The sequence below is a fragment of the Algoriphagus aestuariicola genome, assembly GCF_017254835.1.
In the GTDB taxonomy this organism is placed as follows: domain Bacteria; phylum Bacteroidota; class Bacteroidia; order Cytophagales; family Cyclobacteriaceae; genus Algoriphagus; species Algoriphagus aestuariicola.
In genome coordinates, this window is record NZ_JAFKCW010000003.1 from 115,344 (window position 1) to 346,029 (window position 230,686).

The following is a 230,686-nucleotide window of genomic DNA, read 5'->3' on the forward strand; positions in this document are numbered from 1 at the left end:
TCCTCTAAAAGGTGAGTTACCACCATCAGGCCAAGAGAATTTCTCAGCACCATTGTCGGTAGAGTACATCACAATGGTATTATCTGCTATCCCCAGCTCATCAAGCAAGTCAAGAAGTCGTCCAACAGCCAGATCATGCTCTACCATCGCATCGGGATAAAGTCCAATTCCAGTCACCCCATCACTTTCAGGTTTCAAGTGAGTCCATACGTGACATCTCGTAGAACTCATCCAAACGAAGAAGGGTTTTCCATCCGCATGGGCTTTCTTGATAAATTCAACAGCAGCATTTTCAAACTCGTCGTCGACAGTTTCCATCCGTTTGGCGGTCAGGGGTCCTGTATCCTGAATGTTGCCGTCGGCAGTACTACGGATCACCCCACGAGGACCAAATTTCTTACGAAACTCAGGGTCTTTCGGGTAGTAGTATCCTTCCGGCTCTTCCTCTGCATTCAAGTGATAGAGATTACCGAAGAATTCATCGAATCCATGATTGGTAGGTAAATGTTCATCCTGGTCTCCCAAGTGGTTTTTACCAAACTGACCTGTCGCATAGCCTTGAGGCTTCAGCAAGTCTGCAATGGTAGGCTGGGTTTCTTTAATCCCATGCTTGGAACCTGGCATACCAATGGTCAATAGGCCTGTTCTGAACGGATGCTGGCCTAGGATAAAGGCTGCACGTCCCGCTGTACAGGACTGCTGTCCATACCAGTCGGTAAATACCGCCCCTTCCTTGGCTATACGGTCAATGTTGGGAGTTTTATATCCCATAAGACCATTATTATTGAAACTAACATTGGACCAACCAATGTCATCTCCCCAGATGACCAGGATGTTTGGCTTGTCCTGCGCCTGTGCCACAAGCGAAGTGAGCAGGAGCAGTAGAATTGCGGCTTTAAAAAGGGAAAATCTGTGCTTCATAGTATTTGAATTAAAAGTGTCCTAGAAAAAACAGCTTCAAGAGTGTGCAATGACCTGAGCTGGCAGGTAAAAGTTAGAATTAATTCTCCAAATATTCCAATAGACTTAGCCGAAACTTATTTCTTGATTAAATTTTAACAAATCTCTTATAAGCAGTAACAAAGAAATTAGCGAGTTTTCTTTCATCGTGATCAGAACGCATCAAAAAAAGCAGGCTCATTTTACAAATGGCCTGCCTCTTTCAAAATCACTCTATTTTAAAACTAAGATCAGTTAGTACCTCCAGTTGGTTGTTCCATCATTTTCATTGCTTTTTCGATTGAAGCTTTCATACTCAATGACTCTCCACCTTGGCTAGGAGGATAGTCTACTAAAGACTTTAGGTGCGCTTGCAGGAATGGAACCGCGGCTGTAGGTGCCCAAAGTTTTTGCGCTACAAATTTTCTGCCTGCATATCCCCACTCCTCAGAATCTGGAGTCATTTTTTCCATTGGGTCCATCAGCAAATTCACGATATATGGCACGCTCGGATACGATTTTTCATCAAACCAATTGCCTCCGTGCTTCACGCCAATATGCATTTTCCATGCATCAACCCGTATAGCCATCAAGTCGGACTCATCATAGTAGAACAATTCTCTTCTGGCTGATTTATCGGTTTTACCAGTCCACAGATCTAGATTATTATAGCCATCTAGGTGGGTTTTGAAAGTAGTGTTACCCAATTTTTTTCCAGCCAGCAATTCTTGTTTCAAATTTGGCAGACCTGCTGCGGCGGCAAGGGTTACAAACAAGTCTTCATGGCTTTGAATGCCGTTGGAATAGGTTCCAGGAGGGATTTTGCCTGGCCACTTTACTAGCATTGGTACTCTTAGACCACCTTCCCAGGTTGTTCCCTTTTCCCCACGAAATGGCGCATAGCCCCCATCAGGCCAGTACATCAGCTCGTTACCATTGTCGGTGGAATAGATGATGATGGTGTTATCCTCTTCTCCCAAATCTTTAATCTTTTGGAGGATTTTTCCGATCAATTCATCGTGTTCAATCATTTTTGCGCGAACCACATCTTCTTCTGCACGTCCTTCGTCCACTGCTGCCTGGATGTATTTGTTGGTGCTGTGAGACCAGATGTGAGTAGCTGTGGTATTGTACCAAACAAAGAACGGCTTGTCTTCTTTGCCCACACGATCCAAATATTTCAAAGTCTCTTCGGTTACCTCAAAATCGATGGTTTCCATGCGCTTACGGGTAAGAGGCCCTGTATCTTCGATACGTTGCTTGCCTACTTTACCGAATTTAGGATCTACGGTAGGATCATCCACGTCAGTCGCCCATGCATGCAATACTCCGCGGGGGCCAAATTTCTCTTTGTAAGCCGGATTTTTCTGGCCAGGATAATCCAGTTCTTCGGGCTCCTCTTCAGCGTTCAAGTGATAGAGATTACCAAACCACTCGTCAAATCCGTGCATGGTAGGGAGGAATTCATTCCGGTCTCCCAAGTGGTTTTTACCAAACTGGGCGGTAGCATAGCCTTGAGTCTTTAGAACCTGCGCCAAAGTAGGATCAACTGCCTGAATCCCCTGCGTCGAACCAGGAATGCCGATGGTCGTCATGCCAGTTCTAACCGGTAACTGTCCCATGATAAACGCTGCTCTGCCAGCCGTGCAGCTTGGCTGTCCGTAATGGTCAGTGAATAGCATACCATCTCTGGCGATGCCATCAATGTTTGGGGTTCTACCCATCATCCCATGGGTATAAGCACCCACGTTCCAATAGCCGATATCATCGCCCCATATGACGACAATGTTTGGTTTGTCCTGAGCTTTCACCAAAGAAGGCGAAAAAAGCAATAGAACGATGGCAAATTTGAAAAGGGAAAGTTTGTTCTTCATTGTGTTGATCTTAAAAGTGAACTCATTTACATTACTCTTTTAGTCCCATTAGACTAAACAATGGCATAGAAAAGATAGAATAAAATATCCAAATACTACAAAACAAGCGCCTTAACCTGCTTCAGACTCACAAATCTACCCGTTGAACCCCAATCAAAATAGCTGGCAGGTTAAGTCTTTGTTATGTTTCAAAGTAACCAAACAAAAGCCCCGGCTTCATTTTGACTCCGGGGCTTTCGACAGGACTATTTGGATTTTCTAGGCTGATTGTTGTGAGGCGGCATAGTCCTCTACAGCCTTCCATACCCGAAAGACATTTTTATAGCAGATCTTTTCGATATCCTCTTTGGTATACCCGCGTTTCAGCAACTCCGCGATCAGGTTTGGATACATGGAGACATCCTTTAAGCCGGTCGGCAAGGAGTCGCCTACTCCATCAAAGTCAGAGCCCAAACCGACATAGTCAATTCCCACCAGCGCCACGACGTGGTCTATGTGATCGGCTACTCGCTGTACCGTTGGAAAAGGATTGTTGGCCGCGGTGTACTCGGCGGCGTAGGCGCGGAAAGCCGAATCGCTTCTCGACAGCCCGTTTTCAGCCATATAGTTGACCAGATGCTCGCGGACTTTGGAAGAACCAGCGGCATAGGCCGAGTCAATGAAACTGCCTCCAAAATTGATCATCATCACCCCACCGTTTTTGGCCATGGCTTGGATGAGTTCGTCGCTCATATTCCGCTCAAAACCCGGTGTGAATTTCCTTACCGAAGAGTGGGAGGCGATCACCGGCACTTTGGTAATGGCTAGCGCATCCCGGAACGTATTGTCTGACACGTGGCTTAGATCAACCATAATCCCGACCTTGTTCATCTCCTCCACGACTTTCTCCCCAAAATCACTCAGTCCACCATGGGTGCCCGAGGTATCGTAGCTTGCGTCACCGATCAAGTTGTCTGTACCGTGGGTGAGCGTGATATAGCGGATACCCCGCTTGTGGAAATAGGCCACATTGGCCAAGTCGTCTTCGATCCCGGCCCCGTTCTCCATCCCCATCGGAAGGGAAATGAGTCCTTTGGCAAAATTCGCCTCGATATCCGCCGGGCTATAGGCCATCGCAAACTTATCGGGAAAAGTCTCCGCCAGGCGCTCGGTCATACTGATCAGGGAATCTGCCAGCGCCTTGGAAGCTCCCGGATTTTTTTGGTTACCAGCAGGAATATAGATCGACATGAATGGTGCATCCAGGCCGCCCTCTTTGGAACGGGGAAAGTCAAAATTCCCGTCGGGAGTACGGACAGATACATCCAAAACTTCCCTTTGCAGCGTAAAGCCTCCGACTTTCATCCGGTACGGGAGATCGACGTGGCCGTCTACCATAATGATGGACTGGGCGATTTCGGTGGCGGCTTTGAGACGTTGCTCCTCGCTCATATTGGTGTAGTCGATGGCCTCCTCTTTGGGAGAGCAGGCAAAAGCGGCCGCCGCAACGGCCGTGAAGTAGAAGAGTTTTTTCATATTTAGTAAGTTGGTGATGGTTCTTCGTTCCAAATTCAAAGACTTTCAATAAAAACAAACCCAAAATGCTATTCCGGTCAGGAAATCACAGATGAGTCCGCATTTAAGATAGGCGCAATAAGCCAAGGAAAGATATAAATTCATTGAAATGGTCCATTTTTCCACCTGTGGCAAGAAAATCCCCTGAGGCTCTAGGGCTCTGGCGAGAAAAATCTCACAGAGAAGCGACAGACTAGCCTTTTGATGCAATTTCCCAAAGATTCGTTCATTGCCCAGCCTATCGTCAAACGAACCAGATTAAAACAACAAATTATCCCACCCCAATCAGGATTTTATTTTGAAAAGTAATTTTGCGAGATTTGACTAAAAGCGAATAAACAATAACCAAACCACAATCATGATGAAAGCAATCTTGAAATTCTCGCTGCTGGGAATCACAGCAGCCACTGCACTCTACAGCTGCGGACCCCAAAAAACCGAGGAAGCAGTCGTAGAAGTAGTCGAAACAAAAACCCCAACCTTGACCCTGCTGTGGGAAACTCCCGACTCGCTGATGACCAACGAATCGGTTCTATACGATGAGTCGACGGGCACCATCTATGTCGCCAACATCGAAGGCCAAGATCCATCCGAAAAAGACGGGAAAGGCTCGATTGCCACCATTTCTAAGGATGGAAAAATCATCAATCCGGCATGGATATCAGGATTGAATGCCCCAAAAGGAATGGCAATTTCCGACGGAAAACTTTACGTAACCGATATCGACGAGCTTGTAGAAATCGACATTGCCACATCCAAAGTTTCCAACAAATGGAAAGTAGAGGGCGCTGAATTTCTTAATGACGCCGCCGCGCACAACGGGACAGTCTACTTCACCGATATGAGAGCTGGCAAAGTCCATTCTTTCTCCAACGGCGAGATTGCAACGGTTTCGGAAGGCCATGAGTCAATCAATGGCTTGGCAGTTGCTGGCGATGGTACCATCTACGGACTGGATGCCTCAGGCTTGAAAAAATGGAACGAAGACGGCACGACCACCGTCATCAACTCCACAGTGACCGGCGGAGACGGTCTGGTCATCCTTGGCGACGGCAACTACATCGCTTCTAAATGGCAAGGGGAAATCTATTTCGCCAACGACTCCACCCAGACTTTGATGCTCGATACCAAAGCTGCAGAATCCAACACCGCGGATATCGGATACAATGCGGCCGAAAAGATCGTCTACGTGCCCACATTCTTCAAAAACAAAGTCGCCGCCTACAAGCTGGACTACTGATCTTGGGAATATTCTTCCACGAAAGCCTCCTTTGGGAGGCTTTTCCCGTATCTAGAGATAATGCAGCCTTCATTTCGCACATCCGCTCATAGAAACTCAAAAGTGAAATAGAGTATTTCTATCACATATCAGCGGATTTGTCCGTACCTTGCTGCACATAATTCATCACACTCCGGGTCTACCCTCCCCGGATAAAACAGGTTCCTAATGAAATCAGGTGAAATCAACTACGAATTAGAAAAAAACATGGAGGTTATCTCACAGCTGGACGAATTTGTCGGACACGCGGTAGACCATGTCCTCGTCGATCCAGATGAATGTTGGCAACCCTCCGATTTCCTTCCAGACTTTCACAATCCCGAAGTTTTCGAAGAAGTGAAACTGCTGCAAAAAAGAGCCGAGGGCATACCTGACACCGTGTTGGCTTCTTTGGTGGGAAATATGATCACGGAGGAAGCCCTGCCGTCTTATCAAACCTACTTTAACCTCCTGGAAGGAATCAACGAGGAAAGATCGCTGGTCTCCCCGACAGGCTGGGTCCGCTGGTCCAAAGCTTGGACAGCAGAGGAAAACCGCCATGGCGACCTACTCAACAAATACCTTTACCTCACTGGCCGAGTGGACATGAAGGCCGTGGAGCAGACGATCCATCGTCTGATCACCAACGGCTTCGATCCCAAATCCGAATCGGATCCCTATCAGGCGATGATCTATACGTCTTTTCAGGAAAGAGCCACCAAAATATCCCACGTAAACACCGGGAAACTTGCCGACAAAGCAGGAGATACCGTCCTCTCAAGAATCTGCAAGACTATTGCAGGAGACGAGGCGAGACATGAAAAAGCCTATAAGTCCTTTATGTCGAGGATTTTCGAGATTGACCCAAATGGTGCGATCTTGGCTTTTGAAAAAATGATGAGGAAGCAAATCGTGATGCCTGCCGTGCTGATGGGCGAAGGAGGCAAAAATCCAACGCTCTACAAGGACTTTTCCGAAATCACCCAAAAAGTCGGAATCTACACTGGCTGGGACTATGCCCGGATTATCGACCACTTGGTAGGTCTTTGGAAGATCGAGGCGCTCACCGGGCTCGATGCCGCCGCTGCAAAAGCCCAAGAGTACCTTTCCAATCTGGCCGACCGCTACATGAAAGTGGCAGATCGGATGAAAGCCCCAGATGAGATCAAACTCGCCTGGCTGAAATAAGCCTAGCAATCGATAACAAGTCCTTCTGAAAAGAGGGACTTTTTTCATTCTATGTTGCGATACAACTATACTCTTCAATCATGAAAAAACAGCTCATTTTTACGGCTATTTTCGTCATTTCTTTTTCCGTCGATTCCTTTGCACGGCAGATCAAGGTGGATTCTGATCGCCTGCATCGGACTTTGATGACGCTTTCTACCTATGGAAAAAATGCTGCGGGAGGCTCAGACCGTGTGGCATTTAGCAAATACGACATCGAGGCTAGAGAATATGTTAAAAACTTGATGAAGACTGCTGGATTGGAAGTTTCCATCGATTTCGCCGGTAATATCATTGGCCGGAAACCTGGCAAAAATGCGGCTTTTAAGCCAATTGCATTCGGCTCGCATATCGATGAAGTGCCCAATGGGGGCGACTATGATGGGCCAGTAGGCTCGATGGCCGCCATTGAGGTAGTTCGCACGCTCGCCGAAAAAGATCTTCAAACAGACCATCCCTTGGAAGTGATCATCTTTGCCAACGAAGAGGGCGGGGTAATTGGAAGCCGGGCGATCGCTGGCAACTTGAGCCAAGAAGCCCTGCAGGTAGTCAGCAATAGCGGCCTTACCCAATATGAGGGTATTGCTACACTAGGTGGAAATCCGGATCGAATCAGCGAAGTCAAGCGAAATCAGGGAGATCTTGCTGCCTACTTGGAGCTTCATATCGAGCAGGGCGGAATCTTGGATTCAGAAAACCTGGACATCGGTGTCGTGGAAGGAATAGTTGCGATTGAATGGTGGGAATTCACCTTTCAGGGAAAGGCCAATCACGCAGGAACTACGCCTATGGACCAAAGAAAGGATCCTATGCTTCCGGCAGCGAGGTTTGTTTTGGCAGTGAATGAAATCGTAAACAGCTATGAAGGGAGACAGGTAGGCACTGTGGGCAAAATCCAAGCTCTCCCAGGCGCGGGAAATGTAATCCCCGGAGAAGTGAAGGTAACTGTAGAGCTACGGGATCTTTCCTCGGAAAAAATCTGGAAAATCTATTCCGAATTGGAAGTGAGGGGGCAACAACTCGCCTCGGAAAGCCAAACAAGTCTCGACATCCGACACATTGAAGTGGCAAGCAAACCTGCAATGGCGGATCCCATGATCCGCGGGATTATCAAATCGGAGGCGGAAAAGCTTGGCCTTTCTACCAAAGGTCTCCCAAGCGGTGCGGGACATGATGCGCAGGAGATGGCAAGGATATGTCCCATGGGAATGATCTTTATCCCAAGCAAGGAGGGCATCAGTCATGCGCCCACAGAATTTTCTTCCAAAGAGGACATCGCAAATGGAGCCAACGTCCTTCTGCAGACCATTTTGGAATTGGATAAAAAACTAAAGTAACTTTTCGACACGGGCCATCCGTATCTTTTTTAAAAACTACCCAAGCAAATTCTTCATGAAAACTATCAAGCAAATCCATAAAGCCGACTATAGACCCATTGCCGATCTTGCGACTTACAGTCCCCTGCCCAGCCGCAACCTCAAGCAGATCGACCCATTCATCTTCCTCAATCACCACGGCTTGCAAACCTACCCTGCCAAAAACCGAGGTCTTCCCTTTGGCCCGCATCCACATCGGGGAATGGAGACAGTGACCTTCATTCTCGAGGGCGACATCATGCACAAGGACTCTTCGGGACACGAATCCGTAATCGGACCTGGCGGGGTCCAATACATGACGGCAGGTCGGGGATTGATCCATGCGGAAGTCTCGAGCGATGAATTCAAGCGAAACGGCGGAGATTTGGAAATCCTGCAGCTTTGGCTCAATCTGCCTGCGGCGAAAAAAATGGCAGATCCTCGCTACGTCGGCTTGCAAAAAAATGAAATTCCTTCTTTCAAACTCGACGGGGGAAAGATTGAAGTCCAACAGCTCTTTGGTGAATGGGATGGTACAAAAGGGGCTTTTGAGGGCAATTTCCCTGTTTCCCTGAGTACGCTGTATTTGGAGAGCGGAAGTTCATTTGAAAAAACGATCCCCGAAGGAGAAAATGTTTTTTTCTATCTGGTCAGAGGGGTGCTGAAAGTGAATGGAACAGATGTCCTTTTCCGCCATTTGGTCGAATTTGGCAAGGAGGATGAAAAAATCACAGTCGAAGCACTGGAAGATTCTGTCCTCATCCTCGGCCACGCCAAGCCCTTCGACGAACCTCTAGTCGCAGAAGGCCCTTTTGTCATGAACACCCAACAACAGATCGCCGAGGCATACGAAGACTACCGAGCTGGAAAGTTCGGCAGCTGGGATTACTGATCAGCTATCGATGATATCCTGAGAGATGAGTTTGTAGATCTCGGCGATCGATGGATTGTAGTTCAGGAACTGGTGATGATCCTCCAAAGTCTCGTAGTCCTCTCGGATCGCTGGCCCAGTTTGGGCGTTCTTTGCGCCGATTTGAAGGCTTTTTGAGATCGTCTCGATGATCAGTGGTTTCAGCATCTCAAAGTCCAAGCCTTGGCGTCTCATAATTTCTTCCGAAATACGGATCATATGGTTGGTGAAGTTGCTGGCAAAGACAGCGGCTACATGGACGCCTTTACGATCTTTGGAACGTACAGTATAAGTAAGCGGAGAGAGGCTCTTAGCCAACTTTTTCAGCTTTTGCAAAGTCTCCTCGTCGCCTGCCTCCAGCAGGAAAGGGACTTCTTCAAAGTCAATTTTTCGCCCCTTGGTAAAAGACTGCAACGGATAAAGAATTCCCGTATAGCTCGCCGAGCTATAGCCCAAAACGTCCAGCGGCATTGTCCCTGAGGTGTGAACAAGGATGCTTCCCTCAGGCAAAATCACCTCATCGGCCAATTCTGGAATCGCAGAATCCTTCACTGCGAGGATAAAAATCTGGGCTCGACTCTCGGAGAAATCCAAGTCGTCCGTAGCCTCGGTGGAGTATAATCGCTCGGTGATTTGGTTTGCCTTGTCGAAATCCCGTGCATAGACCTCCGTAATCTCGTGTCCGGCATCCTCCAGCGCAGGAGCCAAATGCCAAGCAACGTTGCCGGCCCCCAAAATGGCTATTTTGAACTTCATGGCGGAATTAAGCCAATTTTGCACAAAAGAAAAAACGTACCCGACTTGACGTAACTACTGTATTTTGAGTAAATTCTACCCAATTGTTTAGCTGACCGTTCTTTATAGATTCAAGCTGGCAAGCAAGCTAAGACCGAAAGAGTCATCATCAACTAGACCATCCCATGAAGCTATCCCTATCATCAACAAAGACAAAAATGCTTCTGCTATCTTTTATACTTCTTTCTGGTTGCTTCAATATCACCAAGCCAACCCGATTTATCGGAAAAGTAATTGACAGCAGTACCAATGCGCCCATTCTTGAGGGTTCTCTAATTTTTGTTGGGACAAAATTAAACGTTGTTAATTACATCCTTACAACACGAGACACCATTCATTTAGATGCTGAAGGTAACTTTGACTGGACTTTGACTCCTGATGATGAAGGAATCCCATTCATCGAAGTTTTCGTTTTAGCCCGACAAGCGCACAATAGTGAGCCTATCTATTTAACTACAGAGTTTTTAGACTGTTCCCCGTATGTTTGTCATGACTTTGCTCCAGGGAAAACTTATCGGTTTGACCTCGAGGTCACTTGGCCACCAGAAGAATAGAAACTTCTCCAACTTGAAGGAAACACCATCAGTTCTTGATAGGCATCTATGAAAAAAGCCATTCAGAGAGGTCTGAATGGCTTTTATATATCACAAATTCTGAAAATCAAACGTGCAATGCGCGATTGTCGGTAGCTGCCAAACACGCTTCCTTGAACGCCTCCGTATAGGTCGGGTGCGCATGGGACATTCTTGAGACATCCTCTGCAGAAGCGCGGAATTCCATCGCAACCACCGCCTCGGCGATCATGTCGGCGGTTCTTGGCCCGATCATATGTACGCCTAAGATTTCGTCTGTCTCAACATCTGCCAAGACCTTCACCAAACCGTCGGTATCCATGGAGGCTCTCGCACGGCCAGAAGCCAAGAATGGGAATTTACCGGTCTTGTACTTTCTTCCTTGCTCTTTCAACTGCTCTTCAGTGTACCCTACGGCAGCTACCTCCGGCCAAGTATAAACCACGCCTGGGATCAAGTTGTAGTTGATGTGCGGCTTTTGACCCACTAGGGTTTCGGCTACGAATACGCCTTCTTCTTCCGCCTTGTGAGCGAGCATCGCGCCCTTCACCACATCTCCAATTGCGTAGATGTTTGGCACGTTGGTTTGAAGGTGATCGTTAACTTCGATCTGGCCTCTTTCTGTCAATTTCACTCCAGCAGCCTCCGCATTCAGCCCTTCGGTATAAGGTCTTCTACCGATAGAAACCAAAACGTAGTCACCATTGATCTCCACCGTTTCACCCTTGCCATTGTCAGCTTTCACGGTCACTTCCTTGCCGGTATTCTCCACGGAAGTCACTTTGTGCTTGAGGTAAAACTCAAAGCCAATCTTCTTCAGTGACTTCTGAAGCTCTTTGCCCATGGTGCGGTCCATGGTAGGAATCAAGGAATCCATGAACTCGACTACGGAAACCTTGGCTCCCAGACGAGCATAGACAGAGCCCAATTCCAATCCGATCACACCACCGCCTATAACAACCAGATGCTTTGGAATCTCCTTCAGGTTCAAAGCTTCAGTAGAAGTAATGACGCGATCCTTGTCCAGCTTGATAAATGGAAGTGTAGAAGGCTTAGAGCCCGTTGCGATGATGATATTTTTGCCTTGGATCTCAGAAGATGAGCCGTCTTCCTTGGTCACCTTTACGGTCGTAGCATTCACGAACGAACCCAAACCTTGGTGAACGTCGATCTTGTTTTTCTTCATCAAAAACTGGATGCCATCCACGTTTTGCTTCACTACATCATCCTTGCGGGAGATCATCTGAGTAATGTCCGCGCTGAGATTGGACAGGTTGATTCCGTGGGTTTTGAAGGTATGGGCGGCATTGTGGTAATGCTCCGAGGAATCCAAAAGTGCCTTGGACGGGATACAGCCCACATTGAGGCAAGTCCCGCCAAGGGTAGAATATTTTTCAACAATGGCTGTTTTCATCCCGAGTTGCGCGCAGCGAATCGCCGCTACATATCCTCCGGGACCGGAGCCGATTACTATGACGTCGTACATTTTTTTTCGTTTGTACCAAGTACCAAGTACGAAGTACCAAGCACCCGGAAATTAAACATTAAGACTCATTTTGAGCTTGGCAATCATATTTTGGATGTGCTCAAGCCGCTTTTCAAATTTCTGATAATCTTCCGTCGTGATGAAGTCCAGCCTGTTTGAAATAATCAGCTGGATATCCAATTCAAAGGAAGATCCTTGGGCTATTCCCAAGAAGTTGTTGAACTCTTTGGCAGTATTTCGCCCAGCTCCCTCAGCAATATTTGACGGTATGGAGATCACACTTCTGTTGATCTGACTGATCAAACCGTATCGCTCCTCTTCTGGCAGCTTCTCGGTGATCTTATAGACTTCAACCGCTAGGTCTATGGCCTTTTGCCAAACAAGCAATTCTTTGAATCGATTCATGGGAAAGGAATTTAGGTTAAAAACAAGACGATGAATTTAACCTAAATACACAAGTTTCCCTATGAGCGCGGGCTTTGTACTTGGTACCTGGTACTTAGTACGGCTTAAACACCAAACAACAATCTCGTCGGATCCTCAAGCAATTGCTTTACGCGAACGAGGAAGCTTACAGACTCCCGTCCATCGATGATTCGGTGATCGTAGGAAAGTGCGACATACATCATCGGGAGTATTTTCACCTCGCCATTCACTGCCATGGGGCGCTCCACGATGTTGTGCATGCCAAGAATGGCGGACTGGGGCGCGTTGATGATCGGTGTGGACATCATGGAACCAAATACGCCACCGTTGGTGATGGTGAAGGTACCGCCAGTCATCTCCTCGATGGAGAGCTTGTTGTCTCTCGCTTTGCCTGCGAGTCGGACGATTTCCTTCTCGATTTGGTCAAAAGACATGGCCTCGGCATTTCTGACCACAGGTACAACCAAGCCTTTTGGCGCAGATACCGCAATGGAAATATCACAGAAATCATTGTATACAATCTCATTGCCGTCGATTTGCGCATTTACTGCGGGCCATTCTTTCAAGGCTACGCAAACCGCTTTGGTAAAGAAGGACATAAAGCCCAATCCTACACCATGCTTTTCTTTGAATTGATCTTTGAATTTGGATCGCAGATCCATGATCGGCTTCATGTTCACCTCATTGAACGTGGTGAGCATAGCGGTTTCGTTCTTCACAGCTACCAAGCGACGGGAAACCGTTTTTCTCAAAGAAGACATTTTTTCTCTTCTCACATTTCTGGAGCCAGGAACGACAGGAGCTGCCTCTACGGCTTTGGCTGCAGGTGCAGCAGCTGGCTGAGCATCCGGAGCAGGTTTTTGAGCGCCGACGGCATCCTCCTTGGTAATTCTTCCATCTTTGCCGGTTCCTGACACCGCGCTTGGAGCAATTCCTTTTTCTGCCAAAATCTTGGATGCGGCAGGAGAAGCATGACCCGTAGCGTAGGTGGAGGCAGAAGATGCCGGTGCAGATGCCGCAGCCGGGCTGGAGAGTGCGGCTGGAGCTGAAGTCTGGGATGGAGCTCCGTCGGTGACTTCTATCTTGCAGATCAGCCCGCCGATCTCCAACACGTCTCCCTCTTTGGCTACATGTCTCAAAATCCCCGTTGCTTCTGCAGGAAGTTCAAATGTCGCCTTGTCGGAATCAACCTCTGCGATAATTTCATCTAGGGAGACAAAATCCCCGTCCTTCTTGATCCAGTTGGCCAAAGTCACCTCAGTGATGGACTCTCCAACGGTAGGCACGATCATTTCCTTCACTTCTCCGGTAGAAGAAGACTTTGCGGCAGGAGCTGCAGCAAGTTCAGCAGGTGTAGAAGCGACAGCGCTTTCTCCATCTTCAATCACACAGATCAAACCGCCGATCTCTACCGTATCGCCTTCTTGGGCTTTGATCCTCAAAATACCTGCAGCCTCGGCTGGAAACTCAAAAGTAGCTTTGTCGGATTCCAACTCGCACAGGATTTCATCCAACTGCACGGTGTCTCCGTCTTTTTTAAACCATTGCCCAACGGTGACTTCAGAGATGGATTCTCCCACAGTGGGCACTTTCATTTCTTTGCTCATGGTTCTATGTTTTTCCCTTCGGGTTATTTTGGAAGGTGGTTAAGAAATATTTTCATTCAAAAACAAGCCCGGCCGAACCCGGGCTTTGATCAAGGTTAAATTTTTAGCGCTTGGGATACAATGTTTTTCTGCTCTTCTACGTGTACTTTGTTGTATCCGGTAGCCGGAGATGCACTTGGCTTCCTTGCGATGAGCTCCATCGGAAGCTCTTTATACAGCAGTCGAAGCAGGTAGTTCCAGTAACCCATGTTTTCGGGCTCTTCCTGAACCCAAACTACCTCGGCGCCTTTGTACGACTTCAACACCTCAAGGATTTGATTTTTCGGAAGCGGATGGAGCTGTTCGATTCTGACAATCGCCACGTTTCTGATTTTCTCCTTTTCTCTCGCTTCTTCCAGATCATAATATACCTTTCCAGTACATAAGACCACTCGTTTGACATCCTTAGCGTCGACGGTGGTATCTGGCAGAACCTCCCTGAATCTACCTGAGGTAAACTCGGACATAGGAGAGACCACTTTCGGGTGTCTCAAAAGCGACTTGGGAGACATCACCACGCATGGCTTTCTGAATTCCCAAGCCAGCTGTCGTCTTAGCAAGTGGAAGAAGTTGGACGGCTCTGTAATATTGGCTACGACCATATTGTATTCCGCGGAAAGCTGCAGGAATCGCTCCGGACGGGCATTGGAGTGCTCTGGGCCTTGCCCTTCATACCCGTGAGGCAGAAGCATCACCAGACCACTCATACGCTGCCATTTGGATTCCCCGGAAGAGATAAACTGGTCAATCATTGTTTGTGCGCCGTTGGCAAAGTCACCAAACTGACCTTCCCAAAGCGTCAAAGCGTGTGGGTTGGCAATGGAGTAGCCATATTCATAGCCTAATACGGCGTATTCAGAAAGCAAGGAATTGTAGATATGGAATTGCCCCTTTCTGTCTTTCATTTCCTTCAAAGAATTGAAAGGCTGATTGGTGTTGGCATCATGGATCACTGCATGTCGATGGGAGAAAGTTCCCCGCTGTACGTCCTGTCCTGTGAGCCTCACGGTTTTGCCTTCCAAAAGAAGAGATCCGTACGCAAGCAGCTCAGCTGAAGCCCAGTTGAGCTCTTTGGTCTCAAAGAACATGTCCTTTCGCTGCTTCATCTGCGCCTCGATCTGCTTGATCGGCTTGAAGCCTTTTGGAACGAAGGTGAGCGCGTTCGCTACCTTTTCGATGGTTTCTGGGGAGATGCCTGTTTCAGGAGATTTCTCAAAATCTTCCGCAACGGACCGTCTCAAGTGCGCCCATTCTCTCTCAAACTTGGTAGCCTGATAGGGAAGTGGCTTCTCCTTGACCATATTTAGACGATCTTGGAGCAGCTGACGAAACTCCTCGTCCATCTGTGCGGCAATCTTCGCGTCAAAGTCACCTCGCTCTGTCAGTTTTTTGACATAAATCTCACGCGGATTTGGGTGCTTCGAGATGAGATTGTACAGCTCAGGCTGTGTAAACTTGGGTTCATCGGACTCATTGTGACCATGGCGCCTGTAGCAGACCATGTCCACAAATATGTCTTTGCTGAACTTCTGCCGAAACTCAGCTGCCAACTTCGAGGCAAAAACAACCGCTTCAGCGTTGTCACCATTGACGTGGATTACTGGGGCATCGATGATCTTCGCGACGTCAGTACAATAGATGGAAGATCTTGCGTCATCAAAATCAGTGGTAAATCCCACTTGATTGTTGATCACAAAGTGGATGGTGCCGCCGGTATTGTAGCCTTTCAAGCCAGCCATTTGGGTGACTTCGTAGACGATACCCTGTCCGGCGACCGCCGCATCCCCGTGAATCAAGATCGGAAGGGCTTTTGTCGCATCATGCTTATGGGCATGGTCAATTTTTGCCCTTACAAATCCCTCAACCACCGGATTTACTGCCTCTAGGTGGGATGGATTGGGAGCTAGCTTAAGATGAACCTTTTTGTTTTCCGGAGTGACGATGTCAGATGAATAGCCCATGTGATACTTCACATCACCATCACCCATAGTGAGATCTGGCTTGGCAGTTCCTTCAAATTCAGAAAAAATCTGCTCATAGGTCTTACCCATGACATTTGCCAAGACATTCAGACGGCCACGGTGTGCCATACCGATCATCACTTCCTCCACTCCGTGTTGCGCAGCGGTGTTGATGACAGCATCAAGGAAAGGAATGGTGCTTTCCCCTCCTTCCAAGGAAAATCTCTTTTGACCCAAGTATTTGGTATGGAGGAAATTCTCAAAAACCACCGCCTGGTTCAGTTTAAAAAGGATGCGCTTCTTTTCGTCATGAGAGGGATTGAAGGCCAAAGCTTCCTTTTCTACTTTGGTCTTGAACCAATCCAAGATCTCCGCATCTCGGATATATAAATATTCGAAGCCCATTGGGCCTTCATATATCGTCTTGAGCGCCGCAAGAATCTCAGACAGGGTCGCACTGCCTATTCCGATTTCATTCCCTGCTTGAAAGACTGTCGCCATATCCTCCTGACCTAGCCCGAAATACTCTGGGTCAACCATCGGCTTGCGGTCTCTTCGTTCCCTAACTGGGTTCGTCTTGGATTTCAAATGGGCTCGTGAGCGATACGCGTGGATCAAAGCTCTAACTTTGATCTCCTTTGGCAACTGCTCCATGTCCATAATCGTACCCGGAGTAGCCAAAGCACCATTTTTGGGAACCGGTTTTGAGCTAGTCTCCGCCTTCCCGTTTCCATTTTCCTCCTGACCGTAGTTAGTGAGAGCGAAATCAAATCCGTCAAAAAATTCTTTCCAGCTTGGGTCTATTGAGGCAGGTTCATTTTTGTAAGTCGCATAGAGCTCATCGATGTACGATACGTGCGCATTTGCGATAAAAGAGAATTTATCCATAGTCAATTTTTCTGAACAAGGCAAAGCTAAGGCCTACAGCCCGCAATAAAAAACTGCTTATTTGCCTTACCAAATATTAATTTCAGATGACTGGGAAATAAAAAAAGCAGCGCCGTATGACGCTGCTTTTGGATTAATTAGGATAACTATTCGTTTTCTATTCCACGTCGACAAAGTACTGGAACGGAGAATCGTAGAACGGAGCACCTGCCACGTTGGTGGTCACGTTACCTGAATGGAACTTCCTGCCTTTTTTGTCGGTCAAAATCAAGCGGAACTCGAACACATCACCCTTCTGGATATCAGCTGCAGTCAAACCGACGGCCGAAATGGCTTCTGGCGCCGTCACCACAAATGATGTTCTGAGAAACCTCGATTTTCCACTTGGGTCTGGACCAAAAGCTGATGCCGGGATGGTCGTCACCGATGCGTCGCCGTTCTCGGGAGTATAATCGAGACCAACCCCCGTGATCAAGCGTCGGTGCCTTACCATGATTTCGACAGTTTCTACAGTCGCCCCATCCTCAATGTCCACAGCCTCCAAAGTCAAAGCAAAGGTAGAATTTGCCAGATTGGCACTTTGGAAGTCAACACTGGTACGGGCTATCGTTCTTAGGTAGGCACCGGTATCAAATGTGGTATACGGTACATTTGGCTCGACTGAATCTCTACAAGAACTCAGAAAGGTCAGCGCTAAAGCAAGCAAACCAAAACTATATCTTAACTTTTTCATTGTCTCTTCTTTTTCAGTTAGTAAATCCAAGGCGATCCAGGATTCTTGTCCCAAAACACCTGCACAGCTACGTCAGGCTTCTGAACCGCATTCACATTGGTTACCATGTAGTTGTTCGGGTACAGGAAAGATCTTACAAACGGCCCTGGATCAGCCTCCAAGCCAGGTTGCATGTTGGAAGGCTTGCCTGTTCTTCTGTACAGGTTATAAGCTTCCTTGCCGTTTCCGTATAGTCCCAACCAATACTCCCTGCCAATTACGTTCATTTTAGCGTCAGCGGAGGCAGCCGCATCATACTCTGAAGCAACATAAGCCAAATATTTGTCTCTTTGCGTAGCATGATCGGCGTCGGTGATCTTACCGGTAATAGTGGCGCTTTCTGGCGTGCTGAGGGAGAAGGATCTGACAAAATTGATATTCTTTTCGATACCGGAAGTCAGATAGGTCTTCGCATCACCTGTGGTTCTTAGGGTGAGAGCAGCTTCAGCCAGCATAAAGTCAACATAAGACGCCAACATAATCGGATGAATACCAGCACCTCTTGCACCTAACGCAGGGTTGTTTACCGGCGTACCGCTGTCATTATCAAATCGGCCACCTGATGGATAAACCCCATAAGCTGTCCTCTTCAAGCCATCTGGTGGAATGCCGTCCGGATCCAAGTGGTCTCTTCCCCAATACCCCTTGTTGCCAGCAGGATTACAATAAGGAAATTGACCAACTAAATAATGAGGCGGGGCTATTTGGGAAACACATTCCTGCTCATCCACATTGGTGGTGTTAGTCAATACTTGACGATACATGTAATACTTGACACGTGGATCATCAAAACCTTTGGCCACAGTCAAATGGTGCATGAAGTAGGTAGACTGGTAATCACCACCCCCAGAGGTATACTGTCCCGCGAACTTCGGATGTCTCGAGTCCGGATCCGCTGCTGTAGTACCAAATCTAAAGATGAAGTCATCCCCATTTCCGATCATATTGTTTTCCGAGATCAGCGCATTGATGCCCGCTGTTGCACCAGCCGCATCCACCAGCTTGGTATTCAAGAAATAACGCAGTTTCAGCGTATTGACCAGTTTTATCCACCGGGTATAATTTCTACCGTAGTAAAAATCATTGGGAGTTCCCGAACTTGCAACAGTAAAGTGTGTCGAAGCTTCCGTCAACAAGTCAAAGGCCGCATCATAGATAGTTTCGCCCGAGTCAGTCTTTGGATTAAAGTTAGACGGATCAATTGCCTCAGAATATGGTACGTCTCCATAGGTATCTACCAGGTCGAACAATACCATAGCCTTGATAGTTTTGGCTATTCCAAGATGTCGTTGAAAATTGGCTTCCTCGGCCAAAGGCTCCAAAAACTCGATGTCAGACAAGATATTAGCATATCCGTCAGTCCAAGTTCCATTGGTAGAGACCGCTGTGTATGCATTGATATAGAGCGCAGAGCCTTGGTTGATCTGACGGGTGAGTCGAGCACCCCGATCTGCCACACCATACCACATATCCTTGTAGTCCAGCTGGATTCTGTTCAAAAGGAAATCTGGAGATGCGGTTTCGGCAGTTACCGCATTCGGGTTATCCAGCAGTTCATCCAATTTTTCATCGCAAGAGGAAGCGAAGACCAAGGTGGTCGCGACCGTCAAGCCATATATAAATCTTTTCATTTTCATTTCTATTTAGGGTTAGAAAGTAAGGGTCAACGTTCCACCCACTCGCTTAGAGCTAGGACCAGTCACGAAGTCAAATCCAAGACCGTTACCTACACCAGTTCCCAAGACATCCACGTCAAAGTTCATGTTTGGAGGGAAGTTCAGCGCCTCAAACCACAGGTTAGTGCCACTCACCGCAATCGAAGCCCGCTTGAAAGGCGTCTTAGACATCAGGTTATTTGGTAACTGATAAGCTAATGAAACTTCTCTCAAGCGAATCATAGAACCGTCGAAGATGTTTGGCTCGTTGGTAGCTCCCTGATAGCCTGAAAAGAAGTAGTCAGAAGCGGAAATCTGATAGTCATTCGGAATGTATTTTGGAGTTCCGTCTGCATTGTTGCCATCCTGTCTTACGCCAGGCATAATGAACGTCAGCTCTCTATCAGCTACCGGATCCTTGGTCACACCCCGTGCAAGGGTAGCCGTTACGGTATTGGAGTAGATCATCCCTTTGTGACGATATTCCAACATCACATTCAAAGTCAGACCTTTGTAGGCGAATGTATTGATCCAAGAGCCGTTCCATGCAGGATTTGGATCGCCCAAAACTACAAATTCAGCTGTCGGCTTATGAACACCATTGGAAAGAATAATTGGCTGTCCAGCAAATTCTTGGCCTTCAGGCACACGGTCAAAACCGATACCCTTGATCACGTTAAAAGGCTGGCCGGGGATAGCAAAGTTTGCGACACTGTTGGAATATCCAGCAACGATCACCTCTTCTAGTCCTCCACCCAACTCAATCACTTCTGTTCTGTATTTAGACCAGTTTATTGTGGAATTCCATTCAAATCCGGAAGACGTTGAAATCGGCGTCACAGTCGCTTGGAGTTCTGCTCCCCTCGTTCTGATTTTACCGATGTTGATCGCTGTCTCAGTAAAGCCCGTTGCCGGATCGATAGGAGAATTGGTAATCAGGTCCTTGGTGTTTTTCTCGTAGAGAGAAAGGTCAAATCTAAGTTTGTTGTTGAACATCACAGCTTCGACACCAAATTCCAGTTCCCCATGCAACTCCGGTTTCAGATTTGGATTGCCCAAGGTATTAGACACCGCATGCGTGGTAGAAACGGTTCCGTTTACGTCAAACGCTCTTGCAGATTGGCTCAATACGTTTCGAGTACTGTAAGGAGATGGGTAGCCGGCAGAAGTACCATAGCCCAATCTCAATTTCAGATCATTCAAAGTAGAAGACCCCCAATCAAATGCCGTAGTGGGTATAAACGAAACAGAGGCACCTGGGTAGAGGATGCTGCGGTTTTCCTTTTCTACTGTAGAAGTCCAGTCGTTACGTGCAGACAAGTTTAAGAACAAGTAGTCAGAGTAATCCAAGGTCACGTTGGCATAGACCCCATATCTCCGCTCTTCTTCTGTGTAGTTCAACTGACCTCCAGAGTAAGCATCCGTATTGGCAGAAGTCCTGAAGTTGGAGTGTCTAAACAAGCCGAAGGCGAGCTGTCCTTGGGAAGCGATCCCATTTTGGTCGTAGGAGTCATAGCGAGAATTGGCGCCGAGCAAAGCGCTCATGCCGAGTTTATCAGAAAACTCCTTCTTCCAATTCAAGATCAGGTCCTGATTCCAGATGGTATTGTTGATGTTGATCGATCTGTAGTATCCATTTCTGGTGGTGAGATCCGAAGTGGCGCCTCCCTTGTTATATCTGACCTCCTGCAACTCCGCATAGGTATCCAAACCTAGACGATAAGTCACAGAGAAATTGTCATTGATATCATAGTTGAGGGAAGTGGAATTGAAGAATCGTTTTACGTCCGATGTATTGCTGTAATATTTCACCAACCAAAGCGGGTTGGTAATATCATTGCCTCCGCGGAAATAAACAGAGCTTTTGTCAGAAGGAAGCTCATAAGGAAGATTCTCCAAGTCTACTGAGCGTGGTGTAAACAACACGTGACCAAACACGGAAGGAATAGCGCTACCAGAACCAGATGAGGCGTTCACAGGTGGACTTGCTAGATCTGTAATCGCAAATGTGAAGGAAGAATTGACCGAGAGCTTATCCGTCACTGCAGAGTTCAAACCCAAACCAAAGTTAAACTTCTCCAGCTCGTTGCCTGGAACGTAACCTTCTTCGTCCGTATAGCCAAAGCTTGCATTGAACCCTGTTCTATCCGAACCTCCGGAGATCTGAACTGATGTATTGGAGACCAGTCCAGTTCTGAAGAAAACTTCAGAGGGATCTTTGTATGCCTTGTACTCATACTGTACTGGAGTTCCTCCAACGACACCGTCTACCCAAAATTGGGGAAACTCGTTTCGGATTGCCGCAACTGAAGAGGTCGCATAGGGGTGGTTAATGGTCAAGCCCTGATCCATCCTCGGACCAAAGTTCGAGAAGAAGAATCCTGGCGCCTGCTGGAAACCATTACCGTAAATCTCTCCATAAGTAGGCAAAGAGGCTGCCTTGTTGCTAAAGAGTGACTGGTTGATGGTCACCTCAGCAGCTTTTCTTTTTGACGCACCTGATTTGGTAGTGATTAGAATTACGCCATTTCTACCCTGGTCACCGTAAAGCACCGTAGCAGAAAGCCCTTTTAGTACTGACATGCTCTCGATGTTGTTTGGATCGATATCCAAAAATCGGGATGACGTCGCTGCCCCACCGGTAGTGAAGCCGTTTTGTGAATTGGTGCTGGTATTGAATGGCACCCCGTCCACGACAAACAAAGGCTGGTTAGACCCGGTAGCCGAGGAATAACCTCGGATTACCATGTTGGTACCCGATCCTGACATCCCGTTGGTAGATGTGATGTTGACCCCGGGCACCTTGCCCTGAAGAACCCTCGCTACGTCAGCTTCTGGACGGTTCTCCAACTGTGAATTGTCCACTGAAGTTACGGCGTAACCCAGTGCCTTCTTTTCCCTTTCTATACCGATCGCGGTCACTACCACTTCGGATAATTGCGACGCGTCGGTCGTCAGGGTGACATTGACTACGGTGCGGTTGCCGATCGCCTCTTCAAAGGTCTTGAGACCCACAAAAGAGAAAACCAGGACATCAGATCCCGCGGGCACGTTGATGGAGTAATTACCATCCAAATCGGTGGTAGTACCCACTGTCGTACCCTTCACGAGAACTGTTGCCCCTGGCAAGCCCATACCGTCTTCCTCGGAAATTACCGTACCGGTAATTACCCGTTGCTGCGCCGAGACCTCATAGCTGAGGGACAAGGTGAAAAGCGCAACAACAAAGAGTAAAGCTTTTCTCATAAGGTATTTAGTTTAGTTGATATCAGTAAATAAAATTTATTCTCCCATAATTTCAAAAGCGGTAAAAAATTTGTTTGAACGGAGAGATAAGCGAATTATTTGGCTGCTATCGAAAATATTAACACTTTTTAACGGAAAAGCATCGAATTGCCAACTGTATCAAAATATTATTCTGTAAAAATTGAATTTATCTAGATTTCAAAAATAATTTTTGACTGAAAAAAATATTATTTATACCCTCAAAGCACGATTTATTGACCATTTTAAGAATATTATTCACCCTTTGGGCCATTTTTTTATATTTTATTTCAATTCTTTCGATTTTTAGATAATAGAAATCTGTGATTTTTCTATTTTCAATATTTCAGGTTCCTAATTTTCAATATTTTTAATGTTTTCTTGCTAAAAAGAAAAAAACCGGTTTGATTTTTAACCGGTTTCTTATTTTTAAAAGGAATATTTTAAAGTGAAGGCTGCTTCGTCCCACCAAAGCTTTGTGAAGTCAACGAAATTATATGCGGGTTTCCAATCCAAACTCAAATAAATGTTTGTATTGTAAAAATTATACTCTAAACCAGCCACGAAGTCGATCCCATAGGCCTCATAGTCTTGGGTGCTCTTATACACCCACGGGGGCTCGCCCTTTTCCTTCGTCCACTTTCCATAGTGCCCTCCTCCTCCGAGATACCACTCCATTCCTCGGAATTCCCGGATGTCCATGTGATACTCATACAGCAAGGCAGCATTCCATCCTTTCCATCTATTGAAAACCATCAGCTCGACGGCGGAATTGTCGGTGACGAATCTTTTGACCGAGCCTCCTATGGAAGTGCCGGCCCTGATCCCGACCATCGTGTTATAATACCCCTGTTGGGCCTTGGCGATAGGGGAAAACGAAATCAATACCATCAAAAGGATGGCGGAGGGAGACAAAAACGTTGTTTTCAAGCGGGTGACAGGTTGGATCCTGTCAAAAAGTAAAAACTTTTTCGGGAGTAAAACAAAAATCCAGTCGCACATCGTGTGGATCCGGTTGTATTCTTTCCTCGGGTCCATAGAAACTGAGGCCGATCTTGAGCACCTCTGGTTTCAACTTCCCCAGAAAAGAATCATAAAAACCTTTCCCGAATCCAACCCTATTTCCCGAAAGATCATAGGCTAGCAGAGGCACAAACACCACCTCGATTTTGCTGGGGGACACTAGAATGGATTCCTGCGGGACAGGAATCCCCCACTCATCGAGGAAAAAAGCCGCATCGTGGGGAAGTTTCAGCGTTTCCAGCTCAGTAGCACCACGGTTTACTTGAGAGGTGTAGAGCGTCTTGCCCAGCTGTTCCAATGACTCCTTGATGTAAAACGTGTTGACCTCATTGAAGCGGTCGATAGGAAAAAAAAGGTGAAAATGCTGCAGCTGGTTTCTCCCATCGAGCCAGCTGAGAAAATGTTGATTGATCGCTTGGGATTTCGCCTCCACGACAGCAGGTTGGAGGCTTTTGCGCAGCTGTCTATAAGCTGAGCGGAGGTCTTGTTTGGTTTTCATTCGTATTGGAGCACTAGCATGTTAAAGTCAAGCGGATCAAAACAGGAAAGCAAGTCGTCAATCAATTCAGGCCTTGCAAGGTAAAATTGCATCACGTTCACCACCCGCTCCTGCGGGCTACCCCCCGGCGCTGCAAATTCCAAAACCGCCTTGGCCCGACCCAGCTCCACTTTCAAGCGTCTTTCCTCAGCCTTTCGCAATTTTGAAGCCAACTGATCCAATATCTTCAAGCCCCTGACCTTCCCTGCTTCAAAGGCCGACTGCAGGCTTTTCTCCAGTTCGGATGCCTCTGCGCCCTTCTTGTCCAAGAGTTCTGAAAAAAGCTGCCTCTCCTGATTCAGAGAAAAATCCATCGTCGATTCCCGCTCTACAAAACTTTTTTTCCAAGTCTCAAAGTCGATGAACACATCTTCGGCTTTCCATCCCAGTTTTTCCATCTTTTTCAGAATCGGCGGGTTCAAGATCAGCGCGAAATTTCTAGGCAGGAGAATCGGGAAAGGAACCCCAAAATATTCGAAAACTCCCTTCAGCTGCAGCCAATACACCATCTCCGCCGGACCGCCCAAGTAGGCTAGGTTGGGAAGGATCATCTCTTGATAGAGTGGCCTAAGGACAACATTGGGACTGAATCGCTCCGGCTGCGACTCCAGCAGGGCCTTGAGCTCTTCTGCAGAAAAATACAGTTCGGAATTCAGCACCTGAAAGCCATCCCCGTTTCGCTCAATCCGCTCACGAATGCCTTTGTCCAAATAGAATAGATTGATTTCCCTGGGAAAAATCTGGCTTTTGTAGCCTAGGTTTTCCAAGTCCTCGGTTGTCTTTTGAGCCTGCTGAAATGGTGCATGCTCAAAAAGATCCGAGGCGATCACCGGTTTGAAAATCGCTTTGAGCAATGGGTCACTTCCATTCAAGACCACGAGCCCCTCTTTGCCGAAGATCCCGTCCACATATTTCCTCACCGCCTCACCCAGCGTCTTGCTGCTTCGATAGGCAGCTTTGAAAACCTCCGGCGCAAAATTCACCTCATTTAAAAAAGCTTGGAACGAAGCGTCCAGCTCAAAATCGCCTACAGCACCATGTTGGTCGGCATTCCATTGATATTTTTTCCCATCGAGCTTGAAATAGTTGATCTCTTCAAAATCGTGATCCTCCGTGGCCATCCAATACACCGGCACGAAATGAAACTCGGGATAGGCTTCCTTCAGCTTCTTTGCCAGATTGATGGTGGAAACGAGCTTGAAGATAAAATAGAGAGGACCAGTAAACAGATTCAGCTGATGACCCGTGGTGACTGTGAAGGTTTTTTCGCCCAGCAGCGAGGCGATGTTGTCGGAAACCGGATCTCGCAGATCCATGGCCGAGTATTGGTTGAGCAAGGCTTGGTGGAGGACTGCCCTCCTTTCGAGCGGAAATTGCTTCGCTTTTATTGCTTCGCCAAAGCTGTCCAACTTGGGTAAATGTGAATAAAATGGCTTAAGTGATTCTGTCCCTTCTATGTAATCCAAAAAAAATTTCGAAAACTGTCCCGTCTTATTCAGAGCTACGCAGTGTTTTTTCATCGGAATGGGTGAAGTATGTTTGGGAACTCTAACTTAGCGATCCGAACCAAAGTTCGGCTTTTTTTGTAAAAAACGGGACAACTTACATCAATGGCGGATAAAGATTCAAAAAAGAGAAAACTGAGCCTTGGTTCTGTGGTTTTTGAACGACAAGCCGAGCTCCAACAAGTCTACAAATCCATATTACCCTGAATGTTTCCTTACCATAGATTTTTCCTAAACAACGGTCTTGAAGTAATCGTCCATGAGGACCACAGCAGCAAGATCGCCGTATTTAACCTCCTATATAAAGTAGGATCCCGGTTTGAAACACCGGGAAAAACGGGATTGGCGCATTTTTTCGAGCATCTGATGTTTGGCAGCTCGGCAAATGTGCCTGTTTTTGACCGGGAACTGGAGCGGGTCGGCGGATCATGCAATGCCTTCACCAGTCCAGACATCACGAATTACTACATGACTTTGCCTGCGGCAAACATCGAAACGGCCTTTTGGCTGGAGTCAGACCGCATGCTGCAACTGACCTTAAGTGAGAAAACCATCGAAACCCAGCGCAAGGTGGTAATGGAAGAATACAAGCAGCGCTACCTCAACCAACCATACGGCGATGTTTGGCACCACATGAGAAACCTCGCCTACACTACCCATCCCTACCGATGGCCTACGATTGGACAAAATCTGGAAGACATCGAAGGATATACTCGTGAAGACGTTTGGGATTTTTACAAAGCCCATTATCATCCCGGAAATGCGATTTTGGTTGTCGCAGGTGATGTTAGCATTTCACAGGTTCAGATGTTGGCTGAAAAATGGTTTGGACCCATCCCTCCAAATCTGACTCCAAATGGAGTAATCCAGTTCGAACCGATCCAAACTGAAAAGCGCTCACTGACCCATGCGGCAAGAGTTCCGACCGATGCCTTGTACAAAGCATACAAGATGCCTGCGAAAGGCCAACCGGGATACCTGGAGGCAGACCTCATAAGTGATATTCTAGGCTCCGGCAAATCATCTCTTCTTGAACAAAGGCTGGTCAAGAACAGTAGAAAATTCGCCTCGATCGGAGGCTATATCACCGGATCTGTTGACCCTGGGCTTTTGGTTTTCTCAGGAAAAATGGAACAGGATGTCTCCGCCCAAGAGGCTGAAAAAGCTTTGGATGACGTGCTTCATGGGTTTCTTTCCAATGAAATTGAGGCGAAGAGCCTCCAAAAAATCAAAAACCAGGGGGATGCCATGAAGACTTACGAGTCCATCCAGCTCCTCAACCGAGCAATGAACCTTGCCTATTTTGCCCATTTGGGTAATCCCCATTTATATTGGGAAGAATTTGAGGCAAAATCAAATATTGAGGCTCCTCAGATCCAAGCCTGGGCACATCAACTGCTCCGCGAAGAACAAGCTTCAGTCCTTTACTATCAATCCATCGACAAATGACTCCATTCCGAATTGGCTTCGGCTACGACGTTCATCAACTACAAGTCGGCTATGACTTTTGGCTGGGTGGCATCAAGCTAGAGCACGAAAAAGGCGCTGTGGGCCACTCTGATGCTGACGTGCTCATCCATGTGATTTGCGATGCCCTGCTAGGTGCGGCCAACATGCGGAATATCGGCTATCACTTTTCCGACAAAGATCCCAAATACAAGGGCATTGACAGCAAGGTACTCTTGGGAGAAGTGATGAAAATGATCCGAGAGGCGGGCTATGAAGTGGGAAACATCGATACCACGGTCTGTCTTCAGGTTCCTAAAGTGAACCCCTTTATTCCTGAGATGAAGACCTGTTTATCCCAGGTGATGAACGTGGCTGAAGGCGATATTTCCATCAAAGCAACCACCTCCGAGTGGCTGGGCTTTGTGGGTAGAGAAGAAGGCATATCGGCCTATTGTACCGCATTGATTTATAAAGTATGAGTGAAAGAATAAAAATCATCACCACAGAAGACGGTTCACACTCGCTCTACAACGAGGACTTGCAGGAGACCTACCATAGCTTTCACGGAGCCTACAGGGAGTCTATCCACGTTTTCATGCTCTATGGACTAGACTCTTGGTTAGTCCGAAATCCGCGAAAATACCCTATTCGCATCTTCGAAGTTGGCTTCGGCACGGGCCTCAATGCCTGGCTTAGCCTAGTATGGGCTGAGCAAAATCAAATCCCAGTGCTTTATCATACCATTGAGCCCTTTCCGGTCCAAAGCGAAATCTACAAACAGCTCAACTACATCGAGCACGATAATGGCATTTGGCACTTTCACAAGTATTTTGAAGCCCTTCACCAAGCCCCTTGGGGCGAGGGCGGCCCCGTGTCGGAATATTTCAATTTCAAAAAAGACCAAGTCACTCTTGAAGAGGCACAACTTTATCCTGCGGATGTTGTCTTCTTTGACGCCTTCGCTCCAAGCAAGCAGCCGGAACTTTGGACCAAGGAAGCTTTACAAAAGGTGACCGAAATGATCCGCCCTGGCGGCCTGTTTACCACCTATTCCGCAAAAGGCCAGCTTAGGCGAGACTTGAAGAATCTTGGACTCGAGGTAGAAAGTCTTCCCGGACCTCCCGGCAAGAAGGAAATGACGCGAGGCTGGAAGCCCGTGGGCAGAAGCAATGATAAGTAACATGCACACTTGTCGTAAAGTAGGTCACTACGAGTGAAGTCATTAAGCCCGCTTAGAAGAATAACTTTGCCAGTCCGAGAAGAATAGAGTAGCATTCATCGAAGCCGACATTCTGGCTTGTATTTTGTTTTTAGCAATGATAACAAACTGAAAAAACCATGTTTAGCCTAATTGTCGCGCTTCTATTTACTTTTCAAGAACCCTCTTTGGACGGAGCGAAGCTCGAACGGATGGTACAAGAACGGGATCAACTCCACGCGGAATGGAAAGCCTCTGAAAGCAAAAAGTCGGGGATTTTCGGTAACAGGACCAAAAAAGACATGATCGAAACCAATGAGTGGTTGGAGCGGATCCTTGCCAAAGACAATCAGATCATGGATGAGCTCCGCATGATCGGCTCGATCGAGACTACTACGATCTCACAGGAAAAAGAAGACTACAAATCCATCACCCTGACTTTGGAGCAGGATGTGCAGGCGCTCAAGAGGGCCCTTGCAGAGCGGGACAAGGAAATAGAAAACAAACTTACCGAGCGCAGGGCAATAGAATGGTCCCTGGTTGTATTTTTTCTTTCGACTCTTGGATTGGGCTATTGGGTTTACAAGCTGAAAAAAGCTTAAAAAGACGAAGGCCTCCAGCGCGAGTCAGGAGGCCAATCGGTCTATGGTCTGTGGTTAATTGATTACACGTAGTTGTTCAGCATCACAGGCATCACGAGCATTAGGATGTCTTCGTTAGTATCCTGCTCAGCGGGTAGGATCAAGCCCGCACGGTTTGGAGCGCTGAATCGCAAACTCACCTCTTTGCAGCTCAAGTTGTTGAGCATCTCCACCAGGAACTTGGCATTGAAGCCGATTTCAATATCCTCACCCTCATGCTCGCAGGAGAGTCTTTCGTTGGCTTCATTGGAAAAGTCCAAGTCTTCCGCCGAGATCATCAATTCACTTCCGGTCAGTTTAAGTCTTACCTGATGTGTGGTTTTGTTGGCATAAATAGCGATTCGTCTCAGGGATCCAAGCAGTTCCAAACGATCGATGTTCATGCGGTTGGGATTGTCCACTGGAATGACGTTCTCATAGTCAGGATATCTCTCGTCGATGAGACGGCAGATCATCTTGATACTGTTGAATTTGAAGTAAGCGTTGGATTGGTTGAATTCCACAGTGACCGGAACGTTTTCGCTTGGCAGGGTAGACTTGAGCAAGTTCAGGGCCTTTCTGGGAATGATCAGGCTGGCTCCGTTAGGGGATGCCACATCCACTCTTCTATAGCGGATCAGGCGGTGGCCGTCTGTCGCCACGAAGGTAGCATTGGTCGCGCTCAGATTGATGTACACGCCGGTCATAGCAGGTCGGAGTTCATCGGAACTCGCCGCGAAAATGGTATTGGAAATAGCCGAGGAAAGCACCTCAGTGGACATGTCCACCGTGGTTGCATTATTGACGGTCGGTATTTTCGGGAAGTCGGTGGCATTTTCTCCTGCAAGTCTGTAGCGACCGTTGTCCGAGCTGATCTCCACGGCATAGGTATCGTGATCAATGCTGAAGGTCACCGGCTGTTCTGGGAGATTCTTAAGAGTCTCGATCAGGATACGTGCAGGCACTGCGATATTCCCATCCTCTTTTGCCTCCACGTGCAATTGTGTCATCATCGAGGTCTGCAAGTCGGAAGCCGTAATGGTCAACACAGAATCTTTGATCTCAAACAGGAAGTTCTCAAGTATGGGAACCACCGGATTTGTTGTCACGACACCGTTGATGGCCGAAAGCTGCTTCAACAAAGCAGAGGAGGAAACAATAAATTTCATAAGAGTATATTTTTTTGCAAAGGCCGTATGTAATCTCGCAAAGTTCAAAGTCTCTTCATCAAGTAAAGATCATCGAATGCTCCATTCATACCTTAGGGCTTAGTATTTAGTTTTTATCCAGTGGGGTAAATTTATAAATAAAATGCTAATTCGACTGGTCTGGTAAATCTTTCCCCAAAATTTTCCAAGCTATTTTTTTGAGTGTTATCCTATTGATTTTTTCCCATATCGGGCCTTTCTAAAATAAAGAATCAATCCACCCAGCAATGACAAAACCACCACTGGCAATACCACATTGACACTCTGCCAGAAGGCTTTTTGCTGCGCAACCTTCACCCTGTCGAGCGGTCGGATCTGCAGGCTGCGGGTGCGAGCTGCAATGATTCCCTCGGGATCAGCCAGGTATTGTACCAGATTTTGAAGCAATTGCCTGTTGGCGTAGGTGGTCTGGGCAAAGGGATCCTCTCCCAGCGGAAGCGGCTGACCACCCTGCAGAGGCATCTGGCTCTGGAATACGGAACCATCTCCGAAGACAACAACTTTCCCTCTCCCACTTTCCAAAAAGTCGGACTTGGAAAATCCCTCCGGCACAAAACGGTTTTTGTACAAGGAGGTAAACTCGCCTTCGAGCAGATAAGCCAAAGGCAGATTCTTGCTCGAGAAGGCCTCTACATCCGGCTCCTGCTCCATATCCGCAAAGGCAACGCGCGTAGGTGCGGGGAGGACTCTTTCATTTTCCGATCCGAAGATCAAGGGAATCTTGCTGACCCCATCCGCCTTTACTGTATCCAGACTGCTTACAAATCTGAAATTCACCTGGTCCAAGCCCTTAGTGATCGGATGGGCCTGCACCCTGCCCGCGTTAAAGTAAAATGGCCAAGGCATCGGCACTAGCTGCTGCTGGTTGCCGAAATTACCCCCCATCACAGGAATATAGCTGAAGTTGAGATCCTGAATCAAATCCTTGTTGATCCTGACGCCAAATCTAAAAAGCAAACGGTCCAGTTCATTTTCCAGCGGAAAAGAAAAAGTACCTTCACCTGCTGCCTCGCGAAGATCAACATCGACCCCATCGGCTGCCACTACCAAATTACCTCCACCCAATACGTATTGGTCCAGAAGGTAGAGTTCCCGCTCGGTGTAGCTTTGCTTTGGTCCCAAAATAAAGATAGCGGCAAATGAGCTCAAGTCTTTGGGGGATTTGGCCTGGTCTAGTGGCACCTTGAACACCTCATAGTTTCCATCCAGCGCTTCTACCATCCCAAAGCCATCGTCTTCTGAGAGTTCTCCGTGTCCAATGATCATCGCCACCGCACTTTTCTCGGGGCGGGTCAGCTTTCGGATCGCGTTGGCCAGTTCATATTCCAGGTTCTCTATCGACGCATTCAGGATCTGTTCCGAGGACATGCCCCGCTCTCCTTTTAGCAACAAAGCCCCTGTCTCATATTCCTCGTCACTGACCAAAATCCCAGGGAAAATCAGCTGGGATTGTTGTCCAGAATTCTGGCTGACAAAAACGTTGGTGGGATTGATCCCGTAGTCGGCCAGGGTGTAGATGAAATCCTCTTGGAGCGAGTCGACTACCGTCAATGGATCAAAATACGCTACGGATATCGTGTACGAAGAATGGGCGTTGAAAGTACGAACGGTTTCTTCGATGGACTTTTGCAGACGGCGCATCCCCCCTGGGAGATCTCCCCCCGTCAGAAGGATATCAACATGGATGGGTCGGTCAAGTTCTTCCAACAGCGCCTTGGTGGCAGGACTGAGCGAGAAGCGGCTTTCCTCCGTCAAATCGACCCGAAAGCGAAGGAATTGCGCTAGCAAAGCCACGAGCAAAACCCCTCCCAAAAGGATCAAAAAAGCCTTGGCGCTATGGCTTCCGGATTTCCTCATTTGTTTTTCAAGATCAACACAGACGCTCCCAAAAAAACCCAGACCATCCCAAGCAGGAAAAAGACATCCCTGCTGTCCACCACACCTCGGCTGAGGCTATTGTAGTGGTAGCTGAGACTCATTTCCTCTACCCAATAGGCAGCTTCACCTGTCAGCATCCCCGACAAGGCAGTTAGTCCAAAGTACAGCACAAAGCAGAGGAAAACGCCAAGAACGAAGGCCACTACCTGTTGTGAAGTCAAGGCGCTGGAAAAAAGCCCAACTGCCGCGAAAGTAGCTCCGATCATCAACAAGCCAATCCAGCCACCAAAAAAACCAGCCAAGTCGAGGTTGCCCACCGGATCTCCCAGCTGCATGACGCTATACGCATATAAAAGAGTCGGCAGTATGGCAATAAAAACCAAAGCCAGCAATGCAAGGTACTTGGCAAGAATGATCTGAACAAGGGAAAGCGGGGATGTCCGAAGCAGTTCCCAGGTGCCGGATTTCCGCTCTTCAGCAATAGATCTCATGGACAAGGCCGGAACCAAAAAGGTAAACACGTAGGGTGTATAGGAAAACAGGGATTCCAAGTCGGCAAAACCATAGTCCAGGACAGAACTTTCAGGAAACACCCAGACGATCAACCCCAATGCAACCAGAAACAACACCAAAACCAGATAGCCCGTCAGGCTGCCGAAAAAAGCGTTGATTTCTTTCAAAAAAAGGCTTCTCATTGGATATTGGTGATTTCCCGAAACAGCGTCTCCAGATTTTTTTGGTTTTGGTTGAGACTGATCAGATTCAGATTTCGAGACGCCACGATTTGCATCAGCTTTTTCCGCGTCTCCATAGGCTCGGAGGATTCGATCAAAAGCATCTTTTTGCCCCTCGGCCCAAAGCTGACACTGCCTAGCTCCTCAAACCAGCCCAGCTCCATCTCCTCTGCCGTCTCCAAGATTAGTTCTGTCTGTCCAGAACTCCCCTTCAGTTCAGAAAGTGGACAGGCGGCCAGGATTTTTCCTTTGTTGATGATCACCACATCGTGGCATATCGCCTCGACTTCCTGCATGATGTGAGTCGAAAAAATGAGCGTCTTGTCTGCCGCGATTTCACGGATGAGATTACGGATATCCACAAGTTGGTTGGGGTCAAGACCCGTGGTCGGCTCATCCAAGATTACCACCTGCGGATTGTGGATGAGTGCCCTAGCCAAGCCAACCCGCTGACGAAAGCCTTTGGAAAGCTGTCCTATCTTCTTGTGCTGCTCTGGGAAAAGGCCGGTTTTTTCGACCAACTCTTTGACTCTTTTCTGGACTTGGGTGGACTTCATTCCATAGAGTCCCCCAGAAAACTCAAGAAACTCCCGTACATAGAGATCCAGGTAAAGGGGATTGTGCTCGGGAAGATACCCGATCTTCGAACTCACCGCTTTCGGATTTGCCAAGGCATCTTCGCCATGGATGCGCACCGAGCCGGAATCAGCCTGGAGGTATCCTGTGATGATCTTCATCGTGGTGGATTTGCCCGCGCCATTGGGCCCCAAAAATCCCAGAATCCTCCCAGACACGGCCGAAAAACTCACCTCATCGAGCGCTTTTTGGGTACCATAGAGTTTGCTTACCTGGGTAACTTGGAGAGACATAGAAGGAAGGACCAAAGAGAAAATCACCCGCATGGCAGGGGCGAAATCCCCTTTGGTCAGGTCTTGGGCAAAAATAGGGAATGAGGCTGGAACCGCAAGTTTTCAGTGGGCAGTTTTCCGGCAGGCAATGTTCAGTCGCAGTCTTCCAGTAGGCAGTCTCAGTAGTCAGTTGGCGGAGAGCACGCAGGGACTGGCCGCTGACTACTGACTCACTGCCTACTACTTTTTTCCCCTCGGTCTGAGCGGCCTGCACTCCACGTCCGCCACAAAATAGTTCGGGTGCGTCTCCAGCGTTTGGACGATTGTCTGCGCCACATCCTGGGGACGCATCATGTTTTCATTGGCCTGGGTACCCTCGATGCTATCGAAGAAATGAGTCTGGGTAGATCCAGGATAGATCGTAGAGACTTTGATCCCGAAGTCCCGCAGCTCCATATACATCGAGTGCGAGATGCCCCTTACGGCATGCTTCGTACCAACATAGCCCGCAAAATTCGCAACGCCATTTAGCCCCGCTATGGAAGCGATGTTGATAATGTGGCCCTCATCGGCAGTCTTCATCGCGGGCACCAGCCGCTTGCTGACGTAGAAAATCCCGTGGACATTAGTATCAAACATGGACTTCCAATCTTCCGAAGACATCGTTTCAAACGAGCCGGCGATGCCGAAACCGGCATTGTTGACCAAGATGCGGATGTCAAAACCTAGCCTAGCGACGGTATCCAAATAGGACCTTTCGACTTGGTCTTCCTGGGAAACATCACAACGGAAAAAGTGAAAGTTTTGGTGGGAAAACTCAGGCTCGCTTCTTCCCCAGCCTGCAACGATCACTCCTTTTTCCAACAAAAGCTTGACTAATTCCAAGCCGATTCCTTTACTGACCCCTGTGACGACGGCAATCTTATTTTTGAGTTCCATAGTTTTTGGTTTTGTCTAGATAGAAAGGGATATCCGGCACAAAAGTTCTTCTTTGGCGGATTTTCCATGCAGAGAAACGTTTTATTGACTTCAATTCTTATTTTCAAGCAACAAAATAGCCCACTACCAAACCATCAACTTCTTTCAAAAATGAAAAAATTAATCCTTCCGCTGGTATTGCTGAGTGGCGTCGCAGTAGGCCAGACCAAGCTCCGTCCGGAAATTGACCAAAAAGCCGCCGCCTTAGAGGCCAAAGTCATTGAATGGCGCCGAGACATCCACCAAAATCCGGAGCTGGGTAATGCAGAGACTAGGACTGCCAAAAAGGTTGCAGACCATCTTCGCTACCTCGGGATAGAAGTGCAGGAGAATGTCGCCGTAACCGGCGTCGTAGGCATCCTGCGCGGCGGGAAGCCTGGTCCCACAGTCGCGCTTCGTGCCGACATGGATGCGCTGCCAGTCACCGAGCGGGTGGATCTCCCTTTCAAGTCAACCGTCACCACTACCTACAATGGACAGGAGACTGGCGTGATGCACGCCTGTGGACATGACACCCACGTGGCAATCTTGATGGGCGTAGCCGAAGTACTTGCCTCGATGAAAGACGATCTGCAAGGAACGGTCAAATTCCTCTTTCAACCAGCCGAAGAGGGTATCTATCAGGAAGGGGTGACCTCTTGGGGAGCCAAGCAGATGGTGGAAGAAGGTGTGATGAAGGATGTGGACGCCGTTTTTGGACTTCACATCGGCTCGCAGATGGAGGTCGGCAAGATTGGCTACCGCTCCGGGCCCGCGCTAGCTGGCGTGGACAATCTGGAAATCACTGTGCACGGCACACAAGCCCACGGGGCATCCCCATGGTCGGGAGTTGACCCGATCGTAACCTCAGCCCAGATCGTCAACGGACTCCAAACGATAATTTCCCGTAACGTCAACATTACCGCAGCACCTGCCATCGTCACCGTCGGAGCAATCCATGGCGGAATCCGCCACAACATCATTCCTGAAAAAGTCGAAATGATCGGCACGATCCGCACCTTTGGCGACGAGCAACAGGCACTAGTCCACAAGCGCATCACGGAAATCGCCACCAACATCGCAGAAAGCGCCGGGGCCAAGGCCGATGTCAATATCGAAAAACTCTATCCCGCCACTGTCAACGACCCCACATTGACCGAACTCATGGGGCCTACCATTCTGGCTGCTGCAGGCGACGGCAATGTCATCACCAATCCGTTGATCACCGGAGCGGAGGATTTCAGCTTTTTCCAGCGGGAAAAACCCGGTTTGTTTATCTCTCTGGGAGGCATGAAGAAAGGGGGAGATCCTACCAAAACCCCTTCCCACCATACGCCGGACTTTTACATTGACGAAGGCGGATTTGTGCTTGGCATGCGCGTGATGAGCTACTTTGTGGTGGATTATATGGGGATGAAGAAGTAAGCTGGAAGCAAAACAAGTAATATGGCTTTCGTATTTGGAGCAATCATTTTTCTTATTATAGTTCTCAGCTATGTTCAAAATAAGCGGTATTAAAAAAAGTTGCGGAGACTTAAGGAAAGTCGGCCAAAACTTCCACGAAAAGAATACATACAGCTGTTAGTTGCGAAAGGCTTTGAAAAGCAACACGTTGAAGTTGTTCACGACGAAATCCGGAATTTTATTCAAGAGGATGATCTCTCAATTTATCCAGATGACGATCTTCACAAAATATATAGAATCGAAGACTTTGACGACATAGCGCTAATTGATGGGATTTGTGAAAAGTTGAACTTGAGGACGCCAACACAGAAAGACCTTGAAGAACTCAATAGAAATACAATCGCGTTTGATGCGAACTATATCTTGAATCTGCTTAAAATTCTGACAGCATAATTTTATTCCGGCCTGCAAAAGCCTCTCTCATTCTTCTGAGAGGGGCTTTTCTTGTAAAAGCCAACTTACAAAGTGCTCTTAGCTCCACATTTAGACCTTTCGACCCTACCACTTCCTTTCATTCATCAAACCACCAATCGGGAAAAGCCATGATACTATTTGGAAAAGCATTGCAACTTAGGCAGGTTGGGTCATACTGATCTCGTGACTTGCCCGGCTCGTAAACACAAATTTTCTCCAAAAAGTAAGGCACATCCGCCAACGTGGTAAAGATGCGGGTCATCTTCGCCTTGGAAACCTCAAAATACCCCAGAACTACCTCATTTTGGTCGTTCACATTGTATAGATTTCCTTTGATGGGGGCAGGCGGCGTATCAAAAACAGACCCCGTGTTGTTTACAACTTCTCCCACGCGTCTCCAGTATTCATAAGCATCCCTTGAAATGCTCAGCTGGCGAACATTAAAGTAGTGTCGGCTGAGGAATGATTGGTCCACGAGTCTTTTGGCCACGATCTGGCTGGTTTTGCCACTGGGAGCATTAAGCAAATCCCCATTGACCAGTGTGATTCTTTCGGGCTCGGGAAAATCGAAGACTACGCAGAGCGGCGGGGGTCTATTAAACGGATTGGGAAAAAAGGTAAGATCCCAGAAGTAGGCCTCGTCCACTGCCCAGCGCAGGTAATAGTCCCCTACTTGCTCGGGCAGCGTCACGTCGGTTTTGATCACCGCTTGGGCAGCGTCGGGATTGTCCCCCAATCTCGTGCGCTCAAATGAGACACTCAGCTCATCGGAGCCGATCACCTCAGGGATCGCTTGCGGCTCGGATCTATACACCGCCCCACTCATGACAATCTCCAGCACATAGCGCGCGTCCGGAGACTCGTGAACAAAACCGTAAAGCTCGTACTGCCCCTCTTTGGGCTGTTGATAATCCCAAGTTTTGCCAGAAGTCTCGTCAATGAGCTTCACCCAAGCCCCGGAAAAAGGCCTTGGTTTGTCATCCATTACGTAAATACTATCCCCCACACTCAGCGGTTCCCGAGCGTTGGAAGTGGTAGTTGATAAGTATACCGTCTGCGTCTCATTCAGATCCGTCAGAAGTCCCGACACGATGAGCCGTTCCCGTTCCGGCTTGTCCAGCTTGAAATTAATCTGGTCTACGCAGGAATTTAACCCCAGCAAAAGACAAATTAACCCGACAATTTTTATCCTATTCATCGCTGCCTCCAAATTGAATACTGTATGTAATTGATGGGAAAATTGAACCTAATATCGCCAGCCGATAAGGTCTAAGTTGCTGGGAATCTCCGTCTTTTTTCCAGAAGACCGAGTAGGCATTCTTTCGTCCGAAAAGGTTGTAGATGCCGAAATTCAGGCTGTCTCCTTTTTTCGAGAACACCTTTTCCACCGTGTAGGAAACATCCACCCGAAAATAATCGGGAATTCGGTACTTGTTGCGAACAGAATAGTCCGGCACGACCAAGCCTCCATTTAGGATGTAGGAAGCATTTACCGCACTTACTGGCCGACCGGTGGAATAATTGACGGAGAAGTTGAACAAGCCCCTTGGATACATCTTGCGGCTGAGGATAAAGTTTACCTCGTGCGGCTTATCATAATTGGATGGAAACTTCTCGTTGTCGTTGATCTGCTCCTCCTCATATTCGCTCTGGGAGGTAAAAAACGAGCGGGAATAGGTATAAGCAAGCCATCCGGTCACCAATCCAAGGTTTTTCTTGATCAAAAACTCCACCCCATAGGCCTGTCCATCCCCGAAAACCAACTCGGTCTCCATATGCGGATTCAGAAAAATCTGGGCAAAATCCCGGTATTCCACTTGGTTTTGACTCATGCGATAAAAGGCATCAATGGAATATTCCCACTTATTGTCTTTGGAATTTTTGAAAATCCCAAGCGAAAAATTATCAGAGCGCTGGGGTGGAATATAGCTTGTGCTTAGCTGCCACAGATCAATGGGCGTCGGACCAAAGGTATTGGATACGGACTGGATGTATTGGAAAAGTCGGGCGTAGCTCAATTTTACGGAGAGTGTGGGATTGAGATTTTGACGAAGAGAAAATCTCGGCTCCAGCCCTGAGTAGGATTTGATCTTTCCTGAGGGAAAGACGGTCTCGCCCCTGATCTCAGCCTCGCTGATTGGAGCGTTCTCATTGTATAGGTACACCGTATCCGGACCCAGTTGAGAATAGGTCGAGTAGCGAAGTCCGGCGACCAAACCTGTATTCTTGCCCAACTCATATTCGAAGGAAAGAAATCCCGATAACTCCACTCCTTTCTCCTTGCCCGCTTGCTGATTCTGCACCGCTGATTCTTCATTGAATGGGCTCATTCGCTCGGGCTTTCCTTTGTAATAAACCCCCTCCAATCCAACAGTCAACGCCAAGTCTTCGTTGGCCCAGGTCGCTGAAAACTTCCCCTGCTGATAGCGCATCCCATTTTCCACCCTTGCGGCATCCACACCTTCCGGGTCAAAAAACGCATTGTCGAAATTGCCATCGGCCAAAAGTCCAGCCACGGAAATATTCTCGGAAACAATTCCCTTATAGCGCAGTGAGCTGATCCGATTGGCCCAGTCGTAGCCAAACTGGTCTGAAAACTGAAAGTCGTCACCGGTGACCAAGGTATTAGCTTCCAGAGAATGGCCATTCCCCAAATCCCAATTCAACCCCACGTACCCGTCATAGAAATTTAGACGGCTGTTTTGGATGTCCAAATCGCGGGCTTGGTTTAGCAGCCAGTTGACATTGGACAGCCTACCTCCAAAAATCACCGAAACCTTGTCCTTCATCAGCGGCCCTTCGATCAGGATCTTGCCGTTGGACGTGCCCAGCCCCACCTGCCCTTGCCAGTTTTCCTTGTTGCCGGGACGCATTTGGATGTTCAACGCCGAACCCGCACGACCGCCAAAGGTGGAAGGCAGGTTGCCCTTGTAGAGCGTGAAGGTCTCCGTGACATCGGCATTGAAGCCGGAGAGAAAGCCCAGTGCATGGTTGGAACTCAACACCAAGGCCTCGTTCATCAGTAGAAGGTTCTGGTCCGCCTTGGCTCCCCGAACGTTGATGCCTGAGGTACCCTCGCCCACCGAACTTACGCCGGGCAAGAGCTGGAGGCCTTTGAAGATATCCGCCTCTCCGAGAAAGGCCGGAATAGCTTTCAGCTCCTGTGCGGTCAGCTTGGTGATCCCGGTGATCGGGTTTCGCACGTTGCGATCCGGCTCCTCCGAGAGGACAACCACCCCTTCGAGTTCATAGGATTTCTCCACCATTTCCAAGTTGACCACGGCATTGTCATAGAGCAGAATCTTGGTGAAAACGGGAACATTGGATAGGTGCCTGAATACTACCCGGTGTTCCCCCGGCTCGATCTGGAGGTAGTAGGTTCCAAACCTGTCGGTACTTACCCCAGTGAAAAGACCGTCCACATGAATTCCAACGCCCTGAAGCGCTTGCCCCCCTTCTTTCATGGTGATCTTGCCTGTAAGGACGTAGGTCTTGGCATGCACTCCTTCCTTTTTTCCAAAAGAAAAGGAAAGGGAATCCGTCTGGGCCCAGCCTTCAAACGAAATAATCAAACCTAAAAGTAACAGGGCCAGTGATTTCATACCCCTACAAACTACAAAATAAGCCGAAACTTCCTAAACCACCTGCGTAAAAGACAAGCTTTGCCAGAGATAGAAAAAAAAATCGGGTCAAGACCCGACAATCCTACAAGCATTCATCTCTCATATTCGGCCTACTAGCTCCCGAATAATCAAAGCCATCACCGGCTCCGCCTTGGCCGCTGCCGCAAGTACATCGGCAATGGACACTTTGTGAATCTTTCCCTCCACACCCAGATCGGTGATCGCCGAGATCCCAAAAACCTCCATCCCGGCATGCCTTGCTACCAACACCTCCGGTACGGTACTCATACCTACCGCGTCGCCTCCTATTATCCGGAAGTAGCGATATTCCGCTGGCGTCTCCAGGTTTGGGCCCTCAACTCCTACATACACACCTCGATGGAGCTTGATACCATGCAAATCGGCGATCTCAAAAGCTTGTTCCATCAAAGCCAGCGAGTAGGTGTCGCTCATGTCCGGAAATCGGGGCCCGAGTTCATCATAATTTCTACCCCGAAGCGGGTTCTCCGAAAACATGCTGATGTGGTCACTAATAATCATGACATCGCCCACCTCCTGAAGCGGATTCAAGCCCCCTGATGCGTTGGACACCAAAAGTATCGACACTCCGAGCTCCTTCATGACGCGAACCGGAAAGGTGACCTCCTTCATGGAATATCCCTCATAATAGTGGAAGCGGCCCTTCATTGCGACGACCTTCTTGCCCGACAACATGCCAAAAATCAGCTTGCCTGAATGGCTCTCGACCGTGGAAAGCGGAAAATGGGGAATATCTTTGTAATCTATCTCCAGTTCTACCTCGATCTGGTTGCCCAAACTCCCCAATCCAGTCCCCAATATGATCCCGACCGGAACGGCAGAAGGATGTAACTTTTGGATAAATGAAACAGCTTCCTGTATTTGTTTGAGGTAGTCCATAGTTTTTTGCTGATTTTCGGGTAAAGATATAAGATTGGTTTAGGCTGAGAACTTTTCCCCCGGCCTGCTTGTATAGGATACAGAAAATTTACCCCATGATCAAGATCATCGTAGGAACTAACCGACCTAACTCAATATCGAAGCTCATCGCAAGTCGCTATCAAGAAATTCTTCGTGAAAAAGGCGCTGAATCGGAGATACTGGAATTGGAACGTCTTCCTGCTGACTTTATAAAAACGGCACTTTACGAAAACAACGGTCGCAATGAAGAATACAACGCCTTCCACAGCCGCGTAAAAGAGGGGAAAAAGTTTGTTTTCATCGTCCCTGAATACAATGGGTCCTTTCCAGGGATCCTAAAATCCTTCATTGACGGGATGACTTATCCGAACACTTTTCGGAACAAAAAATGTGCTTTGGTGGGAATTTCGTCTGGAATAGGCGGGGGTGGCATCGCTTTGAGCCACCTCACCGACATCTTCCATTATCTGGGCATGCATGTCCTTGCTCTCAAGCCGAAGCTTGCCAAAATCGAGCAAAATATGTCAGATAACCTGCTCACCAACAGGCTGTATTTGGACTTGCTGCACACCCAGGCAGACATGCTGCTTGAGTTTTAGGACTTAGTCCACATTGTCGTGCAGAAATCTGTTGTTGCCAAGAATCTCGTTCTCGTCGTTCAGATTGTACTTGCTTATCGCTGGCTCTGAGCTGTGCTGAGGCTCGTTTAGCACCACGTTCTTCCGCTGGTAGGCAGGCACATTCATTTTTTCCTTTAGCTCATCTGGGCTTGGGTTGAACACTCGGCTGCCTTTCAGTTTTTCGAATCGCTCGTGCGCTCTCTGAATCGCCTTCTGCTTCATCTGCTCATAGTAGTCGTTGGCAAATACTTGTGGCACTGGCTCAGACTCCTTCGGAAGCATCACCTGAGGCTTTTTGGTGGACTCTTCCTCTAGATCAAAGACGATCTTTTCAGGCTTTGCTTCCACTTTTGGTTCTACTTTAGGCTCAGGCTTTTCTTCTGGTTGCAGTACGGGGGAGAAGTTGAATTCGAATTCCTCTTCTTTTTCCTCGACCACCGGCTTGGCAGGCGCAGGAGCGGGCGCTTTTGGCAGGCTGAAGGTAAAGGTAGCGCCACCGGAAATCGGCTCTTCTTTTACTTGCTGGCTTTTGCCTGAGTCCAAGTTGATCACGGTCTTCACCACCTCTGGAGCAGCTACAGGCGTGCTGGCTACCGGATTATTAAATGCCGATACGATGCTGCCGTTTTCCTTAGCTCTGGTCTTGTCGGACAGCTTGTCCATCTCAAAGCCAGTCGCTATCACAGTAACGCGGATCGCCTTGCCCAGCTCCGGATCGATACCTTGACCGAAGATGACCTCGGCATTATCACCTGCCTTCTCCTGGATATATTCGGTGATCTCGCTGAGTTCGTCCATAGACAATTCCTCGTCTTCGCCGGACATGATGGAAAGAAGGATTTTTTGAGCTCCTTTGATGTCCACATTGTTGAGCAACGGAGAGGAAATCGCTGCGCCAGCTGCGCGGATGGCACGGCCTTCGCCTTCTTCGGTAGACGATCCCATTACGGCAGCTCCGGCATCTTTCATGACGGTCTTCACATCCTCAAAGTCCACGTTGACATCCTGATGGATGGTGATGATCTCGGCGATGGATTTTGCGGCGGTAGTCAAAATATCGTCTGCCTTGCTAAAAGCAGTACGGATTGCAAGGTTGCCATAGATCTCGCGCAGTTTGTCGTTGAGGATCACAAGGACGGTGTCGCAGTTTTCTCTCAGAGACTCGATACCGGACTGTGCCACGGCCATTTTCTTTTTGCCCTCAAACATAAACGGAGCCGTGACGATGCCTACGGTTAAAATGTTTAGCTCCTTGGCAATCTTGGCCACGATAGGAGCAGCACCGGTACCGGTACCACCGCCCATGCCGGCAGTGATGAAAACCATCTTGGTGTTGTCCGCCAACAGCTCACGGATTTCCTCTTGGGACTCGATGGCTGCGTTTCGGCCTTGCTCAGGATTGGCTCCGGCTCCGAGGCCTTCGGTCAAGTTGGCTCCAAGTTGTAGTCGCAAAGGCACAGGACTGGATTTCAGGGCCTGGGCATCCGTGTTGACCACGACAAACTCCACATCTTTGATTCCCTGAGAATACATGTGGTTTACGGCATTGCTACCGCCCCCTCCCACACCAATTACTTTGATGATTGACTTTTGGTTTTTTGGAAGGTCAAATCTGTAATCTTTCATGTTATCTGACATATTTTATGGTTTGGTGAAAATTTTCAATTGTGATGTTTTTGACTAAAAAAGGGGTAAAAAAGGAAGTAGTCCGCAAGGCTGATTACCTCCCCAATCATAAGCCCTAGTGATTAGTATTCTTCTCCGATGTCGTCTGAAATGATCGTTTTCAATCGTTCGGTAATGCTCTTGAAGAAGTTGGAAGCAATGGCCTCCCGCTTGATCATATTCTTTGGGAGCGCGCCGGAATTGGCCACGCGCCGTCTGTATTTTTCCTCCCGGTCATCCAAAGCCTTGAAGCCTGCCAGTACAAGTCCCACTGAAGTGGCATACATGGGACTCTTCACCTCTTCTATCACCGACTTGCCCAAATGCTCGTTGGGATAGCCGATGCGGGTGTCCAGTCCTGTCATATATTCGAAAAGCTGGGAAATGCACTGAAGCTGGGAGCCCCCGCCGGTGAGGACAATTCCTCCCGCCAGCTTCTTGTAGTAGCCACTCTGCATGATCTCGTTTTGGACGATTTCGATGATCTCTTCCATTCTGGCCTGGATGATCGATGCAAGATTTCGAATGGAGATCTCTTTGGGAGGACGATTTCTCAGTCCCGGGATAGATACGATTTCGTTGGGATTGGCCTCCTCGGCGATCGCCTTGCCAAAACGGGTCTTGAGCAGCTCGGCCTGACTTTGCATCAGCATGCAACCTTCCTTGATATCGGAGGTGATGATATTTCCTCCTAAAGGAATCACAGCAGTATGCCGGATGATGTTTTCATAGAAGATGGCGATATCGGTCGTTCCTCCGCCGATGTCCACCAGGCAGACTCCAGCCTCCTTTTCCTCATCGCTGAGTACGGAGAGAGAGCTCGCCAAAGGCTCCAAAATCAGCTGCTTGGATTCCAGATTCGCCTTTCGCACACATTTGTTGATGTTGTGGATCGCGGTGGTCTGGGCAGTGATGATGTGAAAATCCGCTTCCAGTCGCGTTCCAGCCATGCCGACGGGGTCTTTGATCCCTCCCTCATAATCGACGGTGTAGTCTTGGGGCATGACGTGGATGATGCTGTTGCCAGGTGGCACGACGATGTTGTGCATGTCGGAGGAAAGCCGACGCACATCCTCCACGGTGATCTCATCCTCAGTCTGAGACCGCATGATGCTGCCGTGCATGATCTTGCTCTGGATATGCTGGCCAGCTATGCCGACGATCACATCGCCGATATTGACATCAGCCATTTCGGAGCAATCGTCCACGGCTTTTTGGATGGCATATACAGTCTTCTCGATATTGGTGACGATCCCTCTATCCACGCCGTCCGACACGGCTTTGCCCATGCCAAGCACCTCGAGCTTTCCAAACTCATTTTTGCGGCCGATGATTGCGCAGATTTTGGTGGTCCCGATGTCCAGTCCCACGATAAGATTGTCATTTTCCATACCCAAGCTTTTATTCACAAACAATTTGATTCTTAAATTTCACGCTGATCCGCTCGTAAGCATTCCAGCCTTTTCTAGGTAAAATCTCTTTATAGAGCACTTCGATCCGTTTGAATTTGCTCTCGATATCGAGCGCATCCCCAAACTCGATCACCTGCTTGCCCACTTGCTGGTGCAGGCGGATGTCGTCTTTCTTATTGATCTCCAACTCGGTCACCTGTGCACTCCAAAATTCATTCTCTGTCACAAAACGGATCAGAGGCATCAACTCCGGCATGCCCTCCACACTCCCCTGGTCCATGAGCTTTTCGGCGTAGTCGCCTTCCAAGATCAGCACGCGGCTGGTATAGGTTGGCGAAGTGGGAATGATCAATCCCTCGCTCGTGATGTAGCCGTCCGCACCTAGGGGACGTGCGATCCTGGCAATCGGCTCGTGCTGCTGGAGCCTTACTTTCAGTATTCCCTTATGCCCTATCGATGCCTGCACGGACTTGATAAAAGGGTGTCCGGCGAGGCGTTTTTCTACCTCCGCCAGAGGAATTTCGGTCACTGGAAACCCTGCTTTCAGCTCTGGAAAAGCCGAGTGGATGATCTGCTCGATTTCCTTGTCTTCGACAAAATACACCCCGCTCACCGCCTCCAAGTCGACCTCAAGTCCCCCGAAGGACTTCAGTTGAGCCTGTTTTTCCACAAAGCCGATGAACCCAACCAATACCAGGCACAGTGTCAAAAATCCAAGCGGCTTCTTCAGTCTGCTGATTTTCATGCTTCCTCCGGTTTTGTTCGCAAATTCATCCATTCAGCTATGCCCGGTACCAACCGATCTATATCTCCGGCACCCATCGTCACGAGGACTTCGGGTCGGGATTCCTTCAGGTAGTCCATTACCTGCGCCTTGCTTATCAAAGTTTTTTTCTTGGCTTTTATTCCGTCCACGAGCATCTCAGACGTCACCCCCGAAATCGGCAGCTCACGTGCAGGATAGATATCCAGCAAGACCACTTCGTCCGCCAGGGAAAGGCTTTCAGAAAATCCCGGTGCAAAATCCCGCGTCCGCGTAAAGAGATGAGGCTGGAAGATCACCGTCAGGCGCTGGGCAGGATACATTGCCCTGACAGAGCTTAGGCAGGCCTTGATTTCCTCGGGATGGTGGGCATAGTCGTCGATGTAGATATGACCTGGAACAGCCGAATGAATCTCGAAACGGCGTTTCACCCCACGGAATGATTTGACGCCGGCACGAATCTGATCTTCGGTAGCTCCATGATCCACGGCTATGGCGATGGCTGCCAAGGCATTTTCCACGTTGTGGAATCCCGGAATACGCAGCTCCAATCCTTTGATTTGCATCTTCGGACCAATGTAGTCGAAGAGGAAAACACCGGGCTTGGCAATGATATTTTCGGCATGGATGCCGGAGGATCTCAGTCCATACTCCCTGATTCCGGCAGCGATACCAAGATTTTCACCTAAGCGATACCATGCATGGGTCTGGATATAGAGCTTTCCTTTCTTGTCCAAAAGCTTGATAAAATCCCTAAATCCCGCCAAGATGGTCTCTTCATCGCCATAGATATCCAGATGATCTGGATCGGCGCTGGTGACGACAGCTTCGTTGGGAAAAAGTCTCAGAAAGGAGCGGTCAAACTCGTCGGCTTCCACCACGACTAAAGTCGGCTCTTTTGATTTACCAGGGAGGATCAGGTTGCTGTTGTAGTTTTGTGTGATTCCCCCCAAGAAGGCCGCCACAGGCTTTCCTGCTGATTTCAGAAGATGAGCCACCAGCGAAGAGGTACTTGTCTTGCCGTGCGTTCCGGCCACCGCAATAGTGTGAAACTCTTTGGTAATCATCCCCAACACCTCCGAGCGCTTCTTCAGCGTATAGTGTGCCTGGAAGAAATTCAAAAGAACACTGTCTTTTGGAATGGCAGGAGTCCATACCACCAAAACTTCTTCCGGATTGGTGGTAAAGTCAAACGGAATCTCTACCGTAGAATCCAGAAAGCTGATCACCATGCCTTCTTTCTCCAACTCCTCTGTCAAAGGCGAAGGGGTCTTGTCGTACCCTGCGACAGGGAACCCTTCATGACGAAACCATCGGGCCAAGGCACTCATGCCTATGCCGCCGATTCCGAGGAAGTATACCTTGTATATGCCCTTAAACATCATTTGACGAGTTTTTCGATTTCTACCACGATGGCATTCGCCGCATCCGGTTTAGCCAGTTTCTTTATATTCTCCCCAAGTGTTTTCACATACTCGGGGGTTTGCAACAGGCCATCGACCTTTGTTTTCAATCGGCCAATGGCTTCCGAATCCCGCAGTAGCAATGCTGCTCCATGCTCTACATAAGCCATGGCATTCTTGGTCTGATGGTCTTCGGCCACGTTAGGAGAAGGAATGAAGATCACCGGCTTGCCCACCAGACTGAGTTCCGAAACCGAGAGCGCTCCTGCTCTGGACACGATCACATCCGCCGCTGCATAGGCCAAATCCATCTCTCGGATAAATTCTCTCAGGTGAATGTGTTTCAATCCAGACTCCTCCAGCTTAGCCAGCATCTCCTTGAAATAGAACTTGCCGCACTGCCACAACAACTGAAAGCCTTCCAATTCGAGGTTTTTCATGTCTTGCAGGACCGCCTGGTTGAGCGTTCGGGCTCCCAAAGAGCCTCCCAAAACCAAGATGGTCTTGCGCTCAGCAGCTAATCCAAAAAGCGCAATTGCTTTTCCTTTTTTTCCTGACAAGTCCAGGATGTCCTTCCTTACCGGATTTCCGGTGACCCGGATCTTATCAGCAGGAAAGAATTTCTCCATATCCGGATACGCCACACAGATTGCATTGGCCCGCTTTGCCAAAAGCTTGTTGGTCAAGCCGGCATAGGAGTTTTGCTCTTGCACCAGCGTAGGCACTCCCTTTTTTTGTGCCGCGTACAGCACCGGTCCGCTTGCGTACCCGCCGACTCCGACGACGGCATCAGGGCGGAAATCCTTCACAATTCTGGAAGCAATCCTCAAGCTTTTCAAAAGCTTGATAGGGAAGCTCAGGTTGTCGAGCGTCAAGCTACGCTGAAGTCCCGCTACGGGAAGGCCCTTGATTGGGTAGCCTGCTTCAGGCACTTTCTGCATTTCCATTTTTCCCAAAGCACCCACAAACAGAATCTCACTGGCAGGATGCTTTTCCTTCCAGGCGTTGGCAATGGCAATGGCGGGATAGATATGTCCGCCGGTGCCTCCACCGCTGATGAGAATTCGATATGTTTTTGGCGTGTTGATGTTATTTTGGGTTTATGCTGTTCTCAATCTGTTGTTTGTTCGGTTCATCTCCGGAGCGGGGGCGGTAACCTCATCGGAATGGTCCCCACGGCTTACACTCAGGATAATCCCCAAAGCCGTCCCGGTGAATACCAGCGACGTCCCTCCCATACTCAGGAGCGGAAGCGGAAGACCAGTGATCGGCCCTAGCCCTACGGCCACGGCCATATTGACCAAGGCTTGGATAACCAAGGCGAAACTCAAACCTGCGGAAAGCAATCCTCCGAAGGCCTTGTTGGAACTGGCGACGATACGCATGCCTCTGTAAAGTAAGGCGAGGTATAGAAAGAGCACCGTGGCTCCGCCCACCATGCCATATTCTTCAATGATAATGGCATAGATAAAATCCGAATAGGGGTGCGGAAGGGAATTGCGCTGCTCGCTATTGCCCGGACCTTTACCAGTAACCCCGCCGGTTGCAATGGCGATATACGACTGCTCCGCCTGAAAGGGGATCTTGCTGTCATCATCCTTCGATTCCCAAAACGCTTCGATTCGTGACCAGAACGTCTCTCCCCGTTGTCCGGTAAAAACCGCGATCGTCAGTCCCAACATTCCGACCATGATGACCAGTCCGAGGTATTTCACCGGCACTCGACCGATAAACATGATCAAAAGACAGGTAACCAAAAGCAAGATCGCCGTCGACATATTGGCCATTCCGATCAGTGCGCAGATCACCCCGATGGAAAGTATAATCGGCAGAAAAGTCCCTGTGAAGTCTTTGATGTTATTTTGTCGCTTGGCCAGCATAGCAGCCAAGGCCGCTATCAAAGAAAGCTTGGCCAAATCCGAAGGCTGAAAAGCCTGATTGATAACCGGAATCGTCAGCCAACGGTTGGCGTCGTTGATATTCGACCCAAAGAAATAGGTGAATGCCAGCAACGGAATGGACAGATACATGAACAGACGCGCGTAAAGCGCATATTTCCTGTATGGCATCTTGTGGGCAAGCCACATCACAAAAAGGGAGATGAACACCAGGAAGGAATGCCTAAACAGATAAAGCTCGGTATTCCCGCCTGCTGTTTTATAAGCGAGAGTCCCGGTCGCTGAATACACCACCAGGATGCTGAACAAAGACAGCAAAATCACGATCGCCCAGATGATGGGATCGCCCTTAAACTGCTCGTCTATCCATGCCTTCAGTGCTGTCATGCGTTTTCTTTTTCTATCAATCCCAAAACCGCGGACCGGAATTGCTCCCCACGGTCCTCATAATTCTTAAACAAGTCGAAGCTGGCACATGCCGGAGAAAGCAAAACAACTTCTCCCGACCCAGCCAGCTCCTGTCCCCAAGCCACCGCCTGGCGTATATCCTGGGTCTCTTTGATCTCCGAAACAATTCCGGAAAAAGCACCCTTGAGCTTCTCGTTGTCCTTGCCAAGGCAAATCAGGGCCTTCACCCTTCCATGTGATACCAAAGGCTTCAAGACCGAGTAATCGTTTCCCTTGTCTACTCCTCCAGCGATCCAGACCAAAGGTTCGGAATAGCTCGATAGCGCATAGAAAGTCGATTCCACATTGGTTCCTTTGCTATCGTTGACGAATCTTACTCCGTCTACCTCTCGAATCAGCTCCATGCGGTGCGGGGCATTTTTGAAGGAGCCAAAGCCTGCCAGCAACTGCTCTCGGCTCACTCCTACCAACAAGGCAGCAGTACCGGCGCAGAGCGCGTTCAGAATGTTGTGCTTGCCCGCAATGGAAAGTGCCGATACGAGGATCGATTCTGTTCTACCTTCGACGGTATATTCTAAGTTTTCCCCATCGCTGAATGCCCCTTTCGGTTGTTTTTCCACCAATGAAATCCCATGCAATTCGGCAAGAAAGGGCTTTAGCTCCATTCCCTTCTGGGTGAAATAGTCCTCCAGATATACAATCGCCTTTTCCTGGGAAGTCATGTTCTCGAACAAGCTCATCTTGGAAAGGATGTATTTGTCTATCTCATACTCGTAGCGATCCAGATGATCTGGAGTAATGTTGGTCAGGATTGCAATCGTCGGCTTGAAAGTCTGAAAGCCATCTATTTGGAAACTCGACACTTCAATCACCCACCAATCATGGTCTCTTTCGACCAATTGAGCAGCCCAGCTTTGGCCTACATTGCCGGCCAATCCTACATCGTATCCAGCCTCCCGAAGCAGATGATAGGTCAGAAGCGTCGTCGTGGTTTTTCCGTTGGTACCCGTGATCGCGATGACTTTCCCTTTGCTGAAGCGGAAAGCAAACTCAAGCTCATCAACCACCGGAATGCCTTTTTCCCTCGCGGCTTTTACCAGGGGAGCTTTCTCTGGAATGCCCGGACTTTTGATAATCAAATCGCTAGACAGGATTTTTGCTTTGCTGTGCACGCCTTCTTCAAAGTCTATTCCGGCCTCCCGAAGCGACTGCTTCCTTTGCTCCGAAATAGTGCTCAGATCAGAAACCCAAACCCCATAGCCTTCCCGTTTTGCGAGCACCGCTGCTCCCAATCCGCTTTCTCCGGCTCCAAGGATGGCTATCTGTTTCATTTTTCTATCTCAATTTCAAAGTCGCTAGACTGATGACTGCCAGAAGGATTCCCACAATCCAAAACCGCGTCACGATCTTGGCCTCATGGATCCCCTTTTTTTGGTAGTGGTGGTGAAGCGGCGACATGAGGAAAATCCTCCTGCCCTCGCCGTATTTTTTTCGTGTGTATTTGAAGTAGCTCACTTGGAGCATCACGCTTACATTTTCGATGAGGAAAATCCCGCACATGATGGGGATCAGCAGCTCTTTGCGAAGCGTAAGAGCCAGCACCGCAATTACTCCACCGAGCATCAACGAGCCAGTGTCTCCCATGAATACCTGCGCAGGGTAGGCATTGTACCAGAGGAAGCCGATGCAGGCTCCGATAAATGCCGAAGCGAAAATCACCAGCTCTCCCGAATTGGGGATATACATAATGTTGAGGTACTGGGAAAAGATGGCGTTACCGCTTAAATAGGCGAAGATTGCGATCGCCAAGCCGATGATCGCGGATGTTCCTGCCGCCAGTCCGTCGATACCGTCGGTAATATTGGCTCCGTTGGACACTGCCGTGATGATGAAGATGGCGACGAGGATGTAGAGTACTGGCACGGCGGATTCGCCCAGGAATCCCAAGATCTTCCCATAGTCCAGCTCATTGTTTTTCACAAAAGGAATGGTGGTCTTCAGCGCTTTGACGTCTTGGAAGGAAGGCGTCTCAACTATGCCCTCCTCGATGGAGACCGGCGTGGAAAACTCCCGGATCACCACATCGTCGTTGTAATAGAGCGTAGACCCTACAATGATCCCGATTCCGATTTGCCCGACGATCTTAAACCGCCCTTTAAGTCCTTCCTTGTTTTTGCGGAACACTTTGATGTAGTCGTCCAAAAACCCAATCAGGCCCAGCCACACCGTCGAAATCAACAGGAGGATGATGTAGATATTGTCCAGGTCTGCAAATAGCAGCGTGGGAACCAGGATGGCGGCGATGATCATGAGCCCGCCCATGGTAGGGGTGCCTTTCTTTTGGCTTTGCCCTTCCAAGCCCAAGTCGCGCACGGTTTCGCCAATCTGTCTGCGACGGATCCAGGCGATGATATTTTGCCCAAAGGTGATCGTAATAATCAGGGAGAAAACTGCCGCCATCCCCGCACGGAACGAGATGTAGCGAAACACGCCCGTTCCGGGGATGTCCAGCACTCGATCTAGGTAGTCAAAAATGGGATAAAGCATATCAGTTTTCGGTCATTTGTTCTAAAATCTCTGTCACTACCTCGGCATCGTCGAAGTGGTGTTTTACTCCTTTGATATCCTGGTAGTCTTCATGTCCCTTTCCTGCGATCAGGATAATGTCTCCCTTTTTAGAAAGCATCACCGCGGTCTTGATGGCTTCTCGCCGATCTTCTATGGTCAGGGTTTTTCTCAAATCAGTCGGTCCTATCCCCGCCTGCATGTCCCGCAGGATATCCATGGGTTCTTCGAAGCGCGGATTGTCCGAGGTAAAAATGGCTTTGGTGCTCTCGCTGACAGCAATCTTTGCCATGACGGGACGCTTAGTTTTGTCCCGGTTTCCCCCGCAGCCTACCACGGTGATTAATTGCTCGTTTCCGTTGCGCACGCCGTTGATGGTTTTAAGCACATTGTCCAGCGCATCAGGCGTGTGGGCATAGTCCACAATCGCTATGATTCCTCCGATGGCGATCCGGTCAAAGCGTCCTTTTGCTCCCCTGATACCGGAAAGCATCCGGAGTACTTCGTCTTCGTCCTCTCCCAAAAGCACGGCTACGCCGAGTACTCCTAGGAGATTGTAAGCGTTAAAGGCTCCAATCATCCTAAACCAGATCAACTTGTTGTTGATCTCCAGTTCCAAACCCTCGAGTGTATTGGAGATGATTTTGCCTTTGAAATCAGCCGCCGACTTCAATGCGAAGGTTTGGTGGACAGCTTTACAGTTTTGCAACATCACCATGCCACGCTTGTCATCGCCATTCACCAGAGCGAAAGCATCCTTGGAAAGCTCGTCGAAGAGTTTCTTCTTGGCTTTGATGTACTCGTCAAATGTCCCGTGATAGTCAAGGTGATCGTGGGTGATGTTGGTAAACACGGCTCCCGCTAGCTTCAGTCCTGCAATCCGCTCCTGCACGATGGCATGGGAGCTCGCTTCCATAAAACAATGCGTGCAGCCTTGGTCTACCATCTTGCGAAGCAATGCCTGCACACTCACCGCATCAGGAGTGGTATGGGTGGCTGGGATAACAACTTCGTTGATCTTGTTTTCGACCGTGGAAAGCAATCCTGTGCTGTAGCCCATGGCGACGAAGAGCTGGTGTAGCAGCGTCACGGTGGTCGTTTTGCCGTTGGTACCGGTCACGGCGACTACCTTGATTTTTTCTGAAGGATTATCAAAAAAGTTGGAAGCGATGATTCCCAAGGCTTTGGCAGAATCCACCACCTGTACATAGGTGATTTCTTCTTGGATGGCTTCGGGAAGCTTTTCACATACGATCACCGTCGCTCCTTTTTCCAGAGCCGCGGCGATGAACTCGTGCCCATCCACTTGGGTACCCGCTACTGCGACAAAGGCGGATCCAGCCTCGACTTTTCGGCTGTCAAAGACTATTCCGTTAACCTCGCGCTCCATGTCTCCCATGGTCGAAGTGAGCGAAACTTTGTACAATATGTCCTTGAGCACTTTCATCTATCCCAATACCAAGTTTATCGTTGCATTTTTGCCAAGCTGGCTGCCGGGGGCTAGCGACTGCTCGAGCACTTTCCCTTTGCCTTTGTAGATTACTTTCAGACCCTTGTTTTCCAAGATAAAAAGGGCGTCCCGCAGGGGCATTCCAAAGACATCCGGCACCACGGCCTTGTCCGTATCGTTGACCTTCAACTCAAACCTCTCCGCAATCTTGGCAGGCATCACCCAGTCCTCAGCCGTGGGGCTGTCGACCGAAAGACCCAGCGTCTCGAAAATCCCCTGAAGTTCTTCCCCCTTGCCCGCACCGATGTGGGGCATTTTGGTGTTTTGGTTTTCAGCAAGGAAAATCTTGGACTGATCCACGGGATTCAGTTCCATGTCCAAGGCATAAATTCTATCCGCGATCTCCTTGAATACTGGAGCCGAAACGTCTCCGCCATAAGCCGCAAAGCCATTGGGGCTGTCTATCACGACGATCATGCTGTATTTGGGCCGATCTGCCGGGAAGTAACCGGCAAAACTCGTATAGTAGGTTTCGGTATATCGTCCGTTGACTATCTTCTGGGCAGTTCCGGTCTTACCGGCGATTTGGTAATTGTCGTTCAGGATATTTTTGGCTGTACCGCGAGTCACCACTCCTTCAAGCAGTTCCTTCAACTGTCCTATCGTCTTTTCAGAGGCAATCTTCTCACGCAAAACCTCGGGCTCGAAGGTCTCCACTTCAATGTTTCCCCTTCCCACCGCCTTCACGAATATCGGCTTCATCATCACACCGTCATTTGCCACGGCATTGTAGAAGGCAAGTGTATGGATGGGATTGAGTTTGGATTCATAGCCTATGGAAATCCACGGGAGGGAGGTTCCATACCAAGTCTTTGTCCCCGGTTTTTTGAAAAAGGGCTTGCCCTCGCCTGCCAATTGGAGTTGGAAAGGCTCCGCCAAACCAACCTTGTCCATGTAGGCCATAAATTTGGATGGACTGGAGCCAAAGTGCATATCCACCAGTTTGGAGATGGCGACATTGGACGACTTCTCAAATGCCTCCCGGATCGTTATGGTACCAAAACCGCCGTTTTTGGCGTCATACATGGTTTGGTTGTAGAATCGATGAGCACCATTTCCGGTTTCGATTTTTTCGTTCAGGCTGATCTTGTTTTCCTCCAACAGTGCCAGCATAGACAGCAGTTTGAAAGTCGAGCCTGGCTCGGTGCTTCCGATGTCACCCACGGCATAGTTGTAGCTCTCGGAATAGCCAACTCCACTCTTGTTGCGCTGTAGGTTTGCCATGGCCTTGATGTGGCCGGTCTTTACTTCCATCACGATCACCGATCCAAACGCTGCCTCCCGATTGGTCAACTGTCTTCTCAGCGCCGTCTCTGCAACGTCTTGGATATTCACATCCAAAGTCGTGAATACGTCGTAGCCATTATCCGGCTTGATGTCTTCCGCGTCGAAGACTGGCTTCCAGCTTCCGCCTGCCAGTCTTTGAAAAAGTGCCTTCCCGTCTTTTCCTTTCAGGTAGTTGTTGAAGCTGTATTCGATCCCTGCCCCGTAGTCGTCTTCATTTAAAAACCCTACCGTTCGGCTGGCTAGGGAATTGAAGGGTCGGTATCTTTTTTCAACTTTTTCGAAGATTACTCCCCCGCCCAATCGCCCTTCACGGAAAATCGGCCAAGAGGTCATTTTCTGCATGTCCTGGTAGCCAATCTGCTTTCGGTTCAGGATGAGGTAGCGTTTCTTGTCCCCCCGTGCGTCCTGAATCATACGCTTGTAGGCGGTTGCAGACTTGTCTTTGTAAAAGGCAGAAAGTTTCTTGGATAGCGAATCTATGCCAGCCTTAAACTTGGCATCCTTGGCCATAGTCGGATCTATCGCGACCCGATAAAAAGGCAAACTCGTCGCCAAAAGACTTCCGTCAGCCGCATAGATATTTCCCCGGGTGGCAGGCACTTCACGAAACTGGAAGTTTACCTGCTCCGCTTTTGCGCGCCACTTATCCCCTTCCTTGAGCTGCACTACGGCGATCTTATACGGAATCGCACAGGCAACCAAGGCAATCAGGATGAAGACCACCCTTACACGGAGCACTATGGAGCGTTTGATATTCACTTTTCTACCTCGATTTTGATCGGCGGTTGGTTCAATTCTTGGATATCCAGCTTGGCCACACGCTTGGCCACTTCGGACTGCATGCTACTCTGCATGTATTCTGCCTCCAGGGTGGTGACATCCGCACGGAGATCCTCCACTTCCTGTTGGGCCTTTTCTATTTTCCGGGTCATATTTTCAGCCCGATGGTTGCTGTAGATATAGATCAGCGCCAATAGTGCCAGAAAACCAATAGGCGGTACCAGCTGTACTGGTACTCCTTCACCCAAAATCCCCTTTACGTCAAGCTTTTCCTCGATCCAGGTGAAAACGGTTTTTCCGGCACCGCTCTTGGGAGCACTGCCGGCCTTCAGTTTTTTCTTGAACGTGTTCTGACTCATTTCCCTGTTCTTTCTGCTATTCTCAACTTTGCACTTCTTGCTCGCGGATTGGAAGCGACTTCAGCCTCGTCGGCGACGATCGCCCCTCTCGACACGGGCTCCAATGGACGGATCAGATTGCCATAGAAGTCCTTTTCCACCTCGCCCTGAAACTTCCCCTTCGCGATCAGATTTTTTACCAGCCGATCTTCCAGACTATGGTAACTCATCACCACCAACCTGCCTCCCGGCTTCAGAAGCTCCACCGCGCTCAGCAGCATCTCTTCTAGTGCCCCCATCTCATCATTCACTTCGATCCTCAAAGCCTGAAAGACCTGGGCGTAGTACTTAAAGTCTTTGCCCTTGGGTGCAAACTGCTTTAGGAAAGCCGTGAAGCCCTCGGTGGTCTCAAAAGGCTTGAATGCACGCTCCGCCACGATGGCCTTGGCCAAGGTCTTCGCATTTTTGACTTCCCCATAGATCCCGAGAATCTTGTGGAGTTTTGATTCCTCATAAGTGTTCAGCACGTCCTTGGCTGAAAGCTCTGAGGATTGGTTCATCCTCATATCCAGATTGCCACTGAAGCGGGTAGAAAAGCCCCTTCCGGGCTCATCGATCTGGTGCGAAGAAATGCCCAGATCGGCCAAAATACCATCGACTTGCTTGACACCATACAGCCGGAGATAGCGCTTGATATCCCGGAAATTTGCCTGGACAATCGTAAAGCGATCGTCTTTGGGCACATTGGCCAACGCGTCCTCGTCTTGGTCAAACCCATAAAGATGCCCCTTGTCCAAATGCTTCAAGATCTCCCTCGAATGCCCTCCGCCCCCAAAAGTCACATCGACATAGACCCCGTTGGGATCAATAGCCAAAGCTTCAGTGCATTGAGCGAGCATCACTGGGATATGGTACACAGACTCTGTCATGGCTTTACGAGAGAAGTTTTTCCATCTGGGCGGATATCACCTCAGGATCCAAAATGACATTCTCCAGATACTTACTAGGGTTCCAAAGTTCTATTCGAACTCCCATGCCCACCACTACTACATCCTTATCCAAACTGGCATAGGTTTGGTAGAGCTTAGGAATCAACAATCTTCCCGTGCTGTCCAATTCCACCTCGACGATTGAGCTAAAAAAAGACCGCTGAAGCAATCGCTGCTCGGCATTGTTGATGTTCAAGGACTTAATCTGACTCTCGAGCTTCTTATACTCTACCATAGGATACAAGGCCAAGCACCTGTTTTCAGCCATCCGCAGCATCAAAGTCGTGCCGTTGGCTTCAGGAATTGCCCCCTTGATCTTGGAGGGCAAAACCAGTCGTCCCTTGGGATCCAGCTTTGCGTCGTACTGACTGTTGAACATAATTTGGACTCGATTGGATAGAGTTTACCGTAAAGACAAAAGTAGAAAATCGATTTCACTTTCTCCCACTTTCTCCCACTTTTTCCCACTTTGAATTAAAAGTAGCCAAAAGATCCGTCCATCCCAATAGAATTTGGAAAAATTCAAAGAAATTTTTGTTGACTCTCAGACGTTTATCTCTCGCCTTCCAATTCACAAAAAAGCCTCCCAGAAGCCTATTTGGGCAGGTTTGATCCAAGGTTTTTTTAGTTCAAATGCGTACGTTCCGCCGCCAGGCAGCCGGCCATCTGAATGAACTCTGCCCAAAATCGTTACGACGTGAAAAACAAGGGAGGCGACTATGGAAAAAGCAACGAAAACGTAAGTCGCATATCCTACTTCGTGACTTTTGAGAGCGGACGGTCCTAGGGAGAAGATAGAATTCTGGCACTTTTATATCTTTGAAAAAACTGTTTCGAACAAGCGATGTGCAAGCACCTTCCTATTTTTCTTCTTTTCGTTTTTAATATTTCCCTGTCTTCTTTAGCCCAAAACCAGCGAGACACCGTAATGCGGCAATCCTCGATTCACCATACCTCCAAAGGCTTTGAGTTCATGACTTCGGATGGTGATTTCTTATTACAGTTTGCAGGTCGTCTCCAGTTTAGGTTTGCCTCTCCAGACGACCAAAACCCAGTGACATTCGATGACTTCACCGATCAAAACACGCGACTTTTCAAAATCAACCGCGCTCGCCTCAAGATTGGAGGACATGCCTATAAACCCTGGCTGAAATACTATTTCGAGTACGAATTGGCGCAAAGCAACCTACTGGACTTTAGGATCATGATCGAAAAGTGGCGGTGGCTTAACTTCAAATTTGGACAGTGGAAAGTCGAGTTTACTAGAGAGCGGTTCATTAGCTCTGGCGAGCAGCAAATGGTCGACCGCTCATTGATTAACAGAGCCTTTACCCTAGATAGGCAGCAGGGACTGACTCTATACGGCAACCTCGCTGGAGAAGGCATTGCAAATTTCAACTATTGGGTAGCCATACTCACTGGAAGTGGCCGAGGCGCCACTAGCAATGACGACTCAAAACTAATGTACTTTGGTAGAGTACAGTGGAATTTTCTCGGGAGGGAAGTTCCCTTCGAAGGAGGAGATTTGGAGCTTTCCCAAAGGCCGGCGGCTAGTTTGGCAATAGCAGCAGTGACCAACACCAGCCCCTATACTCGCTTCTCACAATCAGGCGGGGGATCTCTCGAAGGCTATGAGGGCGGACTCCCGGGGCAGTATACCGTCAACCAATTTCAAATCGAAACAGCTTTTAATTTCAAAGGATTCTCATGGGCCTCAGAGTTTCACAGAAAATACATTGTCAACAACCCAACAAATGTCACGACTGACCTTGGTGGATACTACTTCCAAGCTGGATACTTCATGCATGAACTATTGGATTTCTGGCCGGAAAAACTTGAAGTAGCATCCCGTTATGCCCAATATCGGCCAGATCTGAGCATCATCGAAAACCAACAAAATGAGTTTGCGGTGGCATTCAACTACTTTTTTGTCGGACACAAAAACAAACTTACGGTAGAGCTGACCCGGTTTGAATTCAGGGACAAAAGCTTAACTCAAGATGATGAAACACGCATTCGCGTGCAATATGACGTTTCGTTTTAATGCCGATTGGTATAAAAAAACCTGCCTAAAGGGCAGGTCTTTTTGGAGCATCAACACACAATTATTAATTCTTGTCTTTTTTCAAGTCTTCTTTGAGCAGCTTCTGAAACTCCTCCATTTTAGCCTCGTGTTCTTTTTGCCAAACTTCCATCTTCCGCTGAAACTCTTCCATCTTGGGCTTTTGGGCTTCCTCCCATTCTTTCATCTTTAGCTCAAACTCCTTCATTTTCGGTCCTTGAGCCTCTTGCCAAGCTTTCATTTTTTCTTCGAACTCTTTCATTTTTGGCTCATTGGCGGCTTGCCACTCTTCCATCTTCAGTTCAAATTCCTTCATCTTGGGGCCGTTGGCTTCTTGCCATACCTTCATTTTCTCCTCAAATTCTTTCATTTTGGGACCATTGGCCGCTTCCCACTCCTCCATCTTGAGTTCAAATTCCTTCACTTTTGGAGCGAATTCCTTTTCAAATTTCGTCTCCCATTCTTTCGCTCTCAGCTCCATATCCTTGGCCCATTTCTGCTTTTCCTCCTTCGTCATTTTAGTAGTGTCTTCCCAGGCAGGGAAAGGGGCCATGTCATACTCAAATGCAAAATCGACATCCATCTCTGGCATAGGGAAAACTATGTCGTTCATTTCGAAAGCTGGTATCACTGGCATCACCGCCATGACCGGCATATCCACAGTGAAATCGAAAGCAGGCAGAGGGGCAAGCTCCATGTCCACAGGAAAAATCGGTGCCGGCGGAACGTCGAAATGCGGCATGTTTTCGGAGTCAAAAGTCCGAAGTTTATCCAAAGCAGCTTTGGTTTTGTCGCTCATTACGATTGTATCGCCATTTGATATCAACAAGTCGCCGCTGATTCGGTATGCCTGGCCAGTTTCGTCCGTGACGACGTGGTTGCCGTAGACAAAATCGGGGGCTTTCGCTTTTGGCTCTGCCGGTTTTTTGACGACCGTATCCTGTGGTGCCACAGGGTCGGGAAAGGTTTGCTGGATGGCGGCCACCGGTGCTTTAGGGGTGATCGGACCGACCTGCTTGGGAGCGTCCTGCTGGGCACTTGCCATCAGGCCAACGCTGAGAAATAGGGTAAGTAGCATAGGGATAGAAATAATAGGGGTTTGCGGATAGTTTTGGGAAGGATAGCCTAGGATCCTTTTGATTCGTTGCAGGGTAGGGTTCCGGTGTTTCCCGGCAGCCATAGCGAGTTCAGGAGGATTTTGCTTTGCGAAATTGAGTACTTCAGCGAGGCTGTTTGCGAGTGACTTGGGTTCGACTCCGGTTTTCAACACCAGGTCGTCAGCGGCATTTTCCCGTAGCTCTTTCACGGCATTGTTTATCCACCAATAGCACGGGTGAAAGAAGAAAAGCACCTCTAGACCAGAAAGCAGCAAGTTGGCGATGTAGTCATTGCGTTTCACATGCGCCAACTCATGCGCAATGATGGCCTCCAATTGCTCGGGGGAAAGCTGGAAAAGCAAGCCGGCAGGAAACAGGATGACAGGCTTCAGTGTACCAAAGGTCAACGGCGACACCCCGAAGGAGCTCATCCGCAACTGTACCTCTGCACTTATACCCATCTTTCCAGCCAGACGATATACTATCTTTTGGATCTGAAAATCATCGACAAGACTGGAAGATTTGCGGAGTCCGCGGATCTCGGAAAGGCTGTTAACCAATCGAAACATAAAGAGCATCGCGCCCAAAACCCACAAGTTGACGAGCAATGGAATATTCTGCTCTATCCAATAGATGGCGCGGTCTACTCCGGTTTCGATCCCAGCCTCGGCTTTGAGCAAAGCAGAACTCTCCCAGAAAACGGAGGTATCGGCAACTGAGCTAAGCGCCGTCAACTCATCGTCTGGCTGATATTCATAGATGAAGGTCGCCGACGAGACTATCAACGAAAGTACCAAAGCCCCCACTGCCAAGCCATACTTGACGGCAGGCCTACTCCGATGCATGATTTTGAGCACGAGCCAAAGTAGACCCGCAATGACCACTAGTTGCCACAGGGAATGCACCAAGGTCCAGCCCAAAGCCTGGAGTAGATTATCCGGAATCCAGTCAATCAAAATTTTCATTTGGATTTGTTTTCAAGTTGATCTAAAAATGCGCGTATTTCGTCGATTTCATCCTTGGAAGGATTCTCTTGACCCAAGGCCTGCATCACCAAGCTTTTGGAGGAGCCTCCGAAAGCGGTGCTCACCAGATTTTTCAAAAGCGAGTTTTGAGTGTCTTTTTGATTTGTCGCGGGCCGGTAGATATGCGAGCGGTTTTCTTCATCCCGATAGACCATTCCCTTGGCGTGCATGATTTGCATGATTTTAAGGGTGGTCGTATAACCGGTCTCCTTGGACTCGGACAATTTCTCGTGAATCTGGCGGACACTTGCTTCTTTCATTTCCCATAAAAGAGTCAAAATCTCCAATTCTGCTTCTGTTGGCTTGCTCATGTCAGTACTTACGATAGCTTTCGTACCAAAGTTATACGAAGCGAATCGTAATTTCAAAATAAGTACGACAATTATCGTATTAAAAAATGTTAAGCGCTGGTTTTCTGCACTTTAATAATCCTATCATCAAAAACTCTCCTCTGATCATTTCTCTCTCCATCAATAAAGGCCATCTTGATTAACTTTAAGCCTATGTGTCTTGTCGCCTTGTCGTGGAGATCCCATCCGGAGTACCCACTTCTTATTTCAGCCAATCGGGATGAATTTTTTGATCGTCCCACCTCGCCCCTGCACCGCTGGGAAAACGGCATCTATGCTGGCAAAGATCTCCGTGGCGGCGGCACTTGGATGGGTTTTCATCCAGACGGAAAATGGGCCCTCTTGACAAATTATCGGGACTTTCTCCATCCAAGGATTCCGGAGATCAGCCGGGGGAGGTTGGTTCTTGACTTTTTGCAAGAGTCGCTTTCACCCGAAAACTACCTAGACCGTGTAGTGTCGGATAGAGAACGCTATGATGGATTCAACCTGATACTCTCGGACGGGAAAAAACTGCATTACTACAGCAACTATGGCCCGGATCCGATGGAGCTTCAGCCGGGGATTTACGCCGTTTCCAATGGCTTGATCGATGCTCCATGGCCTAAATCGAAACTTGCCGCTAAACAAATGGCGAACCTTCGAAAAGCAGATCCGGACGCGGACGCCCTCCTCTCAATCCTGAAGTCCAATGAAACATTCCCCTTGGAAAAGCTCCCTAAAACAGGCGTAAGCACAGCCATGGAGCAGCAGCTTTCAGCGCAATTTATCCGAATGGAGCCTGGTTATGGAACTGTTTCGGCCACATCTGTTTTAAGAGACCAAAGCGGATTTACCCAGCTAAAGGAGCGGAGTTTTGACTGGAATCAAGAAAAATACCGTGACATTTCTTTCAGCTTTCAAACCTAACCTATGCAAAAAATACACGACCTCATCATCATCGGCGGGGGACCGATTGGCTTGGCCTGCGGAATAGAAGCAGGAAAGGCCGGCTTGGACTACCTTATCTTGGAAAAGGGTGCCCTTACGAATTCCATCTTTAACTACCCCGTCAACATGACCTTCTTCTCCACTTCTGACCGACTGGAGATGGCCGACATTCCCTTTATGTCCATTGGCGTGAAGCCTACCCGTACCGAGGCCCTGGAGTACTACCGCCGTGTGTACCTCCATTACAAATTGAAGGTGAACCTGTACGAAGAGGTAAAAACTCTCCAAAAGACAGAGGACATTTTTGAAATCAAAACATCAAAATCAGACTACAAAAGCAGAAATATCGTGCTCGCAACGGGATTCTATGACCTTCCCAATCTGATGGATGTCCCTGGAGAAAACCTTCCCAAAGTGCTGCACTACTACAAAGAACCCTGGCCATTCATCGGCCAAAAAATACTGGTAGTAGGCGGGGCAAATTCCGCTGTGGACGCTGCGCTGGAATGCTGGAGAAAAGGCGCTGAGGTAAGCATGGTACTCCTGGGTGACGAAGTGGATGAAAATGTAAAATACTGGGTTCGCCCTGATATCATCAATAGAATCAAAGAAGGCTCGATCCAAGCTTTCACGCGATCAAAGGTCAAGGAAATACGAGAGAAAGAAGTGGTCATCGCCACTTCCGCGGGAGATGTCAGTATTGAAAACGATTGGGTGCTGGCCATGACGGGATACAAACCCAATTTCGCCCTATTGAATCAGCTGGGGGTGGAAATGAGCTTGGACGAGAAGCGGCAGCCCTGCTACGACCAAGCTAATCAGGAATCGAACGTCCCTGGAGTCTACCTTGCGGGAGTAGTCTGCGGGGGATTGAACACCCGGGAATTCTTCATCGAAAACAGCATTGCGCATGCCGAGTCAATCGTCAAAGATATTCTCAAAAAGTCCAATCGGGATTGACAAAAGCAATTGGCTCCGCTAAACTGCATAAAAAAACCGGCCTCGGCCGGTTTTAATTTTTTATGATTTCAAGCTATAGTTAGGAGCTTCCCTAGTCACGCTCACGTCGTGAGGGTGCGACTCTTTCACCCCGGCTGTAGTGATTTTCACGAATTTACCGTTCGTTTGAAGATCTTCAATGGTCTTGGTACCACAGTAGCCCATGCCGGCCTGAAGCCCGCCGACCAGTTGATAAAGCACTTCGGAGACCAAACCTTTGTAGGGCACTCGTCCCACGATTCCCTCTGGCACCAATTTTTTGATGTTGTCCTCGGCATCTTGGAAGTACCGGTCTTTGGAGCCAGATTCCATTGCTTCCAGTGAGCCCATGCCTCGGTAAGATTTGAATTTTCTTCCTTCGAAAATGATCATTTCCCCGGGAGCTTCTTCCGTTCCTGCCAAAAGAGATCCAATCATGATGGAGCTTCCGCCAGCGGCAATGGCTTTTACCAAATCCCCTGAATAACGAATCCCACCATCGGCGATCACCGGCACACCGCGATCTTTCAGTGCCTCAGCACACTCAAAAACAGCAGAGAGTTGTGGCACTCCGACACCAGCAATAACGCGGGTAGTACAAATCGAGCCCGGGCCTACTCCCACTTTCACAGCATCGGCACCAGCATCTGCCAGCGCGGTCGCCGCTTCCGGAGTAGCAATATTTCCTACGATCACTTCCAGATCAGGAAATGCCGCTTTGATTCTTTTGCAAGTTTCGATCACCCCCTTGGAGTGCCCGTGCGCCGTATCGATGGATACCACGTCGACACCGGCGTTTTTCAAAGCTTCCACTCGCTCCACGATATCAGCTGTCACTCCTACCGCCGCTCCAACTCTCAGACGGCCATATTCATCCTTGCATGCATGGGGTTTGTCTCTTCTTTTCAGAATATCCTTGTAGGTGATGAGACCCGTAAGCTTGTTTTCGTCATCGACGATGGGAAGCTTTTCTATCTTATACTCTTGTAGGATCTCTTCGGCCTGCTCCAAGGAAATCCCGGACTTGGCCGTAATCAGATTATCCTTGGTCATGATTTCACGAATCAGACGGTTTTGGTCCTTGATAAATCTTAAGTCACGGTTGGTGATGATTCCTTTCAAGACTTTGTCTCCGTCGACCACTGGAATCCCCCCGATGTGATATTCCCTCATGATAGTCTCAGCATCGCGAACTTTGGAATCAATGTGAAGGGTAATCGGATCAAGAATCATCCCGGCCTGAGAGCGCTTCACTTTTCTGACTTGAGCAGCCTGCTTCTCTATCGACATATTCTTGTGGATAAAACCGAGACCACCTTCCAAGGCGATGGCAATGGCCAACTCTGCCTCAGTGACGGTATCCATCGCTGCTGACACGAGTGGAATGTTCAATCTGATTTTTTTGGTAAGTTGGGTGGAAGTGTTGGTCTCGCGTGGGAGCACTTCGGAATAACCCGGGACGAGAAGCACATCATCGTAGGTGAGGGCTTCGTAGAGGAACTTCGAGGAGTTTCGATTCATGGCAAATATTGGTTATAGGTAACCCTATTTGCCCGTCAAAGGTACAAACAAAAATCTATGCCATGCCAGCAAAAAACAAAAATAAATGTGGAAACGACGTTCCTCTGCTCTTAGTTTTAAAATATGTTTTGGAACCAATACCCAAAAACAACAAATCAGTCCAACGCCTTTTGGAAAAGACTAATCAGCTTGAAAGCTTTGGACTGGCCTTAAAAGACGGCGGATTGTTAGACGCACATCACTCTGATTTCTTTTTCAGGCGGGCAATGTAAAATCCATCAAAGCCGCTTTCCTGGGCAAGGACTTTTTTGTCCTCGATCAGCTCAAAGCTCTTGCCGGCCTCGCTGCCGAGAAATTTCTGAATCTGGAGTTCGTTTTCAGAGGGCAGAATACTACAGGTCGCATACACCATTTGCCCACCCGGCTTCAGCATGGAGGGGTAACTCTGAAGTATTTCCTGCTGAGTCTGTCTTACCTTTTCGATGGATTCGAGACTTAGTTTCCATTTGGTGTCTGGATTTCTGCGCAGCACACCCAGCCCAGAGCAAGGCACGTCAAGCAACAGCCGATCAGCGGACTCTTTCAGGCGCTTGATGGTTTTGGTGCCTTCGATGACTTTGGGTTCGAAAATGGAAACGCCGTTTCGTCTCGCCCGGAGCTTTGCCTGCTGGAGCTTCCACTCCTCCACATCCATGGAGATGACTTTTCCCTTGTTTTCCATCAAAGCTGCCAAATGAAGTGACTTCCCTCCGGCACCTGCACAGGCATCGATCACTCGCATGCCCGGCTCTACCGCCAATGCCGATGCCACCAGCTGTGAGCTTGCATCTTGAACTTCAAATAGCCCAGCCTTAAATGCGGGATTGCGAAAAACGTTTTGTCGCTCTTCCAAGATCAACGCATCGGGATAGCCTTTGGCCAGATAAGTATCGATCCCATCCTCAGCAAGCTGGTTTTTAAGCCTTTCCCGGGTGGTCTTTAGCGTATTTACCCTTAAAACTACTTCGGCTTCTTCATTGAGCGCGTGGATCTCAGATGCCCATTTTCCTCCCAATTCTGCCTCTCCCAGCTTCTGAAGCCAGTCAGGTATGGATTCCAACAAGGCGGGATCGGTGATGGACTCGTATTTCCCCTTCAGTTTCTCGGGATTTATCCGTGCAAACTCCTCCCAGTCCGGCAGCGCATTCCCTTGCATCAGCCAATAGGTCCCAAACAAATCCCAATAGTCCTTGGACGGGCTCAAATGGTTGATCAACCTCCACCAGCGCACCATTTCGTAGGTGGTCTCGGCGATAAAAGACCGATCCCTCGCACCCCATTTGGGATTGGATTTCAATGTACGCTCGATCACTTTGTCTGCGTATTGACCGTCTTCAAAAATAGCTTCAAGTGCGGTATGTACGCCGCGGATGGTATTGTTATGTAGCTTCATGGGAAGAAATTCTCCCCGCAAAGGTAAGGGGATTTGTCGAGGAATAGCTTTTCGCAGGAAAAGGCCGCCGCCACGGGGCCAAATCCCTTCCCCTGCTTACCTTTGCGCATGCCAATCTCAGTACAGGACTTTTCAAAAAAACTGACTCTCCAACTACTCGAGCTCTATCCGGAGCAGGAAGCCAGTAACCTCGTGGAATGGCTATTGGAATATCACATTGGCATCAGAAGAGCCGATAGTTTCAGATCTTTTGACGAAGAAGATCTCCCCGCGAAATTATATCAAGATCTGGAAAGATTGAAAACCGGCGAACCGATCCAATACATCCTGGGAAAAGCGCCGTTTTATGGACGGGAGTTTGCCGTGACGCGTGACACCCTCATCCCCCGCAATGAGACAGAAGAGCTCGTTCATCTTATCATCAAAGAAAACAGGGCTCCGGGACTCAGAATTCTCGACATTGGAACCGGAACCGGCTGCATACCTATCAGTCTATTCTTGGAGATGGATCATCCTACGGTTCATGGACTGGATTTTTCGAAGCCTGCCCTGCAAGTTGCAAAAGACAATGCCAGGGACCTGGGGGCAAGAGTCAGTTTTGAGCTTTGCGACATTCTATCCCAGATGCCCGCGTTTGCCAACGTAGACATTTTAGTATCCAACCCACCTTACGTATTGGAGTCGGACAAAAGCAAAATGCATCAAAATGTCCTCGCGCACGAGCCGTGGAGTGCATTGTTTGTACCCGATGAAGACCCCTTGCTTTTTTATCGGGTTATAGCTGAGAAAGGGAAGCAACTACTGGTTCCCCATGGGAAAATCTATTTTGAAATCCACGAATCCCAAGGAAGGGCGGTCAAGGAGCTTTTGGAGAATTTGGGCTACACAAACGCGAGGGTCGTCCAAGACCTGAATGGAAAAAACCGCATGTGTATGGCCATGCTCTCCTGATTCTGGTGTAAAATTTCTGGGAAGAGATCAGATCCCTTGGTAGTTTTATCTCAAACCAATTGCTATCCTCATGAAAACTGACGTCCGATCAGACCTTGCTTTGCTCATCCTACGCCTGGGAGCAGGCGCTATGATGCTCACCCATGGCATTCCCAAAATCATGCGATTCTTCAGCGGAAACGAAATCAAATTTGCCGATCCCTTTGGACTGGGGCCGGAAATCTCCCTGGCAATGGCGGCATTTGCCGAAGGAATATGCTCGATCTTGGTAATACTCGGATTCAAGACCCGACTTGCCTCGATTCCAATAATACTGACTATGCTGACCGCGGCATTTTACGCACATTGGGATGATCCCTTTGGAAGAAAAGAATTGCCCCTCCTATTCTGCGTAGTCTTCATCAGCTTGCTGCTGACTGGCGGTGGAGCCTACTCGCTTGACAATCTCAAGAAGCGCTAACCAAAAAGAGGCTGTCTCATAACTGATGTTTGTCACATTGAGCGAAGTCGAAATGCGGCTATATTTTCTGTAAATGGCCTTACTCCCGTAGCCCCAGTGCTCAGGCTGACACAATCAGGCCTTTTGAGACAGCCTCTTCCTTTAGGCATTTTCGAGGGCCTTTATGTCAAACTTTTTCATTTTTAGAAAAGCTTCAACGACTCGCTGTCCCTTTTCCGGATCAGAGATCAAGTCTGGGAGTACCGTGGGAACAATCTGCCAGCTGACCCCAAACTTGTCCTTGACCCAGCCACACATACTTTCCTCCCCGTCTTCAGTCAGCTTTTTCCAAAAGAAATCTATCTCCTCCTGGCTGTCGCAGGGAATAACCAGGGACATGCCCTCGGTAAAACCAAACTGGTGACTAAAGGAGCTATCCATCGCCGCAAACAACTGCCCATTCAGCAAAAACTGCGCATGGTTGATCTTCCCTTCCTGGTCTCCAGCGTCGTTTCCATACCGGGATATAAACCGAGTGGATGAGTCTGGAAAAGTAGACGTGTAAAACGCCAATGCCTCCTCCGCTCTACCAAACTGCTCCCCGGTAAACATCAGCGCAGGGACGTACCGCTGCCTGATCCCCTCGGGCACATTGCTTTCCAGCTGCCAGCTCACGCCGAATTTATCCTGCACCCAGCCATACTTTTTGGACCAGGGATAGCTGTCCAAGGGCATCATCACCATTCCTCCATCGCTCAGCTTTTGCCAGATGCGCTCCAGTTCTTTTTCATCTGGAAAAATGGAGTAAATGGAAATACTCGGATTGGGCTGGAATTTCGGTCCTCCGTTTAGGCACATGAACTTTTCGCCCCCGGATGACCACAGGGACACCATGGGATTCTCATCTTCGATTTTGGCATCTGGAAACACCGAGCAATAAAACTGGGCTGCCTCTTTGGCTTGGTCGGCCATCCAAATGCAGGGATAGAGGGATTTCATATTGGCGGGGTTTAGTGTTCGCAGATTTCCTTAAGCCGCTTTAGCGCTTTGGGCCACATCTTCTCAAACATTTCCTTGTATTCTCCGGCAGACTCCATATCCACCTTGAGCAGCGTCCTGTCTCCCTGATCAACGAAACTGTAATTTTCAGTGGCTCCTGCAAAAGCCTCCACTTCGGGGCCAGAAGTGATTTCCTGTCCATCCGCATACAAGCCGTAATGCTCGATGGAGATATACTTGTCATTGACACGATCGGCGATTTTAGCGACCATGCCGCCTTCCTTTCCATCATCACCTGGACCGAGGAAAAGAATCTTGGAACCCTTGGTCCAGTCACCTTTATAGTAGGATCCCGGATTGAAGGCCGTAGTCCAGTCTCGGTAAGATTCGTCTGCCAGCATAAGCTCAAACACCTTGGAAACCGGTGCATCGATCTCTATTTCAAAATGCATGGAATCATGCTGGAAGCCTTCCACATATTTTTTGAAGTTGTCTAGGATGGATTGCCAGCCATCGCGCTGCATTTCTTCGGAGTTTGTCTGCTCAGCGTCAAACGTCACATTGACTCGTGTACTTCCGCCTTGGTCGATGAACTCCACCTCTGCTTCTCGCCCATCTCCCATCACGTAGCTTAGCAGTTCGTTGGGCTGCACTTTTTGAAAGACCCCCTCGAAATCAAAACCCATGGAACCATCCTTAGCTTCCATGCGATAGGAAAAGCTTCCGCCGGGCTCCAATTCGTTTTTTGCTGACGGGGAATGCCAGTCTGGCGAAGCGCAATTCCATTTTACGATATGCTTGGGAGAATTGTACGCTGTCCATACCTGATTGACAGGTGCGGCGATTTCTGCGGAAACTGTGATTTTTGTTGCTGGCTTGGTAGTCATAGTGATTGTGCGTTTTGGGTTTTTCATACTATACAAACTTAACTAAGTTCGGGTGAAAGAATTGGGTGAAACCTGACAAGGAAAGGGGCTTTTGCGACAAGTTTTTATAAATTGGACGAATGAGAAAGATAAGAATATTGGCCATGGAGGGCAGTGTGGTTCAAGCAATTGCGGGAGCGCAGTATTGCTTCAATACTGTCAATCATTTTTTGACCCTAAGCGGACAGGAGCCAGCCTTTGACGTCAAGCTGCTTGGGCTTCACCGCGAGGTTCGCCCAGGATTCCCGGGTTTTGTCCTGAATCCAGAGTGCACGCTTGAGGATGCCGGAGACGCGGACTTGATCATCATCCCTCCGCTATTTGGTGATTTTGATTTGGCGATCGCAACCAATGGTCCCTTTGCCCCATGGCTGAGGCAGCAATACGAAGCCGGTGCCGAGATTGCTTCCCTCTGCGTCGGCGCATTTTTCCTCGCCTCCACAGGCATGTTGGACGGTAAACGTTGCTCAACCCACTGGGGCTTTATAGACCAGTTTCGCAGCCAGTTTCCCTTGGTCCAAGTGCTCGATGGGAGCATTGTGACAGAGGAAGCGGGCATCTACTCCAGCGGAGGCGCCAATTCTTATTGGAACCTATTGCTTCACCTTGTCGAAAAATACGTGGATCGTGAAATGGCTATTTTGCTCTCCAAGTATTTCGCCATTGATATCGACCGAGACACACAGTCGGCATTTGCGATTTTCCGGGGACAAAAGGAACATCCAGACCCTGAAATCAGAAAGGCCCAAGAGATCATCGAGCACCGATTTTCGGAACGTATCTCGGTCGAAGACCTGGCGGATGAGGTGGCTGTTGGGCGGCGAAGCTTTGAAAGGCGCTTCAAGCGAGTCACCAACAATTCTGTGTTGGAATATGTGCAGCGCGTCAAAATCGAAGCTGCCAAGCGCAGCTTTGAGACCAGCCTCAAAAATATCAATGAGGTCATGTGGGATGTAGGCTACTCGGACTCAAAGGCCTTCCGCACCGTCTTCAAAAAAATCACCGGCCTCACACCAAACGAATACCGTAACAAGTACAACAAGCTGGTGAGGCTGAACTGAGCCAAATGCCGAGGACGGAAGACAGATCTAGCAATTTCTAAAAACCATCGCCAATCTTGCTAAGGTTTTTTCCCCAGGATTTTTAGAACGGTCTGCTCGTTTTCCGAGAGTTCGTCTGGATCGTCAACACTCTTCAACTTGAGCTTTTGATAGTGGGCAAGCTCGCCATCAAGCAGCACCTGCATCACTCTGGGATGGATATAATACTGACGACAGACGGCAACGGTATTGCCCAGCACTTCCGCGACCTTTTTGACTATGGTCGGCTCCAGCTTTCTCTTGGGAAATTCCCTGATGACTTCAAGGCTTTCCTCATAATGATCTATGGCCAGGACGGTTCCACCCCAGGTTCTGAAGTCCTTGGCCGTAAACGGCATGCCTGCGATCTCCAGGAGATACTGGTTTACATCTTTGGATCCGACGCAGTGGTAGGCTCCGTCTTTCCCCTGGTATTTGAAAACTTCGTAGCCCGGGAGTTCGGACATTTGCTTGATAAGCCTGATAAGCCTTTTACTCTCGACTTTTATCTTTCTGTCCTTACCGCTCTTTGCTTTGTAGCGGAGGTGCAGTTTGCCATTCTCTTGGACGAGATGCTTTCTCCTTAGCGTAGTCAAGCCGTAGGTTTTGTTTTCGCGCTGATAGCATTTGTTACCGATACGGACGTAATATTCATCGAGCATCATCACAACTAGGGCTAGGATTTTCTCTCTTGGCCAGCCCCGCTTGCGTAGGTCCGATTCAAGTGCTTTTCGAATTTGGGGAAGTATTTTCCCAAACTCAGCCATTTTTCCATATTTGGATTCTTGGCGGTAGCGGACATAGTCGGGATGGTAGAGGTATTGCTTGCGTCCCCTCTCGTCAAATCCGGTAGCCTGCAAGTGTCCTTTGGGACTTTTGCAGACCCATACATTTTTCCACATCGGAGGAATCACGAGCTTCTGGATACGTTCCAAAACCCGCTTTTTGCCGATTTTTTCACCTTTCTTATCCAAGTAGACAAAGGCCCTTCCTGACTTTTTGCGAAAGAACCCGGGATAACCCTCCCCGACATAGACTAGAGTTTCAGGACATTCAGACATCGAACAGTATGTTGTATCTCTCTGTGGAATTCAAAAAGTGTACACAGATGACTGCAACGATGGCTGCTGGTGGTTTGTCCACACTCAGGCCGCTTGGTTTTTGAGCGTCTTACGATAGAAAGGCTGTTTCTTCGCCAGGTAATCTGCCATTTCGATCCGGTAAAAATCATAGCCGATCACGATGAACAAAAAGAGGCAAACGATGTAGAACACGTTGTAGTTGATGGTCAGGTAGATGAGTCCAGCGCTCACGCCTCCGACGACATAGGAGACCATGATGGATAGCAGCAACCTCATCTTGTCCCGGAGCTCAGGCCGATCCCGATATTCTTTTTGGGTAAACATCGATGTGAGTATCCCCAAGTCGGTCGTCAGACCAGTAAGGTGGGTGGTCTTGACTGCAGCATTGGAAATGGTGGCTGTCAGTCCGTTTTGAAGTCCCATGGCAAAAAGCATAAGGCTGACCATGAGCTCGGTCTCCAGCAAAGTCTCCCTATAGTAAAATTGAGTATAAGTCCCAACCGTCAACAAGCATATAATCTCCAGGACGATGGGCAGGGAATGGGCGAGATAAGCGTTGGTTTTGTTAAAGTTGATGACGATCAGGTTGGCGGTGAAGTTGCCCAGAAAAAACAAGGATATCCATCCAAATACCACCAATACCTGATACCAATTTCCCTTGGAGATCTCCTCCGCCAGGATGGCAAAGTGGCCAGTGATATTGGAAGTGAAAGCGAAGAAAATGATCACCGAGATCACGTTCACCATGCCCGCCGAAAAGGCCGTCAGGACACCCAGCTGAATATTTTCGCGATTCGTTCTGTCTCTGTATCTCTTTATCATCGCCGTCAAGCGTTTATTCGTTCAAAAGTGATTTTTACTATTCCCCTGACCTGCATGTCGGTATTAAAATGCAGAACCATCCTAGTGGGAGTGAGCTCCTGAATTTTATAGTGTTCGGTCTGGCTGTCCGCCCCACTAATCTGCAGGATATTCCCGCGGCCCTTGAGTTTCCAGCGGGTTTCCCTGGCCAAGCTGTCTCCCAGCATCTGTAAAGTTTCGTCCGTTCCAAACTTCCAGACTTCAGCCTCGTGTACGATCAGGCTTTTGGCGATCTGGCTTTTGATATGGTCAGTAAGTCGTCCGATATGGTCGGCAAGTAGGTAGTCCGGCCCACGGTGTATCAGACTGTCGACTTTCTCATATTCCCATGATACCTCTTTCCATTCCCCGACTATGCGGGACTCTGGCCCCTGCTGAAGGGAAAGCATGAAGAAATACATGCTAGAGACAGCCAAAAAGACCGTGGGATAGAGGAATCTGGCTTTCATACCTCTCTACATTTTCAGCGGGCGATTTGCCCTTGTGTAAAAAAAAGCGCAGCCAAGGCATCCTCCCTCTCTTCGCTAGCGGAAGAGGAGAGCCCTTCCAGATCGATCCTAGTCAACGGAAGCTTGCTTTTGGAGAAAAAGGGAATTAGGTCAAAACTGGAGCGGGAAGTCAGCTTCAGTTTGTAATTGGCCGGTATGTAGGCTTCGTCGACATGGTTTGCATCCAGGTAGTTTTCGAAAGCGGACTGGTTGAATCCACTGAAAAGGTCGATCGTCATCCTTTCGATTTTCTCGTCGAATTTCCCCAGTAGCAATTTGCAGCTTGCCTGAAACTCCGCATTTTCAAGTTCTTCCAGCTCTTTTGCTTTGGAATAAAAGAGCAGCTCAGTGATCGACGTGGGGGCCATGATGCCGTGTACCAAAATAATCCGCAGCTTTTCCTGCGATTGGTAGTTTTTCTGAAGTGCGATCTTGACGAGATTCAGCGATCTTACGGTGAAATCCGTCGGAATTAGTATAGTCTTTGCCATGCCTCCTTTGAAATTGATTTAACAGAAGTAAAAGTAGGCTCTGGCTATTAGAGCGGTCTAAGGATGGGATTAAGATTGGATTAGAATAAGGGTCCCAGATTAAAACGGCATTAAAGTTGGAAATTCCCCCGCGGCAGCCTTATCTCCACCGTTGTTCCCTCGTTCAGCACAGAGCTTATTCTCAACTCACCGTCGTGTATGCGAATGATGTTCCGCGCAAGTGGCAATCCGATTCCGTAGCCTTCGTGATTCTTGGTATTGGAAGCACGAAAATAAGGGTCAAAAATATATTCCATCTCATCGGGTGGGATGCCTATACCGCTGTCTTTCACGATGACGATGATCATGCCCTCCACCACGCCCAATGCGATATTGACGGGTTTTCCATCTGAGTATTTGCAGGCATTGAGCACGATATTGGAGAGGGCCAAATGCAGGAGCGGTTCGTTGCCCATGACCTTCAGTAGCAGCGGACTCTCCGGCAGCAGGCTAAAATCCAGACATATCTTGGTTTTGGTTTGGATTTTTTCCACGGTTTCCTTCACGTCCAAGATCAATTGGTCCATCCTCACCTTTCCAAACTTTTGTCGCTTCCCATCAAATCCCGTCTCGGCCAGCAGCAGCAAAGCCTGCGTTTTCCTTTGGAGCTTCTCCGCATCCTCCAAAATGGCCTTAATAGATTCGATGTACTCTTGGGGCTGCCGGAGCTTGGACAGGGTGACATCCGCTTCCCCGATGATAGCCGTGAGCGGGGTATTCAACTCGTGGGAAGCATTGCTGATGAAGTTTTTTTGAGTTTCAAAGGAGGTCTCCAGCCTGTTGAGCATATCGTTGAAGGTCTGGCTGAGCTCCCGGATCGCATCATTGCTGCTGGGGACTTCCAGGCGCATATGGAGATTCTCCAATCCGATTTTCTTGGTTTTTTTGATGATATTCTGGATCGGCTCGATGATTTTTCGGGAAAACATGACCGAAAACACCACGATCAAGAGAAATGCAATCGCCAGCGAAGTAAAAATGAGGTTTCTCAGATAAGCTAGGTGATGGGTAGCAAAGTAGTTTTCAGCGGAGAAAATCACCAAGTGCTCCCGACCATCAGGCGTTTGGTAGAGAGTGCCATAGACAAAAGTATTCTGCGAGTTGTAGGTAGCTATCCCTTCTGCCAAGACAGTCTTCAAAAAACTATCCGAATACAGCTCTAGCCTAGGATCGTCCAGCACGCCAGATTTGTCGACATTCTCGAGAATCAGGTGGGATTCGTTGGGCAGCACCTCCAAGTACTCTTGCCTCAGCTGTTGTACCACATTGTTTTCATTCGGATTTTCGAGCTCGATTTTCGCGGTGGCTATCGCACGTATTTCAAGTCTTTTGTAAAAATCAACAAAGGAAAAATGGGAGATGGAGTAGTAAATAAATCCACTGAACAGGAGAGTGTAGCCCAAAAAGGCGGTCAGCAGGATATAGACGATCTTGTTTTGGAGTTTCATTGCTCTTCCCTCAGTACGTAGCCCATTCCTATCACCGTGTGGATGAGCTTCTGCTCACCGTATTTATCCAACTTTTTCCGAATGTAATTGACGTACACATCTACCACGTTGGTTCCCATGTCAAAGTTGACCCCCCATACTTCATCCAATATCTCCACCCTAGACAACACTTTTCGGGGCGACTTCATAAACATCAGCAACAGCCTAAACTCCGTGGAAGTGAGCGACAGCTCGTTGCCGTTTCTAAAAACGGTCTTTTCTGAATTGTCCAAGGTGAGGTCGGAAAAAGCGTAAAACTCGCTGTCCGGCCGCCGAGAGTCATCGTTCTTTTCACTCCTCCGCAGTAGGGTCTTGATGCGGGCTAGCAATTCGATAAACTTGAAAGGTTTCACCAAATAGTCGTCAGCGCCGGATTCCAATCCAATGACGACATTCTCGCTGCTGCCCATGGCGGTCAAAAAAAGAATAGGAACGTCCTTGTCCCGCTGGCGGATCTGCCGACAGACCTCCAGTCCATTGAGGTTCGGCAGCATAATGTCAAGAATCAACAAATCAAAGACGCTACGGGTGGCGAGCTGTAGGCCTGTTGAGCCGTCCATCACCACTGTCACTTCAAATCCGTTCTCGCTCAGTCCTTTGTTGATAAAGCTGCACACCCGCGGATCATCTTCTACCAAAAGTATTTTTTTCAATCTGGACTTGTTTGGTTATTGCCGTCATTTCTCCATTTGGGAAACTTGATAACCGACAATAGGTTTTTAACAATACGCTTTAATTCCCATTTCGACTATGGAAGCCCCTTTTTGTTGGCCATCCCATAAGAATAACTGACGAATATCTGAGTTCGCGCCAGCCGAGGTAGTGGAAAATTGTCAAAAAAAGGGGAAAAACAAAAAACCAACCGTTTCCGACCGATTCCGCCGCATGGATACTGATTCTATAGGCGTCTAGAGTAGTCGCATAAAAAAAGGACACCATTTCTAGTGTCCTTTGTAGTAGCGGGAACAGGACTCTCAAAAACAACTGTATTTCAGCACCTTATACTAAAAAAAAAGGATAAAAAGGAGGACAGGTTCATTTTGCATCGAATTAATTTGAATCGTATTATTTTAAAAGTCTTTAAAATGTAGATTCAGACGTCTTAAAGCCACCTTTTGCATTTTTTATTTTTGAATGATCTTTTTTCTTTTTTGATGTGAAAAGCAGAAAATGCCCCGATTTTCCGGAACATTAACCACTTTTTGGACTTTTCTCATTCTTGAGGATTTTCAGTCTTTTTATGTTGAATCCATTTGAGTGTATTTCGCAGTTTTGAAATTGAAACAAACTGAAGGTTTTTCGACGTTTTGGATCAAATTCATTTGAATGCCTAGAATCTCTTTTCAGCATCGTACCATTCTTACGGTGCGGGAGGTACGAGCTGTACGAAGAGTACGAATTCTGGATTGCTCTTTCTTTTTGCTGTTTGAACCTCTTTTATGGAGAAGAAAAGCACCACCCGATTGTTTTGCTCTTGACCTATCAAATTGCGCACACGCTGTGTGCACAATCAAAAGTTAGTAATTATACACAGCTACAATTCTTAAAAACTACTCGACAAAAGCAGAGCAGTAGAGAATCGCCATTCTCTTCATAGAGTGACGCGATTTAATTATCGCGTCAATTATAGTGACATAATTCTTTTTATTGCGTCATTTTTATGCTATTATTGTCGCAATACAAATGGGATTGAAGATGGAAAATCGAGACGAGCTCCAATTGATTAAAGAAATAATTGCATCAACCTCTGATGGAATAGGAATAGAACAACTCCTTCGATTGCTCCCATTTCAAATTGAAAAGAGAGCGCTTCAAAGACGACTAAAAAGCCTCAGAGAAAAGAATCTGATTCTAAAAAAAGGTGAAGCTCGATCCACAAAGTATTATGCAAATGTCCCTGAACAAACCCAGGATTCTCGAAAGATTATATCAGAAGAGGAGCTAAAATCGACCATTCCCCTTTCACATGAAGGCAAAGACGTTTGGGCCTTGGTCTCACGTCCTGTAGCACAACGAAAACCTGTCGGATACGAACGAAGTTTCTTGGAAAATTACCGTCCCAACATCGACAGCTTTCTCAGCAAAGAAGAAAAACAAAAACTGGCTGAATGGGGAAATACCAGGAATGGAGAACAACCGGCAGGGACCTATGCCAGAGAAATATTAAATCGCCTGCTGATCGACCTTTCTTGGAATTCAAGCAGACTGGAAGGCAACACCTATTCTTTATTGGATACAGAGCTGTTAATCCATAACGGGAAAACCCCCTCGAACAAATCCCCCATGGAAACCCAGATGATTCTCAATCACAAGGAGGCTATCGAGTTTTTGGTAGAATCCTCTGATGAGGTGGGCTTCAATCGCTACACTTTTCTTAATCTCCATGCACTGCTTTCAAACAACCTGTTGCCAAATCCAGCTGCATCCGGCAGGCTTAGAACATTTGGCGTGGGCATCACCAATTCGGTATATACTCCGTTGGGAATTCCACAACTCATCGAAGAATCTTTTGACCTAATACTGGCGAAGGCAAGCCAAATCCAAAATCCATTTGAGCAGGCTTTTTTTGTATTGGTTCAGCTTCCCTATCTCCAACCATTTGATGATGTCAATAAGCGCGTATCCAGATTGGCTGCCAATATTCCGTTAAATAGACATAACCTTGCCCCTCTTTCATTTATAGATGTACCGGAAGAAAGCTATATCAAAGGAATACTTGGCATTTATGAATTAAACCGCATCGAATTATTCAAGGATGTTTTTTTGTGGGCCTATGAGCGGTCAGCATTAAGGTATGCAGCCATTCGCCAATCTCTTGGGGAGCCAGATCCTTTCCGAATGAAATACCGAGAAGAAATACGTGGGATCGTCAGCCTAATCGTCAGCAATGCAATGGATAAAGAAGCTGCATCCCAAGCAATAAAATCTGAAGTCAAAAAATTGGCTGAACCAGATAGATCCAGATTCTCTGAAGTAGTAGAAACTGAACTTCTTGGACTTCATGAAGGAAATTTTGCCCGCTATCGAATCAGACCTTCCGAGTTTACTGCCTGGAAAAAGCGGTGGGATTCCTAGTTAGAAATCAAAATAATGCAAACCATATTAATACTCCCGCAAACTGCTTAATTCTTGGTTTCACAAAGCTCTAAAACCTTGAAAAAAGAAAAAGGGGACGAATTGGGGGACAGGTTCATTTTGTGAATCAAGAAGTTTGATGAATGGTACCTCTCTCTTTCACTCAGACATATCGATCCTTCTCAAAAAAACGACTCCTACTGGCAAATGGGCTATTCCGGCGGAAAAAACCGGATAGCGGAAATCTCCAAGGCATGCTCCTCAACCGATCCGCTAACCACTTCGGTATGACGGCCACTAGCCTCCAGCTACCGCAAGAAAGCCAAGTCCCTGAAAAACTGGAAGCCTTCAATCGGACGTTGGCCAGATGCCCAGATACAGAAAGCAATTCCCCTGCACAGCTTGACGAAACCAAAGGCCCCCTATCACAACCTACGATGCCCAAAGACCTGGACCGTCCGGAACGGTGATGCAACCAATACCGCGCAAGAATTCAGCTCCCAATCCGGGTTCTGAGCGAATTGCAGGACACTTGCAACTGCTTTCGAACCCAAACAATCAAACTGATCATGGGCCTTGTTCCAATCTCTTTGGACATTGACTGAAGGGCCGGTAATTCAGGTGAAAAATCTAAGCAGGTTCTGAGCTAGTCTTAAAATCTGTTGTACCCATTTCATAGAGACATTAAACTAAAACAAAGCTTTATTCTTTCGTGATCCTTTTGTGATAGTGTCAGCCGAGCTTCGGCCTATCCAAAACAACAAAAACCTAACTATCATGAAAAAAGTACTTCTCTTCTACGTAGCCTTTTTAGTCCTGGCATCCTGCTCAGATGATGCAGACCCGGTGATCATCGATCCCACCAAACCCAACGGTGCCTTTTCTGCACAACGAACTGGGACCTTCGTAGATCAAAACGGTGCGGGATCCACTGGTATGGCCAGCTTAGGCGTGGACACACAAGGCAAAGAGTTTTTGGCGTTTAGTTCCAACTTCAACACCGCCTTGGCTACAGGTACTGTTACTGTATTTCTATCTACGTCAGCTACCTTTATGGCAGACCCAGCCAATGGAAACCCAAACTTATTGCCATTAGGCCCGGTCAGGTCTGCAGGTGAAAACTACTTCGTTATTCCCAACGGTTCATCTACCGCCAAATATACCCACGTAATACTCTGGTGCGGATCTGTGGGAATACCTTTTGGCAATGCCAGTCTCCAATAACATGCTCAAAACCGTCCTAACAGTCTTATACACGTTTTTACTTGGACTTGGGTGTTGTTTTACCACGTTACCCCTACTAGCCCAAAGTGGTTGGACGAAAGTCAAAACCGAAGGATTTTACCAACTTGGGTACAACCATTTTTCTTCAGATGCCTATTTTACTTTGGATGGGGAAGAATTGAAGACCAATGACTTCACCCAAAACTCTTTGGTTTTCTACGGAGAGTATGGAGTGACCGATAAATTTACCGTGATTGCCAATTGGCCTTTACAGGTTTGGAATGGATTTTCCTCGACCGAAACCGTTAGTGGTTTGGGCGACTTGAGGCTTGAACTGAAGCATGCGCTACTGAAAAAACACCTCCCTTTATCCATAGCAATCGCGCCTGAAATTCCCATTGGAAAGGCCAATAACTTTGCCCAAAGCAAATTGAACGACTTCGAATCCATCAATCTACCCTCCGGGGATGGTGAGTTCAATATTTGGACCACGCTGGCCACTTCATTTTCACTTCCCAATGCTCCCCTGTATGTAAATCTCTTTGGCACCTACAACTTTCGAACACAGTACGATGGGATTTCCTTTTCGGATCAAATCGGCCTTGGAATCGAACTTGGATATAAAATTGCAGACTTGGTTTGGGTAAATTCCCGGATTAATGCCCTGACCTCGGTAGATGACATCGAAGTCATCACCGATTTTGTGAGAGGGGACGGAACAGAATACACTAGCTACAGTTTTGGAGCTGCGGTACCCGTCTACCGAAATATCCACCTTTCGCTCAATTATCGAAATTATGCAGACTTCATTTTTGAGCGGAGAAACATCTATTCCGCCGGAACCTTTTCCTTCGGGGTCTATTATGTACGGAAAATTGAGAAACCATGAACTATCCGCTCACATTGGGTCAAACTAAATCCTTTCCCAGTTTAACAATTTTGCAAAAGGGCGAGTCGGTTTTTCTTCAAAATCAAGAATTCAAGGGATATTTTTTGATCCGAACTGGCATGGTCAAAATCTGTCGAATTCATGAGTCCGGAGCGAAGGCTTTGCTGTCCTTTAAAATACAGGGGGAGTTTTTGGGAGAGATAACAGAAACTCCAACTGGGAAAAGACAATCCTACACTGCTGTGGCCACAGAGGATAGAACCATAGTGGAACTCATTCCTTACAGTATAGGAACTCCTTGCAAACTTCAGGAAATCCTGAAAAATCTTCAGGAGGAAATCCACCAAACAAGGATACGATTAGAACGATATCTCTATCAGGATGCCGAAGAAAGAATCAAAACCACGCTAAAAGACTTGGCGACACGACTCGGGAAGAAATATGGCTCAGAAACTCTTTTGAAGCTTCCCATGACTCACGAAGATCTGGCGACCCTGACTTATACAAGCAGACAGACGGTCACAACAGTACTCTCCGCCTTGAAAGCCCAAAATAAGATCACCTACAGTAGAGGAAGGATCTTGATTCGAAATATTGACAAACTATAAATTCAAATTCTATGAAAAGCCTCTTTAAACATTCCCTGATCTTGTTTTTGTCAGTATCCCTAGTTAGTTGCGGTGATAAAGATGGAGACCCAATGGCTCCGGATGACAATGTAATGGTAGTGGGACAGATAGATGTACTAAAATCCGGAACACTCTCTGCCCAAAGTTCAACCAATACCCAAGGGATGGTTTCCCTAGTGAAAGACGCTAGTGGAAAATATTTTGTCCAGCTTTCAGATACCTTTACCACTAAATTCAGTACAGGCACCGTAACTGTATATTTGGCTACATCTCAAACGCTAAATCCCAATTCTGCCAGTACCTACCAACTAGTTTCCATTGTTGGAAAACCAGGAGAACAGTTTTTCGCCTTACCTGGACTTCCTGATGCAAAATTAACCCATGCGATCATCTGGTGCGGAGCTGCGGCGATTCCATTTGGATTTGCCAAATTAGATTGAGCCTTCTCATTCTCTGATTTAAACGGGGAATTTTCCCTGTTTTCCCTTGATATAGTTAAGAAGGAAGAAAAAATTGAAATTCAGTAAAACTTTCCGAATCGGAGGAAATTTCAATTTTGGAGCCGTGGATTTCAAGGATTTTTTTCACGATGGCCAATCCCAACCCGGATCCTTCAATTCCCTTGAACTCTTTATCTACTTTGTAGTATCGATCAAAAATCGAGTCCAAGTCTTCTTTGGGAATCCCGGTCCCAGAATTTTTCACCCTAACCAGAACCCCGCCTGGCGCTTCACAAGCCTCCAATTCAATCTCACCACTAGACGGCGTGTACTTCACCGCATTGTCCAAAAGGTTTTGGATTACACGGTCCATCAAATACAAATCCGCGGTCACAGGAGGAAGATTGGGGCAAATATTGGACCTGATCTGGATTTCTTTGGCCTCGGCCAACAATTCATATTTCATACTGGAATCGTAAATCAACTCTTGGATCTTCATTCGCTCCATCTTGAGAGGCATTTGGCCGGATTCCAGTTTGGAAAGATCAAAAAGGTCTCCTACTAACTTGGCCAACTTGTCTACCGAATCCAGAATGATTTTATAGTATTTGGCTTTTTCATCCAAACTCAGTCTATCCTGACGCATTTGTAGGGTTTCCACATACCCGTTGATAATCGCCAGGGGATTTCGAAGATCATGGGATACATTAGCGATGAGCTCCTTTCTTAAAGTGTCGACATTTTTGAGTTCCTCGATGTTACGAACTAGGGTATCTGCCATACTGTTAAAAGTCCTTCCCAGTTCTGCAAAATCAGAATCTGAGGACGACTCCGGAACCCGTGCGAGCATATTTCCATCCTTAAACTCCTCAACCGTAGTCAATACTTTCCTTAAGTGTCTGGTAAGCCAAGCGATTAGTACCAATCCGATGAGCAATCCCAAAATCAAGGTAATCAATACAGAATTCATGGTCAATCTAAACCAGTATGATCCCAGCAGGCTGGCGCTAATGGAGTCAAACTTCTCACTTTCTAAAGTGATATAGACATAGCCCTGCAATTTCCCCTGTTCATAAATTGGCGCGGCTGAAAACACAGAGGTATTGCCGGGATTTCTTGGATCGTCACCCAAAATGAACTTACTTCCTTTGGATGCTATAAATTCTTTGACTGGTTCGATATCGATAGCTTTGAGCTTGACCAACTGATCCAGTACCACATAAGACAGAATTTCACCTTGCGGATTGAGAAGGTATACTTCAATGCTTGGATTAACGGCCATCATGGAATGCATTATAATCCCGAGTGCTTCCTCGTCTATTTTCCCATCTTTGAAAGGATTCACTTCCTTGATAAGGTATTCCGCAACTTCAGAATTAAGTTTCTGGGTGGTTTCCTGATAATATTCCCGTGCATTACTTGCGGTGATATAGACATAGGAGGCCCCAATCAGAAGAAGTACAAGAATAAAAGAAAACGATATTCTCCAATAAAGACTTCTCATAGATGATAAAGCTTAGAATTCGTCATTAAATCGATAACCTACTCCCCAAGTGGTCAAAATATAGATCGGGTTGTTAGGATCCTGTTCAATTTTGGCTCGAAGCCGGTTGATATGAGCATTGACTGTATGTTCATAACCCGAAAAATCATAACCCCAGATCAACTCTAAAAGCTCTCCCCTAGAATAGCTCCTTCCGGGATTTTTCGCCAGCAAATGCAGCAAGTCAAATTCTTTTGGGGTCAACTCCACCCGTTGGGTCTGAAGCATCACTTTTCTTTTTACGTGATCGATGTCCAATTCACCTAGCCTTATGCTCGATTTTTCCTTTTGGGTGCTTTGTAGAATATGTTCCTGTCTTCGAAGGATTGCTTTTACCCGTGCTAGAAATTCGCGGATTTTAAAGGGCTTGGTAAGGTAATCATCTGCACCCGACTCCAACCCTACCACTTTGTCAATTTCCTCAGATTTGGCTGTCAGCATCAGGATTGGGGTGAAAATGTCCAAAGCACGTAGCTTTTGACAAATGGTAAACCCGTCCATCTCAGGCAGCATCACATCCAGAATGAACAAGTCATACTCACCTGAGCATGCTTTTTCGAACCCATTTCTCCCATGATCCATCACCTCGACCAAATAACCTGCATCCTGCAAATGAAGTGAAAGGAGTTGATTGATATTGGGATCATCTTCAATCACCAAAATTTTCTTCATATCAAATTTCTCTGGACTTAATGTAGTTGGAATAGTTCACGAAAGTATCACAAGTAAGCTCCCTTTGACTTTTTATGCTGGATCGTTGCCCAATCCTATTATTCCCAAGCTCGGCAGTTAGATGATAAATTATATAAATGGGACAAAAAATCACGATAACCCAAATCCAACAAGAATTAATTATGGAACAAGCGCCGATTCACTAAGTTCCCGCCCTTAGACTAGCCGGTTGTTGGTAAGTCTGGCAAATCCATACGATGGAAACCTGTTTCTGACATTTCCGCAGACTTGTGGTGGTAGGGTTACAAAAGGGGTCTCCCGCTGCCTGACAATTTATTTGAATTGAATCATTTTGAACCTCTTAAAATGCGGCTCTTGAGGCCGTATGAGCAACTTTTCTGTTTCAGGTCTTTTAACACTCTTTTTTCTGATGTAAAAGTCAGGAAACAGACTTATTTTCTGTAAGGTCAAAATTTGAAATGAATTTTTGAATTTCCTGTTAATTTGAAGGTTTTTCTACTTTGTGAAAATATTCATTCGAACATTGCTAAACCCTCAAATTTATGGTCGATTTTCAGAATATTTAGAAATAGGCAATTCTCATACAAGCCACAATTATTACCAAGGTATTAAACTTCGGTAATTTCTTTTTTTTGTTATTATCAATCGAGTAATTCAGCATTGTTTCGGAATTTTACACCGGTACTTTCCACATCAATTAGTCACTTCACCTCAACAATGATTCTTCTGTAACTAGTTAATTTTGGTGAGCCATTATCAGTCACTTCGCAGATGATGTGGATGGTCTTGCCGGAGGAATCATTTGGAAGATCAATTTTAATACGATTGGAATCATCGTTTGGGATTTTGACTTCGCATTTGTAAGTGCCTGCTTCAGGAATAATCCACCATTTAAAACTCAATTCATCACCTTCTGGATCGGTAGATTTCGATGCATCTACCATCACGCTTTGACGTTTTTTTGCTTTGACCCGAAGCAAACCTATACCTTCCATTTTGTTGATAACTACCATTGGATTTCGATTACCTTTACCCTCGTTTGCCCAATCCATGCGGGCTGCAAAATTATTGAAGGTGGCAGGGTAGAAGTATGCGGAATATTCTCTGGACTTATCTGAAACAGGAGGCTGGAAGTTTGTGAAAGCCTGAGTTACCTTGTCTTCACTAACTCCTTTTTCGAAGTAGCCTCCCCAGCCAACCTGAATAGGAACCATCGGATCATTCAATCCATTAGGCATGAGGTGCAGAAAAGCTGGTGTATCGCCTTCCACGCCATATTTATATTTTGGATAGACTTTTCCCAAATTTCCATGTGTTTGGATGTCCTCAGAATATCTTCCCCAATTAGCCTTTCCTGTTCCATTTTGATATTTCCAGGCAGATTCATCCCAGATAAAGAGAAGATCGTCGGCGAACTCTCTTCTCATCCACTGGTGGGAACTGATTTCATATGGAGTCTTCTGATCACGATCTTGGTCAGTAATGGTATAAACTGGGATTTTGTGAAGGAATTTTTTCAATTCTCCCTCAGACCTTTCTTGTTGAACTTTCCAGATCGCCTGAGCCACTGTATTTCCTCCTCCCCAAACAGTGATCCAAAGTGGTCGTTTATCTGCCTCATCAGCAAGATTGATAATCAATTCACTTCCTGGAGAATTGTTGTTTGCTCCAATAAATTCCTGACCTCTGTTTTTACTCCCAAAAACCGTTATGCTGCGCAAATAGTCAGGACTTGGCCAGTAACCAATCTTTTGATTGGATTCATCGCTTGCAAAACCAGTTTGATTAGATCTCTTCATCAGATTCGGCAAATCCTTTTCGTACGCATCGATTGCGTCATGAATCAAGTCCATAAAATCATCACGAGCTTTATCCAAACTCCAACCCGTGGTAAAAATCAATCCCTCAATTTCAAACAAATCAGCATGTACCAGCAATCGGACAAGTGATTCACTATCGTCAGTTTCCCATGTCGAAACATCCGTGAGCACGACTATTCTGGGTTTTGGAGTTGACTCTATTTTCTGCTGCGCAAAAAGGGTTGAGGAGATACTAAAGCTTATTAGCAGTGAAAGAAAAGTAGTATTCATAGGGTGTTAATTTCGGAAATGCTTACAAATCCGCTTTGCAAGTTAAGATTGGGCTTCTTCATTAGATGAACTGTAATACGGTTATTTGATTGAATTCAAATATTTTTCCAGCATGGTATACCCTTCTTCAAATAGATTTCTGTCAGCAGGATCTAAGGGATTAAGTCCATTTTCATTTTCCCATTGATCAGGCATACCGTCATGATCGGTGTCTTTTGGAGCAGGTAAACTCTTTAGAACTGGCCAGCCTCCTACATCGTTTTGAGTATCTATTATTCCTGATTTTTTTGAAGGATCGATCAAGGAGTGATCCTTTCTATAAGTTGCTCCTTCATATGTTGTATATCCTCCTTTTGTCTCGTTAACTATCCTGATATCCACTTCATCTCGTTTGGGCAAAGTCGCTCCGGCATTTGCAAGTACTAAGTCAAATGCTTCTTCGGCGGTTTGTTGTCGGATAGGCATAGCATTCCATGCTTTTTCAAGCTTAACGAATTTGATACTTTCTTCTCCTCCTTGAGGTTGGACACCACCATCCCAATTATTTGCCGTCACTTTTTCATTGCCCACCATCACATTTTCAGCAATATACCATTTGCCAAAATCACTGGTCGTATCCCGCATATTAGGGTTGGCAATTCTATATCGAACTTCTCCCGTCTCGGTAGCAGGCCCTGGTTTGTAGTAATTTGCAACCATATTAATCGTCGAAAATGCAAACTTTGGATTATTGACTTGTTGGTTTTCACCACCATACGTGCTATTGTATCCCCAGTTATAAACCACATTATTTCGATAGTCAGTATATCCAGAACCTGATGCCATTCTTGGGTTTCTACTACCATGATGCGCGAGTAGATTGTGATGATAAGTGCTAAAATTTGATCCCCAAATCCCCCCAAATCCATGAGCTCCTTTTATGTGATTGGAATCGTGCATGCTTTCTGAAATAATACTCCATTGAACCGTAATACTATCATTATGATAGATGGACATGGTTTCGTCAACGCTCCAGCTTGCAGAAATATGATCTAAAATAAGGTGCTTATTATACCTGCTGGAGACAGCATCCGTATCATCGCCGGATTCATTCCCAAGTCTTACTCTCAAATACCGAATAATCACATGGTCTGCATCGATCATTAATGGATTCTTTTTGAGGCAAATCCCATCGCCCGGAGCAGTTTGACCAGCTATGGTGATAAATGGATTTTTGATGCGGAGTGCGCTTTCTAGCTCGATCGTCCCGGAAACTTTAAATACAACAGTTCTAGGACCGGTAGCATCTACTGCAGCTCTCAAACTTCCTTCACCACTATCATTCAAATTGGTGACTTCATAAACTGCCCCGCCACGGCCACCTTTGGAAAACTTACCATAGCCTTCAGCAGTAGGGAAGGCGAGTTGCTGAGAAATTGCCGAAGTGAATCCAAGTAGGATCAAGACGACGATTAAACTGATTCTTTTCATAGTTTGGGTGTATTGTTCTATCTTTTATTTTAGCGAGTATGAACTCACTTTTCCAGCTATTTCCATCGTTCTGCCCAGTCGAGCAAGAACTCCTTTCTATATTTCGAGACAGTTTTGGCTCCTTGCTGATCTTGGATGAAAAGGCCTAAATCTTTTCGGTCGGAATACCAATTCGGCCCTAACAAACAATCGTATGATGAAGCTTTTCCAGGCCAAGGAAACGTGCTGGTGTATCCACCTTCCAAACCATTCAATTCTGAGATCGAACTACTCGTTCTATAAGGTCCTGTTTCTGGTTTTTTTGAGGAATACTTTACTCCATAAATGCCTTTTCCTATGTAATATCCAGGCCAGGTTTGATTTTGAATCTCTATTTCGAAGACAACAGAGTCTTCCGAAACTTCTAACTCGGGTCCATCAAATTGCCACTCAATTGTACCATAGGCTGCAACTGTATCGGAAACGGTACTTCCTCCTTTGAATACATTTCTGGTGCTTCGATTGACCTTTTCAAAACTACCTCCCCAACTTTCTCCGGTGGGATCATTTGGATCGCCGTTCATTAAATAAACGAGCGAAGGAGTGTCGCCCATTTTGATATCTCCATCGTAATAGTTGAAAAAATCCTTTCCCATCGATCCACGGGCTTGTATATAGTTATTATAAAAAACATCTCCTTTTAGGTCTTCTGGAGAATCCTCTTCCATAAACCAGCCTCTGTAAGTTGCGTTTGCTTCGATCATCCAGAGGTCAGGATGATTTGCTGCGATATAGGAATAGGCATTGATACTCCACTTTTTGTTTGGCCCACCAATCCAATAAACGCGTATATTTTCTTTGATCTCCGGAGCATCATGAAGTGCTTGCGCAAGGTCCTCAATTCCACCCCAGACTAATACCCAAAGCCGTTGATCACTTTCGGCTTTTGCACATTTAATAATCCACTCAGAACCTTCCGTAGGGGTAGAATAACCTTTGAAGGGAGCTGCATCTTTTCCACCTTGTTTGGTTATTTTTCTTAAAGATTCTGGAGAAGGAAGTTCTGGCGCATGGGGTAGCAATTGTGCATAATCTTGGTTATACAAGGCTATCATATCCAAAAAGTCGGTTGTGCTACCTTCTCCATAAGGAGAGGAAACCAAACCTTCGATCTCGAATTGATCAGCATACATCAATAGGTGGATCATGGACTGAAAATCATCAGGATCAGTTCCTCCAATATCTGAACTGATCAACACTCTGGGTTTGATTGCCTTGTTTTCAGATTCATTGCAAGCCATTAAAACCGTAAAAATGGCTATTAGCATTACAATCGAAAGAATGCTCCTTTTCAATTTCATAGTGTTAGTTGCTTTTGAAGCTCAGCAATAATCGCTTCAAATATATTCTCGTATTTAGCTAAAAACTACTTATATTTCTGTGTAAACCTATCGTATTCCCAGATGACAAGTAGTTTTGATGAAAGTAGAAATGAATTTAAGCCTTATGGTTTGACTTGTGAAAAGTGGGTTCCAAGTTTTATGAAAAAGCCAGATCGGCATAATGAAATAGAAATCAACTATTTTCCTGAAGAGGGAATTACTTATCTTTTTCAAGGTAGAAAAGTAATTCCGCCTCCTCGGAGGATTACAGTATTTTGGGGTTTAGTTCCACATCAAATTATTGATTTTGAGAAAGCGAACCCTTATTACGTTTGTACGGTGCCTCTCTCTTTGTTTTTAGAGTGGAAGCTTTCTACTTCATTTGTAGATAGCTTGTTAAAAGGCGAAGTGCTTTTTGAGGACAAAGAAGAGAATTCAAAATACGATGAATTTCTTTTTAAAAATTGGCTGAATGATATTAATGGTGATGGCTCTTCTGAAGTTGCCTTATTAGAAATCCATGCACGATTGTGCAGAATGTCAGTTGGTAATTTAAACCAAGATAGAATGGAAAATTTAGCCATTCAACCCAATGACATTAGCCATGTGGAGCAGATAGCTGTCTTTATTGCGCAGAACTATTCCGAACCAATTAAAGTCTCTGATATTGGTAAAGCTGTCGGATTGCATCCAGATCATGCAAATTCAATTTTCAAAAAGACATTTGGGAGTACGTTGAGCGAATACATCACTGAAGAGCGAATTTCTCACGCCCAGCGAAAGTTGGTGGCAACGGATAAAAGTATCACGGACATCGTATTTGACTGCGGATTTAACTCTATCAGTCGCTTCAATGCAGCTTTCCAAAAAATCAATAAGTGTACTCCGAGAGAGTATAGGAAGAGTTATTTATTAAACAGGTAAAAATCAATCTTCAAATTAAAATTTGAAACAAGGGGACAAATTTGAGTAATTCGGGACTGGTTGGAACCGATTTGAATTGACAACCTGCAACATGACCTCTATAAAACACAAAAAGTTGACCGTAAAACGATCAACTAATTGTTTAGTAGCGGGAACAGCGCTACAAACTAGTCTTGATTTTCTGTTACTTACGGAAAAACTGGGACAAAAACTGGGACAGGTTCATTTTGCTTTTACAATTTCAAATTTATTTGAATCGTATCATTTTGAACCCGTTCAAAATGTAGCCCTAATCGCCGTATTACCCCATTTTGTGTTTTTGGTTTTTGAATGATCTTTTTTCTTTTTGATGTGAAAAGCAGAAAACGAACCTATTTTCTGTATGGTCTAAATTAGAAAACGAACCTTTGGAATTTCCGCTTATTTGAATGTTTTCGCATTTTTCAGAATTGGATCCATCTGAACGGTTTTTAACCTCATTTCCACTTCGTAAAATTCGTACGGTACGAGGGGTACGAGCCGTACGAACCGTACGAGTGAAGACACCCTACTTTTTCTTTTTGCTGTTTTGATTAGTTTTCCATGACACTTTCACCAAGCTGACTTTTCGTATCCGATCCTTGGTTGTAGAGATTTTAGCCGAAAATATTTTTTCGTTCCTAGCTAGACGCTCACCTTTTCCTGTTTTCCATCCAGCTCATAGGGTTGAATAAGCACTTCGACAGGAAGCTTTAAGAAAGCTGATAGATTTCTGATCATTTCGATCGTCAACGCCCTTTTCCTATTTAAAACGAGGCTTACTGTGGTTTTACTTCCAATTGCCGGGATAAGATCTTTGTCCTTGAGATCTTTTCTGCCCATTGTTTCTTTTATGGCCTCGATGGGATCGGGCAAGGCAATAGCGTAATGCTCCTTTTCGTATTTTTCAATTAAAGTCACCAGCAATTCTGCCTCCATCCCTTCAGCACTGTCGGGATCTGTTTCGAAGATTTTAGAAAGCCTGGCAAGGGATTCTTCATACTCCTTTTCTGTCGTAATTGTCTTTTCCCACTTCATGTTTTCACTTTTATTTACGATTTAAAATTGTTCAACCGTACTTGCGTCCACCTTGTCATATTCTAAGTGCGTCCCGATGAATTTAATAAACACCCACTGCCGCAAATAGCTGATTTGAACGATTAACCGATATTTATTCCGTGCAATGTTAAACACCACCCGATTGTTTTTAACAGGATCTGCGTCAGGAAAATCCTGAACCACATCCGAGGGCTTTTGCCATACAGCGTGTTTTGTGACAGCCATCCAGGTCTCAATGCTTGATTTTGAATCTGGATGCTTCTGGTAAAACTCCGTCAGATTTTTGATGGCAATAATGTTTTTCAAAGCAAGCTGTTTAATAAACGGTCGAAGACATTAAAAAGTTTTCATTCTGAAAACTTCTAGCGTTAATTTCCCAATCTCTAAACCTCTAATGTCGATAAATCTCACCCAGTGGACATCCTTTACAGGAAACATTGAAAGGCAATTCTCAGGTTTGGAAATTTCAATTCATTTGAATCGTTGCGAATTTCAATCCTCGAACAATTCGTACAGTACGAGGTGTGCGAGTCGTACGAACCGTACGATTGAAGCATCCAGACTTTTTCTTTTTGGTGTCTGAAAATCTTTATGACGCCTCTATTCGCCGAATTTTCCAGATTAATTCTTGTTTTTAGAAATTCAAGCAGAGAATGTTTTCTCGACTCCCCGATTAAAAATCCTTTTTCTTGAAGATTCGTCCCGACAGCCCTATCGGCACAACCAACCAAATTGAGAGGACCATTAGAATGACCAGCATGCCGATGCCACTGCTAAAAAACTGCTTGAAAAACGCTCCTGTATAGCCCATCAGTGCTGAGATATCCAACTGCATCAGCATCAAAATCCTGCCCAAATCCACCGGATTGAGCATGACCAGACCCAGAGTTGCTTTTTCCAAAGGATAATCGGCAAAACTGTAAATGATGTACAGTACAAATCCATCATACACCAAGGAAAAGTAGATCCACAGTGCCAGACTGATTCCGATCGCCTTGGCTTTGTCGCGGGTCATCACGCTGGCCAAAAAGGCAAAACCTGTAAATACCGCACTGAGAATCATTCCAACCGCCAAAAGTGTAATCAGACTGCTATCCGCTCCCCAGAGCAGCATTGGCAAACCAAAACCGATCAAGATAGATAGACTCAGCATCAGGATCACCGCCAGCAGCTGACTGAGGAACACCTGGGAGCGCTTAACCGGCTGGGCTAGCATCAGTTCAACAAACTCCAGATTATTGTAAAAATGGGTGGTCGCAAAAACCGCTGAAATCAGGGGGACCACCATGATCATGATGTTCATCAGACTAAGTGATACTTTGCTCAGGTCATCCGAAACCTGATAAATTGAAATAGCCACCAAAGCCAAAAATACCGTATAAATGATGGCGAATCGGGATTTGAGTATATCGTAAAGGGCGTATTTGAGTAGCTTAAGCATGAGTCAGAACTTTAGTGGTTGACTTTTTTTTTAGGGTCCACTGCATCAGTTTGGCAATGGCAGGAGAAAACTTCTCCTCTGAGGTCATTTCTTTCAGGCTTTCGATGGAGTCATTGAAAAATACCTCCCCTTCGAAGATATAAATTGCCTGATTGGTCAGCTCTTCCAGATCACTCAGGATATGGGATGTGATCAGGATGAGCTTGCCTGCTTCCCGTTCCTTCCGGATCTTGGATTTTAGGGTCTCAGCTGCGATCGGATCAAGTCCAGCGGTAGGTTCGTCCAAGACCAAGACTTCGGGGTTGAAAAGAAAAGCCAAAGCCGCACTGACTTTTTGAGTAGTACCGCCCGACAAGGTCCCCATTGTCTTTTCTTTGATTTTTTCCAGTTCAAACGCCTCGACTAGATCCAGGTCATACTCCCTGATCTCAGGTCGCATGTCTTTCATCATGGAGAAGAGCTGTCCAATTTTCATATTCTGGGGATATCTCCCGATTTGGGGCATGTAGCCGACATCTTTTCGGTAGTCCTCTTTACCCTTGATTGAACGACCTTTGACGAGGATTTCACCGCTGTCCGGCAGTACCATTCCCAAGATAGATTTGATCAGCGTAGTCTTCCCGCTGCCGTTGGGACCCATGATGGCATAGCTGTTTCCCTTGTCAAAACTGAGCGTGAAGTCCTTGAGCACTTCCTGCCTGCCAAACTTTTTGGATATCGAGTTAACCGAAATCATAAGGTTTCATTTTAGGGGATTGATCGATCATCTGGTCGGGAGTCATGGTCGGAAGGATCTTTTCCATCCGATCCAGAAGCGTCACCATAAAACTCCTCCAAAGCATCACCGCAGCTGGGATTTTCTCTACGATCACACTGTACAAGTTGATCGGACGATAGGGTACATCCCCAATCAGATCCTTGTTTAGGTCATAGCCTTCATATTTGTCCCAGTAGTTTTCAGTGATCGTGTTGAGCACCACCGAACCGTTGGAGCTCATGTCGAAGGTATTTTGGGTGAAGTTATTGGCTTTGAATGTGTTCTGATCACAGCTCGCCATGAGCTTGAGGGCCCAACCGTTTTGTTGAAAAGTATTGCCGGTAAATTCGATTCTACTGCTGCCCTCCATGTAGATGCCGATGGTGTTTTTGAGGAAAATATTGCCGACGATTTCGCTGTCACTGATGTCTTTGAGCAAAATCCCATAGGCGCTCGAACCCCAGTTTTCCTCAAATCGGTTTTCCTTCATCAAGACATTTTTAGTGTACATCACGGCCACACCGGCACCGTTATTTTTGAAGGTATTTCGGATGTAGCTGTTGTCATGAGAAAACATGAAATGCAGCCCATAGCGCATGTTCTTTTGCACCAGATTTTCCACCGCCTCGGTGTTGGTGACGAATTCCAGATAGATACCGTCCCGGTGACCCGAAACCTTGTTGTTGGTGATAAATGAATCTTTGCACTTCCAAAGATGAATCCCATTGCCCACTTCAAATTCACGCAGCGCGTTGGAGTGGATTTGATTCCCAGAGATGGTCATTCCCGAGGAATTGGAGAAATGGAGTCCAAAGAAGGCATTTTCAAGGATGTTGTCTTTGACCACACAGTTCTTGGAATCGAAAAATTTAATGGCGGCCGAATCGTCCATATTGGACTTGCCGGTGTTGATGATTTTGAAACCTTGGATGGTCACTCTTTCCGCCGCGATGATCAGGATATTTCCTTTCATCTGCCCATCCAAAACCGGATGATTTTCTCCGATCAACACCAGTGGCTTGCGAATAACAATCCCTGACTGCTGATACACGCCGGAGGCAATCCTCAGCGTATCTCCGGCCGATGCGCCATCTACGGCTTTCTGGATCGACTGTCCCGGTGAAATCCGGATGACAGCAGAAAATCCCTCCATATACGAGAAGAGTCCAATCAGTAAAAACCAGAAAATTCTAAGGTTAGCGCTCATTTGTATCAGTATTTATCCGCTCAGTCACTTAAACTGAGTAGTCAATTCTCCCCAGGCGAGATACACTCCTCCTGTTTTGCTTTTGTGTTCTTTCAGCATATCATAATCCGGAAAAGCCACAATCTGACTTGCCATGGGCGTTTTGAACTCCTCAGACTTGAGATAAAAAGCAAGACTCGCATCCAGAAGCACACCCGGATTTACAAAGTCCGTCACCAGAATATGCTTATACAGTTGTGTTTTCCCATCCTCCGAATCCATGAATTGAAGCATGCAGTTCACATCGTCAAAGACGAAGACTTTCCCTTTTTCAGTGACGAGTTCGCCTCCGAATTTGGGATCCATTAGGGTCATCTTGCAGTGATGACATCCATCCTGACCATAAGCGATTGGCCTGGGATCTGCAGAGCAGGAAGCCAAAAAGATCAATAGAGCGATTATCGATAGGTAGCGTTTCATCTTAGTTTGAGGTATAAGGATTCTGGACAAGGGCAGGTTTTTCAAGCCGGTCCCGGACGATAGCCAAGATGAGCAGTCCCACTCCTCCAATCAAGATCCAGCTTCCGGTATCCGGTCCAGAGTAAGCGAGGAAGTTCAGGAGCTCTTTGTATCCGATCAGGGGTGGCTGATAACTCATGCCTTCCACTTTGATGGCTGCTTTTGGATCCAGGTTGTGGCCATATTCGTAGCCCCATCGGTACATATCGACCAAGACCAATACTCCAAAAAGCGAAATCAAACCGAAAAAGGAATACAGACTCCACCTTTTCCCAATCAGAAAAGCGATCATCCCAAAACCTATCAATGCACCGATGATATAGATCAGGTAGGTAAACTCCGGAAACATCTCGTCTCCGATATGCCTCATTCCGATGTAGTGGTTGACCCCGTTGATCTGATCCACGTTCCCGCTCAGATGATCGATCCAGATTTTCATGTTGAGTCCCTCGGGATATTGGGGAGCCCAGAGGCTGATTTGCCAAAGTGGAGTAAAGTACGCCGGGATAATCAGCAGCGCAGCAAGTAGAATCAGAACCCGGTTTGAAAGGCTAAGCGACTTCATGTGACTTGGGTTAAATACCGCCGACCCTTTTCGGAGCCGACGGTAGGATTTAAGGGGTTACTCAACGTCCCCTGTTGAAAATTTTAAAGGGGTATTGGTGCCTTTGGGAGATACTCTGAGGTATCCCTGCATCTCCTGGTGGAGTGCAGAACAGAAGTCTGTACAATAGAAAGGAAACACTCCCGCTCTGTCCGGCACCCACTTCAGCGTGGAAGTTTCGCCTGGCATGATGAGCAATTCAGCGGTATTGGCTCCCTTGATGGCAAATCCGTGGGGAACATCCCAGTCCTGCTCCAGGTTGGTCACGTGGAAATATACCTCGTCACCGACGTTGACCCCTTCGATGTTGTCCGGTCTGAAGTTGGAGCGGATCGAGGTCATGTAGACGTGAATCTCATTTCCTTTGCGCTCAACCCTTGCATCTGTGATACCTTTCAGGGCAAAGGGGCTCATGTTTTTCTCAATAGGATAGAATTTCACCTGACGGTCCTTGATCAGGCTGGCAGGAAATGCCTCCGCGTAGTGAGGTTCACCAATCGTCGGGAAGTCCAACAAAAGCTGCATCTTATCACCGGAGATGTCATAGAGCTGGGCGGAATGCGCCAGTTCCGGTCCGGTAGGCAGGTAACGGTCTTTGGTGATCTTGTTGTAAGCCACCATGTACTTGCCGTGAGGCTTCCCTGTAGGACCGCCTGGAATACTCAAGTGACCAACAGAATAGTAAGTCGGCACCCGATCCACTACCTCTAGGGTTTCAATATTCCACTTCACAATCTCCGAAGACACGAACATGGACGTATAGGCAAATCCTTTTCCATCAAACTCGGTGTGTAAAGGCCCCAAACCTGGCTTCACCACTTCGCCATGCAGTACGGATTCATATTTCAAGACTGGCATGCCGTTAAGCTCTCCTTCGAAATCCTTGTTTTCTATAGCAGCCAGCATCTTGGTGAAAGAGAACACCGGGATGATCGCAGCCAACTTACCGCTACCGACAATGTATTCTCCGGTCGGATCAGTGTCTGTACCGTGTGGAGATTTCGGGCATGGGATAAAGTAAACAATGTCCTTCAACACCGTAGGGTCCAGCGTCAGCACCTCTTCGATCTTGGTCGAGGTGGCCGAGTGTGTTTCCTCATCCCACTTATTGTGCACGTAGCTTGCCTTTTTCTTGGTTCCCTTTCCTGCTTTCACATATTCTTCAGCCTTTTTCCAGTTGATGGCCATGATGAAGTCCTTGTCTTTTTGTGAAGCATTTACTTCCAAAAGCGTATGGGCCATCTCGGTATTGTACGTGGAGAAAAAGAACCAGCCGTGGGACATATTTTTTCCGGCACGGGCCAGGTCAAAGTTGAAAGGCGGCGCCTCGATCTGGAAGGAAAGATTCATCTCACCACTTTCCGGATTTACTCCGATGAAGGAAATGTGTCCCTTGAAGTTCTCTTTGTAGGAGTCAATGGATACATCCTGATTATCTCCTACGGGCACCGAAAAACGGGTTCCTGCTACCACATACTCCGTGTTTTGGGTAATGAAAGGAGATGAGTGGTTACCGGCCGAATTAGGGATCTCGATGATCTCCACGGTCTTGAAGGTGTTGAGATCAATCCGGGCGATTCTGGGGGTATTGTTTGCATTCGCAAAAGCCCATCTCGCGTCGTGTTCCGCATTGGTGGTAGAGATGGCGATGTGGTGCAGGTCGTCCCAGGGAACAAATCCATGCGATGTATTGAGCATGGGCTTGGATTCTTCGGAATATCCCCAACCATTCTCCGGATTCACGGAGAAGACGGGAAGAATCTTCAACACGCGACCAGATGGAAGGCCGACAACGGATATCTGCCCGTTGAAACCGCCCGAGACGATGTTATAAAACTCATCGTGGTTACCGGGTGCTACATACACTTTGGATGCCGCATCACCAGTGATCGCAGTTTGTGCGCCTTTGGGCTTGCATCCGGGGGCCAATGCAAAGGCTGTCATGCCCACTGCTAAAAGCCAGACTTTCTTTTCCATAATGGTCTATTGATTAAAATTTGAATTATTTGGCAGCAGCGTCCCGCTCTCCTGCTTTTTCCTCGTCATTTCTTCTCATGAATTCCAGAATTCCCCTAGCATCCGCCTGAGAAAGATTTTGATTGGGCATTCGGGTAAGACATTCTTCCAGGAGCTTTTGGGCCGTGGGATCTTGCTCCAGCATGACATCCACGTTGGTGATCATGTTCAGAATCCATTCAGGCCGTCTTCGATTAGTCACCCCCTGAAATCCGGGCCCAACCAGACGTTTGTCATTCAGCTGGTGACAAGCCGTACATTTCATGTCCACGATTGCTTTTCCGGCATCAGCCAGAGAAGCATCGATTCCGCTTCCAAGGTCGACGGACTTCACTTCGCCGATTCCTTTGGGATCGGCGGCAGCAGCTTCGGTAGCCGGAGCGGAGGTAGTTTCAGTTGAGGTGGCAGACTGTTCTGAACCTCCTCCACAGGCAGTCAGGAGAATCCCCAGGATTCCGGCTGACCATAGCAGGGATTTTTTCATAGTTTGGGTTTTGATTTGTTGAAATTTGATTATGGGGTTGGGTATGTTTTGAAAAGGGATTTTTTGAGTTAAAATTTGGGTCAACAGCAATCCCAAACCAATGGGAAACAGGCAGGAACCCAGAAACAGATACAAATGATAGTCCTCCAGGAATCCGAGTTGTAGCCAGATGAGTGTCCCCTGACCAAAGAGGAGAAGCTCCGAAATGACGAATCCTGCCAGCAGCAGTGCCCATCCTGTTCGGGAAAGGATTGTGTCTTCTACCCAATTCTTTTGCACCGCCAAACCGGAAATTCCCATGGTCAATACTCCCAAAAGGACCAGATGCAAGAAGCCAATCACGTACATCCGGATGGTGTAGGAAATGACTGCGATGGATGGGAAAACAAGAATCGCCTGAAGTGCTGCTTTCAAGAACAGCGAGGCTATGGCGGAACTCAACAGGATCCTGACGACAGATAGCAAATCCACCTTTCCGAATCCTCGTAACAAGGCGAGTATCAAATAGGAGTAAGCTACCAACTGGGTGATTACGGCCAATCCGTTGACCTGAAAAGCAAAGGGACTGGGCTCGGCCCAAGTCACAGCCAACGCATAGGTCAGAATCACAGATCCAGCCAGCAGAATCTCCTGATACCTCGGCCATTCAAACTGGTAACCGGATCGTTCGAGATGAAGGAAGATCAGGCCCAGAGATCCCAATACAAACCAGCCGTTCAACTGAAAATGGAGAAACCATTGGATACTCATGAAGGACAGTTCATGCATCTTCCCCAATTGGGAATTGATCGGACCCAAGGCCCACAGTCCCAGAGAAGAAACCACCAGGAATCCCAGTGCCAGTCTAAGGAGACGGATGCCGGTGGTGCTTTTTTCTGAATTCAACAGGATAAAAAGCCTGTAGACAAAGCCATAGGAGATCAGCACATGCAGGCTCGAAAAGGCAATACTGAAAATCCCATATCCCTGAACAGGGAAAGATGCCAACATTCCCAAAGGAGAAACTACCGCGCCGATCAACAGCCAACGAAACTTCCGGATTTCACTTTCGGCTTTGGCAAGGCTGAAGACCATCCCGCCACTGAGGATCAGAAATCCCCAACCCAACATGGCAATGTGGGAATGGGTGTGCAGGATGTTCCGATATTCCAGAAAAGGGATCTCCCAGATGTGGAAAGACCGCATCAAAAGGCCAAAAACCGAAGCGACAAAAAAGAATCCGAATGCCCAACTCACCCAAATCCACCTGAATTTCAGCGGATCGGAAGGAAGGAACGGATTCAATTTAGTGCCTTGGGCTTTCATGGATCAGGAGTTCAATTGGGCAAAAACCTGTTGCGCCACCGGAAACAAAATGTTGTTTTCCAAGTGTATGTGCGTATGAAGGTCATCTTCAAACTCCTGCAGCATCGCAAAGGCTACCCGGTAGGTCTGGCAGGCATCCGAAGGCGGAGTGTAGGTATTACTCAAAGCCGAAATCTTTCGAAACCGCTCTCCTTCGGTATCATGCTCTTCTTCCATCATCGCGATAGGATTGTCGATATGGCCAAAATGTGGGGCAGATAGTGGGAAATCGTTGTTCAAGGCATCCTCCATGGCTTTGATATAGGGGAAAAGTATAAACTCCTCTTTTTTCATATGGACAGTCAATGCATCAGCTGTTTCGAAAAATAGGGTCCTGATTTCTTCCAATTCCGGATGCCGATCCCCGTGAACCCGGTTGATCTTGTCCAGATAGAACTTGAGCGCCGGGATCGTGTCTCCCACATACTTATGATGAACCGCGACGATATGATCCACCAGTTCCTTCATCCCCATCCCCTGGTAATTTGTAGCGTCTGCTGTCTGAAAAATGGGCAGCAACTCCTGAATTACCTTCTCAGTATCCAAGCCGCGCGTTTCGCAGGCCTCTGATAGTTTCACTCCCCCTTTGCAGCAAAAGTCAATTCCGAATTCGGTGAAGACCTTGGCAGTGCGGAAATTGTCCGCGACGATTTTTCCTACTTTTTTTTCAGCTAGTTGATTCATAGTCAATGTAATTAAAAAGGAGTTTTTTATCCTCTATTTGTTTAAATTTTTTTTAGTACTTCAAATACGAAACTCCCTGCCGGATACCATTGGCCATATCCGCAAGTGTAGTCGTCATCATCATCCCCGTAAGATGATCCCGGATAGCTTTAAACTTATAATGAACTGCACAGGGTCGCTTTTCAGAACATTCATGTAATCCCAATGCACAACCTGTAAACACCGAATCTCCGTCAATAACGTGAATCACCTGATAGAGTGGGACTTGCTTCCCGGGTTCGGAGATCTGAAAGCCGCCGTTGGGTCCCTTGATTGAAACCAAGAGATTTTCCCTGACCAAGGTTTGGAGAATTTTAGCGGTAAATGCCTCTGGAGAATTGATGGCAACTGCGATCTCCTTCAAACCGACGCGCTCCTCTCCTTCCGGCAGAGTGGCCAGAAAAATCATGGAGTTGATCGCGTACTTACAGGCTTTGGAAAACATCTTTTGGCTGATTGCTGAATCAAATGTATAGAAAGAAAAATAAAAGACAAATTTATCCTTTTATATTTTTTTACTCTTGAAGTTCCTTGTCGACTCTCACATCAGACAAATTCAGTTGAAAGGCCGTTGAACTGTCGAATCTCCGGTTTTTCAGCCCCTACGAAAAACAGATAGGGCCACTGGCGAAAATGAGATAACCGTGATTTTTTATTATCGATAAATTTGTCGGAAATGAGTTTTGTCATACTTTTGGCCCAATCAATCTCTTACCATGTTTTCCAAGGCCTGCGAATACGGAATCAAAGCCATGATCTATGTGGCCACACAATCCATCAAAGGAGAGCGGGCAAAAATCGGCGACATCGTGGAAAAAGTAGGCTCTCCTGAAGCTTTCACAGCAAAAATCCTGGGAGACTTAGCCAAAAACGGCCTGATCGAATCACTTAAAGGTCCTTATGGAGGATTCTATATCCGACCCGATCAAATGGAGTCCACCAGAATCATTCAAATCGTCTCAGCAATCGACGGGGATTCCATCTTCAAAGGATGCGGTCTTGGACTGAGCGAATGCAATGCCCAAAAGCCCTGTCCCATGCATGCCAAATTTGTAAAAATCAGATCCGAATTAAAAAATGCATTAGAATCGACCACTTTGCTGGAATTGGCGAATGGGATTAAATCAGGCCAAACTATCCTGATCCGTTAGTCCCATTTTTTTTGAATCTATTTTCGACAATTTTATCGGAAATGAAATTTCAAAAGCCAATCCTTGAATTGATTTCAGCATTTCGACTATTACCTGTCTCAATATGAAACGCACTACACTCCTTTTACTGCTTCTGGGATTTGGGTTAAACCAATCTCAGGCTCAAACGGTCCCCAATCCTGCTATCGACCAATGGTGGTCCAGTCCGGGAATCGTCGGAACCGCCCTACTCATTGCCTTAGTTTCTTTAGTAGCTATTGTCATCATTGGATCCCGGCTTTCCGCGCTTTTCCAAGGCCTTCAAAACAGGGCTGAATCCAGAAAAAAGGAAACGCTAAAATCCGAGTTGGTGAATTGGGAGGAAGAAGACTTAGACTGGATTTTGGAAAAGCGGAAAGCCGCAAAAAAATACCGACTGACAGGTACCGAACTTACAGGAAAAGGCAACTCGGATGACAGTCGGGGATTGATTGCCAAGGTCACCCGTGATCCTGAAAATCCGCTGGTAGATGAAAAGAAAAGGGAAACCCTCCGCATGGAAACACCCAAACCCCTCAGAAAATTAATGATCTGGTACTTGGGAGCAGCAGTGTTTTGGCTGGTTTTTGGAACCCTGGTCGGACAATACGTCGGAATGAAATTTATCTGGCCTGAAATGGATCAAATCTCCTGGTTATCCTTTGGCAGACTCCGGCCGGTCCACACCAATACGGTTTTCTGGGGTTGGGCCTCCATGGCCATGGTCGGTTTGGGATATTTTGTCATTTCCCGCACCTCCAACACTGGCATTTTCAGCTACAGTCTGGCAAAAATCGCCTGGTACCTCATGAATTCTGCAGTCGTATTGGGCAATTTTCTGCTCATGAGCGGAGTAAATAACGGTGGTGGGGAATATCGGGAATACATCTGGCCTGTGGCTTTACTCTTTGCCTCCGGGTTAATCTTGACATTTTTCAATTATTACAAAACCGTTGCCGCCAGAAAAATCTCCGAAATCTATATCTCCAATTGGTACCTCTTAGGCGGACTGATTTGGACCATTACGCTGGTAGTGATCGGGTACTTGCCGAGTTTCCAAGATGGCCTTGGAGAAACTGTGATTCAGGGATACTACATGCACCAGGGAGTCGGAATGTGGTTTATGACCTTCACGTTGGGTTTGATCTACTATTACCTGCCTACTTCTCTGAACAAACCGATTTACTCCTATTCTCTGGGCGTCTTGGCATTTTGGACACAGATGCTCTTTTACACACTGATTGGCACCCATCACTTTGTTTTCAGTCCCTTGCCTTGGTGGTTACAAACCGTTGCGATAGTCTTCAGCGCGGGGATGTTTATCCCTGTTGTCTCAGGCACCACCAATTTCCTGATGACTATGAAGGGAAGTTGGAGTGCCATTTCCAAAAGTTACGTGCTGCCCTTTTTCCTGGTTGGTGTGGTTTTCTACTTTGTCGGATCTGCACAAGGAAGCCTGCAAGCTTTCCGCCTGACCAATTTCATCTGGCATTTTACGGACTTCAATGTTGCCCACTCGCACATGACCATGTACGGCATCATCACGTTCATCCTCTGGGCCTGCATGTATGCGATCTTGCCCAAAGTCACAGGTAAAGAGCCGCCTGCATTGGGTGTCGGGATTCACTTCTGGTTGGCTTTCGTGGGACTTTTTGCCTACATGATTTCGCTGATGACGGGAGGAACACAACGTGGGCTCAGTTGGATCGAGGGGGAATCCTTCATCAATTCCGTGATTTTGATGCAGCCGTTTTGGGTTTGGAGAGCGATTGGAGGCTCCATGATGTTTGTCTCCCACCTGATTTTCGCCTACAATTTTTATGAAATGGCAAAAAAAGAGAAGCCGCTTCCTCACAAAATCCCAGCTCCTCTTTCATCCGTCCACGCCTAATTGACCTGACCATGTTTGATTTCCATAAAAACCACAAACTGCTCGTTGCGACATCTTTCCTGGGATTTGCCATGCTGAGTACAGTCATTGCTGTCATTCCAGCGCTTCAAATGCAGGAAGTGAAGCCGCTTCCAGGAATGGAAGAATTGAATTCGGAGGAATTGAAAGGCCTGCAAGTCTATGTCTCAGAAAATTGCATGGCCTGCCACACCCAACAAGTCCGGAATATTGAAATGGACCAAGTTTGGGGTGAGCGGCCATCCCTGGCTTCAGATTATTATTACAGCAAACAACGGATGGATCTTTGGAGGCAATCCCCCTCACTCTTGGGAAGTGAGCGGACCGGACCGGATCTGACTGAGGTCGGGAAAAGACAACCCGGGAAAGAATGGCACCTCCTGCACCTCTACAATCCACGGATTGCAGTAAAAGAATCCGTTATGCCGAGTTACCCCTGGCTTTTCGAAGAAAAATCCAAGGCAATGGTAACCCAAAAGGATGTGGTGGTTCCAGTTTCGGCTGAACTGCTCAAAAATCCCGATCATCAGTTGGTAGCCAAACCGGAGGCTCTGGCACTGGTAGCCTACCTTCAGTCCTTGATTCAGGCAGAACTGGGACAAGATCTCGGACCTGATTTCATTCCATCCACGCGAAAGAAGCAAGAGCCGGCCTCGGGAGCAGAATCCCTCGGCCTCGATGGACTTCAGCTGTACTCAGAAACCTGTTCAGCCTGCCATCAGCCTTCCGGAGATGGCATTCCGGGGGCATTCCCCTCCTTGGCCGGAAGCGAAATCGTCAACGATCCCGATCCCTCTATCCTGATTCAGATTATCCTATCCGGATATGACGCCCGACCGGAATTTGGAGCCATGCCGGAATTTGGAAGCCTGCTCAGTGACGAAGAAATAGCCGCAATTGCAACCCATGAGCGTAGCAGCTGGGGCAATCAGGCTCCTGTGGTCACTCCCGACCAAGTCGCAGAAATCCGAAAATTTGTCCTCAACCAATAAATCTACCTCCCATGCAAAATTCAGAAATCTATCTCGAATCCCTCATCACTTCCACCCCTCAGGAAGGAACGGATTTGGCGATCAAGTTGGCCAGAAAGTCCATCGCGGCTATCCAGACCGATCTCGAAACAAGAAAAAATCTGAGAGGAAATTATGCTCAGGACACTACGCAACTGATCGCCTCGGCACAAGTCATAGCAGTGGAGTTTCAGACCATCGCCATGGCGAATAACTACTGGAAACCATGAAAGCTTCCCTGATTTGTTTTTTGGTATTCTTCGGGTCAGTCCTATCGGCCATGGCTTGCGATGTCTGCCAAAGAAACCAGCCCAAACTCCTCCGGGACATCAGCCATGGGACAGGCCCACAGGCTCAAAGCGACTATTACATCATTGCCGGAGCGGTGATTTTGGTCCTGCTCACCCTGTTTTATAGCCTCAAATACCTCCTCCGCCCCGGGGAGCAAAATCCCGGACACATCAAAAATCTTATACTCAACCATCATCCCCAGCTATGAATGACAATCGTAAAATCCGGGTGTTTCTGGATGAGGATCCTGTGCCTTTTGCTGAATTCAGCCCTCCGGTCAAGTTTGTCCTCGACACCACCAAGATCCCGGATGGCAAGCACCAACTCCGGATCGTAGCCCAATCTACTACAGGCAAAGAAGGTATGAAAACTGTCCCCTTTGAAGTGAGAAACGGCCCTTCCATTGCCGTGGTAGGCCTTCAGGACGGCGATGTGGTAACTGACCAAGTCCCTGTGACCATCAATTCCTATGGGAGCGAGCGCAATGACTTCTTTCTGATCCGAGGCTCGGAAACTCCCAAAGGAATTCCGGCCTGGGTTTGGGCGACCCTGATCTCCTTTGTTGGTTTTGCCCTGTTTTACTTTATCATGTACTGGAATCCAGACCATTACAAATCCTTCTTCTAATGAACAAATCAGACATCATCGACCTGAGTGACATTCAGGTATTGGTAGATACCTTTTATGAAAAAGTCCGGCAGGACGACTTATTGAGAGACATCTTTGAAAACGTCATCCAAGATCGGTGGCCTGAGCATTTGGAGAAAATGTACCGGTTTTGGCAAACGGTACTCCTCGACGAACACACCTACCAGGGAAGCCCATTTGTTCCACACGCTCATTTGCCGGTGGAAAAAGCCCATTTCGGACGCTGGATTCAACTTTTCTACGAAACTGTAGATGAGATATTCTCAGGAGAAAAAGCAGAGCGGGCCAAGTGGCAAGGAGAACGAATGGCTGAAATGTTCCATTTCAAGATCAATTATTACCGGACTTCCACTGTAGATCCCATCTTGTAGTCAAACTTAACCCCACTCCACCATGGAAAAAAAAGCACCCCTGAAACGCGACCCTGCACTCCGGCACCTCAGCCATGACCACCATCATGGGCTCTTGCTGTGCTGGAAAATCAGACAGGGATTCAAACTGGGCATCGAACCGGCACGTATGAAAAATTACTGCAATTGGTTTTGGACCTCCTATCTCAATCCTCATTTTGAAGAGGAGGAAAAGGTCATTTTCCCCATACTCCCGGAAGACAATCTCCTGATCAAGCAGGCCTTGACTGAGCACAAGCGGCTGCGTAAGCTCTTTTCTTCATGGGAAAACCCGGAGAAAACCCTTGGTCAAATCGAGGAAGAACTGGAAAAACACATCCGGTTTGAGGAGCGGATTCTTTTCCCGGAAATTCAGGAAAAAGCCACCGCTGAGCAACTAGAGGCAATTGCCGCACATGGTAATCGAGAAAAATTTGTGGAGAATGGGGAGGATCCGTTTTGGGTTATTGCTGCCATTTAGGTTTGGCGACTTTCAAAGCCTGAAATTCTAAGAAACCCTTTAAAATTCCCACACGATTCCCTTTTTCAAAATTACCCTTGCTTCAATCAGGCATTTTCAGCCTCAATCTTCTTCAATTGTGAATGAATAAACGGAACTCTCGGCGCCAAAAAATATCCTGTCAAACTGGCGATCAAGATGGGCACAAAATGCCCAAAGCCTGTCAATACACTTAGCAAAATCGTGGTACTGACTGGTGTGCGGGTAACGCAGGCATTTACAGCAGCCATACAGCTCACCCAAGTCAGGGTGGGATTAAGTCCGGGAAAAAGCTGGCAAAGTGCCAATCCCAAACACGTACCCACAAAAAACAAGGGAATGATAAAACCGCCTCTCCAACCTGAAGTTACTGTGACAGAAATAGCCAAAATCTTCATTCCCAAGATCAGCAACAAGGTTTCCCAGGACAAATTAAGTCCGATCACTTCATTGATTTCGTGGTGGCCGAAATACCGAGTAATCGGGAATCCATATCCAATAAGACCCAAGATCAAGCCTCCCAAGGTTGTTTTGACATAAATCGGCATCGATACCCACTCAAAGGCTTTTTTACACCCCTTCGTACAAAAGACAAATACCCAAGCCACCGCTGATCCCAGGATCGCGACACCAAAAGCATATCCAAAATCGAAAATCCCCTCGTAGCTGTATTGGGGAAAATTCCAGGTTGGACCCAGGCCCAAATGGATAATCAAGGCAAAAACGATGTAGCTAAAACAACTCGCTACCAAGGCCGGAATCACAGCCCGGTAATATTCCAGCATGTGCTTGTGGTGTAGAATCTCCACGGCAAACAAACTTCCCCCCAAGGGAGCTCCAAACAACGCTGTAAACCCGGAAGCCATACCGGCGATGCTGTAGGTTCGGAGCTTCTCTCCTTTCAATCTAAAAATCTTCCCCAACCACGTTCCTGTCGAACCCGTCACCTGCACCAAAGGTGCTTCGGGCCCCAAACTCCCACCTGCAGCTACGCAGATCAGGGAGGAAAGGATCATGGAAGGATTGTTTTTGGGATTAAGCTTTCCCTTGTTGAATCGAATATTGTTGACAATCAAATGGATCTCTCCAGGATCTCCGATCCAATGAATGATCAGGCCCGCCAGCAGGCCGGCAACCGTCATCAGCGGAATCACGCTCCAGCCTTCAAATCCCTCCAAAACATGCATGAAGGATTCCAGCGTGATCCAGTAAACTCCGGCGATACTTCCCCCAATGAGGCCCAATAATGCCCAAAGCCAAAAATCCCTGCTGAACAAAAAAGGACTAAACCGAATTGGCTGATCCAGTAAATTGGCGTAGCCAATGAGTTTGCGTTTTCGCTTGATTTCCAAAACTTCTGCAGTTGATCAAGCTGGCAAAATAAAACCAACTTATGACCAATGTGAAGGAAAAATAGAAAAAATGAAGAAGAGGAGGCCTCTTTGCCTCAAACATCTATGCAAATGCTATGCTTCGATAAAGTATCAAAGAAGTTCCAGCATCCCCATCAACTTCCCTCTAACCTCTCCTGCCAACTCCTCAATTGCAGGATTTCTAACCACCGACATCGCCGCCACAGGATCCATGATCGACACTTCATAGTCATCTCCTCCGAGACTTCGGATCGTCACATTGCAGGGCAAGAGCGTACCAACATGCGGTTCGGCTGTCAGCACTTTATCAGCGAAAGCGGGATTGCATGCACCAAGTATCAGGAAAGGAGGATAATCCTTGTACAGCTTTTTCTTCATGGTGGCCTGAATGTCGATTTCGGTCAGAACCCCGAAGCCTACTTCCTTGAGACCAGCTTCAACTTTGGTTCGAAGAGAGGCAATACCTTCGGATTTTAGAACTTTTGATTGATAGTAAGACATGAGCTTAACCGTTTAAGTGATAGGTTTCAGATTCTTCGAAAGACGGAGTAGTTTTGCGCGCTTCCTGATGCTTTTCCCGGGGCTTGAAATCAAGAATATTAGAGACCACAAGCTTTACCTGCTCTTTCCAATCTCCGAGGCGCAGTTTAGTGGTCTCTTTGGTCTGATAGATTGTTTGCCAATGTTTTTCCAGGGTGGATTCCATCTCTTTTTTAAGCACATGCGAAGTTGCCCCTTGGATCGCAATTTTTCAGTGACTTATATTACATGAACGCATATTAATAGGAAAATCAGGTTCTCCAGACTGACTGTTCCAAAACAAAATCAGGTTTGCGAGTCTGTGTCAAATCGCCAAGAGTCTCTTTGTCCCCACGGAAGAGCTGCAGGTAAAACGTGCCGGAAAACCCTTTTTCCCTGAGCCATTTCTCCATTTCATCCAGTTCCTGATAGTTCAAAAGATCCGGGTGAACCGTGGTCCGGACCTCAAACCGAACCGAAGATCCGAGTAGGATTTTCAGTGATTTCTCGAATGGTTTGAAAAGATGGGATCGGGTGATTTTCCAGTAATTCCCCGGCATTCCCTTGAAGTCCAAAGCGGCAAAATCCACAAGATTTTCCTGAATCAGAGTTTCCAAGACATCAGGACGGCTCCCGTTGGTATCGATTTTCACTTCAAAACCCATCCTTTTCACTTCTCGGGCAAAGGGAATGATCTGCGGGTGAATCGTGCACTCCCCACCACTAAAAACCACCCCATCCAACATGCCAATCCGGGTAAGCAAAAACTCCCGCACATCGTCCCAACTCAGTTTACCCTTCCCCAGTACAATCTCTGGATTATAGCAATACGTACAACGCATGTTGCACCCCGCAAACCAGAGGATGCAGGCCATGCGATCCGGGAAATCCAGCAAAGTAAAAGGGGAGATACTGAACACAGGCCTCCCCTTTTCCAGGCTACTCGACGAAGTGTTGGCGCTGCTTGTGTTCACCTTTTTTTCCGATGTTGAAGCTTTCGACTGGGCGATGGTAACCCATCACGCGGGTGTACACCAGGCATTTGGTGCGTTTTTCCTGATTCAATTCAAGAAGTGGCTTGGGTTCAAGAGTTGTTTGCATAATTGGATGGATTTTGGTTTAAGTCATTCAAAAGGGCTTCGTCACATTGTGGACAGTATTCATGCTCTCCGTTGAGGTAGCCGTGAACCGGGCAGATGCTGAAAACCGGGGTAACCGTGATGTAGGGCAGTTTAAAATTGGAAAGGACTTTTTTGACGAGTCGGCGGCAGGCCTCGGGCGAAGAGATTTTCTCCCGCATGTAGAGGTGAAGTACTGTCCCTCCGGTGTATTTGCACTGCAAGTCATCCTGCAGCATCAGGGCTTCAAAAGGATCATCGGTATGATCCACGGGAATCTGGGAACTGTTGGTGTAGTAGATGTTTTCGCCCATCCCAGCCTGGATAATATCAGGGAAGCGTTTCTTGTCTTCCTTGGCAAAACGATAAGTCGTGCCTTCCGCCGGAGTAGCTTCCAAATTGTAGAGATTACCGGTTTCCTCCTGAAATTCCTTCATTCTGTCCCGGATATGTTCGAGCAGCTCTGAAGTTAAATTTTGACCAAAATTCCCTGTGATATCCTCTTTTCCTCCCGTAAAATTCAGGATCATCTCATTGAGTCCATTGACTCCGATGGTGGAGAAGTGGTTTCGGAAATGCTTCAGATAGCGCTGGGTATAAGGGTAAAGGCCGCGGTCGTACATTTCCTGAATAAATCCCCGCTTCTTCTCCAGCGTAGACTTGGCCAGTTGCATCAGTTTATCCAGTCGCTCGTAGAGCCCGGCCTTATTTCCGGCAAAGAGATATCCCAGCCTCGCCATATTGATCGTGACTACGCCGATGCTTCCGGTCATTTCCGCACTGCCGAAAAGCCCATTGCCTCTTTTCAGGAGTTCGCGGAGATCCAATTGGAGTCGGCAACACATCGAGCGAACAGCATTGGGTTTATAGGCAAGGGGATTTTCGACCTTTTGGCCATTTTCGTCAAAAGTATATTGACTGCCAATAAAGTTTTGGAAATAAGAAGAGCCGATCTTGGCGGTGTTTTCAAAAAGCAGGTTGGTATTTTCTCCATACCAATCAAAATCCTCCGTAATGTTGACCGTGGGAATCGGAAAAGTAAAAGGCTGGCCGTTGGCATCCCCTTCGGTCATAATGGTATAATAGGCCCGGTTGATCAGATTCATTTCAGGCTGAAAATTCTTGTAAGTCAATTCTTCCAGTGAACTTACCCCCCGCTTATTGGCCTTTTCCATCAGCAGATCGGAATCAATTCCGGTGAACAGATGCAGGTCATCCTTGGTGGGCATCTGGTCTTTCAGATCCTCCGGCACCACCCAATCCAGGGTTACATTGGTAAAAGGCGACTGACCCCAGCGTGCCGGGACATTGAGATTGTAGACAAAGGAGCGGATCGCTTTTTCGATTTCTTTGTAGGAAAGTTGGTCCTTGAAAACATAGGGAGCCAAATAAGTATCAAACGAACTGAAGGCCTGTGCACCGGCCCATTCACTTTGGAGAATCCCCAGGAAATTGGCCATTTGGCCCAAGGCTTCCCGAAAATGTGAGGGCGGACGGCTTTCCACCCTACCCCGAACGCCATTGAATCCTTCATTGAGCAGGCCTCTCAAGCTCCAGCCGGCACAGTATCCCGTCAGGCAGTCCAAGTCATGGATATGCATATCCCCGTTGCGGTGGGCATAGCCTTCCTCCTTGGTATATACCCTGTCCAACCAATAGTTGGCAATGATCTTACCTGCTACGTTATTCACTAAGCCGGCATTTGAATAGGACGTATTGGCATTGGCATTGATCCGCCAGTCAGTTTGCCGGATATATTCCTCGATGGTCTGGGTGCTGTCCACGTAGGTCGTGTCCTCGTTCAATCCGGCCACATGCTCTCTTTGGAGTTTGCGGGTATGCCGATAAAGCATAAAGGACCGCATGACCTCAAAGTGTCCTGAATGATAGAGTTCCTTTTCGATCAAGTCTTGGATTTCCTCAACTGCCCAGGTGGTTTTGGTTTCCAACTTTTGGATCACTGCATTAAAGACTTCGGAATCGTATTCTTTTTGGACACTCTGAAAGCCTTTTTTCAGAGCATCCTCGATTTTAAATGGGATAAATGGAGCATATTCTCCATTGCGTTTGATGACGTACTGGTCCATAGACAGCGATGGTTAAAGACAGAATGACGAGTCAATTTTAGACAAAAGAAGACAATATTGTCCGTTTTATAAGGGTAATTTTGCTCACTTTCCGGCATGATCTAAATCATCCTATTTCGGGGTAAAAAACCCGCAATACAATTTCGAAATGCATCTAATAAAAGATATATTTGTCCTCCATTTTAAAAAACAACTTCTTACTGAAAATGGAAAGTTGTCAACCATCAATGCAATTTTTCTGTCGGGTCACTTCACCGAAAAGGAGAGTAAAGTCTCCAAAATCCCTTATCTGCCTGCTCCTTTTGATCCCGGTTTCCAGTCATCATGGAAGGGAGTAGTTTCCAATAAAAATAAGCATATCTCAAACCTGCCACTAAGAAATGTTTACCATGGATCTCAGCCCTCTGCAATCCCAACTAGTAAATCTAAAAACACAAAAAAATGCTGTGATTTTGGCTCATTACTACCAAAGACCTGAAATACAACAGATCGCAGACCATGTGGGGGACAGTCTGGAGCTCTCCCGAAAAGCCTCCGAATCCATTGCTGAAATTCTGGTTTTTTGCGGAGTTCACTTCATGGCCGAAACAGCCAAGATCCTGAATCCCAACTGCAAGGTCCTAATCCCGGATCTGGAAGCGGGTTGCTCGCTGGCTGACTCCTGTGCCGTTTTGGATTTTGTCCAAATGAGGAAAAGCCATCCCGACCACCTGGCAGTATCCTATATCAATTGCTCTGCGGAGATCAAAGCCCACAGCGACTACATCTGCACTTCGTCCAACGCAGTGAAAATCATCAATTCTTTCCCGAGGGATCAAAAAATCATTTTTGCCCCGGACCGAAACCTTGGCGAGTACCTTATAAGGGAAACCGGTCGGGAAATGGTGCTTTGGGATGGCGCTTGCGCGGTACACGAAGCTTTTTCAGTCCAAAAATTGATAGAATTGGTGCAATCCTACCCATCGGCAAAAATCCTCGCCCACCCTGAGTCTAAATCCGAAATCCTGAAAATTGCACATTTCACAGGGTCCACTTCAGCGATGATCCGGTACATTACAGAATCCTCCGCAGACAAATTCCTTATCGGCACAGAGGCCGGCATCCTCCATCAGATGAAGGAATTGGCACCTGAAAAGACCCTGATTCCTATTCCAACCAAAGAAGACACCACCTGTGCCTGCAGCGAATGCGCCTATATGAAGGTAAACACCCTTCAAAAGGTCCTCCAATGCCTGGAGACAGAAAGTCCTGAAATCATCCTTGATCCCTTGGTAAGTTCCCTTGCGCTGGTTCCGATCCGAAGAATGCTCCAACTTTCCTAAAGATGACCACAGATATTTTGATCGTAGGAAAAGGAGCAGCAGGCATGGCAACCGCACTTTACCTTGCCAAGCTCCGTCCTGAAATCCAAATCAGGCTAATGGACAAAAGCGGCGGCCTTCAAAGTGCTACAAGACTGGCTCAGGGTGGATTAGCCGCAGTACAATTACCCCATGACAGTTTTGAGGCACATGTCAAAGACACCTTGGAGGCAGGACATTACCAAAACCGACCAGAGGCGGTATGGGAAGTCATTTCAAGAGCTCCGGAAATAATAAACGACCTCAGCAACTGGGGCGTACGATGGGATCGGGATGAGTCCGACAAACTCCACTTAGGCTTGGAGGGAGGCCATAGCTACCCAAGAATTGTACACCAGGCAGACCATAGTGGGAAAACCATCCACGAACACCTGACTTTTGAACTGGAAAAGCATAAAAACATCAACCCAATTGCGCCTGGTTTGGTCCGTGACTTATGGATAAAAGACAGCAAATGCATAGGCGTGATTGTGTGGAGAGAGGATAGCTCCCAGGAAATATGTCTTCAGGCCAGGCATGTGATTTTGGCAACCGGGGGATCGGGTGCGATTTTTCCACGAACCACCAATCCACCAAGCGCCACGGGAGACGGCTTGGCTATGGGAATACGGGCGGGAGTGAAAACTGCCGGACTTCATTGGATTCAGTTTCATCCTACTGTTCTTTTGAATTCCGGAGATGACCGGGCATTTCTTCTTACTGAAGCCCTGAGAGGTGCGGGAGCCTATGTGGTCAATTCTTCTGGCAGGAGGTTTTTGTTTGACTCTTTACCAAAAGGCGAATTGGCGCCGAGAGATCTCATCTGCAGCGCCATCTGGAATGAAATCACTCTGAATCCGGGCCAAATGGTCTATCTGGATTGCCGGCATTTTCCAAAGGGAAAACTTCACCGGGAATTCCCTCAAGTCAGTTCCCTCTGCAGTCAGGTCAATTTGGATCCGGAAAAAGTGCCGCTTCCCATTCTGCCAGCTGCACATTATCAATGCGGAGGTATTATCGCCGACCGATGGGGTAAAACCTCCCTTCCAGGCCTTTTTGCAATAGGAGAAGTAGCTCACACCGGACTCCATGGCAGCAATCGGTTAGCGTCCAATTCCTTGACCGAAGCCCTCGTTTATGCAAAAAATGCCGCATCGTACCTCGCAAATCAGTCTTTGACCCAAAAACAAGAGGTCTTGGCGGAACAAATCAAACAAATTTTCTCACTTGAAATTCCTGAAGACAACTCTCCATCCTACCCTTGGAAAGACCTCCTGTTTGACCACTTTATTCGAAAAACTCCTCCCGGTTCTGCTCTTCTAAGGGATATCCGACTGAGACTCCAGATTCTGAATTTGGGTGTAAACCGGGGGATTTATTCCAGTAAGACCCTACAGGAAAGAAATCTGCTTCAGGTGTATTTAGAGCTGTTCAATTCCATGCAAGCAAGCAATCACCATGATCTCCATTACCAAGAAAATTGAATTCGAAGCAGCCCATCGAATCAGCAATTACCCCGGGTCCTGCAGTGAAATCCATGGACACACTTACAAACTGGAGGTCACTGTTTCGGGAGAAATCAATCGGGAAACTTTCATGGTGATGGATTTCAAAGATCTGAAGGAAATACTTCAAAAAACTGTAATCGCCAATTTTGACCATGCTCTGATTCTTAAAAATAACAGGGAAAATCGGGCCGTTTTTTCTTCCTATTTGGGGAAAATCACCTGGATGGAATCGGAACCTACCGCAGAACAAATGCTGCTTTGGATGGTGTCTTCCATACCTCCTCACCTGCCCTCCGGAGTCTCCCTTCAGAAACTGAAATTACATGAAACTTCAGGGAGCTTTGCCACCTGGAAAAATATTACCGGATAAATTTGTCTTTTATTATTGATTACTTATTTTTGATCTATCAAATGAGCTTTTACTCATTTATAGGATTCAAAATGAGGATGGATTACATCCTTGAAACATGGAAAGCATCGCCCAATTCCCGATCAGGGAAATCATTTCGAAGGATTACCGATCCGCACTGGTGTTCAGGGCATTTGGAATTGACTTTTGCTGCATAGGAGATCTGACCCTCCAGGAGGCCTGCGTCCGAAAAAATGTGGATCCAAAAGACTTGGTTGAAAAGCTGGAAGAAGCTTTTGCCCTTCCAAATGAGGAGATCAATGATTTCCATAGCTGGCCATTAAACCGACTGGCGAATTACATAGAGACAAGATACCATAGTCCCCTCCGCGAGCGGGTTCCTGTGATTCAGAAATTTCTCAAGCGGATTGTGAAAGTTCAGGGTGCCTTTGAACCCAACCTGAAAAAAGTCAAATCCCTTTTTGATCAATCCACCGATGAACTTCTGGATCATATGCAACGCGAAGAATTGATCATTTTCCCATTTATCCGAAAAATCGACGCCGGAGGCAAAAGCAAGGATCTTCTGTTGGGACCTTCCTTTCAAAATGTGAAGGAGACTATCTTTTCCCTTATGAAAGAACATGACCAAGAGGGGGAATATCTGGAAGAAATCCGGAGTCTGACCAACAACTACAGCCCGCCCGATTATGCCTGCAACACTTATAAAGTAGCATTTGCCCTGCTCCAAGAATTTGAAATAAGCATGCATCAGCACATTCATCTGGAACGGGACATTCTTTTTCCCGGCGCAATCCAACTGGAAATCCAAGGATCCATAAACAGGAATTAAATCAAAATCCAATGCGTCCCCTCAATCCAAAGCCTTTTCTCCTTCTTCCTCTGGTCCTACTGGGACTGCTGGGAGGGATTTCAGGAGGTTGGATCCGATTGGGAAGTCCTGTCATTCCTATTGTCGAGGCCGGGGCCAACCATGGACTATTGATGGTCGGGGGATTTTTGGGCACCTTGATTTCCATCGAACGTGCCATGGTCATGAAGAAAAAGGCCTGGTTGTTCATTCCCTTTTTGTCTGGAATTTCTGGCGTTTTCTTCCTGATCGGTCAAGTCCAAGTGGGCATGATTGCTCTTTTGGCCGGATCGCTTGGACTGAGTGTGATCATGCAGGTTCAGGTGATCCGACACCCGTATTTCCACAGCATCCTGCTTTACCTCGGAGCTGTGAGCTGGTTTGTCGGCAATTTCTTAGCCTGGCATTTTGGGCTGATAGCAGCCGGAAGTACCTGGTGGATCGGGTTTTTATTGTTTACCATTGTCGGAGAGCGGCTTGAGCTAAGTCAGTTTCTGCCTATTCCCTATTGGTCCAAAAAGGCCTTGGGTGCGCTACTGGGGTTGTTTTTCATCGGTTTGATTCTGCCTTTTCATGGAGCTGGAAATGAAGTCATGGGCATCGCTGTCCTTTCGATTTCCAGTTGGCTACTGATCTTTGACATGGCAAAAGTAGCCGCAAGGAAAAAAGCCCAATTCCGCTATATCGGCATCGGGCTCCGGATTGGCTACCTCTGGCTGGGAACTCAGGGTTTGATTTTGCTTTTGATGGAAAGTCAACCGTTCTTTTATGATCTGGTACTCCACACCTTCTTTTTGGGATTTACATTTTCCATGATCTGGGCTCATGCCCCGATTATTTTTCCGACCATTTTTGGCATCCGGGAGACTCCTTACCATCGAATCCTCTGGTGGCCTTGGATCCTGTTTCAGGTGACACTTTTGGGAAGAATCCTTTCCGGAGTGTTGGGTGAATTTGAGCTTCGCAAAAGCTTCGGAGTCGCCAATGGTTACCTGATTCTAATTCAGTTTTTCCTGATGGCAGGTGTGGTGATGTGGAAAATCAGGCAGAGGAAGAAAAGTTCTTTAAAAAGTAACACAGATTTCGAAACTGAGTCCAAGAACCTATCATTTTTGCAGACCCGTGAATAAAGCCTGGCTAAATATTGCCCTGATTCTGCTAATCCTTCTCAATGGAATGGGCTACACGCTGATCCAGGCCCATTTTTATCTTGACCGGGAGCAAATTACCGCTTTGTATTGCGTCAACAAGGACAAGCCTATGTTGGAGTGTGACGGAAAATGTGAATTGGGAAAAAGACTGTCGGAAACCAAAAACCGACAAGAAAGCGGGGAGGAAATTACGCTGGAAGAGCTGAGTCTAGTCTATGCACTGGAAAGAAGCGAACCCATCCAATTACCTCCCCTAGGACTTATTCATCCGGAATACTTGATTCACTACAGCAATTTCCGGATTTCAGAATTGAACTGGGATTTTTTTCACCCACCCCAAAGCTAAGCCTCTTTTAAACTCTCCTTTCCTGACCTATCGGATCAGGCTGGAATTCCTTTTCCCAAATTAAATTACACATGAAAAAGATATTCATGGTCTTGATGATGGCCTTTTTGGCCACTGGGACGACTATGGCCCAAATTATCCAAGGAAAGTGTTTTGATGCGCTGACCAAGGAACCAATTGTTGGAGCCACTCTCCAACTCAACCAAAACCGGGGGGTGATTTCCGGCACAGACGGCTCTTTTTCCATGGATCTCGAAGGAGCCGATTCCCTGAGCATCTCATTTATGGGATACGAATCCCAAGCCCTTGGAAATTTATCCACGGAAAATTTCCTATGGATCGCCCTGTCTCCAAAAGTGGAAGATCTGCAGGGAGTCACTGTGACCGCTTCCCGTGAAGCAGCCGAACGCCTCTCCTCCCCTGTAGCCATCCATAAGCTGAGCCCAACCTTGGTCGATGAAACAAAACCAGTTGGGGTCAGCGAACTGATCAACAAAACTCCCGGTGTTTTGATGGTCAACCTGAATAACGAGCAGCACAGCATGGCCATCCGCCAACCTGCAACTACAAGCCCTTATTATTTGTACATGGAGGACGGCATCCCCATCCGTCCCTTGGGAATTTTCAATCACAATGCCCTGCTGGAAACCAACCAGCTTGCCATCAGCTCGGTGGAAGTGGTCAAAGGTCCCGTATCCTCCATCTATGGTTCAGAAGCAATCGGAGGCGCGATCAATTTTCTCAGCCATCGACCAACTGCCATTCCCAGTGTGCGAATAGGTGTAATGGGCGACCAGTGGGGCTATACCCGATACCAGCTCAGCGGAGGGGCTACCATTGGAAAATTCGGTTTTTACCTCGCAGGCCTCCACAGTACCCAAAAGGATTCCTGGAGAACCCGGTCTGACTACCAAAAAGACATTTTCAACGCCAGATTGGAATACAGTTTTTCTCCAAAAACCCGCCTGATCGGGACCAGCGTTTTGGGAGATTACTACTCCGAAACCAGCGGAAATGTGGACAGCATCGGTTTTTATGGGCGAAGTTATCCAGCAAACAACGATTTCACCTTCAGGGATGTCTTTGCACTCAGAAATCGGCTGACGCTGGAACAGGACTGGAATCCAAGGAGAAAGTCCTTTGTGACGGTGTTTCACCGGATCAATGAAAACGGTCAAAATCCATCCTACCGCCTCCAATGGAATTCCAAAGGCAATCCGGAGCAAGGAAAAGGGGAACTCAACTCTTCGGACTTCAAAAGTCTGGGATTTATCGCCCAGCATTCCCAAAGACTGAATTGGAAATCAGCCAAAATCCTGGGAGGAATAAGTATGGACCATTCCCCTGTGACCTATTGGGCTCACCAGGTTGACCTGAATGTAAAACTTCGGCCTGACGGAAAATCCGTGGAATTCTTCACCATCAATCAACTCCGCCCGGACATTCGCATTTCGGACTATACCGCCACCATCAACAATCTGGGAACCTATGCCCAAGTGGAAGTCAGCCCCATCGAAAAACTCCAGATCACGCTCGGAGGAAGATACGACCGGATGGGATTCGACTATCAAAATGGGCTGGATCAATCCACCGGCACCAAGACCTACAGCCAGTTTACTCCAAAATTTGGCCTTACCTGGGAGATCAATTCCACTCAGGGAGCCTATGCCAACTATTCCCAGGGGTTTTCTCCTCCCCAGCTCACCTCCATTTTCCGGCCCAGACCGGGAAGCAACCCGGTGAGTTTTTATTACAACTTGGAATCAGCCCTATTTGAAAGCAAGGAATTCGGCTACTGGGGAAGTTTTTGGACTGGCAAGGTCTATGTCGACCTGACCGTGTACCACATGACCGGAGAAAACGAATTGCTCAACATCCGTCAACCGGACAATTCCTTTGACTATCAGTCTGCCGGAAAGACCCTTCACTACGGCACGGAATTCAGCCTGACTTTCAGACCCAATCGAACTTGGTTTATCCGTACCGGAGGCACCTGGGCCAAGCATGAATTTGTGGATTTTCAAGTCAGTCAAAAGGAATCCGACCAAGTTCAAAATCTCGGGGGAAAGGAAATGCCAGGGGCACCCCGCCTAATCACCAACTCGGAAGTCACCTATTATCCGGCTTTTATGCCAAATCTGAGGACTTCACTGGAACTCCAGCAGGTTTCCGGATACTATGAAAACCAAATCAACACACGAAAAGCTGAAGGCTATCAAGTCCTCAATTTCCGGACCGGGTACAAATTCAAATGGGTGGAAGTTTTCGGAAATATCCTGAATGTCACCAATTATCTCTATGCCCATACCATTTCACGGGGAAACAATCCAACTGACAAAGCCAACTACACTCCGGCTGCCCCGAGGACTTTTGTTCTTGGGGTACAATTCAATTTTGAAGGAAAAAAACAACAGCCATGAACTTAACTTACACTAAAGCCATGAATTGGCTCCTGCTTATCCCTATCGCTATAGCGGTCGGGTGCACTTCTCCGGCAAAAACCACTTTCAAGAAGGATCTGCCCGAAATTTTGACACTAGAATCCCATCCCGAAATCGGTGCGGAAAGTGTATTTCTCACCCAAGATTTGCAAGATCAACCAGTTGCGGTTTGGACCGAAAAAGCCCAGGACTCCGATCAAATCCAAGTCCTTTATTCCCGATGGGACGGCCACAAATTTGCAAATCCCAAACGCATCCCCATGGAAGAAAATCCCAAGGTGCACAGTGAAAGCATTCCCAAATTGCTGTTCAAACCGAACGGAGATTTGCTTTTGTTTTACGAGGTTAAGATAGCTGATCCGACCAGTGACCGTGTCAGCCATGTCAAGTACCAAGTATCAAAGGATGAGGGAAAAACCTGGTCGGAGACTTTTAGAGTCCATTCAGATAATTCTCCGGGCAAAGGACACAGTTTCTTTGATGTGGCTCTGCTGCCGGATGGGGAGATCGGGGCGGTCTGGCTGGATACCGCCTTGATCGAGGGAGGCAGGTCAGTCCTTTTCTCCAAAACCAACTCCAATAACCAGTTTGGAACGGAAAGCGTAGTGGATTCCCTGGCTTGCCAATGTTGTCGGACTGCACTCTATGCCGATTCCAGCGGATTGATCAGCGTGGTGTATCGGGACATTCTTCCGGGTTCCATCAGGGATATTTCATTGGCAACTTCCCGGGACGGAGGAGCCACTTTCAGCAATTCCATCAGCTTCAGTTTTGATCAGTGGAACTTGGAGGGCTGCCCCCACAATGGGCCAGACGTCGTCAGCAATGGGAAAAAGATCTTCACTACCTGGTACACAGGTGCGAGCCAAAACGGAATCTACTTTGCCGAACTGGATACCCAGGGAAAAACCCTAAGCAAGGAAAAACTGTCTCCCAACGGCCGAAATATACAATTGTCGCTGATCTATGGAAAACCGGTGGTGGTGTATTCTGAGAGTGTTACAGAAAATGGAAAAAAGGGTTCCCGGATTATCCGAATGGACATGACCTCCGGGGAGAAAACCCAACTCTCCGCTCCCGGCTCGAAAGTCAGCAATCCGGTTTCTCTGGCCATGAAATCCGGCATGTTGCTAACCGCTTGGCTGGATCACTCCGATGAAGTCCAAAAAGTAAGGGTAAACTTTTCCGATTCTTCCTTACCCCAAAATTAACTTTCATCATTTCAATCCGGGAAAAAAACTTTGATCCAGAATTCAAATTCAGGAAAACCGATAAAGACGCTTCACTGAAAGCCGTCTTTTTTCATGGAAAAGGATGATCAAAATCAGCATAATAATTAAAGGACTTTTTTGTCTTTTAATACAATCGAGTCTACCTTTAATCATTGAACCACAGCGAAAAGTTGCTGCCGGATCAAGCCGATTAAAATACCTACCAACGTGTAATTGAATCCATATCCAAAAAGATTATGAAAAAGTTGCTTTATCCCCTGATGATTGGTCTGGCCTTCGCAGTATTTTCCTGCGGAGGTCAAACCACCGAAAATCAAAACTCCGAAACTGCGGGTGTTGATCTGTCACCCGGTCAATCCGGTGTGGTTGACGACGAGTCTAATCCAAACGTTGTCCAAGTAGCAGTTGGCTCTGCTGACCATTCCACATTGGTCGCTGCTTTGAAAGCGGCTGACTATGTGAACGCCCTGACCAATGTGGGTCCATTCACTGTATTTGCTCCGACCAATGCTGCATTTGACGCACTTCCTGTAGGAACACTGGACGACTTGGTCAAGCCAGAAAATCAACGAAAACTCCGGGACATCTTGGAGTACCATGTACTTCTTGGTGTTTACAAACCGGAGGATTTTGTGAATGGAAGAAATCTGGGAACCGCAGATGGCCGATCTGTCACTGTAGCTGTGGCTGAAGATGGATCTGTGACTATAAACGGAGCAAAAATCATCGGAACGGTATCCGCTTCCAACGGCATCATCCACGTGGTAGACCAAGTACTGCTTCCCAAGTAAAGAATAGGTTATGGTTTTCTAAAAAAGAAAAAGCCGGATTGAACTTTGATCCGGTTTTTCTGTTTACAGACCGAATATCGACACTATCTTCGGACATTATCATCCTGTATGTTCTCACAAGCGACCAAGTATGCCATCAAGTCTGTCATCTATATTTGGACCCAAAGTATGGAAGACAAAAAAGTAGGAGCTAAGGAAATCGGGACTGAAATTGATGCTCCCGAGGCCTTTACAGCGAAGATTCTCCAGACATTGGTGAAAGCTAAAATTATCGGATCACAAAAAGGTCCCAACGGTGGCTTTTATACCGATGAATCCCATACAAAGGTCACCTTGAAAGACGTAGTGAGAGCAATCGAGGGAGATGAACTTTTTGCCGGGTGCAGTTTGGGACTTCCCAAATGTTCTGAAAAAAACCCTTGCCCCCTGCACTTTGAAGTAGTGGCGGTGAGAAAACAGATTGACCACATGCTGACTTCAAAAAGCATTAAATTATTGGCAGTAGAAGTAATCAAAGGAACTTCCAGATTGAGCGATCTGAAGCTTTTATAAAGAGTCCTTTTGAGAACAGCTTCATTCTTGCTTCTATAATACTTTCAGATAGCCTGTCCCGATTTTTCTTCGGGAGAATCTCGCAGTGTCGGCATTCATACCAGTATGTGATGTTTTCGCCATGCTCGATTTCATGATTTCAATTGATTTACGATTTTAAAATTGTTCAACCGTACTTGCGTCCACCTTGTCATATTCGGAGTGTGTCCCGACGAATTTGATAAACACCCACTGCCTCAAATAGCTGATTTGAAAGATTAACCGATATTTTTTTCTTAAAAATTCAGTGCTTTAATTTCAGCTAATTCGAATCTATTTGAATGATTTGGAATTGTCTTCTTACCTCTCAAAATTCACCAAATGCTTCCATTTCACTTAGCATCGCCAATTAGTCGACACAAAATAAAAGCTGACGGCTGGACTCCCCTCTCTTCCAATCGGGTAATTCCTGTTGAATTCAAGTTCAATTAAAATGGATTCAAAAAATGAAGAATGAATCAAAAACTGGGACAAATTCTGGGACAAAAAATGGGACAAGTTTTAGCTATTCAAAACCAATTGGAATTAACGCGAATCCACAACCTGCATCAGAAACCCTATAAAACACAAAAAGTTGACCGTAAAACGATCAACTAATTGTTTAGTAGCGGGAACAGGACTCGAACCTGTGACCTTCGGGTTATGAGCCCGACGAGCTACCAACTGCTCCATCCCGCGATATGACTTAAGGCTTAGCCTTTTATTTCTTTTTCAGACCGCCCTTCCGGCGAATTGTGATACAAAGGTAAGGACAAACTCTATAAAATCAAGTACCTTTGCAAAAAAATCTTCGAAAATGCTCGCCCAAACACACAAAGCTGGATTTGTCAACATCGTAGGAAAACCCAATGTAGGCAAATCTACGCTCATGAATGTCCTTGTAGGTGAGCGCCTTTCTATTATTTCTTCCAAAGCCCAAACTACCCGGCACCGAATCCTCGGAATTATCAATACAGAGGAATACCAGATCGTTTTTTCAGACACCCCGGGCATGCTCAAACCCAAATATGAGCTCCATAAGAATATGATGAGCTTTGTGAATTTATCGCTAGAGGATGCCGACGTAATCGTCTTTGTGACGGATCTCTACGAAACGGAGGAAGAAATAGAGGAAGTCATACCCAAGATCAATGCCTCTGGCGTTCCCGTTTTGCTGGTCATCAACAAGATCGACCTCGCCAAAGAAGGCCAACTCGAAGAAGTGACGGCCTATTGGACCTCGCGGATAAAATCTGAAACCGTTATTCCCATATCCGCTCTTGAAAAATTCAACACCGAGAGGATTCTCCAGGAAATCGTCGACAGACTGCCGGTTCATCCGCCTTTTTACGACAAAGAGGAACTAACCGACCGCCCCGAGCGGTTCTTTGCCTCCGAGATCATCCGAGAAAAGATTTTCAAGAACTACAAAAAAGAAATCCCTTACAGTACGGAGGTATCCATTGAAGACTTTTACGAAGAGGAATCAATCATCAGAATCCGGGCGACAATCTTTTGCGAGCGAGACAGCCAAAAAGGCATCATCATCGGAGACAAAGGAAAGATGCTGAAAAAGGTGGGCATCGAGTCCAGGGAAGAATTGGAAAAGTTCTTTGGAAAGAAGGTGTTCCTGGAAACCTTCGTAAAGGTGGAACAGGACTGGAGAAAAAATAAACTAAAACTTAAAAAATTTGGGTACGACCCATCCTGATCATGGCAAATATTGTAGCAATAGTAGGTAGACCAAACGTGGGCAAATCCACGCTTTTTAACCGACTGGTAGAAGAGCGGAAGGCTATCGAAGACAACATGAGCGGAGTCACCCGTGACCGGCACTACGGACACGCCCAATGGGCTGGAAAGTTTTTCTCCGTGATCGATACCGGCGGATACGTGACCGGATCAGACGATGTCTTTGAAGCGGAAATCCGCAAGCAGGTCAAGCTGGCTGTGGAAGAAGCCGACGTGATCCTGTTTGTGGTCGACTGCCTGGATGGTCTGACTGACTTGGATACAGAATTTGCAAATGAGCTCCGAAGCACCACGAAGCCGCTTTACATTGTTGCCAACAAAGCTGACAACCGGGAAAAAGCGATGATGGCTCACGAATTCTATGCGCTTGGCATCAGTGATTTTGAGATCTACCCCATCGCTTCTGCAAGCGGTAGCGGAACAGGCGAGCTTTTGGACGAGGTCATCAAGCACTTTGAGGACGAAGGAGTCGAGGATCCGGATGCTGGAATTCCCAAAATTTCAATTTTGGGAAGGCCAAATGTGGGCAAATCTTCATTTTTGAACGCTTTATTGGGACAGGAACGCTCTATCGTGACAGACGAAGCTGGCACCACCCGAGATGCAATCCACACGCGATATAAACTTTACGGCCAAGACTTTATCATCACTGACACCGCAGGAATAAGAAAGAAGGCGAAAGTAAAAGAAGACATCGAGTTTTACTCGGTCATGCGCTCCCTTCGAACATTGGAAGAATCCGACGTGGTCATCATCATGGTCGACGCCACCCGAGGGCTCGAGGCTCAGGACATCAATCTGATTTCCCTTGGCATCAAAAACAACAAGGGAATCATGATCATGGTCAACAAGTGGGATTTGATCGAAAAAGACCATAAAACCATGAATAAGATCAAAGATGAAATGCTGGATCGATTGGGTGAGCACAAATGGATTCCGATTATCTTCACCTCCGTCACAGAAAAACAGCGGATTTTCCAAGCGATCGAACTTGCGGTTAAAGTCTACGAAAACAAAACCAGAAGAGTATCCACATCCAAACTGAATGATGTGATGCTACAGGAAATCGAAAAATATCCGCCCCCTGCTTGGAAGGGAAAATACATCAAGATCAAGTACGTCACCCAGCTTCCAACCAAGAATCCAGTTTTTGCATTTTTCTGTAATCTCCCCCAATACATCAAAGATCCGTACACCAGATATTTGGAAAATCGTATCCGAGAAAACTTTGATTTCGAAGGAGTTCCGGTAAAGATTGTTTACAAAAACAAATAAAAAATATTTGAGCGGCACTTGTACAATTGAAAATAATACTAGTACCTTTGCTTCGTAATTAAGAAAACCATAACAAATGAAAAAGGTATTTGCAATTTTCGCAATCGCTGGCTTGATCGCTACTGCATCTTGCGGTAACAAGACAACTGAAGAGACTGTAGTTGAAGAGACTGTAGTTGTTGAAGAAACTCCAGTTGTTGAAGAAGCTCCTGCTGTAGACACTACTGCAGTTGCTGCTGACACTACTGCTGCTGCTCCAGTTCAGTAATCAATCCCGAAAAAGGAAAAAATCTAGAGTCCCAAATTGGGACTCTTTTTTTGTTCCATTTTTTTCAGGCAGAAGGTTTGCTTGGGTTCTGTCCGGAGACTACTTTGGGCATATGTAGGCTTTGGGACAGACCTCGCCTTTTGACGCCTGCTCTCAATTAAACATTCTAACAGCAAATGAATTCATCGGAACAACTCAGGGCTATCTTAGAAAAGCACATGCCGCCTGCCGCTGTTTCCTATTCTCTCTCCCTCTGGGAAAACGTCCCCTTCTCTTTCAAAGTCCAACGGCCCAGAGCGTCGAAGTTGGGTGACTTTCGCTATCGCAAAGACCGAAAAATCCAGACCATCACAATCAACTCCGACCTAAACCCCTTTCAGTTTCTACTAACCTATATTCACGAGGTGGCACATCTTTACACTTTTGAAAACCATGGATTCGCACCTGCTCCTCATGGTATTGAATGGAAAAGGAAGTTTCAAAGCTTGATGGCGCCCATGCTATCCGATGCGGTTTTCCCAAAAGACATTCTGATCCCGCTGCGCCACCATATGGCCAACCCTTCTGCGAGTTCGGCGAGGGACCTTTTCCTGATGAAGGAAATGAGTAAATATGACCGTCCTGCAAGTGGGAAGGTCGAAGAGATCTTCCTTTCGGACTTGAGCACCGGGCGGCAGTTTCTATTGTCAGGAAGAAAATTCCAAAAAGGGGAAACCCGCAGGACACGTGTATTGTGCGAGGAAGTCGACTCGGGCCGGAAATATTTAGTGTCGAGGCTGGCGAAAGTAGAGCCGCTATAATCGACAGCTTTCTGCTGCGCTTACCCGATACAGCCTGCTGCCTATTGAAAACCGCCGAATAATTTACTCCCTCTCCTCTCCGATCTGGTTTTCCGGTTGGGAGAAATCCTTGGGCTGGGGTAGTTCTTTGATCGAATTGATCCCAAAATATTCCATGAATTTGTCGGAAGTCCCGTAGATAAGGGGCTTGCCCACGCTTTCTGATTTTCCCTTGATATCGATCAATTCTTTTTCCAAAAGCTTTTGCACGGAATAGTCACAATTGACTCCCCGAATCTGCTCAATCTCCCCCTTGGTAATGGGTTGCTTATATGCGATGATCGACAATGTCTCCAGCTGAGCGCTAGACAGCCTTTTTTGGGATTGCTGTCTTAGCAGAATGCTAATGCTTGCCTGGTAGGCCGGCTTCGTCAAGAATTGGTATCCGCCTCCCAAATGCTCCAAAGAAAACGCAAAATCCTCTTCGTTGTATTTCTTTCTGAGGTCATAGATGGCCGATTCGATGTGTTCCATCGGCACTTCCGCCGCGAACATTTCACCAAGGCACTTGTGGATGTCGCTTACAGCTAGCGGCTCCGGAGCACAAAATATCAGGGCTTCGATATGCCGGTGCAGGAACTCCACGTCTATTTTTTGGCAAGTTTCGCCTCAATAGAGTGCATGGTATGTGGCACTGCCTTCAACCTTTCTTTTGAAATCAGTTTGCCGGTGTCCACACAGATTCCATAGGTTCCGTTTTTGATTCGGATAAGGGCGTTTTCCAGATTGATCACAAATTTTTGCTGCCGTGCGGCAAGCTGGCTCAAGCTTTCTCTCTCAAGCGTATCGGCACCATCTTCCAGCAGTTTAGAAGTAGAGGCGGTGTAGTCTGTCCCACTGTCATTTTTTTTGCTCAGACTTTCTTTCAAAGAAGACAGTTCTTCTTTTGCAACAGCAAGTTTCTGAAGGATGATCACTTCAAATTCTTTCAGCTCCTCCTGAGAATATGCGGTTTTTTCTTCCAAGCTCATGATAATGATGGGTTTTTAATAAAACTGTGACGGATTATTTGTGGTTTGGTTCTCTAAAATACGCCTGACTTTGATAATTGCAAAAATTAAAAAATTGGCATTTTGGAAAACATAGGAGTGAAAAAAGTCCCTACAAAAAAGGTAGGAAGATTAGATCCTCATTATCAACAGTTTAAACTGTATTGGAGTCGGAACCTGAAAAGTAAAGCGTATAAACACCTACACCGCTAAAATCCAACGTTCGCTAACGGAAGAGCCGTCAGGCGACGGCTTTCTCAGTCTGAAGGATTTTCTCCAGCCTTCTCTTCAAAACAAGATCGTCTGCCTCGAGCCGATACTTCATCCTCAAATACTGCTTCGCTTTCTCTAAGTCTTTTCCATCCCGAAGTACAATTTCCTGCAGCGCTTTAGAAATCAAATCTCTATCCATGGCATCAAAAGTTTGGCTCAAAATAGTCAAAAATCGGAGGTAAGTCCATGATTTTCAAAATTAAAGTCGTGTTGCCACCACGATCGTCTTCTTGATCAGACTTGTCCTTCCGCCCGCTTCATAAAGCTCCACCACCAGCACATAGTATCCTGCCCGTACGATTTTGCCTGCAGAATCCGTCCCCGTCCAAGTGAGCAGGCCATCTGTTCCCAAGATTTGATTTTGTGCCAGAACCTGGATCAACTGACCGGAGGCTGAGAAGATCTTAAACGTCCCCGTCCAGCCGGGGTGATCCAGTTGGTAAGTGATGCTCGTAAAGGAGAGACCGGAGCTTCCCTCAGGATCGAAAACTTCCGGATCGATTTGGATTTGGTCTGTTTCAAATTCGCCCAGTAGGGATTGGGAATTCCTACGGCCTGGTGTCGCAAATCCCTCGTTTCCAGAAGCAGTTTGCCAATTCATCGCCACTGAGGCCGGTGTGCTGTGAGAGATCCGCTCCAAAGATACCCCCTTGGGATCTCTAAGTAAGGGATGATGAAGATCCTCGTCATAGGAAAAACTCTCCTGGATCTCACCTACAGGAGAGAGGAGGACGACGGTCCCCCCGGCGATCGGATAGCTAGGCAAGGTCGGGATCTCGAGAAAGTCAGCCGTCGAAGACTTTGGATACGCCCTCTGCAGTGCATTTGCATCAGTGGTGATCGCCAAATATCCCTCCGGCGACAAGGTTGATCCTGCTCCGCCAAATACTTTGGCCTGGTCTGGATTTCCATCCTCACCGAAGTTTGCAAGCGCCCAACCCTCAAGACTCAGAAACTTCGGGGTAACATTCTTGATCTCCACAAACTTTGGATCTCCGGTCCGAGGATTGAATAATACCTCATTAATAATCAAATCACCCGGTATGGCAATCTCCGGGAGGACGATCGTGGCAAGAATATCCGGAAGCAATCCCCCATCGCAGTCTTGCAATCCGGTCACTCTAAGCTCATAGGCCTGGCTGTGTGCAGCAGGTGAACTGAGCAGGATACCGATCTCATTTTCCACTGACACGCTTAGGCTATCGATAGCCAGATTTGGCGAAAAGCTTAGATTTTCAAAATCAAAATCGGGTACAATTGGGGCCGAAAATACTAGCCGAATGTGAGTAGAATCCACGAAATAGACCGACTCAATTGTTGGAGAACTATTTTTCCTAGTCGGGTCAAAAATTGAATTTTGGGTTCCTGGCGTTCCCCTTCTTGGATCAATTGATGAACTCAAAAAACTCGAATTGCTGCACAGCGAAAAAGGATTGGGCACCTCTAGACTATAGCCTCCACTGGCAAAATCACTGTTCCCCCAGCTAGGTGTAGCATATGAGATTCTATCCGCCTCTTGGCCATTGATGGAAATCAGACCTATTTGATCTCCGGAGTTGAGTAGTGTAGGCCAATTTTTTACCGGCAATACCGGACCCAAGTCCGTGAATTGATCTGCTTGGGCCTCAGGAGCAAGAATGAGATATTCCCCCGGTTGGAACCAAAACTCATCCAAAACAGTGGTCATACGAGAGTTGAATAGCTTTATCCCTTCCATCCGGTATTCCCGATCTCCTGCATGAAAAAGCTCTATGTATTCCACATTGGGAAGATCCTGGTCTGCCCGCGGTGCAGGCATGAGTTCGTTGATCACAAGGGACTTGCGGGAGATGGCGGTAGGATCAAAAAAATTAAAATTGACCAGCGTGTCCTTCAGGAAATTTCCCTCGAGATCGGGGATTTGGCTGACTGAGAGAGAATAGGATTGGCCAGGTTCCAAAATATCAGCAAATTCCAACACGGCAAGCGAATCACCGACCAATCGGACGCTTTCTGGGTTACCTCCTCTCATGCCATAGGTAATCGGGAACAAAGAGAAAACTTGGTCAACTGCTTCCGAAAACATCACCAGGACAGATTTTTCTCCATATCCCTTCACTCCCAAGACCTTTGGCGGCACTTCGTCACGGATTAAATCGCCAAAGTCGAAATCATCCATCAACCAGCGGGCGGCCGTGCCAGCTCCAGACCCATATCGAATCTCCAGCTTCACAATCGCAGCCTCTGCCGACCTCAATGTCTCTGGCACCTCCAGGCTAAACTTCCGGTACTCTTGGTTCTCGTTGGAAAACTCGGAATCTGAACCAAGCTGCAAAGGTTCCGAAAACTCCCCCTCCATGCTTTCTCCCCAGGCGTAAAAAAGCAAAGCAGGCCGATTCCCGCTACCATTGCGGATAGTCTTGGCATAAAACTCCAGCTCGGGATTCACAAAACTACCGGGGTTCAGTCGGATCCAGATCCGACCAACAAAGGCACTGGTCGGCTGTACCGCCAAGGCCCTTCCTCCTCCCCTGCCCAGACCATCCGCTTGAAATATCCGTGCGGAGCTGCCAGAAACCTCGTTTCCATGCCAATTGGGAAGGAATTCCAGCGGATAGCTAGCAAGCTGAAAATTGGATTCAAAGTCCTGGTGTTGGCCGAAAACGACCTCAACTCCACCCCAAAGAATAAGTGGAAAGAGCAGGACAAAACCCTTGGCTAAGAATTGCTTCATTAAAAAATGTACTAAAAAGTCTTACCTAAATATATAAAATCTAAAAACATCCTTTTCCCAAAGGGAGCAAAAACAGTTGAAAATTTTCGGACACATTCCTGAAAATGAATGCATAGTCCTTACTTTTGCAGTCCAAATCCATTTAATAAAAACCTATTTATACAATGAAACTGGCTGTAGTCGGTGCTACCGGATTGGTAGGCTCCGAAATTCTCGAAGTGCTGGATGAGCACAACTTCCCTTATGACGAACTCCTATTGGTGGCTTCCGAGCGATCCGTGGGTAAACAGATCGAGTACAAGGGAAAGAAACACACCGTGATCGGCTTGGCTGAGGCGGTGGCAGCCAAACCCGAAATCGCCATTTTTTCAGCAGGAGGAAGCACCTCTTTGGAATGGGCTCCAAAGTTCGCAGAAGCAGGCACCACCGTGGTGGACAACTCCTCTGCCTGGAGAATGGATCCTGGCAAAAAATTGGTGGTGCCGGAGATCAACGCAAAAGAACTGACCAAAGACGATAAAATCATCGCCAACCCAAACTGCTCTACCATCCAGATGGTATTGGCATTGGAGCCGCTGAGAAATCGCTATGGAATCAACCGAATCGTCGTGTCCACCTATCAGTCTGTGACCGGAACAGGTAAAGCTGCCGTAGATCAAATGATGGCTGAGCGTGCGGGAACGACTCCTGAGATGGTCTATCCCCACAAAATCGACATGAACGTCCTTCCTCACATCGACGTGTTCCAGCCAAACGGCTACACCAAAGAGGAAATGAAAATGATCAACGAGACCAAAAAGATCTTCAGCGACGACAGCATTCGAGTGACTTCTACCACTGTGCGTATCCCAACCATGGGAGGACACTCTGAAGCGGTCAATGTGGAGTTCAAAGAAGATTTTGACCTAGCCGAAGTACGTTCCCTTTTGGAAGCCACTCCGGGTATCATCGTGCAGGACGATCCCACGAACTTTGTCTACCCTATGCCGATCAACGCACATAAGAAGGATGAGGTATTTGTAGGCCGCCTGAGAAGAGACGAATCCCAGGAGAACACGCTGAACATGTGGATTGTGGCTGACAACCTGAGAAAAGGTGCCGCTACCAATGCGGTTCAAATCGCAGAATACCTTCTGGAAACTAAACTTGTTTGATGGACCTCAGCGAAATCAATACCGCTGACTTCAGAAAATTTGTGCAGGATCATCTCAGTGAAGATCCTGCACTTTTGCTTTTTAAGTACCAGGGCAAAGTCGCCTTTGACCTCAAAGCTGCCGTACAGCAGATCTCCGCCCGGCAAAAGGCGGCGAAAAAGCTCCCCGAATGGGCTGGAAACCCGGATCTACTTTTTCCCGCTTCCATTTCCCTGGAGCAAAGTTCATCCGAAGAAACTGCGCGGTTCAAAGCGACTGGAACACAAGGGAAAACCCTGATCGATCTAACGGGAGGCTTCGGGGTAGATTTCTACTACCTCAGCCGGGGTTTTGAACAGGGCGTGTACTGTGAGCGACAAGCCGAGTTATTCCAAATTTCAAAACACAACCTGGAAATCCTAGGTCCGGGAAATTTTGACTTCCATGAAGGCGATGGATTGGATTATTTGAAAACATCTTCTGAAAAATTCGATTTGATCTATGCCGATCCAGCCAGAAGAGGGGCCGGAAACGAGAAACTCTACAAACTCCAGGACTGCGAGCCGGACGTGGTCAGCGCTTGGCAGCTTTTGAAGGAAAAGGGCACCCAAATCCTGATCAAAGTCTCCCCCATGCTCGACATTTCCCAAGCTTGGTCTGAGATCCCGGATATCCAGCAGATTACTGTCGTTTCAGTCAAAAATGAGGTCAAAGAGTTGTTGCTTTTTTGGAAAAAAGGGATTGAAGGAAACTCCAAACAAATTCGGATTTGCGACCTCGGAAGTGGCTATCCTGATTTTGTATTCAAGCCTGAGGAAGAAGTAGATGCCATTTCACAGCTTGGTGAGGCTGAAAAATATCTGATCGAACCCCGTAGCAGTATTCTGAAAGCGGGAGCTTTTAAGCTGTTTGGCGAGCGATTTGGCTTAAAAAAGCTGGACACAAATAGCCACCTGTTTACTTCTTCAGCATTGCCTGAGGCCATACCTGCTCGTGTTTTTGAGATTGTGGAGGAAGTGCCTGCAAAGAAAAGCGAGCTCAAGTCCAGATTTCCGCAAGGGAAAGTCAATGTGTTGTTCAGAAACTATGCGACGAAGCCAGAGGAGTTCAAAAAGAAATTTGGCCTAAAAGACGGCGGAGAGAAATATCTGATCGGGACAAAAAGCCCAAGCGGATTTAAGGTCTTTTGTTGTAAGCGTGTTTGGTAAATTATTCCACAATCGTCCGAAAAGTCAAATTCACCCGAGCTGTAGCTATCTTCTTCGTCGGCGGCAAACGGTGCAGCCAATAAGTTTGCGTTACGCCTTTCATCATCAGCAGACTGCCGTGCTCTAGGACCAACTCCACTTTTTCCCCACTCTTCTTGTGCTTAAAGGCAAACTTCCGCTCCGCTCCAAAGCTCATCGAGCCAATCGCTCCATTCTTTTTCAGGTCCGTTTCTCCGTCGCTGTGCCAAGCCATACCCTCGTCCCCATTGTGGTAAAGATTGAGAAGGCAGGAATTAAACGTCTCGCCGCTCTCTGCCTCGATCAAAGCCTTCAACTCCAGCAGTTCCTTGGTCCAGGGAAGTGACCGTTTGGTTGTATTGGAATAGGTGTACTCGAACTCCTTCTCTCCATACCAAGCCACCTTCCGCTTGGTGATGATCTTTTTGCCAAAAATCACCGCTTCGTCATTCCTCCATTCAATCGTCTCCAGTAGACACTTGAGGTAGTATTTGGATTGCTCTTGTGACAAAAGCTTTCCGTAGTAGTGAACCGTCCCGTCGTAAGGGAGCCAGTTTTTTTCTCGGTCTATTTCCTTTTCGAATAGTTCCATCTTTCGTATTCCTCTTTCATGCAATGCCCACAGGGGCGAAAATTCCTTTCCAATGCTTCAGCCTCTGAAGTGAAAAACACCCGATTTTCCGCTTTCATCCGCTTGCCCGACCCGCAGGATAACTTTCCGTATATCTTCAACTTGCTATTGCCCGCAAAGGTCAACTCGCCTTTACGGATAAAGGTTCTCAGCATTACAGCATCCAAATCACCATGCTTTACCATCTCGCTAGCTCACAGCATCGTGGAAAATGATACCCAAAGTATGTCGGCTTCCGCTTTTCACCTCGCTCACGCCGTGCTTCATGTTTACGCGATAATACCCGTTGGCACCTTTCGCCGGTTTGAAATTGGTCGTGAAGATCAACATATCCCCCTTCTTCGGCTTCAGCACGATGGCTTTGGATTGGGCTCTGGGTATCTGCTGAGTAAGCACAAACTCGCCTCCCGTATAATCCCTTTCCGGCTCATCCAAAAACAAAACGACTTGGATCGGAAAATATACTTCCCCGTAGAGGTCCTGATGCAAGGTATTGAATCCGCCTGTTCCATATTTCAAGATCAAGACCGTTGCTTTTTGTTGGCCGAAGCGATGACATTGACGAAGAAAATCCTCGTGCTCTTTTGGAAATTGTACTCCGACTTTCAAAGCGGAAAACCAGGCATTGGCGATCGGCGCAAGGTGGGAATACACTTCGGTTCGGATCGTGTGAATCAGCTCCGGCAGGGGATAGTCAAAATACTTGTATTCCCCCAAACCGAATCGGTGACGCGCCATCACAACGGTCTTTCGATACTGGCCGTGATTTGTGTAGTCCGCCTTCAAGGCCTCACCTTGCTCATCGCTTAGTAGCTTGGGCAGAATCGCATATCCTGCCTGATGCATTTCTTCCGTGATACCTCTCCAATCAGCATCCTGAATTTTCTGAATGATATTGTGCATCCCGTCTCAGATTTGCGAATAAACTTTCGCTCCTTCCCAACCAATAATTGCCGCCTTACGGGTAGGTCCCCACATATAGCCCCCAAACTCACCAGAGGACTGGATCACGCGATGACAGGGAATCAGAAAGGCAACTGGATTGCTGCCGATGGCCGTTCCTACCGCCCTCGAAGCCTTGACGTTGCCAATTTGCTCGGCAATGTGACCGTAGGTCTGGAGCTTCCCCATGGGGATTTTGAGTAGGCTCTCCCAGACTTTCAGCTGAAAGTCGGTGCCCCGAAGGTGCAGCTTGATTTTGCCCAGCTTGCTCCAATCCGTTTGGAAGATAAAGAGTGCATGCTGTTGGAACATGTCCAGCTTTTGCCCAAAGTCCGCGTTGGGGAATTTTGCTTTCAGCTCATTTAGCGCTTTTTCTTCATTTTCCTCAAAGGCCATGTAGCATACGCCCTTTGACGTGGAGGCGACGATCAAGGCCCCAAAAGGGCTTTCCGCAAAACTGTAGTTGATTTTTAGACTTTTCCCTCCGTCCCTGTATTCGGCTGGGGTCATCCCCTCGATCGTGACAAACAAATCATGAAGGCGGCTGGTGCTGGAGAGCCCGGTCTCGAAGGCAGTTTCAAACAGGCTAGCCTGCTCCTTTTTGAGTATTTTCTTGGCGTGCTCTACGCTGATATATTGGAGAAACTTTTTGGGGCTGGTGCCAGCCCAATCCGTAAACATGCGCTGAAAATGCGAAGGGCTTAAATGAATCTGTTCAGCGACCTCCTCCAGCTTAGGCTGGGATTTGAAGTTCTTTTTGAGGTACTCGATGGCTTCCGCGATCCGCTGATAGTTGAGATCTGTCTGTGTTTGCATGGCGTTCAAATTTATGGGACAAATCTTCAAAATCCGTTACAGCGATAAAATCCGAAAGTTGCTGAGTTTGCAAGTTTCGTCCTTAAGGGACTTTCCATTTTTTCTGCCTTGTCAATTCTACCGAGCTAGCTTCCCGCAGGAATTAGTCTCTATTTCTCCAGTACCAGTATAGGAATGGCAATAAAAAAGGCCTGTGCGGACACAGGCCTTGTAGTTTTGAGATACAAAATAAGTGAAGGATTACTCCTTCACTTCTTCAAAATCGACATATTCGCCGCCTTCGATATTCTTTTTCCGCTTTTCTAGCTCCTCCTTGGGGATAAAGTCCACATTCACCGCATCCTTTGGTCGGGATGCTCTTTGCTGGGCCCGCTGCTGCTCCATAGCAGCCTCATTGACCTGCTTGGCAAATTGGGCGAGCTTCGATCGTAGAAAGTATCGGAGCAGCTGGCCCAATAGCCAGCCGACTCCAAGTAGAATGACAAGAAATTTTACCAAAACATGTTTTGTTTTTGCGAGCTGGATTATCTACTCAGGTACCAGTTTCGTTCGGAGTAGATCTTTAGGAAATAGTCGTCCATCAGGTCATCGATAAAGTAGATCGCTTCCCCGGTAGATTTCATTTCCGGTCCCAGTTCTTTGTTTACATTCGGGAACTTGTGGAAGGAGAACACTGGCTCTTTGATCGCATAGCCCTTTTTCACAGGCTTGAACTCAAAGTCGGTGACTTTTTTCTCTCCCAGCATCACCTTGGTAGCGTAGTTTACATACGGTTCCTGATAGGCCTTGCAGATAAAAGGTACGGTTCGCGAAGCTCTTGGGTTGGCTTCGATCACATAAACCTTGTCGTTTTTGATCGCAAACTGGATGTTGATCAGTCCGACCGTCTTAAGTGCCAAGGCGATTTTCTGCGTGTATGTCTCGATCTGACGGATCACCAAATCGCCCAAGTTGTAAGGAGGCAATACCGCGTAGGAGTCTCCAGAGTGGATACCGGCTGGCTCGATGTGCTGCATGATCCCGATGATGTACACATTTTCCCCGTCGCAGATTGCATCTGCTTCAGCCTCAATGGCTCCCTCTAGAAAATGATCCAGCAGGATTTCGTTGTTTGGAATGTCACGAAGGACATTGACCACGTGTTCTTCGAGTTCCTTTTCGTTGATTACGATCTTCATGCCCTGTCCTCCCAAAACGTAGCTGGGACGTACGAGCAAGGGGAAGCCAATCGTCTTGCAAAGCTCAAGAGCCTCGTCGGTATTGTGTATCGTGCCAAATTCAGGGTAGGGCACGTTGAGGTCCTTCAAAAGCGTAGAAAACAAGCCTCTATCTTCGGCCAGATCCAGCGCTTCGAAGCTTGTGCCGATGATCTTGATGCCGTATTTCTCCAGCTTCTCCGCCAGCTTTAGCGCGGTCTGTCCACCCAGCTGTACGATTACACCCTCGGGATTTTCGTGCAGGATGATCTCATAGATATGCTCCCAAAACACCGGCTCGAAGTAAAGCTTATCGGCAATGTCAAAGTCTGTCGAAACTGTCTCCGGGTTACAGTTGATCATGATGGTCTCGTAGCCGCATTCCTTGGCGGCCAAAACCCCGTGGACACAGGAGTAGTCAAATTCGATTCCCTGCCCGACTCGGTTTGGTCCGGAACCTAAAACCACCACTTTCTTCTTGTCCGTCCTCACGGATTCGTTTTCCTCTCCGAAGGATGAATAATAGTAAGGCGTCTTGGCCTCAAATTCCGCCGCACAGGTATCCACGAGCTTATATACACGCTTGATGCCCATCTCCTTATAGCGCTTGTTAAACACTTCGCTTTCCAAGCAGTCCAGCAGGTGAGCGATTTGACGGTCGGCATAGCCCATTTTCTTGGCTTTGTCCATGACCTCCCGAGGTACCGTATCGATTTTATATTTACCCAATTCCGCTTCGAAATGGATCAATTCTTCGATTTGCTTGAGGAACCACTTGTCGATTTTGGTCAGATCGTGGATAGTTCTGAAGGAAATACCTAGCTTGAAGGCATCGTAAACATGGAACAATCGGTTCCAGCTTGGATTAGCCAAAGAATAGAGAATCTGCGCCTGATCGGTCAGTTCCTTGCCATCAGCGCCCAAGCCGTTTCTCTTGATTTCAAGGGATTGACAAGCTTTCTGAAGCGCTTCCTGGAAGTTGCGGCCGATACCCATCACTTCACCTACTGCTTTCATCGACAATCCCAATCTTCTGTCTGCACCTTTGAACTTGTCAAAATTCCAGCGAGGGATCTTCACGATGACATAGTCGATGGCCGGCTCGAAATATGCCGAAGTAGTTCCGGTAATAGAATTAGGCAACTCGTCCAAATTGTATCCAATCGCCAATTTAGCAGCCACTTTCGCAATCGGATAACCAGTAGCTTTGGAAGCCAAGGCCGAGGAGCGAGATACCCGAGGGTTGATCTCGATGCCGATGATGGTCTCGTTGTCGGGGCTGACAGAAAACTGTACGTTACAGCCTCCGGCAAAATTCCCGATGCTGTTCATCATGGTGATCGCATAGTTTCTCATGCGCTGATATACTGTGTCAGGCAGAGTCATGGCAGGAGCCACAGTGATGGAGTCTCCTGTGTGGACGCCCATCGGGTCAAAGTTTTCTATGGAACATATCACGATCATGTTCCCAATATTGTCCCGCATGACCTCCAGCTCATATTCTTTCCAGCCCAGGATACTCTGCTCGATGAGCACCTCGTGTACTGGAGAGGCCTGGAGGCCTGCGCTCAGGTATTTTTCGAAGTCTTCGGCTTTTTCCACAAAAGCACCTCCAGCACCACCCAAGGTATATGATGCTCTGATGATGAGTGGAAAACCGATCTCTTGGGCAATCTCCTTCCCCTGAAGAAAGGAGGTAGCGGTATCACCTTTACACACGCCCACGCCGATTTTCTCCATCAGTGCTTTGAACTTTTCGCGGTTTTCAGCCGTGTCGATCGCGTCAATGTCCACACCGATCATTCGTACTCCGAAGTTTTTCCAGATCCCTGCCTTTTCGCATTCGATGGCGAGGTTTAGGGCCGTCTGACCTCCCATGGTAGGGAGTACCGCATCGATGTCTGGATGCTCGGTCAGGATTTTCTTGATGGATTTCTTTTCCAGAGGAAGCAGGTACACGTTGTCTGCGGTCACTGGGTCTGTCATGATCGTCGCCGGGTTGGAGTTGATCAAGGTCACGGTGATGCCCTCCTCTCGGAGAGACCTTGCCGCCTGGGAGCCGGAATAGTCAAATTCGCAAGCTTGACCGATGACAATGGGACCTGAACCGATGATGAGAACGTGCTTAATGCTACTGTCTTTTGGCATTGTGAGGTAGGATAAGGAAAGAGATTTTACTGATGTCCAAATTGGGGCAAAATTAGATAAAATTATCCGAAGGGGGAAGGCCATGTCCGGTAAAAGTCTCCCTCTTACCGAGAAAAGTAAGATCGACTCTGCATTTCATCCCTTGCCAAATAATTCTGTTCAAATCTCTATTTTCACCGAATGAACTGGAATTCCTTTAATTTTTTCCCTGTGATGGGAGAACCGCTCACCGCGACAAACAGCAAAAAACTCGACTTCTCAGCCAGCAATTCCGATCTGCAAACGCTGGATATTTCCGATACCTCGGCGTTTGAGGCCTACGTCTTCGGACAGCTGAGAGACACTGGCAAAACCTATGGGATAGGAGGATATCTAGAAAACCGGGCGATCTATGGTAGGAGTGAGGTCTTCGGATCGACAGCAGGAGAATTTCGGACCATCCACCTGGGTGTGGACATCTGGACCCAAGCAGGAGCCCCGATCTTCTCACCCTACCCGGGCAGGGTTCACAGCTTTCAAGACAATGCCGGCTTCGGCAACTATGGCCCTACCATTATTTTGGAGCACGAGCTAGACGGAAGACGCCTGCATTCACTTTATGGCCATCTCATGCGGATCGACTTGGAAAGTTTAAAAATTGGTCAGGAATTCAAAGCCGGAGACCTCCTTTGCCATGTTGGGCCCTATCCCGAAAACGGAGACTGGCCGGCTCACCTGCATTTCCAATTGATATGGGATCTGGGTGAAGCTTGGGGAGATTATCCCGGTGTCGCCGCAGAAAGGGATTTGGAACATTATCGGAAAAATTGCCCGGATCCCAATTTGGTCTTGGGGAGCGGGCTATTGGAGTAGATGTTTTAGCAAAAAAAGCAGCCCCTCAATTATTCTTCATCTAGGGTAAAAATGTAAGGCTGACAGCGTGTTGGCTGGGCGAATAAAGATACATCTTCTGGAGCGCCGGCCATGGAACAAACTCGTTACACCGTGCGCTGCGATCAAGAAATCCGGCTGTAGTAGGACCACACCTTCCATCTCCGTTACCTTCGCGGATACAAGGGGATTCTCGTCGGCCTGGCTGAGCTGATCCAGCGTCGTCACCCAAATTAGATGACGGCCAAATGCCTTTCAGGATTTTTTGAGGTGGGAAAAAGCAGGGCCAGCTATCGCATCTACATGCTATAGCTGCAGCCTAGAAGTTTCATGATCGAGATTTGAGACGTTTTTATAACCTTCATACAAACAAGTCTCCCAAAGAAATCCGCCATAAAGAATTTGGAAAACTTCCGTCAAATTGATATTCTTATAAGACAATGTGTACAAGACCTTCCAAACCCAGGTGACCAATGCAGCAGATTTCTATTTTTAGCGCATAGCAAAATGATACCGGAATACTGGGGATTTCACCCTTTGTACATAGCAAACAGAAATTGACACATCATATCCGAGCACAGAAAAAAGCACAGCCTCAATCAACATGGGAACCGAAGCACGCCGGTGGCCTGAGAAAGACAAAATTGGTTGAAAATACGTCGAGGAACATATATTCATTCCAACAGGTATCTAAACAATACACCTGCTGTTGGCGAAACTTACCCCGAGAAGATGAGGAAATTGTTAGGCTCTCCTTTGGCAAAAATCACAGTAGTGATAGCAATGGCCCCGTTGAAATATATCGTGTTTTCGGAAAACCGAAAATCCAACTAGTTACAGATAGTGACAAACCCTACTTCCAAGCATCAATTTTGAGCAAATAGTCGCCAAACATTTTGTAGACAAACATGTTGGACATCAATGTATCAAGACATGAAAAAAAACATTCTAGTAACAGGATCTCACCGTTCAGGCACGACATGGGTAGGTAAAATAATGGCTAAAGCTAAAGGCGCCCACTATGTGCATGAGCCATTCAACCTTTCACCTGAGCTTGAAAGAAAACACTCACCACTATCCTATTGGTTTGAATATCTAGACGATGAAACTTCTAGAGAGCACCAAAATAAAGTAAAAGATTACGTCAATTCATTTAGTACTGTACTACATGTAAATACCATTAAGAGATTAGTACAGATTCGACGTCTCGGAAAGCTGCGAAAATATTTTAAAGACATAGTTAATCGCCCTTTGGCTGACAGAACAATTATCAAAGATCCGATAGCCATCATGTCAGCTGAGTGGATATATAAAAACCACGATGTTGACGTGGTGGTTTTGATACGGCATCCGGCTGCATTTGTAGCGAGTATAAAAGTCAAAAACTGGCATTTTGACTTTGCGCAATATGAAAAGCAACACGCTTTAATGAAGAAACATCTATCTAACTACAAAGCCATCATTAACGAGTTTGCGAATAACAAAAAAGACATTATCGACCAAGGAATATTATTATGGAACACCATACATGAAGTAATTTTAAACTATCAAAATAAATATGAGAAGGAGTGGCACTTTGTCAAACATGAAGATTTATCTGCCGACCCAATTTTAGAATTTGGAAAATTATTTTCTGGACTTGGTTTAGATTTTGACTCAAAGGTCCAAGCTTACGTAAACGTAACTTCCAATTCAGAACAAAACTCAGACATAGTAAAAAAATCTACTGCGATAGCGAACGTAAACAGAAACTCGAGTGAGAATATCAAAGCTTGGAAAAAGCGATTGTCTGAAGATGAAATAGAACGGATAAAAACTGGAACAAAAGGTTTATGGGAGAAATTTTATGTCGAGGATGACTGGTAATTGCACACACCCCTCAAGGACGATCATTCTGTCCTCTGCCATAGCCCCACGGTATATCTCCTAATTCACTTCCCTAATGCTTTTTGAAAATCTCACATTGGCTTTGCCCAGATGTTCCCTTCTTTCCCATGCATTTGTTATCAAAATGTGTAGTAAGCCATAGGCCCAACCCCTGTTTACCTAAGCATTTCCTCTTTTGAAAGTCCGTCTATCGTCCAAAAGGTCGTATCCACCTGCGGGCTCAGTCTCCATAAACCTGATTTTTTTCCAAATGTCCGGTCTTGGTCCAAAAAAACATGGACTAAAAGACATTTTCCCAATATCTTAGGCTAAGGCACAAGGACAGCTTCTAGGTAACCGACCGAACCCAAAAACCACCGTGGATGAAAACCCCGTTCAGCATTTTACTTAGTTTCTTTTTTCTGATGGGCACCGTGGGCTTTGCCCAAGAACACTCTATCCCCAAGCTGGAAAATCCCATCACCGTAGAGTACCTGAAAAAAAACTTGTGGAAATCCCAGCCACGATTGGTTTACAATTCCGGAATTCTCAAAAATCTCAAGTCACGGCTCAAAACCGATTCCGTCCTGCAGAGCATGCATGCAGTGATTTTGGAGGACGCAGACGCCATCTTGGACCAGCCGCTGCTGAAACGGGAGCTTGAAGGCCGCCGCCTACTCGCTGTTTCCCGTGAAATGCTCTGGAGGATCAATATGCTGGGCTACCGGTACCTGATGGACCGAGAGCCTCGCATCCTCGACCGTATCAACGAGGAAGTGCTTGCCGTCTGCGGTTTTTCCGACTGGAATCCTTCCCACTATCTCGACGTGGCCGAAATGTCCACTGCGGTGGCTTTTGCTCTGGACTGGACCGCTGGTGACCTGCCAAAATCCACCCAGGACTTAGCAAAAAAATCCCTCATCGAAAAGGGTATCATCCCAAGCTGGCCTGAAAATGGTCAATCCCCGAGCTGGGCCTATGGTACGAACAACTGGAACCAAGTCTGCAACGGGGGAATGATTGCCGCGTCAATCGCCATCGCTGATCTCGATCCTGAGCTAGCCGCGAAGACCATTTGGCGAGCTTTGGATGGCTTACCCCATTCCTTAGTCGAATATGGGCCCGATGGGGTGTACCCCGAGGGCTCCACCTACTGGGCTTATGGCACGAGCTTCTCGGTGATCACCGCTGCGATGCTGGAGACCGCCTTCGGTCAGGATTTTGGGCACTGGGAATACCCGGGATTCCAAGAGAGCGCCGTCTTTCGAACGCTTGCCAATGCCCCCTCGGGTTGGTATTACAACTTTGCCGACTGTGGGGACCAGCGCAGTGAAGGGGGTGACGTCATCTTGGCTTGGTTTGCCGCCAAGTCTGGAAACCCCCATTTCTTCGAAAAAAAGCGGTTTTTAAAAGCTTCTCAGATTCCCGACAAGCTTTTTCGACTGAGTGGTGCCTCCATGGCCTGGCTTTCCCAATACCAGGAGGAGGACGGAGAAAAAGTCCCAACTGCTTGGAAAGGCGAGGGCTCCAATCCAGTAGTCATCTTCACCGGCGGAGAAGACGATCCTCATGGCTATTATTTCGGGGGAAAAGGCGGTCGAGGCATGGTCAACCACGGAAATATGGACGGAGGCTCCTTTATCTTTGAGCTAAATGGTGTACGCTGGTCAATTGATCCAGGCAACCAAAACTACCATGAGCTGGAAAAAGTCGGGTTCGATCTATGGGGAAGGTGTCAAAGCTGCGAACGCTGGACCTTGCTCACCAAAAACAACTTTGGCCATAGCACCATCACCATCAACGACTCCCTCCACCGCACCGATGGCCTAGTCACCTTGACCGACTTCAAAGACGGAACCAATCCTGAAGCGACTTTTGACCTGAGTCCTACCTTGGGTGATCTGGTCAAATCCGCCTCCCGCAAGTTCGTGAAAGACAGCCCGGCTTCTATCACCATCGAAGATGAGATTGAAATTTCGGAAAAAACCCAATTGATCACTTGGCAGATGATGACCATAGCTGACGTGGAAATCGCAGAGTATGGTGCGATTTTGACACAGGAAGGAAAATCCCTGAAGCTTGAAAACCTCTCCCACCCGGGCCTAAGCATTTCCGTAATATCACTTGATCCAGCTCCGCTCGCGCTCGACCGACAGATCGAAGGCCTCAAGCGCATCGAAATCCGAATTCCCGCCTGGTCTATCGAAGATGGGAAAACCCAAATCAAAGTGAGGCTATCCGGAGAATAACAACAGCGCAGCAATTTGCAAATCCCCTAAACTAAGCAGACCATGAACCCAGAAATCCAAAGTTACAACCAAAACCAAATCCACCCTGACCAGGAAATCTGTAAGCTCCTAGCTGAGACGATTGACCGAGAGCTGCCCGATGCAGAAAGCAAAGTGTGGCATGCGCATCCGGTATGGTTTCTCGAGGGTAATCCCATCGTAGGCTACAGCAAACAGAAAAAGGGCATGCGGTTGATGTTTTGGAGCGGGGCGGATTTTGGGGAAGAATCACTCGCCGTACTCGGAGAAAAATTCAAGGACGCCTCCATCTTCTATCATGAAGCCTCGGAAATCAACCTGGAAGACTTCAAGCGCTGGCTGCAAAAGTCCCGGGAAATCCAATGGGACTACAAAAACATCGTAAAAAGAAAAGGAAGGCTGGACAGGCTGAAATGAAAAAAAGCTACCCTTAATTTCCGCGAGCTGAGAAATTCCCCAGCAACTCGATGGCCGGAAAACCGAGGGCGGCAGCCATTTATTTTTAATTATTACAATTCCATATTACCTGACTTTCAGAACACTATTGCTCTTTTTTGGGTAAATTCCTCAGAAACAAAACCACAAAGCCATGTCTATCCGTATTGCCTCCAGCTGCAACCACTGCAATTCTTTTACCGAAGCCCATCTGTGTAAAACCCACGAGCTGAAAGTAAGCGAAGAATATACCTGCGACCAGTTTTCTATCCTGCAGCAGCTCAACAACTCCATGCACTGCAACAGCTGCGTACGCCATCACCGTGCCGACTGCGCACATCCCGATCTGGCTGCCGACGGCATGCTCTGCGCCAGCTGGGCTCCAAAAGTGTAGACCAACCGACCACCTATCGCAATAACAGATAGATCCCAAATAAAGAGTTGGCAAGGTCCGGTTTGTCAACTCTATTTTATTTCCTCGGATGAAAATCTGTCAGGGTCTGCCTTAAATAATCCCGATCCAAGTGCGTATAAATCTCGGTCGTCGTGATGCTCTCGTGTCCCAGCATCTCCTGCACGGCCCTTAGGTCGGCGCCCCCCTCGATGAGATGCGTGGCAAAGGAGTGACGAAAAGTATGGGGACTGATATTTTTATGGATTCCGGCTTGCTCGGCGGTTTTTTTGATGATCAGGAAGATCATCACCCGGGTGAGCTTCTGCCCCCGGCGGTTGAGAAAAACAAACTCTTCATGGCCCTTGGTGGGAATCTGATGAACCCGAACCTGATCCTGATAGATTTTGAGATACTTTAGGGCATCTTTCCCGATCGGTACGAGTCGCTCCTTATTTCCCTTTCCCACGATCTTCAAAAAGCCAATTTCCGCAAAAATTTGGCCCTTTTTCAATTCGGTCAGTTCAGACACGCGAAGTCCGGAGCTGTAGAGCATTTCCAGTATAGCCCGATTCCGATGGCCTTCCGGCTCACCAAGGGGAATGGCTTCCAACAATTGTTCGATTTCTTGGAAACTGAGTGTATCGGGAAGTTTTCTTCCAAGCTTGGGCGCTTCGAGTAGCTGGGAGGGGTCTTCTTTGACCCGGTCCTCGTACATGAGAAAGCGATAGAATGCTTTTACCCCCGAGATGATCCGCGCTTGGGTAAAAGGGGAAATCTCCAACGCCGCCAAGGCATTAACAAAACGGCGAAGGTGCTCCAACTCCATCTCCAAAGGGCTTTTTCCAGAAAATTCGGCAGTGGCAAAAGCAGCCAGCTTTTCCACGTCTCTGGTGTAAGCTTCAATGGAGTTTTCACTCAGGGAGCGCTCGAGCTTTAGGTAATGTCGGAATTGACGGATAAGTTGAGGCCACATAGTAGTCAAAATCAACCCTCCAAGGGTTCCAAAACCAATGGAGGGTTTGGTTGATCATCGTAAGGATGTAAAGTTGGAAAGTTGGACCAACCTTACAACCTTGTCGCCCTGCAACTTTCCGACTTTTTTTCAAAACATTGTCATATAAACTCCCCGGTCTGCCGATTAAGTAGTGTAAATGAACCGCAACCAGCTAGAAATTTTTCTCCGCGATCACCATAGAGAAGCCTTCCTTTGGGCCAGGCAATGCTGTGGTTTTGACGGGGAAATGGCCAAGGATGTGATTCAGCAGACCTATTTGAAAATCCTGGAGGGCAAAGCCCGCCTAAAGCACGACGGCAATTGCAAAACCTGGTTGTTTTCCGTCATCCGATTTACGTCTATCGACGAATTGAGGAAATCTGGGAAATCGCAAAGTTTGGACCCGGAAGTGGAAATCATCTGGGAAGAACAGGAACCCGAGCCGGAAAACTATGAAGGGATGGTTCGCCGCCTTCCGAGAATGCAGCAGGAGGTGATGTTGATGGTGTTTTACCACGAGATGACACTGGAGCAGTGCGCCGCTGTGATGCAACTGCACATCGGCACGGTACGCACGCACTACGACCGGGGAAAGAAAAGACTGAAGGAATGGATCGAAAAAACACGGGTGACGCAATGAAATCGAGCATGCGGGCATTGGTATACAGTGGAATGATTAGTAGCTATGCGAGATTCCATGTCGCCTTAAAGAAACAATGAAAAGCACATGAAACGAGTTGAAGAAGACCAAGACTTACGCGGCTTTTTCGATGCGATGATCGAGAAAGACCTGGATATACCCACTCCGGATTTTCCGGAGGTGAAAAAGCCAAAAACCATTAGTTGGTGGATTCCGGCAGGAATTGCCGCTTCGTTGGCAGCAGGATTTTTTCTCTTTTTGGAAAAAGAACCCGTCACCCCTCCAGCTCCCATCGGCGAGGTGATCATCATCACGCTGGAGGAAGGTCCAGATCAGGAATTGCAGTTTAACATCGAAGAAACTACGGAAATGGAAATTTGGGAGTCACCCACTGCCTCCCTCCTGACAGAATTTTAAAACTTAACCAACTTCTTAACATCCTAAACTCATGAAAAACACCCTTTTATTCTTATTTGTCCTACTTGCAGGATATGCTCAGGGACAGGTCGTGGCTACAGGATCCCCGGCTATGACCTATGTGAGCAAAGGTTCCGGGGACATGTTTCAAAGTAATCTTTATTCGGCGGACCGAATCATGGATATGAGAGACAAGCTTAACCTAACGGACGCTCAGGCCACCAAGATCAAAAAAATCCATGCGGAAAATGCCGGACAATTTTCCACCCTAAAATGGGATTTGGAAGAAGAGAACGCTAAGCTGAAAAAGATGCTTGAGCCCAATAAAATTGACCAAGTAGCGGTAAACAAGCAGATGGACAAAATCCTCGATCTGGAAAACCAGCTGAAGAAAAAGCAGCTCAACAATCTGGTCGCCATCAAAAACGAGTTGACTGAAGAACAGCTGATAACTTTGGCCCAAAACCAAGTCTATGTTGTTCGTGCTGATGGCGTAAAAGGCCCTGTAAAAATCGTGGATGGGGTAGCGATTTCATCTTCTGTATCTGGTTACACCACCGCCTACGATTCGCCAAAAGTGGCGCTCAGCATTGCGGGAACACCCTCTGGGGCGCAGCCGGTATTCTATATCGAAACCAAGAGCGGCCTTAAAAAAGTCCCCACTTTGGAAGGAGTTAACCCGAAAGACATCGAGGCAATCAATGTGCTCAAAGGCGACGAAGCGACAAAATTGTATGGAAAAGATGGGGAAAACGGCGTAATCGTGATCAAGCTGAAGAATAAGCCAGAATAAGTTCTCAAACCTGCATGACGACAAAAAAGGAAGCTCGAAAGCTTCCTTTTTTGTTGATCAAAGTGCGGCCAAAAGCCTTGAAAGATGGCTGGTGTCAATCCAAAAACTTCCAGCTCGCCTTGTGGTTTTTGTCCAATGGTTTGCCGGTGACTTTGGCTCGCAAGATCTCAATCGGCATCGCATTTTGGGTCATGATCAAGTCGTGGAACTCCTTCTCTGGCATTTTTCCTGAATCCACCATTTCTTTTCTTAGGGAATAGATCTCTAAGGCTCCGATCATGTAGGCAATTTGATACAGCGGTCCGTAGCTTCCTTCAAATGATCTTCTTACCTCCGCCTCGGCATTGGCGCGCTCATGGCCTACCTTGTCGACCAAGAGGTCTATGCATTGTTGCGGTGTCATCTGCTCAAGATGATAACTGAGCGAAAAAATAATCCTCGCGCAACGGTGCATTCTCCAGAATAGCATACCCACCTTGTCTTTGGCATCTCTTGGGAAATTGCGATCCCAAAGCACAAACTCCCAATAGAGCGCCCATCCTTCCGTCCAAAACGGCGTACCAAACATCCGGCGATGCGTCATGTAGCGCTGATTCATGAATTGCTGCAAATGATGACCAGGGATCAACTCGTGCTGAACAGTGGCGCGGGAGAAATGCGGGTTGTTCCCCCGCATGGACATCATCTTGTCCTCATGGCTCATTTCCGAGGTTGGATAAGCGATTTGGATTACTTCACCGCCAAGGAAGAACGGACTCACTCGTTGCCGCTCGGGAGAAATCATGATTGTTCTCCAAGTCTCTTTCGCTAGCGGAGGCACGGTGATCCAGCCGTTTTCCTCCATGATTCCAATAGCTTCCTCACCCAATCTGGCCACCTCTTCCGGCCAAGCTCCAGCTGGCAGATAGGTGTTTTTCACCATTTCCAGAGCGGCTTTCCAGTCATTGCCGAAGCCAAGTTCGTTGGAAGCTTTGAGCATTTCTTTCTCACACCAAGCAAACTGCTTCTCCGCCTCGGCGATCAATTCCTCAGGCGTATAGGCGATCATTTCAAAGCCCAGTTGTTTTTCCAGGGCTTCGCGTCCGATGGGCTTTCCGATGATCCCAGAGCCGTCATCTTTTACCGAATTGGTATAGTGCTCGCGCAAAGCTTTGGCATAGGCATTCATACTGGCATCCAATTTTTTCCAAGGCTCAGGCATCCACCAAGTGAAGGAAGGATCGTAGTCGAAATAAAAGTCATAAGCTTCTTTGACCACTTTGTTCAAGCTCTCGACAGCTTGGGCTGCAAGGTCGGCCTTTTGCCAAGAGGTGTATTTTGAGGTGGACGGCAAAGCCTTGAGTTGGGCATCCACGGCTTTTGCGACTTCATTCCAAGTGGCCGCAAGTTTTTGGGATTCAGGTTGCTTCGCCCTCCTTCGAGCAACGACAAATTCTTCAAGGGGCTTTCCAAAGGCTACCACCGAGTTGATTTCTGAAAATGCCCGCTGGTCCAGATCCAAAACAGCCAGCTCTTCTTCAAGGAAATTTCGGAACAGGACGTAGTCTATCTTGCCATCCTCGGAAAGGCTGCCATAGTTTTGCGACTTCAAAGTCTTCAGGTAATCTTGGTTGAATGCCTGCATTCGGGTAAAATATTCCTCGGAAAGACGATTGGTATAAAGTCTTCCAAGGGCTCCGCGATCCGCCTGGTAGGTTTGGATCAGGGTCACCAGCTCGGTTGCCCAAGTCAGCGTCGTGCAAAAAACAAGCACGAAGGATAGTAAGGTCTTTTTCATGGTTGGGGTTTTTCTTTGGTCTTTTTTTGAACAAGGAACTGACCAATTAGGGCTATTTTTTTGATTTCCGCTTGACCAATCACGGAATTTATTGCCCATCGCCTCCATAAAACGATTTTAACATCTTTTGTAAAACCCTTTACTGTCAATTCATTATATTAAAAAACCAAACTACTGGATCACGTCGATCCAGAAATACTTTTCCCTAACACTCCACACCAACAATCCATGGAATTAGTCATCTCCAATCTCACCAAAACCTACCCAAATGGGGTTAGGGCTTTGAACTCCATTTCCCTGACCGTTCCTCAGGGCATGTTTGGCCTACTCGGCCCCAACGGCGCCGGAAAGTCCACACTGATGCGAACCATTGCCACGCTGCAGGAAGCCGATCTGGGAACCATCACTTTGGACGGAATAGATGTATTAAAAGACAAACAGGCCGTGCGGGAACGCTTGGGCTATTTGCCTCAGGATTTCGGGCTGTATCCAAAGATCAGTGCCGAAACCATGCTCGACCATATCGCCCAAATGAAAGGGATAGGAAAAAAGACAGAAAGAAAAGAGCTGGTCGAAGCGCTGTTGAACCGGGTTAACCTTTTTAAAGATCGAAAAAAGGCGTTAGGCACATTTTCAGGAGGGATGCGGCAGCGCTTTGGGATTGCCCAAGCTTTGGTGGGAAACCCCTCTCTAATTATCGTGGATGAGCCTACGGCAGGTCTTGATCCATCCGAACGAAATCGCTTTTATAATCTGCTCTCAGAAATCGGTGAAAACACCATTGTCATACTCTCCACCCACATCGTCGAAGATGTGAATACGCTTTGCTCCAATATGGCCATCATCTGTATGGGAGAGGTATTGATGCAGGGAAAACCCAAAGACGGGCTGGCGATGGTGAATGGGAAGATCTTCCAAAAATCCATCGAGAAATCCGATCTCGACCAGTACCGGAAAGAATATCAAGTAATCTCAACCAAACTAATCTCCGGCAAGCTAAGCTTGAGGATAGAAAGCGAAGAGGCTCCCGGAAATGGCTTCGAGCCTGTCCCCGCGGATTTGGAGGACGTTTACTTCAGCTTTATTTCCCGCAAAGTCGACCCCATCACGATCTAGCAACTATGTTTAAAGACATCTTCCTCTTCGAACTCAAGTATCGGTTTGGGCGGCCGGCCACTTGGATTTATTTTCTCCTTCTGATGGTCACTTCCTTGCTGTTGATCGGCTTTGGGAATACGCCAGCGTCGGAAAAGGTTTTCCACAACTCCCCGATTGTGATTGCCGAGTTGCTGCTGTTGTTTTCTATTTTCGGAATTCTGATTGCCTCAGCAGTGATGGGGGTACCGCTCTACCGTGACCTGGAGCACAAGACGGGTACTTTCCTCTTTAGCTATCCCATCACCAAATCAGCTTACTTCATGGGAAGGTTTTGGGGCTCTTTTGCCACCTTGCTCTTCATCTCTCTAGGAGCTTTGCTTGGGATTTTCCTTGGGAGTCTCTTTGGCCCGGGATTCGGGACGGAGGCCGATCGATATGGCCCTAATTTGCTTGTGAATTATTTTCAGCCTTGGCTGTCGCTCCTTCTCCCCAATCTTTGGCTAGCCGGATCGCTGTTTTTTGCCCTGATTGTCTTCACAAGAAATATACGCTCCATCTACTCGGGCGGAATAGTGGTCTTTATCGTCTACCTGCTTGCAAATTTTCTCGCCCAAGACATCGAAAACAAAGACCTCGTCCAGTTGATTGACCCCTTTGGATTAAACACCTTTGACCTACAAACCCGCTATCTCACCCCGTTTGAACAGAACTCTTTTTTCCTTCCTTTGGAGGGGAACCTCTTGCTAAACAGACTCCTTTGGGTGGGTTTGGGAATCGTGTTTTTCGTAGCGGCTTATGCTCGGTTTAGTTTCACTTATTTCTTCCAAACTGATCAGAAAAAAACCAAGGAAAAGGCAGAAACGGTAACGGCCGGAATCAGCAAAAAGATTACCGTTGCCTCTGATTTTTCCAAAAACTATCAGTGGAAAAGTCTCAAAACCCTCGCCAAAATCGAGTTCCAAAACATAGGCAAGGACATCTATTTCCGCTCGATCCTTCTTGGCGGCTTGATATTCTTGATCTTGGACTTCTGGATAGGCAATACACTCTACAGCGTCCCTAACTATCCTTCCACGTCGTTTTTGATGGAGTACAAGACCTACGATTACAACCTGTTTGTCTTCATCATCATCGTGTTTTTCACCGGAGAAAGCCTACATCGGGACAAGGCCACCGGCTATTCGGTGATCAACGATACCTTTCCGGTAAAAGACGGTGTAATCATAGCCTCCAAGTTTTTGGGGATGGTCATGATCTGCCTGATCCTGACCACCATTCCAATCATTGTCGGGCTCGTGATCCAAACACTGAAGGGCTATTTTGACTACGATCTCAAAGTATATCTGATCGACAGTTATTTGATTTCCTTGCCAGATTACCTCCAGATGGTGATGCTGGTATTTGCTGTCCACCTTTTGGTCAACAACAAGTTTGCAGGCCACGCCGCTGCGATTGGGATTTGGCTGCTCATGTTGATTCTTATGAACTTTGCGGACTACAACTTCAATCTGTTCTTCTTCAGCAACAAGCCGGGCTACACTTGGAGCGACATGAACGGTTTGGGGCATTTTGCGGAGCCCTTGCTCTGGTTTAATTTGTATTGGACTGCCTGGGGGATTTTTCTGGTGCTCTTTTTCAGCATCTTTTTCAGCCGGGGCTCGGAAAATTCCTGGGAAAGCCGTTGGCAAAACGCTAAAGACAGGCTTTCGAAGCCTATTCCTAGACTTTCTTTCGCCTTCCTGGCGGTGGCCTTGCTCTCCGGAGCCTACATCTATCAGACAGTCGTCTATGAAAACAACTACAGCACATCGGACGAAGGAACACAGCGGCGAGTCGCCTACGAGAAACAGCTAAAAAAATACGAGGGCATTCCCCAACCCAAGTACACCAAAGTCAAGATCGAGGCAAACCTTTATCCCATGGACCGCAGGGCCGACTTCATCGCTGAGGTCCAGCTGGTCAACAAGACTGATACGCCTATCGATTCGGTCCATTTCAATTCCACATCGCTGAGTGATTTTAAAATAGTCTGGCAAAGCGATACGCTTGCGCATCGCTTTCCTCTTGAATACAAGCCCCGAAAATTCCAGCTATTTGGAAGGAAGAAAGAAAGGGAATGGTATCAAATCACCGCGCTTCCTCAGACTTTGATGCCCGGAGACACACTGAATCTAACCATTGTCAGCAAGGTGGAATTCAAGGGATTTCCAAACTCTGGCTATGGGCGTGAAATCGTGTACAATGGCACCTTCTTCAGCGGTGGCATCCCCGAAATCGGCTACGATCCAAACAATGAGCTTTCTTCAGATGAAGAAAGGCGTAAAAATGAGCTTCCCGAAAAACCCGAAGATCTTCCTAACCATGACGATCCCAAAGGAAAAATGACGCTTTTATTCGCGGATGAAGCAGATTTTATCCAGTTTGAAACCGTGGTCAGCACCATCCCTTCTCAAATAGCCGTGGCGCCCGGATATCTCCAGCGGGAGTGGGAGGAAAATGGGCGACGTTACTTTCACTACATCCAGGATACGCCGATTCAGTCGTTTTTCACCTTCGTATCTGCTGAATATGAAGTTCTCAAAGACCAGGCAATCCTTCCGGATGGCCAAAAAGTCAATATCGAAATCTACCACGATCCCAAACACACCTACAATCTGGATCGCTTTCTTGACTCTTACAAAGACGGATTGACCTATTTCTCGGAGACCTATGGCAATTTCCAGTTTAGACAGATGAGGATTCTCGAGTTTCCCCGCTATGCTGGATTTGCGCAGTCTTTTCCCAATACCGTTCCGTTTTCGGAAAGTTTCGGCTGGGTAGCCAACTTCACCGATCCCGATGACTTTGACTATGTCTACTATGTGACCGCCCACGAATTGGCGCATCAGTGGTGGGGGCATCAGATCACCCCCAACGCCACCCGCGGATCCAACTTGATCTCAGAGGCCTTGGCAGAATATTCTGCGCTGATACTCACAGAAAGAAGATATGGAAAGGACAACATGAAGCGCTTTCTCAAAGATGAACTCGATGATTACCTACGTGGCCGGGCTAATGAAAGCAAAAAGGAAAACACGTTCATCAACTGCAATCGGGCCTATCAATGGTACAACAAAGGGAGCCTCATCCTTTACGGCTTGCGTGACTTGATCGGCACCGAAGCCATGGATTCTGCACTCTATGCCTTTAATCAGGAATTTGGTCTAAAGCAGACTCCTCCTTTCCCAGGAAGTGCTGATTTATATCGTCATCTTGAAGCCGTGACTCCGGACAGCCTCCGCTATTATCTGGATGATACCTGGAACAAACTCACGCTCTACGACAACCGCACCGAAACCGCTCAGGCGAAGAAAATCTCAGATGGTGAATATGAAGTGACGCTAAAGATCAAATCGAAAAAGCTGTATGCTGACGAGACCGGGCGTGAAGAAGACGCAGACTATGCAGCCGACTACGTGGACATAGGCGTGTTTGCCGCTGAAGACACCGATGAAAACGGCCGCACGCGCACCAACCCCCTCTATATCCAAAAATATAAGATCAAGCCCGGCGAAAGCACACTTGCCATTCTCGTGAAAGGTGAGCCCGTGAGAGCAGGGATTGACCCTTATAACAAATTGATTGACCGAATTCCAGACGACAACACGATCAGCGTAGAAGTGCGATAGTTCTCCAATAAAAAATATTGAACCAAAAAAAAGGTCACCCTCTCGAAATCGAGGGTGACCTTTACAATTAGCCCCACGGACTATCGCTTCTTTCTTAAAAGCGCAACTAGAATCAGGATAAATACCGCGCCGCCGACTACCCATACCCAGGGCTGCTCGTACCATTCTGGTTTGCCGATATCGATATCGACGTCCAGCCCCCCGTCTTGGGCAAAGATCTTAAATGAGATCAATAGGCCCAGTACAGCCAATACTGCAATCTTGTAATTTCTCACTATTAAAGCTTTCATGGTAAAAAGTGGTTAAGGTGAACTTATTTAAATCGAATGTTATATGTCCAGGCGATACCAATGCTCGATACATCGCTAAATGGGTCAGCTATCAGGATCTGATTGTAATAGGCGAAAATATTCCAGTCGTAATTGTGGTATCCGAGCTGCGGTCGAAAGTACATTCCGCCAGTCTCTCCGCCTTCGGTTCCTGTCAAGAAAGAGTATCCCAAGTCAGTGCCGACAAAGAGCCCCTCAGGCTGCGGATAGTATCTGAGCATCAATCCCAAAGGAATCACTCCAAAATCATCCGATCCGGCCACGTCTGATTTTTTGAGATAATGCGTGTACCCCGTGGCCACACCAAGTCCAAAGTTGTCGGTTCGCATGAACTGTCCGGCCGCGTCGAGCCCAAGAGCAAAAGATGAGAAATCGGCTTGGTCTCCTACAGGAGCGGCGATGTTCAGCCCCAGCTTCAGCCAAGAGTTATCCTCGTTGATGTCCTCCAGATCCCTCGTGGTTTGCGCATTGGCGACAATTCCAGCTAGGAGAAATGCGCCCATCAGTAATAGCTTTTTCATATTGTGTTTGGTTTTCCCCGAAAGGCCCAAACTCGATGCCGCCACTTTTCTACTGTCAGTCTAATTTAACACAAACTACTATCTTTCAATGATTTAAATAGTTTTTCGATTTCTTAAACCAAATCTGGGTTTTTCTGATTTCGGGGAAAAATTTCCCCGCTATGATGCGGTTTTGTCTGCAACCCGCCAAGACTTGGGGGTTTTTCCGGTGATGGCTTTGAAGCTTCTGTTGAAATAGGACAAGTTTTCGAAGCCCACTTGAAAAGCAATTTCAGAAATCCCCAAGTCCGATTCAATGAGGAGTTTTTTGGCCTGCGAAACCCTGACCTGCTGGAGATATTGCGTGAAAGTCTTGCGAGTCCGAAGCTTAAAAAAACGGCAAAAGGCCTCCTTGCTGAGACTGGCGCGGTCAGCAACCTCTTGGAGGGTAATTGGACGGGCGCTTTCCTCGAAGATAAACTGCATGACCTCATCCATACGCTTTCCGTCTCTTTCCGAAAGCCCACGCGCCAAGGCTGGCCGATTGAGCGGAACCAGATTTTCGCCGGATTGGTCCAAGATAGACAAAAGCAGGATGGCCAACTGGAACCTTTGCAAGCCCGAACTTTTCGCAAATTCTTCAAAGATTGCAGTGATGCGCTCTCTGCTTTCCCCAAAAACCTGAAAACACAAGCCTGAAAAATCCCTGAATTTTCTCAGGGACCGCAACTCCTCCAAATCTCCAAGCGTCTTTCCGAAAACTTCGAAGTCGAAAAAGATCGTATCTCCTGCCGATCTTAAGTCGACGTCCTGGACGAAATATTCAGGGTCGCTTCGAAATACATGGGGTGCATTTTCTCCCAAAAAGAAAACATCCCCTGCCTGAAAACGCCCCAAATAGTCGCCGCTGAGAAACTGTCCGGTCCCCTCAAGCACCACCGTAAGCTGCAATTGTGGATGCTGGTGAAGCTTATCGTAAAAATGCCTCCCGCGATCCTGCTGATATCGGACGAATTCCCGTTGGGATTTTGGGATCTGAAAGGAGATTACTTTTGCCATGACGCTTGACTGGTATCAAATTGAATACATTTTACAGATATTTTTGAAATTAATATCAATATAGTACCACTATTGACTAATCCTGTGAAAGCATACGGTGCCTAAGGCTACTACTTTTGAAATGAAATTCAACATGGGGCGATTCCCATCAATCGATCAGAGCAATCATCAAAAAAGAAAATATCATGAATTGGAAAGGCGTATTTCCCGCAGTCACCACCAAATTCCACCCAGACGGCAGTCTTGACATGGATTTGTTTTTCAAAAACCTGGAATTCCAACTCGAATCCGGAGTCCACGGCATCATCTTGGGCGGCACCTTGGGCGAAAGCTCCGTCTTGTCCCAAGGAGAAAAAATCACCCTGACAGGGGAAACCGTCAAATACCTAAACGGACGAGTGCCTGTTATCCTGAACATCGCCGAGGGAGCGACTCAAGACGCGCTGTTTTGGGCCAAGAAAGCCGAAGAACTGGGCGCTTCGGGACTGATGATCCTACCTCCCATGCGCTATGCGGCCGATGCACGGGAAGTGGTCACCTATTTCAAGACCGTCGCCAAGTACACCAAACTGCCTATCATGATCTATAACAATCCGGTGGATTACAAGACTTTGGTGACCATCGACATGTTTGCAGAGCTGGCTGAGTGTGAAAATATCCAGGCAATCAAAGAATCCACGCGCGACATATCCAATGTCACCCGCATGATCAACCGATTCGGAGACCGATATGCACTGCTTTGCGGAGTGGATACCTTGGCAATGGAAGAGTTGCTAATGGGCGCTGTAGGATGGGTAGCAGGTTTGGTTTGCGCATTTCCAAAGGAAACCGTCACCATCTTCAACCTTGTGCAAGAAGGAAAAATCGAAGAAGCGAGAGAGATCTACCGCTGGTTCCTGCCTCTCTTGGAGCTGGACATCCATCCCAAACTGGTCCAATACATCAAGCTCGCCGAGCAGCACTGTGGCATAGGATCAGAGCATGTACGTGCGCCACGACTGACGTTGATTGGGGAAGAAAGAGAAAGAATCGAGGCGATCATTACCGAAGGCTTGGCAAAAAGACCGAAATTGTGAGGAAGCGGTAAGTCCGGAGGCCTAAAGCTGAAGCCAAATCCGCCTTCAGTTACACGTACTGAGCGAAGCCTAGGCATCCGCCCGAATTCAATTTTGCAATCTTTCAATCAAATTTTCCAATCCATGAACTTCGACCCAATTTTCAACGCAGCCCAAGAAGCCTTTCTTTTTTACAAAAACCTCCCAGGAAAAGAAAAAGGGGCCTTCTTGGATACCCTAGCAGAAATCCTTGAAGCCAACCGTGCCGAAATCGTGCCTTTGGCGGTAAAAGAATCCAATCTTCCAGAAGGCAGGATCAATGGTGAACTGGGACGAACGACCGGTCAGATCCGACTATTTGCCAACATGGTCAAAGAAGGATCTTGGGTCGAAGCAACCATAGATCCGGGGGATCCAAGCCGATCTCCGCTGCCAAAAGCTGATATCCGAAGGTTTCTTACGCCCCTTGGACCGGTGATAGTTTTTGGCGCCAGCAATTTTCCCTTGGCATTTTCTACGGCTGGAGGCGACACGATCTCCGCTTTGGCGGCAGGCTGTCCTGTGATCTATAAGGCTCATCCTGCCCATCCGGAGACTTCGCGTAAAGTGGCCGAGTGCATCCACGAAGCCATTCTCAAGGCAGGACTTCCTTCTGCCCTCTTCACTCACGTCGAGGGAGGTATTACCGAAGGACAGGCCTTAGTAAAGCATCCTCTGGCCAAAGCTGTCGCCTTCACAGGGTCACATCTGGGTGGCATGGCCCTTTTCGACTTGGCGACCAAGCGGGAAGAGCCGATTCCGGTCTATGCCGAAATGGGCTCGGTCAATCCGATCTTTACCTTCTCCAAGAAGCTGGAAAATGAGTTGGTGCCCTTGGCGAAAGCCTTCATCGGCTCACTTACTCTTGGCGTAGGTCAGTTCTGCACCAATCCAGGCCTGATCTTCGTGCCTGAATCTCACGCTAAGCCCTTCGAAAATGCAATAGCCGCAGAGCTCAACGACATCGCTTCCGCTCCAATGCTCCACCCGGGCATTGCACAGGCTTACTATGATTCCATCCAATACCTCCAGTCCCGTCACGAACTTCGCTGGGTCAAAGTGGCAGATCCCAAACACCTGATCAACGGCAGTACTGCGCTGGCTGAAATCAAGGCTTCCGACTGGCTTGCGGATGCCGTGTTCCAAAAGGAAGTTTTCGGCGCATTTGCCATGATGGTGGTGTACAAAAACGAGGACGAGCTACTGGAAATTACCAAAAAACTTCATGGACAGCTGACCATCACCGTATGGGCGGAGGCAGAAGAACTCCAAAACCAGCTTTTCCTCATCAATCTCCTGGAAGAAAGATGCGGACGTCTGCTCTTCAGAGGCGTACCTACAGGCGTGGAAGTTGGGTTTGCGATGCAGCATGGAGGACCATATCCATCGACAACAGCGCCTAATAGTACCTCCGTCGGTGCATACGCGATCAAGCGTTTTGCGAGGCCGATTGCCTTTCAAGACATGCCACAGGACTTGCTCCCCGATGCGTTGCGGGACGACAACCCGCTGGGCATCTGGAGACTCGTCAATGGCAAATACGAAAAATGATCTTTCGCCACTCGATTCAGTCGGGGTGGCTCCTACTTCCCAAACTTTCAATTTTAGAATTCTGCGATCCTACTAATGGCTTCACGTTACACCTTCAGTTGCATAGACGCCCACACCTGCGGCAATCCCGTAAGGGTAGTTTCCGGCGGTGTCCCTTTTCTGATGGGAAACAATATGCTGGAGAAACGCCAGTACTTTCTCGAAAATCTCGACTGGATCCGCACCGGATTGATGTTTGAGCCGCGGGGCCACGACATGATGTCTGGCTCTATGCTTTTCCCTCCGCATGATCCGGAAAATGACTTTGCGGTGCTCTTTATCGAGACTTCCGGCTGCTTGCCCATGTGCGGGCACGGCACGATCGGCACGATCACCATTGCGATCGAGGAAGGCCTGATCCATCCCAAAACTCCGGGCTTTCTGCGAATGGAAGCACCAGCTGGATTGGTTTTGATCGAGTATAAGCAAGAGGGCAAAAAGGTCAAATCCGTAAAGCTTACCAATGTCAAGAGCTTCTTGGCGGCGGAAAATCTGGAAATTGAAATAGAAGATCTTGGCAGGCTGACTGTAGACGTAGCCTATGGCGGCAACTTCTATTGCATTGTGGATCCCCAGGCGAACTTCCCCGGCATCGAGCACTTCAAAGCAGAGCAGCTGATCGCAATGGCCAGAAACCTGCGCCAAAAAATGAACGAACGCTACGACTTCGTGCATCCCGAGCATGACAAGATCCGAGGCCTGTCACATGTGCTATGGACGGGAAAAACCCTTGACCCGACAAGTACCGCTAGAAATGCCGTCTTCTATGGGGACAAGGCTATCGACCGGTCTCCCTGCGGCACCGGCACCTCTGCTAGGATGGCGCAGTGGTTTGCCAAAGGTTGGCTCAAGCCTGGCGACGAATTTGTACACGAGAGCTTCATCGGGTCCAAGTTTATCGGACGCATCGAGGAAGTGACCGAGATTGGGGGCAAGCCCGCCATTGTGCCAAGCATAGAGGGCTGGGCCAAAGTCTATGGCTACAATACAATCATTCTCGATGACGACGACCCCTATGTCCATGGATTTCAAGTCATTTAAGAGCCATGAATCAAGAAAGTTCTTCCGCTCTTTTTTCTGGTTCTAGCATCTAGCTTCTTAATTCTTTTATGAAACCAACCCTAATCATCGGTGGCGGAATCGTCGGTTTGTTTTCGGCATACTTTCTCAACAAAGAAGGGATCGAAGTCACGGTAATCGACCGCACCGACCTGAACGAAAACTGCTCTACCGGCAATGCGGGCATGATCGTCCCCAGCCACATCATTCCTTTGGCTGCACCGGGCATGATCAGCAAGGGAATTTCCTGGATGTTTTCATCGAAGAGTCCCTTCTACATCCATCCACGTCTGGATATGAAACTGGTTCGCTGGTGCATGCTTTTCTTCAAAGCCGCCAACGATGCCCAGGTCAAAAAAGCAATTCCCTACCTCAAAAACCTCAGCCTGCTCAGCAAGGCGCTCTACCTGGAGTTCAAAACCGAGCACCCGGATGCCGCTTTGGCCCTGCAGGAAAAAGGCCTGATGATGGCCTACCAGACGGAGGCAATCGAAAAGGAAGAGGTGGAATTTGCCCATCTGGCGAGAAAGCACGGATTGGAAGCAGAGATACTCAGTCCTGAAGACCTCAGAAGGGTCGAGCCTAAGCTGGAATTGAAAGCCCGCGGCGCGGTCCTCTTTCCCGGCGACGCTCATTTGGATCCTGGAGCTTTGTATGGTTTTTTGAAAAATTACCTGACGGAGAAAGGCGTGAAATTCATGTCCAACACCGAAGTAAGGGGCTTTGAAAAGTCAGGCTCAAAAGTCCTTGCCGTGATCACCAGCCAAGGAAAAATCGATGCGAAAAAAATAGTGGTTTGCACAGGCTCTTGGTCCGCCGAGCTGGCTCAAATGCTGGGCTTCTCTCTTCCGATGATGGGGGGTAAAGGCTATTCTTTTCTTCAGGAAAACCAGCCTGAGATCAAGCAGGCGACCATCCTCACCGAACAAAAGGTAGCCGTAAGTCCCTATGGAAAGACGGTACGCTTTGGAGGAACAATGGAAATTGCCGGCACCGACCAATCCGTCAACAAGAATAGGGTGAAAGGAATCTTCGAAGCGATCAACAGGTACTACCCGGATTTCCAGGCCAAATTCCCCGAGGAAGATAAAATCTGGAAAGGTCTGCGTCCCTGTTCGCCAGACGGCTTGCCCTATATTGGCTATGCTCCCGGGTACTCCAATGTACTGGTTGGCAGCGGGCACTCCATGATGGGAATCTCGCTAGCTCCAGCAACTGGAAAAGTCCTAGCCGAACTTCATCAGCAAAAAAATACTTCTCTTGAACTCACTGGATTTGAAGTGGGAAGATATTCTTAAGAAATCAGATTGGGTCAACTAAACGAAAGACAGCGGGGGTTCCCGCTGTTTTTTTTGTTCTGTCAACTCTTCCGCCGTATTCAGGCTATGCTCTTTTGCCCGGCACTTCCGTTGGCTTTTGCTGTGATGGTATCCACCATCAGGTCAAAAGCCCTGCGAATCTCCGCAAACTGGACATCTCTGGACGCTTCCAGTTCGTCCCTTGATCCCCCCACAACAGTGGAAAACCGACTGTATAAATCCGAAAATTCAACGGAATCCCGATTGCCGGCAATTCCCCAAGTACCAAGGTAGGCGCTGAGCTTCTCCACCTTTAGTCCCACATGTGGGACAGCATAGCTCATCGCCGTGATCGCCCCGTGAAGACTGGTACCGATATAGCATTGAGAGCTGGCTATCAAGTACATGATGTCCCAGATCGTATCGGCATCAAAATAGGCAAAAGGAGACGTGAGCAGATTGCCTAGTCCATGCAGCGCTTCATGATCATCATGGTCCAGTGCCTTGCCGATGGGACATAGGCAGAGTGCTGTCTTTCCCTCTTCATGGACTAAATCCAGCTGAGTGGCGATTGTCTTTTCATGGCCTCTGGTCGTCTTTTTGTTGATCTGCACAAAAGCATATCGTCCTGCATGGGCCTCAACATAGGATCTCACGGCTGGACTAGCTCGGTTTTTCAGATGCTCCACTGGAAAAAAGTCCGACATCAGTATTGCCGAATCCGGAAAAAGATGGGCGTCAAGTCCTGCGCTGTGCACGTTTCGAAGCGTCACCCGATCCCTGACCGCAAAATAGTCTACCTGCCGAAGCTTTGGCTTCAGTTCCGGAAATTTATAAAAGGTAGCCTCACTTAAACCTGAACCCCCAAGAGAATTGAGCAGAATAGAACGAATCCCCGGAAAGTCCGCTTTTGCCAAAAGAAAAGGCAGCGTGGTCTTGCCCCGGAGCAAAAACCTGGTGAACGCATTCAAGTCAAAGACCTTATTGATTTTTACATGGCGCTTGTTGATCCTCTGGAAAAGTGGACTGAGCGCCGCGTAGAGGGAATTCCAAGTGACCCCCAAAGCCTCGCCCCCGGCAATAATGACATGAACTGGATGGCTTGGGTCCGAGCATTTCCGATAGAACTCATGAATATCTTCCGTAGGCGGCCCTCCCTGAGGGCTTAGGTCACTTTTCACAAGGCCATAGAAATGAAACCTGAAATCAAGCCCATAAGTCTGAAGTTGTTTTTCCAGGATGATCGGGAAAAGAAGATCCCCGTAGTTGTATCGGTCAAAGGCTCCGATGATAAGCACATCTTGCATAGCATTTCCCATTTACGTCACAATCTCCCTTGAGAGACTTCAACATTGAATCGGAAAAGATCCTTAAATTCCTTGCCAAGCTTGAAGTACCTCCAGCTTTTTTCGGGACTCACAGGAAATGAGATTGAAGAATACGCCAAAAATGCCCATTAGTTTTGGCCGAATTTTGGAACGGTGGGCTAAATCCAACTAAATAAAGCACTCCGACTTGAAACGCCCATCCCCAACAGCAAAGCGCATTTTTTCCGGTTCGGCTTGGGGTATCTTCTCCAGAATCCTGGATGCAGGTGCCAAATTCGTCACCATCCCTCTTCTGGTAGGCTACTATGGCAAGGGGGACTACGGCCTGATTGCATTGGCCTTTTCACTCAATGCCTATCTGCGCCTGATGGATTTGGGAATGAATGTCGGGTCGGTAAAGTTCCTCTCCCAATGGGAAGCCAAAGGTGACTGGGACTCCATCAGCCGAGCATCCCGATCCGGAGTGATCTTTTACGGAAGCATAGGGTTGCTAAATGCATTAGTGTTCCTGTTTATGGCCTTCAATGGCGCCTATTTTTTCAAGCTTTCCCCAGATCAAATCCCGGTCTATAGATCGATGATGATCATCTTGTCATTCAGTACCATACCCAACTGGCTTTCCAATGTGGTGATTCAGCTGTTGAGTGCAAAAGACGAACTAGGACACGTAAACAGGGCTTTTCTTGCCAGCAGTCTGGTCAATTTCGGCGTGGCCCTGACGGCAATCTATTTCAAATGGTCTTTGCCAGCCTATTTTCTCGGCTATACACTGGCGACCCTGCTTCCGATTCCCCTGAACATCCGGAGGCTGAAAGTACTCCCCTTGCCCTTATCCAAACTCCTGATTCCCAAGTGGGATTTGGCGATTTTCAGGGAGATCATCGGCTACAGTGCGGCAATCTTTCTGATGGGAATTTTCCAACTCACCGCCAATGAGCTCAGACCGATCCTATTGGCAAGGTATGCTTCCAGTATCGATGTACTGACGGACTATCGGGTTATCCAAACCATTGCCATGCTGGTGATTTCCTTTGGAAGTATCTTTCTACAAGTGCTCATCCCTTCGGCATCCAAGATCTATGCTGAGGGAGACAACTCAAAGATCGAACGCATGGTGCTCGAAGCGACACGCTATATCTCGCTGTTTCTCAACTTTGTCGTTTTTATCCTCATTCTGAACTCCCGCGACCTGCTGGGGGTCTACATGGGGCCAGACTATCTCTACCTCGCCCCCTGGCTGAATCTCTGGCTGCTGACGGTCTTACTCAACATGCACAATACACCGGTGGCCAGCCTGGTGCTTTCCTCGGGCAAAACCAAAGCGCTGATCTATTCCTCGGCGATCTCCTGCATCCTCTCACTTCCCATCACGGCAATGCTCGCCCCGCAGTGGAATGTAGGAGCGGCGGTGCTTGGCTATCTCGTTTATATGACGATTCAGATTGGCTTTTTCTACGCCTACTATATCCCCAAGGTACTATTCCTTCGCAGCTGGAAGATCCTTTCGGTCTCCTTTCTGCCCGCATTAGCGGCAGGACTGATCGCTTGGGCTGGAGCCTACGGTCTGCAAAATTGGCTTGGCTTTGGAGAGTCCCCATGGCTGAGGATGTTACTCCAGTCGGCGGTGTTCGCCTGTATTTTCCTTTTCTTGCTGCTATTCCTTGTGGTCCGGCCGGAAGAAAAGGTCATGCTAAAAACGTATTTCAGAAGATTCGTCCTCAGATCCAGCTAAGGCTATCATGGTAAAATTTTCAATTTGTATCCCCGCTTTCAAAAGCACCTTTCTCGAGGAATGTATCCAAAGCATCCTGGATCAGTCGCTTGGGGATTTTGAACTCATCATCCTGAATGACTGCTCTCCCCAACCTGTCCAGGAGATCGTGGAAAAATTCACAGACGATCGCATACGCTATTTTTCGAATGAAAAAAATGTGGGCGCTTATGATTTGGTGGACAACTGGAACAAGTGCCTGTCCCTGGCAAGTGGGGAATTTTTCCTCATTATGGGGGATGACGACCGCTTGCATCCCGACTATCTCCTAGAGTTTTCCACATTGATTGAAAAATTTCCCACGCTGAATGTCTATCACTGCCGCAGTAAAATCATCGACGACGCAGGTAAAACTCTTCGGCTCACTCCGGCGCTTCCAGCCTTTGAGCATGTGTTTGACTCGATTTGGCAGCGCCTGGAGCAGCTACGTTCCAACTATATTTCGGACTACGTGTACTGCACGGAGGCACTTCGTCAGCAGGGAGGCTTTTACAAGCTTCCGTTGGCTTGGGGCTCGGACGACATTACCGCCTTCATCGCCTCTCGGGAGCTAGGGATCGCACATAGCAACCGACCGGTTTTCGAGTATCGCAGCAACGCCCAATCCATCACCTCGACAGGAAGTGACCTCGTGAAAATGGAAGCAAACCTGGCTTATGCCGACTGGCTACGGGAATTCCTGAAGCACGAACCAGCTGACTACACCGACAGAATCGCGAAAGAATTCCTGCTCGAGCATTTCGCCCGGCTGATGGAAAAGAGAAAGGCTTACACCCTGCTGCTCTCCCTCGCTGGCAATCGCCTGGAAAAGTCCGGCAACTGGTGGAAGAAACGAAAAGAATTCGGGCTGTCCGAAAAAGCAATCGCAGTGGCATTTCTAAAAAGCTTCCTGAACAAATGAACGCTGTAGAGAAGCACATCCCGATCATATTCAATCCTTCCGAAAACCGAGAAAACCAGTATATAAGCATCTTGGTGCAGGGAATGGAAGAAAAAGGTTTTGAAGTAAGCTCTCTGGATGATTTTCTCAGCAGCTCTTCCCACTTCCAGTCCATCCGACTCGTCCACCTTAACTGGTTTGAAAATCTGGACGAGGGCTCAAACGCTACGATGTGGAAAAGCTTTTTCCGAAAAATATCCGCCGTGCTTCTCATCAAGGGAGGCGGAAAAAAATTAGTCTGGACCATGCACAATAGGCTTTCGCATGAAAAAGGCTCCGGCAAACTCAGTGGAATTCTGGTGAAATTGCTTTTGAAAAGTGTGGACACAATAGTGGTCCATTGCTCTGCGACCGAGGCTATTTTGCGGGGCCAGAAACTAAACTATTCCGGAGAAATCCTGAACATTCCCCATCCGCATTTTATCGGGACCTATGGCCCCGAGCTTAAAGGCTCGACAGGTTCGTCTGAAGTATTAAAGCTTTTGTTTCTAGGCGCAGTCAAACCATATAAGAACCTGGAACTGCTAATCCGGGTATGCAGAGAGTTTGGCGACGCGGTGCAGCTGACTATCGCCGGAAAAGCCTCTTCCAAGGACTATGCGGACGAGCTCCATCAGCTCGCTGAAGGGAACACATCCATCCAGCTTGAACTGGGTTTTGTCGAAGACCGCAGAATTCCCGAGCTCATCGGCGCCTCGGATCTCTTGGCTCTGCCCTACGATCTGCGAAGCAGCCTCAATTCCGGCACAGTCATTCTCGCTTTTTCCTATGCTCGCACGGTGATCTGTCCCAAAATTGGCACTATTGATGAATTGGGTGAGCAGCAGGGTGAAGTTTTTACCTACTCCTATATTTCTGAGTCTGAGCACGAGGTGAAGCTAAGAGAAGCCATCGCAGGTGCCTGTGAAGAAAAAAGACAGGATCCCGCCGCGCTTTTGGAGAAAGGTCGGAAGATGAAGGAATATGTCAGGAGAGAAAACGACCCGGATATCGCAATAGAAAGGCTAGACCGGCTCTACCGTAAACTTTTGTCTTGATTTAGCAACATGAAGATCCTCTACATCAATTCCTTGTATCCGCCACTGGTCAAGGGAGGCGCAGAGCTTTCCCTACAGCAGATCGTGGAAGGCATGCAGACCCTCGGCCACGAAGCCGTGATAGCGAGTCTCCATCCAGAAGATACTCCGATTACGGACAAAGTGAATGATGTCAGGGTAATCCGGGTTCCATTAAAAAATTCGTATTGGCCCTACAAGGATATCAAGACCTCCAGCCTGTCACGATTGTCATGGCACATCCGCGACCGAAAAAATACAGCAATGGGACAAACCCTGAGGCAGATCTTACAAAAAGAACGTCCTGACTTGGTTTCCTGCCACAATCTTGCGGGCTGGTCTATTTCGGTTTGGGACCAAGCCCAAGCCGCCGGCATACCGGTCGTCCAAGTACTCCATGACTTCTATCTACTCTGTCCAAACAGCAACATGAACCGCGGCGGAACTCCCTGCGAAAAGCAGTGCCTGAGTTGCCAAGCACTTCGGAGCGGCCACACCAAAGCATCCAACAAGGTAAGCGCGGTGGTTGGCATCAGTCAGAGTATTCTGAACCGCTTCCTCTCCAACGGCTATTTTGCCAAAGCAAAAAAACACGTCATCTACAACATCCGAAATGCCGCCGATGCTCCATCCGGAAGGAAACGTAATCCCGGACAAAAACTGCAAGTCGGCTATCTGGGGACGATTTCCAAAGTAAAAGGCGTAGAATGGCTGATTCACCAATTCCAAGGTATGGATATCCCCGCAAGCCTGAAAATTGCCGGAACTGGGAATGAAGGCACAATAGCAGCGCTTCGCGGCCTTGCAAAAAATAGTGATGTGGAGTTCACCGGCTATGTGCAGCCGCAGCAATTCTTGGAACAAATCGACGTCTTGGTTGTACCTAGTCTATGGGAAGAGCCCCTGGGAATGGTGGCGATCGAAGCGTTGGCGGCGGCTATACCCGTCGTGACTTCAGGAAAGGGCGGACTGAGTGAGTCTGTCAAGCATGAGATAAACGGTCTCATCTGTCCGCCAGAGCAGCCCGAATCTTTAGCCCAAGCCCTCATTTGCCTCTTTCAAGATGCCGAGTTGTACAACCGCCTCAGCGCAGCTGCTCCAGCCTCTGTATCCCACTTTTTGGATCGAGACCGCCTGATCTCGGAGTACGATCAAGTCTACCGCAGTGTAAGCTCATCCACCGCATTTACGACATGAGTACTTTTCCATCGTCTGATGCATCTATGGGGTCGAGCTTGCAAGTGAGGTCGGTTACCTTAGGCGAAAGTCTTTTTCTGCTTTCCCTCTTTTCCATCTTTTTGCCTTGGAAAGTATACCCTATAGTCTTTTTGATTTCTTTTTTTTTCTTTCTGTATGAAGCCCGACCACTACTAATCAAGCCGTGGATGCTCGCTTTGTCCGTGTATGTATTCTATGGAATGGTCGTCTTCGGGCTTACATACTCGGGCCACCCACTGGAAGTCCCCAATGCTGCCAAGCTCCTTGTCAATCCCCTTTTTCTGCTTAGCTCCGTCCTATGGCTGAGTTCACGTGCCAATGCCCGACTCGTCTATTTCCTGGATTGGACCCTCGGTATTTTGCTCCTGCTCAGCCTGGCCCAATTGCTCCTGTACCACGCTTCCTTCGACTTTCGGCTGGTTTTGGGTTCCGATAGCTCCGGGCAGGCCAGCTCCCTCTATCGACCAGCGCTCTATTTCTGGGGATTGGACGACAAAAACATGTTTGGGGCCAGGATTGCCCTGATGGGATTCGTATTCATGTTCATTCCGGTTTTGACAAAGCGAAAACTCAGTTTGCTGCGGATTTTCTTTGCTTTTCTGGTCGCATTTCTCAGTCTTTCCCGCACACCGATGGTGGCGCTGCTAATCGGAGCGACTGTCTTGGGATGGCTGGTTTTGGAGCGAAAGTGGAGGGTGGCCATGCTACTGGCGGTGGCGATTTTGCTTCCGGTTTTTCTTACCCAGGTCGTGCGTATAGACTCCATCACCTCATCCAATGACGGAATGGGTATTCGGCTGATCTATTGGCAGGCCTTTTTCGCCCATTTCTCCGACCTTTCCATTTGGGGCGGAGGCTTTGTTGAGGCGAGTCGATTTCTGGAAGACAATGCGAAATTATACCGTGGCGAGCCTCACATTCATAATACGCTCATGACGACTTATGTGGAATTTGGGCTGATTGGCTTTGTAGCATTTACGGCATTTCTGGGCCTTTTTCTACGGGCCTGTTATCAGCAACGTCAGCAATGGGCCCTTTGGATTCTATTGTTTCTACCGATCGCTTCGATCATGATGATTCTTTATTCGGGCTATGACAACGACGTGATGGTTTATCTAGCCTTAGTCTGGCTGGTAGGAACACAGCAGGACGTCGATTTTCAACAAACCAAAATCACGGTGCTATGAAGAGAAAAGTTGTGTTTGACGCAAGCTGGGACGGAGAAACGGGCATCGGAAGGCTCTATCGGGAAGTGATGGCTCGCAAGCCGGATTTTGTGGAATCCGTGCCGGTCCGGGTGGAAAAAGACCCGGCTGGATTCTTGGCGCCTTTTCGCCTCGCCCAAAAAATCAAGGAGGTAGATGGCGAAGTATTTTACAGCCCCACCTTTATCCCGCCACTTTTCTCCCAAATCCCGTTTGTCTTTACGATCCACGACCTGATGCACCTTTTCTATTATTCCCGATTGCACCGGGAATACTATCGCTGGGTGATCGGGCCGCTGTCCAAAAAGGCAAAAAAAATCATCACGGTCTCAAATTACTCCAAGTCACTTCTGATAGAAAAGCTGGGAGTACCAGACGACTTGGTTCGGGTGATTTACAATGGCGTAGGACAAAACTTCTTTGACAATGAACGGGAGTATGCTCTTGACAGACCCTATTTTCTCTACGTCGGAAATCGCCGAAACTACAAAAACCTCCCCGCAATGATGGAGGCTTTTTCCAGGGCTGATATTCCAAGGGACTTTGTTTTTGCACTCTCGGGACATCCCAATCCAGAGATCGAAAACCACATCCGCCAGATCGGCTTAGAGGGAAGGGTAAGGTTTTTGGGGAGGATTCCGGAAGAAGACCTTCCGGCAATTTACAAGGGTGCACACGCTACCCTTTTTGTTTCCAAAATGGAAGGCTTTGGACTTCCCGTCTTGGAATCCATGGCTTCGGGCACTCCTGTTCTCACTTCTTCCGCATCTTCCCTACCGGAGATTGCCGGAGGAGCTGCGATCTGTGTGGATCCCGAAGAGGTCAAGGCGATACAGCAGGGCATCGAACTGCTGGTGAAGGACGAGGCTGTCTATGTTTCCTGTGTGGAAAAGGGACTGCAGAGGGCAAACGATTTCTCTTGGGAAAAAACCGCCTATCAGACATGGGACACCATCCTTGGCTAAAAGACTGACCACATGAAACTGCTTTCTTCAATAATTCTTCTCCTGTTGGCGCTCTTCCAAAATCCGCCAAAAAATCCCGAACCGGGCCCTCCCAAGCCTGGAGTCAGACTCACGGTGACGGATTGGGGCGCCGTAGGCGACGGACAGAGCGACAATACCTCGGCAATTCAAAAGGTACTGGACAAAGCCACTCCCGGTGATACGGTCTTTATTCCTGAGGGTATTTTTATGGTCCGCACGCTATTGCTTAGATCGGGGGTTCATTTGGTATCCGAGGGCGTCCTTACCCATCATCCAGACGCGAAAACAGGAGATTATTCCATCGAAAAGCAAAACTCCCCCAACCCTCTCCTCAAAGGTGAAAACATCGAAGACGTTTTCATCTCTATTCGGGGAAAATCAAAAAACGAAGCCATCAGCCTGTACAGAAGCAAACAAATTCGAATCGTCAATTCCGATCTGGAAGGCGACTCGACCAAGCTCAGGGCCTACCCGGGTATCTTGGTCTTTCAGTGTAGCGGCTTAGAGGTACTATCCTCCAGAATCTACAATTTTGGAAGCGACCGAACAGAGACCCATTCTTACCAGCCCGGCACCGGCATCCGCATCCTGTCAAGCAACACGATCTCTATCCGCGATTCAGAAATCTTCGAAAACGGCGAAAATGGCGTATTTCTCCATGGCTGCCGCAAAGCTGAAGTGTTGAACAATACCATCCACCACAACGGTATGTCGGGAATTCAGGTGGCTTTTGGGAACTCTGGCAAGGAAAGCGATTATGTCTTCGCTGGGAACGTGCTCGACCAGAATGCAGCGGACGGCATCGACATCAACAACCGCTCCCCCCAAAACGCAAAAGATATTTCCACAACCATAGCCTATAACTTGAGCTGCGGCAACGGCTTCGTAAAAGGAAAATCCACACCCGACGGCTCGGGCTTTGGCACACTGATCAATGTCTCCGGTCTGGTCATATTTCGAAACCAAGCCATCGCCAACAACCGCCCGGCTATGTATATTGAAGATTGCGGCGTAATTCTCAGTCGGGAAAACCAAGCTGACAACCAAATGGAAATCACGCTGGGTATAGACGACCTCCGCATCGAGTCCAGCCGATACAGTAGCATCAACCTCATCGCCAATACTAAAGCGCGACATATCCTCATCCAAAACAGCCAAATTGGTTCCCTCTCCCTGCCAAATGGAATCCAGGTGGAAAGATTTGACATCGAATCCAATACTTTTTCCCACGCCCGCATCAATCTCAACATGAAAGGCAACCTGGTCATGAGAAACAACATCCTTAGAAATAACAGCAGCTCAAACCTGCTCTTTATCGCAAGCGCAGGCACTGCACTCATTGAAGGAAACGAGATAGAGAGCACCCAAGCAGCGGCCATTCTGATAAAGAAAAATGCCAAAAACATCCAACTGCTAGGAAACAAGCTCCGTTCTCCTGGACCTGTGATCTTGGACGAGGGCAGTCCCAACCTACTCGTTCAAGACAACCGAATCGAGCTCATCCCAGGAGGAAAAGAGGAACTCACCCTAAAAAGCAACTATCCAGACGGCATTCGGCTCTTGGGGAATGAACACCGTGGAATCGAAGGACAAGCTACTCTCCTCTTGGTTGGCAAAGGAACGGCTACAGTCAACGAAAAACTCATCATTGGTACGACTGAATACTCTGCCGTGAAGGTGGAAAACGAATAATTGGACATGAAGGTCAATCTCTATATCCCTACACTTAATGCCGGCCCCCGAATCCAGGAGGTCTTGGATGGACTCAAGGCGCAAAGCTACCCCATCCATCGATTGGTGGTGGTGGACTCCGGCTCTACAGACGGGACGCTGGAGTATTTCCGGGAAATTCCCCACGACTTGATCAATCTGGACAAAAGAGACTTTGACCATGGAGGCACGCGTCATATGGCCATTGAGGCTTTTCCAGACGCGGACATTTTTGTCTTTTTGACCCAAGATGCCATTCCGGAAAACGCGGATGCACTGGAGGTCATGGTTGCTGCATTCCAATCAAATCCAAAGCTGGGAATGTGCTATGGCAGGCAGCTGCCCCATCACGGAGCCAAGGTTTTAGAGGCCCATTCCCGCATTTTCAACTACCCCACGAGGTCAAGTCTTCGGACATTTGAGGACAGATACAGACTGGGAATCCGCACGATCTCTTGCTCCAACTCCTTTGCAGCGTACCGCAAAGAAGCCTACTTTGATGCGGGAGGATTTCCCTCGGGCACCATTTTGGGCGAGGACGTGCTGATTGCTGGCCAGATGCTCCTTAAAGATTGGGAAATGGCCTATCTAGCCGAGGCTAAAGTGCGCCATTCGCACGACTACTCCCTTTCAGAGGAATTTAGGAGATATTTCGACATCGGGGTTTTTCATCGGGATAACCCCTGGATTTTTGAAAAATTCGGGACGGCCGGAAAAGAAGGCTTCAGCTACTTGCGCTCCGAACTCGCCTACGTCTGGAGACACAAAGCCCTACTCTTGCCCAAAACTATTGCCTCCCTTTTCGCCAAATGGATCGGCTACCGCCTTGGACTGATGCACAATTCTTTGCCTGTCTCCGCTAAGATCCCCCTCTCAATGCACCGTGCCCACTGGGGAAAATAAGAGAGCGCCGATTCCCCAGGGCAACGCAATACTGTAGCACTTGTATACAATGTGTGGAACAAACAAGGTGGTGGATTTGAGACGATTAGACTTTAGACTCCATTTAGGATTTTTTTAGATTCCGTTAAAAAAATGCCCGAATTAGCCTTGATTGGCCATTTTGGTCTTTAGAAAAATAGAGATAATCTGACTTCCTAGCATAAAACCACCCCTTCCACCGCCAGCCTTTTCGCCGTGGTATGCTAATTGAATTTTTAGTGTCACCAACTACTACAATTAAACTATTTGAGTGATGAGAACTAACCAACACCAGGATTATGTACTCCAAGAGTACGGAAGGGAGTCTCCTCTTCCAACATTTGTGGCGATGTACCGGGTATCCACGGATACCGTCAGGGAGGTGATCTTTGAAGGGATCGAATTCACGACGCGATTCATTAAGCGAACCTTTGATATTGCGTTTTCTAGCGTGGTAATGCTACTCGGTCTGCCGGTCTTTCTGACCGTGATGCTGATCACCAAACTGTCCTCCAAAGGGCCGGTATTCTACAAGCAAGAAAGGATTGGGCGAAACGGCATCCCGTTCTATATCTACAAATTCAGAAGTATGGTCGTGGATTCCGAGGTAAATGGTCCTCAGCTCGCCAAAGACGATGATCCTAGAATTACCCGATGGGGTAAGATCATGAGAAAAACGCACCTGGATGAGTTGCCGCAATTCTGGAATGTGCTGAAAGGTGAAATGTCCATCGTGGGACCTCGCCCTGAGCGGGCTCACTTCATACGCCAGATCGCGGAGCGGGCTCCCGCTTATTGGCAGCTGCTGGCCATCAAGCCAGGCATCACTTCTATCGGACAGGTTGACTATGGATATGCTGAAAATGTTGACCAGATGGTAGAGCGGATGTCCTTGGACTTGAGGTATCTGTCCGATGTCAATATCTTCACCGATTTGGAGATTATTTTGAAAACTGTCGGCACAATGGTCGGCGCAAAAGGAAAATAATACCCAATTTCTCAAAGGGAATAAAAAAGCTAAAGCTGGAATCGGCTTTAGCTTTTTTGCTTTTGGATTAAATGGAATTTAAAAGCCCACAAATGCTGGCGGCTCTATACCATTTGCGCGAAGGTACGCGATAGCCGAACCCCGATGATGGGTGCTATGGTCGATAAGCAGTGCTTCCACCTGTCTTCGAGTTACACTACTGCCAAAAACCTCGATGGTGGCAGCGGCGTCAGCATCGCTCAGCGCCTTCACGGTAGCAGCTCCATAGTCATACGCATCAGAAACAAACTTAGCCAAATCCGCACGAGAAGCAGTCGCCACATCCAAGCTAGGCGCATCTGCACCGCCTTTCAGAAAACCTTGGGAAATCCCGACAATGGCCATTCCGATGTGGTGAATCTGTTCCTTAAAGGACATGGCACCTGGGTCAGTTTTGTAGTCCATTCCCGAGTCTGGCATCTTGGCCAGCACGTCCAAGGTAAACTTCTTGCTGTTTTCCCATTTGGCCAAAAATTCCTCTTTGGTGGTCTGGGCCATCACCGTAAATGAGGAAAGCAAAAAGACAGCGGAAAATAAAGTCGTCAAGGTAAGTTTTGCAAAATTTTTCATAGGTAAGTGATTTTGGTTTATTGTTAAAGTTCCGCTATTCCCAATTCAATTCAAATGGAAAACCTAATTTTGACCCATGAAGAAATCGAGTAGGACTCAGGAGTCGCTGATTGGGTTAGTTAGCCAAAAAGCGAATTTCCATCTGACTATTGAAAAATCCATCAAACAGATGAAACTACTGGCTTTGCCTCTGATCCTGATGGGTTTGGCTTCTTGCGAAAACAACTGGCTCCCCAAGCCCACCGGCTACAACAAGATAGACCTACCAGAGCACTCCTACGAAAAGCTCCAGGGGGACTATCCCTACCAGCTGGACTTTTCTACTTCAAGCCAAGTCGAGCCGGATTCATTCAACCTTGCCGAAAAAGCATGGATCAACCTCAACTACAAGGGCTTTGGAGCCAAAGTGCATCTCACCTATAAAAAAATCGGCGAGGGGAAGGCAGATTTCGAAACACTTTCCAATGACGCTTTCAAGCTCACCGCAAAGCACCAAATCAAAGCCTACGGCATCGAAGAAGGCGTTTTGATCACCCCAAATGGCTACACCGCAGTCGTCGCTGAGCTTTCCGGAGAAGTTCCCACACAGTTCCAGTTTTTTGTGACTGATTCCACAGACCACTTCCTTCGAGGAGCACTTTATTTCAACACAGCGATGAAAAACGACTCTTTGGCACCGGTGATCGAATATATCAAGATCGACATGACCCACCTGATGAACTCGGTGGAGTTTCTGGACCAATAAAAAAGCTCAGAAAGCAAAAAACCTCCAGCTCTAAGAAACTGGAGGTTTTTCTTGAACATTACAGTTCAAAAAGCCTTAGCTCATTTTTTTCCAGGAGGTTAAGATAACTACTCCTCCTACAAGCGCGATCACGGCCGCGATCGCTCCACCCAGGGTATTGCCATAGATAAAGAATCCCGTGGAAAACAGCGCGGAATAAATCATCACCGTTCCGGTAAGCATCAATCCAATTTCCTTTGGCAAGGTACCTTGTTCCTGTTTTTCGGAAGGATATCTATCCAATACTTTTTTCCATCCAAAAGCAGCTGGCTTTACCTTCCTATAGAAAGAGAGGAGTACTTCGTCTTTTTCCGGCTTGGTCAGGAAAGTCACCAGCATCCAGCCGACTGTGGTGATGGACACCGAGTAAATCAGCTTCAGATACGCTTGGTTTTCCGGGATCAGGATCCAGTTCACTTTTGGGTTGATCACTTCGAAGAAAATCGCCACCACAAAAGAAATAGCCATCGCCCAGATCTCCGTGTAGGCGTTGATTCTCCACCAAAACCAACGTAGGATAAAGATCAAGCCAGTGCCCGCTCCGATCTGTAGCAGGATATTGAAGGCATCCAAGGCGGAAGAAAGAGCCAAAGCCAAGACTGCGGAAAGCACCATTAAAACAACGGTAGAAATCCTACCTACCGCAACCAACTGCTTGTCCGAGGCATCTGGCTTCACAAACCTCAGGTAAAAATCGTTGACGACGTAGCTGGATCCCCAGTTGAGGTGGGTGGATAGCGTCGACATCACCGCGGCAATCAACGAAGCCAACACGATTCCAATCAGGCCGGTCGGCAAGAAGGTCAGCATCGCAGGATATGCCAAATCGTCTCCCAGTTTGTCTACCGGGATATGAGGAAAAGCCGCCTGCAAATCGGAGATATTAGGATAGATCACCAAGGAAGCCAAAGCAACAAGGATCCAAGGCCAAGGTCTTAGCGCGTAATGTGCAATGTTGAAAAACAAGGTCGCACCGATGGCGTTCTTTTCATCCTTTGCTGAAAGCATACGCTGGGCGATGTATCCACCGCCACCCGGCTCTGCACCAGGATACCACGTTGCCCACCACTGAATAGCTATAGGCATGATAAATAGCGGGATGTACAGGTTTGGATCGCTGAAATCCGGAATGAAATCAAGCTTGGTAGAAACCACTTCATGAGCCAAGAGATTGTTCAGAGAGCCGATTTCGGGAAGGTCAAGGATATAGTATGCCGCTCCGAAGGAGCCGATCATCGCAATGAAAAACTGGAAGAAGTCAGTCAGCAAAACACCTTTCAATCCACCCAATGAGCTATAGACCACGGTGACGATGGAAGCAATCAGGAGTGTCTGAACAGGCGAAAGCCCGAGCATGACCCCGCCAATTTTGATCGCCGCCAGCGATACTGTCGCCATGATGACAACGTTGAAGAAAACACCCAAATAGATCGCTCTAAAAGCCCGCAAAAAGGCCGCTCCTTTGCCGGAATAGCGCATCTCGTAGAATTCCAAGTCCGTCGTAGCCTCCGATCTCCTCCATAGCTTGGCGTACACAAACACGGTAAGCATACCTGTGAGCAAAAATGCCCACCAAGCCCAGTTGCCAGCTACGCCGTTTTTCCGCACGATGTCAGTGACTAGGTTTGGTGTGTCGGCTGAGAATGTAGTAGCGACCATCGAGACCCCGAGCAGCCACCAAGGCATATTCCGACCGGAAAGGAAAAACTCTTTCGCCGAACTACCTGCGGACTTCGCGGTAAACAGACCGATGAGAAGGGAAATGATAAAGAAGGCTGCAATGATGCCCCAATCCAAGGCAGTTACATTCATAGAGGTTGGGTTTAAACTAGCGGACAATTAACAAATTTTTTTTCTATCGAATGAAGTCTTCTTTAATTTTTTTGAAAAATAAAGCTTGTTATGGATCTTTGCGCCGCCTTTTATTTTTGGTAAAATGTAAAGGAAACAAATTTTCTTTTCTTCCTTATTTTGCATGATGCTTTCAAACCTCATTCCTGCACTTTCCAGCTCGTACTCCATTCTTGAAAACCAAACGATTAGCATATCGCCCTTGGGGGAAGGCTTGATTCACGAGACCTTATTGCTGGACAATGGCAGCCACCAATGGGTGCTTCAGGGCTTCAACGACATGGTGTTTAATTTTCCCGACCGCATAGACTACAACCTGTCCTTGTTGAGTGTCCATTCCGAATCTCATCCCCTGCCCTTCGTCCTTCCACTTCCCATACCCAACAAATCAGGAAACGGACTAACGGAAATTGGAGGAAAAAAATACCGCCTCTTTGACTTTGTAAAAGGCAAGACCCTTCAGTTGATCAGCGATCCAACCCAAGCTTATTCCGCTTCGCTGGCCTATGGTGAATTTGCTGCGTGGAGCACTGCGATTGGAGGCGAGAAAATGCTAGAGACCATCCCGAATTTTCACCGACTCGACCTTCGCTTTGAGAAACTCGTTGCGGTAGCTGGAGAAAAAAGTGACCTTAGTGTCGAGGAAACCGAGATTCTTGACTTTTACCTCAGTCAGCAACCCTTGGTGGACTGGTATCTGAGCCAGCTGAACGTGCTTCCACTTCGTGTCACCCACAACGATACCAAGATCAACAATCTCATTTTTTCAGAGGACCTGAAAAAAGTAGAGGCACTGATCGACTTGGACACACTGATGGGGGGCTACTTGATGTATGATTTTGGTGATCTCGTGCGGACCGTGGCTTGCAGCTTGCAAGAAACCTCCACACAATGGAACGCGATTCACCTGATCCCCGAGATTTTCACTCAACTACTCCAAGGTTATTGGAATGGCATCAAGGGAATTGCTACGCCTGAGGAACTTAAATCCCTGCTCCTCGGCGGGGAAATCATGACGCTGATCATGGGGCTTAGATTTTTCACCGACCACCTGCAGGGTAATGTTTATTACCGGGTGACTTATCCGGAACAAAATTTCCACCGCGCCAAAAACCAGATGATTTTCCTCAAAAGCCAGCAGGAAAACCGGGATATCCTCCACGAGATCTGGCAAAAAATCACCTTAACATCTTCCTGATTTACGACAATCAATTTCAAAACTTTGGCTTTTGGTTAGTCAGGCGGTTAATTTGCCTTTCCCAAAAACCCAGAGCACTTGTCAGGAATTTTTGATACCCGCATCGAATACCTCAAAGGCGTCGGCCCCCAAAAGGCCGAGCTGCTGAACAAGGAGCTGAATATTTTCACTTACGGAGACATGCTTCAGCATTATCCTTTTCGATACGAGGACCGCACCAAATTTTTCAAGATCCGCGAACTCAGGGAAGAACTCGAAAGTGTACAGCTCATCGCCCGAATCAAAAGCGTCGAACTGGTCGGTGCGGGAGGCAAGCGTCGCATGGTAGCCCACGTTTTTGACGAAACTGGTGAGATGGAAATGACTTGGTTTAAGGGTATACAGTGGGTTCAGAAAAAGCTGCCGGTTGGTGCGGTATACGTTTTTCTGGGCAAACCCGCGCAATATGGCCGAAAATGGAGCATGGCGCATCCCGAGATGGAACCATTGACCACAGCCAACGAAACACGCAACAAGTTCCAACCGGTCTATTCCACAACTGAAAAACTCAGGGCCAGTTTCATGGACTCTAAGGGTATATCGCGGATCATGGAGCAGCTCATACCTTTGGCTTTTCCACATATTCCAGAGACGCTTTCTCAGGATATCCTCCACCAGTATCAACTGATCGGCAAACCGGAATCCATCCGCCAGATTCACTTCCCGACAGCACCCGACCTGCTAAACCGCGCCAGAAAGCGACTGAAATTCGAGGAATTCTTTTATCTCCAGCTCCGACTGTTGACGATGAAGGTGACGCGAACCGAAAAATCCAGGGGACAGGTTTTGTCCAGCACCGACTTGCTGACCGATTTCTACAAAAACCATATCCCTTTCGAGTTGACCAACGCACAAAAGCGGGTAATCCGAGAAGCTTTTACGGATATGAAGTCTGGCAAACAGATGAATCGTCTGATCCAAGGTGACGTGGGCAGCGGAAAGACCATGGTTGCTTTCATTTGCATGCTGATTGCGATTAGCTCGGGCGCCCAAGCCTGCCTGATGACACCGACGGAGATCCTGGCAAACCAACATTATGAGGGTCTGAAGGAATATGCTGACATGATGGGGATGAAAATCGCCTTGCTGACCGGATCCACCAAGAAATCGGCGAGAAGTGTCATCCACGAAGCGCTAGGCAATGGGACGCTTAAAATCCTTATCGGAACCCACGCCCTGCTGGAGGATGTGGTACAGTTTCAAAACCTCGGCTTGGCAATAGTAGACGAGCAGCATCGGTTCGGAGTGGCACAGCGAGCCAAACTCTGGACAAAAAACGACGAGTTTATCCCCCATGTCCTGGTTATGACGGCCACACCGATTCCCAGAACTTTGGCGATGACCCTCTACGGAGACCTGGACGTTTCTGTCATTGACGAATTACCAGCGGGGAGAAAGCCCATCCAAACCGTCCACCGATACGACAAGGATCGCCTCAAAGTCTTTGGATTCATCCGGGAGGAAATCCGAAAGGGCCGGCAGGTGTACATTGTCTATCCGTTGATAGAAGAGTCTGAGACCATGGATCTCAAAAACCTGATGGATGGCTACGAAAGCATCGCGCGGGCTTTTCCACAATATCCCCTCAGCATCGTCCATGGAGGAATGAAGTCCGATGCCAAGGACTTTGAGATGCAACGATTTATCAAAGGTGAGACCAAAATCATGGTAGCCACGACGGTGATCGAAGTTGGGGTAAACGTCCCGAATGCGTCTGTGATGATCATCGAGAATGCTGAGCGTTTTGGTCTTTCGCAACTACACCAGTTGCGCGGCCGAGTGGGACGTGGTGCAGAACAAAGCTATTGCATCCTGATGAGCAAATACGAGCTCAGCAAGGACTCCCGCATAAGACTGGAAACGATGGTGCGGACAAATGACGGATTTGAAATTGCCGATGTGGATCTGAGGCTAAGAGGGCCAGGAGACCTGATGGGCACCCAACAGAGCGGCATCAGCGATCTGCTTATTGCCGATCTGAGCAAGGATGCTCCGATACTGACGGTGGCGAGGGATGCTGCCCAGCAGCTTTTGGCGAATGATCCTGAACTGAGCCACGCGGAAAATGCTCCGATCCTTCGACAGATCAAACAGCAGAAAAAAACCGCTGTAAACTGGAGTAGGATTAGCTAAGATGGAAAATCGGGAGGCATGGAAGTCGGAAATTGGGAGGTGTCCGATTGAGCGGATTCGGAGGCCACTTTGGTGGAAAAAGTGAAAATTTGTCGAAATCGTACTTCCCCGATTTTCAAATTAACTCAGTTTTTCCGCTTGAAAAGCCCTGCTATGCGGCGTGCGATCTGTTTTTCCTTTTCCCAAAAGAAATTGAACTGGCCGAAAATAAAGCCATAGATCAGGAGGAATATCTGATAAAGCGGCAAGACCAGAAGAAGATAGAGGAGCGTATTGACAAAGCCCCCTTTCTCCACTCCAAAAAAATCCAGGATGGGATTTTTGACAAACAAGATCGTGAACCCCGTGCAAGCAAAGACCACCAAAACCATGACTACCTGAAAGAGACTTTCCAATTTCCACTTGGTTTGAAGTCTCCGTAAAAAACCGGGCCGCTCTTCTTGTTTTTGCATCTGCCAAAAGTAGCAAGAAACAGTCTAAATAAAAGAGCCGGATTCATCCGGCTCTTGCATTTCATAAAATTCAGGACACTGGAGGCTCAGCCCCAATTTCCAATCCCTCACCAAGTGAAAACCCCGTTATTCAAGTTCTGGAGGGCCTGTACCTTGTACTTGGCATCAACCAGGATGGATACGTTGTGGCGGCTACCTCCGTAGGAGACCATGCGAACGGGAATCTCTGTAAGTGAGTCCATCACGGACTTGATCGCACCCTTCGTTTCGGAAACCATATTGCCCACCACGCAAATGATCGTCTGATTCTGGTCAACTTCTACGGTTCCAAGCACTTTCAATTCTTCGAGAATTTGATCCAAATGGCTCAGATCATCTATAGTGACCGAAACGGCCACCTCGGAAGTGGTGATCATGTCGATCGGAGTTTTGTATTTTTCAAACACTTCAAAGATTCTCCTCAAAAATCCATACGCCAAGAGCATGCGGCTGGATTTGATCTTGATGGCGGTAATGCCGTCTTTGGCAGCGATGGCTTTTACACCAGTAGTCTCGACTGATTCCTTAATAAGCGTGCCGTGCGCCGTCGGCTCCATAGTGTTGAGTAGGCGGACGGGGACATTGTATTGCTGCGCCGGCCAAATGGATGCAGGATGGAGGATCTTGGCTCCGAAATACGCCAACTCCGCCGCTTCGTCAAAAGACATTTCGGCAATCGGCCTCGTACGGTCTACCACTCTAGGATCGTTGTTGTGCATCCCGTCGATGTCAGTCCAAATTTCGCACACAGATGCGTTGATCGCAGCTGCGATCAGGGATGCAGTGTAGTCGCTTCCTCCTCGCTTGAGATTGTCGACCTCGTTTTTATGGTTTTTGCAGATATAGCCTTGTGTTACAAAGAGTCTCGCATCCGGATGTTTTTCCAGAATCGCCCCAAGCTTCTCCGAAATCTTGGCCAGTTCCGGCTCGGAGTTTTCGTCGATACTCATGAAATCCAACGCAGGTAAGAAAACTGCGGTGATCTTTAGCTCTTCCAAAAGAGTAAAAAACAGTTTCGTGGAAAGGAGCTCGCCTTGGGCAAGGATATCTCGATTAATCGCTTCGTTAAATGATATTTTGAGAAGGATATTGAGAAATTCGAAATGTTCCTTGACGATTTCTGCAGCTTTGGCCTTTGCCTCCTCTGTATCCAGCAGCGCTGGATAGAAGGCCTCATAGTGAGCCAAGAGCGTGTCAATCCTGTCCTTGGCCAGCTCTTTGTCACCAGCAGCAAGAGCTTCTCCGATGCCCACCAAGGCATTGGTAGTCCCGGATAATGCGGACAATACGACAATAGTAGGCTCGTCTCCCTGAGTCACGAGACTTTTCACCTGATGCATACGCTCTGGGCGGCCGACCGAGGTGCCACCGAATTTCATGATTTTCATGCGATTGATTTTTGAAAGGCTACATAGAATCCCGAGAGTGTCGGACGGGGATCACAGTCGACAAGTGGGATCCTATAGGGTTTAGGTTTTATCGAAATAGGTTTGTGAATTAGAATCCCAGCATTTTGATTGCGGTGATCGCCGCCTCGTCACCTTTGTTGCCGTGCTTGCCACCGGCACGATCCATGGCCTGCTTTTGGGTATCGGGGGTGAGGACGCCAAAGATCACAGGCTTGTTGTACTTCAAGCCGACGTTGGTGATGCCATGTGCCACGGCATCGCAGATGAAATCGAAATGACGGGTCTCGCCCTGGATCACACAACCCAAGCAAAGCACGGCGTCGATGGTGTCATCCTGTGCACACCATTGGGCACCAAGGGTCAGCTCGAAGGAACCGGGTACATTTTTTCTGATAATGTTCTCCTTCTTAGCCCCGTGCTCGATGAGGGTCTGATAAGCACCAGAATAGAGCGCCTCGGTCACCTCTTCATTCCACTCGGATACGACAATGGCAAATTTCTTGGAGCTGATGTCCTGGATGTTTTTGGAGCTGTGTGCACTTAGACTTTTGAGGGCAGTTGCCATGAAGTATATTTTTTGGAAGGGATTTAACAAAAAAAGAGTAAGACCCTTTGGCCTTACTCTTCTAACTTATGCGGTAAACACCGGCATTACTTAGCGGCAAGGCCTTCTAAGCGAGCTTTGTGTTTTCGTGCAGCAGCATATTCAAATGATTCGTAGTATTTTTCCTCGATCTCGGCATAGGTAGCAATTGCATCGGCAATTTTGCCCGCCTCTTCCTGCGCCACAGCCAGTTTAGCCAAGTATTTCGGAGTCGTGTATTTATTTTCGTTGGTACGAGCCGCTTTAGTGTAGCTTGCGATGGCCTGGTCGGTCTGACCCAACTCCAACTGCGCGTCACCAATAAGGGAAATAGCCTTGGACTGAACCAGATAGTCATCTGCGGAGAACTCCTCCAAATGAGTCAAAGCCTCTTGGAATTTCTTTTGGGAAAGGTAAATGGAGCCAATGTAGAAATGAGCCAAATTGGCGGCATCAGTTCTCGGATAGTCTTCGGCTATAGTCAGGAAACCCTTGTTGATCCCGTCGCCATTCAGCGCAAAATCGATGCTGTCCTGCTCAAAGAAATAGACCGCCTGAAACATTTCAGCTTGGGCCTTTTCATTTTGGTTTTGGTTGTTGATCTGGAAGAAAAGAATTCCTCCGATAAGGATCACCGCTGCAGCCAAGACCCCACCTAATACTTTACTATTCTGTTTCAAAAAAGCCTCACCTCTTCCGATTCGCTCTGCTAGTACTTCCGGGTTTTCAAGTACTTCGTTGTGGTGCTCTTTTTTAGATTGCTTTGTCGCCATGTTACTCAAATTTCGGTCGCAAATATACGGTTTTTATCAAATACACAAGTCCCAACGAAAAAGCCATGAAATCTGAAAGACTTCATGGCTTTCGAGGGAATCAAACCAGTATTTATTCCATCACGAATGGATAGTCTTCCTGAACGTAAACGTCCTTGAAAGCATCCTGCCCATCAGGCCATGGAGACTCTTCAGCAAATTTCACTGCGTCATCTACTTGCTTTTTCACTTTTTTGATGATCGCATCGATCTCTTCCTCGGTCAGGAGGTTGTTTTCCCTGATCGTAGCCAGTACTTGCTCGATTGGGTCTCGCTGCTTGTATTCTTCTACCTCCTCTTTGGTTCGGTATTTTTGTGGATCGGACATGGAGTGTCCCTTGTAGCGATAGGTTCTCATCTCCAGCAAAGTCGGGCCATCGCCGCGTCTTGCTCTATCGGCAGCTTCGGATACCGCTTCGTGCACGGCCTCCACATTCATCCCGTCCACTGGGAAGGATGGCATATCGTAGGCCTCACCGATTTGATACAGTTCGGTCACGTTGGACGTACGGGCTACAGAAGTACCCATCGCGTAGCCATTGTTTTCGATCACGAAGATTACTGGAGTTTTGAACAGCATAGCCAAGTTCATTGCCTCGTGAACAGCTCCCTGACGGACTGCGCCGTCGCCCATGTAGCAAATCGCCAGGTTTTTGGTGCCTTTATATTTTTCTGCAAAGCCCAAACCCAGTCCCATAGGCACCTGTGCGCCTACGATTCCGTGACCGCCTGCGAAATTTCTTTCCTTGTCAAAGATGTGCATAGACCCACCTTTGCCCTTGGTGGTGCCGGTGGCTTTGCCAAACAACTCAGCCATCACCGCGCCTGGGTCGGTCCCCAAACCCAGCGGATGCGCATGGCATCGGTAGGCAGTGATCCACTTGTCATCCTTGGTAAGGGCGCTGATGGAGCCGGAAGCGCATGCTTCCTGACCAATATAAAGGTGGCAGAATCCACGGATCTTTTGCTGACCATAAAGCTGTCCCGCTTTCTCCTCAAACCGTCTCATTAACAGCATGCTCTCGTACCAAAAGCGGTACGTTTCCTTCGGATATTTTACTTTGGACTTGGTCGCTGCAGTTTTCTTTGCCATATCGTAATGATCAAAATATGCTATTTTAGGCCCCAAATATAGCAATCCCGACCTAAAAATCAGGAGCCTGCCAAAATAAATCCCGCTGCATGCATCTGGAGTCCATCGATTTAATCCAGTTCAAAAACCACCTCAAAACAGGCCTGGAGTTTAGCTCCCAACTGAACTGCTTCACAGGCTTGAACGGCAGCGGAAAGACCAACATCCTGGACGCAATCCACTACCTCTCCCTGACCAAAAGCGCCGTTCAGAGTAGCGACACGCTGAACATCGCCCACGGCATGGATTTTTTTGCGATAAAAGGGCAATTTCGGCTGGGTGAAAAAAGACTGGAGGTGCGCTGTACCTTCGAGACCGGGAAAAAGAAGAACATCTTTCAAAACAGCAAGGCACTTCTCAAAACCAGCGAGCACGTCGGTCTAATCCCCTTAGTGCTGATCGCTCCTGATGACACAGAACTGATTAAAGGAGGGAGCGAGGGACGCCGCAAGTTTTTTGACGGCTTGCTCTCGCAGCTGGATCACCCCTACCTAGAGCACCTGATCCGCTACCATCATTTCCTAAAGCAAAGGAATGCCCTACTAAAGCAATTTGCCGAAACAGGGAGAAGAGACATGACGCTCTTGGGCAGCTACGATCAGGAATTGATCCGGCTGAGTGTAGTTTTGGCGAGGAAGCGGGCGGACCTGCTTAGTGAAATGGCTCCCATGCTGCAGAAGCACTACTCGGAAATATCCCAAGGAAAGGAGGAAGTAGCAATCTCCTATGAGACGGAAGCCTTACGCGATGACTTCGAGTCCTATTTTCTGAGCCTGCGGCAAAAGGACTTGGCAACCAAAAACAGCAACGCGGGTATTCACAAAGACGATTTTGATTTTCGGATTGGAGAGCACCCGATCCGAAAAATCGGTAGCCAAGGCCAACAGAAGTCCTTCATCATCTCGCTGAAGCTGGCGCAGTTTCAGGTCTTTGAAGCTGCAAAAGGCGAGAAGCCGCTTTTGCTGCTAGACGACATCTTTGATAAGCTCGACGACCTGCGGATATCCAAGCTGATGGAATTGATCTCCCGGCATACCTTTGGGCAGATCTTCCTTACCGATGCGAGGCCCGAGCGCTCCAAGGGGATTTTAAAAGACTTGGACTCAGAGGTATTCTTCTTTGAGCTGGAAAATGGAAAAGTCAAAAAATAAAAAAGAGGCCGAAGCCTCTTTTCCTATTTCAACCGATATCCAAAGTTAAACTCCAGATTGATTGGCCAAAAGCCTCCACTACCCGTGAGATCAAAATAGTAGATCGGCCCGACACTGCTGAGAAATGTCCATCTGCCATATTCCCGCTTGATGCCCCAAGTCGGCCCAACGGCCATGGTATAATTTTCGTTTGGCCGGACATTACCGGCGATTCTCGGGCCGTAGTACAAGTAGCGCAAAGCGAGGAAATTCCCTCCTCTATGCTCATTCCCTTCGCGTTTTTTCAGGTTATAATAGCTTCTTCCTTGTAAATCCACAAATGGGGCGATAACCCCCTGGAAACCAGACTCGCCATACATGGTATTTAACTCAGGGTAGGAATAGTTGTATCCGAGACCGACATTGATCTCCAACGTGGTGTGTTTTCCTAGGGGACTTTCCCAAGCTATACCGGGATTTACCACGTTAAGCCTAAGTTCCTTGCTCGTTTGGGCTATAAGAGAGTTCATCGACAAAAAGTACAAGACCCCCAGTGCTTTTTTGTAATTCATAGTTGGGAATTTGGGAGCAAATCTAGCTTGGGATAGATGTGCCCTCCAATACTCTCTAAAGGGTATTTTTCGCATGCTTTCATAAAAAAGAGGCCAAAGCCTCTTTCCTTATTTCCACAAATCCGCAGGATATTCTCCGGTATCATGCAGCTTTTGCAGCGCATCGATCACCACAGGCTTGTCTTCGGTGTAGGTCACACCAAACCAAGTTTTCCCGCCGGCCAAGATCTCAAAGGCTGCTTTGTCCGCCTTGATCAGGTTGTTGGCAACTGTAGGGATATAGAATTCGGACTTAAGATTGTCCAAGTTGGCAGGAAGGAACTCCGACCACATCTGCTCGATGTCGGCAAATACGTCTGGATGGAATCCCCAGAAATTCATGCTGACAGGCGTATTTTCCGCGATTTCGAGGACCTCACCTTCGCCCCGGCTCATGATTTTTTCACCTTCTCTCGCGATAGACGTACGCTCGACCATCCCGACTAGCTGGCCTTTTTCGTTGGTTTCGCAGACTCCGCGGCTGACGGTTCCATTTTCAGAAAGCACATTCTGAATTGCATAGCCTACCATGGCATGGAGATCCGGCTTCACGTCGGTCGAAAGGAATTTCCCCAACACCTCAAAAGCTTCCTTGCCATAGAAATCGTCTGCATTGATGACGGCAAAAGGTTCCTTGATCGCACCCTTGGCACAAAGCACGGCATGGGCGGTACCAAAAGGCTTCACCCGTTCTGCCTGCTTCAGCTCAGCAGGCACAAAGCTGTCAAGCGTCTGAATCACCCAATCCACTTTTATCTTGCCTTCGAGCTTGGGCATAAATTTTTCTTTGGCCACTTCGAGGATTTCCTGTCTTACGATGAACACTACCTTGCCGAAGCCGTAGCGGATCGCATCAAAAATCGAGTATTCGAGGATGGTTTCCCCACTGGGGCCAAATCCGTCAATTTGTTTGTTTCCTCCGTATCGACTGCCGATTCCGGCTGCCAATACCAACAGGGTTGGTTTGTTAGTCATATGCTTAATAAAGAAAGGTCACAAAAATAGGGCTTTATCTCTCTGAGCCAAATCTGCAAAAAAAGACACCCGCCGTTTCAAATTAACCATAACCCGACCAGATTCTTATATTTTCTACAAGACAGAAGCTATTTATCTACCCATTTTTAAAAAATCAGACGCTTTTTTTGAAAATAATGAGCTTTTTTTCAACCTATTTTCGATCTAGTTCAAATTTTATCTTACTTTCATGCCATAATCTCAAAAAACCACTTAATCTATTGTGAAAAATGAAAAAAATAGAAGCGATCATCCGGACCTCGCGATTTGATCAAATCCACACCTGCGTTTCCAAGCTCGGTGTCAAATTCCTCTCATTTTCCGAAATCAAAGGAATGGGCTTCGAGCATGCCCGCCAGGAAATGTATCGTGGAGTAGCCTACGAACCGACCTATATCCCACGCACCAAACTGGAAATCGTCGTTCCCGATGAAATTGCCCCGTCAGTCATCCAATGCATCCTCTCCGAAGGCAAAACCGGTGAAATAGGCGACGGAAAAATCTTCGTTTACGAGGTTTTGGAAGCCTACAGAATCCGAAACAACGAAACCGGCGAAGCTGCTCTATAAAACCTATCAAAAACCACCTCACCTATTAGACTTATGGAAGAAATACCTGTACAAGACCTCTTTACGGTCAACAACCTCTGGATGATGATAGCCACGACAATGGTCTTTGTCATGCACTTGGGTTTTGCCACGCTGGAAGCGGGCCTTACGCGCTCCAAAAACACCGTCAATATCTTATTTAAAAACACCATTATACCTGCGATTGGGCTGCTTACTTATGCGTTGGTAGGCTTCAATCTGATGTATCCTGGAGCTGATTTTGCCGGAGGATTCTTCGGATTTGCTGGGTTTGGCGTGAGCCTTCCGGAAGGCTGGGACACCAGCAATTACAACGCTGGATACACCTACTTTACCGACTTTATTTTCCAGGCAATGTTTGCCGCTACCGCTGCCACCATCGTATCCGGAGCCGTCGCCGAGCGAGTCAAACTCGGTCCCTTCATTACCTTTTCCATCCTCTATGTAGCCTTCATTTATCCAATCGTGGGCATGTGGAAGTGGGGAGGAGGATTCCTAAATACCTTGGAAACCCCATTCTATGACTTCGCAGGATCAACAATTGTACACTCTGTGGGCGGCTGGGGAGCATTGGTGGGAGCTTACCTTCTTGGCCCAAGAATCGGCAAATACACTCCTCAGGGCATGAAAGCTATCCCTGGCCACAATCTACCCATGGCAACAATTGGAGTATTCCTGCTGTGGTTCGGATGGTTTGGATTCAACGGTGGCTCAGTGCTTAGTGCCGATCCGGGATTGGTATCCAAAGTGTTTGTCACCACGTCAATTGCAGCGGCTGCGGGAGCAATCGGAGCACTCGTGGTTTCCTATTTGAAATTCAAAACCTACGACATCACCATGGTCCTCAACGGCATCCTAGCCGGCTTGGTCGGAATCACCGCAGGTGCTGACCAGATGGGCGTCTTGGACTCGGTATTCATCGGCCTAGTCGGTGGCGGGCTGGTAGTCTTTGGCGTAGTGTTGTTTGACAAGATCAAGATCGACGACCCTGTAGGCGCTATCTCTGTCCACCTGGTAGGCGGTATTTGGGGTACGTTGGCAGTAGGTCTTTTTGGAGACCTAGCCGGTATGGACCAAGTCATTTCCCAACTTATAGGAATCGGCGCTGTCGGCGTATTCTGCTTCGCTACTGCATTTTTGATCTTCTTCGTCTTGAAGAAAACAATCGGCATCCGAGTGGATGAAAAAGAAGAAATTGAAGGCTTGGATATCAACGAGCACAGTATGCGCGCTTATCCGGACTTTGCAACTAGAGATTAACTACCATTACCAACAATCAACCACCAATCAAAAAGCCCTGAATCCAAAAAATTCAGGGCTTTTCATTGTCATAGCTAATAAGCAGGACGAAAATAACGGTTGAGTATCGGGCGGTGGCTCAGGCCAAAAGAATCATAGCACCAATCCTTAAACTCTTCAAGTTCTGCTGGCATCAGATAGCGAATCCCCTTGATCAATTCCCGTTCAAACAAATGCTTATTAAAGCTGACTTTTTGCAAAATGGTCTTCACATACTCTAGCATAGCCATTATGATTTGGGTTTATTAACTGATTTTAAGCTAGGAAACGAGGGCTTTTCCCAAGATGTTACGTTATTTTTGAAACCCCTAAGTATAGAATAATCCCTACTTTCGCATCCATGACAAAAACGATGCTCCGTCTCGCTTTCGTATACCTTAACTTCTTTCTGGTGAATTTTGTCCACGCCCAAGACGTCAAGATCGAGCTGGGACCAGACGAAATCGGGCTGAATGAGACGTTTACAATCAAAGCGACGCTGGCCAACGACAAGATCAAATCCTACGATCAGTTTCCCGAGATTCCTGGATTCCAAAAGCAGGGCATCTCCCAATCCTCGTCCATGAACATCATCAATGGGCAGATGAGCAGCTCCAACAGTATCATCCAATACTACAAACCCACCCGAAAAGGAGAGTTCACGCTGGGCAATTTCTCCATATTGATCAACGGGGAGTCTTACAGCTCACCCGGAAAATCGATCACCGTGGGAGACGCAGTCAGCAACCAGGGATTTGGCGGAAATGCAACCGATCCTTTTGCGGATTTTTTTGGAAGACCGTCGGAAGAACCCGAATACGTGGAGCTCGAGGATGACGCGTTCTTTTCCGTATCTGTAGACAAAAAGGAAATCTACGCGGGGGAAGGCTTCAACCTCAATGTCGCATTCTATATGTCGGAGCAAAACCAAGCTCCCTTTGACTTCTATGAGCCGGGCAGGCAGCTCGATGCCATCCTGAAAAAGCTAAAACCCAACAATGCCTGGGAGGAAAACTTCAACATCACCAATATCCAGCCAGAGCTGGTGGTAATCAACAACAAGCGATGGATGCGGTACAAGGTCTACGAGGCCTCGTTTTTCCCGTTTTCAGAGGGCACGATCGAACTCCCCCGGGTGCCGTGGGAAATGATCAAATATCGAATCGCCAAAAACCCAACTTTCTTTGGGGCAAATCGCCAGGAAGACTTCAAGACTTTCTACTCTTCTCCCCAGACTATCACCGTAAAACCGCTCCCTCCACATCCGCTCAAAAACGAAGTGGCAGTCGGAGTCTTCCAGTTGCGGGAAAACATCAGCAAGCTGGAGGTGGAAACTGGCCAAGGCTTCGAGTACAACTTTGGAATCAGCGGAGTAGGCAACATCAACTCTATTTCGCCACCCAAGCGCCTGACCGGTACAAATCTCAACACCTACGACCCCAACGTTCGCCAACAAGTCAACCAAGGTTATGGCCGGGTCTCCGGAATCAAGGAATTCAACTACTATATCACGATCAACGAAGCCGGAGAGTACGAGCTGGACGATCACTTTGAGTGGATCTATTTTGACCCCGTGAGGGCTGTCTACGATACGCTGAAGCCGGAGGCAAAGATCGTCGTGTCGGGAGAAAGCAAAGTAAACCAGGCCATTTCCGGCCAAAGACTCGGAGGCATCTATGACAGGATTGCCACTGAAAGCAATCAGTTTTTAAACGAGGAATATAAATACTATTTTACGACCGCAATCAACGTGCTCCTTTTAGGTGCTGTCGCCCTGCTGGCGGTTCTGATAATCAAGAAAAAATAATGGGAAATTCATTTGGCAAGCTTTTCAGAATCACCACGTTTGGTGAATCGCACGGAAAAGCTTTGGGAGCTATTGTGGAAGGATGTCCGGCAGGTTTGGATTTGGATGAGGAAAAAATCCGGCTCGAAATGCAAAGAAGAAAGCCCGGCCAATCCAAGATCACCACCCAACGCAAGGAGGAGGACGAAATCCAAATTCTTTCGGGAGTATTTGAAGGCAAGACTACCGGCACACCCATCGGCATAGTCATCCAAAACTCCGACCAGAAAAGCAAAGACTACTCCCACATCGCGGACAAATTCCGTCCTTCCCACGCAGACTATACCTACTTCGAAAAATACGGCATACGCGACTATCGTGGCGGGGGAAGGTCCAGCGCGAGAGAAACCGCCGCAAGAGTAGCCGGAGGCGCTATCGCAAAACAATTTTTGGAGACAAAAGGGATTACAGTTCAAGCCTTCGTATCCCAAGTAGGGGCGCTAAGCCTGGAGAAAACCTATACCGAGCTCAACCTGGATCTGGCCGAGGAGAATATCGTCCGCTGCCCGGATCCCGATATGGCCGACAAAATGATCACCCTCATCGACCAAGTCCGACTTGAAAGAGACACTATCGGAGGCGTAGTCACCTGTGTGATAAAAAATACGCCTCCAGGCATAGGCGAGCCTGTCTTTGACAGGCTCCATGCAGAATTGGGCAAAGCCATGCTTAGCATCAATGCGGTGAAAGGCTTCGAGTACGGCAGCGGATTCGAAGGCGTCAAGATGCGCGGCTCCGAGCACAACGACACCTTTGTGAAAGAAGGGGACCAAATCCATACGCTTACCAACCATTCGGGAGGAATCCAAGGCGGCATCAGCAATGGTGAAGACATCTATTTCCGTGTGGCATTTAAACCGGTGGCGACTATTATGCAAGACCAAGAATCACTGAACGAGGCTGGCGAGACAGTCATCGTCAGCGGAAAAGGACGGCATGACCCCTGCGTAGTCCCCCGCGCGGTGCCGATCGTGGAGGCTATGGCGGCGTTGGTCATCGCGGACAATCTTCTCTTGTCCAAGACAAACAAACTTGAAGGAATATAAACCCACCAGCGATTGAAAAAGAAGAAAAAAATACCCTTACATACCCAGATTATCCTAGGACTCATCCTCGGGCTAATCTTTGGCTTGGTCGTGATTAAAACTGGAATTCCCAATTCCTTCACCCTGAATTACATCAAACCCATCGGCACGATCTTCATCAACGGGCTCAAGATGATCGCGGTGCCCTTGGTACTTGCTTCCCTGATCGTCGGCGTATCCAATTTGGGCGACGTATCCAAACTCAGCAGAATTGGGGGAAAAACCATAGCAATCTACCTCTGCACTACGGTAGTCGCCATCTCTGTGGGCCTAGGTCTAGTGAATATCTTTTCCCCGGGTAAAAGCCTCCCAACCGAAACTCGGGAAAACCTGATGCAGCTCTATCAAGGGGATGCTGGAACCAAGCTAGGCCAGGCATCGGAGATTCAGGAGCAAAGTCCACTGCAGCCGCTGGTGGACATCGTTCCGGAAAATATCTTCGCGGCAACGACGAACAACGGCGCCATGCTTCAGGTGGTATTTTTCGCATTGCTAGTCGGCGTTGCTCTCCTTCAAATCCCAAAATCCAAAGCGGAGCCAATCATTGCGTTCTTCGACGGTTTCAATGACGTGATCATCCAGATCGTCAATTACATCATGCTGGTGGCGCCTTATGGTGTATTCGCCCTGATGGCTTCCTTGATCGTAGAGATCGCGGGAAACAATCCCGACTCGGCAGTCCAGCTCCTCCTCGCTTTGCTCAAATACAGCCTAGTAGTTTTAGGAGGACTTGCCCTCATGGTTTTCTTGGTATACCCGATGATTTTGAGGGCATTCACCAAGGTTCCTTACTTGGAGTTTTTCAAAGCAATCCGACCCGCCCAACTATTGGCATTCACCACTTCGTCCAGCTCCGCCACACTTCCCGTGACCATGAAGCAGACAGAGGAAGAAATCGGCGTTTCTGAAAACATCTCAAGCTTTGTACTGCCCCTTGGCGCCACGGTCAATATGGACGGAACTAGCCTCTATCAAGGGGTGGCGGCGGTGTTCATCGCGCAGGCACTCGGCATGGACTTGTCGCTCACCCAGCAGCTGATGATCGTGTTGACAGCCACGCTTGCCTCCATAGGCTCCGCTGGGGTACCGGGGGCTGGCTTGATCATGCTCATCATTGTCCTCGAATCCATACAGGTTCCAGCGGCTGGGATAGCTTTGATCATTGCGCCAGACCGAATTTTGGACATGTTCCGAACGGTGGTCAACGTTACTGGAGATGTGGTAGTGACCACGGTCGTCGCAAGTACGGAAGGGGAACTGCCCGAGGGATTAATCCGAAAAGCAAATCCTTTCACCGCAAACGAAAGCGTACAGGAAGAATCATAAACGAAAAAGCCCGGCAAGCCGGGCTTTTTCGTTTTTAGTAGTTTCTCAGAAACTCGATCAACCGGTCAAACTCCGCATCGGCAATCGCCGGAAAGTTGGCAATCCTGAAGCTGGTCGGCTTGTGCGGCCCATAACCGCTGCCCAATTGCATTCCTTGTTTTTCTGCAGCTTTTTTAACAGTTGCTATCAAGTCCTTGGTACCGGCAACCGCCATCACCGTCGTGCTACGAGTCTGGTCATTGTCTACCAACATTCTAAATTTGTCGGATTTCGCGATGGTGTCCTCAAGCTTGGCCATGCGCGCTCTTAGTCGGGAATCGACATGTTGGATCTCCTCTAGATCTTTTAGGACCCGATTGAGTAAATAAATCCCAAAAACGTTGGGAGTATAGTGGGTCTGGTAGCCGGCCGCATTTTCCAAAATGAAATTCAGGCTGTTATATCGACCTCGTTCTCCTTTCCGCTGTGCTTTTTCTACCGCCTTCGGAGAAACAATTAGAATTCCCAAGCCAGCAGGAAGACCAAAACACTTTTGCACCGACGCGTACCAAATATCCGCCAGACGAAAGTCCAATTCTATGCCTCCCATGGAAGAGGTGGTGTCGACTGCGATCATCTTTTCCGGAAATTTCTCCCCGATCGCTTCGATGACCGCCATGGGTACCTGAGTCGCGTTGGCGGTTTCATTTTGGGTAATCGCGATCAGGTCAAAGCCCTCCCCGATTTCCAATCCTGCTACGTCCACAGGTTGATTTGCCTCCAGTTTTAGCGCACCAGTCGCTGGCACGATGTGTTTAGCATATTCCAACCACTTTTTCCCAAAAGACCCAGAGTAAATATGGAAACTCGCCTTCTCCACAATCGACTGGGTGATAATCTCCCAGTTTTCGGTCGCGGAAGAAGTGAACAGGAGTTTGTAGCCATCCGGCATGTGAAGCTTTTCGCGCATCAGCTGCTCAGTCTCCTGGTAGAGGTGCATGAAAACCCCACTGCGATGGTTCGCGCTTAGAATTCCTTCATTATAGGCATCCTGCATGTATTTGGGAAGCGCATCGTAAACTTTAGATGGTCCCGGAGCAAAAGTAATCATAGTTCTGGGGTATGTAGAAAATAGGAAATACCGAGTTCATAGCCTTTAAGGCCCAGGCCGGAAATCATCCCAACACAGGATTTGGAGATGATGCTTTTGTGGCGAAATTCCTCACGCTTGTAAATATTGGAAATATGCACTTCCAATGTGGGAGTGGTCACGCCTGCGATCGCATCCGAGATCGCCACCGAAGTATGGGTATAGCCTCCGGCATTGAGAAGTATCGCGTCAAAAGAGAAACCAACTTCGTGGATTTTGTTGATCAGCTCGCCCTCGACGTTACTCTGATAATAGTGAAGTTCTACTTGGGGAAAGCGCTTCTTCAGTTGTTCAAAATAGTCTTCGAAAGACTCGCTTCCGTAGATTTCCGGCTCCCGCTTTCCGAGCAGATTCAGATTGGGGCCATTGATGATTTGGATTTTCAAGGCAAAATAGGTTTAAAGCTTTGGATCAAAGTTAAGTAGTCCCCCGAAGCTTACAAGCTCTCACCCGATAGCCATTCATTTTTATACGGACTTAGGCTCTGGAGAAAATTATCGTTTCTGTTAATTTATCTGTTTCCCAAGTAGACCAGATATCCATCAACAAAGCATTGAATCAGGTCGCGATCTAGGTCGAAATCTCTCGGGTTTTGTTCGTCGATTTTATTGAAATCATTCCAGCTATCCCTTAGCTTGTACCATTTAAACTCGATCTCCAATAAGTCCTCTTCCGTAAATTCAAAAATTTGCTCATCCAATATTCTGAGAATATGACACCTAGTCTCATAGCTATTATCATCGAAGAGTATGTCAAACAAATCTTTTAATCTAAGACTACAATCCAGTGTTTCTAAAGCGTAAGCCATTGTGCCATTGCAGCCTTTATTTTCTTTCTTTTTAATTGAGTTCAACAATGGATCTACGGCATCATTGAATCTATTACGACGAAAAGTCAATGCTACGGCATCTCTTATTGCCGAGTTAGGATGATCCAAGAGCCCCAATAGATAGTCGATACTTTCTACTTCTCCAATTTTAAACAGCATGTCAACTGATTCTAAGATCTTACCCGAATCTCCAGAATGAATATCAAGCTTTAGCTTTTCTATTTCCATTCTTTTACTCGAAACAGGTAAGCCAAAGTAAACTCCAGATTGGTGGAATTCATGTCATAAATCCTGTCCTGAGATTCGGGATTGGTAAAATCGTAGGCAAATCGGACTTCGCCCGAGATGGTACTTTTACCAAACAGTTTCGAAATCCCCGCTCCCGCCGTGAGGCCGTACATGAATTTGTTTGGATTATCGCCCGCTCCGCCATAAGTCGGCAATTCCGGTGGCGTGGCACCAGAATACTGTCTTTCGATATCTTCAGCTTTTACCAAATACCCCAGATGTGGCCCCATCTTGACCTGAAATCTGCCTGACCTTCCTGCAAAAAAGCTCGCAAGAAACGGAACTTTGAGATAGGTCAATTCGGTATGGTTTAGCTCTTCCTCGGCGTTAAACTGCCGAAAACCGAGCGTAAGCTGCTGAAGGTTTAGCTCGACTCCCGCGTTTTTAGAGCTAAAATACTCGACGACGAAAGAGAATGTCGGAGCCCCGATGCCATCTACCGTAGTGCTTCGAGTCGATGCTGTTCCCTGATAGCTATAGGAGGAAGTCGCGTATCCCCCTCTAATCCCGACACTGAGCTGGGCAAAAGCCCCAATGGGCAACGCAAGCAATAGCAGGGAAACCAAGATTTTATTCATGTTCAAAAATAACGGAATTCGACCAACCTGAGCTATTTCTGGTTGAGGATAAAGGTGCCGCTGACGATTTCCCCGTCAGTTCCCAGTCCTCTGAGCTCCACTACCACCGGCCCTGCGGAGTCGTTGGTATAAAAAGATACCGTCACCTCCCCCTTTTCGTCCGAAACTAAGTAGGGGTTCCAATACAAGGTCTGTCGATCGTCTTTTTCCACGGTCTCAGTCAGCTGACCATAGTCTAGAACTACAAAATTCCCCTGTGGCTGATAGCCTTGAACCACAAACTCTTTGATCCCTGGCATGCCAGACAAGTCATCCGAATCCAACTTGTCCTTGGTGTATACGGCAATCACTCCATTTCTACCTTGATCTCCCAGCATAGGAGACATCCTCGTCACCACTTCTACCCGATCTATGTCAAAGGGATTGATTCCTCTCAAATTGTCTGCAGCGGTAGCCCCACCGGCAGCGCCTAGTATACTCCCGTTGAGCATCACTAGAGGCTCCATGGAAGAGCCTCCGGAAGTGGCCCCTCCACGGATGCGGATCTGCTGCTGCCCCGTCGCTCCCACTGTTGTCACCCGCATGCTAGGTACATTTCCAGAGAGGCTGTTCACCAAATCAGAGTTGACACCAGTCTTGGTTAGATCTTCGCCTTTGACCACAAAGTCGGGACTGCCATAGATTGCGGGCGTCTCTCTGGCGGTTGTAGCATCGGATGTACCGGACTCCAATTCGGGATCAGTTTCAACGCTGCGGACCGGAGTCGCTAGGATGGTAATTTTCGGGAAAAATGCATCTGATGGCAAGGAGATGGGAGCCTTGAGCGGAACATCAATCGAAACATTCAGCGGCTTCCCCTTCTTGTCCAAAGCCGAAAACGCCAAGCGCATCGGCCCATAAAACTCCATGTCGTCCAATACAAAAGATCCGTCGCTAGCGGACTCCAAGTCAATCGTTCCCTGAAAGTCATTGACAAAAGCGGTCACCGCAGCAGCGGCACTTTTTCCTTTTTCATCCGTCACTTTGCCGTCGAGTCTGAGACTCTTCTCAATGGGATAGGAAAAACGCTCCAAACCTAATTCATCAGAAACATGCAGCATGTCCAGCGCATCGCCCATCTCCACCCCCCTCTTGATCGGCACCAGCTGTCTGGCATCATATACGCCAAGTGAGAATGTGGCAGGAATAGGCGCCTTATCCTTGTCACTTACTTTTACGGCCAGTGTCACCTTTTCCCTCGTCCCAAAGCTCTCTTTGTCAGCCCGGAGTTCAACACCCATATTAGGCCAATCGCCCACCGCTTCTTCGGGTGAAATCCTTTTATAGGGGTCCAGTATCGTAAGCGTTTGCAAAAAGTACTGACTAGGGCCATAGTTACGCATCCAATTGGTGTAGGCACGCAGAAAATACTTCTCCCCCGCCATAGAATCCGGCAGATAGAAATCCCCGACCACGATGCCGTCTCTAATCGGGAACTTCTTTTCTATGACCAGAACTCTATCCTGGCTGATGACTTCCACATACAGCACCCGGCTGAGCTCGTCTCGCAGATAGGGATTGCCATAAGCAAAATATCCCTTGAAAAAAACCTGGTCTCCCGCGTAGTAGTAGGGCTTGTCCGTATGCAGGTAGACTTTTTCTTGGTAGTTTTTAGCAGTTTTCGCCAAATCTTGGAGCTGAATCGCCTTGGTCGCGTCATAGTCTAAAGGCAACAGGTTGGAAATCCGCTTTCTATCCATATCGCCCGAAAAAACCAAATCCTGGGGATTCATCACCGCCCCATTCTCCCTCACCCGCACTTTACCACCATTTACCTCCAGCCAAGAGATGGGGTATGGAGCATCCTTGTAGGTATTGGCTTGGGAATAGCCCTTCTGATAGTGGATTTCGATTCGGCCTTTGAGATTGATGAAAGATTCATCAGGCGTATTGGCCGGAGTGACCAAAGGGTCGGATTTGTAAGCCACCACCGACTTTCCCAGCTCGTTTGCAAAGATGTCGGATCGCATGTTCATGCTGGCAGAGCCACCTGCCTTGTCCCCATAGAGATAAAAACCTTCGCGCTCCTGCGTCCCCTGAATGATTGCCCGAAACATGTTCATCGGTGACTTGCGGTAGACCTCGGCACGGTTCTTTTCCCAAGCGGACTTTTGGGCATCCGTACCCGGCTCCATTTCCTCAAACCTCGCCGCTCCCGCGATTCGGAAGCTAGTGGGAGAATCGAAAAATTCGTTGAGATTAAACGTGATTTTGTAGCCCAGAAAGCGATTCTCGATCTCCAAAGGCTGATCGGCTTTCGCGGTAAATGCCCCTTTTTCACTGGAAGCAGGAAAATCTATCACCCAGGGATTCAAGATCTGGGTCTGAGCAGCGGCTTCATCTATGCCTATGAAGAGATTTTGAAACTTGCGCAGGTCGCGCTCCCAGTTTTTGTCGCGGGATGCCTGGATCTCCACATCGCTGAGTTCTTGTGCAAAGGGCTTTAGAGCTAGGTTGATGGTAAGCGTCCCGCCGGGATTCAACGTCACTTTTCGAGTTTCGGCAATATATCCGGTAAAGGAAAAGCCAATCTCCACCGCACCTGCCTCCAACCCTTCCAGTGTGAAATTCCCATCGAGATTCGTGGTGGTGGAGATCGTCGTATTGTTTAAGAAAACACTGCAAAAGGGAAGTGCCTCGCCAGTCTCCGCGTCTTTGACCGTGCCGGTGATCTTGCCCGTCTGCGCAAAAAGCTGTGAGAGCAAACCCAAACAAAGGCTGAGGCTGAAGAGGACTTTTTTCATCTTGTAGAGGCTATGAATAGTAATTGCCAAGTATATGAAAAAAGCCCCGATACGGAGCTTTTAGTTTTGTTTTTTAACATTCGAAACACCCTACTCTTCCTTGTTAAGGTCGTCTCGGTCTTTCAGTTTTTTGTCTTCGACATTTTTATTGAGAAACTCGTTGATCTTGTCAATGGAAAAGCTGGACGAGATTTCCCCGAAGGAATTGATTTCCATCTTGAAACCCTTCAGCTCCTCGTGAACCTTGGGGTCGGTTTCTTTTTTCTTTTTCTTGGTCATCTTTATGCTACTACGGTCAATTTGCTTAACGCAAAACGGATTCTTTTGGCTACCTCTTCTTTGCCCAAGATAGCAAAAACCTCCATCAAATCCGGCCCGCCGCCAATACCCGTCACTGCCAAGCGTACTGCCTGCATCACTTTACCCAGCTTGACACCCTCGGTTTCGGCTGTATTTTCCAGTAAAGACTTGGCGCTAGCAGCATCAAAAGTCCCCCCGAAAGTATCCAATGCGGCGGCATAGGCTCCCAGAACTTTCACGGCGTCCGCATTCCATCTTTTGGCCGCCACATCCTCGTCAAACTTCTCAGGCGCTGTGACCAAGAATTTGCTTTCTTTCCACAGATCCGCAGGAAAAGTCACCCTCCCCTTCATCAGGTCGACGATAGCTTCCGCTTTGTCGGCAGGCACTTCCACACCCTCTGCTTTTGCGTCAGCGATCAGGAAACCTGTCAGCTCGGAAGTCGGCTTGGATTTCAGGTATTGCTCGTTGTACCACTTGGCTTTGGCAATGTCAAACTTGGTACCCGACTTGCCGATCCGCTCCACGGAGAAGGCCTCGACGAGCTCAGGCAGGGAGAAAATCTCCCGGTCGTCTCCCGGATTCCAACCCAAGAAAGCGAGAAAATTCAGGAAAGCATCGGACAAATAGCCTTGCTCGCGGAATCCGGAGGCTTTTTCTCCAGAGAAAGGATCCGTCCAGTCCAGAGGAAATACAGGAAAGCCTAGTTTGTCGCCGTCACGCTTGGAGAGCTTGCCGTTTCCATCAGGCTTGAGCAAGAGAGGCAAATGCGCAAACTGTGGCATTGTGCTCTCCCAGCCAAAATATTTGTAAAGCAACACATGCAAGGGCGCGGACGGAAGCCATTCCTCCCCGCGAATCACGTGGGTGATTCCCATGAGATGGTCATCCACGATGTTGGCCAGGTGGTAGGTCGGCATGCCGTCGGACTTCATCAGGACTTTATCGTCCAGTGTGCCCGAGTTCACCATCACCCAGCCGCGGATCATGTCGTTGAGGCGCACCTCTTCGTTTCTGGGGATCTTTACGCGGATCACGTAGGGATCGCCCGATTCCAGTCTCGCCTTCACCTCCTCGGCGGAGAGCGTCAGGGAGTTTTTCATCTGGGTGCGGGTGATGCTGTTGTATTGGGGCTGGACCACGCGGGCGGCAGTCAAGCGCTCACGCATGGCCTCCAGCTCTTCTGCCGTGTCAAAAGCATAGTAGGCGTGGCCTTTTTCGACCAAGTCCAGCGCATATTGCATGTACATCGGTTTACGTTCGGATTGGCGATAGGGACCGCAATCACCCGGGTTCCAAGGACTTTCCTCGGGAGTAATGCCTAACCATTCCAGGGACTCTTTGATGTATTCTTCCGCACCAGGCACGAAGCGGTTTTGGTCGGTATCTTCGATACGCAGGAGAAACTTGCCTCCCATTTTCTTGGCGAAAAGATAATTGTAAAGGGCGGTGCGTACGCCGCCTATATGCAAGGCTCCAGTGGGTGATGGGGCAAATCGTACTCTAACTTCTCTGCTCATGGGTGTCTCTTTCAGCTGGCAGCCCGGAAAAGGGCTGGGTTTGGATCAAATCAGGCGGCAAAGATAGGGAAATGTCGGGGAAAGGGGGAGTGAGGGCGGGGGCAAATTGGAAAGGCTAATATGCGCTAAAGCGTCCTTCACCATTTATGCCCGCTTCTTTACGTTAATTTCTACTTGTGAGCCAGAGACTTCAATTCGCAAAATGATACCTACCCTCTCTCATTTTCATCCTCACGCTTCTGATCCTTGATTTTTGGCTGGTCACTCGCCAAAATCCAGCCCTTCCCCAGCGCGTGCTTGGCGGCTTCCAGGGTGTCTTTGACCAATACCAGCTCCACGCCTTTTTCCAAATAATCCCGAGCCAGGAGGGAAAGGTCCGCTCCGGACACATCTCGGATATAGACCGTTAGGATTCTTCCGGGGAACTTCCGGATGATCTCGTGGTAGATAGTCGGATCTTCCTGTCCGCTATCCCCGATCAGGATAAAGCGCAGCTCCGCAAACACCTCCAAAATATGCTCAATCTGCTTCAGTTTGTGCTCCCGGTGCGGGCCGGCGATCCACTGATCTCGGGACAAGCCCAAGTCACGGAGCATCAGCGGTCCTTTTGGAATGTGGTGGATATCGAGAAACTCCATCAGGAAATCATAGAGGTTCCAAGGACTGCTCGATACGTAAAAAATGGGATTGCTCAGGATGCGGTCGTCGCCTCGGCGCAGCGCGTCGTAAAACTCTGACACCCCGGCAAAGGGCACACGAGTATGGGCATTTTGTCCAAACGTCACCTTCAGCATCTCCCAAAGCCGCATCGCCCCTGTCGTCAGGATGGTGTCATCAATGTCTGAGATAATACCAAAATCCGTATCGGCCGCCGGGAAATAGACCTCACCCAGTGCTACGACTTCGGTCTCTCGCCCCAGCAGATCATGAAGCAGGCGTAGCCTAATCGGATGCCAGCCCTCGGGCAGCAAACCGCTGTCCAGAGTCATTCTAACCTCAAAATACCCTTCCTCGTCCGAGGTCACTTGGATCGTCTTTCCCTCAAACTCCGCCTCCAAGTGCACCCCAGGAAAGACGATCGAGAAAAAGCGGCGCCTCATCTTCCCAAAATTCATCCAAAACCGGTCATCTGGGGTTGAGGCTTGGATATTTCGGTCCGCCAGCACCCGACCTGCCAAGTAAATCTCCTTTCCATTTCCGTAGCCGGCGTAGGGTTGGATTAGGACTTTTTTCACAAAACCCAACTTCACCAGCAGCCAGAGCTTTACTTTGGATACCTGCCGCTTGATGTAATAGAGGACATGGAGGATGCGGGACTTTCGGGCCGTTTCAGTATGCAATTCCAATTATCATTATTAAAAATTTGATCCTTGTTAAAAGCTATAGTTATCCTTGAAGCTTTCTGGCTAGTTATGAAAGGTGTCAAAAGGGCAATTTACCCAAATCCACATTGCCACCGGAGATGATGATGCCGATTCTTTTCCCTGCAAAACGCTCAATATTGGCCAATAGTGCTGCCAGCGGAACCGCTCCGGAGGGCTCTACCACCAGCTTCATCCGTTCGAAAAGTATACGCATCGCGTCGACGATTTGCGGGTCCGTGGCAAGCAAAATCGAGTCCACATGCTCTTGGATCACTGCAAAGGGAAGCCTACCCACGGTCGTGAGTAGCCCGTCCGCGATGGTTTGGGTTTTTTCATTCGGAAGGATCTCCCCCGCCTGAAAAGAGCGAAAAGCGTCATCCGCTCCCGTAGGCTCTCCGGCAATGACTTCGATTTTTGGATTGAGATTGTGAACGGCCAAGGCCGTTCCAGCCAAAAGTCCGCCTCCTCCTACCGGCGCCATCACGACATCAAGGTCAGGCTGAGCCTCCAACAATTCCAGTGCGCAGGTGGCTTGGCCCTCGACCACATCCCAAAAGTCAAAAGGCGGGATAAAGGTTGCTCCCGTACGCGCCACTACTTCCTGCAGCGTAGTCTCCCGCGCTTGCAAAGTCGGCTCGCACTCGACGATTTCCCCGCCATACCCTCTCACTGCCTTCTTTTTGATCTCTGGAGCGTTGGAAGGCATGACGATGTAAGAAGGGATTCCCGCTACGCTGGCGGCTCTGGCCAGCGCTGCTGCATGGTTTCCCGATGAGTGGGTGGCCACACCTTTTGATTTTTGCTCTGGGGAAAGCTTGAGCACGGCATTGGCTGCACCCCTGGCTTTGAAGGCCCCAACTTTCTGGAAGTTTTCACACTTGAAAAAAATCTTACATCCCGCTATCTCATTGATCGCTGAAGAGGTTAAAACTGGCGTTCGGTGGATGAAAGGTTGGATTCGCTCGTGCGCCGCACGGATATTGGAAAGGGTCGGGAAATTCATGACCTAAAGATAGGTTTTCATCCTTTCTGTAAAAATCGTTTTCCCGTAAGCCGAACAATCCTGATTTGCGCGAATCCCCCAGAATTTAATCAAGTCCAGCTTCTGGAAAAACAGGACAAGGCTACTCTTTCCACCGGAACGACTTGTCATCAATCGCCCGCATCGTACACAGAACACCATCCAGATGGTCGTATTCATGCTGGATCAATTCTGAAATGGCGCCATAAACTTTCCATGACTGTGGTTCCCAATTTTCATCCCAGTACTCCAACGTGAGACTTTGATGCCGCTTGACTCGCACGAGCAAATTGGGAAAGCTCATGCAGTCGTCCCAAAGTTCGAATTGATCCTCGCTCAGGTTTTTGAGTTCTGGATTGAGAATGATGTACGGCCTGTCCAGATTTAGGTAAAACATCCGCTTCATAATTCCCAACTGTGGAGCTGCTACCCCACGACCAAAACCATAAACTCTTCGAATATCTTCCATGGCTTCATGAAGTTGCTGGGTCCAAATAGGGACTTGCTGAAGCTCTGACTCAAGTACAGGTTCACAAACTTCATACAGTCTGGGATCACCAAGTTTGAGGATATCGTGGATGGTTTTCATGGACGGAAGTTATTATTTCCGCGAAAGAATAAAAGGCAACAAGTTTAAAGACTGGCTTTTCCCTACTTTTGCGGCATGAATTACCTATCGGTTGAGAACCTCAGCAAGGCTTTCGGGGAACGGAAGCTATTTTCCAACATCTCTTTTGGCATTTCCCAAGGGCAAAAAATCGCGCTTGTCGGTATCAACGGCGCCGGCAAGTCCACCCTCATGAAGATCATCATGGGACTGGAGATCCCCGACACCGGCCAAGTCGCGCTTAACCAATCGGTGAAAATCGCCTACGTGCACCAAAACCCGGTTTTTGAAGCCAATTTGAGCATTTACCAAACCATCTTTGACCAGAGTAATTCAGAAGTGCTTCGAGTCATCGAAGACTATCACAAGGCGATGCTGGATGCTGAGCGAGGTATCGACAACTCGGATAAAATGTCCAAGCTCTTTGAGAAGATGGACGCTCTTCAGGCTTGGGACTTTGAATATCAGGTGAAGGAGGTCTTGGGAAAACTTGGCCTACACGACACGGAGCTTCCAGTCGGAAGCCTTTCCGGGGGCCAGCGCAAGCGGGTTGCATTGGCGAAGGCTATCCTGGAAAAGCCGGATTTGTTGCTACTCGACGAACCGACCAACCATTTGGATTTGGAAACGATCGAATGGCTGGAGGATTATCTCGCCAAGGCCAACCTTTCGATCTTCATGGTGACGCACGACCGCTACTTTTTGGAAAAAGTCACCAACGAAATCCTTGAACTCGACCAAGGAAAAATCCACCGCTACCAGGGCAACTACGGCTACTTTTTGGACAAAAAGGCCGAGCGCATGCAAATCGAGGACATCGAAATCGAGAAAGCAAAAAGTCTTTACAAAAAGGAACTGGATTGGATTCGTCGCCAACCCAAAGCTCGGGGCACCAAAGCGAAATACCGCGTGGATGCTTTTGAGGAAACCAAAGAAAAAGCCTTTACCAAGCGTGAGGAGCGGGATATCGAACTGACCGTTTCTACCCAGCGATTGGGAAACAAAATTTTGGAAATCGACAAGATCAGCAAGTCATTCGACGAGAAAAAGCTGGTGAAAGACTTCAGCTACATCTTTAGAAAGAAAGACCGAATCGGAATCGTCGGACCAAATGGGGCCGGAAAGACTACTTTCCTCAAGATGATCACAGGACTATTGGACCCGGATGCTGGAAAAATAACAGCAGGTCAGACCACTGCTTTTGGCTACTATCGCCAAGAGGAAGATAGATTTGACGAAGAAAAAAGACTGATCGATGTCGTGAAAGAAGTCGCCGAAGTCGTCGTGCTGGACAAGGGACAGACGATCACGGTGAGCCAATTTCTCACCCAATTTGGCTTCCCTCCCAAGCAGCAGTTTACTCCGATCGGCAAGATGAGCGGCGGTGAGCGACGACGGCTCCAGCTCCTGATGGTTTTGATCAAGAATCCTAACTTCCTGATTCTTGACGAACCGACAAACGATCTGGATTTGATGACGCTAAACATCCTGGAGGAGTTTTTGGACACTTTTCCGGGTTGTTTGATCATCGTCTCCCACGACCGTTACTTTATGGACAGACTAGTAGAGCATCTCTTTGTCTTCGAGGGCGAGGGAGTGATCCGGGACTTTCCGGGGAACTATACGGACTTTAGGGAGTGGGAAAAGGATAATAGTATCAAGTATCAAGACAATAGTAGCAAGATCTCGGAGCCGCAAGTCGAGAAAAAAGAGCCAATAGCCGAGAAACAAGAAACAGCTCCGAAAGTAAAAGCCAGTTATAAGCAAAAGCAGGAGTTCAAAAAAACGAACGAAACCATCGCCAAACTAGAGGCCGAAAAAGGGCAGCTGACTGAACAGATTTCAGCAGGTACGTCCGACATGAACCAGCTGATGACTTGGTCCAATCGCCTCCAAGCCATCGACGGAGAGTTGGAGGAATTGGAGTTGACTTGGCTGGAGCTCAGCGAGCTGGACGGGATAGAGGATTGACTTCCATTTTTTCTAGCAAAAACGACAAAGGCGCAGAGTATTCCTCAGCGTCTGTCTTGCTTTGTAGCAAATCCTAAATTCTCCCCTTCAAAAAATCCTGTCTCAAGTCCTCTGGAAATTTTTCTATCGCGTATCTCAATGCCGTTCGGGGCATGGATCGGTAATGCTGTTTCAAAAAGGCCATCTCCGCTTCAAAATCCAGATTTCCGATTTCCCGCAGCATCCAGCCCACGGCTTTGTGCATCAGGTCGTGAGGATGATTTTTAAGATCCTCGGCCAAAGCCAAGGCATCGTCAAAGTCTCCCTTTTTGATCCAATAAAGGCTGCTGATCATCGCCACTCGCTGTCTCCACAAATCATGTGAGCCCGCCAAGTGGTAAAACAAAGCCTTGTCCTTATTCCAATAAAAATGCCCCAAAATCGGATGGCAAGAGGTATCTACCAAGTCCCAGTTGTTGACCCAATCCAGATGATGGAGGTAGAAATCGGCCAACTCTTGCCGCTCGGCCTCCGTTTTGCTCTTTTCATACCGATACACCAGCGCAATCAGTGCGGTGAGGCGGACCTCATGGTAAGGATTTTGGATTAGCTCCGAGAGATCTCCCAGAGGGATTTCCCGATAAAATCCCTTGGCAATTCTACGTTGGTCGGGGACTTTTACACCCAAAAAAAGATCGCCTTCCCCATATTCCCCGGGGCCCGCCTTGAAGAACTGCGGAAAAAATGCCGCTTTCTCCGGTATCGCCCGGTCTTGAAGGGAATGGATGATCTGCTCTGTCAATAGGCTCATGCCTAAATTTAACCATGATGGGGTTTTCGATCACCCTTTCTCTCAAAATTCTTCCCCGCCAAGGTCGTCTCCACCCTCTCTGCTGCTTCTACCCTCGGATTTTTCCTTGTAGCCGCCAAAGCGATAGGTAAAGGAGAGCGTCCCTATTCGCGTTTCCCGCTGGAATGTTCTGGTTTGGATAAACCTTGGGTCAACGGTCTCAATTCGGAAATTCCTCGTGTTGAAAACATCGGAGACATTTAGATTTATCGTGCCCCGGCCAGCAAGCACATTTTTGCTTAAGCCGAGATTGAGTGACCACTGGGGCAATATTTCCCCCTGCGGCTGCACGATCGGTCCCCGGTAGTTGCCCTGAAACTGGAAACTAAACCATTTGGGGATCAACACATTTCCAAGCAGAGTGACTGTCCAGCTGAAATTCTCGTTGCTAAAGCCTTCTTCTATATTCTCTCCGTTTACTTTTGAATAGAAAAAGTTACCCGTCAAGGTCGCGTCAAAGTTTCGTGCCAGCTGCACCTGGTTTATTAGCTCTAGCCCGCTTGATATGCGGGTGTCGGCATTTTGACGGGTTTGAATGGCCACGTTGTCGTCAGTGAGATAGGTGATTCTGGTCTCCACATCGGTACTATAGCGGTGGTAGGCAGTCGCGTTTAGCAGGTATTTTTCCCAACCCTTCCGATAGCCAAACTCATAGGAGTCAGTGAATTCGGGCTGAAGGTAGGGATTGCCAATACTTAAATTATACTGATCCCGTACGCGATAAATGGGAGCCAAATCCCATATTCTGGGCCGTGAAACCCGTCGGGAATAGTTTAGACTGAATTCACTCTCCTTACCGACCTCATAGGTCAGATAGGCACTTGGGAATAGGTTGAAGTAATCGTTTGGTATTTCAGTGTCTCCCTTGACGGTCTTTCCCAAGGTGTTGGTCTGCTCCGCGCGGAGGCCAAACTGGTAGCCAATTTTGTCCTTTTTGCGTTTGAAGGTGAGGTAGGCAGCGTAGACGTTTTCGGTGTAGTCATAGCTTTCGTTAAGGCTGTCGACGACGATGGGAACAAAATCGGTATCGACGTCTCCGGTTGCAAAGGTCTGTCCGGAGATCCAGTTGGCAAAGGTACCCTTTAGTCCAGCCTCCATGCTGCCAAATTCCCCCAAAGGTTTCTCATAGTCGAGCTGCGCCACGACGAGTTCACTTTGGCTTGGCCGGACATTGGTCTGTACTAGCCCCTTTGTCGGGTTGAGCTCTCCGGCAGAAGAATAATATTGCTGTCTATAGTACTCGTCCGAGTGCCGATCGTCATAGGCATACGACAGGGAGGAATATAGCTTTTGCCCCAATGAATCGATCTCCCAGGTATAGTTCAGACCGCCTTCCAGATTTTTGCTCCTCCCAATCTCTTCATTTCTCCTGACAAATGAGGAATCCACTATGCCGTCCTCGCCAATATTTCGCTGGTCGATATCCTCGTATTCCTCTTCGGTCTCAAAATTCCCCTGAAAATAGAAGCCTAGGATTTTACCTCGGCCGAGAGTCCAATCTGCCCCGGTTCGGATCAGATGATTCTTCTCGAACTCCAAGCCGTCTTGGTCTTGGTCCAGGACCGGAGAGAATCCTTCCAGGTCGGAGATTCTGGTACCGCTGCCAGATTCGATTTCGCGGCGATCCTGCCAGTTGTACGAAAAAAAGTAATTGGCCTTTTCCTTTCCGTAGTTCAGGTTGATCCCGGCCTGGTATTTCTCACGGGTGCCGACTGAGGCATTGACCTGGCCGTTGAATCCTGTTTGTTCATTCTTTTTCAGAATAATGTTAATGATACCGCCGACCCCTGCGGCATCATATCGGGCAGAAGGATTGGTGATCAGCTCGACTTCCTTGATACTGTTCGCTGGAAATTGGGAGAGGATACTCTCCATGTCGTCCCCGGAAAGATTGGATGGCCTTCCGTTGATGTAGATTAGGATATTGCCGCTACCCCGCATGGAGATGCCGCCTTCGTCGTCGACCTGGATCGAGGGCAAAGTCGCCAGCAATTCGGACGCCGTCGCACCGGTGGCCAAAATGTTGTTTTCGACATTGTAGATCCGCTTATCGACATCGGACTCAAAAATGGATTTGACCCCCTCGACTACCACTTCATTTAGATTCTGTGTGTCAGCCTCCAGCTTGACCACGCCTAGATTTACGGTCGGCTTTGCCCCGAGGACAATAGATTCGAAATAGTTTTGGTAGCCAATAAAGCCGACCCTCAAAATGTAGCTTCCCGCCGGCGCGCCAAACTCAAAGGCTCCTTCCAAGTCGGTCATACCCCCCGAGATGAGCGTCGAATCCGCCGGCCTGAGCAAAGAAATATTAGCGAACTCCAAGGGAGCATTTTGGGAAGCATCGCTTACGCGTCCCTTGAGGGTGATCTCTTGTGCCTGAACCGCCACGGCCAAGAAAATAAATGAAAGCAAAATACAGTACCGGATCATCTGACTGGAGTTTTGAGATAAGAAAAAGAAAAAAGGAGAAAGCACCGAATACCTCTAATGGGCGGGGAGTAGAGGAGTAATTCAGTGCATTTCCTGTGAGAAACCACTTTATACTACTAATAACAAGCACTTTGGGTTTAAAAAAACAGCAAATTCTTTCCAGTCGGACAAGCCGGCGGATAAGCCGAAAGATAGTGGTGTGGACGGGTGGGGAAGATCCTACAGCCTTTGCTTCAAAAGCCGAAACATTCCAAAGCTGCCTGTATCAAGCGCTCAATGGTTTTGTTGGCCTCAGGGTCAAATTTCTTCAAAGGGCGGTTGGCCACGATCGCATTAAGACTGAGCATCTGATGACCGAGCAATTCGCCCAGCGCATAATATGCGGCGGTCTCCATCTCGAAGTTGGTAAGCCTTTTTCCGTCAATAGATAAGTCAGAAAGACGCTCCAGCATGAATTGTATGCGCGGCTTGAGCACGACGTGTCTTCCCTGTGGGGCATAAAAACCTGGACACGTCAGGGTGATTCCCTTGATGAACTTGCCCTCGACTTTCGAAAGCAAATCCGAATCGGCGGCGGCTTGATAAGGCAGAAAGCTCAAATCCAGCTCCTTCTGGATGGCATGGGCAAGATCATGGTTTCCTGCCAAATGGGGATAGAACATCATGAGCGTATCCAGTCCTATGCCGATCTCCGAGGCCAGTAGCGATCCTGCTGGAATATCCAACTGCAAACTCCCCGAGGTTCCCAATCGGACAATCTGGAGCTGCGTCTTTTTGGTTTTCAGCAATCGGCTTTCCAAATCGACATTGACCAGGGCGTCAAGTTCGGTCAGGAGGATTTCGATGTTGTCCGTGCTCATCCCGGTGCTCATGACTGTTAGCCTCTTCCCATTTTTCCAGCCAGTATGGGTGACAAATTCCCGCTTTTTGATCTTGAAGTCGATCTGTTCAAAGTGTTGGGAAACCAACGGCACCCTATCCGGGTCACCTACCGTGAAAACAAAAGAAGCCAGATGCTCTGGCTTCAGATGTAAGTGGTAAATGCTCCCGTCGGAATTGAGGATCAGCTCAGACTCAGGAATGTGTCGGTTCTCCATGTTGGTGTAGTTCATGGGACGTGGAACGGTAAAGTCCCTTAAAAGGATTGTATCCGTTGGAGTTTTTTTGGTAGTAGCCGGTGCCGTCATAGGGGCGTTTCTCAGGATTGTCCTTACACTCCACAGAGCAGGCACCTTCCAGCTCCCATCCACACTTTTCACAGATAGCCAAGTGCTCGTTGCAGGTTGGATTGGCGCAGTTGACCATGCGGTCGCAGTCGGTCCCGCAGACATGACACTTGGATATCACCTTAGGATTGACCGAGTTTACATCCACGGCGATGCGGTTGTCAAAGACGTAGCATTTGCCTTCGAAATCCTCTCCTCCAGCTTCCATGCCGTATTTGATGATTCCTCCGTGGAGCTGATAGACATCCTCAAATCCCTGCTCAAGCAAGAAGGCGGAAGCCTTTTCACACTTGATTCCCCCCGTACAGTAGGTCAGTACTTTCTTGTTTTTCAGATGTTCCAGCTCTTTTACTTTCTCTGGAAAATCGCGGAAGTTGTCGATATCAAGCGTGAGAGCATTTTTGAATCTTCCGAGTTCATGCTCATAATTGGAGCGCACATCGAGGATGACTACGTCTTCCTGGTCTTTGAGCGCCTTGAATTCTTCTGGTTCCAAGTGTTTTCCAGTCCGCACATTTGGGTCTAGGTGGCGCAAGGAGGAATGGACGATCTCTGGCTTGTATCGGCAGTGGATCTTGGCAAAAGCATGCTTCTCGTGCTGATCTATCTTGAATTCGGTCTTGGCAAATCGAGGATCGGCATGGATATAGGCCATGTATTTTTCGCAATCCTCATGCAGTCCGGACACGGTGCCGTTTAGCCCCTCGTCTGAAATGATGATTCGACCGCGGATGTTGTTTTCCACGCAGAAGAGGTGATGTTCCTCTCGATACGCCTCGGCATTTTCAATCTTGGCGTAGCAGTAGTACAGCAGGATGCTGTAAGGTTTGTTGTTGTTGTTTTCCATAACTAGCGCCCTGTTTCGGCAGGGTGTTTGGGATGTTGTATGTTTGAAGTCAGATGTTAATTCGACGTTCGGCGTTCAATACTCTATGTTCGCTTTTACCTGATTACTGTTTTTTACGAATAAATCGAGGGAAATTTCTCCTGCACCTGCGTACTTCGTTCCTCGTTCCTCGTACCTCCTACTTTACTTTTGCAGCGGGGTTACCGAAGACCGTTTCATTCTTTCCCACCGAGGCTATCACCACCGAGCCTGCGCCTACTCGGGCACCTTTGCCGATAGTCACCCCTCCGACGATAGTCACCCCCGAACCAATAAATGCCCCCTCTTCTATGGTCACATCGGCATTGATGATGGAGCCGGCACCGATCTGAACAAAATCACCAACCTTCACTTTGTGGTCGATGATCGCCCCAGTGTGCAAAATGCAGTGGCTTCCCACCTCAGTCCCAGCGCCCACCAACACGTTAGCGTTGATGAAATTGCCGTGGCCAATGCTCGCATCCGTGGAGATATACGCACGCTGGTGGATGGCGTTTACTGGCTGGACTTTACGGACATCGTGAAGCATCTCTACCAAAAACTTGCGGTACTTAGTATCGTCTACCGCCACAAACGCCTCAGTCTTTTTTCCCACCAATTTCAGAAATCCTTCGTCCTCGGTGTTACCCAGAATGGGGATACTATTGATTTCGGTACCGTAGATGCTTTCGTCCTCATCCAAAAAGCCGTAGACGATGACCTGGTTGCTGTTAAATATCTCGAGGGCGGGATGGGCTATGCCTTTTGCGCCAAGAATGATCACCGGTTTGTCCATGGAAGCTTTGGTTTTGGCCTGCAAAAGTACGGGAAATCACTCGCTTGCGCAAAATTTCATTTGGATTGACCTTTGAGAAGACTTTGGCCGACTTTGCACGATAAGCATTTTTGGGCTTCGCAAAAGCCCCGAAAGAGTCCTATCATTCCCTGGGAGTCAAAGGCATTGGCAGCTAGGAAGCCTTTGTCTCCAAACTTCCTGGTAATAAAATTCTGCTCAGCCGGGATCGTTTGAAGCAGGTCAAAGCAACGCTCCTGCCATTCCTCCTGCTGAAAATAGCGTCCGTATGCAAACCAGAGGGGGATTACAAAATTGATGATCAACAGTTCCAAGGTACCTCCTGAGATGCCCTTTGACGCGATTCTTTCTGTGGGCTTGCCAAAGGAATAGTGGTATCGCCAATAATCTGAGGGAGCGACTTGGAAGAGCATTTTGAAAGCAGAAAACTCCCGACTGCCTTCCATGACGGACTGGAGCAAACCGGGAGCCTGCGCAAGTACCGCCGCCAACTGGGCCAATCTCAGCGTCGGAAAGTTGGTGGGTCTTGCCCCCATGAAGTTCCAATGCTGCCGCAACATCGGACTGTCCCATTTGAATTTTTTCTGCAAAAAACGATATTCATCAATCAGGTGAGCGACATAAGGCTCTTCGGATGATTCGGGCAACAGCCCCGCTTGCCCGAGCAACATAGCTTCCAGAGTAGAGATTTGATTTCGGTGTTTTTGCAGGATCTTGTAGGGAACCAATGCCGCCAACTCACCCATAGGGCGGGAGTTTGTCTTAAACCCATAGCAGGTAAAAAGCCAACGATAGGCCGTCTCCTCCCAGTCGCCCTTGGTTTGGTCGAGCATGTGCAGGATCAGATCAGACTTGTCATAGAGCCTTCCCACCAGAGCTTTTTCCAATGCCGAAAAACGGATAATCCCTGGCACATTTGCCAAGGCATGCGCACAGGGAAGGTCTGATCTGAAGTCAAGTAGGCTCTCGTAGTTTCTCCAAACATCCAAAAAGATCCGGCCTTTCAGCTCCAAAGTGGGCATGGATGTGCCGTCATTGCGTAGGACTTCCCGGTCATTTTCCCAAACGACATGGAGAATGACCGAATTGTAAGCGGGATCCCCTCCGTGGGAATGCTGCTTCCAATCCGAAGCTAAGCGGTGTACCTCCACATGACCGTGAAGCTTGACCCCGTCCAGCACGATGCTTGCATCACGGAAATCTGGGCCTTCGCCCTGATTGTGAAACCCTACCGAAAGGATTTCTATGGATTGGTCCTCGACGGTTTTGAGGTTTTTTCGGTCGAAGTAGAGATACTTCCAAACCAGCTGTAAAAAGTCTTCCCTGAACTGCATAAAAAATCTGATGACTAAAAGTTCCTGGAATTTAAAAATTTCTCGAGCAGAATGCAACAGGCGAAATTTCTTCAAAATGAAAAAGCCGCACCCAAAAGGAATGCGGCTTTCGAACTCTATCTATTTATTATGATTACTTAGCCCAGAAGATTTTGTTGGTCAGGTTGTCCTCACCCTGTACTACGGAGTAGTTTGGCAGGTTGTAGGTCGCTTCCGAGCCCGGGTATATCCAGCGATTTGGAGGAAGGCTCTGCTGGTTGGACTGGTCCGTCCAGAAAGTCAGCTCCACCAAGTCAAGTCTTCTCAGTTCTGACCAGTTTTCGATAGGCTGAACCACGTTGAAGTGCAACCATTTTTGCTCAGCGATCAGCTTCAGCTTAGCCTCTGCTGACGCAGCCGCATCCCATGAAACCGCTCCTTCTTGCAAGTAAGCCGCCATGTCCGCATCGCTCGGTGCTTCTGGAGCAGGAGTTTCATTGTTGTTGCTGATGCTTCTCAGGTACTGATAGAAGGCAAGCGATTGCTTGATAGCTTCCTCGTAGTGGGTTTTCGCCATTGCCGCCTGATTGTTTTTCAGGTAATATTCGGCAGCCAAGAAATGTACTTCAGACGCTGTGATAATGATGCCAGGAAAATACTGGTTTCTGCTGATCGTAGATCTGTTGTAGATGGATAGCGTATTGGTCGCCACCAATTCAGTTTGGTCTGTCGCATTCATCAAAGGATCCAGTCCCAAGTATTCTCCTTCAGCTTCCAAGCCGGGCTCAAAAACGTAAGGCAGTCTTGGATCTCCATTTTCAAGCATGTGGTCGATGATGGCTTTGCTAGCAATGTTGCCGTTCCAATCTTCCAGACCGCTCTGGAATGTGTTTGCGGGCAAGATGGTTCCAAGTGAAAACACATCCCATTGGATATTGTCAGCGTTGTCAGCCACTACCGGATAGGTCGCTGGATTGGAAAGGATTTCATTGATTTCGGCAGTAGCTCTTGCACCAAACGTGCTGGATCCGCTCACTCTTGTCAGCATTCTCAAGCGTAGAGAATTGACGTAAGCCTTCCACTTTTCAATGTTGCCTTTGTTAATCAGATCCTGGGTTCTGAATTCAGTCAAGACTGCAGGCTCAATCTCAATCGTATTCAGCTCATCGGCAAAGCCTGCGAGATCATCCAGCATTTTGGTGTAGATATCTTCAGCGTTGTCATAGCTAGCGTAGGACTTGGTATAGTCTCCGCCATTGGTGCTTAGCATACCGGCTGCTGTCCAAGGAATATCCCCGTGGAGATCAACTACCTGCTGAGTGTAGTCGTAGAAGAAAGCAGCCCCCGTGATCATATAGATACGCTTATCAGCCTTTTCATCTTCCCGAAGTGCGTTGTACACTTTCTCTATCTCACGAAACTGTCCAAGGACATTGTAGTAGGAATTCCAGCGATCGGTTATTGCTGCAGATCCAGGCACGTACTGATTCTCAACATTCACCCAACCCACTGCCTGATTGTAGCGGTTGTTGGTGATGCGATGAATGACGAAGTAATTCCAGTAACTGGGAAGTACAAACTCCCGGTTGGAATAGATCATTCCCGAGAACTGCTTTCCAACGGTGGTCTCAGCCAACTTCGACGGATCGGTGTATGCGTCCTCGAATTGCGATTCCGTACAAGAAGCCACGCCGGCCGCCAGTAGGACATATAGATATAGACTCTTTATTTTCATGACGTTTTTTGGATTAGATTCATTCTGATGATTAGAACTTAGCTCTTAGCATAAATCCGAGGGTTCTGGTCGCAGGGTTGGTACCGGCAGAAGTAAGAGTTTGATACCATCTAGATCCTCCGGTCAACACCTCAGGATCCAAATCCTTGATATTTCTATACAGGAAGAAGAGGTTTCTTCCGTACATGGAAATGTTCAGGTTACTGGCCCCAATTTTACGTGAAATATGAGCTGGCAGGGTGTATCCCAAAGAAAGCTCCCTCATCTTGAGATAAGTATTGTCCTCGATATAAAGCTCATATCTTGACTCAGAATACTGAGGACCACCCCAGTTGTAGGTTCTCTGATAGTACAGTGCTTGGGAAATTACATTGGTATTGGCTTGACCATCAGCGGTCACCCCATCCATTAGCATCCCGTCATGATAGACAGTTTCACCACCTGGTCCTGCAGCGGTAGAATGAGGGACTTGAACTCCTTTGCCGTTTTCGTTCACGTAGTAGGCAAGGCCACCAGAAGCTTCGTTTCTGAAGTTCAAGCTTTCCTCAGTTAGACCTCTGGAAGTCATCCAGTTGATACCAGTTGGCATCACAGATCCACCGATTTGGAAGTCCATTGTAGCGGCAAAGGTGAAGTTTTTATACTCCAAATTATTAATGAATCCTCCCACAGCATCAGGCATGGCATTACCCACTTGAATCCAGTTGTTCGGATCGATTTTGTGCAGACCATTTGGCTGCACGATCTTGTTGCCGTTTGCATCAGTCTCAACCGGATGGGCGTAGAAATCGCCCATAGGACGGCCTACCACCGATTTCAACTGCGCCGCGCCTCCATCATAATCTGCATGGAGCAGTTCAGTAGCATTGTTTGCCAACTTTTCCACTTTATTGATATTTCTGGCGAGGTTCAGCGTCATATCCCATCTGAAGTCGCTGGTGGAGAAAATGGTACCGTTCAAGGCTAGTTCAATCCCTTGGTTTCTTAGGGTACCGATGTTGGTCAATACCGATCTCGCTCCAGACGTAGCTGGTAGGGTGAGAGGAAGGATCTGATCACGGATCTGGGCATTGTAGTAGGATAGATCGATTCCCAGACGATTGTTGAACAAGCGGGTATCCAAGCCAAATTCAAATTCATGTTTCTGTTCGGGCTTGATTCCGTCGTTTCCAAAGTCTGTTGGGATCGTGGTATAAAGTACTGCTGATCCTCCCGTCTGCTGTACACCCAAGGTATTTTGAGAATAGGCGATATTGGCACGGTATATATCCGGATAGTTACCTACTATACCCCAAGACCCCCTCAATTTGGAGAAGGTAATAAAGCTTGGTAACTCAAACGCATCGGTCAGTGTCAAAGCCGTATTCACCGAAGGATAGACAAAGGCATTGTTGTTCGGATTCATGGTAGAAGTACGGTCTCTACGCAAAGTGCCTTCTACAAACCACATGTTCTTGTAGTCGAAATTTAGTGTACCTATCGCTGCGTCAATCACTTGGTACCTTCTCCATGAATCGCTGTATGGCAGGTTAGTGGAAGCCACGATGTCAAAGAGGTTTTCGCTGCTCAGACCACCATTGGTACTTCTGCTGACCATATCCCCTTCGTCTTTCCTAGCCGTATAACCTGCCATCGCACTCAGCGTGATCTCGTCCGTGAGCTTCTTGCTGTAGGTCAACATCAAATCCCCGTATAGAATGCTGTAGTTTTCGTCCTGCATCCCAAACCCTCCGGATGGGCCAAAGGCCAAAGGTCTTTCGGTGTAATTTTTGGTTTCAGAATATCTGGATGTAAAGTCAGTTGAAATACGTGCTCTGAAATTCAATTCATCCGTGATCTGGTAGTGCGTGGTCAAGCTACCAATCACGCGGTTGCTAAGCTCGGAAGCGAGGTTTTTGTTTACTCTCCATACGTAGTCAGCGATATCGCCCCTGAAACCATTGTAGACAATATTTTCGTCAGGAGTGGAACTTTGCCCGTTTCCAGTCACGAATCTGTAGCCATCACTGGTCTGGTACTTGTTTAGGTACCATTCTCCGTTGTCAAATCTTGACATCATTCCAGTAAAGTTGTTAATCATACGATCCACAGAGACTGGTCTGTTTGCGGTATTTTGATTGATGTAGTTCACCATCAGATCCACTTTCACCTTTTTGTTGAGGTTATAAGTGGAGTTCAGATTAATGATGTTTTTGCTGTTTTTAGAATTCAAGCTAAGTGCTTCGTTATCTTGACGCGTCAATGACAATCGCACACTTCCGTTTTCACCGCTATTGGAGACCGCAACGTTAAATTGGGAACTCACCGGACTATTGAATAATGCCGCATAGTTGTCTCCTTGGTCCACGTAAGGCCGTTGCACACCATCCCATGCCATCATAGGCTGTCCATCGAATTCAGGACCGAAGTTGATGGAAGTATTGGGCTGGATTCTGATCCCCGTTCCGGCTTCGTAGTTAAAGCCATCATCATCTTGACCCAAACCAAATACGTGCCTAGGACCGCCCAGACCTCTCACGGTTTGATACCTTGGTAGGTAAGCTATCTCATCAAAGGAAACGTTGGCATTGAAGTCTACAGCAAAGCCTTTTGCTCCAGCAGTACCTTTTTTGGTAGTGATCAATAGAACACCGTTTACCGCTTCAGAACCGTAAAGCGCTGCTGCGGACGCACCTTTCAGAATGGAGATGTTGTCGATATCTTCCGGGTTGATATCCAAGAGGCCGTTGCCTCTCAGTCTTTGATCACCCCAGTAGTTGGTATTGGTGACCTCTTCGTTTCGGATAGGAACCCCATCCAATACGATCAGTGGCTGGTTTCTACCGGTGATCGAGTTGATCCCACGCACGGTAATGTTTGCCGCAGTGGTAGCGCCACCGGCACCCGTTTGGATTCTCACACCCGGAGCCTTACCGTAGAGTGCTGTCACCACGTTTGGTGTACCCACCTTGATCAGTTCGTCCGACTTGATGGTTGTCGTCGCGTAGCCGAGAGATTTCTGCTCCTTCGCCATACCGAATGAGGTCACAACGACCTCATTGAGTAGAGAAGTCTCCTCTGCCAAGACTACGTCGATGACGGTTCTGCTGCCAACCTCGATATTCTGAGTGGTGTAGCCCAAATAGGAGAATACCAACGTAGCGTTTTCAGCTACCACCAAGGTGTATTTCCCATCGAGATCGGTGACGGTGCCCTTTGTTGTACCGAGTACGGTGACTGTTGCTCCCGGTAGAGGATTGTTTGCTTCGTCCACCACCGTTCCTGTGATTGTGACATCCGCTTCTGCATTTGCACTTGCGGTCATGGAAGGAAGCAGGCTTGCGGCATAATTAGGAGCTGCCTGTGCTGAAAGCACAGCGCCTAAAAACATGCCCTGAGCCAAAAGGATGGTCCCTGTCTTTCCAAACAGCGCCTTTGGCTTCCATAGCTGGGGTACTTGTTTTTTCATTTGTTGTTGGGTTGAGTTACTTAAAATTCATTAGTTAATAACAACTGGGGTTTACTGATCTAGTCTTTGTTGCTTTTCCATTCATGCGGTAAGTAGTTAGGGTTATTTAAATTGTTTAAAAGAACGTTATCTCAAAATGAAATTTCTTTTAAAAGTACCCGAAATCAAATATTTTTTTTTGAATAATGGAAGCGACTTAGAATAAAAAAATATATCGAATAAGGGTAGTTTGGTAAAAAAATATTTCACGGCGCGGTCGAAGCTGTGTTTTTCCACGACCTAAAACCTTACTTTTGCAGATATATATTTGGATTATTGGCTTTGGATATAAAAAAAGTTGGGCGGGACACTTGTCAGCGCGCCAAAATCCAAATTTTCACACAATTAGTATTTCCTGCTGAAATTCAGACTAATGTATCAGCCCTCCTGTCCGAAGCCTCGAAAAAAAATTATTGTCCTATCTGATAAAATCCTATTCCGATTAGGAGAATACAATTAAAAATCAATAAATAGTCCATGCGCCCTATATTTAGAGAGCCGGCAAGTCGTAAAAAAAATTTAGAGATGGGTCTCCAAAAGCACCCGCATTTCCGCCTGAAGCTTGGCGGCCTCCGTCCTGGCAGCAGACGCAAAATCCAGTCCCCCAGAAGCATAGATGATGCCTCGGCTCGAATTCACCAGAAGACCACAGCTTGAATTCATGCCATATTTGGCGACCTCGGCGAGACTGCCGCCTTGTGCCCCTACACCGGGTACCAGGAAAAAATTGTCAGGAACCACTTTCCTCACCTCGCCAATCAGCTCCCCGCGGGTCGCGCCGACGACGTACATCAGGTTTTCTGGTGAGCCCCAGCCTTGGCTCTTTTCGAGCACCGACTGGTAGAGCGGTTTTCCGTTTTCGTCCTTGATCAGCTGAAAGTCCAGCGAACCTGCGTTGGAGGTCAGCGCCAGCAGAATCACCCATTTGCCCTCAAACTCAAGGAAAGGCGTCACCGAGTCCTCCCCCATATACGGAGCCACCGTCACTGAATCGAACGCCATCTGCTCGAAAAATGCCTTCGCGTAGAGCTTGGAGGTGTTTCCGATATCACCCCGTTTGGCGTCGGCAATGGTAAAAATGTCATTCGGAATGAACTCCTGCACTTTCTGAAGTGTCTCCCAGCCCTTTGGCCCCATAGCCTCAAAAAATGCGATATTGGGCTTGTAGGCTACCGCATAATCGGCCGTCTCCTCGATGATAGCCTTGCAAAAGCTGAAGATCGGATCTGGTTCCGAGTGCAGGTGAGCAGGTATTTTTGCCAGATCCGGATCAAGTCCTACGCATAAAAAGGATGATTTTTTCTGGATTTGGGCAAAAAGCTCAGCTCTGTTCATGGATCTTGGAATTTGGGCAAAGGTAGGAAATCAGAATTAGTTACTTTTACCAAATTTGAATTATTGAAATCATACCTTTCCATACTCTCCTACTTTTTTGCGATCAATCAATTTGCTTTGTGTCAAGACCTATCGGGTACTTGGAGATGGGCAGAGGAAAAAGATAATCTGTTTGAGATTTTTTTGGAAAAAACCGATCCTGATCAGAAGCTTAATTATGACTTTCTGGGAACACACTGCGGAGTTTATTACAATGGAGAGAGGATAGATTGTATGCTTGAGGACTTTTCCATTTTCTTGGACCGGCATTGTCAAAACATTTTTTCAGGCAAAATAACCAGCGCTTATTCCCATTCCGATTTTGAAATTCGACTAACCTATTTGGTTGATGGCCAAAAAATTCTCTGGGAAGTGACCAAAAAAGGTGATGGACAGTTCTATTTTCCTGTGAAAGAAGTTTTGAAGCAGAATTAGAAAGACTCCAATGATCTAAATGTGCGAAGTCGAAGGAATTGCCAAAATCAGAAGACCCGAGTTTTAGTTTTTTTCAACCAAATCAATTTTGACAAAGGCTCCGACCAACGAAACGGCCGCAGAGATCAGGAAAAAAATCATGCTAAAGGCTACTGCCGCCGTTTCCTCGATACCCGCATAGGTGTGCGCGTAGACGAAAACCAACTCCCGGGCTCCCACTCCACCTATCGTCAGCGGCAAGACCGCCACGATGGACGAAAGCAAAAAAACCAATTGGTACGCCAGCAATTTTTCGTGGACACCGAGAGCGAGAAGGATAAACCAGGCACAAACCAACTGCGCCACCTGACCGGCAAAAGACCAGGCATTTGCAAGCCAGAAAGAAGGTAGGAAATCTTTGAAAAACAGTTTTTGTGCCACCCAGAAAGCGGGGATAGTCAAGGCCAATCCCGCTACCATCAGTCCATTCCAGAGCTTAGACTCCAGCCAGTCTATCCGGATATCTACCAACAAAAAGAATCCAAAGAGCAAAAATACAATTGCCACCAAACCTCCTAGTCTGTCCAAAAGGGCCGCTTGTATCAGCTTTTTGACGGGTGTTTTAAAGTGTTTGTTGAGCAAATAGACCTTGTAGCCGTCGCCGCCAATGCCGCCGGGAAGAAAAAGATTGTAGAACATGCCCACGAGATAGAGTCGCCAGTTTTGGCCCTCGCTGATATGCAGTCCAATGTTTTGGAAGTAGAGATTGAGTCGGAGTGCGGTTGCAACTTTGCTCAGCACAAAGATCGACACTGCTGGGAGCAGCCATGGCCAGTGGATGGTTTCCACCAAAACCAAAAGCTGATCCGGTTCGATCTTTCGAAACACCAAGTATAGTGCCAGACCAGTCAGCGCCAGCTTCAGCGCGGTTTTCAGCTTGTTCCAGATGCGCTTGCTTTGGCTCAAATTGGCAAAAATCAGGTTCCTAATAAAAAAACATACTGCCTACTCCCCACTGAGACTGCCTATTGCAGTTCCCACTCCTTGGTACACCGACTTGACCTTGTAGGTCTTTTTGTGTTGGGATTCAAAGTATGTTCGGACGATTATTTCCGCGATGATCCCCGTCGTAATCAGCTGAATCCCGCCAAGGATCAGGATAAAACCCAAGATCATAATCGGTCTGCCCCAGATGTCCTCGCCCAGAATTTTCAAAATCAGGAGATACAAGCTGATCAACGATCCCAGCATCAGGGAAATCAGTCCCAGTCCCCCGAAAAGATGGATCGGCCGCTGAAAGTATTTTTGGAAAAACAGCATGAGGATCAGATCCGACATCACTTTGAAGGTCCGGCTCAATCCATATTTCGATTCTCCGTGGATCCTTGGGTGGTGTTTGACGTCCACTTCAGTCATCTTCGCCCCCTGTTGCTTGGCAAGCACTGGGATAAATCGGTGCAATTCCCCGTACAGCCCCATGTTCTGAGCGATGTCTGCCTTATAGACCCGAAGCGTACAGCCATAATCTTTCAGGTAAACTTTGGTTGTATTTCGGATCACCCAGTTGGCGATTTTGGATGGGATTTTTCTTAGCACAAAGCCGTCCTTGCGATTGGCCCGGCGGCCTGCGACCACATCCCAATCTTCGTCTATCGCCTTTTGCAGCATCACCGGGATATCCGTCGGATCGTTTTGGAGATCCCCGTCCATGGTGGCAATGTACTCACCAGTAGCCATGTCGATCCCGGCGGCCAGGGCTGTGGTCTGTCCATAGTTTCTGTTGAAAATGATCAGCTTGGTGCGGTCGTTTGCAAATTTCTTGACCTCTGAGACCGTTCGGTCGGTCGAGCCATCCTCGATCAGAATCACTTCGTACTCGATTTCGGACAGCGCCGCATAGGTGGCTTCCAGTAGGGGTTTGATGTTTTCCTCCTCATTGTAAACGGTGATGACAACGGAAATCAACGGCTTGGTCATGAGCTAAAATTTCCCCAAAAGTAGCCCATTTTACCTTCGGGGACAAAATTTAAGAGGCGAGACAGCCGCCATCCAACCGCGTCAATAGGAATCCGGGATAAAGGGCTGATAGGAACGGAGGTTTTTCCAGACCTGGATTTTGACCTTCCTGACCGGATATTCTCCGAAATAGGGCACAAAAGTCTCCTCATAGAGCAGACTGTCAAAGGTCGCACGGCCTTCCATACTCTCGTGGTTCATGCTCACGAATACGCCGACATTTCCCTTGTTCTGATACTGACTCATGTCTTCCCAGAGATCGAACTGATTTTTGCGGGAGCCCATGTTCATCACGTAGCTTTGAGGATGCCCCGCAAGGTAAAACGAAAGCTCCGATGACGTATGGTAGGAGTCCGAAAAGTAGAACTCGTTTTCCAAGTCCAGACTGTCTTTCAAGAAATCCAAGCGCTTTGCCAGCGTATGGTGCCCACTCAGGCGATTGAGTGCTTTCTGCTCGCCTCTTTCTATCGCGGGGATGGACTTCAGCCCGGAGAAATCCGGCAGCAAAAAAATCACCGGAATGCCAATGCTCAGCATGATGGCCCCCTTCGCGTACCTCCTCCAAGCCTTGGACTGTCGCACGATCCAAGCTCCTAAAATAACCGAGAAACCAGTGTATGCAAAGACCGGCCAATTGACCTCGGTTCGTTTTAGAAAACTAAGAGCGGCAAAAGCCGAAAATGTTACCAATCCAGGCAAGATCAGATAGATGGATGATTTCTCTTTGACTTTGAAAATTTCCAAAAAACAAAGGATCCAAGCAGGCAACAAAAACACGGAAATGATCGCCAATTGTCCTGAGAAGTATTCCAAAAACCACTTGAGGCTATTCCCAAAATCAAAAGGCTTGGACTCGCCACCACCCGCCCCGCCAAGGGTGGCAAGGTGCTTGAACGTATCGAAGTTGTTCTCCCAGTTCCAAATCAGGGCGGGTATAAACCCGAGCAAACTGAGCCCAACGAAGAGTATAAAGTTGCCTTTTTGAGCCTTCATCTTCTTGGCGAAAAGCAGATAGATAAATACCGTTGGCAGAAGCAGGATCATGACCACCTTTGCCATCAATCCCATCGATGTGGCGAGGCCGGCCCAAATCCACAACCGTTTTTCGCCCTCACATATGGCCCGAAAGGCAAGATATGTCCCCAGCGCCCAAAAGAAAGTGAGGGAAGAATCAGTCATGTGAAAAGTCGAAGCCAGCCACCAGACCGGCATCGCCTGCATCACCATAGCCGCCCAGAAGCCAGTTTTCCTGTCGTACAAATAGGCACCAAATAGAAAAGTAACCCATGAGATCCCCACGCCAGCCAAAATCGCATTGATCCTGACACCGAGTTCGGTATTTCCGAAAACAGAGGTACTGAGGAAGTTCAGCACCGCTACCAGGGGGGGCTTGGAGTAATAGTGCCAGTCCAGATTTTGCGACCAGAGCCAGTACTGGGCTTCTTCGGTAAACAGGTTGACTTCCGGGCGGAGGGTAAAAAGGATCTTCACGATTGCCAACAAGAGCGTGATGGTCCAAAAGCCTAGGGTGTAGCGGGATTCTGATTTCATGCGGGAAAGCAAAAATAAAAAAGCCCCCAGTTTCCCAGAGGCTTTCATCTATTTATTTGTCCGTTTTACTGTTTGACCAGTACGACTTTCTCCTTGTGTTTCTTGATTTGGCGTCTCAATCCCTCGATTGATTCGTCTGCTGCTGCCTCGAACGAGTCGGCTTGATGTTTGGCAAAAAACTGCTTTCCGGGCACATTGAGCTTGATCTCAACTATCTTGTTTTCATTTTTTTCGTTTTTATCGAGCCTCATAAAAACCTCTCCATCGATAATCCTATCATAAAAGGTGTCCAGTTTGTCAGCCTTTTTCTGAATAAAGTCGATCAGTTTGATATCCGCGTCAAAGTGGATGGAGTGCATCTGCAGTTTCATAGCGATTTGCATTTAAGTGGTTGAACAATTGATTTATTTACGCTTTGGGATGTGCCTGTTCAAACACAGCCTTCAGTTTTTCCATTGAATTGTGCGTGTAGACCTGGGTGGCAGCCAAGCTGGCGTGGCCCAGCAAATCTTTGACAGCATTGAGGTCCGCTCCCTTATTGAGCAGGTGTGTGGCAAAAGTGTGCCTGAGCAAATGGGGACTGCGCCGAGTGGTTTGGGCAAAAAGATCCAGATAATGTCTAACAATCCGATATATCATCATAGAATAGGCTTGTTCACCCCGATTGCTCGTAATAAAGTACTCATTCCCCCCAATTTTTGAAAACCTTTCCTCAAATACTTTTCTGTACAAAATGATATTCTGCTTTAGCTTTCTTGTAAGAGGGATTATCCTCTCTTTGCTGCGTTTTCCCAAAACTTTTACCTGATCCTCTACCAAGTTTAGGTCTCTCCACCTAAGCGAGGTGAGTTCCGAAAGCCGGACCCCGGTAAGGTACAGAAACTCCATCACCATCCTGTCCCGCTGTCCTTCAAAATTGGCTTCGTAAACGCTTTCTTCTAATACGGACTCGATGATATTTTCTTGTACAAACTCGGGCAGTTTCTTCGGGTTTTTAAGGGATTTTAACTTGTATGTAGGATCCTGGGAGACCAGTCTTGACCTAAGCAAAAACTTGAAAAACGATCTTAGCGTGGCGATTTTGCGGTTTACGGTGGTGGTACTTAGCCCCTGCTCCACCAAGTCAATGACCCATGCCCGCAACTCCGAATGGGTACAGCCTTCCAGGGAATTTATTTCAAACGACAGCTGCACAAAGTCCCGGACCTGCTCCAGATCCTTCCGATAGGCTACGACGGTGTGCGGACTGCTTCTTTTCTCGTACTCGAGATAGTTGATGAAGGAATCTATCATTGCTTGGCGTGATAGGAGGCTATTCTGCCAGTGAAGAACGGTCCCACTCCCTGCCGTCTGAAAGACGCATGCTTGAAAACGGAAGTGGTCAATCCAATAGCCTCGAGAGAAGTATTAAACCTGTTTGTATTGAAGCTGCTATCCATATTACTGAAAAGATAACGGAAAAAAGGAAAGTCTTGGCTGACAAAAATCACAGGAGTATAAAAACAAAAACGCACTTGCCTGAGGGACAAGTGCGTCTGTATGGGGAATCAATTCTGATTACTTCATCTCTTCGTTGCGAAGTTGTTGTTTGTAAGCAGCCTTGATGACCTGTGCTCTTCTTACGACAGAAGGTTTCGTGAACGCCTGACGCGCTCTGAGTTCGCGAACCGCACCGGTTTTGTCAAACTTCTTTTTAAAACGCTTCAGCGCTTTTTCGATGGATTCGTTCTCTTTTACGTTTACAATGATCATAGTATACACCTCCTTTCGGGGGGCAAAGGTATGCAAGACAATTGAAAAACAATACGATTCAGAAGAAATTGTGGCGAAAAGCTTCTGACTCGGGACGAGCGGACAAACACTTTTTTCTGCTCCACGGCGGTTTTCGTCCGGATAAACAAAACTCCGGCAAGTTTAAATCGAAAAAATTCCCTCCAACCAATCTTTTAGATAAAACTATTGCCCTTTTAGGTTTATTCCGCTCTCCACTATTAGCTACCTCACTTTGTTTCATGAAAAAATCATTTTTTACGATGTCCAGCATCCTGTTAATGCTGGCTCTGTTGCTTGGATGCCAAAGGGAAAACTCCCAAAAAATCCAATTTGGTGTTTCCCAGGGAGTGATGAATGCAATGGATTTTTCCCCGCTCGGAATACAGAAGGGAGATCCAGTCGACTCACTCCTGCTCTACACGCGCTCTGGAGATCCACTAAAGATGGATTTTAAAAAGCATGAGAAAGCTATCCTTTTGATTTCCGGAAGCTATACATGCGATATCACCCGAGGAAACATGGAAGACATTCAGAGCCTTTTCCGGGAGTTTGGATCCACTGTCGACATCTATCTAGTCAATACCCTAGAAGCTCATCCTGACGATTCGCCTAGTCCATATTCAGCCGAGCCAGAGGTTTGGCTGGCAGCGTCCAATCTGCGCGACAGCATCTCGGCTCCCCAACCAAAGACTATGGGCGAGAGGATTCGATTGGCAGATCAATGGATCAAGGAATCCAATATCCAAATCCCAGTGCTTTTGGACGGGCCCGAGAACAGGTTTTGGAATTTCGCAGGTCAAGCTCCCAATATGGCAGTGTTGGTAGAAAATGGAATCGTTGTTTTGAAGCAGCCGTGGTTCGATTACGAAAGAATGTGTGAAACACTCACGGAATGAATATGAGGAATATTCTTTTCCAAAAGTTGAAAAGTAGGGCGGATAACCTAGTTTTGGGCTCCATTCCCAGTAATTACTATGAAATCCCTTTCTTATTGGTCAAAGCGCCTCGCGGCACTCGCGGCTTTGGCATTGCTAAGCCTCCACTTCAACCCTCTTTTTGCACAGGAAAATCCCGAGAAAATGGATTGGTTTCAACAAGCCAAACTGGGGATCTTTATCCATTGGGGGATTTACTCTGTTAACGGAATCGACGAGTCCTGGTCATTTTTCAACGACTACATCCGGTACGAAGACTACATGAAGCAGACAGCCGGATTCACCGCGGCAAACTACGATCCACAAAAATGGGCCAAGCTGATCAAAGAAAGCGGGGCCAAGTATGCCGTGCTTACGGCCAAGCACCACGACGGAGTTGCGCTATGGGATACACAAGCCAGCGATCTGTCTGTAGTAAAAAAGACCCCAGCAGGCAAGGATCTAGTGGGGCCGTTCATGCAGGCGCTGGAGGATCAAGGTTTGAAAAAAGGAATCTATTTTTCCGTCTTGGACTGGTCCCATCCCGACTATGACCGAAAAACGCGAGAGGCATTTCGCTACAAAAATGATCCCCAGCGATTCAAAAAATTTACCGACTTCAACTTTGCTCAGCTGACCGAGCTTTCCACCCAATTCAAGCCAGACCTCTATTGGTTTGATGGTGATTGGGAGCACAAGCCAGAGGAGTGGAGAAGCGCCGAGCTGAAGAAAAAGCTGCTGGGCTACAACCCCAACCTGATCATCAACTCCCGACTCGGCCCGGGCTTCGGCGATTATGCCACTCCAGAGCAGGGTGTTCCGGTTTCCCGGCCGAAGGAATCCTATTGGGAGCTGTGCATGACCATGAACAACAGCTGGGGCTATCAAGGCAACGACCACCAGTACAAGTCACCGAGTGAGCTTCTTCGGATCTTTGTGGACTGCCTGCACATGGGGGGAAATCTCCTGCTGGACTTTGGGCCAAAGCCAGACGGATCCATCCCAGTGGAAGCTGAAAACATCCTCAAAGAATTTGGCCGATGGACCTCCAAGCATGAGTCGGCGATCTACAATACCCAGGCGGGCATTCCAGACGGGCACGTATACGCTCCAACTGCGCTCTCCCCTGACAAAACCATCCTCTACATCTACCTAGACTACAAGGTAAATGAATCCTTGGCGATCAAAGGACTGAAAAACAAAATCCAGCGTGTCTGGGTAGTGGGCAACGGTACCAAGCTCCAGTCTAGGGAAGTCGGCAAGATGTATTGGAGTGCAGTGCCTGGCATGAAGTACATCGACATTCCAGAACATGTCTATGACAAGGACATCACGGTATTGGCAGTCTTGCTGGACGGCCCAGTCGATCTCTACCGGGAACACGGGCAGGTCATCGAAAGCAACTAGAATGGATCACAACCTTTCAAACTAAAGCCCGAGGCTCCTCAGATCCTCGGGCTTTTGATTTCGACACGGAACTCCCGCGGGTTAGTCCGACACCACCTTGTAGGTAGGATCTTCGATCACATTCACGTCGATGACCTCCTCTGCGTTTTTGATCAATTGCCTGCAATCTGGGCTGAGGTGTTTTAAATGAACCGTTTTCCCGACCTTATGATAGCGGTCCGTGATCTTGTTCAAGGCTTCAATCGCGGACATGTCGACCACCCTGCTTTCCGCAAAATCAACGATTACGCTATCTGGATCAGTAAGCACCTCAAATTTCTCATTGAAAGCAGCTACTGAGCCAAAAAAAAGTGGCCCGTAAATCTCATAGTGCTTTACCCCCTGCTCATCGACATACTTTCTTGCGCGGATGCGCTTGGCATTGTCCCAAGCAAAAACCAGCGCCGCAATCACGACCCCAATCGCCACCGCCAAAGCTAAATTGTGGAGAACCGCCGTGACCAAGGTGACCAATACCATCACAAACACATCCGATTTGGGGAATTTCGTAAAAGTCTTCAGGCTTGCCCACTCGAAAGTCCCAATGGACACCATAATCATCAGTCCTGTGAGTGCAGCCATGGGAACCTTCTCAATCAATGTCGAGCCAAACATCACAAAAACCAATAACATCACTGAGGCTACAATTCCGGATAGCCGAGCCCTGGCGCCGTTGGACACGTTGATCAGGCTTTGGCCAATCATCGCGCAGCCCCCCATTCCGGAAAAAAGTCCTGAAAGAATATTGGCGGTACCCTGAGCAACCGCCTCTTTGTTTCCTCGACCCCGGGTTTCGGTAATTTCATCCACAATGTTCAGTGTCAACAAACTTTCGATCAACCCGACTCCCGCGACAATGACGGAAAATGGCAAAATCGTGAGGAGCGTCTCCCAAGTAAACGGGACGCTAGGAATATGGAAAGGTGGAAACCCGCCTTGTATGGAAGCCATATCACCCACTGTTTTGGTGTCAATTTTCAGAAGATAAACCAGTCCAAAAACCACCAAAATCGCGGTGAGTGAAGCTGGGACAATCTTGGTCAGCTTAGGTAAGCCCCAAATGATCAGCATCGTCAGCAGCACCAATCCCAGCAAGACATAGAGTGCGCTACCTGTAAGCCAATTCCCAGAAGCATCCTTAAATTGGTCTAGCTGGGACATGAAGATGATAATGGCGAGACCATTGACAAAACCGAAAATAACCGGATGGGGAACCAGACGTATCAGTTTGCCCAATCTAAGAGCGCCAGCAGCCACCTGAAGAACCCCGGCCAAGACGACGGTAGCGAAGACATATTCAACCCCGTGGCTTTTGACCAAAGTCACCAAAACCACCGCCACTGCTCCCGTAGCTCCGCTAATCATCCCCGGCCGGCCACCGAAAATGGAGGTAACCAAGCCCATCATAAAAGCAGCATACAGTCCAGTGAGTGGTGACAACCCGGCAATCATCGCAAAAGCAACCGCCTCGGGAACGAGCGCTAATGCGACCGTCAGCCCTGACAAAACTTCGGTCTTATAGTCGACCTTCTGCGACAGGTCAAATAGATTCAAGTATTGGTTCATTAGAAAGTCCCGGATTCGGGATCGGTTTTTTGAAAGAAATATATAGTGGCCGATATCCCAAAGTGTCACCAAGAACGGCCACGAAACGTACTAAAGGGCCCCAAAATTAGATTTTTAAAAACGAAACGCCAACCAACCCCCAACTCACAACTATCCAAGGGCCTGGCCTTGGCAGTGGTAGGAAACAGTGTCTATCCCTCGTTTTACTAGCCAAAAAAAAGGCTGCGCCAGAAGCGCAGCCTTGAAAGATCTCCGGAAGCCCGGCTATTTCACCAAATCTCGGGTCTTGATCATATGGCCTACGGAGATGTACATCATGGTACTTTGGGTAGGCGTGTAGACAACCCCCGGCTCATTGACGGATTGATTGTCAGTCTTCAGAAAGTCCGTCAAATAATACTTAAACCTAAAATAACTCCCTTTTTTCGACTTAAACTCTGCAAAGACCGAAGGCAGATAGATATTTGTCCGATCGCTAAACCAAATGTTGGTTTTGCTTTTTTCGTCATTCACATATTTTTTCTGCTTATAGTTGATTGCAAACTCGTTGTCAATTCCCGCTGCGAGCAGATTGCCCTTCATGTCCCCAAACTTGAAAGCAATTGGTATCCCGAGCGTATAGACGCGTTGCTTCATGCGGATGGAGTCGTTGAGATCGGTGATGATACCCACGTTTCGGGAAGCTAGGCCGGTATAAAATCCGGTTTTTTCATTGAAGTCCCGATGAAGCAACAATCCAATGTTGATAAAAGGTGTAAAACGTGCGATATTCTTCGTTTCCAGTCCTGTGGCTTCTACGCTTCCCCAAGAAAGGATAGTCTCGGATGCGGACACCACATACCAGGGACTCGTACTGGGTGCGGTCTGGGCAAAAGCCAGATTTCCTGCCAAAAACAATAGGCACACTAAAGCTATTTTTTTCATGCTGTAAAGAATTTAGAATAAAAGTGAATCGGTTTAGATACTAGAAAGATAAGTATTTTCCGACCTAGAAATATGCCCTATATCCAAGCAAAGATCATTTTTCTTTTCGGAGCCAAACGTACATTTCATTCGGGCCTCTATTTGCCCAAGTGTAATATGGAATTGCCGTAGCCGAAACCGACTCTGAGGCGACCTCTCCAGAAAGCTTGATCGCCCGAATGTGCTCGTCCAGCACTTGGGTCTCCACCACTTCAAATTCCACCTTTTTCGGCACGACCAACTCCGATAGCGAAGCCCCATTGTCGGCCCCTTCGACGCAGTAAACCAATGGTCCGCGCTGTATCGCTATCTTGTCGGTATTGGCGAGAACTTCCGGTCTGGATTTGATTTCTTTCACTTCCATCGGCATTTTGTATGTAATCTGGTCGCCTGCCTTCCACTGCCTTTCGAGTACTGCATAGCCATTTTCCACCTCAAAATCCGCTGGTTCACCATTCACAAAAACAAGAAGATCGGACGTATTCTCCTCCAAAAACCGATAAAGCTCACCTGGGACAGGTTCTCCCCTAACCCAGCCAGGAATACGAAGATGGATTGCAAACTCCGTGGCTTTTGCGGGCTTAAGCTGCAGGGATACTTTTCCGTCCCAGGGAAAATCCGTTTCCATCTCCACGGCCACCTTGGTTCCCGACAGCTCAAACTCAGTCTGGTTTCCGATAAAAAGATTCACCCAAAGCGCAGATTCGTTTTTGACATAGATGTAGTCTCCGACGGATGCGACCAGGCGGGATATGTTGGAAGGGCAGCAGGCAGTGCCGAACCATTCCTTTCGGCTATGCTGGCCGGATGAGGCTAGGGGGTTGCCATAGAAAAAATGGTCTCCTGTCAAACTCAGCCCATCCAACGAAGCATTGTAGAGACTGCGCTCGAGCACGTCGATATACTGAGCCTGTCCTTCGAGCAGATTCATGCGCTGATTCCAGAAGACCATCCCCACGGACGCACAGGTTTCGCTGTACGCATTTTCGTTTGGAAGGTCATAGTCGACGGAAAAGCCCTCGTTGCTTCCCGATGAGCCAATGCCACCCGTAATGTACATGTTGCGATACACCACGTCTTCCCACACCGTCTTCATGGCATTCATGTATCCGGGATCGTTTTGGTTCGCAGCCACATCGGCGGCCCCGGTGTAGAGGTACATCGCACGTACCGCGTGCCCAGTGATTTCCTTCTGTTCCTTTACAGGAACTCCATCTTGGGCATAGTCTGGTCCCCATTCGGCCTTGTCCCATATCGCGCCCCTCCCCAAACCTCTTCCCCGCTGGTCAAGAAACCAGTCTGCCAGATCCAAATAGCGCTTTTCCCCGGTGGCTTTGTAGAGCTTCACCAGCGCCAGCTCAATCTCCTCGTGCCCGGTCACCCAAGGACGATCTGCTTGACGAAACTGGCGATCGATATGATCTGCCATGCGACTTGCCACATCGAGCAATGTCCTTTTTCCGGTGGCCTGAAAGTAGGCAACCCCCGCTTCCATCAGATGGCCAGCACAATAGGCTTCGTGCTTTTCCATATCAGTCCATCGCTGTTGCAGGCCGGTCAGTGAGTAATAGGTATTGAGGTAACCATCCGCCTCCTGTGCAGCGGCTATCTTTTCAATCCACTCGTCAGCTTTCGCCTCCAGCTCTGCATCGGGAAAGTTCTGCAGGGAATAGGCTATGGCTTCGAGCAGCTTATACACGTCGCTGTCGTCATAGTAGATCCCCTCGTGTTCTTCCCCTTGCTTTCTGGCCGCTTTCTCAAAATTCCGGATACGACCTGTCTTAACCTCCGTCTGGTAGATCGCCGCGGGGAGGGACTTTTCGGCGACCTTTTCCAACTTAGGTTTCCAAAATGCATCCGTGATCTGGATCTCCGAGAAACTGTGGACCTGAAGTGGCAGTTGCCCTTGCCAGGCGGAAAGAGTCTGACTGGATATCAAAAAAACCACTAGAAGCAACCTAAGTTTCATGGCGATGCATTTTTCTAAAAATAGGGAATCACAAACACCATGTCCCTATCCTTTTGAAAAATTTGCCAAGGATCCATCTTTCCATGAAAGTATGGGAGGTCTTTCCGACAGGAAGTCCTATTTTGGCTAACCCTGACCTCCACTTCAATTTTTGTCCAGTTCCCATGAAAAAGCACCTTCTCGTAATCGTATGCTTGTTTTTTTTCTCCGCAAAAAGTCCGGCCCCTTCGACCTGGGTCGCGATAGGAGACTCGATCACCTACC

210 protein-coding genes, 1 tRNA gene and 1 pseudogene (2 of these 212 only partly in view) are annotated in these 230,686 nt (G+C 47.8%); 87 read left to right on the forward strand and 125 right to left on the reverse strand.

Going from position 1 to position 230,686, the window contains the following annotated elements:
- The 3 genes from J0A67_RS13055 to J0A67_RS13065 all read right to left on the reverse strand — a co-directional run.
- Positions 1-921: the 5' portion of an arylsulfatase gene (locus J0A67_RS13055; RefSeq protein ID WP_206569810.1), read on the reverse strand. 600 nt of this gene lie to the left of the window's left edge; the window shows 921 of its 1,521 coding nt (coding positions 1-921); it begins with the start codon at positions 919-921; its stop codon lies off the left edge, out of view.
- Positions 922-1,190: 269 nt separating this feature from the next.
- A complete protein-coding gene (locus tag J0A67_RS13060) occupies positions 1,191-2,813 on the reverse strand; it encodes an arylsulfatase (protein WP_206569811.1) in 1,623 nt (540 codons plus the stop codon).
- A 258-nt stretch (positions 2,814-3,071) separates the two neighbouring features.
- A complete protein-coding gene (locus tag J0A67_RS13065; RefSeq protein ID WP_206569812.1) occupies positions 3,072-4,328 on the reverse strand; it encodes a dipeptidase in 1,257 nt (418 codons plus the stop codon).
- A gap of 400 nt (positions 4,329-4,728) precedes the next feature.
- Between J0A67_RS13065 and J0A67_RS13070 the strand changes: the two genes are divergently transcribed.
- From J0A67_RS13070 to J0A67_RS13085, 4 genes are all read left to right on the forward strand, one after another.
- Positions 4,729-5,607, forward strand: a complete 879-nt coding sequence (locus J0A67_RS13070) for an SMP-30/gluconolactonase/LRE family protein (RefSeq protein ID WP_206569813.1) — start codon at positions 4,729-4,731, stop codon at positions 5,605-5,607.
- Between the two features lie 207 nt (positions 5,608-5,814).
- Complete coding sequence (locus J0A67_RS13075; RefSeq protein WP_206569814.1) at positions 5,815-6,813, forward strand: acyl-ACP desaturase; 999 nt, start codon at positions 5,815-5,817, stop codon at positions 6,811-6,813.
- Positions 6,814-6,893: 80 nt separating this feature from the next.
- The gene (locus J0A67_RS13080) at positions 6,894-8,189 is read left to right on the forward strand and encodes a Zn-dependent hydrolase (protein WP_206569815.1); all 1,296 of its coding nucleotides are present in this window, start codon (positions 6,894-6,896) and stop codon (positions 8,187-8,189) included.
- A gap of 55 nt (positions 8,190-8,244) precedes the next feature.
- Positions 8,245-9,099: a pirin family protein gene (locus J0A67_RS13085; protein WP_206569816.1), complete on the forward strand. Its 855-nt coding sequence runs from the start codon at positions 8,245-8,247 to the stop codon at positions 9,097-9,099.
- Here J0A67_RS13085 and J0A67_RS13090 read toward each other — a convergent pair whose 3' ends face one another.
- Positions 9,100-9,873 (reverse strand): Rossmann-like and DUF2520 domain-containing protein, encoded by a 774-nt coding sequence (locus J0A67_RS13090; RefSeq protein ID WP_206569817.1) that lies wholly within the window; start codon positions 9,871-9,873, stop codon positions 9,100-9,102. It lies immediately after the preceding gene.
- Positions 9,874-10,037: 164 nt separating this feature from the next.
- On the opposite strand from J0A67_RS13090, the gene J0A67_RS13095 reads away from it, so the two are divergent.
- Positions 10,038-10,466 carry a hypothetical protein gene (locus tag J0A67_RS13095; protein ID WP_206569818.1) on the forward strand — a complete coding sequence of 143 codons (429 nt, stop codon included), beginning with the start codon at positions 10,038-10,040 and terminating at the stop codon, positions 10,464-10,466.
- 106 nt (positions 10,467-10,572) lie between these two features.
- Here the strand turns inward: J0A67_RS13095 and lpdA are convergent, their stop codons facing one another.
- The 10 genes from lpdA to bshC all read right to left on the reverse strand — a co-directional run bounded on the left by lpdA (position 10,573) and on the right by bshC (position 25,663).
- On the reverse strand, positions 10,573-11,970 hold the full coding sequence (gene lpdA / locus J0A67_RS13100; protein WP_206569819.1) for a dihydrolipoyl dehydrogenase: 1,398 nt from the start codon (positions 11,968-11,970) through the stop codon (positions 10,573-10,575).
- Positions 11,971-12,021: 51 nt separating this feature from the next.
- On the reverse strand, positions 12,022-12,375 hold the full coding sequence (locus J0A67_RS13105; RefSeq protein ID WP_206569820.1) for a four helix bundle protein: 354 nt from the start codon (positions 12,373-12,375) through the stop codon (positions 12,022-12,024).
- A 104-nt stretch (positions 12,376-12,479) separates the two neighbouring features.
- Entirely contained in the window at positions 12,480-14,003 is a 1,524-nt protein-coding gene (gene odhB, locus J0A67_RS13110) for a 2-oxoglutarate dehydrogenase complex dihydrolipoyllysine-residue succinyltransferase (RefSeq protein WP_206569821.1), read from the reverse strand.
- A gap of 95 nt (positions 14,004-14,098) precedes the next feature.
- Positions 14,099-16,891: a 2-oxoglutarate dehydrogenase E1 component gene (locus J0A67_RS13115; protein ID WP_206569822.1), complete on the reverse strand. Its 2,793-nt coding sequence runs from the start codon at positions 16,889-16,891 to the stop codon at positions 14,099-14,101.
- Positions 16,892-17,048: 157 nt separating this feature from the next.
- Positions 17,049-17,624 carry a hypothetical protein gene (locus J0A67_RS13120; RefSeq protein WP_206569823.1) on the reverse strand — a complete coding sequence of 192 codons (576 nt, stop codon included), beginning with the start codon at positions 17,622-17,624 and terminating at the stop codon, positions 17,049-17,051.
- Between the two features lie 17 nt (positions 17,625-17,641).
- Positions 17,642-19,294, reverse strand: a complete 1,653-nt coding sequence (locus J0A67_RS13125) for a SusD/RagB family nutrient-binding outer membrane lipoprotein (RefSeq protein ID WP_206569824.1) — start codon at positions 19,292-19,294, stop codon at positions 17,642-17,644.
- Positions 19,295-19,312: 18 nt separating this feature from the next.
- On the reverse strand, positions 19,313-22,564 hold the full coding sequence (locus J0A67_RS13130) for a SusC/RagA family TonB-linked outer membrane protein (protein WP_206569825.1): 3,252 nt from the start codon (positions 22,562-22,564) through the stop codon (positions 19,313-19,315).
- 447 nt (positions 22,565-23,011) lie between these two features.
- A complete protein-coding gene (locus J0A67_RS13135) occupies positions 23,012-23,512 on the reverse strand; it encodes a hypothetical protein (RefSeq protein ID WP_206569826.1) in 501 nt (166 codons plus the stop codon).
- Positions 23,513-23,534: 22 nt separating this feature from the next.
- Positions 23,535-24,104 (reverse strand): 5-formyltetrahydrofolate cyclo-ligase, encoded by a 570-nt coding sequence (locus tag J0A67_RS13140; RefSeq protein ID WP_206569827.1) that lies wholly within the window; start codon positions 24,102-24,104, stop codon positions 23,535-23,537.
- On the reverse strand, positions 24,101-25,663 hold the full coding sequence (gene bshC / locus J0A67_RS13145) for a bacillithiol biosynthesis cysteine-adding enzyme BshC (RefSeq protein WP_206569828.1): 1,563 nt from the start codon (positions 25,661-25,663) through the stop codon (positions 24,101-24,103). The genes J0A67_RS13140 and bshC overlap by 4 nt, the downstream gene beginning before the upstream one ends.
- 192 nt (positions 25,664-25,855) lie before the next feature.
- On the opposite strand from bshC, the gene J0A67_RS13150 reads away from it, so the two are divergent.
- The 4 genes from J0A67_RS13150 (at position 25,856) to J0A67_RS13165 (ending at position 28,897) form a co-directional block, all read left to right on the forward strand.
- Entirely contained in the window at positions 25,856-27,097 is a 1,242-nt protein-coding gene (locus J0A67_RS13150; protein WP_206569829.1) for a M16 family metallopeptidase, read from the forward strand.
- Complete coding sequence (ispF, locus tag J0A67_RS13155; protein ID WP_206569830.1) at positions 27,094-27,576, forward strand: 2-C-methyl-D-erythritol 2,4-cyclodiphosphate synthase; 483 nt, start codon at positions 27,094-27,096, stop codon at positions 27,574-27,576. The genes J0A67_RS13150 and ispF overlap by 4 nt, the downstream gene beginning before the upstream one ends.
- The gene (gene mnmC2, locus J0A67_RS13160) at positions 27,573-28,277 is read left to right on the forward strand and encodes a tRNA (5-methylaminomethyl-2-thiouridine)(34)-methyltransferase MnmC2 (protein ID WP_206569831.1); all 705 of its coding nucleotides are present in this window, start codon (positions 27,573-27,575) and stop codon (positions 28,275-28,277) included. Before ispF ends, mnmC2 begins: the two co-directional genes overlap by 4 nt.
- Positions 28,278-28,435: 158 nt before the next feature.
- Positions 28,436-28,897 (forward strand): Clp protease ClpB, encoded by a 462-nt coding sequence (locus tag J0A67_RS13165; RefSeq protein WP_206569832.1) that lies wholly within the window; start codon positions 28,436-28,438, stop codon positions 28,895-28,897.
- A gap of 62 nt (positions 28,898-28,959) precedes the next feature.
- Here J0A67_RS13165 and dnaN read toward each other — a convergent pair whose 3' ends face one another.
- The 4 genes from dnaN to gldA form a co-directional block, all read right to left on the reverse strand.
- On the reverse strand, positions 28,960-30,084 hold the full coding sequence (gene dnaN, locus J0A67_RS13170) for a DNA polymerase III subunit beta (RefSeq protein ID WP_206569833.1): 1,125 nt from the start codon (positions 30,082-30,084) through the stop codon (positions 28,960-28,962).
- Between the two features lie 204 nt (positions 30,085-30,288).
- Positions 30,289-31,980: a gliding motility-associated ABC transporter substrate-binding protein GldG gene (gldG, locus tag J0A67_RS13175; RefSeq protein WP_206569834.1), complete on the reverse strand. Its 1,692-nt coding sequence runs from the start codon at positions 31,978-31,980 to the stop codon at positions 30,289-30,291.
- Positions 31,977-32,696, reverse strand: a complete 720-nt coding sequence (gene gldF / locus J0A67_RS13180; protein WP_206569835.1) for a gliding motility-associated ABC transporter permease subunit GldF — start codon at positions 32,694-32,696, stop codon at positions 31,977-31,979. Before gldF ends, gldG begins: the two co-directional genes overlap by 4 nt.
- Positions 32,693-33,604 (reverse strand): gliding motility-associated ABC transporter ATP-binding subunit GldA, encoded by a 912-nt coding sequence (gene gldA / locus J0A67_RS13185; RefSeq protein ID WP_206569836.1) that lies wholly within the window; start codon positions 33,602-33,604, stop codon positions 32,693-32,695. The genes gldF and gldA overlap by 4 nt, the downstream gene beginning before the upstream one ends.
- Before the next feature lie 31 nt (positions 33,605-33,635).
- Between gldA and J0A67_RS13190 the strand changes: the two genes are divergently transcribed.
- Positions 33,636-33,812: a hypothetical protein gene (locus tag J0A67_RS13190; RefSeq protein WP_206569837.1), complete on the forward strand. Its 177-nt coding sequence runs from the start codon at positions 33,636-33,638 to the stop codon at positions 33,810-33,812.
- An 11-nt stretch (positions 33,813-33,823) separates the two neighbouring features.
- Here the strand turns inward: J0A67_RS13190 and J0A67_RS13195 are convergent, their stop codons facing one another.
- The gene (locus tag J0A67_RS13195; RefSeq protein WP_206569838.1) at positions 33,824-34,522 is read right to left on the reverse strand and encodes an SDR family oxidoreductase; all 699 of its coding nucleotides are present in this window, start codon (positions 34,520-34,522) and stop codon (positions 33,824-33,826) included.
- A gap of 150 nt (positions 34,523-34,672) precedes the next feature.
- On the opposite strand from J0A67_RS13195, the gene J0A67_RS13200 reads away from it, so the two are divergent.
- Positions 34,673-35,965 (forward strand): amidohydrolase, encoded by a 1,293-nt coding sequence (locus J0A67_RS13200; RefSeq protein ID WP_206569839.1) that lies wholly within the window; start codon positions 34,673-34,675, stop codon positions 35,963-35,965.
- A 550-nt stretch (positions 35,966-36,515) separates the two neighbouring features.
- On the opposite strand, the gene J0A67_RS13205 is transcribed toward J0A67_RS13200, so the two are convergent.
- From J0A67_RS13205 to J0A67_RS13215, 3 genes are all read right to left on the reverse strand, one after another.
- Complete coding sequence (locus tag J0A67_RS13205) at positions 36,516-37,616, reverse strand: DUF4249 family protein (protein ID WP_206569840.1); 1,101 nt, start codon at positions 37,614-37,616, stop codon at positions 36,516-36,518.
- Complete coding sequence (locus J0A67_RS13210) at positions 37,609-40,020, reverse strand: TonB-dependent receptor (protein WP_206569841.1); 2,412 nt, start codon at positions 40,018-40,020, stop codon at positions 37,609-37,611. The genes J0A67_RS13205 and J0A67_RS13210 overlap by 8 nt, the downstream gene beginning before the upstream one ends.
- A 120-nt stretch (positions 40,021-40,140) precedes the next feature.
- Positions 40,141-40,959 carry a purine-nucleoside phosphorylase gene (locus tag J0A67_RS13215; protein ID WP_206569842.1) on the reverse strand — a complete coding sequence of 273 codons (819 nt, stop codon included), beginning with the start codon at positions 40,957-40,959 and terminating at the stop codon, positions 40,141-40,143.
- Positions 40,960-41,054: 95 nt separating this feature from the next.
- Between J0A67_RS13215 and J0A67_RS13220 the strand changes: the two genes are divergently transcribed.
- Complete coding sequence (locus J0A67_RS13220) at positions 41,055-41,579, forward strand: NADPH-dependent FMN reductase (protein ID WP_206569843.1); 525 nt, start codon at positions 41,055-41,057, stop codon at positions 41,577-41,579.
- A 3-nt stretch (positions 41,580-41,582) separates the two neighbouring features.
- On the opposite strand, the gene ftsZ is transcribed toward J0A67_RS13220, so the two are convergent.
- From ftsZ to mraZ, 13 genes are all read right to left on the reverse strand, one after another.
- Positions 41,583-43,226: a cell division protein FtsZ gene (gene ftsZ, locus J0A67_RS13225; RefSeq protein ID WP_206570420.1), complete on the reverse strand. Its 1,644-nt coding sequence runs from the start codon at positions 43,224-43,226 to the stop codon at positions 41,583-41,585.
- Positions 43,227-43,348: 122 nt separating this feature from the next.
- Complete coding sequence (ftsA, locus tag J0A67_RS13230) at positions 43,349-44,656, reverse strand: cell division protein FtsA (protein WP_206570421.1); 1,308 nt, start codon at positions 44,654-44,656, stop codon at positions 43,349-43,351.
- A gap of 10 nt (positions 44,657-44,666) precedes the next feature.
- A complete protein-coding gene (locus J0A67_RS13235; protein WP_206569844.1) occupies positions 44,667-45,422 on the reverse strand; it encodes a cell division protein FtsQ/DivIB in 756 nt (251 codons plus the stop codon).
- The gene (gene murC / locus J0A67_RS13240) at positions 45,419-46,825 is read right to left on the reverse strand and encodes a UDP-N-acetylmuramate--L-alanine ligase (protein ID WP_206569845.1); all 1,407 of its coding nucleotides are present in this window, start codon (positions 46,823-46,825) and stop codon (positions 45,419-45,421) included. Before murC ends, J0A67_RS13235 begins: the two co-directional genes overlap by 4 nt.
- Positions 46,822-47,931: an undecaprenyldiphospho-muramoylpentapeptide beta-N-acetylglucosaminyltransferase gene (gene murG, locus J0A67_RS13245; protein WP_206570422.1), complete on the reverse strand. Its 1,110-nt coding sequence runs from the start codon at positions 47,929-47,931 to the stop codon at positions 46,822-46,824. The genes murC and murG overlap by 4 nt, the downstream gene beginning before the upstream one ends.
- A 12-nt stretch (positions 47,932-47,943) precedes the next feature.
- Positions 47,944-49,128 (reverse strand): FtsW/RodA/SpoVE family cell cycle protein, encoded by a 1,185-nt coding sequence (locus J0A67_RS13250; protein ID WP_206569846.1) that lies wholly within the window; start codon positions 49,126-49,128, stop codon positions 47,944-47,946.
- Positions 49,125-50,480, reverse strand: a complete 1,356-nt coding sequence (murD, locus tag J0A67_RS13255) for a UDP-N-acetylmuramoyl-L-alanine--D-glutamate ligase (protein WP_206569847.1) — start codon at positions 50,478-50,480, stop codon at positions 49,125-49,127. Before murD ends, J0A67_RS13250 begins: the two co-directional genes overlap by 4 nt.
- A gap of 4 nt (positions 50,481-50,484) precedes the next feature.
- Complete coding sequence (mraY, locus tag J0A67_RS13260; protein WP_206569848.1) at positions 50,485-51,696, reverse strand: phospho-N-acetylmuramoyl-pentapeptide-transferase; 1,212 nt, start codon at positions 51,694-51,696, stop codon at positions 50,485-50,487.
- 1 nt (position 51,697) lies between these two features.
- Entirely contained in the window at positions 51,698-53,161 is a 1,464-nt protein-coding gene (locus tag J0A67_RS13265; protein WP_206569849.1) for a UDP-N-acetylmuramoyl-L-alanyl-D-glutamate--2,6-diaminopimelate ligase, read from the reverse strand.
- Positions 53,162-55,270 carry a PASTA domain-containing penicillin-binding protein gene (locus tag J0A67_RS13270; protein WP_206569850.1) on the reverse strand — a complete coding sequence of 703 codons (2,109 nt, stop codon included), beginning with the start codon at positions 55,268-55,270 and terminating at the stop codon, positions 53,162-53,164.
- Positions 55,267-55,650, reverse strand: coding sequence for an FtsL-like putative cell division protein (locus tag J0A67_RS13275; protein ID WP_206569851.1), 384 nt, complete (start codon positions 55,648-55,650; stop codon positions 55,267-55,269). The genes J0A67_RS13270 and J0A67_RS13275 overlap by 4 nt, the downstream gene beginning before the upstream one ends.
- Positions 55,647-56,558: a 16S rRNA (cytosine(1402)-N(4))-methyltransferase RsmH gene (rsmH, locus tag J0A67_RS13280; RefSeq protein ID WP_206569852.1), complete on the reverse strand. Its 912-nt coding sequence runs from the start codon at positions 56,556-56,558 to the stop codon at positions 55,647-55,649. Before rsmH ends, J0A67_RS13275 begins: the two co-directional genes overlap by 4 nt.
- 4 nt (positions 56,559-56,562) lie before the next feature.
- Positions 56,563-56,997, reverse strand: coding sequence for a division/cell wall cluster transcriptional repressor MraZ (mraZ, locus tag J0A67_RS13285; protein WP_206569853.1), 435 nt, complete (start codon positions 56,995-56,997; stop codon positions 56,563-56,565).
- A 549-nt stretch (positions 56,998-57,546) separates the two neighbouring features.
- Between mraZ and J0A67_RS13290 the strand changes: the two genes are divergently transcribed.
- Positions 57,547-58,662, forward strand: coding sequence for a porin (locus J0A67_RS13290; protein ID WP_241265189.1), 1,116 nt, complete (start codon positions 57,547-57,549; stop codon positions 58,660-58,662).
- A gap of 64 nt (positions 58,663-58,726) precedes the next feature.
- Here J0A67_RS13290 and J0A67_RS13295 read toward each other — a convergent pair whose 3' ends face one another.
- Positions 58,727-60,742 (reverse strand): M56 family metallopeptidase, encoded by a 2,016-nt coding sequence (locus J0A67_RS13295; RefSeq protein ID WP_206569855.1) that lies wholly within the window; start codon positions 60,740-60,742, stop codon positions 58,727-58,729.
- Positions 60,739-61,113, reverse strand: a complete 375-nt coding sequence (locus J0A67_RS13300) for a BlaI/MecI/CopY family transcriptional regulator (RefSeq protein ID WP_206569856.1) — start codon at positions 61,111-61,113, stop codon at positions 60,739-60,741. The genes J0A67_RS13295 and J0A67_RS13300 overlap by 4 nt, the downstream gene beginning before the upstream one ends.
- A gap of 192 nt (positions 61,114-61,305) precedes the next feature.
- Between J0A67_RS13300 and J0A67_RS13305 the strand changes: the two genes are divergently transcribed.
- Positions 61,306-62,061 (forward strand): NRDE family protein, encoded by a 756-nt coding sequence (locus J0A67_RS13305; protein ID WP_206569857.1) that lies wholly within the window; start codon positions 61,306-61,308, stop codon positions 62,059-62,061.
- Between the two features lie 3 nt (positions 62,062-62,064).
- Positions 62,065-63,042: a YpdA family putative bacillithiol disulfide reductase gene (locus tag J0A67_RS13310; RefSeq protein WP_206569858.1), complete on the forward strand. Its 978-nt coding sequence runs from the start codon at positions 62,065-62,067 to the stop codon at positions 63,040-63,042.
- 60 nt (positions 63,043-63,102) lie between these two features.
- Here J0A67_RS13310 and guaB read toward each other — a convergent pair whose 3' ends face one another.
- Together guaB and J0A67_RS13320 are read right to left on the reverse strand one after the other, a co-directional pair.
- The gene (guaB, locus tag J0A67_RS13315) at positions 63,103-64,581 is read right to left on the reverse strand and encodes an IMP dehydrogenase (RefSeq protein WP_206569859.1); all 1,479 of its coding nucleotides are present in this window, start codon (positions 64,579-64,581) and stop codon (positions 63,103-63,105) included.
- 238 nt (positions 64,582-64,819) lie between these two features.
- Positions 64,820-66,013, reverse strand: a complete 1,194-nt coding sequence (locus tag J0A67_RS13320; protein ID WP_206569860.1) for an RsmB/NOP family class I SAM-dependent RNA methyltransferase — start codon at positions 66,011-66,013, stop codon at positions 64,820-64,822.
- Between the two features lie 108 nt (positions 66,014-66,121).
- On the opposite strand from J0A67_RS13320, the gene prmC reads away from it, so the two are divergent.
- Both prmC and J0A67_RS13330 read left to right on the forward strand, forming a co-directional pair.
- Positions 66,122-66,964, forward strand: a complete 843-nt coding sequence (gene prmC / locus J0A67_RS13325) for a peptide chain release factor N(5)-glutamine methyltransferase (protein ID WP_206569861.1) — start codon at positions 66,122-66,124, stop codon at positions 66,962-66,964.
- 70 nt (positions 66,965-67,034) lie between these two features.
- Complete coding sequence (locus tag J0A67_RS13330; RefSeq protein WP_206569862.1) at positions 67,035-67,424, forward strand: DoxX family protein; 390 nt, start codon at positions 67,035-67,037, stop codon at positions 67,422-67,424.
- Between the two features lie 141 nt (positions 67,425-67,565).
- On the opposite strand, the gene J0A67_RS13335 is transcribed toward J0A67_RS13330, so the two are convergent.
- Positions 67,566-68,402, reverse strand: coding sequence for a VOC family protein (locus J0A67_RS13335; RefSeq protein WP_206569863.1), 837 nt, complete (start codon positions 68,400-68,402; stop codon positions 67,566-67,568).
- Positions 68,403-68,413: 11 nt separating this feature from the next.
- Positions 68,414-69,289: an SRPBCC family protein gene (locus tag J0A67_RS23230; RefSeq protein WP_206569864.1), complete on the reverse strand. Its 876-nt coding sequence runs from the start codon at positions 69,287-69,289 to the stop codon at positions 68,414-68,416.
- 119 nt (positions 69,290-69,408) lie between these two features.
- Between J0A67_RS23230 and J0A67_RS13345 the strand changes: the two genes are divergently transcribed.
- The gene (locus tag J0A67_RS13345) at positions 69,409-70,389 is read left to right on the forward strand and encodes a GlxA family transcriptional regulator (RefSeq protein WP_206569865.1); all 981 of its coding nucleotides are present in this window, start codon (positions 69,409-69,411) and stop codon (positions 70,387-70,389) included.
- A 59-nt stretch (positions 70,390-70,448) separates the two neighbouring features.
- On the opposite strand, the gene J0A67_RS13350 is transcribed toward J0A67_RS13345, so the two are convergent.
- The 6 genes from J0A67_RS13350 to J0A67_RS13375 all read right to left on the reverse strand — a co-directional run bounded on the left by J0A67_RS13350 (position 70,449) and on the right by J0A67_RS13375 (position 75,508).
- Positions 70,449-71,468 (reverse strand): DNA topoisomerase IB, encoded by a 1,020-nt coding sequence (locus tag J0A67_RS13350; protein WP_206569866.1) that lies wholly within the window; start codon positions 71,466-71,468, stop codon positions 70,449-70,451.
- 84 nt (positions 71,469-71,552) lie between these two features.
- On the reverse strand, positions 71,553-72,311 hold the full coding sequence (locus J0A67_RS13355; protein ID WP_206569867.1) for a YoaK family protein: 759 nt from the start codon (positions 72,309-72,311) through the stop codon (positions 71,553-71,555).
- A gap of 5 nt (positions 72,312-72,316) precedes the next feature.
- The gene (locus J0A67_RS13360) at positions 72,317-72,799 is read right to left on the reverse strand and encodes a hypothetical protein (RefSeq protein WP_206569868.1); all 483 of its coding nucleotides are present in this window, start codon (positions 72,797-72,799) and stop codon (positions 72,317-72,319) included.
- A gap of 14 nt (positions 72,800-72,813) precedes the next feature.
- The gene (locus J0A67_RS13365; protein ID WP_206569869.1) at positions 72,814-73,329 is read right to left on the reverse strand and encodes a hypothetical protein; all 516 of its coding nucleotides are present in this window, start codon (positions 73,327-73,329) and stop codon (positions 72,814-72,816) included.
- Between the two features lie 110 nt (positions 73,330-73,439).
- Positions 73,440-74,816, reverse strand: coding sequence for a sensor histidine kinase (locus J0A67_RS13370; RefSeq protein ID WP_206569870.1), 1,377 nt, complete (start codon positions 74,814-74,816; stop codon positions 73,440-73,442).
- Positions 74,813-75,508 (reverse strand): response regulator transcription factor, encoded by a 696-nt coding sequence (locus J0A67_RS13375; protein ID WP_206569871.1) that lies wholly within the window; start codon positions 75,506-75,508, stop codon positions 74,813-74,815. The genes J0A67_RS13370 and J0A67_RS13375 overlap by 4 nt, the downstream gene beginning before the upstream one ends.
- Before the next feature lie 1,390 nt (positions 75,509-76,898).
- Between J0A67_RS13375 and J0A67_RS13380 the strand changes: the two genes are divergently transcribed.
- From J0A67_RS13380 to J0A67_RS13405, 6 genes are all read left to right on the forward strand, one after another.
- Positions 76,899-77,930, forward strand: coding sequence for a Fic family protein (locus J0A67_RS13380; protein WP_241265190.1), 1,032 nt, complete (start codon positions 76,899-76,901; stop codon positions 77,928-77,930).
- Between the two features lie 254 nt (positions 77,931-78,184).
- On the forward strand, positions 78,185-78,400 hold the full coding sequence (locus J0A67_RS13385) for a hypothetical protein (protein WP_206569873.1): 216 nt from the start codon (positions 78,185-78,187) through the stop codon (positions 78,398-78,400).
- A gap of 307 nt (positions 78,401-78,707) precedes the next feature.
- Complete coding sequence (locus tag J0A67_RS13390) at positions 78,708-79,154, forward strand: DM13 domain-containing protein (RefSeq protein ID WP_206569874.1); 447 nt, start codon at positions 78,708-78,710, stop codon at positions 79,152-79,154.
- Entirely contained in the window at positions 79,138-80,043 is a 906-nt protein-coding gene (locus J0A67_RS13395; RefSeq protein ID WP_206569875.1) for a hypothetical protein, read from the forward strand. Before J0A67_RS13390 ends, J0A67_RS13395 begins: the two co-directional genes overlap by 17 nt.
- A complete protein-coding gene (locus J0A67_RS13400; RefSeq protein ID WP_206569876.1) occupies positions 80,040-80,651 on the forward strand; it encodes a Crp/Fnr family transcriptional regulator in 612 nt (203 codons plus the stop codon). Before J0A67_RS13395 ends, J0A67_RS13400 begins: the two co-directional genes overlap by 4 nt.
- An 11-nt stretch (positions 80,652-80,662) precedes the next feature.
- Complete coding sequence (locus J0A67_RS13405; RefSeq protein WP_206569877.1) at positions 80,663-81,112, forward strand: DM13 domain-containing protein; 450 nt, start codon at positions 80,663-80,665, stop codon at positions 81,110-81,112.
- A gap of 55 nt (positions 81,113-81,167) precedes the next feature.
- On the opposite strand, the gene J0A67_RS13410 is transcribed toward J0A67_RS13405, so the two are convergent.
- The 5 genes from J0A67_RS13410 to J0A67_RS13430 all read right to left on the reverse strand — a co-directional run bounded on the left by J0A67_RS13410 (position 81,168) and on the right by J0A67_RS13430 (position 88,248).
- Positions 81,168-82,616 (reverse strand): HAMP domain-containing sensor histidine kinase, encoded by a 1,449-nt coding sequence (locus tag J0A67_RS13410; RefSeq protein WP_206569878.1) that lies wholly within the window; start codon positions 82,614-82,616, stop codon positions 81,168-81,170.
- A 12-nt stretch (positions 82,617-82,628) separates the two neighbouring features.
- Positions 82,629-83,327, reverse strand: a complete 699-nt coding sequence (locus tag J0A67_RS13415) for a response regulator transcription factor (protein WP_206569879.1) — start codon at positions 83,325-83,327, stop codon at positions 82,629-82,631.
- Between the two features lie 722 nt (positions 83,328-84,049).
- Positions 84,050-85,438, reverse strand: a complete 1,389-nt coding sequence (locus J0A67_RS13420) for a DUF1593 domain-containing protein (protein ID WP_206569880.1) — start codon at positions 85,436-85,438, stop codon at positions 84,050-84,052.
- Positions 85,439-85,519: 81 nt separating this feature from the next.
- Positions 85,520-86,908 (reverse strand): pectate lyase, encoded by a 1,389-nt coding sequence (locus J0A67_RS13425; protein WP_206569881.1) that lies wholly within the window; start codon positions 86,906-86,908, stop codon positions 85,520-85,522.
- 56 nt (positions 86,909-86,964) lie between these two features.
- The gene (locus tag J0A67_RS13430) at positions 86,965-88,248 is read right to left on the reverse strand and encodes a nucleoside hydrolase-like domain-containing protein (protein ID WP_206569882.1); all 1,284 of its coding nucleotides are present in this window, start codon (positions 88,246-88,248) and stop codon (positions 86,965-86,967) included.
- A 102-nt stretch (positions 88,249-88,350) separates the two neighbouring features.
- On the opposite strand from J0A67_RS13430, the gene J0A67_RS13435 reads away from it, so the two are divergent.
- Positions 88,351-89,193 (forward strand): helix-turn-helix domain-containing protein, encoded by an 843-nt coding sequence (locus J0A67_RS13435; RefSeq protein ID WP_206569883.1) that lies wholly within the window; start codon positions 88,351-88,353, stop codon positions 89,191-89,193.
- Positions 89,194-89,856: 663 nt separating this feature from the next.
- Here J0A67_RS13435 and J0A67_RS13440 read toward each other — a convergent pair.
- The 11 genes from J0A67_RS13440 to J0A67_RS13490 form a co-directional block, all read right to left on the reverse strand.
- Entirely contained in the window at positions 89,857-90,249 is a 393-nt protein-coding gene (locus J0A67_RS13440) for a helix-turn-helix domain-containing protein (RefSeq protein WP_206569884.1), read from the reverse strand.
- A gap of 21 nt (positions 90,250-90,270) precedes the next feature.
- Positions 90,271-90,576: a type II toxin-antitoxin system HigB family toxin gene (locus tag J0A67_RS13445; protein ID WP_206569885.1), complete on the reverse strand. Its 306-nt coding sequence runs from the start codon at positions 90,574-90,576 to the stop codon at positions 90,271-90,273.
- A gap of 367 nt (positions 90,577-90,943) precedes the next feature.
- Positions 90,944-91,711: an ABC transporter permease subunit gene (locus J0A67_RS13450; RefSeq protein WP_206569886.1), complete on the reverse strand. Its 768-nt coding sequence runs from the start codon at positions 91,709-91,711 to the stop codon at positions 90,944-90,946.
- Positions 91,704-92,447: an ABC transporter ATP-binding protein gene (locus J0A67_RS13455; protein ID WP_206569887.1), complete on the reverse strand. Its 744-nt coding sequence runs from the start codon at positions 92,445-92,447 to the stop codon at positions 91,704-91,706. Before J0A67_RS13455 ends, J0A67_RS13450 begins: the two co-directional genes overlap by 8 nt.
- Positions 92,434-93,675, reverse strand: coding sequence for a nitrous oxide reductase family maturation protein NosD (locus J0A67_RS13460; protein ID WP_206569888.1), 1,242 nt, complete (start codon positions 93,673-93,675; stop codon positions 92,434-92,436). Before J0A67_RS13460 ends, J0A67_RS13455 begins: the two co-directional genes overlap by 14 nt.
- Before the next feature lie 24 nt (positions 93,676-93,699).
- On the reverse strand, positions 93,700-94,134 hold the full coding sequence (locus J0A67_RS13465) for a nitrous oxide reductase accessory protein NosL (protein WP_206569889.1): 435 nt from the start codon (positions 94,132-94,134) through the stop codon (positions 93,700-93,702).
- Between the two features lies 1 nt (position 94,135).
- Complete coding sequence (locus J0A67_RS13470) at positions 94,136-94,738, reverse strand: hypothetical protein (RefSeq protein ID WP_206569890.1); 603 nt, start codon at positions 94,736-94,738, stop codon at positions 94,136-94,138.
- A 57-nt stretch (positions 94,739-94,795) separates the two neighbouring features.
- A complete protein-coding gene (gene nosZ, locus J0A67_RS13475) occupies positions 94,796-96,754 on the reverse strand; it encodes a Sec-dependent nitrous-oxide reductase (protein WP_206569891.1) in 1,959 nt (652 codons plus the stop codon).
- 25 nt (positions 96,755-96,779) lie between these two features.
- Positions 96,780-98,582: a c-type cytochrome gene (locus J0A67_RS23095; protein WP_241265191.1), complete on the reverse strand. Its 1,803-nt coding sequence runs from the start codon at positions 98,580-98,582 to the stop codon at positions 96,780-96,782.
- Between the two features lie 3 nt (positions 98,583-98,585).
- The gene (ric, locus tag J0A67_RS13485) at positions 98,586-99,305 is read right to left on the reverse strand and encodes an iron-sulfur cluster repair di-iron protein (protein WP_206569892.1); all 720 of its coding nucleotides are present in this window, start codon (positions 99,303-99,305) and stop codon (positions 98,586-98,588) included.
- 52 nt (positions 99,306-99,357) lie between these two features.
- Positions 99,358-99,789, reverse strand: a complete 432-nt coding sequence (locus J0A67_RS13490; protein ID WP_206569893.1) for an RrF2 family transcriptional regulator — start codon at positions 99,787-99,789, stop codon at positions 99,358-99,360.
- Between the two features lie 271 nt (positions 99,790-100,060).
- Here J0A67_RS13490 and J0A67_RS13495 point away from each other — a divergent pair, with 271 nt between their 5' ends.
- The 8 genes from J0A67_RS13495 (at position 100,061) to J0A67_RS13530 (ending at position 105,241) form a co-directional block, all read left to right on the forward strand.
- A complete protein-coding gene (locus tag J0A67_RS13495) occupies positions 100,061-100,495 on the forward strand; it encodes an RrF2 family transcriptional regulator (protein WP_206569894.1) in 435 nt (144 codons plus the stop codon).
- 103 nt (positions 100,496-100,598) lie between these two features.
- A complete protein-coding gene (locus J0A67_RS13500; RefSeq protein WP_206569895.1) occupies positions 100,599-102,404 on the forward strand; it encodes a cbb3-type cytochrome c oxidase subunit I in 1,806 nt (601 codons plus the stop codon).
- Between the two features lie 11 nt (positions 102,405-102,415).
- On the forward strand, positions 102,416-103,414 hold the full coding sequence (locus J0A67_RS13505) for a cbb3-type cytochrome c oxidase subunit II (RefSeq protein WP_206569896.1): 999 nt from the start codon (positions 102,416-102,418) through the stop codon (positions 103,412-103,414).
- Positions 103,415-103,425: 11 nt separating this feature from the next.
- Positions 103,426-103,662 carry a hexameric tyrosine-coordinated heme protein gene (locus J0A67_RS13510; protein WP_206569897.1) on the forward strand — a complete coding sequence of 79 codons (237 nt, stop codon included), beginning with the start codon at positions 103,426-103,428 and terminating at the stop codon, positions 103,660-103,662.
- Positions 103,659-103,931 carry a hypothetical protein gene (locus J0A67_RS13515; protein WP_206569898.1) on the forward strand — a complete coding sequence of 91 codons (273 nt, stop codon included), beginning with the start codon at positions 103,659-103,661 and terminating at the stop codon, positions 103,929-103,931. The genes J0A67_RS13510 and J0A67_RS13515 overlap by 4 nt, the downstream gene beginning before the upstream one ends.
- Positions 103,928-104,350, forward strand: coding sequence for a cytochrome C (locus tag J0A67_RS13520; protein WP_206569899.1), 423 nt, complete (start codon positions 103,928-103,930; stop codon positions 104,348-104,350). The genes J0A67_RS13515 and J0A67_RS13520 overlap by 4 nt, the downstream gene beginning before the upstream one ends.
- On the forward strand, positions 104,350-104,742 hold the full coding sequence (locus tag J0A67_RS13525; RefSeq protein ID WP_206569900.1) for a group III truncated hemoglobin: 393 nt from the start codon (positions 104,350-104,352) through the stop codon (positions 104,740-104,742). The genes J0A67_RS13520 and J0A67_RS13525 overlap by 1 nt, the downstream gene beginning before the upstream one ends.
- A gap of 22 nt (positions 104,743-104,764) precedes the next feature.
- Entirely contained in the window at positions 104,765-105,241 is a 477-nt protein-coding gene (locus J0A67_RS13530; protein ID WP_206569901.1) for a hemerythrin domain-containing protein, read from the forward strand.
- Between the two features lie 86 nt (positions 105,242-105,327).
- Here J0A67_RS13530 and J0A67_RS13535 read toward each other — a convergent pair whose 3' ends face one another.
- The 6 genes from J0A67_RS13535 to J0A67_RS13560 all read right to left on the reverse strand — a co-directional run bounded on the left by J0A67_RS13535 (position 105,328) and on the right by J0A67_RS13560 (position 110,356).
- Positions 105,328-106,611 (reverse strand): chloride channel protein, encoded by a 1,284-nt coding sequence (locus J0A67_RS13535; RefSeq protein WP_206569902.1) that lies wholly within the window; start codon positions 106,609-106,611, stop codon positions 105,328-105,330.
- Between the two features lie 132 nt (positions 106,612-106,743).
- Positions 106,744-107,133: a DUF302 domain-containing protein gene (locus tag J0A67_RS13540; protein ID WP_206569903.1), complete on the reverse strand. Its 390-nt coding sequence runs from the start codon at positions 107,131-107,133 to the stop codon at positions 106,744-106,746.
- Positions 107,134-107,137: 4 nt separating this feature from the next.
- Positions 107,138-107,338, reverse strand: a complete 201-nt coding sequence (locus J0A67_RS13545) for a hypothetical protein (protein ID WP_206569904.1) — start codon at positions 107,336-107,338, stop codon at positions 107,138-107,140.
- A gap of 85 nt (positions 107,339-107,423) precedes the next feature.
- Complete coding sequence (locus J0A67_RS13550) at positions 107,424-108,125, reverse strand: anaerobic ribonucleoside-triphosphate reductase activating protein (RefSeq protein WP_317195064.1); 702 nt, start codon at positions 108,123-108,125, stop codon at positions 107,424-107,426.
- Positions 108,091-108,252 (reverse strand): anaerobic ribonucleoside-triphosphate reductase, encoded by a 162-nt coding sequence (gene nrdD, locus J0A67_RS23165; protein ID WP_206569905.1) that lies wholly within the window; start codon positions 108,250-108,252, stop codon positions 108,091-108,093. The genes J0A67_RS13550 and nrdD overlap by 35 nt, the downstream gene beginning before the upstream one ends.
- Positions 108,236-110,356 carry a ribonucleoside triphosphate reductase gene (locus J0A67_RS13560; RefSeq protein ID WP_206569906.1) on the reverse strand — a complete coding sequence of 707 codons (2,121 nt, stop codon included), beginning with the start codon at positions 110,354-110,356 and terminating at the stop codon, positions 108,236-108,238. The genes nrdD and J0A67_RS13560 overlap by 17 nt, the downstream gene beginning before the upstream one ends.
- A gap of 389 nt (positions 110,357-110,745) precedes the next feature.
- On the opposite strand from J0A67_RS13560, the gene nadA reads away from it, so the two are divergent.
- From nadA to J0A67_RS13610, 10 genes are all read left to right on the forward strand, one after another.
- Positions 110,746-111,678 (forward strand): quinolinate synthase NadA, encoded by a 933-nt coding sequence (gene nadA, locus J0A67_RS13565; protein WP_206569907.1) that lies wholly within the window; start codon positions 110,746-110,748, stop codon positions 111,676-111,678.
- Between the two features lie 2 nt (positions 111,679-111,680).
- A complete protein-coding gene (locus J0A67_RS13570; RefSeq protein WP_206569908.1) occupies positions 111,681-113,180 on the forward strand; it encodes an L-aspartate oxidase in 1,500 nt (499 codons plus the stop codon).
- Positions 113,155-113,574, forward strand: a complete 420-nt coding sequence (gene queD / locus J0A67_RS13575) for a 6-carboxytetrahydropterin synthase QueD (protein ID WP_206569909.1) — start codon at positions 113,155-113,157, stop codon at positions 113,572-113,574. The genes J0A67_RS13570 and queD overlap by 26 nt, the downstream gene beginning before the upstream one ends.
- A 97-nt stretch (positions 113,575-113,671) precedes the next feature.
- Complete coding sequence (gene ric, locus J0A67_RS13580) at positions 113,672-114,406, forward strand: iron-sulfur cluster repair di-iron protein (protein ID WP_206569910.1); 735 nt, start codon at positions 113,672-113,674, stop codon at positions 114,404-114,406.
- A gap of 11 nt (positions 114,407-114,417) precedes the next feature.
- Positions 114,418-115,554: a DUF8744 domain-containing protein gene (locus J0A67_RS13585; RefSeq protein ID WP_206569911.1), complete on the forward strand. Its 1,137-nt coding sequence runs from the start codon at positions 114,418-114,420 to the stop codon at positions 115,552-115,554.
- The gene (locus J0A67_RS13590) at positions 115,547-115,921 is read left to right on the forward strand and encodes a hypothetical protein (RefSeq protein WP_206569912.1); all 375 of its coding nucleotides are present in this window, start codon (positions 115,547-115,549) and stop codon (positions 115,919-115,921) included. Before J0A67_RS13585 ends, J0A67_RS13590 begins: the two co-directional genes overlap by 8 nt.
- A 71-nt stretch (positions 115,922-115,992) precedes the next feature.
- Positions 115,993-118,341 (forward strand): TonB-dependent receptor, encoded by a 2,349-nt coding sequence (locus J0A67_RS13595; protein WP_206569913.1) that lies wholly within the window; start codon positions 115,993-115,995, stop codon positions 118,339-118,341.
- Entirely contained in the window at positions 118,338-119,573 is a 1,236-nt protein-coding gene (locus J0A67_RS13600; RefSeq protein WP_206569914.1) for a sialidase family protein, read from the forward strand. The genes J0A67_RS13595 and J0A67_RS13600 overlap by 4 nt, the downstream gene beginning before the upstream one ends.
- Before the next feature lie 257 nt (positions 119,574-119,830).
- On the forward strand, positions 119,831-120,385 hold the full coding sequence (locus J0A67_RS13605) for a fasciclin domain-containing protein (protein ID WP_206569915.1): 555 nt from the start codon (positions 119,831-119,833) through the stop codon (positions 120,383-120,385).
- Between the two features lie 108 nt (positions 120,386-120,493).
- The gene (locus tag J0A67_RS13610) at positions 120,494-120,937 is read left to right on the forward strand and encodes an RrF2 family transcriptional regulator (RefSeq protein ID WP_206569916.1); all 444 of its coding nucleotides are present in this window, start codon (positions 120,494-120,496) and stop codon (positions 120,935-120,937) included.
- A 156-nt stretch (positions 120,938-121,093) separates the two neighbouring features.
- Here J0A67_RS13610 and J0A67_RS23170 read toward each other — a convergent pair.
- A pseudogene (locus tag J0A67_RS23170) lies at positions 121,094-121,198 on the reverse strand (type II toxin-antitoxin system HigB family toxin); the annotation flags it as partial.
- A 231-nt stretch (positions 121,199-121,429) separates the two neighbouring features.
- Here J0A67_RS23170 and J0A67_RS13620 point away from each other — a divergent pair.
- Positions 121,430-121,573, forward strand: coding sequence for a hypothetical protein (locus tag J0A67_RS13620; RefSeq protein ID WP_206569917.1), 144 nt, complete (start codon positions 121,430-121,432; stop codon positions 121,571-121,573).
- Positions 121,574-121,581: 8 nt separating this feature from the next.
- Here J0A67_RS13620 and J0A67_RS13625 read toward each other — a convergent pair.
- A tRNA-Met gene (locus tag J0A67_RS13625) sits at positions 121,582-121,654 on the reverse strand.
- 118 nt (positions 121,655-121,772) lie between these two features.
- On the opposite strand from J0A67_RS13625, the gene era reads away from it, so the two are divergent.
- The 4 genes from era (at position 121,773) to J0A67_RS13645 (ending at position 125,050) form a co-directional block, all read left to right on the forward strand.
- Positions 121,773-122,666, forward strand: a complete 894-nt coding sequence (era, locus tag J0A67_RS13630) for a GTPase Era (RefSeq protein ID WP_206569918.1) — start codon at positions 121,773-121,775, stop codon at positions 122,664-122,666.
- 2 nt (positions 122,667-122,668) lie between these two features.
- Positions 122,669-123,982 (forward strand): ribosome biogenesis GTPase Der, encoded by a 1,314-nt coding sequence (gene der / locus J0A67_RS13635; protein ID WP_206569919.1) that lies wholly within the window; start codon positions 122,669-122,671, stop codon positions 123,980-123,982.
- Positions 123,983-124,058: 76 nt separating this feature from the next.
- Positions 124,059-124,250: a hypothetical protein gene (locus J0A67_RS13640; protein WP_206569920.1), complete on the forward strand. Its 192-nt coding sequence runs from the start codon at positions 124,059-124,061 to the stop codon at positions 124,248-124,250.
- 176 nt (positions 124,251-124,426) lie between these two features.
- On the forward strand, positions 124,427-125,050 hold the full coding sequence (locus tag J0A67_RS13645) for a SprT family zinc-dependent metalloprotease (RefSeq protein WP_206569921.1): 624 nt from the start codon (positions 124,427-124,429) through the stop codon (positions 125,048-125,050).
- A gap of 63 nt (positions 125,051-125,113) precedes the next feature.
- Here J0A67_RS13645 and scpB read toward each other — a convergent pair whose 3' ends face one another.
- The 4 genes from scpB to J0A67_RS13665 form a co-directional block, all read right to left on the reverse strand.
- Positions 125,114-125,674, reverse strand: a complete 561-nt coding sequence (scpB, locus tag J0A67_RS13650) for an SMC-Scp complex subunit ScpB (protein ID WP_206569922.1) — start codon at positions 125,672-125,674, stop codon at positions 125,114-125,116.
- A gap of 2 nt (positions 125,675-125,676) precedes the next feature.
- Positions 125,677-126,060 carry a TraR/DksA family transcriptional regulator gene (locus J0A67_RS13655; RefSeq protein WP_206569923.1) on the reverse strand — a complete coding sequence of 128 codons (384 nt, stop codon included), beginning with the start codon at positions 126,058-126,060 and terminating at the stop codon, positions 125,677-125,679.
- 259 nt (positions 126,061-126,319) lie between these two features.
- Positions 126,320-126,490, reverse strand: a complete 171-nt coding sequence (locus J0A67_RS13660; RefSeq protein ID WP_206569924.1) for a hypothetical protein — start codon at positions 126,488-126,490, stop codon at positions 126,320-126,322.
- A gap of 60 nt (positions 126,491-126,550) precedes the next feature.
- The gene (locus J0A67_RS13665) at positions 126,551-129,064 is read right to left on the reverse strand and encodes a lamin tail domain-containing protein (RefSeq protein WP_206569925.1); all 2,514 of its coding nucleotides are present in this window, start codon (positions 129,062-129,064) and stop codon (positions 126,551-126,553) included.
- 164 nt (positions 129,065-129,228) lie between these two features.
- Between J0A67_RS13665 and J0A67_RS13670 the strand changes: the two genes are divergently transcribed.
- Both J0A67_RS13670 and J0A67_RS13675 read left to right on the forward strand, forming a co-directional pair.
- A complete protein-coding gene (locus J0A67_RS13670; RefSeq protein ID WP_206569926.1) occupies positions 129,229-130,218 on the forward strand; it encodes an aspartate-semialdehyde dehydrogenase in 990 nt (329 codons plus the stop codon).
- Positions 130,218-131,405, forward strand: a complete 1,188-nt coding sequence (locus J0A67_RS13675) for a THUMP-like domain-containing protein (RefSeq protein WP_206569927.1) — start codon at positions 130,218-130,220, stop codon at positions 131,403-131,405. Before J0A67_RS13670 ends, J0A67_RS13675 begins: the two co-directional genes overlap by 1 nt.
- A gap of 1 nt (position 131,406) precedes the next feature.
- On the opposite strand, the gene J0A67_RS13680 is transcribed toward J0A67_RS13675, so the two are convergent.
- The 6 genes from J0A67_RS13680 to carB all read right to left on the reverse strand — a co-directional run bounded on the left by J0A67_RS13680 (position 131,407) and on the right by carB (position 137,156).
- The gene (locus J0A67_RS13680; RefSeq protein ID WP_206569928.1) at positions 131,407-132,015 is read right to left on the reverse strand and encodes an alpha-ketoglutarate-dependent dioxygenase AlkB family protein; all 609 of its coding nucleotides are present in this window, start codon (positions 132,013-132,015) and stop codon (positions 131,407-131,409) included.
- Positions 131,991-132,239, reverse strand: coding sequence for an Ada metal-binding domain-containing protein (locus J0A67_RS23175; protein ID WP_206569929.1), 249 nt, complete (start codon positions 132,237-132,239; stop codon positions 131,991-131,993). The genes J0A67_RS13680 and J0A67_RS23175 overlap by 25 nt, the downstream gene beginning before the upstream one ends.
- 4 nt (positions 132,240-132,243) lie before the next feature.
- Positions 132,244-132,957 carry a 2OG-Fe(II) oxygenase gene (locus tag J0A67_RS13690; protein ID WP_206569930.1) on the reverse strand — a complete coding sequence of 238 codons (714 nt, stop codon included), beginning with the start codon at positions 132,955-132,957 and terminating at the stop codon, positions 132,244-132,246.
- A gap of 6 nt (positions 132,958-132,963) precedes the next feature.
- The gene (locus J0A67_RS13695) at positions 132,964-133,812 is read right to left on the reverse strand and encodes a methylated-DNA--[protein]-cysteine S-methyltransferase (RefSeq protein WP_206569931.1); all 849 of its coding nucleotides are present in this window, start codon (positions 133,810-133,812) and stop codon (positions 132,964-132,966) included.
- Between the two features lie 240 nt (positions 133,813-134,052).
- A complete protein-coding gene (locus tag J0A67_RS13700) occupies positions 134,053-134,310 on the reverse strand; it encodes a DUF4834 family protein (protein WP_206569932.1) in 258 nt (85 codons plus the stop codon).
- 26 nt (positions 134,311-134,336) lie between these two features.
- Entirely contained in the window at positions 134,337-137,156 is a 2,820-nt protein-coding gene (gene carB, locus J0A67_RS13705; protein ID WP_206569933.1) for a carbamoyl-phosphate synthase large subunit, read from the reverse strand.
- Positions 137,157-137,336: 180 nt separating this feature from the next.
- Here carB and J0A67_RS13710 point away from each other — a divergent pair, with 180 nt between their 5' ends.
- The 5 genes from J0A67_RS13710 (at position 137,337) to J0A67_RS13730 (ending at position 142,988) form a co-directional block, all read left to right on the forward strand.
- A complete protein-coding gene (locus tag J0A67_RS13710; RefSeq protein ID WP_206569934.1) occupies positions 137,337-138,008 on the forward strand; it encodes a peptidoglycan DD-metalloendopeptidase family protein in 672 nt (223 codons plus the stop codon).
- 951 nt (positions 138,009-138,959) lie between these two features.
- Positions 138,960-139,892 carry a sulfotransferase gene (locus J0A67_RS13715; protein WP_206569935.1) on the forward strand — a complete coding sequence of 311 codons (933 nt, stop codon included), beginning with the start codon at positions 138,960-138,962 and terminating at the stop codon, positions 139,890-139,892.
- 383 nt (positions 139,893-140,275) lie between these two features.
- The gene (locus J0A67_RS13720; RefSeq protein ID WP_206569936.1) at positions 140,276-142,141 is read left to right on the forward strand and encodes a heparinase II/III domain-containing protein; all 1,866 of its coding nucleotides are present in this window, start codon (positions 140,276-140,278) and stop codon (positions 142,139-142,141) included.
- Positions 142,142-142,183: 42 nt separating this feature from the next.
- A complete protein-coding gene (locus tag J0A67_RS13725) occupies positions 142,184-142,576 on the forward strand; it encodes a DUF1801 domain-containing protein (protein WP_206569937.1) in 393 nt (130 codons plus the stop codon).
- Between the two features lie 172 nt (positions 142,577-142,748).
- Entirely contained in the window at positions 142,749-142,988 is a 240-nt protein-coding gene (locus tag J0A67_RS13730) for a hypothetical protein (RefSeq protein WP_206569938.1), read from the forward strand.
- Positions 142,989-143,064: 76 nt separating this feature from the next.
- Here J0A67_RS13730 and xerD read toward each other — a convergent pair whose 3' ends face one another.
- Positions 143,065-143,961 (reverse strand): site-specific tyrosine recombinase XerD, encoded by an 897-nt coding sequence (xerD, locus tag J0A67_RS13735; protein ID WP_206569939.1) that lies wholly within the window; start codon positions 143,959-143,961, stop codon positions 143,065-143,067.
- Positions 143,962-144,139: 178 nt separating this feature from the next.
- Here xerD and J0A67_RS13740 point away from each other — a divergent pair, with 178 nt between their 5' ends.
- The 3 genes from J0A67_RS13740 (at position 144,140) to J0A67_RS13750 (ending at position 145,832) form a co-directional block, all read left to right on the forward strand.
- Entirely contained in the window at positions 144,140-144,622 is a 483-nt protein-coding gene (locus J0A67_RS13740) for an RNA polymerase sigma factor (protein ID WP_206569940.1), read from the forward strand.
- Between the two features lie 87 nt (positions 144,623-144,709).
- On the forward strand, positions 144,710-145,039 hold the full coding sequence (locus tag J0A67_RS13745) for a hypothetical protein (RefSeq protein ID WP_206569941.1): 330 nt from the start codon (positions 144,710-144,712) through the stop codon (positions 145,037-145,039).
- A 31-nt stretch (positions 145,040-145,070) separates the two neighbouring features.
- Complete coding sequence (locus J0A67_RS13750) at positions 145,071-145,832, forward strand: Spy/CpxP family protein refolding chaperone (RefSeq protein ID WP_206569942.1); 762 nt, start codon at positions 145,071-145,073, stop codon at positions 145,830-145,832.
- 94 nt (positions 145,833-145,926) lie between these two features.
- Here J0A67_RS13750 and J0A67_RS13755 read toward each other — a convergent pair whose 3' ends face one another.
- A complete protein-coding gene (locus J0A67_RS13755) occupies positions 145,927-147,609 on the reverse strand; it encodes a DUF885 family protein (protein WP_206569943.1) in 1,683 nt (560 codons plus the stop codon).
- Between the two features lie 228 nt (positions 147,610-147,837).
- On the opposite strand from J0A67_RS13755, the gene J0A67_RS13760 reads away from it, so the two are divergent.
- Positions 147,838-148,725 carry an ABC transporter ATP-binding protein gene (locus J0A67_RS13760; protein ID WP_206569944.1) on the forward strand — a complete coding sequence of 296 codons (888 nt, stop codon included), beginning with the start codon at positions 147,838-147,840 and terminating at the stop codon, positions 148,723-148,725.
- Between the two features lie 5 nt (positions 148,726-148,730).
- Entirely contained in the window at positions 148,731-152,375 is a 3,645-nt protein-coding gene (locus tag J0A67_RS13765) for an ABC transporter permease/M1 family aminopeptidase (RefSeq protein ID WP_206569945.1), read from the forward strand.
- 80 nt (positions 152,376-152,455) lie between these two features.
- Here J0A67_RS13765 and J0A67_RS13770 read toward each other — a convergent pair whose 3' ends face one another.
- From J0A67_RS13770 to J0A67_RS13780, 3 genes are all read right to left on the reverse strand, one after another.
- Entirely contained in the window at positions 152,456-152,665 is a 210-nt protein-coding gene (locus J0A67_RS13770) for a hypothetical protein (protein WP_206569946.1), read from the reverse strand.
- Positions 152,666-152,688: 23 nt separating this feature from the next.
- Positions 152,689-153,225 carry a hypothetical protein gene (locus tag J0A67_RS13775; RefSeq protein ID WP_206569947.1) on the reverse strand — a complete coding sequence of 179 codons (537 nt, stop codon included), beginning with the start codon at positions 153,223-153,225 and terminating at the stop codon, positions 152,689-152,691.
- Positions 153,226-153,384: 159 nt separating this feature from the next.
- The gene (locus J0A67_RS13780; RefSeq protein WP_206569948.1) at positions 153,385-154,263 is read right to left on the reverse strand and encodes an AraC family transcriptional regulator; all 879 of its coding nucleotides are present in this window, start codon (positions 154,261-154,263) and stop codon (positions 153,385-153,387) included.
- A 185-nt stretch (positions 154,264-154,448) separates the two neighbouring features.
- Between J0A67_RS13780 and J0A67_RS13785 the strand changes: the two genes are divergently transcribed.
- From J0A67_RS13785 to J0A67_RS13800, 4 genes are all read left to right on the forward strand, one after another.
- A complete protein-coding gene (locus tag J0A67_RS13785) occupies positions 154,449-155,339 on the forward strand; it encodes a dihydrodipicolinate synthase family protein (protein WP_206569949.1) in 891 nt (296 codons plus the stop codon).
- A gap of 123 nt (positions 155,340-155,462) precedes the next feature.
- Positions 155,463-156,908 carry an aldehyde dehydrogenase (NADP(+)) gene (locus J0A67_RS13790; protein ID WP_206569950.1) on the forward strand — a complete coding sequence of 482 codons (1,446 nt, stop codon included), beginning with the start codon at positions 155,463-155,465 and terminating at the stop codon, positions 156,906-156,908.
- Positions 156,909-156,983: 75 nt separating this feature from the next.
- The gene (locus tag J0A67_RS13795; RefSeq protein ID WP_206569951.1) at positions 156,984-157,988 is read left to right on the forward strand and encodes a 4-hydroxyproline epimerase; all 1,005 of its coding nucleotides are present in this window, start codon (positions 156,984-156,986) and stop codon (positions 157,986-157,988) included.
- 68 nt (positions 157,989-158,056) lie between these two features.
- Positions 158,057-159,304, forward strand: a complete 1,248-nt coding sequence (locus tag J0A67_RS13800; RefSeq protein ID WP_206569952.1) for an NAD(P)/FAD-dependent oxidoreductase — start codon at positions 158,057-158,059, stop codon at positions 159,302-159,304.
- 80 nt (positions 159,305-159,384) lie between these two features.
- Here J0A67_RS13800 and J0A67_RS13805 read toward each other — a convergent pair whose 3' ends face one another.
- Entirely contained in the window at positions 159,385-160,611 is a 1,227-nt protein-coding gene (locus tag J0A67_RS13805) for a polysaccharide pyruvyl transferase family protein (protein ID WP_206569953.1), read from the reverse strand.
- 208 nt (positions 160,612-160,819) lie between these two features.
- Between J0A67_RS13805 and J0A67_RS13810 the strand changes: the two genes are divergently transcribed.
- From J0A67_RS13810 to J0A67_RS13850, 9 genes are all read left to right on the forward strand, one after another.
- A complete protein-coding gene (locus tag J0A67_RS13810) occupies positions 160,820-162,364 on the forward strand; it encodes a lipopolysaccharide biosynthesis protein (protein ID WP_206569954.1) in 1,545 nt (514 codons plus the stop codon).
- Between the two features lie 7 nt (positions 162,365-162,371).
- On the forward strand, positions 162,372-163,304 hold the full coding sequence (locus J0A67_RS13815; protein WP_206569955.1) for a glycosyltransferase family 2 protein: 933 nt from the start codon (positions 162,372-162,374) through the stop codon (positions 163,302-163,304).
- A complete protein-coding gene (locus tag J0A67_RS13820) occupies positions 163,301-164,380 on the forward strand; it encodes a glycosyltransferase (protein WP_206569956.1) in 1,080 nt (359 codons plus the stop codon). Before J0A67_RS13815 ends, J0A67_RS13820 begins: the two co-directional genes overlap by 4 nt.
- Positions 164,381-164,389: 9 nt before the next feature.
- A complete protein-coding gene (locus tag J0A67_RS13825) occupies positions 164,390-165,595 on the forward strand; it encodes a glycosyltransferase family 4 protein (protein ID WP_206569957.1) in 1,206 nt (401 codons plus the stop codon).
- Between the two features lie 188 nt (positions 165,596-165,783).
- Positions 165,784-166,803, forward strand: coding sequence for an O-antigen ligase family protein (locus J0A67_RS13830; protein ID WP_206569958.1), 1,020 nt, complete (start codon positions 165,784-165,786; stop codon positions 166,801-166,803).
- Positions 166,800-167,786, forward strand: coding sequence for a glycosyltransferase family 4 protein (locus tag J0A67_RS13835; RefSeq protein ID WP_206569959.1), 987 nt, complete (start codon positions 166,800-166,802; stop codon positions 167,784-167,786). Before J0A67_RS13830 ends, J0A67_RS13835 begins: the two co-directional genes overlap by 4 nt.
- A gap of 12 nt (positions 167,787-167,798) precedes the next feature.
- On the forward strand, positions 167,799-169,499 hold the full coding sequence (locus J0A67_RS13840) for a right-handed parallel beta-helix repeat-containing protein (protein WP_206569960.1): 1,701 nt from the start codon (positions 167,799-167,801) through the stop codon (positions 169,497-169,499).
- Positions 169,500-169,505: 6 nt separating this feature from the next.
- Positions 169,506-170,420 carry a glycosyltransferase family 2 protein gene (locus J0A67_RS13845; RefSeq protein WP_206569961.1) on the forward strand — a complete coding sequence of 305 codons (915 nt, stop codon included), beginning with the start codon at positions 169,506-169,508 and terminating at the stop codon, positions 170,418-170,420.
- A 292-nt stretch (positions 170,421-170,712) separates the two neighbouring features.
- Entirely contained in the window at positions 170,713-171,426 is a 714-nt protein-coding gene (locus tag J0A67_RS13850; RefSeq protein ID WP_206569962.1) for a sugar transferase, read from the forward strand.
- Between the two features lie 78 nt (positions 171,427-171,504).
- Here J0A67_RS13850 and J0A67_RS13855 read toward each other — a convergent pair whose 3' ends face one another.
- Positions 171,505-172,035, reverse strand: a complete 531-nt coding sequence (locus J0A67_RS13855; protein WP_206569963.1) for a DinB family protein — start codon at positions 172,033-172,035, stop codon at positions 171,505-171,507.
- A gap of 169 nt (positions 172,036-172,204) precedes the next feature.
- Here J0A67_RS13855 and gldD point away from each other — a divergent pair, with 169 nt between their 5' ends.
- Positions 172,205-172,780: a gliding motility lipoprotein GldD gene (gldD, locus tag J0A67_RS13860; RefSeq protein WP_206570425.1), complete on the forward strand. Its 576-nt coding sequence runs from the start codon at positions 172,205-172,207 to the stop codon at positions 172,778-172,780.
- 75 nt (positions 172,781-172,855) lie between these two features.
- Here the strand turns inward: gldD and J0A67_RS13865 are convergent, their stop codons facing one another.
- Positions 172,856-174,631 carry a sodium:solute symporter family protein gene (locus J0A67_RS13865; RefSeq protein WP_206569964.1) on the reverse strand — a complete coding sequence of 592 codons (1,776 nt, stop codon included), beginning with the start codon at positions 174,629-174,631 and terminating at the stop codon, positions 172,856-172,858.
- Between the two features lie 163 nt (positions 174,632-174,794).
- On the opposite strand from J0A67_RS13865, the gene J0A67_RS13870 reads away from it, so the two are divergent.
- Both J0A67_RS13870 and recG read left to right on the forward strand, forming a co-directional pair.
- Positions 174,795-175,868: a phosphotransferase enzyme family protein gene (locus tag J0A67_RS13870; protein ID WP_206569965.1), complete on the forward strand. Its 1,074-nt coding sequence runs from the start codon at positions 174,795-174,797 to the stop codon at positions 175,866-175,868.
- 78 nt (positions 175,869-175,946) lie between these two features.
- On the forward strand, positions 175,947-178,040 hold the full coding sequence (recG, locus tag J0A67_RS13875; protein ID WP_206569966.1) for an ATP-dependent DNA helicase RecG: 2,094 nt from the start codon (positions 175,947-175,949) through the stop codon (positions 178,038-178,040).
- A 125-nt stretch (positions 178,041-178,165) separates the two neighbouring features.
- On the opposite strand, the gene J0A67_RS13880 is transcribed toward recG, so the two are convergent.
- The 5 genes from J0A67_RS13880 to pdhA form a co-directional block, all read right to left on the reverse strand.
- Positions 178,166-178,492 carry a DUF6787 family protein gene (locus J0A67_RS13880; RefSeq protein ID WP_206569967.1) on the reverse strand — a complete coding sequence of 109 codons (327 nt, stop codon included), beginning with the start codon at positions 178,490-178,492 and terminating at the stop codon, positions 178,166-178,168.
- Between the two features lie 107 nt (positions 178,493-178,599).
- Positions 178,600-179,919, reverse strand: a complete 1,320-nt coding sequence (locus J0A67_RS13885; RefSeq protein WP_206569968.1) for an aspartate kinase — start codon at positions 179,917-179,919, stop codon at positions 178,600-178,602.
- A 109-nt stretch (positions 179,920-180,028) separates the two neighbouring features.
- Entirely contained in the window at positions 180,029-180,505 is a 477-nt protein-coding gene (gene ribH, locus J0A67_RS13890) for a 6,7-dimethyl-8-ribityllumazine synthase (protein WP_206569969.1), read from the reverse strand.
- 86 nt (positions 180,506-180,591) lie between these two features.
- Complete coding sequence (locus tag J0A67_RS13895) at positions 180,592-181,296, reverse strand: tetratricopeptide repeat protein (protein WP_206569970.1); 705 nt, start codon at positions 181,294-181,296, stop codon at positions 180,592-180,594.
- Positions 181,297-181,408: 112 nt separating this feature from the next.
- On the reverse strand, positions 181,409-182,428 hold the full coding sequence (gene pdhA / locus J0A67_RS13900) for a pyruvate dehydrogenase (acetyl-transferring) E1 component subunit alpha (protein ID WP_206569971.1): 1,020 nt from the start codon (positions 182,426-182,428) through the stop codon (positions 181,409-181,411).
- Between the two features lie 89 nt (positions 182,429-182,517).
- Here pdhA and recF point away from each other — a divergent pair, with 89 nt between their 5' ends.
- Entirely contained in the window at positions 182,518-183,618 is a 1,101-nt protein-coding gene (gene recF, locus J0A67_RS13905; RefSeq protein WP_206569972.1) for a DNA replication/repair protein RecF, read from the forward strand.
- A gap of 23 nt (positions 183,619-183,641) precedes the next feature.
- Here recF and J0A67_RS13910 read toward each other — a convergent pair whose 3' ends face one another.
- Together J0A67_RS13910 and J0A67_RS13915 are read right to left on the reverse strand one after the other, a co-directional pair.
- Positions 183,642-184,169: a hypothetical protein gene (locus tag J0A67_RS13910; RefSeq protein ID WP_206569973.1), complete on the reverse strand. Its 528-nt coding sequence runs from the start codon at positions 184,167-184,169 to the stop codon at positions 183,642-183,644.
- Between the two features lie 108 nt (positions 184,170-184,277).
- On the reverse strand, positions 184,278-185,183 hold the full coding sequence (locus J0A67_RS13915) for a nucleotidyltransferase family protein (RefSeq protein WP_206569974.1): 906 nt from the start codon (positions 185,181-185,183) through the stop codon (positions 184,278-184,280).
- Positions 185,184-185,452: 269 nt separating this feature from the next.
- On the opposite strand from J0A67_RS13915, the gene J0A67_RS13920 reads away from it, so the two are divergent.
- Together J0A67_RS13920 and J0A67_RS13925 are read left to right on the forward strand one after the other, a co-directional pair.
- Positions 185,453-185,791 carry a P-II family nitrogen regulator gene (locus J0A67_RS13920; protein WP_206569975.1) on the forward strand — a complete coding sequence of 113 codons (339 nt, stop codon included), beginning with the start codon at positions 185,453-185,455 and terminating at the stop codon, positions 185,789-185,791.
- A gap of 33 nt (positions 185,792-185,824) precedes the next feature.
- On the forward strand, positions 185,825-187,069 hold the full coding sequence (locus tag J0A67_RS13925; protein ID WP_241265193.1) for an ammonium transporter: 1,245 nt from the start codon (positions 185,825-185,827) through the stop codon (positions 187,067-187,069).
- Between the two features lie 74 nt (positions 187,070-187,143).
- Here the strand turns inward: J0A67_RS13925 and J0A67_RS13930 are convergent, their stop codons facing one another.
- Positions 187,144-187,332 (reverse strand): hypothetical protein, encoded by a 189-nt coding sequence (locus tag J0A67_RS13930; protein WP_206570427.1) that lies wholly within the window; start codon positions 187,330-187,332, stop codon positions 187,144-187,146.
- A gap of 116 nt (positions 187,333-187,448) precedes the next feature.
- Between J0A67_RS13930 and J0A67_RS13935 the strand changes: the two genes are divergently transcribed.
- The 3 genes from J0A67_RS13935 to J0A67_RS13945 are packed head-to-tail and all read left to right on the forward strand — an operon-like array spanning position 187,449 to position 191,344.
- Positions 187,449-188,894 (forward strand): BatD family protein, encoded by a 1,446-nt coding sequence (locus J0A67_RS13935; RefSeq protein WP_206569976.1) that lies wholly within the window; start codon positions 187,449-187,451, stop codon positions 188,892-188,894.
- Positions 188,894-189,979, forward strand: a complete 1,086-nt coding sequence (gene aroC / locus J0A67_RS13940; protein WP_206569977.1) for a chorismate synthase — start codon at positions 188,894-188,896, stop codon at positions 189,977-189,979. The genes J0A67_RS13935 and aroC overlap by 1 nt, the downstream gene beginning before the upstream one ends.
- Before the next feature lie 12 nt (positions 189,980-189,991).
- The gene (locus J0A67_RS13945; RefSeq protein ID WP_206569978.1) at positions 189,992-191,344 is read left to right on the forward strand and encodes a dicarboxylate/amino acid:cation symporter; all 1,353 of its coding nucleotides are present in this window, start codon (positions 189,992-189,994) and stop codon (positions 191,342-191,344) included.
- A gap of 34 nt (positions 191,345-191,378) precedes the next feature.
- Here the strand turns inward: J0A67_RS13945 and J0A67_RS13950 are convergent, their stop codons facing one another.
- The 10 genes from J0A67_RS13950 to J0A67_RS13995 all read right to left on the reverse strand — a co-directional run bounded on the left by J0A67_RS13950 (position 191,379) and on the right by J0A67_RS13995 (position 201,745).
- Entirely contained in the window at positions 191,379-192,434 is a 1,056-nt protein-coding gene (locus J0A67_RS13950; protein ID WP_206569979.1) for an aminotransferase class V-fold PLP-dependent enzyme, read from the reverse strand.
- A complete protein-coding gene (aroQ, locus tag J0A67_RS13955) occupies positions 192,431-192,859 on the reverse strand; it encodes a type II 3-dehydroquinate dehydratase (RefSeq protein WP_206569980.1) in 429 nt (142 codons plus the stop codon). Before aroQ ends, J0A67_RS13950 begins: the two co-directional genes overlap by 4 nt.
- A 125-nt stretch (positions 192,860-192,984) precedes the next feature.
- Positions 192,985-193,530 (reverse strand): HEAT repeat domain-containing protein, encoded by a 546-nt coding sequence (locus tag J0A67_RS13960; RefSeq protein WP_206569981.1) that lies wholly within the window; start codon positions 193,528-193,530, stop codon positions 192,985-192,987.
- Positions 193,521-194,168, reverse strand: a complete 648-nt coding sequence (locus J0A67_RS13965; RefSeq protein WP_206569982.1) for an outer membrane beta-barrel protein — start codon at positions 194,166-194,168, stop codon at positions 193,521-193,523. The genes J0A67_RS13960 and J0A67_RS13965 overlap by 10 nt, the downstream gene beginning before the upstream one ends.
- 32 nt (positions 194,169-194,200) lie before the next feature.
- Entirely contained in the window at positions 194,201-196,951 is a 2,751-nt protein-coding gene (locus tag J0A67_RS13970) for a TonB-dependent receptor (protein WP_206569983.1), read from the reverse strand.
- Positions 196,952-197,041: 90 nt separating this feature from the next.
- On the reverse strand, positions 197,042-197,230 hold the full coding sequence (locus J0A67_RS13975; RefSeq protein ID WP_206569984.1) for a hypothetical protein: 189 nt from the start codon (positions 197,228-197,230) through the stop codon (positions 197,042-197,044).
- A 2-nt stretch (positions 197,231-197,232) separates the two neighbouring features.
- The gene (gene gltX, locus J0A67_RS13980) at positions 197,233-198,771 is read right to left on the reverse strand and encodes a glutamate--tRNA ligase (RefSeq protein ID WP_206569985.1); all 1,539 of its coding nucleotides are present in this window, start codon (positions 198,769-198,771) and stop codon (positions 197,233-197,235) included.
- Positions 198,772-198,980: 209 nt separating this feature from the next.
- Positions 198,981-200,117: an App1 family protein phosphatidate phosphatase gene (locus tag J0A67_RS13985; protein WP_241265194.1), complete on the reverse strand. Its 1,137-nt coding sequence runs from the start codon at positions 200,115-200,117 to the stop codon at positions 198,981-198,983.
- Between the two features lie 76 nt (positions 200,118-200,193).
- A complete protein-coding gene (locus J0A67_RS13990; RefSeq protein WP_206569986.1) occupies positions 200,194-201,138 on the reverse strand; it encodes a pyridoxal-phosphate dependent enzyme in 945 nt (314 codons plus the stop codon).
- A 121-nt stretch (positions 201,139-201,259) separates the two neighbouring features.
- The gene (locus J0A67_RS13995) at positions 201,260-201,745 is read right to left on the reverse strand and encodes a peptide deformylase (protein ID WP_206569987.1); all 486 of its coding nucleotides are present in this window, start codon (positions 201,743-201,745) and stop codon (positions 201,260-201,262) included.
- 75 nt (positions 201,746-201,820) lie between these two features.
- On the opposite strand from J0A67_RS13995, the gene J0A67_RS14000 reads away from it, so the two are divergent.
- Entirely contained in the window at positions 201,821-203,734 is a 1,914-nt protein-coding gene (locus tag J0A67_RS14000; protein ID WP_206569988.1) for an ABC-F family ATP-binding cassette domain-containing protein, read from the forward strand.
- A 73-nt stretch (positions 203,735-203,807) separates the two neighbouring features.
- Here J0A67_RS14000 and J0A67_RS14005 read toward each other — a convergent pair whose 3' ends face one another.
- The 9 genes from J0A67_RS14005 to pyrF all read right to left on the reverse strand — a co-directional run bounded on the left by J0A67_RS14005 (position 203,808) and on the right by pyrF (position 217,771).
- Positions 203,808-204,524: a DNA alkylation repair protein gene (locus J0A67_RS14005; protein WP_206569989.1), complete on the reverse strand. Its 717-nt coding sequence runs from the start codon at positions 204,522-204,524 to the stop codon at positions 203,808-203,810.
- A 42-nt stretch (positions 204,525-204,566) separates the two neighbouring features.
- Positions 204,567-206,996 carry a TonB-dependent receptor gene (locus tag J0A67_RS14010; protein WP_206569990.1) on the reverse strand — a complete coding sequence of 810 codons (2,430 nt, stop codon included), beginning with the start codon at positions 206,994-206,996 and terminating at the stop codon, positions 204,567-204,569.
- A gap of 233 nt (positions 206,997-207,229) precedes the next feature.
- The gene (locus J0A67_RS14015; protein WP_241265195.1) at positions 207,230-208,108 is read right to left on the reverse strand and encodes a nucleoside phosphorylase; all 879 of its coding nucleotides are present in this window, start codon (positions 208,106-208,108) and stop codon (positions 207,230-207,232) included.
- On the reverse strand, positions 208,071-209,069 hold the full coding sequence (gene trhO, locus J0A67_RS14020) for an oxygen-dependent tRNA uridine(34) hydroxylase TrhO (RefSeq protein WP_206569991.1): 999 nt from the start codon (positions 209,067-209,069) through the stop codon (positions 208,071-208,073). The genes J0A67_RS14015 and trhO overlap by 38 nt, the downstream gene beginning before the upstream one ends.
- 178 nt (positions 209,070-209,247) lie before the next feature.
- Complete coding sequence (locus J0A67_RS14025) at positions 209,248-209,883, reverse strand: acetyltransferase (RefSeq protein WP_206569992.1); 636 nt, start codon at positions 209,881-209,883, stop codon at positions 209,248-209,250.
- A 56-nt stretch (positions 209,884-209,939) separates the two neighbouring features.
- Positions 209,940-211,235 (reverse strand): DUF2851 family protein, encoded by a 1,296-nt coding sequence (locus tag J0A67_RS14030; protein WP_206569993.1) that lies wholly within the window; start codon positions 211,233-211,235, stop codon positions 209,940-209,942.
- Positions 211,236-211,368: 133 nt separating this feature from the next.
- The gene (locus J0A67_RS14035; RefSeq protein WP_206569994.1) at positions 211,369-212,949 is read right to left on the reverse strand and encodes a SusD/RagB family nutrient-binding outer membrane lipoprotein; all 1,581 of its coding nucleotides are present in this window, start codon (positions 212,947-212,949) and stop codon (positions 211,369-211,371) included.
- Between the two features lie 31 nt (positions 212,950-212,980).
- The gene (locus tag J0A67_RS14040; protein WP_241265196.1) at positions 212,981-216,397 is read right to left on the reverse strand and encodes a SusC/RagA family TonB-linked outer membrane protein; all 3,417 of its coding nucleotides are present in this window, start codon (positions 216,395-216,397) and stop codon (positions 212,981-212,983) included.
- 558 nt (positions 216,398-216,955) lie between these two features.
- Positions 216,956-217,771 carry an orotidine-5'-phosphate decarboxylase gene (gene pyrF / locus J0A67_RS14045; protein ID WP_206569995.1) on the reverse strand — a complete coding sequence of 272 codons (816 nt, stop codon included), beginning with the start codon at positions 217,769-217,771 and terminating at the stop codon, positions 216,956-216,958.
- Positions 217,772-217,834: 63 nt separating this feature from the next.
- On the opposite strand from pyrF, the gene J0A67_RS14050 reads away from it, so the two are divergent.
- Positions 217,835-218,245 carry a hypothetical protein gene (locus J0A67_RS14050; protein WP_206569996.1) on the forward strand — a complete coding sequence of 137 codons (411 nt, stop codon included), beginning with the start codon at positions 217,835-217,837 and terminating at the stop codon, positions 218,243-218,245.
- 63 nt (positions 218,246-218,308) lie between these two features.
- Here J0A67_RS14050 and J0A67_RS14055 read toward each other — a convergent pair whose 3' ends face one another.
- From J0A67_RS14055 to rpsU, 6 genes are all read right to left on the reverse strand, one after another.
- Complete coding sequence (locus J0A67_RS14055) at positions 218,309-219,190, reverse strand: lysylphosphatidylglycerol synthase transmembrane domain-containing protein (protein ID WP_241265197.1); 882 nt, start codon at positions 219,188-219,190, stop codon at positions 218,309-218,311.
- 39 nt (positions 219,191-219,229) lie between these two features.
- Positions 219,230-220,201 (reverse strand): glycosyltransferase family 2 protein, encoded by a 972-nt coding sequence (locus J0A67_RS14060; RefSeq protein WP_206569997.1) that lies wholly within the window; start codon positions 220,199-220,201, stop codon positions 219,230-219,232.
- Between the two features lie 81 nt (positions 220,202-220,282).
- Positions 220,283-221,839: an ArnT family glycosyltransferase gene (locus tag J0A67_RS14065; RefSeq protein ID WP_241265198.1), complete on the reverse strand. Its 1,557-nt coding sequence runs from the start codon at positions 221,837-221,839 to the stop codon at positions 220,283-220,285.
- Between the two features lie 17 nt (positions 221,840-221,856).
- Positions 221,857-222,162, reverse strand: coding sequence for an HPF/RaiA family ribosome-associated protein (locus J0A67_RS14070; RefSeq protein WP_206569998.1), 306 nt, complete (start codon positions 222,160-222,162; stop codon positions 221,857-221,859).
- Between the two features lie 37 nt (positions 222,163-222,199).
- Entirely contained in the window at positions 222,200-223,084 is an 885-nt protein-coding gene (locus tag J0A67_RS14075) for a tyrosine-type recombinase/integrase (protein WP_206569999.1), read from the reverse strand.
- Positions 223,085-223,348: 264 nt separating this feature from the next.
- Entirely contained in the window at positions 223,349-223,543 is a 195-nt protein-coding gene (rpsU, locus tag J0A67_RS14080; RefSeq protein WP_206570000.1) for a 30S ribosomal protein S21, read from the reverse strand.
- A gap of 260 nt (positions 223,544-223,803) precedes the next feature.
- Between rpsU and J0A67_RS14085 the strand changes: the two genes are divergently transcribed.
- Both J0A67_RS14085 and J0A67_RS14090 read left to right on the forward strand, forming a co-directional pair.
- Complete coding sequence (locus tag J0A67_RS14085) at positions 223,804-224,460, forward strand: thioredoxin domain-containing protein (protein ID WP_206570001.1); 657 nt, start codon at positions 223,804-223,806, stop codon at positions 224,458-224,460.
- Positions 224,461-224,538: 78 nt separating this feature from the next.
- Positions 224,539-225,885: an alpha-L-fucosidase gene (locus J0A67_RS14090; protein WP_206570002.1), complete on the forward strand. Its 1,347-nt coding sequence runs from the start codon at positions 224,539-224,541 to the stop codon at positions 225,883-225,885.
- An 81-nt stretch (positions 225,886-225,966) separates the two neighbouring features.
- Here J0A67_RS14090 and J0A67_RS14095 read toward each other — a convergent pair whose 3' ends face one another.
- The 3 genes from J0A67_RS14095 to J0A67_RS14105 form a co-directional block, all read right to left on the reverse strand.
- Complete coding sequence (locus J0A67_RS14095; RefSeq protein WP_206570003.1) at positions 225,967-227,490, reverse strand: SulP family inorganic anion transporter; 1,524 nt, start codon at positions 227,488-227,490, stop codon at positions 225,967-225,969.
- Positions 227,491-227,754: 264 nt separating this feature from the next.
- Entirely contained in the window at positions 227,755-228,414 is a 660-nt protein-coding gene (locus tag J0A67_RS14100) for a hypothetical protein (protein ID WP_206570004.1), read from the reverse strand.
- Positions 228,415-228,508: 94 nt separating this feature from the next.
- Complete coding sequence (locus tag J0A67_RS14105; RefSeq protein WP_206570005.1) at positions 228,509-230,422, reverse strand: glycoside hydrolase family 127 protein; 1,914 nt, start codon at positions 230,420-230,422, stop codon at positions 228,509-228,511.
- Between the two features lie 164 nt (positions 230,423-230,586).
- On the opposite strand from J0A67_RS14105, the gene J0A67_RS14110 reads away from it, so the two are divergent.
- Positions 230,587-230,686, forward strand: the start of a protein-coding gene (locus J0A67_RS14110) for an SGNH/GDSL hydrolase family protein (protein ID WP_206570006.1). Its footprint extends 731 nt past the window's final position; 100 of the gene's 831 nt are visible here — the first part of the coding sequence; the start codon lies at positions 230,587-230,589; its stop codon lies beyond the right edge, outside the window.

What these genes read in the sequence shown, in the direction of transcription:
- J0A67_RS13060 (WP_206569811.1), bottom strand. Translation starts at nt 2,813, where the DNA reads ATGAAGAACAAACTTTCCCTTTTCAAATTTGCCATCGTTCTATTGCTT.
- J0A67_RS13065 (WP_206569812.1), bottom strand. Translation starts at nt 4,328, where the DNA reads ATGAAAAAACTCTTCTACTTCACGGCCGTTGCGGCGGCCGCTTTTGCC.
- J0A67_RS13070 (WP_206569813.1), top strand. Translation starts at nt 4,729, where the DNA reads ATGAAAGCAATCTTGAAATTCTCGCTGCTGGGAATCACAGCAGCCACT.
- J0A67_RS13075 (WP_206569814.1), top strand. Translation starts at nt 5,815, where the DNA reads ATGAAATCAGGTGAAATCAACTACGAATTAGAAAAAAACATGGAGGTT.
- J0A67_RS13080 (WP_206569815.1), top strand. Translation starts at nt 6,894, where the DNA reads ATGAAAAAACAGCTCATTTTTACGGCTATTTTCGTCATTTCTTTTTCC.
- J0A67_RS13085 (WP_206569816.1), top strand. Translation starts at nt 8,245, where the DNA reads ATGAAAACTATCAAGCAAATCCATAAAGCCGACTATAGACCCATTGCC.
- J0A67_RS13090 (WP_206569817.1), bottom strand. Translation starts at nt 9,873, where the DNA reads ATGAAGTTCAAAATAGCCATTTTGGGGGCCGGCAACGTTGCTTGGCAT.
- J0A67_RS13095 (WP_206569818.1), top strand. Translation starts at nt 10,038, where the DNA reads ATGAAGCTATCCCTATCATCAACAAAGACAAAAATGCTTCTGCTATCT.
- lpdA (WP_206569819.1), bottom strand. Translation starts at nt 11,970, where the DNA reads ATGTACGACGTCATAGTAATCGGCTCCGGTCCCGGAGGATATGTAGCG.
- J0A67_RS13105 (WP_206569820.1), bottom strand. Translation starts at nt 12,375, where the DNA reads ATGAATCGATTCAAAGAATTGCTTGTTTGGCAAAAGGCCATAGACCTA.
- odhB (WP_206569821.1), bottom strand. Translation starts at nt 14,003, where the DNA reads ATGAGCAAAGAAATGAAAGTGCCCACTGTGGGAGAATCCATCTCTGAA.
- J0A67_RS13115 (WP_206569822.1), bottom strand. Translation starts at nt 16,891, where the DNA reads ATGGATAAATTCTCTTTTATCGCAAATGCGCACGTATCGTACATCGAT.
- J0A67_RS13120 (WP_206569823.1), bottom strand. Translation starts at nt 17,624, where the DNA reads ATGAAAAAGTTAAGATATAGTTTTGGTTTGCTTGCTTTAGCGCTGACC.
- J0A67_RS13125 (WP_206569824.1), bottom strand. Translation starts at nt 19,294, where the DNA reads ATGAAAAGATTTATATATGGCTTGACGGTCGCGACCACCTTGGTCTTC.
- J0A67_RS13130 (WP_206569825.1), bottom strand. Translation starts at nt 22,564, where the DNA reads ATGAGAAAAGCTTTACTCTTTGTTGTTGCGCTTTTCACCTTGTCCCTC.
- J0A67_RS13140 (WP_206569827.1), bottom strand. Translation starts at nt 24,104, where the DNA reads ATGAAAACCAAACAAGACCTCCGCTCAGCTTATAGACAGCTGCGCAAA.
- bshC (WP_206569828.1), bottom strand. Translation starts at nt 25,663, where the DNA reads ATGAAAAAACACTGCGTAGCTCTGAATAAGACGGGACAGTTTTCGAAA.
- J0A67_RS13150 (WP_206569829.1), top strand. Translation starts at nt 25,856, where the DNA reads ATGTTTCCTTACCATAGATTTTTCCTAAACAACGGTCTTGAAGTAATC.
- ispF (WP_206569830.1), top strand. Translation starts at nt 27,094, where the DNA reads ATGACTCCATTCCGAATTGGCTTCGGCTACGACGTTCATCAACTACAA.
- mnmC2 (WP_206569831.1), top strand. Translation starts at nt 27,573, where the DNA reads ATGAGTGAAAGAATAAAAATCATCACCACAGAAGACGGTTCACACTCG.
- J0A67_RS13165 (WP_206569832.1), top strand. Translation starts at nt 28,436, where the DNA reads ATGTTTAGCCTAATTGTCGCGCTTCTATTTACTTTTCAAGAACCCTCT.
- dnaN (WP_206569833.1), bottom strand. Translation starts at nt 30,084, where the DNA reads ATGAAATTTATTGTTTCCTCCTCTGCTTTGTTGAAGCAGCTTTCGGCC.
- gldG (WP_206569834.1), bottom strand. Translation starts at nt 31,980, where the DNA reads ATGAGGAAATCCGGAAGCCATAGCGCCAAGGCTTTTTTGATCCTTTTG.
- gldF (WP_206569835.1), bottom strand. Translation starts at nt 32,696, where the DNA reads ATGAGAAGCCTTTTTTTGAAAGAAATCAACGCTTTTTTCGGCAGCCTG.
- gldA (WP_206569836.1), bottom strand. Translation starts at nt 33,604, where the DNA reads ATGTCTCTCCAAGTTACCCAGGTAAGCAAACTCTATGGTACCCAAAAA.
- J0A67_RS13190 (WP_206569837.1), top strand. Translation starts at nt 33,636, where the DNA reads ATGGCAGGGGCGAAATCCCCTTTGGTCAGGTCTTGGGCAAAAATAGGG.
- J0A67_RS13195 (WP_206569838.1), bottom strand. Translation starts at nt 34,522, where the DNA reads ATGGAACTCAAAAATAAGATTGCCGTCGTCACAGGGGTCAGTAAAGGA.
- J0A67_RS13200 (WP_206569839.1), top strand. Translation starts at nt 34,673, where the DNA reads ATGAAAAAATTAATCCTTCCGCTGGTATTGCTGAGTGGCGTCGCAGTA.
- J0A67_RS13205 (WP_206569840.1), bottom strand. Translation starts at nt 37,616, where the DNA reads ATGAATAGGATAAAAATTGTCGGGTTAATTTGTCTTTTGCTGGGGTTA.
- J0A67_RS13210 (WP_206569841.1), bottom strand. Translation starts at nt 40,020, where the DNA reads ATGAAATCACTGGCCCTGTTACTTTTAGGTTTGATTATTTCGTTTGAA.
- J0A67_RS13215 (WP_206569842.1), bottom strand. Translation starts at nt 40,959, where the DNA reads ATGGACTACCTCAAACAAATACAGGAAGCTGTTTCATTTATCCAAAAG.
- J0A67_RS13220 (WP_206569843.1), top strand. Translation starts at nt 41,055, where the DNA reads ATGATCAAGATCATCGTAGGAACTAACCGACCTAACTCAATATCGAAG.
- ftsZ (WP_206570420.1), bottom strand. Translation starts at nt 43,226, where the DNA reads ATGAAAGATTACAGATTTGACCTTCCAAAAAACCAAAAGTCAATCATC.
- ftsA (WP_206570421.1), bottom strand. Translation starts at nt 44,656, where the DNA reads ATGGAAAATGACAATCTTATCGTGGGACTGGACATCGGGACCACCAAA.
- J0A67_RS13235 (WP_206569844.1), bottom strand. Translation starts at nt 45,422, where the DNA reads ATGAAAATCAGCAGACTGAAGAAGCCGCTTGGATTTTTGACACTGTGC.
- murC (WP_206569845.1), bottom strand. Translation starts at nt 46,825, where the DNA reads ATGATGTTTAAGGGCATATACAAGGTATACTTCCTCGGAATCGGCGGC.
- J0A67_RS13250 (WP_206569846.1), bottom strand. Translation starts at nt 49,128, where the DNA reads ATGACAGCACTGAAGGCATGGATAGACGAGCAGTTTAAGGGCGATCCC.
- murD (WP_206569847.1), bottom strand. Translation starts at nt 50,480, where the DNA reads ATGAAACAGATAGCCATCCTTGGAGCCGGAGAAAGCGGATTGGGAGCA.
- mraY (WP_206569848.1), bottom strand. Translation starts at nt 51,696, where the DNA reads ATGCTTTATCCCATTTTTGACTACCTAGATCGAGTGCTGGACATCCCC.
- J0A67_RS13265 (WP_206569849.1), bottom strand. Translation starts at nt 53,161, where the DNA reads ATGAAAGTGCTCAAGGACATATTGTACAAAGTTTCGCTCACTTCGACC.
- J0A67_RS13275 (WP_206569851.1), bottom strand. Translation starts at nt 55,650, where the DNA reads ATGAGTCAGAACACGTTCAAGAAAAAACTGAAGGCCGGCAGTGCTCCC.
- rsmH (WP_206569852.1), bottom strand. Translation starts at nt 56,558, where the DNA reads ATGACAGAGTCTGTGTACCATATCCCAGTGATGCTCGCTCAATGCACT.
- mraZ (WP_206569853.1), bottom strand. Translation starts at nt 56,997, where the DNA reads ATGTTCAACAGTCAGTACGACGCAAAGCTGGATCCCAAGGGACGACTG.
- J0A67_RS13290 (WP_241265189.1), top strand. Translation starts at nt 57,547, where the DNA reads ATGCGGCAATCCTCGATTCACCATACCTCCAAAGGCTTTGAGTTCATG.
- J0A67_RS13295 (WP_206569855.1), bottom strand. Translation starts at nt 60,742, where the DNA reads ATGAAAATTTTGATTGACTGGATTCCGGATAATCTACTCCAGGCTTTG.
- J0A67_RS13300 (WP_206569856.1), bottom strand. Translation starts at nt 61,113, where the DNA reads ATGAGCAAGCCAACAGAAGCAGAATTGGAGATTTTGACTCTTTTATGG.
- J0A67_RS13305 (WP_206569857.1), top strand. Translation starts at nt 61,306, where the DNA reads ATGTGTCTTGTCGCCTTGTCGTGGAGATCCCATCCGGAGTACCCACTT.
- J0A67_RS13310 (WP_206569858.1), top strand. Translation starts at nt 62,065, where the DNA reads ATGCAAAAAATACACGACCTCATCATCATCGGCGGGGGACCGATTGGC.
- guaB (WP_206569859.1), bottom strand. Translation starts at nt 64,581, where the DNA reads ATGAATCGAAACTCCTCGAAGTTCCTCTACGAAGCCCTCACCTACGAT.
- J0A67_RS13320 (WP_206569860.1), bottom strand. Translation starts at nt 66,013, where the DNA reads ATGAAGCTACATAACAATACCATCCGCGGCGTACATACCGCACTTGAA.
- prmC (WP_206569861.1), top strand. Translation starts at nt 66,122, where the DNA reads ATGCCAATCTCAGTACAGGACTTTTCAAAAAAACTGACTCTCCAACTA.
- J0A67_RS13330 (WP_206569862.1), top strand. Translation starts at nt 67,035, where the DNA reads ATGAAAACTGACGTCCGATCAGACCTTGCTTTGCTCATCCTACGCCTG.
- J0A67_RS13335 (WP_206569863.1), bottom strand. Translation starts at nt 68,402, where the DNA reads ATGAAATCCCTCTATCCCTGCATTTGGATGGCCGACCAAGCCAAAGAG.
- J0A67_RS23230 (WP_206569864.1), bottom strand. Translation starts at nt 69,289, where the DNA reads ATGACTACCAAGCCAGCAACAAAAATCACAGTTTCCGCAGAAATCGCC.
- J0A67_RS13345 (WP_206569865.1), top strand. Translation starts at nt 69,409, where the DNA reads ATGAGAAAGATAAGAATATTGGCCATGGAGGGCAGTGTGGTTCAAGCA.
- J0A67_RS13350 (WP_206569866.1), bottom strand. Translation starts at nt 71,468, where the DNA reads ATGTCTGAATGTCCTGAAACTCTAGTCTATGTCGGGGAGGGTTATCCC.
- J0A67_RS13355 (WP_206569867.1), bottom strand. Translation starts at nt 72,311, where the DNA reads ATGATAAAGAGATACAGAGACAGAACGAATCGCGAAAATATTCAGCTG.
- J0A67_RS13360 (WP_206569868.1), bottom strand. Translation starts at nt 72,799, where the DNA reads ATGAAAGCCAGATTCCTCTATCCCACGGTCTTTTTGGCTGTCTCTAGC.
- J0A67_RS13365 (WP_206569869.1), bottom strand. Translation starts at nt 73,329, where the DNA reads ATGGCAAAGACTATACTAATTCCGACGGATTTCACCGTAAGATCGCTG.
- J0A67_RS13370 (WP_206569870.1), bottom strand. Translation starts at nt 74,816, where the DNA reads ATGAAACTCCAAAACAAGATCGTCTATATCCTGCTGACCGCCTTTTTG.
- J0A67_RS13385 (WP_206569873.1), top strand. Translation starts at nt 78,185, where the DNA reads ATGCTCCTCAACCGATCCGCTAACCACTTCGGTATGACGGCCACTAGC.
- J0A67_RS13390 (WP_206569874.1), top strand. Translation starts at nt 78,708, where the DNA reads ATGAAAAAAGTACTTCTCTTCTACGTAGCCTTTTTAGTCCTGGCATCC.
- J0A67_RS13395 (WP_206569875.1), top strand. Translation starts at nt 79,138, where the DNA reads ATGCCAGTCTCCAATAACATGCTCAAAACCGTCCTAACAGTCTTATAC.
- J0A67_RS13400 (WP_206569876.1), top strand. Translation starts at nt 80,040, where the DNA reads ATGAACTATCCGCTCACATTGGGTCAAACTAAATCCTTTCCCAGTTTA.
- J0A67_RS13405 (WP_206569877.1), top strand. Translation starts at nt 80,663, where the DNA reads ATGAAAAGCCTCTTTAAACATTCCCTGATCTTGTTTTTGTCAGTATCC.
- J0A67_RS13410 (WP_206569878.1), bottom strand. Translation starts at nt 82,616, where the DNA reads ATGAGAAGTCTTTATTGGAGAATATCGTTTTCTTTTATTCTTGTACTT.
- J0A67_RS13415 (WP_206569879.1), bottom strand. Translation starts at nt 83,327, where the DNA reads ATGAAGAAAATTTTGGTGATTGAAGATGATCCCAATATCAATCAACTC.
- J0A67_RS13420 (WP_206569880.1), bottom strand. Translation starts at nt 85,438, where the DNA reads ATGAATACTACTTTTCTTTCACTGCTAATAAGCTTTAGTATCTCCTCA.
- J0A67_RS13425 (WP_206569881.1), bottom strand. Translation starts at nt 86,908, where the DNA reads ATGAAAAGAATCAGTTTAATCGTCGTCTTGATCCTACTTGGATTCACT.
- J0A67_RS13430 (WP_206569882.1), bottom strand. Translation starts at nt 88,248, where the DNA reads ATGAAATTGAAAAGGAGCATTCTTTCGATTGTAATGCTAATAGCCATT.
- J0A67_RS13435 (WP_206569883.1), top strand. Translation starts at nt 88,351, where the DNA reads ATGACAAGTAGTTTTGATGAAAGTAGAAATGAATTTAAGCCTTATGGT.
- J0A67_RS13440 (WP_206569884.1), bottom strand. Translation starts at nt 90,249, where the DNA reads ATGAAGTGGGAAAAGACAATTACGACAGAAAAGGAGTATGAAGAATCC.
- J0A67_RS13450 (WP_206569886.1), bottom strand. Translation starts at nt 91,711, where the DNA reads ATGCTTAAGCTACTCAAATACGCCCTTTACGATATACTCAAATCCCGA.
- J0A67_RS13455 (WP_206569887.1), bottom strand. Translation starts at nt 92,447, where the DNA reads ATGATTTCGGTTAACTCGATATCCAAAAAGTTTGGCAGGCAGGAAGTG.
- J0A67_RS13460 (WP_206569888.1), bottom strand. Translation starts at nt 93,675, where the DNA reads ATGAGCGCTAACCTTAGAATTTTCTGGTTTTTACTGATTGGACTCTTC.
- J0A67_RS13465 (WP_206569889.1), bottom strand. Translation starts at nt 94,134, where the DNA reads ATGAAACGCTACCTATCGATAATCGCTCTATTGATCTTTTTGGCTTCC.
- J0A67_RS13470 (WP_206569890.1), bottom strand. Translation starts at nt 94,738, where the DNA reads ATGAAGTCGCTTAGCCTTTCAAACCGGGTTCTGATTCTACTTGCTGCG.
- nosZ (WP_206569891.1), bottom strand. Translation starts at nt 96,754, where the DNA reads ATGGAAAAGAAAGTCTGGCTTTTAGCAGTGGGCATGACAGCCTTTGCA.
- J0A67_RS23095 (WP_241265191.1), bottom strand. Translation starts at nt 98,582, where the DNA reads ATGAAAGCCCAAGGCACTAAATTGAATCCGTTCCTTCCTTCCGATCCG.
- ric (WP_206569892.1), bottom strand. Translation starts at nt 99,305, where the DNA reads ATGAATCAACTAGCTGAAAAAAAAGTAGGAAAAATCGTCGCGGACAAT.
- J0A67_RS13490 (WP_206569893.1), bottom strand. Translation starts at nt 99,789, where the DNA reads ATGTTTTCCAAAGCCTGTAAGTACGCGATCAACTCCATGATTTTTCTG.
- J0A67_RS13495 (WP_206569894.1), top strand. Translation starts at nt 100,061, where the DNA reads ATGTTTTCCAAGGCCTGCGAATACGGAATCAAAGCCATGATCTATGTG.
- J0A67_RS13500 (WP_206569895.1), top strand. Translation starts at nt 100,599, where the DNA reads ATGAAACGCACTACACTCCTTTTACTGCTTCTGGGATTTGGGTTAAAC.
- J0A67_RS13505 (WP_206569896.1), top strand. Translation starts at nt 102,416, where the DNA reads ATGTTTGATTTCCATAAAAACCACAAACTGCTCGTTGCGACATCTTTC.
- J0A67_RS13510 (WP_206569897.1), top strand. Translation starts at nt 103,426, where the DNA reads ATGCAAAATTCAGAAATCTATCTCGAATCCCTCATCACTTCCACCCCT.
- J0A67_RS13515 (WP_206569898.1), top strand. Translation starts at nt 103,659, where the DNA reads ATGAAAGCTTCCCTGATTTGTTTTTTGGTATTCTTCGGGTCAGTCCTA.
- J0A67_RS13520 (WP_206569899.1), top strand. Translation starts at nt 103,928, where the DNA reads ATGAATGACAATCGTAAAATCCGGGTGTTTCTGGATGAGGATCCTGTG.
- J0A67_RS13525 (WP_206569900.1), top strand. Translation starts at nt 104,350, where the DNA reads ATGAACAAATCAGACATCATCGACCTGAGTGACATTCAGGTATTGGTA.
- J0A67_RS13530 (WP_206569901.1), top strand. Translation starts at nt 104,765, where the DNA reads ATGGAAAAAAAAGCACCCCTGAAACGCGACCCTGCACTCCGGCACCTC.
- J0A67_RS13540 (WP_206569903.1), bottom strand. Translation starts at nt 107,133, where the DNA reads ATGTCTTACTATCAATCAAAAGTTCTAAAATCCGAAGGTATTGCCTCT.
- J0A67_RS13545 (WP_206569904.1), bottom strand. Translation starts at nt 107,338, where the DNA reads ATGGAATCCACCCTGGAAAAACATTGGCAAACAATCTATCAGACCAAA.
- nrdD (WP_206569905.1), bottom strand. Translation starts at nt 108,252, where the DNA reads ATGCAAACAACTCTTGAACCCAAGCCACTTCTTGAATTGAATCAGGAA.
- J0A67_RS13560 (WP_206569906.1), bottom strand. Translation starts at nt 110,356, where the DNA reads ATGGACCAGTACGTCATCAAACGCAATGGAGAATATGCTCCATTTATC.
- nadA (WP_206569907.1), top strand. Translation starts at nt 110,746, where the DNA reads ATGGATCTCAGCCCTCTGCAATCCCAACTAGTAAATCTAAAAACACAA.
- J0A67_RS13570 (WP_206569908.1), top strand. Translation starts at nt 111,681, where the DNA reads ATGACCACAGATATTTTGATCGTAGGAAAAGGAGCAGCAGGCATGGCA.
- queD (WP_206569909.1), top strand. Translation starts at nt 113,155, where the DNA reads ATGATCTCCATTACCAAGAAAATTGAATTCGAAGCAGCCCATCGAATC.
- ric (WP_206569910.1), top strand. Translation starts at nt 113,672, where the DNA reads ATGGAAAGCATCGCCCAATTCCCGATCAGGGAAATCATTTCGAAGGAT.
- J0A67_RS13585 (WP_206569911.1), top strand. Translation starts at nt 114,418, where the DNA reads ATGCGTCCCCTCAATCCAAAGCCTTTTCTCCTTCTTCCTCTGGTCCTA.
- J0A67_RS13595 (WP_206569913.1), top strand. Translation starts at nt 115,993, where the DNA reads ATGAAAAAGATATTCATGGTCTTGATGATGGCCTTTTTGGCCACTGGG.
- J0A67_RS13600 (WP_206569914.1), top strand. Translation starts at nt 118,338, where the DNA reads ATGAACTTAACTTACACTAAAGCCATGAATTGGCTCCTGCTTATCCCT.
- J0A67_RS13605 (WP_206569915.1), top strand. Translation starts at nt 119,831, where the DNA reads ATGAAAAAGTTGCTTTATCCCCTGATGATTGGTCTGGCCTTCGCAGTA.
- J0A67_RS13610 (WP_206569916.1), top strand. Translation starts at nt 120,494, where the DNA reads ATGTTCTCACAAGCGACCAAGTATGCCATCAAGTCTGTCATCTATATT.
- J0A67_RS13620 (WP_206569917.1), top strand. Translation starts at nt 121,430, where the DNA reads ATGAATCAAAAACTGGGACAAATTCTGGGACAAAAAATGGGACAAGTT.
- era (WP_206569918.1), top strand. Translation starts at nt 121,773, where the DNA reads ATGCTCGCCCAAACACACAAAGCTGGATTTGTCAACATCGTAGGAAAA.
- der (WP_206569919.1), top strand. Translation starts at nt 122,669, where the DNA reads ATGGCAAATATTGTAGCAATAGTAGGTAGACCAAACGTGGGCAAATCC.
- J0A67_RS13640 (WP_206569920.1), top strand. Translation starts at nt 124,059, where the DNA reads ATGAAAAAGGTATTTGCAATTTTCGCAATCGCTGGCTTGATCGCTACT.
- J0A67_RS13645 (WP_206569921.1), top strand. Translation starts at nt 124,427, where the DNA reads ATGAATTCATCGGAACAACTCAGGGCTATCTTAGAAAAGCACATGCCG.
- J0A67_RS13655 (WP_206569923.1), bottom strand. Translation starts at nt 126,060, where the DNA reads ATGAGCTTGGAAGAAAAAACCGCATATTCTCAGGAGGAGCTGAAAGAA.
- J0A67_RS13660 (WP_206569924.1), bottom strand. Translation starts at nt 126,490, where the DNA reads ATGGATAGAGATTTGATTTCTAAAGCGCTGCAGGAAATTGTACTTCGG.
- J0A67_RS13665 (WP_206569925.1), bottom strand. Translation starts at nt 129,064, where the DNA reads ATGAAGCAATTCTTAGCCAAGGGTTTTGTCCTGCTCTTTCCACTTATT.
- J0A67_RS13670 (WP_206569926.1), top strand. Translation starts at nt 129,229, where the DNA reads ATGAAACTGGCTGTAGTCGGTGCTACCGGATTGGTAGGCTCCGAAATT.
- J0A67_RS13675 (WP_206569927.1), top strand. Translation starts at nt 130,218, where the DNA reads ATGGACCTCAGCGAAATCAATACCGCTGACTTCAGAAAATTTGTGCAG.
- J0A67_RS13680 (WP_206569928.1), bottom strand. Translation starts at nt 132,015, where the DNA reads ATGGAACTATTCGAAAAGGAAATAGACCGAGAAAAAAACTGGCTCCCT.
- J0A67_RS23175 (WP_206569929.1), bottom strand. Translation starts at nt 132,239, where the DNA reads ATGGTAAAGCATGGTGATTTGGATGCTGTAATGCTGAGAACCTTTATC.
- J0A67_RS13690 (WP_206569930.1), bottom strand. Translation starts at nt 132,957, where the DNA reads ATGCACAATATCATTCAGAAAATTCAGGATGCTGATTGGAGAGGTATC.
- J0A67_RS13695 (WP_206569931.1), bottom strand. Translation starts at nt 133,812, where the DNA reads ATGCAAACACAGACAGATCTCAACTATCAGCGGATCGCGGAAGCCATC.
- carB (WP_206569933.1), bottom strand. Translation starts at nt 137,156, where the DNA reads ATGCCAAAAGACAGTAGCATTAAGCACGTTCTCATCATCGGTTCAGGT.
- J0A67_RS13710 (WP_206569934.1), top strand. Translation starts at nt 137,337, where the DNA reads ATGAACTGGAATTCCTTTAATTTTTTCCCTGTGATGGGAGAACCGCTC.
- J0A67_RS13715 (WP_206569935.1), top strand. Translation starts at nt 138,960, where the DNA reads ATGAAAAAAAACATTCTAGTAACAGGATCTCACCGTTCAGGCACGACA.
- J0A67_RS13720 (WP_206569936.1), top strand. Translation starts at nt 140,276, where the DNA reads ATGAAAACCCCGTTCAGCATTTTACTTAGTTTCTTTTTTCTGATGGGC.
- J0A67_RS13725 (WP_206569937.1), top strand. Translation starts at nt 142,184, where the DNA reads ATGAACCCAGAAATCCAAAGTTACAACCAAAACCAAATCCACCCTGAC.
- J0A67_RS13730 (WP_206569938.1), top strand. Translation starts at nt 142,749, where the DNA reads ATGTCTATCCGTATTGCCTCCAGCTGCAACCACTGCAATTCTTTTACC.
- xerD (WP_206569939.1), bottom strand. Translation starts at nt 143,961, where the DNA reads ATGTGGCCTCAACTTATCCGTCAATTCCGACATTACCTAAAGCTCGAG.
- J0A67_RS13740 (WP_206569940.1), top strand. Translation starts at nt 144,140, where the DNA reads ATGAACCGCAACCAGCTAGAAATTTTTCTCCGCGATCACCATAGAGAA.
- J0A67_RS13745 (WP_206569941.1), top strand. Translation starts at nt 144,710, where the DNA reads ATGAAACGAGTTGAAGAAGACCAAGACTTACGCGGCTTTTTCGATGCG.
- J0A67_RS13750 (WP_206569942.1), top strand. Translation starts at nt 145,071, where the DNA reads ATGAAAAACACCCTTTTATTCTTATTTGTCCTACTTGCAGGATATGCT.
- J0A67_RS13755 (WP_206569943.1), bottom strand. Translation starts at nt 147,609, where the DNA reads ATGAAAAAGACCTTACTATCCTTCGTGCTTGTTTTTTGCACGACGCTG.
- J0A67_RS13760 (WP_206569944.1), top strand. Translation starts at nt 147,838, where the DNA reads ATGGAATTAGTCATCTCCAATCTCACCAAAACCTACCCAAATGGGGTT.
- J0A67_RS13765 (WP_206569945.1), top strand. Translation starts at nt 148,731, where the DNA reads ATGTTTAAAGACATCTTCCTCTTCGAACTCAAGTATCGGTTTGGGCGG.
- J0A67_RS13770 (WP_206569946.1), bottom strand. Translation starts at nt 152,665, where the DNA reads ATGAAAGCTTTAATAGTGAGAAATTACAAGATTGCAGTATTGGCTGTA.
- J0A67_RS13775 (WP_206569947.1), bottom strand. Translation starts at nt 153,225, where the DNA reads ATGAAAAAGCTATTACTGATGGGCGCATTTCTCCTAGCTGGAATTGTC.
- J0A67_RS13780 (WP_206569948.1), bottom strand. Translation starts at nt 154,263, where the DNA reads ATGGCAAAAGTAATCTCCTTTCAGATCCCAAAATCCCAACGGGAATTC.
- J0A67_RS13785 (WP_206569949.1), top strand. Translation starts at nt 154,449, where the DNA reads ATGAATTGGAAAGGCGTATTTCCCGCAGTCACCACCAAATTCCACCCA.
- J0A67_RS13790 (WP_206569950.1), top strand. Translation starts at nt 155,463, where the DNA reads ATGAACTTCGACCCAATTTTCAACGCAGCCCAAGAAGCCTTTCTTTTT.
- J0A67_RS13795 (WP_206569951.1), top strand. Translation starts at nt 156,984, where the DNA reads ATGGCTTCACGTTACACCTTCAGTTGCATAGACGCCCACACCTGCGGC.
- J0A67_RS13800 (WP_206569952.1), top strand. Translation starts at nt 158,057, where the DNA reads ATGAAACCAACCCTAATCATCGGTGGCGGAATCGTCGGTTTGTTTTCG.
- J0A67_RS13805 (WP_206569953.1), bottom strand. Translation starts at nt 160,611, where the DNA reads ATGCAAGATGTGCTTATCATCGGAGCCTTTGACCGATACAACTACGGG.
- J0A67_RS13815 (WP_206569955.1), top strand. Translation starts at nt 162,372, where the DNA reads ATGGTAAAATTTTCAATTTGTATCCCCGCTTTCAAAAGCACCTTTCTC.
- J0A67_RS13820 (WP_206569956.1), top strand. Translation starts at nt 163,301, where the DNA reads ATGAACGCTGTAGAGAAGCACATCCCGATCATATTCAATCCTTCCGAA.
- J0A67_RS13825 (WP_206569957.1), top strand. Translation starts at nt 164,390, where the DNA reads ATGAAGATCCTCTACATCAATTCCTTGTATCCGCCACTGGTCAAGGGA.
- J0A67_RS13830 (WP_206569958.1), top strand. Translation starts at nt 165,784, where the DNA reads ATGCTCGCTTTGTCCGTGTATGTATTCTATGGAATGGTCGTCTTCGGG.
- J0A67_RS13835 (WP_206569959.1), top strand. Translation starts at nt 166,800, where the DNA reads ATGAAGAGAAAAGTTGTGTTTGACGCAAGCTGGGACGGAGAAACGGGC.
- J0A67_RS13840 (WP_206569960.1), top strand. Translation starts at nt 167,799, where the DNA reads ATGAAACTGCTTTCTTCAATAATTCTTCTCCTGTTGGCGCTCTTCCAA.
- J0A67_RS13845 (WP_206569961.1), top strand. Translation starts at nt 169,506, where the DNA reads ATGAAGGTCAATCTCTATATCCCTACACTTAATGCCGGCCCCCGAATC.
- J0A67_RS13850 (WP_206569962.1), top strand. Translation starts at nt 170,713, where the DNA reads ATGAGAACTAACCAACACCAGGATTATGTACTCCAAGAGTACGGAAGG.
- J0A67_RS13855 (WP_206569963.1), bottom strand. Translation starts at nt 172,035, where the DNA reads ATGAAAAATTTTGCAAAACTTACCTTGACGACTTTATTTTCCGCTGTC.
- gldD (WP_206570425.1), top strand. Translation starts at nt 172,205, where the DNA reads ATGAAACTACTGGCTTTGCCTCTGATCCTGATGGGTTTGGCTTCTTGC.
- J0A67_RS13865 (WP_206569964.1), bottom strand. Translation starts at nt 174,631, where the DNA reads ATGAATGTAACTGCCTTGGATTGGGGCATCATTGCAGCCTTCTTTATC.
- J0A67_RS13870 (WP_206569965.1), top strand. Translation starts at nt 174,795, where the DNA reads ATGATGCTTTCAAACCTCATTCCTGCACTTTCCAGCTCGTACTCCATT.
- J0A67_RS13880 (WP_206569967.1), bottom strand. Translation starts at nt 178,492, where the DNA reads ATGCAAAAACAAGAAGAGCGGCCCGGTTTTTTACGGAGACTTCAAACC.
- J0A67_RS13885 (WP_206569968.1), bottom strand. Translation starts at nt 179,919, where the DNA reads ATGAAAATCATGAAATTCGGTGGCACCTCGGTCGGCCGCCCAGAGCGT.
- ribH (WP_206569969.1), bottom strand. Translation starts at nt 180,505, where the DNA reads ATGGCAACTGCCCTCAAAAGTCTAAGTGCACACAGCTCCAAAAACATC.
- J0A67_RS13895 (WP_206569970.1), bottom strand. Translation starts at nt 181,296, where the DNA reads ATGGCGACAAAGCAATCTAAAAAAGAGCACCACAACGAAGTACTTGAA.
- pdhA (WP_206569971.1), bottom strand. Translation starts at nt 182,428, where the DNA reads ATGGCAAAGAAAACTGCAGCGACCAAGTCCAAAGTAAAATATCCGAAG.
- recF (WP_206569972.1), top strand. Translation starts at nt 182,518, where the DNA reads ATGCATCTGGAGTCCATCGATTTAATCCAGTTCAAAAACCACCTCAAA.
- J0A67_RS13910 (WP_206569973.1), bottom strand. Translation starts at nt 184,169, where the DNA reads ATGAATTACAAAAAAGCACTGGGGGTCTTGTACTTTTTGTCGATGAAC.
- J0A67_RS13915 (WP_206569974.1), bottom strand. Translation starts at nt 185,183, where the DNA reads ATGACTAACAAACCAACCCTGTTGGTATTGGCAGCCGGAATCGGCAGT.
- J0A67_RS13920 (WP_206569975.1), top strand. Translation starts at nt 185,453, where the DNA reads ATGAAAAAAATAGAAGCGATCATCCGGACCTCGCGATTTGATCAAATC.
- J0A67_RS13925 (WP_241265193.1), top strand. Translation starts at nt 185,825, where the DNA reads ATGGAAGAAATACCTGTACAAGACCTCTTTACGGTCAACAACCTCTGG.
- J0A67_RS13930 (WP_206570427.1), bottom strand. Translation starts at nt 187,332, where the DNA reads ATGCTAGAGTATGTGAAGACCATTTTGCAAAAAGTCAGCTTTAATAAG.
- J0A67_RS13935 (WP_206569976.1), top strand. Translation starts at nt 187,449, where the DNA reads ATGACAAAAACGATGCTCCGTCTCGCTTTCGTATACCTTAACTTCTTT.
- aroC (WP_206569977.1), top strand. Translation starts at nt 188,894, where the DNA reads ATGGGAAATTCATTTGGCAAGCTTTTCAGAATCACCACGTTTGGTGAA.
- J0A67_RS13950 (WP_206569979.1), bottom strand. Translation starts at nt 192,434, where the DNA reads ATGATTACTTTTGCTCCGGGACCATCTAAAGTTTACGATGCGCTTCCC.
- J0A67_RS13960 (WP_206569981.1), bottom strand. Translation starts at nt 193,530, where the DNA reads ATGGAAATAGAAAAGCTAAAGCTTGATATTCATTCTGGAGATTCGGGT.
- J0A67_RS13965 (WP_206569982.1), bottom strand. Translation starts at nt 194,168, where the DNA reads ATGAATAAAATCTTGGTTTCCCTGCTATTGCTTGCGTTGCCCATTGGG.
- J0A67_RS13970 (WP_206569983.1), bottom strand. Translation starts at nt 196,951, where the DNA reads ATGAAAAAAGTCCTCTTCAGCCTCAGCCTTTGTTTGGGTTTGCTCTCA.
- J0A67_RS13975 (WP_206569984.1), bottom strand. Translation starts at nt 197,230, where the DNA reads ATGACCAAGAAAAAGAAAAAAGAAACCGACCCCAAGGTTCACGAGGAG.
- gltX (WP_206569985.1), bottom strand. Translation starts at nt 198,771, where the DNA reads ATGAGCAGAGAAGTTAGAGTACGATTTGCCCCATCACCCACTGGAGCC.
- J0A67_RS13990 (WP_206569986.1), bottom strand. Translation starts at nt 201,138, where the DNA reads ATGAATTTCCCGACCCTTTCCAATATCCGTGCGGCGCACGAGCGAATC.
- J0A67_RS13995 (WP_206569987.1), bottom strand. Translation starts at nt 201,745, where the DNA reads ATGAAAACCATCCACGATATCCTCAAACTTGGTGATCCCAGACTGTAT.
- J0A67_RS14000 (WP_206569988.1), top strand. Translation starts at nt 201,821, where the DNA reads ATGAATTACCTATCGGTTGAGAACCTCAGCAAGGCTTTCGGGGAACGG.
- J0A67_RS14005 (WP_206569989.1), bottom strand. Translation starts at nt 204,524, where the DNA reads ATGAGCCTATTGACAGAGCAGATCATCCATTCCCTTCAAGACCGGGCG.
- J0A67_RS14010 (WP_206569990.1), bottom strand. Translation starts at nt 206,996, where the DNA reads ATGATCCGGTACTGTATTTTGCTTTCATTTATTTTCTTGGCCGTGGCG.
- J0A67_RS14015 (WP_241265195.1), bottom strand. Translation starts at nt 208,108, where the DNA reads ATGAACTACACCAACATGGAGAACCGACACATTCCTGAGTCTGAGCTG.
- trhO (WP_206569991.1), bottom strand. Translation starts at nt 209,069, where the DNA reads ATGGAAAACAACAACAACAAACCTTACAGCATCCTGCTGTACTACTGC.
- J0A67_RS14025 (WP_206569992.1), bottom strand. Translation starts at nt 209,883, where the DNA reads ATGGACAAACCGGTGATCATTCTTGGCGCAAAAGGCATAGCCCATCCC.
- J0A67_RS14030 (WP_206569993.1), bottom strand. Translation starts at nt 211,235, where the DNA reads ATGCAGTTCAGGGAAGACTTTTTACAGCTGGTTTGGAAGTATCTCTAC.
- J0A67_RS14035 (WP_206569994.1), bottom strand. Translation starts at nt 212,949, where the DNA reads ATGAAAATAAAGAGTCTATATCTATATGTCCTACTGGCGGCCGGCGTG.
- J0A67_RS14040 (WP_241265196.1), bottom strand. Translation starts at nt 216,397, where the DNA reads ATGAAAAAACAAGTACCCCAGCTATGGAAGCCAAAGGCGCTGTTTGGA.
- pyrF (WP_206569995.1), bottom strand. Translation starts at nt 217,771, where the DNA reads ATGAACAGAGCTGAGCTTTTTGCCCAAATCCAGAAAAAATCATCCTTT.
- J0A67_RS14060 (WP_206569997.1), bottom strand. Translation starts at nt 220,201, where the DNA reads ATGACCAAGCCGTTGATTTCCGTTGTCATCACCGTTTACAATGAGGAG.
- J0A67_RS14065 (WP_241265198.1), bottom strand. Translation starts at nt 221,839, where the DNA reads ATGAAAGCCTCTGGGAAACTGGGGGCTTTTTTATTTTTGCTTTCCCGC.
- J0A67_RS14070 (WP_206569998.1), bottom strand. Translation starts at nt 222,162, where the DNA reads ATGAAACTGCAGATGCACTCCATCCACTTTGACGCGGATATCAAACTG.
- J0A67_RS14075 (WP_206569999.1), bottom strand. Translation starts at nt 223,084, where the DNA reads ATGATAGATTCCTTCATCAACTATCTCGAGTACGAGAAAAGAAGCAGT.
- rpsU (WP_206570000.1), bottom strand. Translation starts at nt 223,543, where the DNA reads ATGATCATTGTAAACGTAAAAGAGAACGAATCCATCGAAAAAGCGCTG.
- J0A67_RS14085 (WP_206570001.1), top strand. Translation starts at nt 223,804, where the DNA reads ATGAAAAAATCATTTTTTACGATGTCCAGCATCCTGTTAATGCTGGCT.
- J0A67_RS14090 (WP_206570002.1), top strand. Translation starts at nt 224,539, where the DNA reads ATGAAATCCCTTTCTTATTGGTCAAAGCGCCTCGCGGCACTCGCGGCT.
- J0A67_RS14095 (WP_206570003.1), bottom strand. Translation starts at nt 227,490, where the DNA reads ATGAACCAATACTTGAATCTATTTGACCTGTCGCAGAAGGTCGACTAT.
- J0A67_RS14100 (WP_206570004.1), bottom strand. Translation starts at nt 228,414, where the DNA reads ATGAAAAAAATAGCTTTAGTGTGCCTATTGTTTTTGGCAGGAAATCTG.
- J0A67_RS14105 (WP_206570005.1), bottom strand. Translation starts at nt 230,422, where the DNA reads ATGAAACTTAGGTTGCTTCTAGTGGTTTTTTTGATATCCAGTCAGACT.